Origin of the sequence: Mycobacterium paraseoulense, from assembly GCF_010731655.1 — a bacterium.
GTDB classification, from domain to species: Bacteria; Actinomycetota; Actinomycetes; order Mycobacteriales; family Mycobacteriaceae; genus Mycobacterium; species Mycobacterium paraseoulense.
Genome location: NZ_AP022619.1, coordinates 746,780 through 975,495, shown reverse-complemented (window position 1 = coordinate 975,495; position 228,716 = coordinate 746,780). Strand labels below are relative to the sequence as shown.

The 228,716-nt window shown below is 68.1% G+C and carries 217 protein-coding genes, 2 pseudogenes and 3 riboswitches (2 of these 222 running past the window's edge); of the genes and pseudogenes, 103 read left to right on the top strand and 116 right to left on the bottom strand.

Annotation, left to right across the window (positions count from 1 at the left end; all coding sequences use genetic code 11):
• The 3 genes in view from G6N51_RS04215 to G6N51_RS04205 are tightly spaced (at most 29 nt apart) and all read right to left on the bottom strand, a layout consistent with a single transcriptional unit that may run on beyond the window.
• Window positions 1–180, bottom strand: partial view of an alpha/beta fold hydrolase gene (locus tag G6N51_RS04215; RefSeq protein WP_083170578.1) — the start only. The gene continues 876 nt to the left of window position 1, outside the view; 180 of the gene's 1,056 nt are visible here — the first part of the coding sequence; it begins with the start codon at window positions 178–180; the stop codon falls past the left edge of the window.
• A 13-nt stretch (window positions 181–193) separates the two neighbouring features.
• Window positions 194–2,731, bottom strand: coding sequence for an FAD-binding oxidoreductase (locus tag G6N51_RS04210; RefSeq protein ID WP_083170575.1), 2,538 nt, complete (start codon window positions 2,729–2,731; stop codon window positions 194–196).
• 29 nt (window positions 2,732–2,760) lie between these two features.
• Window positions 2,761–3,870 carry an LLM class flavin-dependent oxidoreductase gene (locus G6N51_RS04205; RefSeq protein ID WP_083170571.1) on the bottom strand — a complete coding sequence of 370 codons (1,110 nt, stop codon included), beginning with the start codon at window positions 3,868–3,870 and terminating at the stop codon, window positions 2,761–2,763.
• Between the two features lie 308 nt (window positions 3,871–4,178).
• On the opposite strand from G6N51_RS04205, the gene G6N51_RS04200 reads away from it, so the two are divergent.
• The 5 genes and pseudogenes from G6N51_RS04200 (at window position 4,179) to G6N51_RS29025 (ending at window position 10,586) form a co-directional block, all read left to right on the top strand.
• Window positions 4,179–5,075 carry an enoyl-CoA hydratase gene (locus G6N51_RS04200; protein WP_083170569.1) on the top strand — a complete coding sequence of 299 codons (897 nt, stop codon included), beginning with the start codon at window positions 4,179–4,181 and terminating at the stop codon, window positions 5,073–5,075.
• A 19-nt stretch (window positions 5,076–5,094) separates the two neighbouring features.
• Window positions 5,095–6,324, top strand: a complete 1,230-nt coding sequence (locus G6N51_RS04195; RefSeq protein WP_083170566.1) for an acyl-CoA dehydrogenase — start codon at window positions 5,095–5,097, stop codon at window positions 6,322–6,324.
• A 1-nt stretch (window position 6,325) separates the two neighbouring features.
• Window positions 6,326–7,423: an acyl-CoA dehydrogenase family protein gene (locus G6N51_RS04190; RefSeq protein WP_083170564.1), complete on the top strand. Its 1,098-nt coding sequence runs from the start codon at window positions 6,326–6,328 to the stop codon at window positions 7,421–7,423.
• 7 nt (window positions 7,424–7,430) lie between these two features.
• Window positions 7,431–8,948, top strand: a pseudogene (locus G6N51_RS29030) (long-chain-fatty-acid--CoA ligase); the annotation flags it as partial.
• A gap of 12 nt (window positions 8,949–8,960) precedes the next feature.
• Window positions 8,961–10,586 (top strand): AMP-binding protein, encoded by a 1,626-nt coding sequence (locus G6N51_RS29025; protein ID WP_232078521.1) that lies wholly within the window; start codon window positions 8,961–8,963, stop codon window positions 10,584–10,586.
• Between the two features lie 16 nt (window positions 10,587–10,602).
• On the opposite strand, the gene tpx is transcribed toward G6N51_RS29025, so the two are convergent.
• Entirely contained in the window at window positions 10,603–11,100 is a 498-nt protein-coding gene (gene tpx, locus G6N51_RS04180; RefSeq protein WP_083170560.1) for a thiol peroxidase, read from the bottom strand.
• A 111-nt stretch (window positions 11,101–11,211) separates the two neighbouring features.
• On the opposite strand from tpx, the gene G6N51_RS04175 reads away from it, so the two are divergent.
• Entirely contained in the window at window positions 11,212–12,162 is a 951-nt protein-coding gene (locus G6N51_RS04175) for a GlxA family transcriptional regulator (RefSeq protein WP_083170558.1), read from the top strand.
• Window positions 12,163–12,192: 30 nt separating this feature from the next.
• Window positions 12,193–12,936, top strand: coding sequence for a DJ-1/PfpI family protein (locus G6N51_RS04170; RefSeq protein WP_083170556.1), 744 nt, complete (start codon window positions 12,193–12,195; stop codon window positions 12,934–12,936).
• Here G6N51_RS04170 and G6N51_RS04165 read toward each other — a convergent pair.
• Complete coding sequence (locus G6N51_RS04165) at window positions 12,933–13,409, bottom strand: nuclear transport factor 2 family protein (RefSeq protein ID WP_083170554.1); 477 nt, start codon at window positions 13,407–13,409, stop codon at window positions 12,933–12,935. The two genes, G6N51_RS04170 and G6N51_RS04165, sit on opposite strands and share 4 nt — an antisense overlap.
• Before the next feature lie 58 nt (window positions 13,410–13,467).
• On the opposite strand from G6N51_RS04165, the gene G6N51_RS04160 reads away from it, so the two are divergent.
• Window positions 13,468–14,238, top strand: a complete 771-nt coding sequence (locus G6N51_RS04160) for an SDR family oxidoreductase (protein WP_083170552.1) — start codon at window positions 13,468–13,470, stop codon at window positions 14,236–14,238.
• Between the two features lies 1 nt (window position 14,239).
• Here G6N51_RS04160 and G6N51_RS04155 read toward each other — a convergent pair whose 3' ends face one another.
• The 7 genes from G6N51_RS04155 to G6N51_RS04125 form a co-directional block, all read right to left on the bottom strand.
• Window positions 14,240–15,013, bottom strand: a complete 774-nt coding sequence (locus G6N51_RS04155; RefSeq protein ID WP_083170550.1) for a YqjF family protein — start codon at window positions 15,011–15,013, stop codon at window positions 14,240–14,242.
• A gap of 45 nt (window positions 15,014–15,058) precedes the next feature.
• Complete coding sequence (locus tag G6N51_RS04150) at window positions 15,059–15,424, bottom strand: SpoIIAA family protein (RefSeq protein WP_083171008.1); 366 nt, start codon at window positions 15,422–15,424, stop codon at window positions 15,059–15,061.
• A 112-nt stretch (window positions 15,425–15,536) separates the two neighbouring features.
• Entirely contained in the window at window positions 15,537–16,193 is a 657-nt protein-coding gene (locus tag G6N51_RS04145) for a hypothetical protein (protein WP_083170548.1), read from the bottom strand.
• 115 nt (window positions 16,194–16,308) lie between these two features.
• Window positions 16,309–16,980 (bottom strand): GAP family protein, encoded by a 672-nt coding sequence (locus G6N51_RS04140; RefSeq protein WP_083171006.1) that lies wholly within the window; start codon window positions 16,978–16,980, stop codon window positions 16,309–16,311.
• 8 nt (window positions 16,981–16,988) lie between these two features.
• Window positions 16,989–19,316, bottom strand: a complete 2,328-nt coding sequence (locus G6N51_RS04135; protein ID WP_083170546.1) for an arylsulfatase — start codon at window positions 19,314–19,316, stop codon at window positions 16,989–16,991.
• A 92-nt stretch (window positions 19,317–19,408) separates the two neighbouring features.
• The gene (locus G6N51_RS04130; protein WP_083170544.1) at window positions 19,409–20,641 is read right to left on the bottom strand and encodes a serine hydrolase domain-containing protein; all 1,233 of its coding nucleotides are present in this window, start codon (window positions 20,639–20,641) and stop codon (window positions 19,409–19,411) included.
• A 74-nt stretch (window positions 20,642–20,715) separates the two neighbouring features.
• On the bottom strand, window positions 20,716–22,554 hold the full coding sequence (locus tag G6N51_RS04125; RefSeq protein ID WP_083171004.1) for a fatty acyl-AMP ligase: 1,839 nt from the start codon (window positions 22,552–22,554) through the stop codon (window positions 20,716–20,718).
• Between the two features lie 239 nt (window positions 22,555–22,793).
• Between G6N51_RS04125 and G6N51_RS04120 the strand changes: the two genes are divergently transcribed.
• The gene (locus G6N51_RS04120; protein WP_083170542.1) at window positions 22,794–23,261 is read left to right on the top strand and encodes an SRPBCC family protein; all 468 of its coding nucleotides are present in this window, start codon (window positions 22,794–22,796) and stop codon (window positions 23,259–23,261) included.
• Window positions 23,262–23,300: 39 nt separating this feature from the next.
• On the opposite strand, the gene G6N51_RS04115 is transcribed toward G6N51_RS04120, so the two are convergent.
• From G6N51_RS04115 to G6N51_RS04095, 5 genes are all read right to left on the bottom strand, one after another.
• Window positions 23,301–24,488 carry an LLM class flavin-dependent oxidoreductase gene (locus tag G6N51_RS04115; protein ID WP_083170540.1) on the bottom strand — a complete coding sequence of 396 codons (1,188 nt, stop codon included), beginning with the start codon at window positions 24,486–24,488 and terminating at the stop codon, window positions 23,301–23,303.
• Window positions 24,489–24,672: 184 nt separating this feature from the next.
• Complete coding sequence (locus G6N51_RS28860; RefSeq protein ID WP_163750644.1) at window positions 24,673–25,086, bottom strand: hypothetical protein; 414 nt, start codon at window positions 25,084–25,086, stop codon at window positions 24,673–24,675.
• Between the two features lie 148 nt (window positions 25,087–25,234).
• Entirely contained in the window at window positions 25,235–25,435 is a 201-nt protein-coding gene (locus G6N51_RS04105; RefSeq protein ID WP_142275056.1) for a hypothetical protein, read from the bottom strand.
• 401 nt (window positions 25,436–25,836) lie between these two features.
• Window positions 25,837–28,125: an isocitrate lyase ICL2 gene (aceA, locus tag G6N51_RS04100; RefSeq protein WP_083173111.1), complete on the bottom strand. Its 2,289-nt coding sequence runs from the start codon at window positions 28,123–28,125 to the stop codon at window positions 25,837–25,839.
• 348 nt (window positions 28,126–28,473) lie between these two features.
• Window positions 28,474–29,196, bottom strand: coding sequence for an MBL fold metallo-hydrolase (locus G6N51_RS04095; RefSeq protein WP_083173110.1), 723 nt, complete (start codon window positions 29,194–29,196; stop codon window positions 28,474–28,476).
• An 89-nt stretch (window positions 29,197–29,285) separates the two neighbouring features.
• Here G6N51_RS04095 and G6N51_RS04090 point away from each other — a divergent pair, with 89 nt between their 5' ends.
• Genes G6N51_RS04090 through G6N51_RS04070 form a run of 5 tightly spaced genes read left to right on the top strand, consistent with a single transcriptional unit; the run spans window position 29,286 to window position 32,174 of the window.
• Window positions 29,286–29,600 (top strand): ArsR/SmtB family transcription factor, encoded by a 315-nt coding sequence (locus G6N51_RS04090; protein ID WP_174814292.1) that lies wholly within the window; start codon window positions 29,286–29,288, stop codon window positions 29,598–29,600.
• Entirely contained in the window at window positions 29,597–30,007 is a 411-nt protein-coding gene (locus G6N51_RS04085; RefSeq protein WP_083173108.1) for an SRPBCC family protein, read from the top strand. Before G6N51_RS04090 ends, G6N51_RS04085 begins: the two co-directional genes overlap by 4 nt.
• A gap of 21 nt (window positions 30,008–30,028) precedes the next feature.
• Window positions 30,029–31,033, top strand: coding sequence for a synaptic vesicle VAT-1 family membrane protein (locus G6N51_RS04080; protein ID WP_083173107.1), 1,005 nt, complete (start codon window positions 30,029–30,031; stop codon window positions 31,031–31,033).
• A gap of 35 nt (window positions 31,034–31,068) precedes the next feature.
• Window positions 31,069–31,515: an SRPBCC family protein gene (locus G6N51_RS04075; RefSeq protein WP_083173106.1), complete on the top strand. Its 447-nt coding sequence runs from the start codon at window positions 31,069–31,071 to the stop codon at window positions 31,513–31,515.
• 50 nt (window positions 31,516–31,565) lie between these two features.
• Window positions 31,566–32,174: a YbhB/YbcL family Raf kinase inhibitor-like protein gene (locus G6N51_RS04070; RefSeq protein WP_083173105.1), complete on the top strand. Its 609-nt coding sequence runs from the start codon at window positions 31,566–31,568 to the stop codon at window positions 32,172–32,174.
• 8 nt (window positions 32,175–32,182) lie between these two features.
• On the opposite strand, the gene G6N51_RS04065 is transcribed toward G6N51_RS04070, so the two are convergent.
• Entirely contained in the window at window positions 32,183–33,745 is a 1,563-nt protein-coding gene (locus tag G6N51_RS04065) for a phytoene desaturase family protein (RefSeq protein ID WP_083173104.1), read from the bottom strand.
• 107 nt (window positions 33,746–33,852) lie between these two features.
• Here G6N51_RS04065 and G6N51_RS04060 point away from each other — a divergent pair, with 107 nt between their 5' ends.
• On the top strand, window positions 33,853–34,491 hold the full coding sequence (locus G6N51_RS04060; protein WP_083173103.1) for a TetR/AcrR family transcriptional regulator: 639 nt from the start codon (window positions 33,853–33,855) through the stop codon (window positions 34,489–34,491).
• Between the two features lie 71 nt (window positions 34,492–34,562).
• Here G6N51_RS04060 and G6N51_RS04055 read toward each other — a convergent pair whose 3' ends face one another.
• Window positions 34,563–35,444, bottom strand: coding sequence for a LysR family transcriptional regulator (locus G6N51_RS04055; RefSeq protein WP_083173102.1), 882 nt, complete (start codon window positions 35,442–35,444; stop codon window positions 34,563–34,565).
• Window positions 35,445–35,537: 93 nt separating this feature from the next.
• Between G6N51_RS04055 and G6N51_RS04050 the strand changes: the two genes are divergently transcribed.
• Together G6N51_RS04050 and G6N51_RS04045 are read left to right on the top strand one after the other, a co-directional pair.
• Complete coding sequence (locus G6N51_RS04050) at window positions 35,538–35,930, top strand: tautomerase family protein (protein WP_083173101.1); 393 nt, start codon at window positions 35,538–35,540, stop codon at window positions 35,928–35,930.
• Window positions 35,927–36,913, top strand: coding sequence for an NAD(P)H-dependent flavin oxidoreductase (locus G6N51_RS04045; RefSeq protein ID WP_083173100.1), 987 nt, complete (start codon window positions 35,927–35,929; stop codon window positions 36,911–36,913). The genes G6N51_RS04050 and G6N51_RS04045 overlap by 4 nt, the downstream gene beginning before the upstream one ends.
• Here G6N51_RS04045 and G6N51_RS04040 read toward each other — a convergent pair.
• From G6N51_RS04040 to G6N51_RS04030, 3 genes are read right to left on the bottom strand one after another with little or no spacing between them, the layout of a single operon-like run.
• The gene (locus G6N51_RS04040) at window positions 36,899–37,612 is read right to left on the bottom strand and encodes a hypothetical protein (RefSeq protein ID WP_083173099.1); all 714 of its coding nucleotides are present in this window, start codon (window positions 37,610–37,612) and stop codon (window positions 36,899–36,901) included. The genes G6N51_RS04045 and G6N51_RS04040 overlap by 15 nt on opposite strands.
• 15 nt (window positions 37,613–37,627) lie before the next feature.
• Window positions 37,628–39,067 carry a class I adenylate-forming enzyme family protein gene (locus G6N51_RS04035; RefSeq protein ID WP_083173098.1) on the bottom strand — a complete coding sequence of 480 codons (1,440 nt, stop codon included), beginning with the start codon at window positions 39,065–39,067 and terminating at the stop codon, window positions 37,628–37,630.
• Between the two features lie 8 nt (window positions 39,068–39,075).
• The gene (locus tag G6N51_RS04030; protein ID WP_083173097.1) at window positions 39,076–39,774 is read right to left on the bottom strand and encodes a hypothetical protein; all 699 of its coding nucleotides are present in this window, start codon (window positions 39,772–39,774) and stop codon (window positions 39,076–39,078) included.
• A gap of 178 nt (window positions 39,775–39,952) precedes the next feature.
• Between G6N51_RS04030 and G6N51_RS04025 the strand changes: the two genes are divergently transcribed.
• The 6 genes from G6N51_RS04025 to G6N51_RS04000 all read left to right on the top strand — a co-directional run bounded on the left by G6N51_RS04025 (window position 39,953) and on the right by G6N51_RS04000 (window position 44,053).
• Window positions 39,953–40,435, top strand: a complete 483-nt coding sequence (locus tag G6N51_RS04025; protein WP_083173096.1) for a carboxymuconolactone decarboxylase family protein — start codon at window positions 39,953–39,955, stop codon at window positions 40,433–40,435.
• 11 nt (window positions 40,436–40,446) lie between these two features.
• Window positions 40,447–41,076: a nitroreductase family protein gene (locus G6N51_RS04020; protein ID WP_083173095.1), complete on the top strand. Its 630-nt coding sequence runs from the start codon at window positions 40,447–40,449 to the stop codon at window positions 41,074–41,076.
• Complete coding sequence (locus tag G6N51_RS04015) at window positions 41,076–41,570, top strand: SRPBCC family protein (RefSeq protein ID WP_083173094.1); 495 nt, start codon at window positions 41,076–41,078, stop codon at window positions 41,568–41,570. Before G6N51_RS04020 ends, G6N51_RS04015 begins: the two co-directional genes overlap by 1 nt.
• Before the next feature lie 103 nt (window positions 41,571–41,673).
• A complete protein-coding gene (locus G6N51_RS04010) occupies window positions 41,674–42,246 on the top strand; it encodes a hypothetical protein (protein ID WP_180134401.1) in 573 nt (190 codons plus the stop codon).
• 56 nt (window positions 42,247–42,302) lie between these two features.
• Window positions 42,303–43,274, top strand: coding sequence for an FAD-dependent oxidoreductase (locus G6N51_RS04005; RefSeq protein ID WP_083173093.1), 972 nt, complete (start codon window positions 42,303–42,305; stop codon window positions 43,272–43,274).
• On the top strand, window positions 43,271–44,053 hold the full coding sequence (locus G6N51_RS04000; RefSeq protein ID WP_083173092.1) for an enoyl-CoA hydratase/isomerase family protein: 783 nt from the start codon (window positions 43,271–43,273) through the stop codon (window positions 44,051–44,053). Before G6N51_RS04005 ends, G6N51_RS04000 begins: the two co-directional genes overlap by 4 nt.
• On the opposite strand, the gene G6N51_RS03995 is transcribed toward G6N51_RS04000, so the two are convergent.
• From G6N51_RS03995 to G6N51_RS03985, 3 genes are all read right to left on the bottom strand, one after another.
• Window positions 44,050–44,442, bottom strand: coding sequence for a phage holin family protein (locus G6N51_RS03995; protein WP_083173091.1), 393 nt, complete (start codon window positions 44,440–44,442; stop codon window positions 44,050–44,052). The genes G6N51_RS04000 and G6N51_RS03995 overlap by 4 nt on opposite strands.
• A 61-nt stretch (window positions 44,443–44,503) precedes the next feature.
• Window positions 44,504–44,749, bottom strand: coding sequence for a ubiquitin family protein (locus tag G6N51_RS03990; protein ID WP_083173090.1), 246 nt, complete (start codon window positions 44,747–44,749; stop codon window positions 44,504–44,506).
• 128 nt (window positions 44,750–44,877) lie between these two features.
• Entirely contained in the window at window positions 44,878–45,945 is a 1,068-nt protein-coding gene (locus G6N51_RS03985; protein WP_083173089.1) for an amidohydrolase family protein, read from the bottom strand.
• A gap of 257 nt (window positions 45,946–46,202) precedes the next feature.
• Between G6N51_RS03985 and G6N51_RS03980 the strand changes: the two genes are divergently transcribed.
• Window positions 46,203–47,093 (top strand): lipase family protein, encoded by an 891-nt coding sequence (locus G6N51_RS03980; protein WP_232078190.1) that lies wholly within the window; start codon window positions 46,203–46,205, stop codon window positions 47,091–47,093.
• Window positions 47,094–47,170: 77 nt separating this feature from the next.
• Entirely contained in the window at window positions 47,171–48,433 is a 1,263-nt protein-coding gene (locus G6N51_RS03975) for a sialate:H+ symport family MFS transporter (protein WP_163750642.1), read from the top strand.
• 3 nt (window positions 48,434–48,436) lie between these two features.
• On the opposite strand, the gene G6N51_RS03970 is transcribed toward G6N51_RS03975, so the two are convergent.
• Both G6N51_RS03970 and G6N51_RS03965 read right to left on the bottom strand, forming a co-directional pair.
• Window positions 48,437–49,705: a competence/damage-inducible protein A gene (locus G6N51_RS03970; protein WP_456299254.1), complete on the bottom strand. Its 1,269-nt coding sequence runs from the start codon at window positions 49,703–49,705 to the stop codon at window positions 48,437–48,439.
• 73 nt (window positions 49,706–49,778) lie between these two features.
• Entirely contained in the window at window positions 49,779–50,084 is a 306-nt protein-coding gene (locus G6N51_RS03965; RefSeq protein WP_083173086.1) for an MTH1187 family thiamine-binding protein, read from the bottom strand.
• 51 nt (window positions 50,085–50,135) lie between these two features.
• Between G6N51_RS03965 and dtd the strand changes: the two genes are divergently transcribed.
• Both dtd and G6N51_RS03955 read left to right on the top strand, forming a co-directional pair.
• Window positions 50,136–50,567, top strand: coding sequence for a D-aminoacyl-tRNA deacylase (dtd, locus tag G6N51_RS03960; protein WP_083173085.1), 432 nt, complete (start codon window positions 50,136–50,138; stop codon window positions 50,565–50,567).
• A 66-nt stretch (window positions 50,568–50,633) separates the two neighbouring features.
• A complete protein-coding gene (locus G6N51_RS03955; RefSeq protein ID WP_083173084.1) occupies window positions 50,634–51,545 on the top strand; it encodes a class I SAM-dependent methyltransferase in 912 nt (303 codons plus the stop codon).
• A gap of 38 nt (window positions 51,546–51,583) precedes the next feature.
• On the opposite strand, the gene G6N51_RS03950 is transcribed toward G6N51_RS03955, so the two are convergent.
• Window positions 51,584–52,609 (bottom strand): alcohol dehydrogenase catalytic domain-containing protein, encoded by a 1,026-nt coding sequence (locus tag G6N51_RS03950; protein WP_083173083.1) that lies wholly within the window; start codon window positions 52,607–52,609, stop codon window positions 51,584–51,586.
• Window positions 52,610–52,619: 10 nt separating this feature from the next.
• Complete coding sequence (locus G6N51_RS03945) at window positions 52,620–54,551, bottom strand: flavin-containing monooxygenase (RefSeq protein WP_083173082.1); 1,932 nt, start codon at window positions 54,549–54,551, stop codon at window positions 52,620–52,622.
• A 291-nt stretch (window positions 54,552–54,842) separates the two neighbouring features.
• Between G6N51_RS03945 and G6N51_RS03940 the strand changes: the two genes are divergently transcribed.
• The 5 genes from G6N51_RS03940 to G6N51_RS03920 all read left to right on the top strand — a co-directional run bounded on the left by G6N51_RS03940 (window position 54,843) and on the right by G6N51_RS03920 (window position 60,308).
• Entirely contained in the window at window positions 54,843–56,363 is a 1,521-nt protein-coding gene (locus tag G6N51_RS03940; protein WP_083173081.1) for a PucR family transcriptional regulator, read from the top strand.
• A 120-nt stretch (window positions 56,364–56,483) separates the two neighbouring features.
• A complete protein-coding gene (locus G6N51_RS03935) occupies window positions 56,484–57,134 on the top strand; it encodes an Rv1733c family protein (protein WP_142275055.1) in 651 nt (216 codons plus the stop codon).
• A gap of 428 nt (window positions 57,135–57,562) precedes the next feature.
• Complete coding sequence (locus G6N51_RS03930) at window positions 57,563–58,123, top strand: GreA/GreB family elongation factor (RefSeq protein WP_408632571.1); 561 nt, start codon at window positions 57,563–57,565, stop codon at window positions 58,121–58,123.
• Between the two features lie 475 nt (window positions 58,124–58,598).
• Entirely contained in the window at window positions 58,599–59,063 is a 465-nt protein-coding gene (locus G6N51_RS03925) for a hypothetical protein (RefSeq protein WP_083173118.1), read from the top strand.
• Window positions 59,064–59,177: 114 nt separating this feature from the next.
• A complete protein-coding gene (locus G6N51_RS03920) occupies window positions 59,178–60,308 on the top strand; it encodes a nitronate monooxygenase (RefSeq protein WP_067276101.1) in 1,131 nt (376 codons plus the stop codon).
• 6 nt (window positions 60,309–60,314) lie between these two features.
• Here the strand turns inward: G6N51_RS03920 and G6N51_RS03915 are convergent, their stop codons facing one another.
• Genes G6N51_RS03915 through G6N51_RS03905 form a run of 3 tightly spaced genes read right to left on the bottom strand, consistent with a single transcriptional unit; the run spans window position 60,315 to window position 61,299 of the window.
• Complete coding sequence (locus G6N51_RS03915; RefSeq protein WP_083173080.1) at window positions 60,315–60,542, bottom strand: Rv1893 family protein; 228 nt, start codon at window positions 60,540–60,542, stop codon at window positions 60,315–60,317.
• Between the two features lie 56 nt (window positions 60,543–60,598).
• Entirely contained in the window at window positions 60,599–60,889 is a 291-nt protein-coding gene (locus tag G6N51_RS03910; protein WP_083173079.1) for a hypothetical protein, read from the bottom strand.
• An 11-nt stretch (window positions 60,890–60,900) separates the two neighbouring features.
• Window positions 60,901–61,299 (bottom strand): hypothetical protein, encoded by a 399-nt coding sequence (locus G6N51_RS03905; protein WP_083173078.1) that lies wholly within the window; start codon window positions 61,297–61,299, stop codon window positions 60,901–60,903.
• 211 nt (window positions 61,300–61,510) lie between these two features.
• On the opposite strand from G6N51_RS03905, the gene G6N51_RS03900 reads away from it, so the two are divergent.
• The 3 genes from G6N51_RS03900 to G6N51_RS03890 are packed head-to-tail and all read left to right on the top strand — an operon-like array spanning window position 61,511 to window position 64,382.
• Window positions 61,511–62,782: a cytochrome P450 gene (locus G6N51_RS03900; protein WP_083173077.1), complete on the top strand. Its 1,272-nt coding sequence runs from the start codon at window positions 61,511–61,513 to the stop codon at window positions 62,780–62,782.
• 24 nt (window positions 62,783–62,806) lie between these two features.
• Window positions 62,807–63,820: an alcohol dehydrogenase catalytic domain-containing protein gene (locus G6N51_RS03895; protein WP_083173076.1), complete on the top strand. Its 1,014-nt coding sequence runs from the start codon at window positions 62,807–62,809 to the stop codon at window positions 63,818–63,820.
• A gap of 13 nt (window positions 63,821–63,833) precedes the next feature.
• Window positions 63,834–64,382: a YceI family protein gene (locus tag G6N51_RS03890; RefSeq protein WP_083173075.1), complete on the top strand. Its 549-nt coding sequence runs from the start codon at window positions 63,834–63,836 to the stop codon at window positions 64,380–64,382.
• A 21-nt stretch (window positions 64,383–64,403) separates the two neighbouring features.
• On the opposite strand, the gene G6N51_RS03885 is transcribed toward G6N51_RS03890, so the two are convergent.
• Window positions 64,404–65,513, bottom strand: a complete 1,110-nt coding sequence (locus G6N51_RS03885) for a DUF7159 family protein (protein ID WP_083173117.1) — start codon at window positions 65,511–65,513, stop codon at window positions 64,404–64,406.
• 613 nt (window positions 65,514–66,126) lie between these two features.
• Here G6N51_RS03885 and ag85B point away from each other — a divergent pair.
• Window positions 66,127–67,119, top strand: a complete 993-nt coding sequence (gene ag85B / locus G6N51_RS03880) for a diacylglycerol acyltransferase/mycolyltransferase Ag85B (protein ID WP_083173074.1) — start codon at window positions 66,127–66,129, stop codon at window positions 67,117–67,119.
• Window positions 67,120–67,204: 85 nt separating this feature from the next.
• Here ag85B and G6N51_RS03875 read toward each other — a convergent pair whose 3' ends face one another.
• Window positions 67,205–67,822, bottom strand: a complete 618-nt coding sequence (locus tag G6N51_RS03875) for a hypothetical protein (RefSeq protein ID WP_174814291.1) — start codon at window positions 67,820–67,822, stop codon at window positions 67,205–67,207.
• 47 nt (window positions 67,823–67,869) lie between these two features.
• On the opposite strand from G6N51_RS03875, the gene G6N51_RS03870 reads away from it, so the two are divergent.
• The 13 genes and pseudogenes from G6N51_RS03870 to G6N51_RS03810 all read left to right on the top strand — a co-directional run bounded on the left by G6N51_RS03870 (window position 67,870) and on the right by G6N51_RS03810 (window position 77,724).
• Window positions 67,870–68,448 (top strand): chorismate mutase, encoded by a 579-nt coding sequence (locus tag G6N51_RS03870; RefSeq protein ID WP_142275053.1) that lies wholly within the window; start codon window positions 67,870–67,872, stop codon window positions 68,446–68,448.
• Between the two features lie 132 nt (window positions 68,449–68,580).
• Window positions 68,581–68,991 carry a resuscitation-promoting factor RpfC gene (gene rpfC / locus G6N51_RS03865; RefSeq protein WP_232078186.1) on the top strand — a complete coding sequence of 137 codons (411 nt, stop codon included), beginning with the start codon at window positions 68,581–68,583 and terminating at the stop codon, window positions 68,989–68,991.
• A 38-nt stretch (window positions 68,992–69,029) separates the two neighbouring features.
• Window positions 69,030–69,503, top strand: a complete 474-nt coding sequence (locus tag G6N51_RS03860; RefSeq protein WP_174814363.1) for an SRPBCC family protein — start codon at window positions 69,030–69,032, stop codon at window positions 69,501–69,503.
• Between the two features lie 6 nt (window positions 69,504–69,509).
• Window positions 69,510–70,334: an SDR family oxidoreductase gene (locus G6N51_RS03855; RefSeq protein ID WP_083173070.1), complete on the top strand. Its 825-nt coding sequence runs from the start codon at window positions 69,510–69,512 to the stop codon at window positions 70,332–70,334.
• A 12-nt stretch (window positions 70,335–70,346) separates the two neighbouring features.
• A complete protein-coding gene (locus G6N51_RS03850; RefSeq protein ID WP_083173069.1) occupies window positions 70,347–70,766 on the top strand; it encodes a lipoprotein LpqH in 420 nt (139 codons plus the stop codon).
• A 53-nt stretch (window positions 70,767–70,819) separates the two neighbouring features.
• Entirely contained in the window at window positions 70,820–72,151 is a 1,332-nt protein-coding gene (locus tag G6N51_RS03845; RefSeq protein WP_083173115.1) for a cytochrome P450, read from the top strand.
• Window positions 72,152–72,562: 411 nt separating this feature from the next.
• The gene (locus tag G6N51_RS03840; protein ID WP_083173068.1) at window positions 72,563–73,006 is read left to right on the top strand and encodes a nuclear transport factor 2 family protein; all 444 of its coding nucleotides are present in this window, start codon (window positions 72,563–72,565) and stop codon (window positions 73,004–73,006) included.
• Window positions 73,007–73,077: 71 nt separating this feature from the next.
• A pseudogene (locus G6N51_RS29020) lies at window positions 73,078–73,228 on the top strand (FHA domain-containing protein); the annotation flags it as partial.
• A gap of 255 nt (window positions 73,229–73,483) precedes the next feature.
• Window positions 73,484–73,675, top strand: a complete 192-nt coding sequence (locus G6N51_RS03830; protein WP_083173067.1) for a hypothetical protein — start codon at window positions 73,484–73,486, stop codon at window positions 73,673–73,675.
• A 33-nt stretch (window positions 73,676–73,708) separates the two neighbouring features.
• Window positions 73,709–74,698, top strand: a complete 990-nt coding sequence (locus tag G6N51_RS03825) for a DMT family transporter (RefSeq protein ID WP_083173066.1) — start codon at window positions 73,709–73,711, stop codon at window positions 74,696–74,698.
• Window positions 74,699–75,343: 645 nt separating this feature from the next.
• Entirely contained in the window at window positions 75,344–76,810 is a 1,467-nt protein-coding gene (locus tag G6N51_RS03820; RefSeq protein ID WP_083173065.1) for a putative alpha/beta hydrolase, read from the top strand.
• 41 nt (window positions 76,811–76,851) lie between these two features.
• A complete protein-coding gene (locus tag G6N51_RS03815; RefSeq protein WP_232078184.1) occupies window positions 76,852–77,361 on the top strand; it encodes a hypothetical protein in 510 nt (169 codons plus the stop codon).
• Window positions 77,362–77,427: 66 nt separating this feature from the next.
• The gene (locus G6N51_RS03810) at window positions 77,428–77,724 is read left to right on the top strand and encodes a hypothetical protein (RefSeq protein ID WP_083173063.1); all 297 of its coding nucleotides are present in this window, start codon (window positions 77,428–77,430) and stop codon (window positions 77,722–77,724) included.
• Window positions 77,725–78,022: 298 nt separating this feature from the next.
• Here G6N51_RS03810 and G6N51_RS03805 read toward each other — a convergent pair whose 3' ends face one another.
• From G6N51_RS03805 to bfr, 9 genes are all read right to left on the bottom strand, one after another.
• Window positions 78,023–78,457 carry an SRPBCC family protein gene (locus G6N51_RS03805; RefSeq protein WP_083173062.1) on the bottom strand — a complete coding sequence of 145 codons (435 nt, stop codon included), beginning with the start codon at window positions 78,455–78,457 and terminating at the stop codon, window positions 78,023–78,025.
• The gene (locus G6N51_RS03800) at window positions 78,457–79,290 is read right to left on the bottom strand and encodes a lysophospholipid acyltransferase family protein (protein WP_083173061.1); all 834 of its coding nucleotides are present in this window, start codon (window positions 79,288–79,290) and stop codon (window positions 78,457–78,459) included. The genes G6N51_RS03805 and G6N51_RS03800 overlap by 1 nt, the downstream gene beginning before the upstream one ends.
• A 31-nt stretch (window positions 79,291–79,321) precedes the next feature.
• Entirely contained in the window at window positions 79,322–80,425 is a 1,104-nt protein-coding gene (locus G6N51_RS03795) for an amidohydrolase family protein (RefSeq protein WP_083173060.1), read from the bottom strand.
• Window positions 80,426–80,436: 11 nt separating this feature from the next.
• A complete protein-coding gene (locus tag G6N51_RS03790) occupies window positions 80,437–81,789 on the bottom strand; it encodes a type I glutamate--ammonia ligase (RefSeq protein WP_083173059.1) in 1,353 nt (450 codons plus the stop codon).
• 41 nt (window positions 81,790–81,830) lie between these two features.
• Window positions 81,831–82,721 carry a TIGR03854 family LLM class F420-dependent oxidoreductase gene (locus G6N51_RS03785; protein WP_083173058.1) on the bottom strand — a complete coding sequence of 297 codons (891 nt, stop codon included), beginning with the start codon at window positions 82,719–82,721 and terminating at the stop codon, window positions 81,831–81,833.
• A gap of 61 nt (window positions 82,722–82,782) precedes the next feature.
• Window positions 82,783–83,277, bottom strand: a complete 495-nt coding sequence (locus tag G6N51_RS03780; RefSeq protein ID WP_083173057.1) for a carboxymuconolactone decarboxylase family protein — start codon at window positions 83,275–83,277, stop codon at window positions 82,783–82,785.
• A 29-nt stretch (window positions 83,278–83,306) separates the two neighbouring features.
• The gene (locus G6N51_RS03775) at window positions 83,307–85,373 is read right to left on the bottom strand and encodes an MDR family MFS transporter (RefSeq protein ID WP_083173056.1); all 2,067 of its coding nucleotides are present in this window, start codon (window positions 85,371–85,373) and stop codon (window positions 83,307–83,309) included.
• Between the two features lie 102 nt (window positions 85,374–85,475).
• Window positions 85,476–87,008, bottom strand: a complete 1,533-nt coding sequence (locus tag G6N51_RS03770; protein WP_083173055.1) for an adenylate/guanylate cyclase domain-containing protein — start codon at window positions 87,006–87,008, stop codon at window positions 85,476–85,478.
• 114 nt (window positions 87,009–87,122) lie between these two features.
• Window positions 87,123–87,602, bottom strand: a complete 480-nt coding sequence (bfr, locus tag G6N51_RS03765) for a bacterioferritin (RefSeq protein WP_055405255.1) — start codon at window positions 87,600–87,602, stop codon at window positions 87,123–87,125.
• A 356-nt stretch (window positions 87,603–87,958) separates the two neighbouring features.
• On the opposite strand from bfr, the gene G6N51_RS03760 reads away from it, so the two are divergent.
• Window positions 87,959–88,144 (top strand): (2Fe-2S)-binding protein, encoded by a 186-nt coding sequence (locus tag G6N51_RS03760; protein ID WP_083173054.1) that lies wholly within the window; start codon window positions 87,959–87,961, stop codon window positions 88,142–88,144.
• A 12-nt stretch (window positions 88,145–88,156) separates the two neighbouring features.
• Here G6N51_RS03760 and G6N51_RS03755 read toward each other — a convergent pair whose 3' ends face one another.
• The 4 genes from G6N51_RS03755 to G6N51_RS03740 are packed head-to-tail and all read right to left on the bottom strand — an operon-like array spanning window position 88,157 to window position 91,041.
• A complete protein-coding gene (locus G6N51_RS03755; RefSeq protein WP_083173053.1) occupies window positions 88,157–88,909 on the bottom strand; it encodes an enoyl-CoA hydratase/isomerase family protein in 753 nt (250 codons plus the stop codon).
• 18 nt (window positions 88,910–88,927) lie between these two features.
• Entirely contained in the window at window positions 88,928–89,371 is a 444-nt protein-coding gene (locus G6N51_RS03750) for a TIGR03618 family F420-dependent PPOX class oxidoreductase (RefSeq protein ID WP_083173052.1), read from the bottom strand.
• Window positions 89,368–90,078: an EthD domain-containing protein gene (locus G6N51_RS03745; protein WP_083173051.1), complete on the bottom strand. Its 711-nt coding sequence runs from the start codon at window positions 90,076–90,078 to the stop codon at window positions 89,368–89,370. Before G6N51_RS03745 ends, G6N51_RS03750 begins: the two co-directional genes overlap by 4 nt.
• Before the next feature lie 27 nt (window positions 90,079–90,105).
• Window positions 90,106–91,041, bottom strand: a complete 936-nt coding sequence (locus G6N51_RS03740) for a hydrogen peroxide-inducible genes activator (RefSeq protein ID WP_083173050.1) — start codon at window positions 91,039–91,041, stop codon at window positions 90,106–90,108.
• 102 nt (window positions 91,042–91,143) lie between these two features.
• On the opposite strand from G6N51_RS03740, the gene G6N51_RS03735 reads away from it, so the two are divergent.
• The 3 genes from G6N51_RS03735 to G6N51_RS03725 are packed head-to-tail and all read left to right on the top strand — an operon-like array spanning window position 91,144 to window position 93,616.
• Window positions 91,144–91,731, top strand: coding sequence for a peroxiredoxin (locus G6N51_RS03735; RefSeq protein WP_083173049.1), 588 nt, complete (start codon window positions 91,144–91,146; stop codon window positions 91,729–91,731).
• 36 nt (window positions 91,732–91,767) lie between these two features.
• On the top strand, window positions 91,768–92,304 hold the full coding sequence (locus G6N51_RS03730; protein WP_083173048.1) for an alkyl hydroperoxide reductase: 537 nt from the start codon (window positions 91,768–91,770) through the stop codon (window positions 92,302–92,304).
• A gap of 4 nt (window positions 92,305–92,308) precedes the next feature.
• Window positions 92,309–93,616 (top strand): alpha-amylase family protein, encoded by a 1,308-nt coding sequence (locus tag G6N51_RS03725; protein WP_163750639.1) that lies wholly within the window; start codon window positions 92,309–92,311, stop codon window positions 93,614–93,616.
• Here the strand turns inward: G6N51_RS03725 and G6N51_RS03720 are convergent.
• Window positions 93,602–94,039 (bottom strand): DUF1810 domain-containing protein, encoded by a 438-nt coding sequence (locus G6N51_RS03720; protein ID WP_083173047.1) that lies wholly within the window; start codon window positions 94,037–94,039, stop codon window positions 93,602–93,604. The genes G6N51_RS03725 and G6N51_RS03720 overlap by 15 nt on opposite strands.
• Before the next feature lie 18 nt (window positions 94,040–94,057).
• Between G6N51_RS03720 and G6N51_RS03715 the strand changes: the two genes are divergently transcribed.
• Window positions 94,058–95,302 carry an alpha-hydroxy acid oxidase gene (locus tag G6N51_RS03715; protein ID WP_083173114.1) on the top strand — a complete coding sequence of 415 codons (1,245 nt, stop codon included), beginning with the start codon at window positions 94,058–94,060 and terminating at the stop codon, window positions 95,300–95,302.
• A 5-nt stretch (window positions 95,303–95,307) separates the two neighbouring features.
• Here the strand turns inward: G6N51_RS03715 and G6N51_RS03710 are convergent, their stop codons facing one another.
• Window positions 95,308–96,438 (bottom strand): phytanoyl-CoA dioxygenase family protein, encoded by a 1,131-nt coding sequence (locus G6N51_RS03710; protein ID WP_142275052.1) that lies wholly within the window; start codon window positions 96,436–96,438, stop codon window positions 95,308–95,310.
• A gap of 120 nt (window positions 96,439–96,558) precedes the next feature.
• Here G6N51_RS03710 and lon point away from each other — a divergent pair, with 120 nt between their 5' ends.
• The 6 genes from lon to G6N51_RS03680 all read left to right on the top strand — a co-directional run bounded on the left by lon (window position 96,559) and on the right by G6N51_RS03680 (window position 101,798).
• A complete protein-coding gene (gene lon / locus G6N51_RS03705) occupies window positions 96,559–98,880 on the top strand; it encodes an endopeptidase La (protein WP_083173045.1) in 2,322 nt (773 codons plus the stop codon).
• A gap of 211 nt (window positions 98,881–99,091) precedes the next feature.
• Window positions 99,092–99,577 (top strand): hypothetical protein, encoded by a 486-nt coding sequence (locus G6N51_RS28855; protein WP_174814290.1) that lies wholly within the window; start codon window positions 99,092–99,094, stop codon window positions 99,575–99,577.
• A gap of 90 nt (window positions 99,578–99,667) precedes the next feature.
• The gene (locus G6N51_RS03695; protein ID WP_142275058.1) at window positions 99,668–100,057 is read left to right on the top strand and encodes a nitroreductase family deazaflavin-dependent oxidoreductase; all 390 of its coding nucleotides are present in this window, start codon (window positions 99,668–99,670) and stop codon (window positions 100,055–100,057) included.
• A gap of 10 nt (window positions 100,058–100,067) precedes the next feature.
• Window positions 100,068–100,400, top strand: coding sequence for a TfoX/Sxy family protein (locus tag G6N51_RS03690; protein ID WP_083173043.1), 333 nt, complete (start codon window positions 100,068–100,070; stop codon window positions 100,398–100,400).
• Between the two features lie 40 nt (window positions 100,401–100,440).
• A complete protein-coding gene (locus G6N51_RS03685; protein ID WP_083173042.1) occupies window positions 100,441–101,076 on the top strand; it encodes an endonuclease in 636 nt (211 codons plus the stop codon).
• Window positions 101,073–101,798 (top strand): DUF72 domain-containing protein, encoded by a 726-nt coding sequence (locus tag G6N51_RS03680; protein WP_083173041.1) that lies wholly within the window; start codon window positions 101,073–101,075, stop codon window positions 101,796–101,798. Before G6N51_RS03685 ends, G6N51_RS03680 begins: the two co-directional genes overlap by 4 nt.
• On the opposite strand, the gene G6N51_RS03675 is transcribed toward G6N51_RS03680, so the two are convergent.
• The 3 genes from G6N51_RS03675 to G6N51_RS03665 form a co-directional block, all read right to left on the bottom strand.
• The gene (locus G6N51_RS03675; RefSeq protein WP_083173040.1) at window positions 101,795–103,894 is read right to left on the bottom strand and encodes an NAD-dependent epimerase/dehydratase family protein; all 2,100 of its coding nucleotides are present in this window, start codon (window positions 103,892–103,894) and stop codon (window positions 101,795–101,797) included. The genes G6N51_RS03680 and G6N51_RS03675 overlap by 4 nt on opposite strands.
• Before the next feature lie 110 nt (window positions 103,895–104,004).
• On the bottom strand, window positions 104,005–105,489 hold the full coding sequence (locus G6N51_RS03670; protein ID WP_083173039.1) for an acetyl-CoA acetyltransferase: 1,485 nt from the start codon (window positions 105,487–105,489) through the stop codon (window positions 104,005–104,007).
• 165 nt (window positions 105,490–105,654) lie between these two features.
• On the bottom strand, window positions 105,655–108,048 hold the full coding sequence (locus G6N51_RS03665) for a CoA transferase (RefSeq protein WP_276055856.1): 2,394 nt from the start codon (window positions 108,046–108,048) through the stop codon (window positions 105,655–105,657).
• Between the two features lie 168 nt (window positions 108,049–108,216).
• Here G6N51_RS03665 and G6N51_RS03660 point away from each other — a divergent pair, with 168 nt between their 5' ends.
• The 3 genes from G6N51_RS03660 (at window position 108,217) to G6N51_RS03650 (ending at window position 111,423) form a co-directional block, all read left to right on the top strand.
• A complete protein-coding gene (locus G6N51_RS03660; RefSeq protein WP_083173037.1) occupies window positions 108,217–109,128 on the top strand; it encodes an undecaprenyl-diphosphate phosphatase in 912 nt (303 codons plus the stop codon).
• Window positions 109,129–109,314: 186 nt separating this feature from the next.
• The gene (locus G6N51_RS03655; RefSeq protein ID WP_232078181.1) at window positions 109,315–110,910 is read left to right on the top strand and encodes an alkaline phosphatase family protein; all 1,596 of its coding nucleotides are present in this window, start codon (window positions 109,315–109,317) and stop codon (window positions 110,908–110,910) included.
• Between the two features lie 15 nt (window positions 110,911–110,925).
• A complete protein-coding gene (locus G6N51_RS03650; protein WP_083173035.1) occupies window positions 110,926–111,423 on the top strand; it encodes a DUF427 domain-containing protein in 498 nt (165 codons plus the stop codon).
• A gap of 14 nt (window positions 111,424–111,437) precedes the next feature.
• Here the strand turns inward: G6N51_RS03650 and G6N51_RS03645 are convergent, their stop codons facing one another.
• On the bottom strand, window positions 111,438–111,947 hold the full coding sequence (locus G6N51_RS03645; protein WP_083173034.1) for a GNAT family N-acetyltransferase: 510 nt from the start codon (window positions 111,945–111,947) through the stop codon (window positions 111,438–111,440).
• Window positions 111,948–112,037: 90 nt separating this feature from the next.
• Here G6N51_RS03645 and G6N51_RS03640 point away from each other — a divergent pair, with 90 nt between their 5' ends.
• The 3 genes from G6N51_RS03640 (at window position 112,038) to G6N51_RS03630 (ending at window position 116,207) form a co-directional block, all read left to right on the top strand.
• A complete protein-coding gene (locus G6N51_RS03640; RefSeq protein ID WP_083173033.1) occupies window positions 112,038–112,886 on the top strand; it encodes an SDR family oxidoreductase in 849 nt (282 codons plus the stop codon).
• 46 nt (window positions 112,887–112,932) lie between these two features.
• The gene (locus tag G6N51_RS03635) at window positions 112,933–115,305 is read left to right on the top strand and encodes a phosphoketolase family protein (RefSeq protein ID WP_083173032.1); all 2,373 of its coding nucleotides are present in this window, start codon (window positions 112,933–112,935) and stop codon (window positions 115,303–115,305) included.
• Between the two features lie 140 nt (window positions 115,306–115,445).
• Window positions 115,446–116,207, top strand: coding sequence for a CPBP family intramembrane glutamic endopeptidase (locus tag G6N51_RS03630; RefSeq protein ID WP_083173031.1), 762 nt, complete (start codon window positions 115,446–115,448; stop codon window positions 116,205–116,207).
• 6 nt (window positions 116,208–116,213) lie between these two features.
• On the opposite strand, the gene G6N51_RS03625 is transcribed toward G6N51_RS03630, so the two are convergent.
• The 6 genes from G6N51_RS03625 to modA form a co-directional block, all read right to left on the bottom strand.
• Window positions 116,214–117,242 (bottom strand): zinc-binding alcohol dehydrogenase family protein, encoded by a 1,029-nt coding sequence (locus G6N51_RS03625; protein ID WP_083173030.1) that lies wholly within the window; start codon window positions 117,240–117,242, stop codon window positions 116,214–116,216.
• A gap of 46 nt (window positions 117,243–117,288) precedes the next feature.
• A complete protein-coding gene (locus tag G6N51_RS03620) occupies window positions 117,289–117,588 on the bottom strand; it encodes a GlsB/YeaQ/YmgE family stress response membrane protein (RefSeq protein ID WP_083173113.1) in 300 nt (99 codons plus the stop codon).
• Window positions 117,589–117,718: 130 nt separating this feature from the next.
• Window positions 117,719–118,723: an alanine and proline-rich secreted protein Apa gene (locus G6N51_RS03615; protein WP_163750637.1), complete on the bottom strand. Its 1,005-nt coding sequence runs from the start codon at window positions 118,721–118,723 to the stop codon at window positions 117,719–117,721.
• A gap of 120 nt (window positions 118,724–118,843) precedes the next feature.
• The gene (locus G6N51_RS03610; RefSeq protein WP_083176564.1) at window positions 118,844–119,947 is read right to left on the bottom strand and encodes a sulfate/molybdate ABC transporter ATP-binding protein; all 1,104 of its coding nucleotides are present in this window, start codon (window positions 119,945–119,947) and stop codon (window positions 118,844–118,846) included.
• Entirely contained in the window at window positions 119,944–120,750 is an 807-nt protein-coding gene (locus G6N51_RS03605; protein WP_142275281.1) for an ABC transporter permease, read from the bottom strand. The genes G6N51_RS03610 and G6N51_RS03605 overlap by 4 nt, the downstream gene beginning before the upstream one ends.
• Before the next feature lie 3 nt (window positions 120,751–120,753).
• A complete protein-coding gene (gene modA / locus G6N51_RS03600) occupies window positions 120,754–121,527 on the bottom strand; it encodes a molybdate ABC transporter substrate-binding protein (RefSeq protein ID WP_083176560.1) in 774 nt (257 codons plus the stop codon).
• A 256-nt stretch (window positions 121,528–121,783) separates the two neighbouring features.
• On the opposite strand from modA, the gene G6N51_RS03595 reads away from it, so the two are divergent.
• The 4 genes from G6N51_RS03595 to G6N51_RS03580 all read left to right on the top strand — a co-directional run bounded on the left by G6N51_RS03595 (window position 121,784) and on the right by G6N51_RS03580 (window position 125,513).
• A complete protein-coding gene (locus G6N51_RS03595) occupies window positions 121,784–122,461 on the top strand; it encodes an SDR family oxidoreductase (protein WP_083176568.1) in 678 nt (225 codons plus the stop codon).
• 59 nt (window positions 122,462–122,520) lie between these two features.
• Window positions 122,521–123,438, top strand: a complete 918-nt coding sequence (locus G6N51_RS03590; RefSeq protein WP_083176558.1) for an LLM class F420-dependent oxidoreductase — start codon at window positions 122,521–122,523, stop codon at window positions 123,436–123,438.
• 105 nt (window positions 123,439–123,543) lie between these two features.
• Window positions 123,544–123,924 carry a DUF4189 domain-containing protein gene (locus G6N51_RS03585; RefSeq protein ID WP_083176556.1) on the top strand — a complete coding sequence of 127 codons (381 nt, stop codon included), beginning with the start codon at window positions 123,544–123,546 and terminating at the stop codon, window positions 123,922–123,924.
• Between the two features lie 200 nt (window positions 123,925–124,124).
• The gene (locus tag G6N51_RS03580) at window positions 124,125–125,513 is read left to right on the top strand and encodes an NAD(P)/FAD-dependent oxidoreductase (RefSeq protein ID WP_083176554.1); all 1,389 of its coding nucleotides are present in this window, start codon (window positions 124,125–124,127) and stop codon (window positions 125,511–125,513) included.
• Here the strand turns inward: G6N51_RS03580 and G6N51_RS03575 are convergent.
• Both G6N51_RS03575 and ureG read right to left on the bottom strand, forming a co-directional pair.
• On the bottom strand, window positions 125,510–126,157 hold the full coding sequence (locus tag G6N51_RS03575; protein ID WP_083176552.1) for an urease accessory protein UreD: 648 nt from the start codon (window positions 126,155–126,157) through the stop codon (window positions 125,510–125,512). The genes G6N51_RS03580 and G6N51_RS03575 overlap by 4 nt on opposite strands.
• Window positions 126,157–126,834 (bottom strand): urease accessory protein UreG, encoded by a 678-nt coding sequence (gene ureG, locus G6N51_RS03570; RefSeq protein WP_083176550.1) that lies wholly within the window; start codon window positions 126,832–126,834, stop codon window positions 126,157–126,159. The genes G6N51_RS03575 and ureG overlap by 1 nt, the downstream gene beginning before the upstream one ends.
• Window positions 126,835–127,023: 189 nt before the next feature.
• Window positions 127,024–127,086, top strand: a riboswitch (guanidine-III (ykkC-III) riboswitch).
• A gap of 114 nt (window positions 127,087–127,200) precedes the next feature.
• Here ureG and G6N51_RS03565 point away from each other — a divergent pair.
• The 4 genes from G6N51_RS03565 to G6N51_RS03550 all read left to right on the top strand — a co-directional run bounded on the left by G6N51_RS03565 (window position 127,201) and on the right by G6N51_RS03550 (window position 133,432).
• A complete protein-coding gene (locus tag G6N51_RS03565) occupies window positions 127,201–128,364 on the top strand; it encodes an agmatinase family protein (RefSeq protein ID WP_174814289.1) in 1,164 nt (387 codons plus the stop codon).
• A 645-nt stretch (window positions 128,365–129,009) separates the two neighbouring features.
• Window positions 129,010–130,395, top strand: coding sequence for a PPE family protein (locus G6N51_RS03560; protein ID WP_163750635.1), 1,386 nt, complete (start codon window positions 129,010–129,012; stop codon window positions 130,393–130,395).
• A 2-nt stretch (window positions 130,396–130,397) separates the two neighbouring features.
• Window positions 130,398–131,777 carry a PPE family protein gene (locus tag G6N51_RS29385; protein ID WP_438502047.1) on the top strand — a complete coding sequence of 460 codons (1,380 nt, stop codon included), beginning with the start codon at window positions 130,398–130,400 and terminating at the stop codon, window positions 131,775–131,777.
• A 50-nt stretch (window positions 131,778–131,827) separates the two neighbouring features.
• Entirely contained in the window at window positions 131,828–133,432 is a 1,605-nt protein-coding gene (locus G6N51_RS03550) for an APC family permease (protein WP_142275175.1), read from the top strand.
• 16 nt (window positions 133,433–133,448) lie between these two features.
• On the opposite strand, the gene G6N51_RS03545 is transcribed toward G6N51_RS03550, so the two are convergent.
• The 5 genes from G6N51_RS03545 to G6N51_RS03525 form a co-directional block, all read right to left on the bottom strand.
• Entirely contained in the window at window positions 133,449–134,084 is a 636-nt protein-coding gene (locus G6N51_RS03545) for an urease accessory protein UreF (protein ID WP_083174396.1), read from the bottom strand.
• Window positions 134,085–134,090: 6 nt separating this feature from the next.
• Complete coding sequence (locus G6N51_RS03540; RefSeq protein ID WP_083174393.1) at window positions 134,091–135,824, bottom strand: urease subunit alpha; 1,734 nt, start codon at window positions 135,822–135,824, stop codon at window positions 134,091–134,093.
• The gene (locus tag G6N51_RS03535; protein ID WP_083174390.1) at window positions 135,824–136,135 is read right to left on the bottom strand and encodes an urease subunit beta; all 312 of its coding nucleotides are present in this window, start codon (window positions 136,133–136,135) and stop codon (window positions 135,824–135,826) included. Before G6N51_RS03535 ends, G6N51_RS03540 begins: the two co-directional genes overlap by 1 nt.
• The gene (locus G6N51_RS03530) at window positions 136,132–136,434 is read right to left on the bottom strand and encodes an urease subunit gamma (RefSeq protein WP_083174387.1); all 303 of its coding nucleotides are present in this window, start codon (window positions 136,432–136,434) and stop codon (window positions 136,132–136,134) included. Before G6N51_RS03530 ends, G6N51_RS03535 begins: the two co-directional genes overlap by 4 nt.
• A gap of 64 nt (window positions 136,435–136,498) precedes the next feature.
• The gene (locus G6N51_RS03525) at window positions 136,499–136,912 is read right to left on the bottom strand and encodes a PaaI family thioesterase (RefSeq protein ID WP_083174384.1); all 414 of its coding nucleotides are present in this window, start codon (window positions 136,910–136,912) and stop codon (window positions 136,499–136,501) included.
• Between the two features lie 314 nt (window positions 136,913–137,226).
• Here G6N51_RS03525 and G6N51_RS03520 point away from each other — a divergent pair, with 314 nt between their 5' ends.
• From G6N51_RS03520 to G6N51_RS03505, 4 genes are all read left to right on the top strand, one after another.
• Window positions 137,227–137,646 (top strand): BlaI/MecI/CopY family transcriptional regulator, encoded by a 420-nt coding sequence (locus G6N51_RS03520; RefSeq protein ID WP_083174382.1) that lies wholly within the window; start codon window positions 137,227–137,229, stop codon window positions 137,644–137,646.
• Between the two features lie 14 nt (window positions 137,647–137,660).
• Window positions 137,661–138,611 (top strand): M56 family metallopeptidase, encoded by a 951-nt coding sequence (locus tag G6N51_RS03515; RefSeq protein WP_083174379.1) that lies wholly within the window; start codon window positions 137,661–137,663, stop codon window positions 138,609–138,611.
• A 100-nt stretch (window positions 138,612–138,711) separates the two neighbouring features.
• Window positions 138,712–140,181, top strand: a complete 1,470-nt coding sequence (gndA, locus tag G6N51_RS03510) for an NADP-dependent phosphogluconate dehydrogenase (RefSeq protein WP_083174376.1) — start codon at window positions 138,712–138,714, stop codon at window positions 140,179–140,181.
• 39 nt (window positions 140,182–140,220) lie between these two features.
• A complete protein-coding gene (locus G6N51_RS03505; RefSeq protein ID WP_083174373.1) occupies window positions 140,221–141,657 on the top strand; it encodes a GuaB1 family IMP dehydrogenase-related protein in 1,437 nt (478 codons plus the stop codon).
• A gap of 8 nt (window positions 141,658–141,665) precedes the next feature.
• Here G6N51_RS03505 and G6N51_RS03500 read toward each other — a convergent pair whose 3' ends face one another.
• Window positions 141,666–142,292: a GNAT family N-acetyltransferase gene (locus tag G6N51_RS03500; RefSeq protein WP_083174370.1), complete on the bottom strand. Its 627-nt coding sequence runs from the start codon at window positions 142,290–142,292 to the stop codon at window positions 141,666–141,668.
• A gap of 298 nt (window positions 142,293–142,590) precedes the next feature.
• Here G6N51_RS03500 and G6N51_RS03495 point away from each other — a divergent pair, with 298 nt between their 5' ends.
• From G6N51_RS03495 to G6N51_RS03470, 6 genes are all read left to right on the top strand, one after another.
• Complete coding sequence (locus G6N51_RS03495; RefSeq protein ID WP_083174367.1) at window positions 142,591–143,961, top strand: hemolysin family protein; 1,371 nt, start codon at window positions 142,591–142,593, stop codon at window positions 143,959–143,961.
• Complete coding sequence (locus tag G6N51_RS03490; protein ID WP_083174364.1) at window positions 143,958–144,998, top strand: hemolysin family protein; 1,041 nt, start codon at window positions 143,958–143,960, stop codon at window positions 144,996–144,998. Before G6N51_RS03495 ends, G6N51_RS03490 begins: the two co-directional genes overlap by 4 nt.
• 279 nt (window positions 144,999–145,277) lie before the next feature.
• Window positions 145,278–147,482: a malate synthase G gene (locus tag G6N51_RS03485; RefSeq protein WP_083174362.1), complete on the top strand. Its 2,205-nt coding sequence runs from the start codon at window positions 145,278–145,280 to the stop codon at window positions 147,480–147,482.
• A gap of 108 nt (window positions 147,483–147,590) precedes the next feature.
• Window positions 147,591–149,630, top strand: a complete 2,040-nt coding sequence (locus G6N51_RS03480) for a substrate-binding domain-containing protein (protein ID WP_083174359.1) — start codon at window positions 147,591–147,593, stop codon at window positions 149,628–149,630.
• 235 nt (window positions 149,631–149,865) lie between these two features.
• Complete coding sequence (kasB, locus tag G6N51_RS03475; protein ID WP_083174356.1) at window positions 149,866–151,119, top strand: 3-oxoacyl-ACP synthase KasB; 1,254 nt, start codon at window positions 149,866–149,868, stop codon at window positions 151,117–151,119.
• A gap of 66 nt (window positions 151,120–151,185) precedes the next feature.
• Window positions 151,186–152,046: a haloalkane dehalogenase gene (locus G6N51_RS03470; RefSeq protein WP_083174353.1), complete on the top strand. Its 861-nt coding sequence runs from the start codon at window positions 151,186–151,188 to the stop codon at window positions 152,044–152,046.
• Window positions 152,047–152,070: 24 nt separating this feature from the next.
• Here G6N51_RS03470 and gcvP read toward each other — a convergent pair whose 3' ends face one another.
• The 12 genes from gcvP to G6N51_RS03410 all read right to left on the bottom strand — a co-directional run bounded on the left by gcvP (window position 152,071) and on the right by G6N51_RS03410 (window position 165,585).
• Complete coding sequence (gcvP, locus tag G6N51_RS03465) at window positions 152,071–154,905, bottom strand: aminomethyl-transferring glycine dehydrogenase (RefSeq protein ID WP_163750633.1); 2,835 nt, start codon at window positions 154,903–154,905, stop codon at window positions 152,071–152,073.
• Between the two features lie 44 nt (window positions 154,906–154,949).
• Window positions 154,950–155,075: riboswitch (glycine riboswitch) on the bottom strand.
• Between the two features lie 2 nt (window positions 155,076–155,077).
• A riboswitch (glycine riboswitch) is annotated at window positions 155,078–155,175 on the bottom strand.
• Between the two features lie 41 nt (window positions 155,176–155,216).
• Window positions 155,217–155,822 (bottom strand): MerR family transcriptional regulator, encoded by a 606-nt coding sequence (locus G6N51_RS03460; protein WP_083174348.1) that lies wholly within the window; start codon window positions 155,820–155,822, stop codon window positions 155,217–155,219.
• Window positions 155,823–156,127: 305 nt separating this feature from the next.
• A complete protein-coding gene (locus G6N51_RS03455; protein ID WP_083174345.1) occupies window positions 156,128–156,622 on the bottom strand; it encodes a bifunctional nuclease family protein in 495 nt (164 codons plus the stop codon).
• Window positions 156,623–156,727: 105 nt separating this feature from the next.
• Window positions 156,728–157,483, bottom strand: coding sequence for a transcriptional regulator FtsR (gene ftsR, locus G6N51_RS03450; RefSeq protein WP_083174343.1), 756 nt, complete (start codon window positions 157,481–157,483; stop codon window positions 156,728–156,730).
• Window positions 157,483–157,944 (bottom strand): glycogen accumulation regulator GarA, encoded by a 462-nt coding sequence (gene garA, locus G6N51_RS03445; protein ID WP_276042445.1) that lies wholly within the window; start codon window positions 157,942–157,944, stop codon window positions 157,483–157,485. The genes ftsR and garA overlap by 1 nt, the downstream gene beginning before the upstream one ends.
• 262 nt (window positions 157,945–158,206) lie before the next feature.
• The gene (gcvH, locus tag G6N51_RS03440; protein ID WP_083174340.1) at window positions 158,207–158,605 is read right to left on the bottom strand and encodes a glycine cleavage system protein GcvH; all 399 of its coding nucleotides are present in this window, start codon (window positions 158,603–158,605) and stop codon (window positions 158,207–158,209) included.
• A 28-nt stretch (window positions 158,606–158,633) separates the two neighbouring features.
• Window positions 158,634–159,473, bottom strand: coding sequence for a DUF881 domain-containing protein (locus tag G6N51_RS03435; protein WP_083174337.1), 840 nt, complete (start codon window positions 159,471–159,473; stop codon window positions 158,634–158,636).
• Window positions 159,474–159,539: 66 nt separating this feature from the next.
• Window positions 159,540–159,872: a small basic family protein gene (locus tag G6N51_RS03430; protein WP_007170008.1), complete on the bottom strand. Its 333-nt coding sequence runs from the start codon at window positions 159,870–159,872 to the stop codon at window positions 159,540–159,542.
• 58 nt (window positions 159,873–159,930) lie between these two features.
• Window positions 159,931–160,857, bottom strand: coding sequence for a DUF881 domain-containing protein (locus G6N51_RS03425; RefSeq protein ID WP_083174334.1), 927 nt, complete (start codon window positions 160,855–160,857; stop codon window positions 159,931–159,933).
• A complete protein-coding gene (locus tag G6N51_RS03420; protein WP_083174331.1) occupies window positions 160,850–161,479 on the bottom strand; it encodes a CDP-alcohol phosphatidyltransferase family protein in 630 nt (209 codons plus the stop codon). Before G6N51_RS03420 ends, G6N51_RS03425 begins: the two co-directional genes overlap by 8 nt.
• A gap of 74 nt (window positions 161,480–161,553) precedes the next feature.
• Window positions 161,554–163,878, bottom strand: coding sequence for an accessory Sec system translocase SecA2 (gene secA2, locus G6N51_RS03415; RefSeq protein WP_083174328.1), 2,325 nt, complete (start codon window positions 163,876–163,878; stop codon window positions 161,554–161,556).
• A 63-nt stretch (window positions 163,879–163,941) separates the two neighbouring features.
• Entirely contained in the window at window positions 163,942–165,585 is a 1,644-nt protein-coding gene (locus G6N51_RS03410; protein ID WP_083174325.1) for an acetolactate synthase, read from the bottom strand.
• A 93-nt stretch (window positions 165,586–165,678) separates the two neighbouring features.
• Between G6N51_RS03410 and G6N51_RS03405 the strand changes: the two genes are divergently transcribed.
• Window positions 165,679–167,604 carry an ABC transporter ATP-binding protein/permease gene (locus G6N51_RS03405; protein WP_083174322.1) on the top strand — a complete coding sequence of 642 codons (1,926 nt, stop codon included), beginning with the start codon at window positions 165,679–165,681 and terminating at the stop codon, window positions 167,602–167,604.
• A 43-nt stretch (window positions 167,605–167,647) separates the two neighbouring features.
• Here the strand turns inward: G6N51_RS03405 and G6N51_RS03400 are convergent, their stop codons facing one another.
• The 4 genes from G6N51_RS03400 to G6N51_RS03385 form a co-directional block, all read right to left on the bottom strand.
• Window positions 167,648–169,111 carry an FAD-binding protein gene (locus tag G6N51_RS03400; RefSeq protein WP_083174402.1) on the bottom strand — a complete coding sequence of 488 codons (1,464 nt, stop codon included), beginning with the start codon at window positions 169,109–169,111 and terminating at the stop codon, window positions 167,648–167,650.
• Complete coding sequence (locus G6N51_RS03395) at window positions 169,108–169,245, bottom strand: hypothetical protein (protein ID WP_158086255.1); 138 nt, start codon at window positions 169,243–169,245, stop codon at window positions 169,108–169,110. Before G6N51_RS03395 ends, G6N51_RS03400 begins: the two co-directional genes overlap by 4 nt.
• On the bottom strand, window positions 169,242–169,742 hold the full coding sequence (locus tag G6N51_RS03390) for a VOC family protein (protein ID WP_083174320.1): 501 nt from the start codon (window positions 169,740–169,742) through the stop codon (window positions 169,242–169,244). The genes G6N51_RS03395 and G6N51_RS03390 overlap by 4 nt, the downstream gene beginning before the upstream one ends.
• Before the next feature lie 121 nt (window positions 169,743–169,863).
• Window positions 169,864–170,547: a TetR/AcrR family transcriptional regulator gene (locus tag G6N51_RS03385; protein WP_083174317.1), complete on the bottom strand. Its 684-nt coding sequence runs from the start codon at window positions 170,545–170,547 to the stop codon at window positions 169,864–169,866.
• 112 nt (window positions 170,548–170,659) lie between these two features.
• Here G6N51_RS03385 and G6N51_RS03380 point away from each other — a divergent pair, with 112 nt between their 5' ends.
• Window positions 170,660–171,115 (top strand): nitroreductase/quinone reductase family protein, encoded by a 456-nt coding sequence (locus G6N51_RS03380; RefSeq protein ID WP_083174314.1) that lies wholly within the window; start codon window positions 170,660–170,662, stop codon window positions 171,113–171,115.
• 5 nt (window positions 171,116–171,120) lie between these two features.
• On the opposite strand, the gene G6N51_RS03375 is transcribed toward G6N51_RS03380, so the two are convergent.
• The 21 genes from G6N51_RS03375 to G6N51_RS03275 all read right to left on the bottom strand — a co-directional run bounded on the left by G6N51_RS03375 (window position 171,121) and on the right by G6N51_RS03275 (window position 194,449).
• A complete protein-coding gene (locus G6N51_RS03375) occupies window positions 171,121–171,804 on the bottom strand; it encodes an Rv1815 family serine proteinase (RefSeq protein ID WP_083174311.1) in 684 nt (227 codons plus the stop codon).
• A gap of 94 nt (window positions 171,805–171,898) precedes the next feature.
• Window positions 171,899–172,831 (bottom strand): sterol desaturase family protein, encoded by a 933-nt coding sequence (locus tag G6N51_RS03370; RefSeq protein WP_083174309.1) that lies wholly within the window; start codon window positions 172,829–172,831, stop codon window positions 171,899–171,901.
• 48 nt (window positions 172,832–172,879) lie between these two features.
• Window positions 172,880–173,596, bottom strand: a complete 717-nt coding sequence (locus tag G6N51_RS03365) for an MgtC/SapB family protein (protein WP_083174307.1) — start codon at window positions 173,594–173,596, stop codon at window positions 172,880–172,882.
• Window positions 173,597–173,741: 145 nt separating this feature from the next.
• On the bottom strand, window positions 173,742–174,062 hold the full coding sequence (locus G6N51_RS03360; protein WP_083174304.1) for a DUF732 domain-containing protein: 321 nt from the start codon (window positions 174,060–174,062) through the stop codon (window positions 173,742–173,744).
• 100 nt (window positions 174,063–174,162) lie between these two features.
• Window positions 174,163–174,486, bottom strand: a complete 324-nt coding sequence (locus G6N51_RS03355) for a DUF732 domain-containing protein (protein WP_083174301.1) — start codon at window positions 174,484–174,486, stop codon at window positions 174,163–174,165.
• Window positions 174,487–174,577: 91 nt separating this feature from the next.
• Window positions 174,578–175,987 (bottom strand): PPE family protein, encoded by a 1,410-nt coding sequence (locus tag G6N51_RS03350; protein WP_083174298.1) that lies wholly within the window; start codon window positions 175,985–175,987, stop codon window positions 174,578–174,580.
• Between the two features lie 65 nt (window positions 175,988–176,052).
• Window positions 176,053–177,321, bottom strand: a complete 1,269-nt coding sequence (locus G6N51_RS03345; RefSeq protein ID WP_083174295.1) for a PPE family protein — start codon at window positions 177,319–177,321, stop codon at window positions 176,053–176,055.
• A gap of 982 nt (window positions 177,322–178,303) precedes the next feature.
• A complete protein-coding gene (gene eccA, locus G6N51_RS03340) occupies window positions 178,304–180,136 on the bottom strand; it encodes a type VII secretion AAA-ATPase EccA (RefSeq protein WP_083174292.1) in 1,833 nt (610 codons plus the stop codon).
• Window positions 180,133–181,329: a type VII secretion protein EccE gene (gene eccE, locus G6N51_RS03335; protein WP_083174289.1), complete on the bottom strand. Its 1,197-nt coding sequence runs from the start codon at window positions 181,327–181,329 to the stop codon at window positions 180,133–180,135. The genes eccA and eccE overlap by 4 nt, the downstream gene beginning before the upstream one ends.
• Before the next feature lie 19 nt (window positions 181,330–181,348).
• A complete protein-coding gene (locus tag G6N51_RS03330; RefSeq protein WP_163750631.1) occupies window positions 181,349–183,193 on the bottom strand; it encodes a type VII secretion-associated serine protease mycosin in 1,845 nt (614 codons plus the stop codon).
• Window positions 183,171–184,682 (bottom strand): type VII secretion integral membrane protein EccD, encoded by a 1,512-nt coding sequence (gene eccD / locus G6N51_RS03325; protein ID WP_083176784.1) that lies wholly within the window; start codon window positions 184,680–184,682, stop codon window positions 183,171–183,173. Before eccD ends, G6N51_RS03330 begins: the two co-directional genes overlap by 23 nt.
• Window positions 184,683–184,946: 264 nt before the next feature.
• On the bottom strand, window positions 184,947–185,849 hold the full coding sequence (locus G6N51_RS03320) for an ESX secretion-associated protein EspG (RefSeq protein WP_083176786.1): 903 nt from the start codon (window positions 185,847–185,849) through the stop codon (window positions 184,947–184,949).
• Between the two features lie 87 nt (window positions 185,850–185,936).
• Window positions 185,937–186,221: a WXG100 family type VII secretion target gene (locus G6N51_RS03315; RefSeq protein ID WP_046182844.1), complete on the bottom strand. Its 285-nt coding sequence runs from the start codon at window positions 186,219–186,221 to the stop codon at window positions 185,937–185,939.
• A 50-nt stretch (window positions 186,222–186,271) separates the two neighbouring features.
• Window positions 186,272–186,568, bottom strand: a complete 297-nt coding sequence (locus G6N51_RS03310; RefSeq protein ID WP_007771418.1) for a WXG100 family type VII secretion target — start codon at window positions 186,566–186,568, stop codon at window positions 186,272–186,274.
• Window positions 186,569–186,859: 291 nt separating this feature from the next.
• The gene (locus G6N51_RS03305) at window positions 186,860–187,159 is read right to left on the bottom strand and encodes a PE family protein (RefSeq protein WP_007172607.1); all 300 of its coding nucleotides are present in this window, start codon (window positions 187,157–187,159) and stop codon (window positions 186,860–186,862) included.
• A gap of 422 nt (window positions 187,160–187,581) precedes the next feature.
• On the bottom strand, window positions 187,582–188,799 hold the full coding sequence (locus G6N51_RS03300) for a PPE family protein (protein ID WP_269475037.1): 1,218 nt from the start codon (window positions 188,797–188,799) through the stop codon (window positions 187,582–187,584).
• Between the two features lie 345 nt (window positions 188,800–189,144).
• Window positions 189,145–190,389 (bottom strand): PPE family protein, encoded by a 1,245-nt coding sequence (locus tag G6N51_RS03295; RefSeq protein WP_163750629.1) that lies wholly within the window; start codon window positions 190,387–190,389, stop codon window positions 189,145–189,147.
• Between the two features lie 459 nt (window positions 190,390–190,848).
• Entirely contained in the window at window positions 190,849–192,069 is a 1,221-nt protein-coding gene (locus tag G6N51_RS03290) for a PPE family protein (protein ID WP_083176797.1), read from the bottom strand.
• Window positions 192,070–192,077: 8 nt separating this feature from the next.
• On the bottom strand, window positions 192,078–192,377 hold the full coding sequence (locus G6N51_RS03285) for a PE family protein (RefSeq protein ID WP_007169981.1): 300 nt from the start codon (window positions 192,375–192,377) through the stop codon (window positions 192,078–192,080).
• Window positions 192,378–192,544: 167 nt separating this feature from the next.
• Window positions 192,545–193,789 (bottom strand): PPE family protein, encoded by a 1,245-nt coding sequence (locus tag G6N51_RS03280; RefSeq protein ID WP_083171418.1) that lies wholly within the window; start codon window positions 193,787–193,789, stop codon window positions 192,545–192,547.
• Between the two features lie 465 nt (window positions 193,790–194,254).
• Window positions 194,255–194,449 (bottom strand): ferredoxin, encoded by a 195-nt coding sequence (locus G6N51_RS03275; protein ID WP_083171419.1) that lies wholly within the window; start codon window positions 194,447–194,449, stop codon window positions 194,255–194,257.
• A 193-nt stretch (window positions 194,450–194,642) separates the two neighbouring features.
• Between G6N51_RS03275 and G6N51_RS03270 the strand changes: the two genes are divergently transcribed.
• Window positions 194,643–195,815, top strand: coding sequence for a cytochrome P450 (locus tag G6N51_RS03270; RefSeq protein WP_083171420.1), 1,173 nt, complete (start codon window positions 194,643–194,645; stop codon window positions 195,813–195,815).
• Window positions 195,816–195,850: 35 nt separating this feature from the next.
• Here G6N51_RS03270 and eccCa read toward each other — a convergent pair whose 3' ends face one another.
• Both eccCa and eccB read right to left on the bottom strand, forming a co-directional pair.
• Window positions 195,851–200,014, bottom strand: a complete 4,164-nt coding sequence (eccCa, locus tag G6N51_RS03265) for a type VII secretion protein EccCa (protein WP_083171421.1) — start codon at window positions 200,012–200,014, stop codon at window positions 195,851–195,853.
• On the bottom strand, window positions 200,011–201,528 hold the full coding sequence (gene eccB, locus G6N51_RS03260) for a type VII secretion protein EccB (RefSeq protein ID WP_083171422.1): 1,518 nt from the start codon (window positions 201,526–201,528) through the stop codon (window positions 200,011–200,013). The genes eccCa and eccB overlap by 4 nt, the downstream gene beginning before the upstream one ends.
• 430 nt (window positions 201,529–201,958) lie before the next feature.
• Here eccB and malQ point away from each other — a divergent pair, with 430 nt between their 5' ends.
• The 5 genes from malQ to G6N51_RS03235 all read left to right on the top strand — a co-directional run bounded on the left by malQ (window position 201,959) and on the right by G6N51_RS03235 (window position 207,916).
• Entirely contained in the window at window positions 201,959–204,121 is a 2,163-nt protein-coding gene (malQ, locus tag G6N51_RS03255) for a 4-alpha-glucanotransferase (RefSeq protein ID WP_083171423.1), read from the top strand.
• Between the two features lie 4 nt (window positions 204,122–204,125).
• Window positions 204,126–205,007: an LLM class F420-dependent oxidoreductase gene (locus tag G6N51_RS03250; RefSeq protein WP_083171424.1), complete on the top strand. Its 882-nt coding sequence runs from the start codon at window positions 204,126–204,128 to the stop codon at window positions 205,005–205,007.
• Between the two features lie 5 nt (window positions 205,008–205,012).
• Window positions 205,013–205,465, top strand: coding sequence for a nuclear transport factor 2 family protein (locus G6N51_RS03245; protein WP_083171538.1), 453 nt, complete (start codon window positions 205,013–205,015; stop codon window positions 205,463–205,465).
• Between the two features lie 338 nt (window positions 205,466–205,803).
• A complete protein-coding gene (locus G6N51_RS03240; protein ID WP_083171539.1) occupies window positions 205,804–207,546 on the top strand; it encodes a molybdopterin-dependent oxidoreductase in 1,743 nt (580 codons plus the stop codon).
• Window positions 207,547–207,643: 97 nt separating this feature from the next.
• Entirely contained in the window at window positions 207,644–207,916 is a 273-nt protein-coding gene (locus tag G6N51_RS03235) for a hypothetical protein (protein WP_083171425.1), read from the top strand.
• A 4-nt stretch (window positions 207,917–207,920) separates the two neighbouring features.
• Here the strand turns inward: G6N51_RS03235 and G6N51_RS03230 are convergent, their stop codons facing one another.
• Both G6N51_RS03230 and G6N51_RS03225 read right to left on the bottom strand, forming a co-directional pair.
• Complete coding sequence (locus G6N51_RS03230) at window positions 207,921–208,349, bottom strand: type II toxin-antitoxin system Rv0910 family toxin (protein WP_083171426.1); 429 nt, start codon at window positions 208,347–208,349, stop codon at window positions 207,921–207,923.
• Between the two features lie 111 nt (window positions 208,350–208,460).
• A complete protein-coding gene (locus G6N51_RS03225) occupies window positions 208,461–209,018 on the bottom strand; it encodes a hypothetical protein (RefSeq protein WP_083171427.1) in 558 nt (185 codons plus the stop codon).
• Between the two features lie 194 nt (window positions 209,019–209,212).
• Here G6N51_RS03225 and G6N51_RS03220 point away from each other — a divergent pair, with 194 nt between their 5' ends.
• On the top strand, window positions 209,213–210,982 hold the full coding sequence (locus G6N51_RS03220; protein ID WP_083171540.1) for a DUF4407 domain-containing protein: 1,770 nt from the start codon (window positions 209,213–209,215) through the stop codon (window positions 210,980–210,982).
• Between the two features lie 21 nt (window positions 210,983–211,003).
• Here G6N51_RS03220 and G6N51_RS03215 read toward each other — a convergent pair whose 3' ends face one another.
• Together G6N51_RS03215 and G6N51_RS03210 are read right to left on the bottom strand one after the other, a co-directional pair.
• Window positions 211,004–211,813 carry a DAPG hydrolase family protein gene (locus G6N51_RS03215; RefSeq protein WP_083171428.1) on the bottom strand — a complete coding sequence of 270 codons (810 nt, stop codon included), beginning with the start codon at window positions 211,811–211,813 and terminating at the stop codon, window positions 211,004–211,006.
• Window positions 211,813–213,153 (bottom strand): FAD-binding oxidoreductase, encoded by a 1,341-nt coding sequence (locus G6N51_RS03210; RefSeq protein WP_083171429.1) that lies wholly within the window; start codon window positions 213,151–213,153, stop codon window positions 211,813–211,815. The genes G6N51_RS03215 and G6N51_RS03210 overlap by 1 nt, the downstream gene beginning before the upstream one ends.
• Window positions 213,154–213,218: 65 nt before the next feature.
• Here G6N51_RS03210 and G6N51_RS03205 point away from each other — a divergent pair, with 65 nt between their 5' ends.
• Window positions 213,219–213,965: an IclR family transcriptional regulator gene (locus G6N51_RS03205; RefSeq protein ID WP_083171430.1), complete on the top strand. Its 747-nt coding sequence runs from the start codon at window positions 213,219–213,221 to the stop codon at window positions 213,963–213,965.
• A 100-nt stretch (window positions 213,966–214,065) separates the two neighbouring features.
• On the opposite strand, the gene G6N51_RS03200 is transcribed toward G6N51_RS03205, so the two are convergent.
• The 3 genes from G6N51_RS03200 to G6N51_RS03190 form a co-directional block, all read right to left on the bottom strand.
• On the bottom strand, window positions 214,066–214,353 hold the full coding sequence (locus G6N51_RS03200; protein ID WP_007169962.1) for an ANTAR domain-containing protein: 288 nt from the start codon (window positions 214,351–214,353) through the stop codon (window positions 214,066–214,068).
• 244 nt (window positions 214,354–214,597) lie between these two features.
• Entirely contained in the window at window positions 214,598–215,962 is a 1,365-nt protein-coding gene (locus tag G6N51_RS03195; protein WP_174814288.1) for a wax ester/triacylglycerol synthase domain-containing protein, read from the bottom strand.
• A gap of 116 nt (window positions 215,963–216,078) precedes the next feature.
• A complete protein-coding gene (locus G6N51_RS03190) occupies window positions 216,079–217,311 on the bottom strand; it encodes a CaiB/BaiF CoA transferase family protein (protein ID WP_083171541.1) in 1,233 nt (410 codons plus the stop codon).
• Between the two features lie 222 nt (window positions 217,312–217,533).
• On the opposite strand from G6N51_RS03190, the gene G6N51_RS03185 reads away from it, so the two are divergent.
• The 8 genes from G6N51_RS03185 to G6N51_RS03150 are packed head-to-tail and all read left to right on the top strand — an operon-like array spanning window position 217,534 to window position 226,153.
• Entirely contained in the window at window positions 217,534–218,397 is an 864-nt protein-coding gene (locus G6N51_RS03185; RefSeq protein WP_083171432.1) for a mycofactocin-coupled SDR family oxidoreductase, read from the top strand.
• Window positions 218,398–218,401: 4 nt separating this feature from the next.
• Window positions 218,402–219,382, top strand: a complete 981-nt coding sequence (locus G6N51_RS03180) for a thiamine pyrophosphate-dependent dehydrogenase E1 component subunit alpha (protein ID WP_083171542.1) — start codon at window positions 218,402–218,404, stop codon at window positions 219,380–219,382.
• Between the two features lie 2 nt (window positions 219,383–219,384).
• Window positions 219,385–220,395, top strand: a complete 1,011-nt coding sequence (locus G6N51_RS03175; protein WP_083171543.1) for an alpha-ketoacid dehydrogenase subunit beta — start codon at window positions 219,385–219,387, stop codon at window positions 220,393–220,395.
• Window positions 220,388–220,624, top strand: coding sequence for a lipoyl domain-containing protein (locus G6N51_RS03170; RefSeq protein ID WP_065444652.1), 237 nt, complete (start codon window positions 220,388–220,390; stop codon window positions 220,622–220,624). The genes G6N51_RS03175 and G6N51_RS03170 overlap by 8 nt, the downstream gene beginning before the upstream one ends.
• A 15-nt stretch (window positions 220,625–220,639) precedes the next feature.
• Window positions 220,640–221,512 (top strand): enoyl-CoA hydratase-related protein, encoded by an 873-nt coding sequence (locus G6N51_RS03165; protein ID WP_083171433.1) that lies wholly within the window; start codon window positions 220,640–220,642, stop codon window positions 221,510–221,512.
• Window positions 221,513–221,520: 8 nt separating this feature from the next.
• Window positions 221,521–223,053 (top strand): acyl-CoA synthetase, encoded by a 1,533-nt coding sequence (locus G6N51_RS03160; protein WP_083171434.1) that lies wholly within the window; start codon window positions 221,521–221,523, stop codon window positions 223,051–223,053.
• 20 nt (window positions 223,054–223,073) lie between these two features.
• A complete protein-coding gene (locus G6N51_RS03155) occupies window positions 223,074–224,459 on the top strand; it encodes an aromatic ring-hydroxylating oxygenase subunit alpha (protein WP_083171435.1) in 1,386 nt (461 codons plus the stop codon).
• The gene (locus tag G6N51_RS03150; protein ID WP_083171436.1) at window positions 224,456–226,153 is read left to right on the top strand and encodes an FAD-binding protein; all 1,698 of its coding nucleotides are present in this window, start codon (window positions 224,456–224,458) and stop codon (window positions 226,151–226,153) included. Before G6N51_RS03155 ends, G6N51_RS03150 begins: the two co-directional genes overlap by 4 nt.
• Here G6N51_RS03150 and G6N51_RS03145 read toward each other — a convergent pair.
• Both G6N51_RS03145 and G6N51_RS03140 read right to left on the bottom strand, forming a co-directional pair.
• Window positions 226,150–226,995 carry an enoyl-CoA hydratase/isomerase family protein gene (locus G6N51_RS03145; protein ID WP_083171437.1) on the bottom strand — a complete coding sequence of 282 codons (846 nt, stop codon included), beginning with the start codon at window positions 226,993–226,995 and terminating at the stop codon, window positions 226,150–226,152. The genes G6N51_RS03150 and G6N51_RS03145 overlap by 4 nt on opposite strands.
• A gap of 90 nt (window positions 226,996–227,085) precedes the next feature.
• Complete coding sequence (locus tag G6N51_RS03140; protein WP_083171438.1) at window positions 227,086–227,646, bottom strand: class I SAM-dependent methyltransferase; 561 nt, start codon at window positions 227,644–227,646, stop codon at window positions 227,086–227,088.
• 64 nt (window positions 227,647–227,710) lie between these two features.
• Here G6N51_RS03140 and G6N51_RS03135 point away from each other — a divergent pair, with 64 nt between their 5' ends.
• Window positions 227,711–228,274 (top strand): TetR/AcrR family transcriptional regulator, encoded by a 564-nt coding sequence (locus G6N51_RS03135; protein WP_174814287.1) that lies wholly within the window; start codon window positions 227,711–227,713, stop codon window positions 228,272–228,274.
• Window positions 228,275–228,307: 33 nt separating this feature from the next.
• On the opposite strand, the gene G6N51_RS03130 is transcribed toward G6N51_RS03135, so the two are convergent.
• A protein-coding gene (locus G6N51_RS03130; RefSeq protein WP_083171544.1) for an N-acyl-D-amino-acid deacylase family protein crosses the window boundary here: on the bottom strand, window positions 228,308–228,716 show its 3' portion. 1,379 nt of this gene lie beyond the right edge of the window; the window shows 409 of its 1,788 coding nt (coding positions 1,380–1,788); its start codon lies off the right edge, out of view — the gene reads right to left on this strand; it ends in the stop codon at window positions 228,308–228,310.

Below are 228,716 nucleotides of genomic sequence, written 5' to 3'. Positions count from 1 at the left end.
GCCGCGCTGGTCTATGGCCACCACGCGGTAGCCGGCGGCGGCCAGCGCGGGAATTTGGTGACGCCACGAGTACCAGGACTCCGGAAACCCGTGGATCAACACCACCAACGGTCCCTCGCCATCCTCGACGGCGTGGATCCGAGTGCCCCGGCAGTTCAGCATCCGATGAGTCTGTGGCATCTCAACCGCTCTCCTAGAGGATATGGGTTCCCGCCAAACCGACCGGAATCTTTTCGGTTTGGACAAGATGGTCGGCAGAGGGTACTTCGCGATTCTCGTAGTTGCGGGCGATGAGCGTCTTGCGCCCAGATACCCTGGTGCGCGCCCACTTGCCGATCACCCGTCCGGCAACCTTCGGCCTCATCAGCGCCGACGGCGGCTTGACCAGGTGGACGACCGCCAGAAACTCGCGGTAGGTGTCCAGGTCGTCGTGGACCAACTCGATGACGCGGTCCATGTACCAGGTCAGGGCGCGGAAATAGAACGGGCGCTTGGAATCCACGTCCTTGATCCAGTCGAAGCGCAAGTTTTGCTCACGGATCACGAACCAGGCCGTATCGGCCAGGCGGCTGATCTTGCGGTAGTAGCGGCGCGGTAGATCGCGATGTCCGGGACCGTACTTCGCCAGCATGAGGCCCAATTCGCGAACTTCCTTGAGGGCCAAACTCATCCCCAGTCCGGACACAGGATCGGCGCTGGTATACGCGTCGCCGACGGCCAGCAGTGCGCGTGGGAGGTTGCGCTTCTTCTCGTAGCGCAGCCGAAGCATGTTGGGATAACGGAAGTTGTAGATCGGTGACGCCGGCTCCAGCCCGTCGATGTTCTCCCCGACCACGGATGAGGGCATGAGATCGGCGAATTCGCGGAACTCGCGCGCGGTACGCGGTGGCGAGTAGCAGTTGTAGGCGACCAGGGAGGTGGACAGGATGGTGCGCGAGTTATCGGTGTAGTACTGCGCGGCGTAGGTGTCCTCGTACGGCCGGTAGGCGTAGCAGATCACCATCACCTTGTCCTTCCACTGCCGTTCGGGCGGGACGCGGTGCTGCATGGTGGAGTAAAAGCAGTTGATGATGTCCTGTTCGACCTCGGGTGCTCCGATTCCGATGCGTTCCAGGAACTCCGGTACACGGGTGTTCTTTCCCGAGGCGTCGACAACGAATTCGGCGGGTACGGCCTCCAATTGACCGTCACGGTCTACGGCGACGCCCACAACGGTGTTGGTGTCGCGGTCATAGACGAGGTCGGCCACCTCGGACTCGTAGCGGTAGCTGATGCGCGGTTCGTCGTCCAGCCGTCGTCGCACGCACCACTCGAGCAGCGGCCTTCCGGCGCAGACGATTTGAATGTCACTGGTACCGGGCTTCTTCCAGGTGCCGCCTAGGCGGATGCGGTACTGGGCGGCCATGTCGACCTTGAACGCCCCCTCGCGCACCATGTCGTCTACGATGCCGGGGAAGATGCGCTCCAGCTCGATCTGTCCCGCGGTAAGCAGATGATGCAGATGCCAGCCCTGCGCCGCGCCCGGTCTGCCCTCGCGGCGAGAATGGGGGCTGTCCTTCTCCAGCACGATCACCCGCTCAAAGGACTCGCTGCATACCTTGGCCGCGGCGATTCCGGCGATACTGCCGCCGATGACCACGGCCGTACCGCGGCCGCTGCGGCGCACGCCGGCCAGATCCAGGTCCGCGTACTCCACTCGCGGCGGCGTACGGCGACGCACCGTACCGCTTGGCACGAACTTCTCGTAGTACAGGCCGATACGATGAATGCCGTTGCGGGCCAGCCAGTTGCGGGTGGCTTCCACCATCGCGGCCGGACCGCACAGATAGACGTCGGCGTCGCCGGCGCCGAGCATGTCTTCGTTCAGCAGATCTGTGACAAGTCCGACCGGCCCGTCCCAGTTCGCGTCCGGACGCGAGACGATCAGGTGTACCCGCAGGTTCGGGACTCGCCGTGCCAGCGCCCTGAGTTCGTCCAGCTTGCACAGATCATCGACGGCGGTCACCCCGTACAGCAGCTGGACCGGCTGTGCGACATCGGCTTCCAGGCTCTCGGCCATCGCCAAGATCGCCGACAGACCGGTGCCGCCGGCCACCAGGACCACCGGTCGCACAACCGGGCGCAGGTAGAAGCCGCCCTTGCTGCACCGCAACGCAATGCGGTCACCGGGCTTTGCGAGATCGCGCAGATAGTCCGACATCACGCCGCGGGGCAGCAACCTGATGATGAACTCCAGTTCGTCCCGGCCGTCGGCGGGATGCGCGTAGGAGTAGTTGCGCCAGGCGTCGGTACCGGGCACCTGCAACTGCGCGAACTGTCCGGCCTGGTAGACGACGGGGTCGGACATGGCCGAAACATCCACTCGCAGAATCGCGGTGGTCGACGACACCCGATCCACCGCGGTCACCACTCCGTGCCCGGTGACCAGCCGCGCCGCATTGTCGTCGGCGGGGTATTGAAGCTCGATGAGGCAATCCGATTTCGCGAACGTCTGGCACGTCAGGATCTTTCGCGCGTCGCGCTCGACCTCGGACAGACCCTCGGTGCGCCCCATCTCGTACTCTCCGGACGCGCAGGTGGCGACACAGGTGCCGCAGATGCCGCTTTGGCATTCGCTGACGATGGCGACGCCGTGTTCCTCGGCGGCCTCCAGGATCGACTGGTCTGGCTGCACCGGCATCGTCTTAGACGTTCCGTCCGAATACCGGACCGCTACCTGACGAGCCTCCATGGGGTGCCCCTTCGATCGGTTGCCGACGGCTAGACGGTCGCGATTGCCGGTTTCTTCGCGAGGCGCGCGTTGAGCCTGGGCATGACCTCCTCTGCGAGCAGCCGCATGGACTCCTTCCACGGGCCGGGATTGTCGCTGTAGTCGAACCCGAGGATCAGCAGATGCCCGAATCCGCCGACCTGGTCATAGGTCGCCTCCAGCTTGTCGACCACCGTCTCGACGGAGCCGACCACGAACGTTTTCTCGGCGAGGTATTCCGGTGTCACGTCTGCGTCGGGCACCGCGGGGCTGTGTTTGTAGAACTTGGTCATGCCGAACATGCGGAAGGTCGGCAGGACGTACTCGCGCATGTTGCGTCCGATGATGCCGTCGACCGCGTACCGGAATGCCTTCTCGTCAGTTTCGGCGACGACGACCTCACGCACCAGTCGCCAGTCGCGGCGATCCGGCGTGCGCCCGCTGCGCGCGGCGCCTTCCAGCACCGCGTCCCAGTGCGTCGCCACGTACTCGGTGTTGAGGTCCAGGCTCATGGGCAGGTAGCCGCGCTCGCCGGCGAGCTTGAGTGTCTCCGATCCGGCGGAAAACCCCGTGACGCCGATGGGCGGGTGGGGCTTCTGGAAAGGCTTGATGTGGCGTTTCATCAAACCCTCGAACATCGGTGCAATGCCGTTGGCGTTCCAGTACTTTCCCCGATGTTCCCAGGGGCCGTCTTCGGTCCAGACACGCAGCATGATCTCGAGGGCTTCGCGCGTCATCTCGCGGTGCTCGCCGTTTTGTCCGTCGACATCGAACAGCGCCCAGTCGCCCGGGATACCACTGGCACCGACGCCCAGCATGTAGCGGCCCTGGGCCAGGTGGTCGAAGTAGGCCACTCGGTGGGCGAGTTCCACCGGGTGGTGGTACGGCAGCAGATGCGCTCCGGGAGCCAGCTTGATCGACTTCGTGCGCAGCAGCGCCTGCGCCAACAGCAGATCGGGCGCACAGATCGGCTCCCATGGCACGGTGAAGTGCTCCCCGACCCAGGCCTCCACGTAGCCCAGCTGGTCGGCAAGCTCGATGATCTCGAGGTCCCACTGCGTCGCGTCGTAGAGGTTTCGCTCGGGCGGATGCGCCGGCATGAGAAAAATCCCGATCTCCATCTTCAACCTTCCTCAGTAGTGACCGAACCCAGCCCGAGACGGCACTCGGCGATCTCTTGATTGCAACCTACAACACAGTACTAGCAAGATACATCATTGCGCGCAAGACGCATTTGTCATGGGAATTTACGTTTCACATAGTTTCCAGTCTGCGTATCGCTAATGGACATTTTGTTCTAGGACGCGTAGCCTCACCGACGTCAGCCCGGCCACGCGCAGTTGGGGCGGCGACGACAGGCCGAACCGCGCGAGGACACTGCCGTCGACATGTCCGCGCGGCCCCGTCCACTCCTCGAAAGGAGCATTCCGTGCAGGATTTCGACTACATCCAATACGAGGTCGTCGACCAAGGCCGGATCGCCGTCATCACGCTCGACCGCCCGAAACAACGGAATGCGCAGAACCGCGGGATGCTTGTTGAGCTGGGCTCCGCTTTCGCGCTCGCCGAAGTAGACGATGCGGTCCGCGTGGTGATCCTGCGGGGGGCGGGGCCGTCGTTCTCCGCGGGGCACGACCTCGGCTCGACCGACGACGTCCGCGAGCGCTCACCGGGCCCGGACCAGCACCCCACATATCGGTGCAACGGCGGAACGCGCGGCGGGGTGGAGTCACGGCATCGGCAGGAGTGGCACTACTTCTTCGAGAACACCAAACGGTGGCGCAATCTCCGGAAGATCACCATTGCCGAGGTCCACGGCACGGTGTTGTCGGCCGGCCTGATGCTGGCTTGGTGTTGCGATCTCATCGTTGCGGCCGAGGACACCGTTTTCGCCGATGTCGTCGGGACGCGGCTCGGGATGTGCGGGGTGGAGTACTTCGGTCATCCATGGGAGTTCGGTCCGCGTAAGGCAAAGGAGCTCTTGCTCACCGGCGACTCGCTTGACGCCCACAACGCGCACGCCATCGGGATGGTGAGCAAGGTCTTCCCTAACGACGAGTTATCAGATTGCACAATCGATTTCGCCCGCCGTATCGCCAAGTTGCCGACGGTCACGGCGCTGTTCATCAAGGAGTCGGTGAACCAGTCCGTCGACGCTATGGGCTTGTCCGCGGCGCTCGATGCCTGCTTTTCCATCCACCAGCTCAATCACGCGCATTGGGCGGAGGTGACCGGAGGAAAGCTGTCCTACGGCACGGTCGACAACGGTCTGGAGGACTGGCGCCTGGCCCCCGAGATCCTGCCCGCGGCCAAGCAGCGCCCCTGAACTCCGGAGGGAAATCACCGTGGATGTCGTCTACCCGCCGGAAGCGGAGGCGTTCCGCGAGCAGATCCGCGCGTTTCTCGCCGAGTACCTCCCGCCCGATTGGTCCGGCGGTGGGGCGTTGCCGCCCGACGAGCGACGGGCCAGCGCGCACCGGTGGCGCCAGGCCCTTGCCGAGCGCGGCCTGGTAGCGGTGTCCTGGCCGAAAGAGTACGGCGGCGCCGGTCTCTCCGCGATCGAGCAGGTGGTGCTTGACGAGGAGGTTGCCCGTGCGGGCGCGCCGGAGGGGTTGGAGAACGACCTGCTGGGCATCCAGCTGCTGGGCAACACGCTGATCGCGCTGGGCTCCGAGGAGCAGAAGAAATATTTCCTGCCCCGCATTCTGTCCGGTGAGGATCGCTGGTGCCAGGGTTTCTCCGAGCCCGAGGCGGGCTCGGACCTGGCATCCGTTCGGACCAAAGCGGTGCTCGATGGCGACCAGTGGGTGCTCAACGGACAGAAAATCTGGACGTCGGCGGGGGCATGCGCGAACTGGATCTTCGTGTTGGCGCGCACCGACCCGGATGGGCTCAAGCACGCGAGCCTGTCGGTGCTGCTGGTGCCGATGGACCAGCCGGGCTTGGTGGTGCGGCCTATCGTCAACGCGGCCGGGCACGCCTCGTTCAGCGAGGTGTTCCTGACCGATGCCCGCACGCCGGCCGCCAATGTGGTCGGTCGGGTCGGTGATGGATGGGTGGTGGCGATGACACTGCTCGGATTCGAGCGCGCCTCACAGGTCACGACGGCCGCGATCAACTTCGGGCGAGAGCTCGACAGGCTGTGCGAGCTCGCCCGCGAGCGCGGATTGCAGCGCGACCCCCGCATCCGCGATGCGTTGGCGTGGTGTTATTCGCGCGTCCAGATCATGCGTTACCAGGGCTACCGCGGCCTGACCTTGTTGGTCAACGGGCAGCGGCCCGGCGCCGATGCCGCGATCAGCAAGGTCGTCTGGAGTGAGTACTTCCAGCGATACACCGAGCTCGCCGCCGAGATCCTCGGGCTCGAAGTGCTGAGCCCGGAGGGCCCAGGCAACGGTGAAGCGCTGATCGTCCCGGAACCGGGCACGCCTAACTCGGCCGCGTGCTGGACCGACGAGCTGCTCTATGCGCGTGCCGCGACTATTTACGCGGGCAGCTCGCAGATCCAGCGCAATGTGATCGGCGAGCAATTGCTCGGGCTCCCCAAGGAGCCGCGACCCCAGGCGGTGGGCTGAGATGGATTTCCGATACAGCATCGAACAAGACGCCTTTCGCGCATCGCTGCGCGGTTTCCTGCACGACCAGGCGCCGCCCGGTCGGGTACGTGAGGTGGCCGCCGCCGACGGCCACGACCGCCGGCTGTGGCAACGGCTGTGCGGCGAACTCGAGCTCCCCGCGCTACACGCCCCGCCGGAGTACGGTGGGGCGGGCGCCACGCTCGTCGAAACCGCCATTGCATTCGGTGAGCTCGGCCGGGCGCTCACCCCGGTTCCCTTCGCGGCGACCATGTTTGCGATCGATGCGATCCTGCGCATGGGCGACGAAGAGCAGCGCAAGGGCCTGCTCACCGGCCTGCTCTCGGGTGAACGGATCGGAGCGTTTGCGGCCGCCGGCCCTCACGATGCGGACCCGGCTACGACACCGGTCCGGGCCGACCGGCGTGGCGGCCGTGTCGTCCTCACCGGGGAGTGCACCCCCGTGTTGCACGGACACGTCGCTGACTTGTTCGTGATCCCTGCGGTGGCCGACGGCACCGTCGTCTGCCACGTTGTGGCGGCCGACGCCCCCGGCGTGACGGTTGTCCGGCTGCCTTCGTTCGACATCACCCGTCCCGTCGCCAAGGTGCGGCTGTCTCAAGCCCCGGCAGAGCCGTTGACCGCAGGTTCGCCCGACGAGGTCGAGCGGCTACTCGATGTGGCCCGGTTGCTGCTCGCGGCCGAGATGCTCGGCGGTGCCGAGGCCTGCCTTGCGCTGGCAGTCGAATATGCAAGGACCCGACGGCAATTCGATCGACCGATCGGTTCGTTCCAGGCGGTCAAGCACGCCTGCGCCGAGATGATGATCGAGATCGACGCGACGCTCGCAGCCGTGATGTTCGCCGCGATGAGCGCCGCTAACGGGGATGACCTGCGCATCACCGCGCCTTTGGTGAAGGCGCAGGCGGCGGACACGTTCGTGCTGTGCGCCGGCTCCGCTATCCAGGTCCACGGCGGTATCGCCTTCACGTGGGAACACGACTTGCATTTGTATTTCCGCCGGGCCAAGACCACCGAGGCGCTGTTCGGTAGCAGCGCCCAAAACCGGGCACTGCTTGCCGACCGCGCAGGCCTGTAGGTCAGCGATGGGCACTTCGCCCGGTACGGGTATCACGCTCAGCGACGTTCTGGCTCGGCACGCCCGGGTGCGGCCCGGCAACGTCGCGTTCGTCGATCCGTATCGGCGGTGCACTTTCGCGGAGTTGGACGATCGGGTGACGCGGCTGGCGAACGCGTTGTCCGCGAGGGGAATTGGCATGGGCGATCGGGTCGCCGTGGTCGGACTGAACAGCCTTGACCTCGTTGAGGTCTGGTTCGCCGCGCTGCGTCTGGGTGCAATCGCGGTGCCCGTCAATTTCCGGCTGGTCTCGGACGAGATTGCGTATGTGCTGGCAGATAGTGGTTCGAGCGTCGTGGTCGCGGATCTGGCGTGTGCGCCCGCTGTGGTGCAGGCGCGCACGAAGGCGCCATCGGTGCAAGCGGTCCTCACGATCGGCGGCGACTTGGATGGAATCCGGACCGCCGCTGCCGGTCGCGCGGTCGACGTCACCGTCGCGGACGAGGCGCCCGCGTTCATCATGTACACGTCCGGGACCACGGGCTTCCCGAAGGGCGCGGTGATCACGCACCGCAATCTGTACCTGCACGCACTCAGCGTGATCGCCACACTCGGTCATCGACATGACGACGACTGCTGGTTGGCGCTCGCGCCGCTATTCCACGTCGCGGGCGTCTCCGGGATGCTACCGACATTCCTCGTCGGAGGGAGGGTCGTCATTCCCCCATCGGGCGGCTTCGATCCGGCGGCCACGTTGGCCACGATCACCGAGCAGCACGTCACATCCTGCTGGATGACACCCGCGCAATGGCAACTGGTCTGCGCCATGCCAGACCTGCGCTCGTGGGATCTCAGCGGACTGCGCCGCGTCTGGTGGGGCGCGGCGCCGGCATCGACGGCGTTGCTGCGCAACATGATCGACACCTTCCCAATGGCCGAGATCATCGCCGCGTTCGGGCAGACCGAGTGCAGCCCTATCACCTGCATGCTTCGCGGTGAAGACGCCATCCGCAAGATCGGTTCGGTAGGCACCCCGATGCTCAACGTCGACGTCCGCATCGTTGATGACGAGATGAACGACGTCCCCCAGGGCGAGATCGGCGAGATCGTGTATCTCGGGCCGCTGATCATGAAGGAATACTGGGACAAGCCCGCGGAGACCGCAGAGGCCTTTCGGGGCGGCTGGTTTCACTCCGGTGATCTCGTCAGGCAGGACGGTGACGGCTACATTTATGTCGTCGACCGGAAGAAGGACATGATCATCTCGGGTGGAGAGAACATCTACAGCGCCGAACTGGAGAACGTTCTGGCCGCCCACCCCAAAGTCGCCGAGGTTGCGATTGTCGGAGTGCCCCACCCGAAGTGGGGCGAGACTCCGATGGCGGTGATCGTGCCGCGCGATCCGAATGATCCGCCGACCGACGCCGAGGTCGAGACGCACTGCCGTGCGCATCTGGCGCACTACAAACGTCCTGATCGTGTCGTGATCGTTGATGTGTTGCCGCGCAATGCCAATGGCAAGGTGCTCAAAACCATTCTGCGTCAACGGTACAGCGGGGTGGATTCCTATGATGCGGGCCCCGTCGATACTCCCCTGCTGGACGAGACAATCGGGGTGAACTTCGAGCGCACCGCGCTGGCGTACCCCGACGTGGAGGCGCTCGTCGACGTGGCCGGCGCCCGGCGCTGGACATACGCCGACCTGAACGCCGAAATCGACTGTCTGGCACGCGCCTTAATTGCCAGTGACATCCAGCGCGGTGATCGGGTCGGTATCTGGTCACCCAACTGCCCGGAATGGACGATCCTTCAGTACGCGACGGCAAAGATCGGCGCGATCCTCGTCGCCATCAATCCCGCTTACCGCACCCACGAAATGTCCTACGTGCTGCGGCATTCAGGCACCCGCCTGCTGGTATCGGCGACGGCGTTCAAGACCTCGGACTATCGAAGCATGGTCGACCAGGTACGGTCCGAGGTTCCCGAGCTGGCCCGTCAACTGAACGAGGTCGTGTTCCTGGGGACCGGCGATTGGGATGCCCTAAGGCAGCGTGCCGAGACGGTGTCCGAAGAACAATTGCGGGACCGGATGAGCGCGCTAGGCCCCGGTGACCCGATCAACATCCAATACACTTCGGGCACAACGGGTACGCCGAAGGCCGCCACCCTGTCGCACCGAAATATCCTCAACAACGGCTTCTTCGTCACCGAGCTAATCCGGCTAGCTCCCCGGGACCGGCTGTGCATCCCGGTGCCTTTCTACCATTGCTTCGGCATGGTGATGGGCAACCTAGGTTGCACTTCCCACGGCGCGACAATGGTGATTCCGGCACCGGGTTTCGATCCCGCCACCACTTTGCAGGCAATCGAGACGGAGCGGTGCACGGCTCTCTACGGTGTGCCGACGATGTTCATCAGCATCTTGGGCCACCCCGACCTCGCCAACCGCGATGTGTCGTCGCTGCGGACCGGAATCATGGCAGGCGCGTCGTGTCCGGTAGAGGTCATGAAGCGCTGCGTCGACGAGCTGAACATGTCCGAGGTGGCGATCGCCTACGGCATGACCGAGACCGCCCCGGTGTCCTGTCAGACGTTGATTGACGACGACCTGCACCGCAGAACCGCCACGGTGGGCCGGGCGCATCCACACGTCGAGGTCAAGGTCGTCGACCCCGACACCGGCGAGATCGTCAAACGGGGTCAGCCCGGTGAGCTCTGCACCCGCGGCTATTCGGTGATGCTGGGCTATTGGCGCGATGAGAACAAGACGCGCGAGGTCATCGACGACGACGGCTGGATGCACACCGGCGACCTGGCGGTCTTGCAAGACGACGGGTATTGCGTGATCGTCGGGCGGCTCAAGGACGTCGTCATCCGGGGCGGCGAAAACCTGTACCCGCGCGAGGTCGAGGACTTCCTGCACACCCATCCCGACATCGACGACGTGCAGGTGGTCGGCGTTCCCGACGACACGTACGGCGAGGAACTGTGCGCCTGGATCAAGATGCGACCGGACCGCCGGCCGCTGGACGCTGACGCGCTGCGCGCCTTCTGCTCCGGAAAGCTCGCGCACTACAAAATTCCGCGCTACGTGCGCGTCGTCGACGAGTTCCCGATGACCGCCACGGGAAAGGTCCGCAAGGTGGATATGCGGGCCGAGACGATACGGCTACTCGGGCTCTGAAACGGGCCGCGAAAAGCTAGGCGCCCGCCGCGGCCAGCGCCGCGTCGTAATTGGGCTCCTGGGCGATCTCGGGGACCAATTCCGTGTAGGCGACCTTGCCGTCGGCGCCGACCACCACGATGGCCCGGGCCAGCAGACCCGCCATCGGTCCGTCGTCGATGGTGACGCCGTAGTCCTCGCCGAAGCTGCTGCGGAACGCCGACGCCGTCGTGACGTTGTCGATGCCCTCGGCGCCGCAGAACCGGGCGAACGCGAACGGCAGATCTTTCGACACGCAGACGACCCTGGCGCCGCTGGCGGCGGCGCGCTCGTTGAAGGTCCGGACGCTGGTCGCGCACACCGGCGTGTCCACGGACGGGAAGATGTTGAGCACCACGGCCTTACCGCCGAGCTGGCCGCTACTGACCTCCCCCAGGTCGCCGCCCGTGAGGCTGAAGGCCGGCGCCGGAGATCCGACGGCAGGCAGCTCGCCGACGGTGTTGATCGGGTTTCCACGCAACGTTATCTGTGCCATGCGGGACAGTCTGCCAAGCCCGCCACGGCCGCGATGGGCCAGGTCCCATGTCCTAATTGGTGGGTTGCCCGGCGTAGACGACATGGGCGGGTGTGCCGAACACTGAGATCCATGCCTCGCAGAGTGGTCATCGTCGGCTATCCCGGCGTGCAGGCGCTCGACGTGGTCGGGCCGCACGACGTCTTCACCGGTGCGGCGCTGCTCACCGAGGGCGGGTACGACGTCGTCCTGGCATCCGTCGACGGGCAGGCCGTCCCCACCCTGACCGGGCTCGCCTTCGTCGCCGCACCGCTGCCGGACCCGGACAGCCCCATCGACACGGTGGTGCTGCCCGGTGGCGGAGGTGTCGATGCGGCGCGGTCGGATGCCGCGCTGATCGGCTGGATCAAGGACGTGGCCCGCACCGCCCGCCGCGTGGTCACCGTCTGCACGGGCGCCTTCCTGGCTGCCGAGGCGGGGCTGCTGGACGGGCAGCGGGTGACCACGCACTGGGCCTTCGCCGGGCGGTTAGCCCGGGAGTTCCCGGCGATCGACGTCGATGCGGATCCGATTTTCATCCGCAGCTCGGACAGCGTATGGACGGCGGCGGGTGTCACCGCGGGGATCGATCTGGCGCTCTCACTGGTGGAGGACGACCACGGCACCGAGTTGGCGCAAACCGTCGCCCGCTGGCTGGTGCTGTACCTGCGCCGCCCGGGTGGGCAGACGCAGTTCGCGGCTCCGGTGTGGATGCCGCGCGCCAAACGAAATTCGATCCGCACGGTGCAGGAGGCAATCGAGGCGGATCCGGGCGGTGAGCACCGCATCGACGAGCTGGCCCGCCGGGCGGCGATGAGCCCGCGTCACTTCACCCGCGTGTTCACCGCCGAGGTCGGCGAGGCGCCCGGCCAATACGTCGAGCGGATCCGCACGGAGGCCGCGCGCCGGCAGCTCGAGGAGACCGACGACACCGTCGTCGCGATCGCCACCCGGTGCGGCTTCGGCACCGCAGAAACCATGCGGCGCAACTTCCTTCGCCGCGTCGGCATCCCGCCCGACCAATACCGCAAGGCGTTTGCCTGAAAAGACGCCTGAAATCGAGAGGACGACATCATGACCCAAATCGCGATCGTGACCTATCCGGGCTTCACCGCGCTGGACATGATCGGGCCGTACGAGGTGCTGCGCAACCTTCCCGACGCCGAGGTGCGGTTCGTCTGGCACCAGCCGGGGCCGATCACCGCCGACTCGGGCGTGCTGGTCATCGGGGCCACCCACTCGCTGGCCGAAACGCCCTCACCCGACGTGGTTCTGGTGCCGGGTGGCCCGTCGACCCCGGTGCACGCCCGCGACGAGGCGCTGCTGGACTGGCTGCGCCAAGCCCATCGGAGCGCCCGATGGACGACGTCGGTGTGCTCCGGGTCGGTGATACTGGCGGCCGCGGGCCTGCTCGCGGGCCGGCGCGCAACGTCGCACTGGCTGACCGTTCCGGCGCTGAAGGCGTTCGGCGCCATCCCCGTGGGCGACGAGCGGATCGTGCGGGACGGCAACGTCGTCACCTGTGCCGGGGTGTCGGCCGGTCTCGATTTGGCCCTGTGGCTGGCCGGCGAGATCGGCGGCGAAGGCCGCGCCAAGGCGATCCAGCTGGCCATCGAATACGACCCCCAGCCGCCCTTCGACTCCGGCCATCTCTGCAAGGCGTCGGCGACCACGAAGGCGGCCGCGACCGCGCTGCTGTCCAGGGACAGTGCGAAGCCCGCCAACATGAAGGCCGCCGCCATCCTGGCGTGGGAGCAGGCGTTGGCCGCCGTGCGCTCGCGCCGGCGGGGGCGACAGCCGGACCTGTCGTCCGCCTAGGCGCCCGGCTGCAGGATCTCCTCGGACGCGAGCTGGCCGCCGGCCTGCAGCCAGGCGGTCACCACGCCGGGAGCATCGCGGTTGGGGTTGTAGATGTCCTCCTCGCTGGAGAACAACCCGTTGCCGGCATAGACCAGGCGGGTCCAGTTCGGAAACCAGAACGGTTCGCCCTCGGGGTCGGTCGGGTGGTCGAGCAGATTCTTGATCATCACGACGACGGCGTCGTTGTCTTCGTCGTAGGCGGTCCAGTCGGACGGAAATCGCATGTGCGGGAACGGCGCCATGACGGCGACGATCCAGTCGCGTACGGCCTCGCGGCCGTGAAACACCCCGTAGTGGTGCTCGGTGTAGACGACGTCCTCGGTGAAGAGGTCGGCGAACGGCCGCCAGTCGCCGGAGGCGCTGCACCCCTCGACGACCCGCGTGTAGTTCTGGACGGCCTGCTCGATTTCTGCCCTGGTGAATTTGCCCATGGCGGACACACTAGAACGTGTTTCGGTTGTCGGTCGCTCGGATGGATGGGGATATCGCATGAACGTGTTGGACTTGTTCGATCTGCGCGGCAAGCGGGCGCTGATAACGGGGGCATCCAGCGGCATCGGCAAGAAGGTGGCGCAGGCGTATCGGCAAGCCGGGGCCGACGTGGCCATCGCGGCGCGGCGTCCCGAGAGTTTGGAACAGGTGGCCCGGGAGATCGCGCCGGACGGCGAGGGCAGGGTCGTGACCATCCGCTGTGACGTCACCCAGCCCGATCAGGTGGCCGAGATGCTCCAGCGGGTGACCGCCGAGCTGGGCGGGGTCGACATCGCGGTCTGCAACGCCGGCATCATCACCGTGAACGGGATGCTGGACATGTCGCCAGAAGAGTTCGGGCGCATCCAAAGTACCAATGTCACAGGCGTTTTCCTCACCGCGCAAGCGGCCGCCAGGGCGATGGTCCGGCAGGGTCAGGGCGGCGCCATCATCACCACCGCCTCGATGTCGGGCCACATCATCAACGTCCCGCAGACGGTGGGTCACTACTGCACGTCCAAAGCGGCGGTGATCCACCTGACCAAGGCCATGGCCGTCGAGTTGGCGCCGCACAACATTCGGGTCAACAGCGTCAGCCCGGGTTACATCCTCACCGAACTCGTCGAGCCGTTGACCGAATACCACCGCCTGTGGGAGCCGAAGATTCCGCTTGGGCGGATCGGCCGCCCCGAGGAGCTCACCGGCCTGTATCTCTACCTGGCCAGCGCGGCGTCCAGTTACATGACCGGTTCCGACATCGTCATCGACGGCGGGTATACCTGCCCGTAGCTCAGGTGACCCGGACGGGTCGGCCGAAACGGGTTCGGACTCCGGCGGAGAAGAGCGCACGCAACCGCTCGCCCGCGGGGCGCACCGCGGCGGCCGCTACCAGCTCGTCGTCCAGCTCGACGATGTCGGCCGCGTGCAACGGCCAGGTCTCGTGCTCGTTCGGTATCCACCAGGTCCGGCCGGCCTTGCGGGTGTGCGCGCCCCACCGGGCTGTGAGCCAGACTTCCAGCGGGGTGGGCTCCACCGGCGCGCCGACGGCGACCTCGACCCGGCTGCGCAACCCATGGCGGGGCCACCGGCGCACGCTGTCATAGGTGACGCGGTCGCCGAGCCGGTGCGTGCGCATCCTCGCCCAGGTGTAGGGGACGCCGAGCCCGGCCCGCACGACCGGCACGACGGCCAGCCGCGCTGTTTCCAGCGACCGGAACAGCACGCCGTGCCGGCCGGAGCCGTCGACGCTATACAGCCGGACGTTGGTTTCCGGGAAGCTGCCGAAGTACGGGAGCCGAAGTGACGTCCCGACTTTGGTGCTGGCCATGACGAACGGGACCAGTCCGACGTAGGTCATCCCGTCGGCGAAGACGTCGGGACGGCTGCCGGGCGGGTACATCCCTTCGACGGTGTGGGGCAACACCGGCCAATGGATGAAGGTCAGATCGCGCCAGCGCTGATCGAAGGTGACGGGGCCGCGAAGCGGCGGCGGCGTGACCGGGTAACCCGCGAGGCCCTCGCCGTCGCCGGGTTCGGCGGCCGGCGGGCCGGGGGACGCGGTCATCGGACCATCGTGGCACGCGGACCGGCCGCTGGGCTCAACGCACTGTCAACCGCTGATGATCCACTCTCGCGCCTTCTCGATCTCGCCGGCCGGGAAATGCTCGATCGTGGCTGACACGAAATGCGACGTCAGGTGTTCGGCGACGTCCCCGAGGAGAGAGTCGGTGACGACGGCGATCTTCTTGACGCGCTTCTGATGGTCGCGAACAAAGCGGAAATGGGTGACCATGGCCCCGAAACTGTCCCATCCCGGGAAGGACGAGACATTGAGAATAAGGCCGGCGAGCTCCCCCTTGGCCTCGATCTCGGGGTCAACGGCCTTGGCGAGTTCTTCAAAGTCGTGTTTGTCGAGCGCGGATTTTGGCCGCACCTCCAGGATGGAGTTTTCGCCGTCCAAGTCGTATTCAATCATGTTGTGCTCCAAGCGGATCGCTGCGTTGAGCCGAAGTGGCGATGACTCCATCCTGCCGGCCGCCGGGCCTTGCGCGTAAGGGGCCAAAGTCACCGACCGGACGCACAGTGTCCTATTTCTCCAGCTCGCCGGAGATCCCGCGCTCGATGCTGGCTTGGGTGGTGACCGGCAACACGAGGAGGCCGTCGAGTTCCTGACGCGCCAACTCGTGGGCGCGCCGGCGTTCCTGAGGTGTTGCGGCGGCGTCCGACGCGACCCTTAGCAGGTTCTGGGCGCGCGCGATTCGCTGTTGGTCCGCCCGGGAGAAGTCGCTGCGTCGTCTGCGCATCGCTTCCATCTCGGCGGCGTTGAAGGCGGTCACGTAATCCTCGACGGCGCCCCGGTATTGCGCCGCCGCTTCCCGGTCGTCGAGAAGGTCTTCGGCTTTGACGGGGCGCAGGAAGTCGGCCCGGAGCTTGGCTTTGTGGAAGGCGACCGTGAGTGGATCGCGCATGTCGGTCATGAGGGGGAAGTCGAGCAGCCTGGCGACGTCCAGTTCGTACTCGAGCCATCGCGCGTCGGTGCGGCCGTGCTCCTCGAGGACGCGGCGCAGCGACCGCCACTGGGCGACGTGATTGTTGCCGGCCTCCGGTGTTTCGGTCCGTTCGGCATCCGGCGGAGGCTGGGGCCGTCGACGGTTGGCGCCGAACGCGCGCACCGCGGCGACCGTCGCACCCGCCAGAGGCAGGATCACGATCAAGAGTTCCGCCAACCGGATGAGCAAACCCACACGGCCAGGATGCCACCGCCGAAGGCCGACATGCCGCCGAGCGTGGGGCCTATGCACGAATTCAGGACGGTTTCGGCACGCAGGGCCGCACTCGCGCCGCGGCGGCTCGGTGACGCTATAGAACCCCGAGGCCGCGCAGGGCTTTTAGCCCGAACCAGATCCCGAAAACCACTCCCACGACGATCACGATGGGCCGGTCGTGGTCCTGTAGCCAGCGCAAGACCCGATCCAGCAGTTCGCGTGACCGCCGCGGAAAAAATGCCGCCGCACCGACGATGAGCAGATTCACGCCTGCCGCGAGCGCGACGAAGAGAACGTACGAACCGATATTGGCGGGCCGGCTCAGGTTCGCGTCGCCGATCACGCTGATCGCCGCCAGCGTGAAGACCCAGGCTTTCACCGACACGGTGATGACGCCGGCGCCGATGAGGAAGGCCTTGGGAGGCGTGGCCGACGTCAGCACGGTCATCCACTTGGGCGGTGGGGCGTTGGGGTCGTCGTCGCTGAACACCTCCCGCGCCGCGGTCACCAGGAACAGCACGGCCACTACCAACAGCACGGTGGACACGACCCAGTGGTGTGGGTGATTCGCGTCGGCTTCGCGCTTTCCCCAATGCAGAATCGTGCCGAAGATGAGCCCTTGCAGCAGGCGCGTGCTGACGTGCCCTGCGACCCAGGCGCCGGCCGCGCGCACGCGCGCCGGGGTGCCCAACAACATGATCGTGATGACGATCTCGATCGGTTCGAGTGCGCAGCCAAGGATCAACGGGACCAGGCTGCCCCACATGGCGAGCACTATTGCGCTCCCAGCGCCGCGCGCAGCTCCGCGTCGGCGATCGCCGCGGCCAGATCGGCGGGCTGCGGGCGCACGGTGGCATCGATCCGGTCGATCCGGCCCGTGAACCGGAAGTCGTGCCCGTACGGGGCAACCGGGGAGCCGGTATCGGTGCCGACATCCAAGGTTTCGCCGCTCATCGAGAACCGGAACGGCACCGTCCGCTCGACGCGGCCGCGGGCTACCTCGGCGTCGTCGACGTGCAGCGACACCCACGCGCCCCTGCCCAGTCCCCCACCGTCGTAATCGAACGAAAGCCCCAGCGCCACAGTGCCTTCCGGTAGCGGCTCGGTGGCCGCAACGGTGGTGCGCTCATGCCCGAGATAGTTGTAGACAAACCGCGGAATGCCGCCGCGCAGGTACAAACTCCACCCGGCCATCGCGCCGCCGATGCTGATGACCACCCCCTGCGCGCCGCCCGCCGGGATGGTCACCTGTGCCCGCAGCTCGAAGGAAGTGCTGGTGAAGCCCAATGTCACCGGTTCGGGGATGCGCACATGCCCGGCAAAGTAAGTAACCGAGGTGCGCTCGGCCAGCAGGCTTGGGCGGTTGGCGGGCAGCGCGCGGGCCAGCGTCGCGTCGCTGAGCGGATACACATTGTATTTGCGCGCCTCGCCGTCGAACACGGCCTGCAGTTCGGCGAGCTTGTCGGGGCGCTGGGCGGCGAGGTCGACTCCCTGGCTGAAGTCATCCGCCAGGTGATAGAGCTCCCAGCGTTCGGTGTCACCGAACGCGGTGGTGCGCTGGGCGCGGACCCATGGCAGCCGGCCGTGAAAGCATGAGGCGATCCAACCGTCGTGATAGACAGCGCGATTGCCGAATATCTCGAAATACTGTGTGGTTCGCCGGCTGGGCGCCTCGGCGTCGTCGAACGAGTACCGCATGCTGACACCCTCGATCGGCTTCTGTTCGACGCCGTTGACACGCGCGGGCATCTCGATGCCGGCGGCTTCGAGGATGGTGGGGACGATGTCGATGACGTGGTGGAACTGGCTGCGCCGCTCCCCCGCCGCGGTGATCCCCTGTGGCCATGAGATCGCCAGTCCGTTACGGGTTCCCCCGAAATGCGATGCCACCTGTTTCATCCATTGGAACGGCGCGTCGAGCGCCCACGCCCAGCCGACGTTGTAGTGGTTCTCGCATCGTGGCGTGCCGAAGTCGGCCACGTGAGTCAGCAGCCATTCGGGATCTTCGGGCAGCCCATTCTGGAACGCGGGCGAGCTCCAGGCGCCGTGTACCGTTCCTTCCCCCGACGCGCCGTTGTCGCCGCACAGGTAGACGAATAGCGTCTTCTCCCAATGCCCCAACTCGTCGATGGCGTCGATGACCCGCCCGATCTGGGCGTCAGTGTGGGCCAGGAAGCCCGCGTACACCTCCATCAGCCGGCTCGCCACGGGCTTGTAGCGGTCGTCGTAGTCCGCCCACGCGGGTATCTGCTCGGGCCGCGGCGTCAGGCGGGCCCCGGAAGGAATGATGCCCATGTCGAGCTGGCGGGTATATATGCGTTCCCGCAACGCATCCCAACCGTCGTCAAACCGGCCGGCGAATCGGTCCGACCATTCCGGCCACACGTGGTGGGGACTATGGGTCGCGCCGGGCGCGAAGTAGAGAAAGAACGGCTTGTCCGGCGCCGACGTCTTCTGCAGCCGGATCCAGTCGATCGCCCTGTCGGCGAGGTCCTCCGTCAGGTGGTAGTCGTCGCGGCCGAGGTACGGCTCAATGGGTGTGGTCTGGTCGTAGAGTGCGGGTTCGTACTGGGAGGTGTCGCCGCCCAAAAAGCCGTAGAAGCGTTCGAAGCCGAGTCCGGTCGGCCAGCGGTCGAACGGGCCGGCCGGTCCGATCTCCCACGTGGGCGTGAAGTGCGCCTTGCCGAACAGTGCCGTGCTGTAGCCGTTCATGCGTAGCACCTCGGCAACCGTCGCGGTGCTCTGCGGTATGACGCTGTCGTAACCCGGGAAACCGTAGGCGATCTCACAGATGGTGCCCATGTGCGCGCTGTGGTGGTTGCGTCCGGTCAGCAGGGCGGCGCGCGTCGGGGAGCACAGTGCGGTCGTGTGGAACTGGTTGTAAAGCAACCCGGCACCCGCGACACGGTCCAGCGCCGGTGTCGGGACCGGGCCGCCGAACGTTGATGCGGCGCCGAATCCGACATCGTCGAGCAGAACCACGACCACGTTGGGGGCGTCGGCCGGCGGGTAGACGATCGAGGGTCTAACGGGGGTGGAATCGGCCGCCGAGGGGTTGATGACCCCGTCGAACCGTTCGCCCTTGGGGGGCTGGTTGACCATCGCGCCTCCTGGTGCTGGTGCAGCGGATTTCTCGGCCGTCCCCCACGCAACTCGGCGCATTCACCGTAATAGGCGGCGATTGGCCGCCGGCGTCAGGTCTGGGAACGCACCCCGAGCACATCGCGAAACAACGCCTGCCGCAGGGCTAGTTCGCGCGGGTCGCTCCACAGGTGAAAACCCAGCCGGTTCATGACGTAGCCGAAGCCGACGCCGGTGTCCGGGTCCGCGCAGCCGAACGAGCCGCCGAAGCCGGGAGTTCCGAAGGCCCGGCCCGAGGAGCCGAATGCGAAGTGCGGCACGGGTTTACAGAAGCCGAGGGAATACGCCACGTCGACGTTCATGACCTTGTCGCGAATGCCCCGGCTCGGGGAGACCGGCACCGCCGCCAGCGCCTCAAGGGTGTCGCCGCCGAACCCGAGCTCGGCTCCGCCGGTGGCCGCGCTGCCGTACATCCGCGCGACCGCCCGGGCGGTGCCGATGCCGTTGGCCGACGGGATCTCGGCCATCCGTACCTCGTCGCGGTTGTAGTCGCCGTTGAACGCGTTGACGCCGCGCGGGACCCCGATGGTGCGCGCCGTCAGGCCGACCGGGTTGAGCGATGCACCGACGAACCCGGGCGGCATCACGTTGAGATGCAGGAGTGTTTCCGCGCGCACCCAGTTGTGGACGTGTGCGACCCGCTCGCGGTTGACCGAATCCGGCAGGCCGATGTGCAGGTCCAGACCCAGCGGCCCGGCGATCTCGTCGGCCATGAAGCGGCCCAGCGTGCGGCCGGCCGGGTCGGTCCGGCGGATCAGCTCGGATTCGTACCAGCCGAGCGTGATCGCGTGGTAGCCGTGCCGGGTGCCGGGCCGCCACGCCGGCGCCTGGGCCGCCAGGATCGGCGAGAGCCTGGCGGGGTCGGCGACGTCGGCCAGCGTCGGCTTGGGTTTGAGCGCGCACAGCCCGGCCTGATGGCCGAGGAGTTGGCGGACCGTCACATCGCCCTTGCCGGCTTGCGCGAATTCCGGCCAGTAATCGGCCACCCTGGCGTCATAGGAGACCAGCCCGCGGGACACCGCCGCGGCCACCACCAGGGCGGCGACCCCCTTGGTGGTGGAGAACATGTTGACCATCGTGTCGTGGCGCCAGGGGTCTTTCGCCAGCCCGTTGCGGTAGCCGCCCCACAGGTCGACGACCTTGACGCCATCGCGGTAGACGGCCACGGCGGCGCCGACTTCCGCTCCGTCGCGGAAGCTGGCGCGGAAGGCGTCGGCGACTTTTCCGTATCCGGTGTCGACATCGCCGTGGATCTGATCCGCCGGCACCGCGATCTTGAGAACCATGTTCGCCTCCGAACGGAGACTAAGTCAGCCGCGCCGCGGGGAAGGCGTTTTCGGGTGCTCCCGCGCCAGCGAGGTCAGTGGCTGCCCAGAGTGTCACCCAGGTACTGGGCACGGCACGCCCGGCGCGCCAACTTGCCGCTGGTGGTGCGCGGAATGCCGCCGGCGGGCAGGAACCGCACGTCGGTGACCGGCACACCGTGGCGGCGCAAGACCGCCGCCCGGATGGCCTCGATGGCCGGCTGCGGGTCGGCGCGGCTGGTACCCGTCGCGCGCTCGGCGATGACCACCAGTCGCTGGTCGGTCCGCCCGGCCGGCACGGCGAAAGCGGTCACATACCCGCGCCGGACGATCGGGGACGCTTCGGCGACGGTCGCCTCGATGTCCTGGGGGTAGTGGTTGCGACCGTCGACCGTGACCATGTCGGCGATCCGGCCCGTGACATACAGCTCGCCGTCGAGATGGGTGCCCAGGTCGCCGGTGCGCAGCCACGGGAGTTCGACGGCGGAGCCCTCGGCGTGGCTGCCCTCGGCGAGCCGCGACTGCAGCCTGGCGCCGAACGCCCGGCGGGTGTCCTCGGGCAGCCCCCAGTAGCCGCGGCCGACGTTGTTGCCCTGCACCCAGATCTCGCCGACGTGACCGTCGGGCAGTTCGGTCCGGGTGTCCGGGTCGACGACGACGGCCCATTCGCTGCGGCCCACCTGACCGCAGGAGACCTGAGCCACGGCTTCCGGGGCGTCCGCGGCGACCCGCACGGCGCGACCGGCGCCCAGCTCCTCACGGTCGAAATAGGCGGGGGTGGCCTGTGCGGCGGGGGCGATGGTCGCGATGAACAGGGTGGCCTCCGCGATGCCGTACGACGGCTTGAACGCGGTCGGCGGTAAGCCGTACGGGGCGAAGGCCTTGTTGAAGGCGTTGATCGCCTCGATGCTGACCGGTTCCGATCCGATGATCAGCACCACGTCGCTCAGGTCGACGTCGTCGTCCGGTGCGGGCAGGCCGCGCTGGGCGGCCCATTCGTAGGCGAAGTTTGGTGCGGCGGTGATGGCGCGGCCCGCCTGGGCCGACAAGGCTTTGATCCAGCGCTGCGGCCGGCGGACGAACGCGGCCGGCGACATCAGCGTGGAGTGACCCCCGTACACCGCCGGGAAGCCGATCATCGACAGCCCCATGTCGTGGTACAGCGGCAACCAGCTCACACCGTGCGCGTTGCGGTCCAGCAGGTCGATCGAAAGGATCATCTGGACGAGGTTGGTGCCCACCGCTCGGTGCGTGATCTCGACGCCGACCGGGGGCCGGGTCGAGCCCGAGGTGTACTGCAGGTGGGAGATGTCGTCGTGGCGCAGCTCGGTGGGAGCGAATGAATCGCGCGCCGAGTCGGGGATCTCGTCGATGACGATGACCCTCGGCCGATGCCGGTGCGGGAGGGTGCTCAGAAAACCCTCGACCGCGCCGCTTGCCGGCGTGGTAGTCAATACGGCCGTGGGCTGTGAATCGCGCAGGGCCGTATCGAGACGCTCCGCGTGTCCGGGCAACTCGGGCGCGAATAGCGGCACGGCGATGGTTCCGGCCTTGATCGCCGCGTAGAAACCCATGACATAGTCCAGGCTCTGAGGGGCCAGCACCGCGACCCGCTCGCCACGGCCGGCCGCCTCTTGGACTCGCGCGCCGATGGCTTCCAGCCGGACACCGAACTGGTTCCAGGTGACCTCTTCGACGAGCCCGTCAGCCGAGCGGTTGTAGTCCAGGAAGCGGTAGGCCACGGCGTCACCGACGTTCGCGATGTTGCGGTCGACCAGGGAGATCAGCGTGACGTCCGGCGGCACCATGATGTTGCCCTCGGCATCCAGGCAGTCCTCGATCTCGAGCAAGCCGCCCGGGACACCTTTGGCGTGCGGACGCGAACCGGATTCCATGGACCCACTGTAGGCACGGCGCTGCGGAAACCCCCGTACCGCGAGGGTGATGATCGGCACCGCGCGCGTGAAGGACGTTCAATGGGAACCGAATTCGGGAAGGTCTCGGCGTTCGCGCATCTTCGTCACGGTGCCCGCGGTGCGGCCGGCAAAACCCCGCCGGGGGGGCGCGCGGCGTGAGCGGTAGCCTACCCGCGAGCGGCCTCCAGGGCCGTCGATGATTTCACGGGGAGTTGGTCATGGCAGGCAAGACGTTTTCCTTCGAGATCAACCGCACCAGCACCGCGCCTGCCGCGACGCTGTTCCGGCTGGTGACCGACGGCGCGAACTGGTCGAAGTGGGCCAAACCCATCGTTTTTCACTCGAGCTGGGCACGGCAGGGCGATCCCGCCCCCGGTGGGATCGGAGCCGTCCGCAAGGTGGGGATGTGGCCCGTGCTGGTACAGGAGGAGACCGTCGAGTACGAGCAGGACCGCCGGCACGCCTACAAGCTGGTTGGGCCGCCGACCCCGGCCAAGGATTACTCGGGTGAGGTGGTCTTCACGCCCAACCCGGCGGGCGGAACCGACATCCGTTGGAGCGGATCGTTCACCGAGGGCGTGCGCGGAACGGGACCGGTGATGCGCGCGGCCATGGGCGGGGCGGTCCGGTTCTTTGCCGGCCGGCTGGTGAAAGCGGCCGAGCGCGAATCGAACGCCCAGCGCTAGCTGCTTCCAGCGCAACCGGCCGCCACGCCCTCGGGCAGGCTACGGGTTGTCGGCCTGCTGCTCGTCGAGCTGAGCGACCTCGTCCTGATACTTCTTCGTCATGTGCGCCACGGCGTCCAGCTGGGATTGCGCGAGGCTCTCCCTTGCCTGCCCGGCCCGCGCGGCGGCATCCAGCGTCGGCTGCGCCTGACCCTGGAAATGCGGCATCACTTCGGCGGCAAACAATTCGGCGGACCGTCTGGTGGCGGCCGGGTTGGCCCACTCGTGGCCCATCTGCAGCATGCAGCCGAACCCGCCGGATTGATCCCACAGCCGCTGCACCTGTTCCCGCGCCCGCTCGGGCGTGCCGATCACGCCCGCCCCGTTGTCGTTGATGACGTCGATCATCTCGTCGAGCTGCTCGCCCGGCATCGTCATCTGCGGGAAGGCGGCCACTTTCTGGAAATAGCGGAACCATGGCTCGATGCCGAACTTGACCTCCTCTCGGGCCTGCTTTTCGGTTTCGGCGAGGTGGAACAGGCCGACCAGGCTCCAATTCTTGCGGTCGACCTGCGTGCCGAAGGCCGCCGCGCGCTCCTCGACGATGCCCCAGTGATAGGAGAGCGCATTGAAACCCTCGACGGTCAACGTCGCCCCGATCGACAGCAGGCCGATGCCATGCCTGCCCGCCAGCCGCGCACCAGTCGGCGATGCGACCGCGGCGACCGATAGGGGGATCCCGCCGTCGGAGTACGGGGCAAGCTGCAGCTTGGCGTCGAACAACTGATGCGTGGCCGTCTTGGCGCTCACCGTCTCCCCCGCCAGCAGCCGGACGACGATATCCAGATTGGTTTCGAGCAGCTCACGAGTGTCCGTCGGGGTGAGTCCGATCATGGAAGAGTCGCTGGGCAGCGAACCCGGTCCCACACCGCCGATGATGCGGCCATGCGTGAGGTGATCGAGCAGCATCAAGCGATCGGCGACCCAGAGCGGGTTGTGATACGAGAGCGAAATGACCCCGGTGCCAAAGCGAATCCGCTTGGCCCGTTCGGCCGCGGCGGCGATGAAGATCTCGGGCGAGCTGATGATCTCGCTGCCGGCGGAGTGGTGTTCGCCCAACCACACTTCGTCGAAGCCGAGCGTGTCGAGGTGCTCGATGAATTGGAGATCGCGCTGCAGCGCGAGCGTCGGGTTCGTGCCCGCCCGGTGGAACGGGGCGATGAAGTATCCAAATCTGAGCTTCGCCATCGAAGTCCCCTTGCATTCGAGTTGGGCAGAACCATAACTCGAATGCGGTGTTCGGCCTAGGCCGTCACGTCAGAACGCTCGGTGAGTGTGGCGTTTTCAGCCGGCGGGGCCGGGTGATCCCGGCCCCGCCGACTAGGGGAGCAAGTCTTTTCGCGCGTGCGTTACGGCGCTGAGCGCGCGGATGTCAGTAGCCGCCGCAGACGTTGCCGACGCAACCGCCGCCGCCACCCGGGCCGCCCCCGCCACCGCCGACGCCGGGGATGCTGCCGCCACCGCCGCCGGGCCCGCCACCGCCGCCGGGCCCGCCACCGCCGGTCGGGCCGCCGGGGACACCGCCGCCACCGCCGCCCGGTCCGCCACCGCCGGTCGGGCCGCCGGGGACACCGCCGCCACCACCGCCCGGTCCGCCACCACCGGTCGGGCCGCCGGGGACACCGCCGCCGCCACCGGGTGTCGATGGCGCGACGCTCGACGACGGCGTCGTCGTCGGCGTGGTGGTGCTGCTCGGCCCCTTGTTGCCGCCGCCACACCCGACCGCCAGCACGAGCATGGCCGCGCCGCCGAAGAGCGCGACCGAGGTCCTTGCCGCAGATCTCATCGCCAGTCCCCAATCCCCACGTGCACCGCGTGGTCCACTTCTCCTTACCCCGGCAGGCGTCGTGGCAAACGAGTTTCGGTGCGGGACTGCTGCCCTGGAAGACGCCGATGGCCCATCACCGGGATGGGCCATCGGAATATCGGCGGAGCTAGCAGTCGAGACCCGACACGCAGCCCACCAGTGTGGCCGCATGGGTGGTTGAGGGGGTCGCGACCGTCGCGGCGGGGCTGGATGACGAGTGCGTCGCGGTCGCCGCCGGGGTGGCACCGCTGCTACCGAATCCGAGCGCCAAGGCCACCGCGGAGATCCCGCCGACCACTGCCACCGCTGTCTTCATCTGCGCCCTCATCGGTCGCTCCCTTCTGTCACCGCGCGTCAGGGGGTGGCGCGCATCCATGACCGATTCTACACCTGTGCAACTGTTGCAACCGACACATTTTGTGGGCGCGGTCGATGCCGCGCCCGCGCCTGCGGCATCGACCGCAATCCGGGTTGTTCAGGTGCTGATGCGAGCAGAAACGCGAGGGCGTCAAACGCGTTGGGGACCGATGGCCCATCTCGGGCTAATGGGCCATCGGTGAGCCAAATCGTATCCGCTGACAATTGTTGTCATGCGGGAACTTACGAACCGGGCGATAAGAAATTTTCTTATTCGTAAATTGGACAGCTCGTGCGGCCCGGAAGCCGGCCGGACCGGATGCCGTTGCCGTCCAACGGCTTCGCCCGACTCAACGAGCGGCCGGAGTGCAGCTAATCCTCCTTGGTGATCAACTTCCGCAGCGCCACGCGGTCGGGCTTCAACAGCTCCTCGATGCGCGGGCGGTTCACCTCCGCGACGATGATCTCGCCGACCTCCTGGTTGACCTCGCTGAAGATGCCGTGGGACTTCATCTTTGAGGTCTGGTACAGGTTGTCCTCGGTCGGCGTCACGTAGTAGACAGCGTCCGCCTTGAAGCGGTGGACGAGCCACAAGTGGATCAGCGTCATCAGCCGCTTCTGCCGCAGCTTCTCGGCGAAGGTGTTCTGGTCACGCACCGTGAGGATGCTGCGCCCGTGGCGGTCCTTGATGGGATCGAACACGACGTTGGCCAGCTGCTCGTCTCCGTTGCCGTAGATGCCCAAGACGAGCACGTCCGAACCGGCGCGCCGCGGCCGCAGCTGAACCCGCAGCTTCTCGCCGAGCTCGTAATGCTCGCTCCACAGCGTCAGCCATTCCTCCAGCAGCTTCTTGGGCACCTCGGTCTGCACCAGATGCTGATGCTGGGTCGACCCCTTGCCCATCGCTTTGGTGGTCGCCGTGCGCCCGGAGGACGCCTGCAGCGCCGCGTCGCTGCGGGGTCCGCCGACCAGCGTCTGCGGGGTGCGGTACGGCGACTCGACCAAGCGCATCTTGCGCTGCAGGCGAGCCAGCGCCAGCATGCCGTCCTGCCTGAGCGAGGTGGCGAATTCCTCGGCCGCCACGCCGTCGATCTGGTGGCCGCCGTAGGTGATGAAGTTGAAGACGAAGCCCATCTTCCCGAGTTCCTCGGGGAAGCGCTTCATCTCGTCGTCGGTCATGCCGGTGGTGTCCCAGTTGAACGATGGCGAAAGGTTGTAGGCCAGCATCTGGTCGGGGAATTTGGCGTGGATCGCCTCGGCGAACTGCCGGGCGTCGGCCAGGTCGGCGGTCTTGGTCTCCATCCAGAGGATGTCGGCGAACGGAGCCGCCGCCAGCGACTTGGCGATCGCGTAAGGAATTCCGCCGCGAATCTGGTAGTAACCCTCCGGCGTTTTCGCCAGCTCGCAGTCCCACGGCGGGTCGGCGCCCAGCTCCTTCGCCTTTTCCCGCGCGGCGTAGAGCGACGCGGACTCGGAGAACCTGCGCCACTGTTCGGGGCTCATGTCGACGGGCTCGTCCTCGCTTTCGCCGAACGCGAGCACCTCCGCGACGGCCTCGCCGTAGGTCATCAGCCCGGCGTCGTCTTCCCAGGCCGCCACGAACCGCGACTCGACCTGGTCGAAGAGGTCGTCGATCGAGTCGTGCCCGTCCTCCCGCCGCGCGTTCACCGCGTCGGAGATCAAGCCCTGGATGCCCTGTCGCTCAAGCCAGGCGGTGGCGGCGGCGTACTCGGAATCGGCCAGCGCATAGAGCAGGTGGCCGTTGAGCTCCTTGACGCCCAGCTCGTAGAAGCGCCGGACCATCGCCAGGAAACAGGACTTGTAGGAAGGGATATTGAGGTTGGTGGCGCCGAGCAGGAAGGGCTGGTCGCGCTCGTCGGCGCGGCTGTCGATCAGGTTGGCGGCCTCGGCGTCGGTGCGGGCGACGATGATGCCCGGCACGCGCATGACGTCCAGCTGGAAGCGGGCGGCGTTGAGCCGCTTGATCTGTTCGTCGGAGGGCACGAGCACCTTGCCGCCCTGGTGGCCACACTTCTTGGTGCCCGGGCGCTGATCCTCGATGTGATAGCCGGCCACGCCGACCTCGACGAAGCGCCGGATCAGGTTGCGCACGTGCGGATCACCGCCGTGGCCGGTGTCCGCGTCGGCGATGATGAACGGGCGGTAGTCGTAGGCGGGTGTGCCGGCTCGTTGCGCCTCGCTCATGTTCAGCCGTTGGTACTGCTGGTTGCGGTCGGCGGTCAGCAGGGCGCGGACGAGTACCGCGGCGTCGTCGGGCACCTGGCTCAGGGGGTAGCTCGCGAGGTCGGGGCCGGGGTCTTCGGTGGTGGAGCCCTTGGCCGAGGTTGCCCAGCCGCCGAGGTAGATGCCCTCGATGCCCATCCGCTTCATGGCGACGGCTTGGCCCGGCGAGTAGGGCCCGAAGGTGGTGATGCTCTTCTTGGCGGCGAACAGTTCGCGCAGCCGGTCATAGAAGGCCGCCGCCGCGTTGCGTGCCACCGGGTAGTCGGTGGGGATGGTGCCGCGTTGCTCCACTACCTGGCGCGCGGTGTAGAGGCGGGTGATGCCGGCGAAGCGCGGGCCGTCCATGTAGCGCTGCGTGGCAGCCAGCTCGTCTTCAAACGAAGTCCGGACCTCGATGTCCGAGTCAATGATGGCCATGGCCTTACGCTCCCTGTTCGGCACGATTCCCTTGGACGTGAGTCTATCCCCGGGGATGACCGTTCAATCAGGGGTCAAAAGACCCATGCCAAAACTATTGCCTCATGCCCTACTCCGGCGCGTTCGCGCCGTTGGGGCCGATGGGCACACAAGACCATCGGTATCGACCGCGCGGCCATCGCCGGGTCTTCACGCCGCCGGTCAGTGGATCGGGTAAGGCCTTCGTGGCGTTGACGATTGCGCCACCGGTGCACGCGAAAGCCGTCGGCCGACCGATATCCCCGCGCGAGCTGTGGTCAGTGTCACCGACTTGGACGCCCTCACTGCGGCCTGCACCGGTCCGCGCGTTCAGCCCGGGTCGACACCCGCGCGTCGGGCCAACCAATCCCGCTGGCGGCGGACGAATCCTGCGTCGACCACTTTCCCGTGGCCCGGCACGTAGATGGCATCGGGGCCGCCGACCGCGAGTATCCGATCGAGGGTCGACGGCCAGGCCGCCACATCGGAATCGGCATCGATATAGGGGTCGGCGGACTCCTCGACGAGATCACCGGTGAAAAGGACAACCGGGTCGCCTTCGCCGTCGACGCCAGGCGCAATGACGACCAGGTCTGCGGTCGTGTGTCCCCGACCCAGGTGGGCGATGGTCACGCACCGGTCGCCGAGGTCGATAACCGCGTCGTAGACACCGCGGTGTGGTGGCTTCAATGCCGCGATCGCGCGGTCGACTTCGGCGGCGTCCGCGCCGTAACTCACGGCATGCGAACGAAGGTCATCGACGCCGGACGACAAGTACTCGACAACGTCGGGCGCACAAAAAATTTCAGCTCCGCCGAACGCCGACGAGCCCAGGACGTGGTCGAAGTGCTTGTGCGTCAACACCACATGAGTGACCGGTCCTTCCGCGATCTGGCGGACGTCGGCGTCGATCGCATCGGCTTCGACCAGCGTGGTGCCGGTGTCGACGAGCAGCGCCCCGGTTCGGCCCCGCACCAGCCCGATGGTGACGTCGCAGAACGCCAGCCGGCAGCGGTGCACGCTGGGCGTCAGCCGCTCCCAGGCGAAGTGCATAACCGGAAGATAGCGGTCACCGGGGCGCGTCGTGAGCACTCGTCGGAAATCGTTGACATGTCGGAAATCCCCGACATATATTGCGGGGTGTGGCGAGCACCGACCGCGTCTTTCTCGCGCTGGCCAACCCGGTGCGGCGGGAACTGCTGGAGATCCTGTCCCGCCAGCCACTGTCGGCGGGGAAACTCTGCGAGCGGTTTGACCTCAGCCGCCCCGCGGTCGCCGAGCACCTCAAGGTGCTGCGCGACGCCGGGCTGGTGGCCGACGAGCCGCGGGGCCGCCATCGCATCTACCACCTGACCGCAGAACCGCTGGCGCAGCTCGGTGACTGGCTGCATCCGTTCGAGAAGTTCTGGCGGGCGCGACTGGCCAAACTCGCCGAGACGGCAGAGGAGTTGGAATGACGAAGACATCGATGCCCGCGACGATCCGGGTCGATCAGTTCGTGGCGGCCCCGCCGGCGAAGGTGTGGCGATTGTTGACCGAGCCCGCCCTGATGCGGCTGTGGTGGGCCGAGGGCGAAGTGGCGGCGGTGGTCGGACATCAGTTCACCCTCGACATGCCGGGCTACGGCAAGCAGCCATGTGAGGTGCTCGAGGTCGAGCCCCCGCACCGCTTCGTGTATACCTTCACCCCCGCCTGGACGCTCACCTGGCGCCTTGAACCAGAGGGCGACGGTACCCGGGTGTTCCTGGAGCACAGCGGATTTGACCTCGACGACAAGAGGATGGCCGAGGCCTTCCGCCGGATGGGGGCCGGCTGGTCCGGCGTCGTCCTCCCCCGCCTGGTCGACGCCGTCGACCAGGCCTGAGCGAGCGGGAGGATTTCACCCATGCGCGCAGTCGTCATCACCAAGCGCGGCGGTCCGTCGGTGCTGCGGGTTCAGCAGCGGCCCGATCCTCCGCCGCCGGGCCCCGGGCAGTTGCGGGTTGCGGTGCGCGCGGCGGGCGTGAACTTCGCCGATCACCTCGCCCGCGTCGGCATGTACCCCGATGCGCCGAAACTCCCCGCGATCGTGGGCTACGAAGTAGCGGGGACGGTCGAGGCCGTTGGCGCCGGTGTCGATCCCGGCCGCGTCGGCGACCGGGTGCTGGCGGGCACCCGGTTCGGCGGCTACGCCGAGATCGTCAACGTGGCCGCCGGCGACTCCGTTCCGCTGCCGGCCGGGATGAGCTTCGAACAGGGCGCCGCCGTTCCTGTCAACTACGCGACCGCGTGGGCCGCGCTGCACGGTTACGGTTCGCTGCGCCCCGGCGAACGGGTGCTGGTGCACGCCGCGGCCGGCGGGGTCGGCATCGCGGCCATTCAGTTCGCCAAGGCCGCCGGGGCGCAGGTGCACGGCACCGCGTCGCCCGCCAAGCATCGGAAGCTGGCCGAACTGGGGGTGGACCGAACGATCGATTACCGCCGCGACGGCTGGTGGGAGGGCCTGGAACCATACGACCTGGTGCTCGACGCGCTGGGCGGCACGTCGTTACGGCGGTCCTACGCGCTGCTGCGGCCTGGCGGAAGGCTTGTGGGATACGGGGTTTCGAACCTGCAGCACGGGGAGAAGCGCTCGCTGCGGGCCGCGGCTCCGCACGCGCTGGCGATGCTGCGCGGGTTCAACCTGATCGACCAATTGTCGGAGTCCAAGGCCGTGATCGGCCTCAACATGCTGCGGCTGTGGGACGACCGCGGCACTCTCGAGCCGTGGATCACCCCGCTGGCCAAGGCACTCGACGACGGGACGATCGCTCCCGTCGTCCACGCGGTGGTGCCATTCGACGAAGCGCCCGAGGCCCACCGGATCCTGGCGGCCCGCGAGAACGTCGGCAAGGTGGTTCTGGTGCCGTGAGTTTTTAGCGGCGCCGCAGTGGTTATCTATCCCCCATGGCTGTCACCGAATCCCGCGAGGTCGTCATCGAAGCGACACCGGATGAGATCCTGGATGTGCTGTTCGACATCGAGTCGCTGCCGGAGTGGTCCTCGGTCCATCAAAAGGTGGAGGTCCTCGAGCGGGACGATCAGGGCCACCCCACCCGGTCGAAGCAAGTGGTCAAACTCGTCGGGGTCAGCGACGAGCAGGAGCTGGCATACACGGTCCACGACGACGGCGTGAGCTGGACCCTGGTGAAGGCCAAACAGCAACGCGCGCAGGATGGCCGTTACACGCTGACGCCCGACGGCGACTCCACCAAGGTGAGCTTCGATCTCACCGTTGACCTGTTGATGCCGGTGCCCGGGTTCTTGGTCAAGCGCGGGTCCAAGAGCCTCATGGACACCGCCACCAAGGGCCTGCGGAAACGGGTACTGGAGTTGAAGAAGCGCGGCTCGTAGCGGCAAACCGGGTCTTACCGGACAGCCGCCGCGCGGTCCACACTGTCCCTATGGAATCGACAAGCGCGCGCAGCCGTCAACGGATCGCATCGGTCATCGGCGGGCTGGCGATGGTCGGGGCCGTGGCCGGTTGCGGTGGGCACGGCGACACCCGCATGACGGCGCCGTCGACGCCGAAGGTGACCACACTCGGGCGGACCGTCGCGGCCGCACCCGCCGGCGCGCCGTTGACCATCGGCAGCCCGGCGTTCGCCGACGGCGCGCCGATCCCCGTGCGGTACACCTGCAAGGGGGCCAACATAGCGCCGCCACTGGCGTGGTCGGCGCCGCTGGGCGCGGCGCTCGTGGTCGACGACCCCGACGCCGTCAACGGGCTCTACGTGCACTGGGTCGTGACCGGAATCGCGCCGGGTCCCGGCAGCACCACCGACGGTCAGACGCCGGCCGGGGCGACCACGCTGCCCAACACCGCCGGACAGCCCGCATACCAAGGCCCCTGCCCGCCGGCGGGAACCGGCACGCATCATTACCGGTTCACCCTGTACCAGCTCCCCAACGACTACGGGCTGCCCGCCGGCCTCGCCGGCGTCCAGGCGGCGACAACGATCGCCGCCGCAGCGACCGCGCAGGCCCGGCTCACCGGTACCTTCGGCGGCTGACCGCGCTGTCAGGCCATATCGTCGAGGGCCTGATAGCCGGCGTTGTAGCCGGGCGTGAACGTGATACCCGGGCCGCCGTGGCATCCCGCGCCGCCGAGGTAGAGGCCGTCGATGGGAATCGGGAAGTCGAGGAATCCCTTGGGCCCGGGCCTGTTGGGTCCCATCAGGTCCGGGTGCAGCAGGCCGTGACAGAAGTCGCCGGCGGGCGCCCCGAACATCGTGTTCATGTGGTAGGGCGCGAAAGTGATGTGGCGGATCACGATGTCCTCGAAGTTGGGGGCCAACCGGGTGATCTTCTCGATAACGCGTTGTGCCATTTCGGTTTTGAGTCGTCCGTGGTCGTGCCGGTCGACTTCGACGGGGAAGGCGTACGCGTACGCGCTGGCGGCGTGCTTACCGGGCGGCGCCATGCTCGGATCGTGCACGGACGGGATCTGCATTCCCATCGACGGGTTGTCCGGCACGATGCCCCGCCGGCAATTCTCCCAGTGCAGCTGTTGTTCCTCCGGGGCGCCGAAAATTCCGACCGACTGCTGCATGCCCTCTTCGTTCAAGAACTCATACGGCGCGGCGAATTCGGGCAGGCCGTCAAGGGCGAAGTGGATCTGTACGAAGCTGGCCCGGTGGTCGCGGCCGGAAAGCCGCGAAAGCAGCTCGGCCGGAACGTGTTCCGGTGCGATGAGGTCGGTGACCGTGACGTCCGGCGCGAGGTTGGACACCACGATCGGCGCGGTGATCGTCGACCCGTCGCGTAGCCGCACCCCGGTCACCGCGCCGTGATCCACGAGAATCTGGTCCACCTTGGCCCGGAAGCGGATCTCGCCGCCGTGGGCGACGAAGAGCTCACGCAGGTGTTCGGTGAGCGCGCCGATGCCGCCCTTGAGTTTGGTCATCATGGCCGTGCTGTCGTCGGGCACGGCCAGGGCGAACGCCAGGCACGTGGCGCTGCCCGGCGTGTAGGGGCCGCGGTAGGTCGAGTTGATCGCGAGAAACGCGAGCATCCCCCGCATGACCGCGTGCTTGTCCTTGTCGGGCAGGTAGCGGTCGATGACGTCCATCGCCGACCCGAACAGCATTTCGTGGATGGCGCGGCGCTCGGCGTCGTTGGCCGCGCAGGCATACATCTCGTCGAGCGTCTTGGGCGGTGTGCGGACATCGAAGCGGCCCAGGGCCTTTGCCGGCCCCTGGCTCCACCCGATCAGTTCGGCCATGCCAGTGACGGCTTCGATGCCGTGCTTGTCGCCCAGGTGCGTCATCAGCTGCATCGGGTCGCGGTAGAAGACCATCGGCTCCTCGCCGTGGTCGCCGATGTTGGTGGACATCACCTCCGGCTCCACCGTGGGCAGCGTGTCCAGCCCGAGGTCCTTGGTGATCCGGCTCGCCGTCGGGAACTGGACGGAACCGGCGATCTCGTACCGGAAGCCGTCGATCAATTCGACGGTCGCCGCCATGCCCCCCGCATAGGTGTTGGCTTCCAGGCACAGCGTGCGCAGGCCGCCGCGCTGCAGCACCGCGGCCGCGGTCAAGCCGTTGTGGCCCGCTCCCACGACGATCGCGTCATAGTCCGACATGGCTTCCTCCCTGGGGTCGGCGCGTGACAAGAATATGTCAGTACTGACATAATTGGAAGATGTCAGTTCTGACTAATTCCCCCGGGGTGGGATACCATCCCCGTGGGATGAGCGCGCCGACGAACCGCCATGAGCTACGCCGACGATCGACGCACGAGGCGCTGCGCGAAGCGGCATTGAAAAGCTTTGCGCGCAAGGGATTCACCAATGTCACGGTGACCGAGCTGGCCCGTGCGGCCGGCGTCACCGAACGGACCTTCTTCCGCCACTTCCCCACCAAGGAGGCGGTGCTCTTCCGGGACTACGAGACGCAGCTGGATTGGCTGGCCGAGGCGCTGGCCGCCCGCCCCGCCGCCGAGCCGATCTTCGAAGCGGTGCTCGCGAGCGTCGCGGCCTTCCCACACGACCTCGAAGTCGTCCGCCAGGCGGCGACGGCCCGCGCCGAGCTGATCAGCGCGGAGCGCATCGCCGGTCACCTGCGGGTCGTGCAAGCGTCCTTCGCGCACGTGCTGACCGACTTCGTCCGGGACCGCAACCCGGGCGTGCCGAACATCGATCTGCTCGCCGAGGTCACCGGTTCAGCCCTGGCCGCCGCCCTGGTTGTGACGGTGGAGAATTGGGGCCGCAACGGCTGCGCCGGCGATCTCGGTGAACTGGTGGCGTCCAGCCTGGCGCTGCTGCGCTCGGGCTTCGATTTCCCGCCACCGCCTTCCGCTCCCCCTTCGTCGGCCTCCCCTTCGCGCTGAGTGTGCGCCCGGGGCGGCGACACGCCGCGGAGCCCCGCCGTGGCCGCACACGCAAAGCCATGAGCGCACACTCACACGGTTTCGGCGGACGCCTGCACGCTTTCGAGGGCCGCCTCGACGAAGCGGCGCAGCACCGCGTTGCGGGCGCGGGGCAGAAACGCCAGCGAGACCGGGCTCCGCGGGGCCCCGCGCAGAGCGACGAACCGGACACCCGGGTGGATGTTGCGCCGGACCGCGACGTCGGGGATCACACCGATGCCCCGATCCGCCGCCACGGATTCCAGCCACTCATCGAAATTAGCAGTCTCCACAATGGTTTTCGGCCCCTCGCCCGCCGGCCACGACCACGGCCCGGTGGTCCCGCTGGCGGTGTTGACGACCAACGGCCAGCGCGGCACCTCGGCCCAGGCCAACTCGGACCTGGTGGCCAGCGGCGAGTGGACCGAACACACGGCCACCCGGGTCTCGTCGAACAGGTGCACCACCCGCACGGCGGTTGACGTCACCCGCCCACGCACGACGGCGACGTCGACCCTGCCCTGCTGCACAGCGCTCAACGCGTCGTCGGTGCGCACCAGCTTGACCGTCGTGCCGGTGGCCCGCTCGAAACGGGCGACGGTGTCCTGTGCCCACGGATCGGGAAGCAACCAGCTGAACCCGAGGCCGATGCTCGCCTGCCGGCGTACGGCGCCGAACGCGCGCTCCAGCTCCGCGAGGACCCGCTCGACGTGATCCAGGAACGTCCGCCCGGCCCGGGTCGTCCCGACGTGGCGCGACGTGCGATCCACGAGCGTCACGCCGAGCGCGTCCTCCAGCTGGCGGATGGTGCGGCTCAGCGCCGGTTGGGTGATGCGCAGTTCGGCGGCGGCCTGAGTGAACGACTTCAGCCGTGCGACCGCCTCGAACGCGCGCAGGTGGCGCAACTCGACCCTGCCACTACGCAACGCGTCCATGCCTGAGAAGCATAGATCGATGACAGCGGGCATTTCACACCCGGTCTCGACGTGCTTAGCGTCGTAGCCAGGACATAGATCAGAGGAGTCAAAATGCCGCTGCTGTACATCGACCTCATCGAGGGCCGCACGCCGTCGGAGGTCAGCGCGTTGCTCGACGCGGTTCACGCGTCCGTCGTCGAAGCGTTCGGCGTGCCCCCGCGTGACCGCTATCAGGTGGTGCGGACCCATCCCGTCCACGAGATCGTCGCTTTGGACACCGGCCTCGGCATCACCCGCTCGTCTCACCAGGTGATCGTGCACGTGGTGAGCCGGCGGCGCGCGCGGGCGATGAAGGAGAAGCTCTACGAACTGCTGGCCGGCAACCTCGCCGGGCGGTGCGGGCTCGACCCGGCCGACCTGATCGTCTCGGTTACCGAAAACGGTGACGAGGACTGGTCTTTCGGCCACGGGCGGGCACAGTTTCTCACCGGGGAGCTGCAATGAGCCTCGACACCCGGATCGCCAGATTCTTCGGCATCGAGCACCCCGTCGTGCTCGCCCCGATGGCGGGGATCTCGGGCGGCCGGCTGGCGGCGGCGGTGACGTCGGCCGGTGGCCTGGGGCTGATCGGCGGCGGATACGGAGACGCCGAATGGCTGCGGCGCGAATTCGGCCGGGCCGACGGCCTGACGGTGGGATGCGGCTTCATCACCTGGAGCCTCGCCCGCCAACCCGCGCTGCTCGACGAGGCCCTGGAGCGACAGCCGGCCGCGATCATGTTGTCGTTCGGTGAACTGCAGCCGTTCGCCGACCGCATTCACGCCGCCGGCGTGCCGCTCATCGCGCAGGCGCAAACGCTGGACCACGCGCGCCGGGCGCTGGACGCCGGCGCGGACGTCGTGGTGGCGCAGGGCGGCGAGGCGGGTGGGCACGGCATGACCGCCCGGTCCACCTTCACGCTGGTGCCCGACGTCGTCGACCTCGCCGCCGAACGGTCGCCGGGCACGCTGGTGCTGGCCGCCGGCGGGGTCACCGACGGCCGCGGACTCGCCGCCGCGCTGGCGCTCGGCGCCGACGGCGCCCTCGTGGGCACCAGGTTCTGGGCGTCCCCCGAGGCGTTGGTGTCGCCGCGGGCACACGAGCGGGCGCTACCGGCCAGCGGCGACGACACCCTTCGCACGCGGGCCTATGACCTTGTGCGGCGGCTGGATTGGCCCGCCGGCTACGACGCGCGGGCGTTGGGCAACACGTTCCTGGACACCTGGCACGGCAACCAGGACCGGCTAGCGGCGTCGCTGCCCGACGTCGTCGCCGAGTATGAAAAGGCGGTCGCCGCCGAGGATTTCGAAACGGCCGCCATCCTCGTCGGCGAGGGTGTGGGCCTCGTCCGCCAGGTCCGGCCCGCGGCCGACATCGTGACCGACATGGTCGAGCAGGCCGGCCGGATCCTGAGCGGGGCCACGGGGCCGAGCTCAGTACAGCGGTGACCAATCCGACGTCCGCAGCAGGCGGCTCTGCCACTGGTCGCGGTACCGCAGGGCGGCGAACATGTAGCTGCCCGGCGCCCGGTGCTCCGGGGGGATCTCCTTGGTCAGCAGGTGGACCAGGGCCGCGTAGTTGTTGGAGTCGTCAATCTTCTGCCACAACATGGCCTCTCGTCGCCGGTGGCTCCCATGCGCCACCTGGAAACACGCCTGGATGTCGAGGATGCGCATCCTGGCCGGCGCCCGCGACAGCGGGCGGTAGTAGATCTCGTCCCACGAGCGGATGTAGTCGTCGAGCGGCGCGGACGGCCAGCCGGTGTCCTCCATGAACATCGTCAGCGGGTGCGTCTGCCCCGTGGTCGGCACGCTGGCCAGGTCGACGGTCTGCAGCGGTGACCAGGTCACCGGCAGCAAGAGCTTGCCCGTCACTTCGTGGCGCAGGGTGTCCAATTCACGCATCCACGACCGCAGGTCGCCACTTTGTGCTCGGCGCGCGAGCCGTTCCCACGCCGCGCCGTCGGCCACGCCGGTGATGGTGACCACGTTGTAGGACAGCCCGGACCCATGGGCATGGTTCGTGTACCAGAGCAGCCGCGCGTCCTCGCCGGCGGCGAGCATGGGCATCCAGCCCTCGCGGTATGCGGCCTCGAATTCGTCCTGACGTGCGCCGACCACTTTGTGGGTCTCGTGCAGAAACAGCATCGGAACTCCTTGCCGTCAGGACTCTTTGGCGATCAGCGCCGCGAGCTGGCCGCGGTTGACTTTGCCGGTCGAGCTGTACGGGATGGTGTCGACGAGTATCAGCCGCTCGGGCAGTTTGAAGTAGGCGATCAGTCCGCGACAGTGCGATCGCAGCTGGTCGAGAGTCACCGGGGCGCAAGCCACCACCGCAGCCCCGACCCGCTGGCCGAGCTCATCGTCGGCGATTCCGGCCACCGCGACGTCACGCACCGCCGGGTGGGAACGAAGCGCTTCCTCCACTTCGATCGGCCCGAACTTCTCTCCCCCACGGTTGATGGTGTCGCTGAGCCGCCCGCTCGGGAAGAGGTACCCGTCGGAGTCCTGGCGGGCGAGGTCACCGGTGCGCAGCCACCCCGCGGTGACGTTCTGGGCGCTGTTCACCCACAACTCGCCGACCCTTCCCGGCTCGACATCCTCGCCCGTCGCGGGGTCCACCACGCGCACGTCGACGCCCGGCAGCGGTCGGCCGACGGATCCCGCGCGGGCGGGATCGCGGTGATCGGCGGGCATCAGCGTCGTGTAGGCGCCGAGGGTCTCGGTCTGGCCGAACACGTTGGCGAAAGCCACATGTGGGAGAGCGGCCATGGCTCTGCGCACCAAACTGACCGGCGCGGCGGCGGCCCCGTACGCGATGGCCACCAACGACGACAAGTCGGCGTCGCCGAAGTCGGGATGGTCGAGGATGCGCTGCAGCATCGTCGGAACCAGAAACGTCGTGGTCACCCGATTCTCGGACACCAGGCGTAGCCACTCGCCGGCGTCAAACCGCCGCTGTAGCACCGAGGTGTTGCCCGAGTACAAACCGCCGAGCGTGCCGAGTGCGCCTCCCACGTGAAAGAAGGGGACGCACATCATCCCCACCGAGGGTTTGGCGTCGGCCCGGAATGGTGCCGCCATCCCCTTGATCCGCCGTGACAGCTGCCGGCCGGTGATGCCGACGGCCTTCGGGAGTCCCGTTGTCCCGCTGGTGAACAGGACCAGGGCATCGTGGTCGGCGTCGTCGGCGGCCGGCGCCGCCGAACCGAGGCCCTCCAGCAGGTCCTCGCCCGTCACGACCATCGGCGCGCCGGCCTCGCGGAGCCGGTCGGCGGATGGCTCCCCCGCGACGGCCACGTCGGCACAGCCGGCGTTCGTCAAGAGTCCGTGAAGCTCGGACGGGGTCAGCGCGGGATTCATCAAGGCGGCCGCGGCGCCGATGCGAGCCGCTCCCAGCACGGCCGCGACCGACAGCACGCTTGCCCCGTCGACGACCGCAACGCGTTGGCCGGCCACCACGCCACGGCCGGCCAGGCCCGCGGCGCACCGGCGCACGGTGTCCGCCAGCTCCCCGTAAGCGATCGGGCACCCGTCGACGATGAGCGCGACGCGAGCGGGATCGTCGGCCGCGGCGGCTTCGAGGATGGTTCCGATGTTCATGGGCCGGCTCAGTGCAGGGGTGACCACGCGGAGGTGCGCAGCAGCCGACTGGTCCACTGGTCGCGCAGCTCGAGGGCGTCGTGCATCCAGGTGCCCGGCGCGCGAAATTCACGGGGAATCCTGGTCCGCAGCAGTGTGAGCAGTTGCTCGGGCTGCTGAATGCGCTGCATCAGGATGACCTCGCGGTGCAGGTGGCTGCCCAGGGCGGGCTGAAACGCCGCCTGAATCAACAGCATTGACGACGGCCGCGCGAGGCTTTGGGCGTACACGTCGCCGCTGCGAGCGATGTATTCCTCGAACTTGTCTGGATAGGGCCACATGGTGTCTTCCATGTAGAGACTGAGTTCGTGCTCCCGCCCGTCGACCGGCACCTCCCCCAACGGGATCTCTTGCAGCGGCGACCACGGCAGCGGCGCGAGCAACTTGGCCTCGACGTCGTAGCGCAAATCGTCCAGCTCGCGCGCCCACGGCTGCAGATCACCCCGTTGCACCCGCAGCGCGAGTCGCTCCCACGCCGCTCCGTCGCGGACGGCGGTGACGGTCACGACGGTGTAAGACGGGCCGCTGCCTTGGGCGTGGTCGGCGTACCAGAGCAGCCGGGCATCATCGCCGGCGGCGAGCGTGGGCATCCAACCCTGCCGAAACGCGGCCTCGAAGTCGTCCTCACGGCGCCCGCGCACTTTGTGCACCTCGTGCATGAACAGCATGCCGAGACCTCCCACCGAGTGCGCTCGGCCCTGAGCGCCCTCGTCCAACGGACGCTAACCCCGACCGGCTGCGGTGTCCATCGGCGGTTCACCGTCCGGGCGGACGTGACCGCCCTGGACAGCCGCGGTCCGAACTGGTTTGCTCGACTCAGTAACTACCTCACCGCAGGAGTCGCCGATGGCCCGTCTCAACGTGCCGGACGGGCCGGGCGGCGAAGCCGCCATGATCTGGACGCTGCGGCCGCAACTCGGCGACATGGTCGAGCGGATGATTCGCGGCGCATACCAGCAGAGCGTTCTGCCTGCCGACGAGCGCGAGCTGGCCAGGATGCGCATCGCCCAGATCAACGACTGCGCCGCCTGCGCGGGCTTTCGCGCGCAGTCAGTGCTGAACGCCGGCGTCGCGCCGGAGCTCTACGACAACGTCGCGGCGTACGCCAGCTACCCCGGCTACACGCCCCGCCAGCGGCTCGCCATCGAATACGCCGAGCGGTTCGCCACCGACCATGCGTCGTTGGACGACACCTTCTTCGGGCGGCTGCGGGAGTCGTTCTCCGACCCCGAGATCCTCGATCTCACCCTCTGCGTCGCGGTGTTCCTGGGCCTGGGGCGCTCGTTGACCGTGCTGGGCGTCGATCAGTCGTGCGCGATCGATCTCTAGTAAGGAACCGAATGGACCTGGCGACCGTCGACGAACTGTTGACGACGACGCGGTCGGTGCGCAAGCGCCTCGACCTGGACCGGCCGGTCGGTCGCGACGTGATCCTCGAGTGCATCCGGCTCGCGATGCAGGCGCCCACCGCGAGCAACGCGCAGGACTGGCGCTGGCTGGTGATCACCGATGCCGACAAGCGCGCCGCGATCGGCGAGATCTATCGCAGCATCGGTGCCGAATACCTCGCGCACGCGGCCAAGGAGGCGTCCGATCCGCAGACCCAACGCGTGTACGCCGGCGCGCTGGCCCTGACCCACACCCTGGCCAGGGTTCCCGTACACGTGATCCCCTGCCTGGCGAACCGCATCGACAACTCCACGCTGCTGACCGCCGCGTCGGCCTGGGCGTCGATCATCCCGGCCGGCTGGAGCTTCCTGCTCGCCCTGCGGTCGCGCGGCTTGGGGTCGGTGTGGACGACGATGCATCTGGCCAAGGAAAAAGAGGTGGCCGAGTTGCTCGGCATTCCGGACACCGTCACGCAGGCCGCGTTGTTCCCGGTGGCCTACACGATCGGCACCGACTTCCGGCCGGCCGCGCGGCCGCCCGCCGAAACCGTGACGTTCTGGGACAGCTGGGGAGACGGCTGATGCAGTCCTACACCGTGCGATTTCACGTCGAGGCGCCGCCGGCGAAGGTGTGGCGGGTGCTGCACCCGCCCGCGCCGCCCGACGCGCCGCGGCCGCGCGTCCTCACATGGCCCTCCGGCAGCATGGAGATCCTCAACGAGGGCAACGAGGCAGGTGAGGGTCTGGTCCGCACCTGCGTCTACCCGGTCCCCAAGTACCTGCTGTCGGGTGGCAGGGCGCGCTCGTGGGAGACCGTCACCGAGGCGGAAACCAACAAGCTGTCGCGCTACGTGGCCGTCGGCGCGCCGCTGTGGTCACGGGCCGAGGGCTATCACCGACTCGAGGAGCAGCCGGACGGGACCACCGTGTTGACCTTCCACGAGACCTACCACGCCTACAACCCGGTGCTGCGGTTCTTTCTCGAACGCCCCGTGCACGCGAGGATTTCTCGCGACAACCTCGAAACGTACGAGCACGCGCTCGGATATGCCGGCCGCGTGCGGCGCCTGACCTAGGGTCCGCCAGGGCCGACGACCAGGGGTTACGTGTCCGCAGTGGGCAACCGCGGTACGCCGCATCATGTGATTTAAGGCGCTCACCCCGGTACGCTGGCGTGCTATGGGGTTCGAGGGTGGTGTTCCTACCGCAGCACGGTTGGCCGTCGCGGGACTGATGATCGCGGGCTGGACCGCGTCGGCGGGATTCGCTTGGGCCGACCCGGACCAGACACCGGCGCCGTCACCGGCGCCGGCAGCGTCGCAGGGTCCCCCGCCGGGCCCGCCACCGTCGTCCGCCTCGCCGTCGGCGTCTCCGGGGGCGTCCCCCGCCGCCTCGCCGGCACCCGCACCGAAGACGAGCATCGACAAGGACGGCATCTACAACGTCGGCACCGACATCGTCCCCGGGATCTACAGCTCGGGCGGACCCGCCGACAACGGCACGTGCTACTGGAAGCGGACGGGCAATCCCGACGGCAACATCATCGACAACAACATGAGCAAGAAGCCGCAGGTGGTGCAGATCGACCCGAGCGACAAGGCGTTCAAGACGTCGGGCTGCCAGCCCTGGCAACTGACCCCCGACGCCGCGCTGCCGCCGACCGCGCCGCCCGCCAGTGTGCAGGGCACGCTCGGCCTCCTCAACGGCCTGCTCGGCGGCGGGCAGCAGCCGCCGCCTCCTCCGCACAACTGACGAGGCGCTGACGCGAGCCGGCCGCAACCCCCGGCCACTTTCGCTACGGTGGCGCCGTGGCCAGTGCGCAACAGATCGTCGTCGTCGGTGCCGGAGTCAGCGGACTGACGTCGGCGGTGTGCCTGGCCGAGGCCGGCTGGGCGGTGCGGGTCTGGACCGCCGCCCCGCCGCAGCGCACGACGTCGAAGGTGGCGGGCGCGGTATGGCTGCCGCCGCGGCCCGCCGAACGCGCCAGCGACACACTGGGCTGGACCGAACACTCCCTGCGCGTCTTCCGCGAACTCGCCGCCGATCCCGGCTCGGGCGTTCAGCTGGCGCCCGCGCTGGCCGCCGGCGAACTCACGGCGGCCGAGGCGATGTCATCGGCCGCCGCGCTGATCCCCGACCTGCGGCCGGCCGACCCGACCGACCTCCCGGACGGCTTCGGTAACGGGTTTCGCGCCACGCTGCCGATGATCGACATGCCGCACTATCTCGACTACCTGACCCGGCGGCTGGCCGCGGCCGGCTGTGAAATCGAGGAGCATCCGGTGCGGTCACTGGCCGAGGCCGCCGACGCCGCGCCGATCGTGGTCAACTGCACCGGCCTCGCCGCGGGACACCTGACCGGCGACGACACGCTGCGTCCCCTGTTCGGTCAGCACGTCGTGCTCACCAATCCCGGTCTGCGGCAACTGTTTCTGGAGATCAACGGCGGCCCGGAATGGACCTGCTACTTCCCCCATCCGCGGCGGGTCGTGTGCGGCGGGATCAGCATCCCCGACCGCTGGGACACCACCGCGGACCCCGACGTGACCGACCGAATCCTGCACCGGTGCCGCCGAATCGAGCCGCGGCTCGCCGAAGCCGAGGTGATAGAGACCATCACCGGGCTGCGTCCCGACCGCCCCTCGGTGCGGGTGGCGGCCGAACGATTGGGGCCGGCCCTGTGCATCCACAACTACGGCCACGGCGGCAACGGCGTGACGTTGTCGTGGGGTTGCGCCCGCGACGTGGTCCGCCTCGCCGGTCAGCCGGAGGCGCGATGAGCATCGACTACGCGCTCGACGCCCACATCGTCACCATCACCATCAACCGTCCCGAAACCCGCAACTCGCTCGACATGCAACACTTCCGCGACCTGGCCCACGCCTGGGCGTCGTTCCGCGACGACCCGGGCGCCCGGGTCGCCGTGGTCACCGGTGTGGGGCAAGACTTTTGCACCGGCGCCGACCTCAAGAAGTTCATCCCCGAGCTCACCGGCGACCTGCCGCAACCGGAAGGCTGGAACAAGGACGACGCCATCCACGCAGTCCTGCACCGCTTCCCCGTGTACAAGCCGATCATCGCCGCGGTCAACGGCACCTGCGTCGCGGGCGGATTCGAGATGCTGAGTTCCACCGACATTCGGCTCGCCGTGCCGGCCGCGCGATTCGCGGTGATGGAGCCCAAGCGCGGCCTATTCGCCGGCGGCGGGAGCACCGTGCGGCTGCCGCGTCAAATGCCCTACCCGCTGGCGATGGAGTTGCTGTTGACCGCCGACATGGTGGACGCGCAGCGGGCGCTGGCGATGGGCCTGATCAATCGCGTCGTCGCGCCCGAGCGGCTGATGGACACCGCCTACGACTACGCCGCGCGCATCGCGGCGAACGCACCGCTCGCGGTGTTCGCGACGAAGCAGTCCGCCGTCGAGGGTCTGGCGCTTGACCTCGAGTCGGCGTACGACAACGAAACCCGGCACAGCGACCGCATTTTCGAGACCGAGGACGCGAAGGAGGGGCCGCGCGCCTTCGCCGAGAAGCGACCGCCGCGCTGGCGGGGGCGCTAGCGGCGGCTGACGTCGCGAATGATCAGCGACAGCAGCCAGCTCACGACCGACAGCACGACCGCGGCCCAGATCGCCGTCCACCAGAAATGATCGATCTGCAAACCCCAGTGCGTGGTGTGCTCGGTGATCCACGCGGTGATCCACAACATCAGCGCGTTGACGACGACGTGGAACAGGCCGAGGGTCAGGATGTACAGCGGGATCGACAAGAGCTGGACGACCGGCTTGATGAAAGCGTTGACCAGACCGAAGATGACGGCGACGACGAAGATGATGCCGACCCGCTGAAGCCTCGTGTCACCGCCGACGAACGTGATCCCGTGGACGAACTTCGTGACCAGCCACAGCGCGAAACCGGTCAGTGCGGCGCGAAGCAGAAAAGGGCCCATGGTCCAAGATCCTGCCACCGGGCGCCCGCCAAGGGCAGCCCATTCGCGTTGATGATTGTCGCTAAGCGTCGCCGCGCTGGCCTTGTGCTGCCAGGTACTTCACCATCTGGCACAGGTTGACAACAGCCGCGCTCAACTTCTGGATGGTGGCGTCTCGATCCGCTACACACGCCTGCCAATCGGGAAACTCCTGCGGCGGTTTCTGGTTGTCCGCGTTGACGTGGATTTTCTGCTCGATTTGGTCGCACAGGTCCGCAAGGGTCAACTGTCCCGGCGCGCTGATATCGGAGAACCATTTATCAGTCATGTCAGATCGTCGCCTCCCAAAAAGCCCTGGTGTCACGAGGCTATCGGGTCGTCCCCAGGGAGGATCGTCGGGGCGGAAGTTTGTGCGGTGAAAAGGGCCGAGTTGCCCAGTCGGTGAGCCGCGCGGGCCTAATTCAAGTTGTAGAAGCGCTGCGCGTTCAGCCCGCCGATCTTTTCGCGGGCCTCTTCGCTGATATCCGCGCGGGTCCGCAGGTGCTTGGTGCTTTCCGGCCATTCGCCGTCCCAGTGCGGGTAGTCGCTGGCGAACATGATGAAGTCGGCGCCGAGCACGTCGATCACGCCCGGCAGGATCGGTTCCTCCGGCTCACACGTCACCCAGATGTTGCCCGCGGCCAGGTACTCGTGCGGGTCGCGGCGCCAGCCGCGTTCGACCCAATCGCCCCGCTTTTCGTAGTGCTCGTGCAGGCGATCCATGAAGAACGGGACCCAGCCTGCGCCCGCCTCGAGGAAGGCGACCCGCAATCGCGAGTGGCGCTCGAAGACCCCGCCGGACACCAGCGCCGTCATGGCCGTCATCTGGTCGAACGGGAAACTGATGCAGTGCACCTGAATGTAATTGGTGAAGCGGTCCACCCCGATCTTCGGCAGGTGTATGCCGGGGGCGCCGTGAATGCCCAGCGGCATCTCCAGCTCTACCGCGGCGGCGTAGAAGGGGTCGAGGTCCGGGTGGTCGAGGTTGCGGGTCTTGAGCGCCGGCGGCACCAGGGTGGCCACCAGCCCAAGGTCTTTCGCTTCCGTCATAACGTCGATCGCCGCCTGCCCGTGCTCGATCGGGGTTACCGCGACGCCGCGTAGCCGGCCCCCCGACGGGGCGCAGTAGTCCGCGATCCACTGGTTGTAGAGCCGGGCGAACCCGGCGGCGAACCCGGGGTCTTCGAGGCTGGGCGTGCACAGGCCGAGGCTCGGGTACAACACCATCGTGTCGATGTGGTCGCGGTCGGCATCGCCCAGCACACCGTCGGTCGATCGGCAGTTGATGTCCGGGGCGGTGCTGATGCCGTGCTCGGGCGGACAACCGGCACCGGGCCCCTGATCCTCCGGGTAATTGCGGCCCTCGAACGTCAACCGCATCCGCCCGTCGGCGCTGGGCTTGACGTGCTGCGGCCAGCGCTTGATCGCTTCGATTGCCAGCGACGGGTTCTCGGCGACGTGTCCGTCGGCGTCGATGATGCGCATGTATTCGGAACTTACTCTCGCGGACCGCATGGTGAAACGGCTCGCGCGGTCGCGTCGGCGCGCAGACGAATGCGATCGGCGTCGACCCCATTCAACGCAATTGCTGGACCGGGCGCCGGCGCGAGAGGGTGATGAGTGTTCTGCTTTCGGCCCGCCCAGCCGCGTGTCGATTTCGAACCGGTGACAGAAGAACAACGGTTCAAGACAACGGCGATTTGTCCCGTACCCTTTTCATGGCAAACCTAGAAAGGAAATCGATGAGCGATTCTCTTTCGAGGACAATGGCGCGGCGCGACTTCCTGGCAAAAACGGCTTTACTGAGTGGCTCCGCAATTATCGCGCCATGGATCTCTCCGGTGAACGCGAACGCTGCTCCCATTGGCCCGGCCGCTCTGTCTTCGACGGGTTTCGATCCGGCTTTCGCTCTCAATGTGGCCATTCCCTTGGCTTTCTCCGCGTACAGCGCGATGTCCGGCGGCGCGTTGAACCTTCCGCCGGGATACCAAGCGACGGCACTGATCCAGGGTGACCGTGCTCTCGCGGCCGCATTGGCTGCGCAACACCCCGTGGCAGCAAAAATGGTGTTGCGAAACAACATCTTCGGCCTGATTGGCAATAACCTCTCCACCGGTACCGCATTCGTGGCCTTTCGTGGCACGACCGACCTCGACGACGTGCTCACGGACTTGGACATCATTCCCACGCCCTACGGATTCGTTCCCAAATTCGGCCGCGTGCAGAGTGGCTTTCACGCCGTCTACCGCATGGTGCGCGCCAGCATCGTGGCCAACCTGGGCGCAGCATGCGCGGGATGCACGGACCTCCTGATCATCGGGCACAGCCTGGGCGGGGCGCTTTCCGTTGTCTCCGCGCCCGACATCTTCGCCAACATCCCGCCGAATCTCGCGCCCCGCCTCATCACCTTTGCCGGGCCGAAATCCGGATTCACCGATTTCGTCAACCCATTCAACGAGACCATCACCTCCTGCTACCGAGTGGTGAACTATTCCGATCTCATTCCGCTGCTACCGCCGTGCCCCTACGAGCACGTCGGCGCCGCGATCTACATCAACAGCGGCGGTCTCGGCGCACTATGGCGCCACAGCCTTTACGCCTATCGCCAAGGGCTGCAAAGGTTGGTGGGATGAGCGCCGGGTGACCCCGCCGTCATGGCGCGCGGGGCGAAAGGCTCGCCATCGCATGCTCGGTATTGCACGATGCTGACGTGACCACACAACGGTTGACCGCCGACCAGCGGAACTCATTCGTCGCGGCGTTGTTGGGCTGGACGATGGACGCCTTCGACTACTTCATCGTCGTGCTCGTCTACGCCGACATCGCAAAGACCTTCCACCACAGCAAAGCCGAGGTCGCGTTCGTCACCACGGCCACTCTGGTCATGCGCCCCGTCGGCGCGCTGCTGTTCGGGCTGTGGGCCGACCGCGTCGGTCGCCGGCTGCCGCTGATGGTGGACGTGATGTTCTACTCGGTGGTGGGCTTCCTGTGCGCGTTCGCGCCGAACTTCACCGTGCTGGTGATCCTGCGGCTGCTGTACGGGATCGGCATGGGCGGCGAGTGGGGCCTGGGCGCCGCGCTCGCCATGGAGAAGGTTCCCGTCGAGCGCCGTGGCTTCTTCTCCGGGTTGCTGCAGGAGGGCTACGCATTCGGCTACCTGCTGGCCAGCGTCGCCTCCCTGGTGGTGATGAACTGGCTCGGGCTGTCGTGGCGGTGGCTCTTCGCCCTGAGCATCGTTCCCGCGCTGGTCAGCCTGATCATCCGCTACCGGGTGGAGGAATCCGAGGTGTGGGAGGCCGCCCAGGATCAGATGAAGCTGACCAGCACCAGGATCCGCGACGTGCTGCGCGACGGGGCGATCATCCGCCGGTTCTTCTACCTGGTGCTGCTGATGACGGCCTTCAACTGGATGAGCCACGGCACCCAGGACGTCTACCCGACCTTCCTGACGTCGACCGCCAACCACGGCGCCGCCCTGTCCAGCGCGACGGTCAAGTGGATCGTCATCGTCTACAACCTCGGCGCGATCATCGGTGGACTGGTCTTCGGCACCTTGTCGCAGCGGTTCAGCCGCCGCTACACCATCATCTTCTGCGCGCTGCTGGGGCTGCCGATCGTTCCGCTGTTCGCCTACTCACGCACGGCGGCGATGCTGTGTCTCGGTTCGTTCCTGATGCAGTTGTGCGTGCAGGGCGCGTGGGGCGTGATTCCCGCCCACCTGACCGAGATGTCACCCGACGCCATCCGCGGCCTCTACCCCGGCGTCACCTACCAGCTGGGAAACCTGCTGGCCGCGTTCAACCTGCCCATCCAGGAACGCCTGGCGGAGTCGCACGGCTATCCCTTTGCGCTCGCCGCGACGATCGTGCCGGTGCTGATCGCGGTCGTCTTCCTGACCTTTATCGGCAAGGATGCCACGGGAGTTCGATTCGGCACCGCCGAAACCGCTTTCCTACCAACAGAAGTGACGTGACCGCTAGTCGGCGGTGCTCAGCAGGCGCCGCAGCAGGTGCATCGCCACCGTTGTCGAGCGCTCCCGGATGTCGGAGCGGTTGCCGGGCAGGCGCAACGTGCGGGTGTCCTTCCGGCCGTCCCCGAGCGCAACCGTGAAACACACGGTGCCAACCGGCTTTTCGGGAGTGCCTCCGCCCGGGCCGGCGATGCCGGTGATCGCGACGGCGGTGTCGGCGTCGAACCGGCGCAGCGCGCCGGCCGCCATCGCCTCGGCCACCGGCTCGGACACCGCACCGTGCGACTCGATCAGCGCCGGGTCCACGCCCAGCAGCTCGGCTTTCGCGTCGTTCGAATAGGCCACCACTGCGCCGGCCACGTAATCCGACGATCCCGGCCGGTCGGTCAGCCGAGCAGCCAGCAGCCCCGCCGTGCAGGATTCGGCCGTCGCGATCCGGCGACCGTCCAGCGCCCGGGCCACCAGGTCGTCCACCGTCGAACCGTCTTCGGAGAAGAGCTGCTGAGCGTGCCGGTCGCGCACCAGCTGCATCAGCTTCCCGTAGCTGGCCGCGGCGTCCGGCTCGTAGCGCGTGACCATCTCGACTTCGCCCCGCCGCAGACACGTGGTGATTTCGAGCGACTCGAAACCGGGCACCGATGCCTCGGCGTCGCGCAGCGTCTCTGCCAGACCCGACTCGGGCAGCCCGAACATGCGCACGGTGTCCTGCCGATAGAGCGTCCGGCCGGCGATCGCCTGCTGGGCCGCCGGTGTCTCGATGGCCCGGCTCCACATCGGCTGCAGCTCCCGCGGTGGGCCCGGGAGGACGATGACCGTCGGCGTGCCCGGGACGACGACGCCGGGCGCGGTGCCGACGGGGTCGAGCACCTGCGCTCCGGCGGGAATCATCGCTTGCTTGCGGTTGGCGGCGCGCACCGCTTCGAAGTCGACGCCCTCGAAGCGGGCCATGAGCTTCTTGAGGATGTTCGCGATCTTGTTCTCGGTGTCGTCGTCCAGCACCAATTCACGGCCGCAGAACCGGGCCACCACCTCCACGGTCATGTCGTCGGCGGTGGGCCCCAGCCCGCCGCTGGTGACGATGAGGTCCATGCCCTGCTGCGCCATGAAGCGCAGCTGCGCCTCGATGTCGGCCGGGCGGTCGCCGCAGATGGTGGTGTGGGCCAACTCGACGCCCAGCTCCAAAAGGCGGTCGGCGATCCACGGACCGTTGGCGTCTTGGACGCGCCCGGTGAGAACTTCGGTCCCGGTGACGACGATGCCTGCGCGTGCGCTCACCGCCATGAGCCTACTGGCACGGCCGGAAGGCGGAGCCGAGCCAGGGCATCGCGGTGCGGGACGCCGTTGCGGGCTAGCCGTCCTCGAGGTAGCGCTCGACGGAGGCGATCTTCTGCGTCATCGCGTCGCTGACTCCGGACCGCCAGTCTGCCTTGATCACCGTGCTGACCCGGGGCGCGCGAGCGGCCACCGCCTCGACCGCGCGCTGCACGACCGTCATCACTTCTTCCCAGGTCTGCCCCTCGATCACGGTGAACATCGAGTCCGTCTTGTTGGGCAGGCCGGAATCGCGAACCACCCGGACCGCTTCGGCGACAATCTCGCCGACGCCCTCGCCCACACCCATGGGCGTGACGGAGAACGCGACGAGCACAGACACTCAACGAGCCTACCCAACCCGTCCGGGGGCGGCCTGGCAGCATCAGGGGCCATGCGGGTCTTGGTACAACGGGTCGCGTCGGCGACGGTGTCGGTCGCCGGCGAAGTCGTGGGCGCCATCCGGCCGGACGGTCAAGGCTTGCTGGCCTTCGTCGGCGTCACCCACACCGACGACTCCGACAAGGCGCGGCGGCTGGCTGAAAAGCTGTGGTATCTGCGCATTCTCGCGGACGAGAGGTCCGCCGCCGACGTCAACGCGCCGATCCTGGTGGTCAGTCAGTTCACCCTGTACGCCGACACCGCCAAGGGCCGGCGACCGTCGTGGAACGCCGCCGCTCCGGGCGCGATCGCCGAACCGCTGGTCGCGGTGTTCGCCGATGCGCTGCGGCGGCTGGGCGCCGACGTCCAGACCGGGATGTTCGGCGCGAACATGCGGGTCGAATTGGTCAACGACGGCCCGGTCACGGTGTTGCTGGAGCTCTGACATCGCGACTGCGGGTACGTTGGACACGTCGAATTTTTCGGCCGCTTTGTGACGGGAGGGGCGACCATGAGCACGACGCCCGAATTCGGCTCGCTGCGTTCCGACGATGACAACTGGGACATCATCAGCAGCGTCGGTTACACCGCCCTGCTGGTTGCCGGATGGCGTGCGCTGCATGCCATGAGCCCGCAACCGCTGGTCCGGGACGAGTACGCGAGAGTCTTCATCGAGGCGTCGCGGGATCCGTATCTGGCGGGGGTGCTGGCCAACCCGGGGACCTCCGAGGACGAGACGGCCTTCCCCCGCCTCTACGGCGTGCAAACCCGATTCTTCGACGACTTCTTCGTCGCCGCCGGCGCCGCGGGCATCCGACAGGCGGTGATCGTCGCCGCCGGCCTGGACTCCCGCGCATATCGACTCGAATGGGTGCAGGGCACAAAGGTTTTCGAGATCGACCTGCCAAAGGTGCTGGAATTCAAGGCACACGTGCTCGCCCGGCACGGCGCCAAACCCAAGGCGCCCAGGGTCGAGGTCGCGGCCGACCTGCGCGCCGACTGGTCGAGGGCGCTGGAGGCCGCCGGCTTCGACGTGGAACGGCCGAGCGCCTGGTCGGTGGAGGGAGTGCTGCCCTACCTGACCGACGAGGCCCAGAACACGCTCTTCACCCGGATCAGCGGGCTCAGTGCGCCCGGCAGCCGAATTGCCATCGGCGCACTGGGGTCTCGCCTGGACCACGACCAGCTTATGGCCTTGGAGGCGGCGCATCCCGGCGTCAACGTGTCCGGTGACGTCGATTTCTCCGCCCTGACCTACGAGCCCCAGACCGACCCGGCGGAACGGCTCGCCGCGCATGGATGGGCGGTGGACCCCGTGCGCAACACGCTCGACTTGCAGACCGGTTACGGGATGACCCCGCCCGACGTCGACGTCAAGATCGACAGTTTTATGCGGTCCCAATACATCACGGCGACGCGGTGAGGGGTGGTCCGCATGGCGCGGGTCACCACTGGCACTGGCTAGGGCGTCAGCAGGATTTTGACGTCGTCGCCCGATCGCGACGCCGCGGTCGCGTAGCCCTTGGACGCCTCCGCCAGCGGCAGCGTCGTGGTGAAGATGCCGTCGACGTCGAGGCGCCCGGACTGCAGCAGCGGGATCAACTCCGGCCAGGTGCGCTGCACCGGCGCCGTCGTCATCCGAAGAGTGATGCTGCGGATCAGGCAGCCCAGGGCGTTGAGCGGGAACGGATTCATGTCGTGCACGCCGACCACCGAGACGGTGCCGCCGGGCCGTACCGCGTTGAGCGCGTCGGTCAACGACGCGTCCGTGGCGACGGCATCGATCACCGCGTCCGCGCCGCGGCCACCGGTGGCCGCGAGGATGGTCTCGAGCGCGGGCGCCTTGACGGGCGTCGCTCCCCACCGGGCGGCGCGGTCCAGCCGGCCCTGGACCCGATCGACGGCGAAAACCGTTGCGGCCCCTTGAAACAGTGCACTGCGCAGCGAACACAGGCCGACAGCGCCCAAGCCGATGACCGCCACGGTGCCGCCGTAGGGAATGTCGGCGCGTTGCGCCGCCGCCCAGCCGGTGGCGAGATTGTCGGTGAGCAACAGTGCTTGTTCGGTGCTGATACCTTCCGGCATCTTGAGCAGCTGGAAGTCGGCCGCCGGCACGGCCAGCAGGTCGGCCTGGGCGCCGCCGAGCACACCCCCGCCGAAGATCTGAAAGCCGTTGTGGCACATGACCGGATCGCGGGTGGCGCACCCGGCGCAGGCGCCGCACCCGGTCACCGACGAGACCATGACGGGGTCGCCCACCCGGACCGTGCGCACGTCGTGGCCGACTTCCACGACGGTGCCGATCGCTTCGTGGCCCAGCGCTATCGGGTCCGGCATCGGGAAATCCGCCTCGTAGAAGTGCAAATCCGAACCGCAGATGCCGGCGGCGGTGACCTCGACGATCGCCCCGTCGGGGCCGGGCAGGATGGGATCGGGCCGGGTGTCGACCCGGATGCTGTGTGGCCCGTCGGCGACTACCGTACGCATGGTGGCGCGCTCACTTCCTTCGCCGTACGACGAATTGTGACCAGTCGGGTTCGCGCACCGCGGCCCAGTACTCGTTGAGGCGCCAAGGACTGACGGTGTGGATCTCCCCGTCGGCGTTCTTGAAGTAGGAGTGTTTGACCGCGGGGTGCGCCCACACCATCTTCTTGATCTGGGTCTGGGTGCGCTCATGCCAATCGGTGGCGGCCTCGGGCTTGGGTTCCAGCGAGTGCACGTCCGTGTCGGCCAGCCGCGCCAGGCACTGGTCGATGTAGCGCATCTGCAGTTCGGACTGAAAGATCAGGCTGCCCCCGTGCGCCAGGTGGGTCCCGGGCCCGTAGATGATGAAAAAGTTGGGGAACTTCGGCACGGTGATGCCGAGGTAGGCGTACGGCCGGCTCCCCCACAACTGGTGCAGGTCGACCCCGTCGCGGCCGGTGATCTCCAGCGGCCGCAGCACGTCGGTGTGCCGGAAACCGGTGGCGTACACGATGATGTCGACCTCGTGCGTCACACCGTCTTCCGTGACGATGCCACGGGGCGTGATGCGCCGGATCGGTGTGCGCACCAGTTCCACGTTGTCTCGTTGCAGCGTTTGCAGCCAGCTGCCGTTGTCCTGCAGGGTCCGTTTGCCGCAGGCCGGATAGTCGGGCATCACCTTGCTCAGCAGCTCGTCCCCTTCACCGACCTGACTGGTGATCCACTGGGAGAACATCATCTGGGCGGCCGCGTTGATGTCGCTCACGGCATGGTCCTGGTCGGCATAGTCCGGATCGCCCTCCGCGGCGTCCAGGCCCTTGTCGGAGCCGGGCCAGAGCACGAGGAAGCGGTACCACCGTCCGTAGTACGGCAGGTGGCGCATCGCCCAGCGCATGCCTTCGCCGACCTCGTCGTGATACATCGGGTTGGGGAACATCCACTGCGCGGTTCGCTGAAACACCGTGAGGTGCTCGACTTTCGGGGCGATCGCGGGGGCGATCTGGAAACCGCTGGCGCCGGCGCCGACCAGCGCGACGCGCTTGCCGCCCACATCGACGGAGTGATCCCATGCGGCGGAATGGAACGAAGGGCCCGCGAACGTCTCGGCCCCGTCGAGGTCGGGAATGTTGGGCCGGTTCAACTGACCGACCGCGGTGATCAGCGCGCGGGCGCGTACCGTGCGCGTCCGGCCGCCGGCGCCGCGCAGCCGGATTCTCCAGGTCGCGTCGTCGTCGACCCACTCGGCGGCCAGCACTTCCGTGTTCCACTGCACGTGCCCGGCCAGGTCGTGCTTATCCATGACCTTGGTGAAATAGTCCTGGAGCTCGTGTTGCTCCGCGAAGAAGTGTGTCCAGTCGTTGTTGGGTTCGAAGCTGTAGCAGTAGAAGTGGTTGGCCACGTCGACGCGGGCGCCGGGATAGCTGTTCTCCCACCAGGTTCCACCCGGCCCGGGGTTCTTCTCCACGATGGTGAAGGGAATGTTGGCCTGCTTGAGCCGGATTCCGGCCAGGATGCCCGATTCGCCACAGCCGACGACGAGAACCGGGACGTCGGCGGCGCTTTCGGGCGGCAGGGCCGGCGGGCGGCGCGGATCGACGGCGTCGAGGTCCATCTCTTCCAGGACCAGGGGCAGGTAGTCGTCGGTCACGTGCTCGCAGGCCGCCCAGTCCATCATCTCCCGGATAAGGTCGAGGCTGAGTGGCCGCGGCTCGGGGCAACCGCGGTCGCGGTAGTCGGTGATCACCGGCAAGGCCGCCGCCCTGGCGCGCGCCTTGTCCTCCTCGGACATGAACCCCTGGATCTCGTTGAGGAAGACTCCCATCTGCTTGAAGTCGCGGATGAAGCGCGGGTCGCCGGTGATGTGCACGAGCGAGAGCAGCAGCGTCGGAATGCTGACATCGGCCAGGGCGGCCTCGATCTCCGCCGTCGACGTGGTGAAGGGAACGCCGGCATAGGCGCTGCGCATCGAGCCGATCCTCTCGGTGAACGGGGCCGCAATTACGCTACCAGCGGTGTCGTAATTGGCAGCACTACGCTACCCGCTGGCGAGGGAGCGGATCAATAGCCCGATCGCTACGGCGCGTCAGCGTCCTCGTCCCTGCGTCTTGCGCACTCGCCGCCTATGTGGTTCTTGCCGTTAATCCATAATGCGGCTCGCCACCAATCAGGTGAGAGCCGTCGCCGGTGATGTCTCGTGTCCAGAGTTCCGTAACGGCCACCGAAATGTCGCTACGGTCGACGGTATGGGGAGCGGCTTGTGATCACGTTGGACCGCTTAGTGAATGTGTTGGGCGATTACGGAGTCCGCCTTAAATGGTCATCTGTGCCGCGGTCGACGGAATTGCGCAGCGTCGTCATCCACGAGTCCGTCGGTAGCCGCGCCGTCGTCGGCGATGTCTTGTTGGCCATCGGTGCCGACACGGTGACCCAAGCTGTGCATTGGGCAACCTCGGCTCGGGCCACCGTGGTGCTACTGCGCGGCGACGGCCAAGAGATGACCTTCGCCGGTGCGTCCGACCTCGCGATCATGGTTGTCGACGAGGAGATGGCCTGGAGCGAGGTGGCGGCGGTCGTCTATGGGCTGGTGCTAGAGGGCCGTGAGACAGAGTCCGGTCGTGGTCCCACCGATTTGTTCGCGCTGGCGGACAGTTTGGCCGACGCCATCGGCGGTGCACTGGTCATCCACGATCGGCTGTTGCGGGTGCTGGCGTATTCGCGGCAACAGCAGGACGCGGACTCTGCGCGGGTCGCGACAATCCTGGAACGACAGGCACCGGAACAGCTGCGCGCATTATTCGAGGCCCGCGGGGTCTTCGCGCACCTGGCGGTCTCCGACGATCCACTGTTTGTCGCCGAGGACACCGAGCAGGGGATGACCGGCCGGATGGTGGTGGCGGTGCGCTCGGGACGAGAACTCCTCGGGTCGGTGTGGGTCGCGTGCTCGGCGCCGCTGGACGGGGTCGCGCTCACCGCCTTGGCCGACGGCGCGCACACGGTGGCCTTGCATCTGCTGCGGTCACGAGCCAGCGCGGACCTGGAGCGCCAGGTCGAGTCCGAACTGGTGATCCGGTTGTTGGAGGGCTCCGCTGACGCCGCCACGCTGGCCAGCAGGCTGGGCCTGCCGCACAGTCAGTTGCGGGTGATCGCACTCCAGGCGTTCACCAGCGCCGAACGCGATGCCCCTCTTCTGTTGGCGTTCGAGCGCGCCACCACCGGGTTCGGTTGGTCACGTCCAGGCCGCAGCGCCTTGGCAGGCAACACCGTCTACACCGTGCTTCCCGGCGACCAGGTAATGACGGCCCGACGCTGGATCACCGGCTTGCGGGCAGCCCTACCCGAGCGGGTAACCGTGTTGGCCGGCATCAGCGGGGTAGCCGAGGTGGCGGACCTCGCAGCCGCCCGCCACGAGGCCGACGAGTGCCTCGCGCTGCACGAGGCGACGTCGCGGGCCACGCCTCCTGCTTACGACGAGTCATGGGATGAAATCCTGCTGCAGCGGCTGCGCATCGGGTCGCGGTCAGGCCGGTCCCCCGACCGTGGACCGGTGGCCGAGCTGCGTCGCCACGACCGCGCCAACGAGACCGACTACGTGGCGACACTGCGGGGCTGGCTGGAGGCCCAGGGCGACCCGGTCGAGGCCGGTCGGCGTTTGGGAGTACACGAAAACACGGTGCGATACCGGCTACGCAAGATGGCCGAAATCACCGAGCTGCCGTTGGACGACGCCCGAAAGCGGCTGGCCATGATGATCGACCTCGCGGTCGCGGACAACGATTAACCGTCGACGCTATCGAAATGCAACAAAAGGCCGCGACGCCATTGTTGAGTTTCCGCAAAGCCTGCCGGGCCCACCCACGCCACGATGAAGCCATAGCGACCCGCCGACAGGAATCAACCAATGACTATCCCGCATCCCAATTGTGGCCGGCCGACGAGCCATCGGTCGGACGAAGATACGGCGCTGGACACCTTTACCGTGCGCTTGCCGCGGTGGCGATTTGCGCAACTATTTGGCTTCAACCCACTGGTACGCATCAGAGATCGAGTCGAGGCGCTCGTTGTGGTGCTGGCCGTGGTCATCTCGGTCGTCGCCGTGCCGATCGCCGCCGCCGTGGGCACCGTGGTCTACGACTCCCGCAGCCGCCAATACGCCGAGCGGGCCCAGATCAGCCGCGTGGTCACTGGGACAGTCACCAGCCTCAAGGTCGCCTACCACGAATCGCTAGGACCGACTATTACCGTACTTGCCCGATGGGTTGATGGCGGGACCGAACACACCGGCGCAGTGTCGGCGCCTCGGGGAGTCAACATCGGTGATTCGATTGACATCTGGGTGGGTGAAGACGGTTCGCATGTCGGCCCACCCCCCGCCACCGCCGGCGACGAGGCAGTGGCGGCCGCATTATTGACCTGGTTCAGCGTGGCCATCGCGGCAGGCGTGCTGGTCGCCGGTACCCGGGCGGCCTTTAACCGGGCCCGCCACGCGCAATGGCAAAAAAGCTTCGACAATCTGGTCGTTGACGGCGACGGGCGCACCAACCAGCGCTAAACCCACTACCCGTTTCGTCGCCGCGACTTCCCCGCCGCGGCGTCCGGGGCGAGCCCGAGATTCGCAGTATCGGCTTCCAGGCCACGATCACGACATCCGCGTTGTCGGATGGCGACAATCGACCACCGCGGTGTTGTCCGGTTCTGGCAAACACTGCAGCTTCCATTCACGCCACCATGGGAATTGACGACCAAAGTTCACGCCGAACAGGCAACCCGAAGCCCCTGCGCGAGTTCGACCCGCTGCACCGAAAACGGACGCTGACACCTCGCGATAGCCGCGGGTTCAAACGCGCCGGAATTTGCCCACCACGGGCCCTGCGAGTCGTCAGTGGCGGCTGCCCGCATTGGGCCCGCCCCTGACGACACTCCTCGACAAGAGAAAGGACACCACTCAAAATGAAAATGACTAGTACCGAACGCATCTGGATGACGCGACGGGACTACGCGCGACTGCACAATGAGCTCGCCGCGCTGCGCTCGCGGCGCAGTATCGAAGTTCCCGACGACTTCATGGATTATGACGCGAATCTCGTCGCGGGCTACCCGGCGCGACGAGCACGCATATGCGAGATTCAGGATCTGCTGACCAACGCAGTCGTCGGTGAGGACGCCGTCGGCGCCCGCATCGCCGAACCGGGCATGGTTCTTACCATCCGCTACGACGCCTCCGGCGAGACGGAAACCTTCCTGCTCGGCCGGCGTTTCGGCGAGGGCGCCGACGTCACGGTCTACTCGACGCTGTCGCCGCTGGGCCACGCGATCGCTGGCGCACGTCCTGGCGAGCAGCGCATCTACCCGCTCCCCGACGAGAGGGGACGGCTGGTGACGCTGCTAGAGGCCGTGCCCTACGAGATGTACGTGGCGAAAAACCCCGGCCACTGGCCGCCACCGCGACGCAACGGTGACCCTCGGGCACCAGGGGCCACCACAACGACGGACAAGCAGCCGGAACGAAGTAGGCGTCAACGACATCGCGTCGCGGCGTAGATCGGGTGGCGACATCAGCGACCAGGCGTCATTTATGATGTGCCACAACCATATACGCCGCATATTGGCATTCACCAGCCGTTCAATCTTATATGGCTGACGGCCCCGCCGAGGCAGTGGTGATCGCATGATGTTCGAACTAATCGACCCGGTGGCGATGGTGTTTCTTCTGATGGCGGTGATCGGCCTCATGATGGCCGTTGCGTACGGGCGAATGTAGTCGCCGACGAAATCGATGGTGCCCAATGTCCCCCACAGCTGGGCTGCTGGTGCACGCGCGGCGGTCGCACCGGGTACGCCTGCAGTCGGGGCTGCCGTCTACGACGGGGCGGCACCACGAAACGTGTCGTGGCGCGTGAACGTGGCGGTGCGCATCGAGAACGAGGCCAAGCTGATTCCACTTCGACACGGTCCTGAGAAACAATGGATTCACGTCGAGGGAGTGCTCCCAGTGAGCCGGAGATGGAGGAGCGTCATGGCCTCGTTGCTCACGGCCTGCGCCGGGTTCCTGCTCGCCGTCTTGTGGATGGATCTGATATTCGACGTGCAGGTTCTCCGGTTTCGTTCTGCGCCGGCCGATCTGCCCGAGCCCGTGCTCGCATCCGTCGCGGCTTACTACCACCGCGCCACCACCACGTCCCGCCCGATGAACCGGCTCATCGCCCTCGTCATGGTGATCCTGTTGGCAGCGTTGACCTTCCAGTCCGCCCGCGGCCTGGAACCGTGGTGGCTGCTGGTGCTCTCGGCCGTCCTCGCGGGGATTCCGATCATGCTGGCCTTGACGCAAACGGTTCCCGACGCGGTGCGACTCGGGCGCCGGGTGGACGATGCGCCCGAGCAGGCGCGGCTGGCCAGGTCGGTCTGCCGGGATCATCTCGTGTGCGCCGGCTGCATGTTCGCGTTCGTGGTGCTGTGGGTTGCCCACAGCGCGGCAGTCTGAGCAGCCAGCGACGGGTCGTAGTGACGAAACGCAGGTCAGGACCCGCTGGCCACGTCAATGGGGTCCGTACTAAACTAGAACACGTTTCAATTCGGCCGGGTCCCAGGAGTAGGCATGCACACCGCCATCTGCGATGAGCTAGGTATCGAGTTTCCGATCTTCGCGTTCACCCACTGTCGTGATGTCGTGGTCGCGGTCAGCAAGGCCGGGGGGTTCGGCGTGCTCGGCGCGGTCGGCTTCACCCCGGAGCAGCTCGAGATCGAGCTCAACTGGATCGACGAGAACATCGGCGACCACCCGTACGGGGTCGACATCGTCATTCCCAACAAGTACGAGGGGATGGACTCGCACCTGTCCGCCGAAGAGCTGGCCGAAACGCTGCGCAAGATGGTGCCCCAAGAGCACCTGGACTTCGGCAAGAAGATCCTCGCCGACCACGGCGTGCCGATCGAGGACAGCGACGGCGACAGCCTGCAGCTCCTCGGTTGGACCGAGGCGACCGCCACGCCTCAGGTCGAGGTGGCGCTCAAGCATCCCAAAGTGAAGATGATCGCCAACGCGCTCGGCACCCCGCCGGCGGACATGATCAAGCACATCCACGACGCCGGACTCAAGGTGGCCGCGCTGTGCGGCTCGCCGTCGCAGGCACGCAAGCACGCCGACGCCGGCGTCGACATCATCATCGCCCAGGGCGGCGAGGCGGGCGGGCACTGCGGCGAGGTGGGCTCCATCGTGTTGTGGCCGCAGGTGGTCAAGGAGGTCGCCCCGGTGCCGGTGTTGGCGGCCGGCGGTATCGGCAGCGGTCAGCAGATCGCGGCGGCACTGGCGCTGGGTGCCCAAGGGGCGTGGACGGGCTCGCAGTGGCTGATGGTCGAGGAATCCTCGAACACCCCGGTTCAGCAGCAGGCGTACGTGAAGGCGGGCAGCCGCGACACCGTGCGCAGCCGGTCGTTCACCGGCAAGCCGGCCCGCATGTTGCGTAACGACTGGACCGAAGCGTGGGAGCAGCCGGACAACCCGAAGCCGCTCGGCATGCCGCTGCAGTACATGGTGTCCGGCATGGCGGTGCGGGCAACGAACCGGTACCCGAACGAGAGCGTGGACGTCGCGTTCAACCCGGTCGGTCAGGTCGTCGGCCAGTTCACCAAGGTGGAGAAGACGGCGACGGTCATCGAGCGCTGGGTGCAGGAATACCTGGAGGCGACCAACAGGCTCGACGAGCTCAACGAGGCCGCCTCCGTCTGAGGGCCGCTAGATTTCGTCGTCGTCGACCTCGTCGCGGCCGGTGAGCATCTCTTTGGTGCGGTCCACCGCGTACGTGCCGATGTCGATCGAGTTCTGAACGATGCCGCTGGCGCCGCCGGCGATGTCGCCACGGATGATGTCGCTGGCGTGTTCCACGATGTCGGAAGCCTTTTCGACCGCGTTGGTCGCGATATCCCTGGCCGCGTCGACCGCATCCTTCGGGGTGAAGCCCATCTCGATCTCCTCTAGTCGCAGGACGGTTGCTATGACTCTAGCCCGGCCGGGCTGCGCTAGTAGTTCACCAAGGTGCGCCAATAGGATTCGGGGACCTCGGCGCCGGACCGCAAGATTCGGGCCAGCCCGACGGCCATCGCGATGCCCAGCAGGCCGAGCCACAGCCCGGCCACCCCGATGATCCCCCACAGCACCGCGGTGATGCTGGGCCACGGCGACAGCACGGCGAGAACCGGCGCGAAGAAGAAGCCCGTCCCGATGTACCACGCCGAGCCGGCACGATCGGACGCGAGGACGAACCGCAGCCAGCGCGGGACCGGGGTCTCACCCGGCCGGCTGTCCTCCATGGCTCAGCCGGTCATCCGGCCGGCGGGAAGAACCCCGCCCCGGTGAACCATCCCTCTTGCCAACCCCGCTCCCCTAGGCACAGCATGGGCAGCCCGCGATCGGACTGCGCCGCCGCCTGCGGCCCGGGGCACTTCGCCCCCGCCTGCTGCACGCCGTACAGCGGGTACGAGATGACCCAGTACCCGGTGGTGGCCGCAGGGAACTGGTTGGGCGGCGGGAAGTGGCACGCCTCGGCCTGGCCGCTGGGGCCTCGACCGAAGATGAAGCGCTCGTAGTTGTCGCACGGCGCGCCCAGCGACGCCTGATAATTCATGCCCGGCACGTCGCCGTCGTACCCCGCGGCCGCGCACGGCGCCATGCCAATCGCGATGCCCGCTACAGAAGCGGCGCTGAGCAGTTCCCGAATCATGTTCCACCCCGCCTGTCGTCGCCGGTGACCTGCACCAAAGCATATCCATCGGGGTGCCCGCCACAAGACCGTATCGGCCGGCCGGGCGCGGAACGCTGAACACGTTCCAATTCGGCCCCGGCGATCTTGCCTCAATGCTTCCCAACCGTGGTGCGGCAATGGTTTATTTGCACAAAGACGACTAGACCACTTCGTCATCGAGGAGCGGGCCATGCCAACCGTCGAGCCAACCGCCAAGCCGGTCCCCAACCTTCCGCCCGGATTCGACTTCACCGACCCGGACGTCCACGCCGAGCGGCTGCCGGTTGAAGAGCTGGCCGAGCTGCGCCGAACCGCGCCGATCTGGTGGAACGAGCAGCCGATGGGGGCGGGCGGATTCGACGACGGCGGCTTCTGGGTGGTGTCCAAGCACAAGGACGTCAAAGAGGTTTCGCTGCGCAGCGACGTGTTCTCCAGCCTGCAGAAGACCGCGCTGCCACGCTACAAGGACGGCACGGTCGGCGAGCAGGTCGAACGCGGCAAGTTCGTCCTGCTCAATATGGATGCACCCCAACACACCCGGCTGCGCAAGATCATCTCGCGCGCCTTCACCCCCCGAGCCATCGAGCGCCTGCGCGGCGACCTCGCCGAGCGCGCCCGGCGCATCGTGGAGGAAGCGGCCGCCGAGGGGCGCGGTGACTTCGTCGAGCAGGTGTCGTGCGAGCTGCCGTTGCAGGCCATCGCCGGGTTGATGGGCGTGCCCCAGGAAGACCGCAAGAAGCTTTTCCACTGGTCCAACGAAATGGTCGGTGACCAGGACCCCGAGTTCGCCAGCAACGACGCCATGACCGCGTCCGTCGAACTCATCATGTACGGCATGCAGATGGCCGCCGAGCGGGCCAAGAATCCGGGCGATGACCTGGTCACCAAGCTGGTCCAGGCCGACATCGACGGCCACAAGCTGTCCGACGACGAGTTCGGTTTCTTCGTGATCCTGCTCGCGGTGGCCGGCAACGAGACCACCCGCAACTCCATCACCCAGGGCATGATGGCCTTCACCGATTTCCCCGATCAGTGGGAGCTGTTCAAGCGGGAGCGTCCCGCCAGCGCGGCCGACGAGATCGTCCGGTGGGCCACCCCGGTGACGTCCTTCCAGCGCACCGCGCTTCAGGACTACGAACTGTCGGGCGTGCAGATCAAGAAGGGGCAGCGGGTGGTCATGGTCTACCGCTCCGCCAATTTCGACGAGGACGTGTTCGACGACCCGTTCACCTTCAACATCCTGCGCGACCCCAACCCGCACGTGGGATTCGGTGGCACCGGTGCGCACTACTGCATCGGGGCGAACCTGGCGCGGATGACCATCGACCTGATGTTCAACGCGATCGCCGACGGCATCCCCAACCTGGAGTCGATCGGAAAGCCGGAGCGGCTCCGGTCGGGCTGGCTCAATGGGATCAAGCACTGGCAGGTCGACTACCACACCGCCGGCGCGGCGAAATGACCTGTGGCGCACTAGGCTAAGCCAATGCCGACACATCAAGCCGTCCGGATCCAGTCCGTGGGCGGCCCACTCGAGCTCGCCGATGTCGAAACAGCGCCGCCCGGTCGTGACGAGGTGCGGATAGCGGTCACCGCGTGTGGGATATGCGGCACCGACCGTGCCTTCGTGAACGGCGGCTTTCCGAACATGTCGTGGCCGTTGACCCCGGGGCACGAAATCGCCGGGAGGATTGCCGAACTCGGCGACGGCGTCGAAGGGTTCGCGGTCGGCGACCGGGTGGCGGTGGGCTGGTTCGGCGGCTGCTGTTATCACTGCGATCCGTGCCGCAAGGGGATTTTCATCCACTGCGCGAACGGTAAGGTGCCGAGCTGGCACTACCCCGGCGGGTACGCGGAGTCGGTGACGGTACCGGTCAGCTCGCTGGCACGCATTCCGTCGGAGCTCTCCGATGTCGAGGCCGCGCCGATGGGCTGCGCGGGCGTCACGACCTACAACGCGCTGCGCCACACCAAGGCGTTGCCCGGTGATCGGGTGGCGATCCTCGGCGTCGGCGGGCTCGGCCACCTTGGCCTGCAGTTCGCCCGCGCGATGGGATTCGAGACGATCGCGATCGCGCGCGGCACCGGCAAGGCCGAGGACGCAAGGAAATTGGGCGCCCACCACTACATCGACTCCACCAGGCGTGACGTGTCCGAGGCGCTGCAGGCGCTGGGCGGGGCGACCGTCGTCCTGGGCACCGCGGGCAACTCGCAGGCCATGGCCGACACGGTCGGCGGTCTGGCGCCTCAGGGCGAACTGGTGACCATCGGCGTGACCCCCGATCCGCTGCCGATCAGCCCGGTCCAATTGATCACCCCGGGGCTCAGTGTGATCGGTCATCCCTCCGGCACGGCGAAAGACGTTGAAGACACCATGCATTTCGCGGTCCTGTCCGGTGTCCGGGCCTGGGTCGAGGAGTTGCCGCTCGCGCAGGCCGTCGAGGGCTACGCGGCGTTGGAAGAGGGCCGCGCGCACTACCGCACGGTGTTGACGATGTGATGGCATTCCGTCCGTGAGCGAGCTATGGACCCTCACCCCATCCGACGGTGAGTTGTCGATCCGCACCGGCGTCACCGGCAGGGCAGCGCGGATGGGCCATCGGCTCACCATCGCGATGACGCGCTGGGAGGTCACGGTGGCTTGGGCGGGCGCCGAACCGCTCAGCGCGGAGTTGGCCGTCGAGGTCGGCTCTCTCGAGGTGGTGCGCGGCGAGGGTGGGGTCAAGGGCCTGTCCGGCCCGGAAAAGGCCGTGGTGAAATCGAACGCGTTGAAGTCGTTGGACGCTGGCAGGTTTCCCGAGATCCGTTATGCCGCAGAGACCATCGAGAAGGCCGCCGACGGGTACCGTCTGACCGGCAAGCTGCACATCCGCGGCAAGTCCCGAACGCACGTCGTCGATGTGCGCACCGAAGATCTTGGTGACGCGTGGCGGATGACGGTCGAATCCACGGTTCGGCAAACGGATTACGGTGTCAAGCCGTACTCACTGCTGATGGGTTCGCTCCAGGTCGCCGACGACGTTTCGGTGTCCTTCATCGCGACTCATGCGAAAGACGCCTGAGCCGCCGGCCCGGCGCGGGTGTCAGGGCTGCGGCTGGGCGGGCGGCTGCGGCGCCGAATCACCCGTCGGGTCGCCGGCGTCGGCCGGTATGTGCTGGAGCACTCGGGTCAGGTAGGAGTGCTGGCCGTTGGGGTCCGGCTGCTGCACGTCCGGCGCGGCGGATTCCGTGATCGGTTCGCTGACAGGAGCTTTCGGCTGCGGTGTCAGCGGCGCGACGACCGGGGGCGGCGGCGCTACAGCCTCAGCGATCTGTGTTGGCGGCGTATGCACCGCGTGCCGCGGGGCGGCGTTGCTGGCCGGAGCCAGCTGAAAGCCCACCGCGAGCGATATCGACGAGACGAAGGTGAGCACCCCGGCGGCCAGGGTGGTCACGGCCCCGGTGTACGGCATCTTGCGCGGTGCCGTGGGCGTGGTGACCGGTACCCCGGGGTGCACGACCAGTTGGTCGTCGGTGAACTCGGTGCTCCGGGCCGCAGCGAGCGCCGCGCCCCGCGCGATGGTCACCTGCGCCATCGATTGCACGAAAACCGGTACGGGCAGCGTATTTTCGAGGTGCCAGGAGAAACCGTCGATGTCGCTGTGCGCGCCCACGACCACAACGCCGCCCGGCTGCCATCCGTTGCGGTCGAACATGCCGGTCAGCCAACGAGTCAGCCCGTCGAAGCCGCCGCGTACCCGCTTGGTGGCCGTTTGCGTTTCGCCGCCGTGGGTGTCGACCATGACGACGGCCGTCGAGTCGTGTTCGAGGATGCAGACCGCGGTCTGCTCGTAGCCGATGACCGGTGCGATGGCCTGGGCCAACGTCTCGACGGCTTCGAGTTGCCGGACGGGCACGATGTTGTCGAAGCCCGCGTCGGTCAGCACTTCGAGCAGCAGGGCGGCCTGCGCGGATGCCTCGTCGCTCCAGGTGACCCCGATGATCCGCAGCCGATGGTCGCTCGCGGCCGCCTGCGCTTCCACCCGCGCGATCTCGTCCGCCACTTGCTCCGCGGTACCGGCGGCGCGCGCACCGCGGCCGGCGTCCAGCGCCAGCTCCCGATGATCCAGGATGGTGCCGTCCGCGCCGTGCCCCTCAGCGAGCACCCACCCAATAGCGGTCGGCGTCACTGACAGCCCAAGTACCGTGTCCAAACTCATGCCCCAATCGGCCCCGGACCTCCGACACCCTCAGACGCACCCACGCGCACCAGAAAACCCTGGTGAGGTGGTTCGTGAGAGCCGGAACGGACCGAGATAACGTGGTCTCCATCGGCTTGCTTCGTGAGAGCCTACGCGGTCGACACAAGTCCGGCCGCGCCGGTTCACCATCACCGGTCGATTGGCCCGACGACAACAAGCGCATGACGTCGACCGGGCGCGCAGCTGAGGGAACTAGCCGTCGACGTTGGAAACGTCGCCTTCTTCGCGCGGCGATAAACGCCGCGGGGAAACCGAATCGGCGTTTTCGGCGGCACTTCGACGTCGCGGAGCGGCCCGCCGCCCCGGCCGGGCCGAAAATGGGCGCTTTGTCCATTCCGGCGCACCCGGCGCCCGACCCCGCTGCCAGGCGTTTCTGGCCATCCGGTGGTGACGGCGGGCCGCCGGGGAACCGCGATGAACGTCGTCGCGCTGTTATCCCGGGCGCGAAATTGCTGCCGGAAAAGCGATACCAAACTGAGATGTCCCCGCGTCCAGATCGACATTCGGCCTATTCGCACGGTAAATTCCTGCCTGAGACGACGATCACATCCGACAAGGGGCAGGTATGACAGATCTGAGCGAGATGGTCCGGGCCTGGGGGCGCCGGCTTTTAGTCGGTGCGGCAGCGGCTGTCACCCTGCCGGGCCTGATCGGTCTTGCCGGCGGCGCGCCGACCGCGGGAGCGTTCTCGCGCCCGGGCCTGCCCGTCGAATATCTGCAGGTGCCGTCGGCGGGGATGGGGCGCAACATCAAGGTCCAATTCCAGAGCGGCGGCAACGGCTCCCCCGCGGTGTACCTCCTGGACGGCTTGCGCGCCCAGGACGACTACAACGGCTGGGACATCAACACCCCCGCCTTCGAGTGGTACTACCAGTCGGGCCTGTCGATCGTCATGCCCGTCGGTGGCCAGTCCAGCTTCTACAGCGACTGGTACAGCCCGGCGTGCGGCAAGGCCGGCTGCTCGACCTACAAATGGGAGACCTTCCTGACCAGTGAGCTCCCGCAGTACCTGGCCTCCAACAAGAGCGTCAAGTCCACGGGCAGCGCCGCGGTCGGCATCTCGATGGCCGGATCGTCGGCGCTGATCCTGGCCGCCTACCACCCGAACCAGTTCATCTACGCGGGTTCGCTGTCGGCCCTGATGGACCCCTCGCAGGGCATGGGACCCTCCCTGATCGGCCTCGCGATGGGTGACGCCGGCGGCTACAAGGCGAGCGACATGTGGGGCCCCTCGAGCGACCCCGCGTGGCAGCGCAACGACCCCTCACTGCAGATCCCCAAGCTGGTAGGCAACAACACCCGGCTCTGGATCTACTGCGGTAACGGCACACCGTCGGAGCTGGGCGGGGCCAACATGCCCGCCGAGTTCCTGGAGAACTTCGTACGCAGCAGCAACCTGAAGTTCCAGGACGCCTACAACGCTGCCGGCGGCCACAACGCGGTGTTCAACTTCAACGCCAACGGCACCCACAGCTGGGAGTACTGGGGAGCGCAGCTCAACGCCATGAAGCCGGACCTGCAGGGCACCCTGGGTGCCACCCCCGGCGGCGGCGGATAGCCTCACCTGCCCCGAGGTCGCTACTGCGCCCGACGACGACGCCGTCGGGCGCAGTAGCACGTCATGGCCCTTTGTACCCAGCCGTTCAACTCGCCCTGGGGAACTGGTCGGTGACATCGGTCCACGTCGCCGCGTCCCGGCGATGGTCGTTCATGTTCCGGCACTCACCGTAGACGCGTAGGACGCCCAGCCGGGGTTCGTCGTCGTGGCGGTAAACGATCACGGTGACGGCATCCTTGGTGAGCGTCTTGGCGAACGCGTGGTTGTTGGGCGGCAGGCCCTCGGTCCAGCCGTGCTCGGCCAGCGTCGCCGCGATGCGGGTGAAGTACGTGTCGGCGGGTGCCCCCGCCGGCAGCGAGAAGGTCAGGTATATCGAGCCTTGATACGGCGGGTCGTCGCGGTCTTTGCAGGACATCAGCGAGTACCCGGCCGACGAAGTCTGCAGGCCCGTCGTGCTCACTACGCTCTGGGCCGACTGGACGGCCTGAGCCCGCGACTGCTCGTCGTTCACCGGGCTGGCGGGATGCTCGAGCGCGTCGCCGGGCGTCGAATGGAGGCGATCGATGAGCAGGAACGCCGCGCCCAGCAGCAAGGGGATCGCCAGCGCAAGGGCCATCAGCGCGCGAATTCGCTTCGAGCGCAACGACTTCCCGCGCTTCCCGCCGACCCGGCGCGGGCCGCGGCTGCCCGTTGACGACGACATCAGCAATTCAGGCTAACTCCCCCCGTGGCTGCCGCAGAATCATGGTCATGGCCAACCGCCGCACCACGCTCGTCGCCCGCTGCTGCGGCGGCGTGGTCGTCGGGCTGGCGATTCTGGCGGCACCGCCGGCGAGAGCGGACGGGACGAGCTCACTGACCAAGTTGGTCGACGCCGCCGCGCAGCGCCTACAGATCGCCGAGCCGGTGGCGGCCTTCAAGTGGACCACCCACGGGGTCGTCGAAGACCAGGGCCGCGTCCAGCAAGAACTCGCGAAAATGGCCGCCCAGGCCTCGGCCCAGCACATCGACCCCGATTACGTGACCTCGGTCTTCGGCGACCAGATCAGCGCGACCGAAGGCATCGAATACAGCCGGTTCGCACAATGGAAGCTCGATCCGGGATCGGCCCCGACCGAGTCGGCCGACCTGTCGGCGTCGCGGTCAGCGATCGACGACCTCAATCAAGTGATGCTGTCCCAGGTGGTGGCCCACTGGGACCTGCTGCATTCGCCGGCGTGCGCCGCGCAGCTCGACGTCGCCAGGCGCGACGTGGTCCGCGGGCGCGGCCTCGACGGCCTCTATCAACGGGCGCTGGCGTTAGCAACGCGGTCATATTGCCAGCAATAATTTAGTTTTTCCTCATCGGTTTCTAACACTTTCTTTTGGCTCCGCGAAAAGGCCGTTTTCGCAGATAGACGGCATATCTCGCGGCATTTTCGAATAGGTAACGCTTTGGCCACAGCGGCCGAAATCCATGACATGAAAATTCTCTGCAAGCCTCTCGTCAAGTCCCTGGCGGTCGGCGGGTTCGTTGCAGCGTCGATAGCTTCGTCCACCGGTGTGGCCACCTCGGCCCCCACGCCCAACTGGGACGCGATCGCCCAGTGCGAGTCCGGTGGCAACTGGCACGCCAACACCGGAAACGGTGAATACGGTGGGCTCCAATTCAAGCCTGGCACCTGGGAACGGTACGGCGGTGTCGGCAACCCCGCAGCTGCGTCCCGGGAGCAGCAAATCGCCGTCGCCAACCGGGTTTTCGCCGACCAAGGGGTCGAGGCGTGGCCGAAGTGCGGCACCGCCTCGGGCCTGCCGATCGGGTGGTACTCCCACCCCGCGCAGGGCATCAAGGAGATCATCAACGGGCTGATCCAGGCGGCGACCCCACACTGACGATCAACCCCCCTCGCGCGCTATGACCGAACCGGAAGCTGTGTTTGGATCAGGCCATGGAAGGTTCGGCCACCGTTCACATGGCGGCGTCTGCGGACAAGATCTGGGATCTGATCGCACACGTCGGCAACATCGGGCGGTTCTCCCCCGAGGTGTTTGAGGCCGAATGGCTGGGCGACGCGAGCGGCCCGGTCCTTGGCGCCAGATTCCGCGGTCATGTGCGGCGTAACGAGATCGGGCCGGTGTATTGGACGACGTGCGAGGTCACCGCGTGTGAACCGGGCCGCGAATTCGGCTTTGCGGTGCTGCTCGGCGACCGGGCGGTCAACAACTGGCACTACCGATTGGCGCCCAGCGGTGGCGGCACGGACGTGACCGAGTCTTTCCGGCTCAACCCCGCGCCGTGGATCGGCCTCTACTGGCTGTTCGGTGGTTTTCTGCGCAAGCGGCGCAACGTCCGCGACATGACCAAAACCCTGAACCGCATCAAAGATGTGGTCGAGGCGGACTGACGCGTCGTGAAATCGGTCTTCATCACGGGCGCGGGCAGCGGCATGGGCCGGGAGGGCGCAAAGCTGTTCCACGCCAAGGGCTGGCGGGTCGGCGCCGTGGACCGCAACGCCGAGGGCCTGACCACCCTGCAACAAGAACTGGGTGGCGAGCGGCTGTGGACCCGCCAGGTCGACGTGACGGACAGGGCGGCGCTGGAGGGCGCCCTGGCCGACTTCTGCGCCGACGACCGCGGCCTCGACATGATGTGGAACAACGCCGGCATCGGTGAATCCGGGTGGTTCGAGGACGTGCCATACGAGGCCGCCATGCGCGTCGTCGACATCAATTACAAGGCGGTGCTCACCGGCGCCTACGCATCGTTGCCGTACCTGAAGAAGGCGCCCGGCAGCCTGATGTTCTCGACGTCGTCCTCGTCGGCGACGTACGGCATGCCGCGCCTGGCCGTGTATTCGTCGACCAAGCACGCGGTCAAGGGCCTGACCGAGGCGCTGAGCGTGGAGTGGCAGCGACACGGGGTGCGGGTCGCGGACGTGCTGCCCGGCCTGATCGACACGGCAATCCTGACCACGACGACCAACCACTCCGACGGCGGCACGCCCATGACGGCGGCGGAACTGCGCGCCGCCGCGCCCAAGAAGGGCATGCTGCGGTTGATGCCGGCCAGCAGTGTGGCGGAAACGGCATGGCAGGCTTACCACAACCCGAAGCGGTTGCATTGGTACGTGCCCCGGGGCATCCGGTTGATCGACTTGTTCAAGGGGCTGAGTCCGGAATTCGTGCGACGCAGCATCGTCAAGTCGCTGCCCGCGCTGATGCCGAAGCGGCAGTAAGGAGGTCGGCTGGTGCAAAATCGCTTGCTCACAGTCGTTTTGGTCCTGGCGGCGGTGGTCAGCGTCGCCGGTTGCGGCGGTGCGCAGACGGTACCCCGAAAAGCGGCCCGCCTGACCATCGACGGCGCCACCCACACCGCACGCCCTCCGGCGTGCAGCCAGACCCAGCAGTACCGCACCATCGACATCAAGGACCGTGACGGCGGCGTCGAGGCGGTCGTTCTGACCAGTGGTTACCGGGTGATGCCCCAGTGGGTGAAGATCCGCAACGTCGACGGGTTCACCGGCAGCTTCTGGGAAGGCGGCGTGGGCGACGCGCACGCCGACGTCACCAACGACGCGTACACGATCACCGGCAGCGCTTACGGCATCAACAGCAGCAACCCCAACAAAACCGTGACGACAGAATTCAAGATCATCGCGGAGTGCTGACCCGGCCGGGGGTTCGGGCCTAGGCTCGGGGGCATCGATCGATGGAGGGGCCGGTGAAGGAACGATTGCACTGGTTGGCGATGCACGGGTTCATCCGGGGCGTCGCGACGCTCGGGGTCCGGCGGGGTGACTTGCACGCCAGGCTGATCGCCGACCCCGGGGTGGCCGAAAACCCGGCGCCCTTCTACGACGAACTTCGGGCCGCGGGGCCGTTGGTCAAGGGCCGCGTCAGTTACCTCACCGCCGACCATGCGCTCGCCCACGAGTTGCTGCGCTCCGACGACTTCCGCGTGCTGGTGTTCGGCGCGAACCTGCCGCGGCCGTTGCGCTGGCTGGAGCGCCGCACCCGCGACGACCTGCTGCACCCGCTCCGCGCGCCGTCGCTGCTCGCCGTCGAGCCGCCAGACCACACGCGCTACCGCAAGACGGTCTCGGCGGTCTTCACCCCCCGGGCGGTCGCCGCGTTGCGGGATCGGGTCGAGCAGACCGCGGCCGAACTGTTGGATTCGCTGGCCGCCGAGTCGGGCGGCTCCCAGGTCGTCGACATCGTCGGCCGGTATTGTTCGCAGCTTCCGGTCGCCATCATCAGCGACATCCTCGGCGTCCCCGAGCGGGAACGGCCGCGCGTCCTGGAATTCGGTGAACTCGCCGCACCGAGCCTGGATATCGGGCTGACGTGGCAGCAGTACCGCCGCGTGCAGCGCGGACTCGCCGGCTTCAGCTCCTGGCTCGCCGGGCACCTGAGCCAGTTACGGCGCGCACCGACCGACAACTTGATGAGCCAGCTGATCCAGATAGCCGAAAGCGGCTCGGCAGAAACCTATTTGGACGCCAGCGAGCTCCAAGCGATCGCCGGGCTGGTCTTGGCGGCCGGCTTCGAGACCACGGTCAACCTGCTGGGCAACGGGATTCGCATGCTGCTGGATACTCCCGATCACCTCGACACATTGCGCCGACGGCCCGACCTGTGGCCCAACGCCGTCGAGGAGATACTGCGGCTGGAGTCGCCGGTGCAGCTGACCGCCCGGATGGCGCGGGGCGAGGTCGAGCTGGCCGGCGAGCGGCTGGACCGGGGCGACTTGGTGCTCGTCTACCTGGCCGCCGCCAACCGCGACCCCTCCGTCTTCGACGAACCGCACCGCTTCGACATCGAAAGAGCCAACGCGGGAAGACATCTTGCGTTCTCCGGAGGCCGGCACTTCTGTCTGGGCGCGGCGCTGGCGCGCGCCGAGGGCGAAGTCGGACTGCGGACCTTCTTCGAACGTTTTCCCGAGGTGCGCGCGGCGGGCGCCGGCAGCAGGCGCGACACGCGCGTGCTGCGGGGCTGGTCGTCGCTGCCGGTGGCACTGGGGCCGGCGCGGTCGATGGCCCGCGTGACCGGCTAGGGCTGCACTGCGCCGTACCGCCACCGCGCCACCGGAAAGCAAACAGCGCCAGAATGATCGCCGTCGGCACGGCGCCCGCGGCGAAGACCGCCAACTGCCAGGCCCGCCCGAGAGCTTTAGCGGCGAGGCCTTCGCCGCGGATCACCTCGTCGCCGGCCGCCGTCCCGGCGACGCAACCGCGGTTCTTCGCCCACAAATCGTCATGCACCAGCCGGTGGCCGTGGCCGCCCACCCGTTCGCGACACTCGTGGCCGGCGTCCCCGAATCCGTAAGATCCCGGCGGGCGTTGCGCCGACGGCCAAGGCGATCAGGGTCGTTGTCCGTCGGCTCACGGATTTCATCCCCTACCGTCTCGGCGGTGTTGACACCCGTCCGGTTACCGAGTTTATTTGCGCTATGACAGACGTTTCTATGATCTCGGTCGAGGATGTCGTCCTCGGTTTGTGGCAGGCACTCTCCCGGCGGGACTGGGACGCGGTCAAGACCTTCCTGTCCGATGACTGCCTCTACGTCGACATGCCGGTTCCGGCCTTGTCGGCGCGCGGACCGGAAGACATCGTCAAGCGGCTCAAGATGGGCCTCGAGCCGCTGGCGGGCTACGAAAACCACGACGGTGTGCTGGTGTCCAACGGTTCCGACGTCATGTACGAGCATTCCGAGACGTGGACGTTCACGTCGGGCGAGCAGGGTGTGCTGAGATTCGTCACGGTCCACGAGGTCGCGGACGGCAAGATCACCGTCTGGAAAGACTATTGGGACATGAACAGCCTGGTGGCCTTCGCTCCCCCGAACCACTTCGAGAACCTGGCGAGCGCGGACACTAGCTGGGTGTTTGACGCCACAGGGATGGTCTGACGCCCTTCTGCAAGCCCTGCGCTTCGCACCAAGAGTTGTCGGTATCGACCGGCTGGGCCGCAATGCAGCCGGCCGCCATCGAACAACGTCTTCAAAATCTGTACGACAAGTTTCGCTATCCCTGCCGACGGTAATCGCCGGGTCCGTCTGGCCAACGAGGCCCTCCGACGCGGGGCGGTCACGCTCGCGATGCTGCGCGACGACGGTACTCGAGACGGGTAACCGCGGCGCCACAGCAGAGATTTCGGGTGCGGTCGTCTGACAACTTCAGGGCGGGCGCCTCAACCGACGCTGGTCGCACTCGATCACGCCATTGCTTGCTGAATGGATAGGAAACCCTATCTCTAGAGGCAGCCCAATCTGGCTTCCCGGCCATTCCGGAAGCAGTGCCTCGTCCATGACCATTTCCTTATGAATTCGTCGTGAACTAGGCCACGACAATGCACATGACCGAAGGAAGCCAACGAGGTGAATGCCATGACCGCCAGTAACATCCGCCCGTCGACAGCCGTCGACCAGCAGAACCCTCTCCGGTCGGCGCTCTCCACGGGCTTCCGGGTCGCCTTCATCGTGACCGTGACCCTGGGCACCTTGGCGGGGACCGGGCTGGTCCTGTGGCTGTTGAAAGCGCTCGCGACGAGCAGGTACGGCGTCTACTTCGGGGTCTAGCCCGAAGTGATCTCGGCATCTTGAGGAGGTCCCGTGTTGAAGTCGGATATCGCGGTTGTGCTCGCCCTGTGCGCCGCGCTGGCATCCGCGATCGGCGCGGTGAGCCGTCAACAGTCCGCGCATGAGGTCACCGACGGACCAGTCGGCCACTGGGAGTTGTTCCGCATGTCGTTGCGCGACTCCCGGTGGTGGCTCGGCGGCGGGGGAGCCGTTGCCAACTACAGCCTGCAAGCCGCCGCGCTGGAGCTCGGGTCGGTGATGTTGGTGACGGCGCTGCAGGTGACGGCGCTGCTCTTCGCCCTGCCGGTCAATGCGCGGCTGACCCATCAGCGGGTGACCCGCTGGCAGTGGATGTGGGCGACGGTGCTCGCCGTCGCTTTGGCGATGGTCGTCACGGTTGGCGACCCGAAGGCCGGGCAGTCGCAGGGGTCGCTGACAACCTGGACTGTGGTGGCCCTGGTGTTGGGTCCGCTACTGGTGTGCTGTGTCCTGGGTGCGCGCATTTGGCCCGGTCCGCGGGCGGCTGTACTGCTGGCGGTGGTGGCCGGTTCGTCGCTGGCCCTGTTCGCGGTGCTAACCAAAGCTGTCGTCGCGGCGGCCGGACATGGTTTCGGGGCGCTGCTGTGCGCGCCAGAGTTCTATGTCTGGATACTGGCGGCGTTGGCGGGGATGATCTTTCAGCAGTCATCGTTTCGCGCGGGTGCGCTGACCGCCTCAATGCCGTCGGTGACCGTGGCCAAACCAGCGGTGGCATCGGTTCTGGGCATCGTGGTGCTCGGCGAGACCCTCAACGCCGATGGCGTGGGCATGATCGTCCTGGCGTCGGCCGTGATCGTGGTGATCGTCGCGATAGTGGCTCTAGCCCGCGGCGAGGCCCATACGGCGGCGCTCAGTAGCGAGCAAAACGCGGAGACCTCTGATCAGGCTACGGGGCCCGAGACGCTAACCCGGCCGCGCGTAACGTTCGGTCCGCGGCGCCATCGACACCTGTTCTTGGCGAGCGCAGCTGCTCGTGCCGCATGAGCGCTTCTACGCGCTGACGGTTCGGGAACCAGTTGCTGCCCGATCACATTGGGCGACAACTAGGTTGAGCCGATCACCGAGCGGACTAAACTGCTGCTATTTGGCCATAAATCTAGCTCCCGGCGCGTAAGGCAGATCGCCGCCCGTGCCGATTCGACTTCCATGATTCTCGGGGAGTTCGTTGCGTCCTACCGGGAACTCCTCCACTACCCGCCACTTGGCGATGTCCGTCTTGGTGCCAACACCGCGCCGCGGCCCGAGGTCTCACGAGGTGTGCCCGGACTGCTTCTTGGTCCACAACGGCGAGTGCCCATGATGCAATCGTGGTCATCGACGCGCCCGCGCAGTTGCTGACAGTCGGTAGGCGTCGGGGCCTATGAAGCAAAGAGTTCCGCAGCGATCTCTAGAAGCCGAGAACGAAAGTCTCGAGACGCTGGCGCCCAGGACGTTTGATTACTGCGGCTGGCGACTCTTGCGCGGCAGGCGGCTCGTCAGCTCTCTGACCGCCTACCAAGTACCGCGCCGATCGACCAGCTCCTCGGCGAGCGCAACGGGACGCTTTGGAAAGAAGCGCCATCAGCGCCTCCTCGCGGGAGTACGGTCGATGGCTAGTCGGGCGAACACGAAGCATTCTGGGGCGGTTCGATGCAGCTTGTCTGGCTCAGCGTCGCCGATCTGATCGGCCAGGCTGGCGGTGATCCCTGGGAAATCAACCGAAGCCTGCAGGCCGGGAGCCCTTTTCAAATTTCCCAATTGGCGGAAGCCTTCCATGCCGCCGGCCGATGCTCCGCTGAAGCCGAGCACGCATTCGAGCAAGCCCGTAATCGCTTCGACGCGGCCTGGAATCACCAGGATGGTGATCATCCAATCAACGGCTCGGCCGAAGTGCAGCGCCTCACCAAATCCCTTGGCATTCAGACCGAACAGCTTCCGAAGATCGGCTGGGACCTAGAAAACATCGCCGGCATGCTGGCCGCGGCGCAAAAGGAAGGCGCCGGAGAGATCGCCACACTAGAACGGCAATTGCAGCTGCTCGACAAACTCATCGGCGCGGCTAAGAAGGACTTACAGCAGTCCTTGGACCCGAAGAGCCGGGTCCAGTTGGAGTCATTAATCAACGACGCGAAAGCCGACGCCGCCGACGACACCCGCGATGCTCTTAACCAGATGAAATCGATTCGCGACGTCTACACCAGATCGCTGCGTCAAGCCCAAGCTAACGGAAACCTCACTCCCCAGGATGCTCAAGCGGTCAGCGAGTTCAAGCCTGCTGGTTTCGGGGACGGACAGGGGCCTGCCCCCGATCCTCGGATCACTGGTCCCGCCGGCCCACCCCGACATGAGCAGAACACCTATGACCTACAGGACCAGTTCCAAGATGGCCAAGGCCCCACCTTCGGGGGTGATCCGCGAGACGGCTTTCCACGCAGTCCGGCTTCGGAACTCGCCCAAGGACCCCCGGGCACGCGGCCACTTCCCACCGGAACAGCGCTTGGACCTGACGGCCACCGGTACGCGTTCTTCAGCCACCCGGACGGGAGTGTCCAAGATGGGGTCAACGAGTACGCAACGAATGGATCGGTGTGGGATTACACCGACCCTGCACACCCCGTCAAAGTCGGTGACCTGCCCGGGATTTACCAAGCGAGCGGTGTTTACGATCCCGCCACCAAACAGATGGTCATCATCGGCAACACCAGCAACCGAGTAGGTGATACCAACCGGGGTTTATGGGTGTCGGGACCCATCGATCCGTCGAAACCGAATAGCTGGGTCAATTCGTTGCAGCGCGTCGGCAATGTCAGCCTGCCCGGTGACCGCGAGAGCCAAGTAGTTGCCCTTCAGGGCGGCGGCTTCATGCTTGTCGGCGCAACCAACGGCGGACCCGTGCAGGCCATAACCGCCGCAACCCCACAAGGACTGATGGGCGCCACGCCCCAAACGCTGATCGGCCCCGACAAGCTTCCGACCGTCTACGGCCCCACCGTGACCGGCACATCCCTCAACCCGGCGACTGGGCTGGAGACTGTTCAGCTGAGAGTCAGCACATGGCCGCCAGGGCCGATCTACGATCCCAACACGTGGACGACCAGCTTCGGCGTCCAACACTAGGAAGGCGACACGGGGTGCTAGGCAAGGTAGCCATAGCGGTGATGACGGGGGTCGTTGCGGTTCTGGGGCTGGGTTGTTCGCGCTCCACACCCGGCGTCGCTACGGCCACGCCTCCACAGTTTCCCGACCTGAACTCGTTTCAACCCGTCGATCCCGGCCCCTATACCTCCGCCGCCCGCGCTGGTGGCGCCACCTACTTCGCCACCCCTGACGGGCTGCAGTGCATCTTGCCTAATCCGGCCAAGCCGGCTGATCACGTCAGCGCAAGCTGTAATGGACCGCTACCTGGCTTGCCTGAGAACGCTCCAGTGGGCAGCGATGGCTGTTCGGTGATTGGATCACCAACATCGCTTCCGACGGACCTCGGCCCCTACACATTTCAGAAGGGCACAGGATGTCCAATCATCACCTCGCCGCTGCTCAAAGTCGGTCAAAAACTCACCAAAGCAGACATCACCTGCGTGGTGGGCGTCGGCCGTCTTACGGCTTGCATCGACCCAATCCTGAACCGAGGTTTTGTGCTCCAACCCTCAGGGTCGTGGACCTTCTAAGTACTCATAGCTGTCACATAACAGTCGGGGCTGGTTAGAGACGATTCGGATAGTAGGATTTCCACCATGGGCGGCAGTCGCGGATTGACTCTGGCAGCGGTTATTGGTGCCGTCGCCTTCGTATTCGCGCCTGCTGCTTGGGCCGATCCCAGCTCGCCGTCTTATGGACAAGGCAAGCAGGCCATTGAGGAGCAGGTCCAGCAGTACCACGTGCAATTGAACCCCAGCACCGACTTAGGCCAGTACTGCCAAAGAGTGATGATGAGCGATCTGAAGAGCGGGAAGATAGGCCGAGTCGACTCCCCGCCGGACTTCATCGCCGGTTGCCAGGACGAGGGTCGCACGCTCATCGCGTCGCCATGAAGCAGAGTCGCATTTGTTGCAGCAGCGCGTGCGCATCACCGGTAGTTGACGAGTTTTCGCTACACACCAGGAGCACGTCGAGTTGACCGTGCCGGCGCGATGATCGTTGCCGCCGGGCGGGTGGTCATCCTCGGCAACACGGCGAACGGACAGCGCGCGTTGTGGCAATCGGCACCTGTGGGCCAAAACTCCGCTTGGGACGCATGCCTTGACACCCAGCGGCCAGCACGGATTCGTGCTCAAGCCGTCGGGCAGCGCCGGATTCTGAGCCCGGCGCCGAGCGACTCCCGCTGCCCGGTTACGACTCGGCGAGTTTCTTGAGCCGCTTCAACGTATCGGCGAGCGTGCGGCCCACCTGGCGCACGGCGATCCGGTCGGCGATATAGCCGAGCAGCCCGCCCGGCGCCTGGTACGACAGGCGAAACGTCACCTTCGTCCGGCCGTCGCGGGCATCGCGTAGGCGTATCCGCCCGCGCAGCGTGATGCCGGTCAGTCCCACGAAGGCCAGGTCGCGGTCGTCGTCGAACTCGACCACCTCGATCAGCCCGCCGACCGGGACGGAGCCGATCTTCCAATGCACGGTGTAGCGGGCGCCGACACCGGACGGCTTGTCGTTCGACGACTCCCACCGCTCCAGATTGGTCATGAACGACGGGTAGCAGTCGGGGTCGCTGACGATCTTCCACACCGCGGAGCGGGGAGCGTTGATGACGCAACGGCGTTGGACGCGCATCAGCCGATCACCGGGAATCGCCGTTCGGCGGCCAGCCGATCGACCCCGCCCTGCAGGCTGGCCATCACCTTGTCGTGCACCGCCTGGTCGTCACCGTCGACCTCGATCGGGTCCTGGACCTCGATCACGATCTTGGTCGGCAGCGGAATGTGGCCCGCCAGGTCGCTGATGTTGAGCCCCCAGGGCAGCGCCAGCGATATCGGGACGCTTTTCAGCCGCAGCAACCGGTCGGCCATCAGCAACTTGGCCAGCCACTGCCCGCGGTTGAGGAACAACGCGCTTTCCTGGCCCCCGACGCTGGCGACGGGGACGATCGGCACCCCCGCCTCCCGGGCCAGCTTGACGTAGCCCATGCGCCCCCCGAAATCGACCTTGTGGCGTTCCCACGAGGGCCGGAACACCTCGTAGTCGCCGCCGGGGTAGACGAGCAGCGCGGCGCCGGAATCCAATGCGAGGCGGGCATTCTCGGGGTTGGCCGCGACCGTGCCGAATTTGCGCAGCCAGCCCAGCGGCGGTGCGGACACGACGAGGTTATGGGCCAATTGGTAGAAGGGCCGTTCGACGCCGAAATAGGAGCAGAAGGCCAGCGTGAACACGAAGGTGTCGGGCGGCACGTTGCCGCCGCTGTGGTTGCCGACGAGCAACACCGGCCCCTCGGCCGGAATGCGATGCATGCCCCGCACGTCCGCCCGGAAGTAGAACGACGCCAGCAGCCACGTTCCGGGGAGCTGGTCGCGGATGTAGTCCGGGTCCCGCTGGTCGAGGTCGGCCTTGGGCACCCACGACACGACTTTGTCGCGGGCCCAATCCAAGACACCCCTCGCGGTCGGCATAACCGCCCGTATACCCCGCCGTCGCCAGGGGTCAAACGCCGTAGAGCCCGGCGGCGTTGTCGTGCGCGATCAGGTCAACCACCCGGATCGCGTCACGCTCGCTCCAGTCGTCATCGGCAACGAAATCACCCAAAACGCGATGAATTGCCTTGCGCCACAATGCCGCACCGAGGAAATGGAGTTCGGCGGGGCCGAACCCGTCCGACGAATAGAGGATCTTGCCGAAGGGCGCCAGCTCCAGCAGCCGGGCGACGAATGCCGGTGCCCGCGCTCCGAGCTGGTTCACGCTCAACCCGCCGTCGACATAGACGTTGTTGAAGGCCTGCGCCAGATAGCCCGCCTCGCGCTCGTAGGGGTAGCAGTGCAACAACACGATCGGGGTGTCCCCCGACCGCCGCAAGAAGTCGAGCAACAGCAGCGGGTTGGTCTTGTGGAGGTCGCAGTCACGGTCGCCGAGTCCCACGTGGAACTGCAGCGGCTTGCCGAGCCGCAGCGCGCGATGCAACCCGAAACGCAGCAGCACCCGGTCCCGTAACCGGATACCGCCGTCGTCGCGCCACCGGCCGGCGGCCTCGGCGACCTGCCCGGCCGACGGTTCGCTCAGGTCCCCCTCAAACCCGCCCCGGTAGGCCAGGATCGACTTGGTGCCGACCGCGCTCGCCGCGCGCCGCTGAAGGATGTCGTCGAACGCCGCCGCGTAGTCGCCCGGCGTGCGCGCGGCCTGCTCGGCCACCTCCTCTAAGCGAACGACCTCGTGCGCGCGGCCGCCGGACAGTTCGGCCATGCGGGCCAGGCTCGCGGTGTCGGCGGCTATCCCGGTATCCACCAGCCAATCGCTCACTCCCGCCGCCGGCAGGAATGTGCGGGCCAGTTCCGTCTCGCTGAGCCGGCTGCGGTGCTCCCAATAGGATTGCGGATCAACGTGTTTGGGCAGGCCCAAGACGGGCCCGCAGTGGGCGCGCACCGCGAAGCCGAGTTGCGAGTCGAAACCCGAGCCCACGATGGGTTCGGTGTTCGCCTCGTTGAGCGCGTTCTCGAACCGCCGCAGATCCCCCGCCGCCGACCAGCAACCGTGGACGTGTTGATCGATCAGCGTCACTTCGCCGATGTGCTGGGCCAGCGCGTCGGACGTCATCGCGGGACCCGTCACAGGCTCCAGGCCATGCGAAACTTGTCCGCAAGTTGCTCGGTGTCGAGGCCGCCGTAGCGTTCGTGTTCGAGACGGCGGACCGCAACCACCATGTCGACCGCGGCGTCGCCCAGAATGCCCCGCAGCAACTCCGAACGGTCCAGTGCGGCAATCACTTCGGCCTGCCCCCGATGCAGGCCGACGACGCCGTCGCGCACCCGGTCGGAATCGGACAGCGCCGTCGGGTCGATCGTGATCTCCGGTGGCAGCGCGGCCCGGCGTTTGATTCCATCCACCGCAAGCCCCAGGATCGCCGCCGACGCCAGGTAGGGGTTTGCGGAGGGGTCGACGATCTTCACCTCGACGTTTCCCCCCCGGGGGTTGGCCGGACCACCCGCGATGAATCGCACCGCCGCCTCGCGGTTCTCGGTCCCCCAGCACGCATACGCGCCGGCCCAATTGCCGGGCTGCATCCGTAAGCCGGACACGATCGAGCCGCACAGGACGCCCTGCGCCTCCGGCAGTCCGGCAACCACCCCCGCCACCGCGCTCTCCCCCGCCGCCGTCATGCCCCGGGCGCACGGGCCGTCGGAGAACAGGGGGCCCTCCGGCATGGTCAGCGAAAAATGTTGATGCGCACCGGATCCGACGCCACCGGCAAACGGTGCGGGTGACAGGCTGATGCGAACCCCATGGCGGCGGGCCACTCGCCCGACGATGAGCCGCACCAGCACCAGTTGGTCGGCGGCGGCGACCGGGGATTGTGGCGCCAGGGAGAGTTCGAACTGGTTCGGACCGTACTCGGGATGAAACTGCTCGATCGCGATTCCCGCCGCGGCCATCGACCGGACGACGTCCCGGACGAACGCTTCGTGCTCCAGGACGCCGGCGAGGCCGTACTGCGCCCACAACGTCGACGGGAGGCGGTCACCGTCGGGAGCGACGAGGAGAAATTCGACCTCGTGCCCGATCATCGCCTCGATCCCGGCTTCGCTGAGCGCGGCCTCGATCCGGCTCAGCGCGCCGCGGGCGCAGGCGGGGACGGGTGCACCGTCCTGGGAGAAAAACGCGGCGGGCGCCCACGCGAGCCCGTCGCCGACGATGCGCAGGGCCGAAAGGTCGATGCGGACGCGTTGGTCGCCGATCACGCCGACCTCGCCGGTGAAGGCGATACCGGTCTGGTCGATCGCGAAGGCGTGCCACGAGGGGCTGGCGCCGAGGCCGGGGTCGGCGAACGTGTTCGTCCGCCGGATCGGAACCGTCTTGGCCAGGGTGAGCCCGGCGGGGTTGACGACCGTGCCGATCACGGTGTCGACGCCCTCGGCCTCCAGGTGGGCGATCGCCGCGGCGGCAAGCGGTGTGCCGGTCATGGCAGCCATTGTGCAGGCTCGAGGCGGTTCCGCCGGCGAATTCAGTTCTGGCGGCCGAGCAGCTCGGTGACGAACCGATCGAGGAAACCGTCCAACGGCGCGCCGCCCGCCGGCCGAATGACGAATTTCGTCAGTCCCGCGTCGATGTAGGCGTCCAGTTGTCGGTGCAGCTGATCCCAGTCGGCGGCGATCAGCTCGGCGGGGTCGACGTCGGGCCGCCGGCTCCGGACCGCCGCGGCCAGGCCCGTGGGTAGCTCGCCGCCGGCGCCGTCCACCACGGCCAATGAGATCCCGAAGTGATCGGGATCGATGTGCCGGCCCGCTTGCGCCGCGGCCTGTTCGATCGCCTCCCGGCCCGCCCGCGCCTCCGCCGGGGTCAAGAAACTGCCCAACCAGCCGTCGGCCAGCGCGCCGATGCGCCGGAACGCCGCCGGCGCCGAGCCGCCCAACCAGATGTCCAGCGGCGGGTTCGGCCGCGGCATGACCGCGGCGCCACTGACGGTGAAATACCTGCCGCTGTAGTCGGCCGCATCCTCGACCAGCGCCGAGCGCAGCACCCGCAGCGACTCCTCGAACACCGCGGCCCGCTCTCCGTCGGGGACCACGAACACCTCACGTTCGGCCGGGATCGCCGACCGTAGGCCGAAGACGGGAAGGACCCGCTTGGGCGCCAGGGCCGCCAGGGAGGCCAATTGCTTGGCGACCAATACCGGGTGCCGCCCCGGAAGCACCGCCACCGAGGTGCCGACCTTCAACCGGGTCGTCCTGGCGAGCGCGTAGGCCATCCCCACCACCGGATCGACCGCCGGGGTGTATACCAGCTCGGAGAACCAGAGCGAGTCGACCCCGCTGGTCTCCAGGTGATCTACGATGGGGCCCAACTGATCTGGAGCGGTGTCCGCACCCAGGCCGACGCCGAAACGAATCTTCACCCACCGAGCAACACCGCGGTGCCGCGGTTTGTGCCCACGAATGCCCGCGGCGTGGGGTCGGCTATGCGCGGCTGGGGATGGTCAGCTTGCAGGCTTGGCCGATGTCGAGGGTCCGCAACACGCGGCCCATGCCGACCCACAGCGCGCACGACAGGGCCAAGTCGGCCAGCAACTCGTCGGAGAAGTGTTCGGAGCAACGGCTCCAGAAATCCTCGTCGTCGCGCAGCGCGGTGTGGTCGGTGGCGAATCGGTCCGCGAACTCGGCCGCCAGCCGCTCCTGCTCGCTGTAGCCGGGCCAGGTGCGCCACTCCCGGGCGTGGTCGTAGAGCTCTTCGTCGACACCGGCGGAGGGCCCGTCCTCGTCACGGGTGTTGACGCAGACGACGCATTCGTTGCGGTGGGCGATCACGGCGCGGGCCAGTTCGCGGGTGCGCAGCGGCAACCGGTTCTTGGTGTAGACCGCGTTGCTGAAGCCGCCGAGTGCGCCGCCGATGTCCGGAGACTTCGCGAACCAGCCGGCCAGGTCGTCGTCAGCAAATGTTCCGATTCGGCTCATGGCGTGATGGTACGCCCGGAGCGCCCGTTTCAGGGTGTGGGCACCGGGATCTTCGTGGTGGGACGGTCGTCGTTCCAGTCCCGTTGCGCCAGAACGCGACCCGCGACCCGATTCAGCGCCGCTTCGACCACGCGACGATCCGGCCGTCCGTCGAATCCCGGTGACCGGGCGAGCTTGTCGACCAGCCAGCCCACCAGCAGCGAGTGCACGTAGTCCACCTGCTGGGCCCCCGCGGGTGTCAGCCACAACTGGTTGCCGTCGCCCCGGGCGTATCCGGTCGCGATCAGGCGCGAGAAGGTGGGCTCCAAGACCTCGAACGGTATCCGTAGGTAGTCGGCGATGTCGGTGAGCCGGGCCGTGCCGTACATCTGTCCGTAGCGGTTGATGCGCAGGACGCCCCACAAGCCGGCCACGTCGAGTCGGCAGTCGGGCCGCATGGCGATGCTGCGCAATCGCATGCCGGGCACGCCGCGCAGCATGCGTTCGACCGCGCCCTCCAGCATCTGATCCGGGGTCTCGGTGTTCGGCATGCCGAACGCGTCGCCGAGATCGATTGTGCTGTCGTGCAGTTCCCGCAGGGGGACCTCCCGCAGGAACAACGCCAGCACGAACCCCACCAGCGCGACCGGAACCGCCCATCCGAACACGTGGGTGAGCGACTCGGAGTAGGCGGCGACGATCGGAGCGGCCGCCTCGCGGGGCAATCGGTGCAACGCCTCGGGCGACGCAGCGGCCGCGGCCGGCGCGCGGCTGGCCACCAGCGCCGGGCCGATCCGGCTGTGCAGGAAGTTCGTGAACAGTGAACCGAAGATGGCTGCGCCGAACGAGCTGCCGATCGTGCGGAAGAAGGTGACGCCGGAGGTCGCTACGCCGAGGTCGTCGAAGCCCACGGTGTTCTGCACGATCAGGACGAGCGTCTGCATGCACATCCCGATCCCGGCGCCCAGGATGACAAGGAAGAGCGATTGAACCAATACCGATGTCGACGGGTCCATCCGCGACATCAGAAAGAACGCCACGGCCATGACGGCGGTACCGGCGACGGGAAAGACCTTGTATCTGCCCGTGCGGCCGACGATGACGCCACTGCCCATCGAGGTGGTCAGCATCCCGAGCACCATCGGCAACGTGCGCAGGCCCGACGTGGTGGCCGAGACACCGTCGACGAACTGCATGTACGTCGGCAGGAAGGTCAGGGCGCCCAGCATCGCGAAACCGACCACGAAGGACAGGACGCAGCACACGGTGAACACCGGATTGCCGAACAGCCGGGTCGGCAGGATCGGCGCGGCGGCGCGGCTTTCCACCCAGGCGAAGAGGCACAACGCGATCACCGAGCCGGCGAACAGGCCGATGATCACCGGCGATCCCCACGGGTAGGTGGTGCCGCCCCAGCTGGTGGCCAGGGTCAGCCCGGTGGCGCCCAGGCCGACCAACAGGATGCCGGTGTAGTCGATGACCGGTTTGGTGCGGTCGGAGAGCGCCGGGATGGCGGCGGCCGCCACGAAGAAGACCACAACGGAGATCGGCACGTTGATCCAGAACGCCCAGCGCCAGGTGAAGTGGTCGGTGAAGTAGCCGCCGAGCAAGGGACCGATCACCGTGGTGACGCCGAATACCGCGCCCATCGCGCCCTGGTAGCGGCCGCGGTCCCGCAGCGGGATCACCTCGCCGATCAGCGCCATGGCGGTGACCATGAGCCCGCCGCCGCCGATGCCCTGCAGCGCTCGTGACGCGACCAGCATGCCCATCGAGCTCGAGAGCCCACACAGCACCGATCCGGCGACGAAGAATACGACGGCTGCCTGGAACACCCGTTTGCGACCGAACAGGTCACCGAACTTGCCGACGAGGGCGGTGATGATGGTCGAGGCGAGCAAGTAGCTGGTGACCACCCACGATTGATGGCCTGCGCCACCAAGATTGGCGACAATGGTGGGCAACGCGGTCGCCACGATCGTCTGGTCCAGGGCGGCCATCAGCATGCCGAGCAGGATCGCCACGAAGATGAAATTGCGTCGCTGCGGGTCGCCCAGCGCGCCGCTGGGCGCGGCGTCCGTCGATGAACTGCCTCGAATTGCTGCCGGGCTCGTCATGCCTGCCTTCCGTCGGCGACCGTTGCCCAGGGATGCCCACGGTTGACCAACGGCAATCTAACCGCGGCAGCGAAGTGGTCCGCGGAGCTTGATCCGCCTCCCCTAACCAGCGGAATCAACCCGCGCGCCGGCCTCTTGCTCGAGGCCGAAGACCTGCACCGGGGCTGACTTACCTTTCAGGGCGTGCGATCCCCGATCGATTAGTGCGGATGGTCGAGAACCCATGGCGTTGACGGACTGCCGGGTGAGAAGGATCGCATCGCCCGTGGTCTTGGTGAGCTGCTCGACGCGGGCAGCGACGTTGACGGTGTCACCGATCAGGGTGAACTCGAGCTTGCCTCCGCCGCCGATGGTGCCGGCGATCACCGCGCCGGTGTTGATGCCGATGCCGATCCGAAGTGTGCCGCCGAATCGCTCGGCGACACGACGCTGAATCAGCACCGCGGCGCCCACCGCGGCGTCGGCATGATTCGCAAGGTCGTTCGGCGCGCCGAACACCGCCAGTGCGCCGTCGCCGAGGAACTTGTTGACGTGCCCACCGGCGGCGACAACCGCAGGCACCACGATCTCGAACAGGGCATTGAGGCGGGCCACCGTGTCTTCGGCGGTATTCGCCTCGGCGAACGGCGTGAAGTCGCGGATGTCGACGAACATCACCGTCACCTGGCGCCGTTCTCCCGTGAACACATCGTCACCCTGCTCCAGCAGGCGCGCCGCCAGGGCTGGATCGACATAAGTGCCGAAGGCCGCGTGAAGTCGTTGCCGCTCGGCCAATCCCGCTTGCATGCGGTTGAAGGACGCCGCCAGTGCGCCGAGATCGTCGTCTTGAACCACCGGGAGGCGTTGGCTGTAGTTGCCGGCCGCAACACGTTCGGTTCCTGCAGCAAGGTCGCGAAGGGGTTGCAGGGACGGGGCGAACGAGGCGCCGACGGTGATCGGCACCGCGAAGATGAGCACCAAGCCACAACCGATGACGACGAGGAGGACGGGGGCTTCCCGGACCCGATCGATCGCGACTGCGAACAGCGCGCCGACAATGGCGAAAACGAACGCGGTCCCGAGTACGGTCACGTTCGACCACGCGGCGAAAGTCGGGCGAGAGCGGGGCATGGCGTCACCCATTCCGGTGTCACCGGCGAGAGCAACCCTGGCGGGCCGCAGGGCCCCTTCGGGGTAGCTGTGCACGGCGATCAGCACCACCGAAATTCCTGTGGCGGCGCCGAGTATCGCGAACTGGACTAATCGTGACCCGGTCGCCCCGGCGATGGCACCCACGATGAGGAACAACGCGGCGATGAAGACGGCGTTGGTCGCCACCCCCCGAGGCCCGGCCGTCCGGCTCCAGGCGTACGTGGCGTCCAGTGCCCTCGCCCGATCGACCTGGCGCCCGGCCGCCCACCGCTCAACAAGACGGCTTCCGCCCAGTCCGGGGAGATTGGTGACGTACACCATCACCAGCACGGTGCCAACGGTCACCGCGGCCGCCTCGACGTAGTGATCGGACCTCTCGAACGCGACGATCAGCAACGAGAAAGCGAGGTAGACCGACAGCAACTCGGAGACGCTGACCGCATAGATCGCCCACGAATATCGCGTCCCGAACCGATTCCATGCCCACTGCCAGATGCGATCCATGCCGGGAGACTAATCGGCCGGCTACCCTGCCATCCGAGTTTGAACGTGGCCGCTTCGAGAGGTGGACCCGCCCGAGACTGCAGCCAGTGCGATGTGGCCGGGCCTGACCGAGGCTTAGCTCGGCGGCCTCGAGACGCACTGCGCCGAGTAGAGCTCCACGCCGAGCTTGTCCATCAGCTCGAGCTGCGTCTCGAGGTAGTCGATGTGCTTTTCCTCGTCTGCCACGATCTCTTCCAGCAGATTGGCGCTGGTGGTGTCCTGCTTCTCGCGGCACATGATGATGCCGGGCTTGAGCCGGTCCATCACCTCGTATTCGATGGCCAGGTCCGCCTCGAACTGCTCGCGCAGCGTCTGGCCGATGCGCAGCGAAAAGAGGCGCTGGTAGTTGGGCAACCCGTCGAGCAGCAGAATGCGGTCGGTGATCGCCTCGGCGTGCCGCATCTCATCGAAGGACTCGGCCCGGGTGTGCTCGGCGAGCTCGGTGAATCCCCAGTTGTCCTGCATCTTGGAATGCAGGAAATATTGGTTGATCGCGGTGAGCTCGCCGGTCAACTGCTCGTTGAGCAAGCGCAAGACATCGGGATCCCCTTGCATGATCACTCCCCTACGTGACGTGTAAACGGTGGTCGTTCTCGGCCGCGGGCGGGGTGCGCGGGGCTGCGCGCACCTTGTCGGGCCGTAGTCGCACTTTGCCATGCCGAGGTGCAATCTTCCAGCAAGGTATGGCTGTGCTCAGTGGGTGTCCTGCGCGGCTCCAGTGACCGACGTTGCTGGCCACTAAGGTTAGACTGCGCTAACGAACTTAGGTTAGACTCAACTAATACTGGGTCTCAGTTCGGCGCTTTTTCTGGCGACTCCGGTGACACGGGGTCCGAGAGGGAGGACGAAGTGCGCTCGCTTGGCCACGCCGTCGACGATGGGAATGCCGCCCGCATGCAGGGGATGCGCTGATGTACGTGTGCCTGTGTGTCGGCGTGACCAATCACACGGTGTCCGAGGTGGTCGCGCGCGGCGCCTCCACCTCCAAAGAGGTTGCGGCCGCCTGTGGGGCCGGCGGCGACTGCGGGCGGTGCAAGAGGACGCTGCGGGCGATCATCGCCGCGTCGGCCAACCTGGAAACCGCGCGATCGCTCTGAAGCGCCACCCGCTCAGCGGGACTTGTTGAATTCCGCCAGGGCCGCGGCGTTGGCCTGCGCCCCCATCAGTTCGGCGAAGTGGGCGTTTTCCCGCGCGGTCGCCGCCCTGATCTCGGGGCGAACCGGTTCCATCATCGTGTGCTTGACCGCCATCAGGCTCGAAATGGGTCGACTGGCAAGGACTTCCGCGTGACGACGGGCTTCGGGCAACAGGTCCTCGGGGTCGCAGACTCGCCAGACCAGGCCCATCCGCAACGCCTCGTGGGCGTCGACCCACTCCGAGGACATCAACAGCCAGGCGGCGTTCTGCCGGCCCACCAGCTGGGGCAGCAAGTATGAGGAAGCCGCCTCCGGCGCCACGCCCAGGCTGGTGAAGGGGCACTTCAGGCGGGCGGTCGACGACATGAACGCCAGATCCGCATAGCCCAGGATCGTCGCGCCGATGCCGACTCCGACGCCGTTGACCGCGCAGATCAGCGGCTTGGGGAAGGCGCTGAGGGCATCGATCAGTCCGGTGAACCCGTGCTTGCCGGGGGTGAAACCCGGATCGGTGATGCGCGCGTGCATCTCGGCGAGGTCGGTGCCGGCGCTGAAGCCGCGGCCCGCGCCGGTGAGGAGCACCACGGCGACCTCGGGATCCTCGGCGGCGGCGTGCAGCGCTTCCGCGGTGGCGTCGTACAGGGCCTCGTTGAATGCGTTGAGCGCCTCGGGCCGGTTCAGCGTGAGGGTGCGCACCCGCTTCTCGTCATCGATCTGCAGCGTCACGGCTGCAGCCTAACGAGGTCAGCCGTTGCTGTAGACGCGGGTCGGCGCGATCAGCACGACGGCCCGCCGCTCCCGCGCCATGACGCGGTCGTAGGTGTCCCAGTCGTCGTGGGTGCCGCCCGCGGCGGTGAAAACCTCGCGGAGCAACAGCCGCAGCTGGTCGTCCGTGGTGAGCCAGGGCGGGGCGTCGTCCGGGCCGGCCAGCTCCGCCCGGCCCTCGACGGTCGCCCACTGCCATCCGGCGCGGAAGGTGACCGCCAGCTGCGGCCGCTCCCGGAGGTTGGCCAACTTCACCTTGCCGTAGGTGGTGAAGCCCAGGACGTCCTGGCCGGTTTCCGGATGCGCCAGCAGGCCGACGTTGACCAGCGAGGCCTGCACCGTGGTGTCGGCACGAACGGTGGACACCACCGCCAGCCCATTTTCCGCGGCGGCCAGCGCCACGGCGTCGCGCAGAGTTGTCATGTGAGTTCCTCGATGAACGGTGTCCTGAAGACGTAGCGGCTGGTGGGGACGGTGTCGATGTTCTCGTTGGCGCCGAACGCCGTGGTGCTGGCGACCATTCGGCCCAAGCGGTCCTGCAGGTCGTCGTCGTCGGCGGCCCCGAAGAACGCCTGGAGATCGGTGATCGCCTCCGCGGGGAACAACTCTTCGACGATGCCCGCGATTCCCGGAGCGTCAGGCGTGAGGGTCCGCACCACCCAGTTCTGGGTGTAGCCGAAGGTCGACTGCGTCTCGATGGCCACCGAGGTGTGGTCGCGCTGCCACCGGGTCAGCCAGCTGCCCTCGTCCAGGCCCGCGGGTCGGCGCAGCAGCGCAATGTTGGCCAGACCCGTTGTGCGAGTGCCCGATTCGGTCGCCGGCGCCTTCAGCGGAACCGATTCGGTCACCAGGTAGGCGGCGAGGTGTTCGCATTCGGCCTCGAGCAGGGCCAGCGCGGCCGTCATCTGCTCGCCGTAGCACTGTTGGGTCCACATGCTCACCACCGCGGCGACCGGCGGGTCCAGCGTCGTCAGCGTCATCAGCGAATGGCGCACCGCGTCGTCGCGAACGTTGACCGACAAACCCGGCAGGCCCAGCTCCAGCAGCGAGTTGGCGACGGGGCCGCGCTGGCGGGCGCACCACCGGTCGTCCGAATCGGAACGCATGAGCACGGCGATGACCTTTTCCATAGGCAGAACCTACCGTCGGCGCCCGTGCTATTTGACCAGCCGCACCTCGTGCCGGCCGCTGATCAAGGTGCCGATGGTCTTCGCCAGCCGGCGGTAGGACTCGTCACGGCCACTGGACGACCGGTACACCAGGCCGATGCGCCGTCCGGGGCGGGGCGCGGCGAACTGCGCCAGGCCGAGGCGGCTTCGCGTCGCCTCCACCGGCACGGCGCTCTGCGGGATCAGCGTGACCCCCAACCCGCCGGTCACGCATTGCACCGCGGTGGCCAGCGACGCCGCCCGCGTGTTGGCCAGCTCCGCGCGCACGCCCGCCTTGTGGCACACCTCCAGCGCCTGATCGCGCAGGCAGTGCCCCTCGTCCAAGAGCAGTAGCGGCAGGTCGGCCAGCGCCGTCGCCGGAACCCGGCGCTTGCCCGACAGCGGATGTCCGGGCGGTAGCGCGAGGACGAAATCCTCGTCGTAGATGGGGATCGCGGTGACCCCGCTCGCGTCGGCGGGCAACGCGATCAGCGCGGCATCCAGCGCCCCCTCGCGCAACACCGTCATCAGCCGCTCGGTCTGGTCTTCGGTCACCCGCAACGCCACTCCGGGGAATTGCTCGGCGAGGCCGGCCAGCACGGTCGGCAGGACGTAGGGCGCCACCGTCGGAATCAGCCCCAAGCGCATCCCGGCGCGCAGGGGATCCGATGATCCCGCGGCGGCGGCGGTGAACCCATCCATCGCCTCGATGACGGCCAGGGCGCGCGGCAGCAGCTCCGCGCCCGCCGGCGTCAAGAAGACACGCCGCGTCGAGCGCTCGACGAGCTGGGTGCCGAGTCCCGCCTCCAGCGCCGCGAGCGCCTGCGACAGCGTGGACTGGCTGACACCGAGAGTGGTTGCGGCGGAGCTGAACTGACGCTTTTCGGCGATGGCGGCGAACGCGCGCAGGCCGGCGATCGTGGGCTGATAGATCCTATCGGGCATACCTATAAGTGTAGTGGGAAATATCACCTTTACTTCAGGCCGGTTAACCGGGCACGATGGGCGAGGAAGGCTAATCTTGAGTAAATCCAATAAAGGAGCGACATGCCTCTGCTGACCATCGGCGACCAGTTCCCCGCCTACGAGCTCACCGCGCTGATCGCGGGCGACCTGTCCAAGGTCGACGCCCAGCAGCCCGAAGACTACTTCACCACCGTCACCAGCGAGGACCACGCCGACAAGTGGCGCGTTGTGTTCTTCTGGCCCAAGGACTTCACGTTCGTGTGCCCGACCGAGATCGCCGCGTTCGGCAAGCTCAACGACGAATTCGCCGACCGCGACGCGCAGGTGCTGGGCGTCTCGATCGACAGCGAATTCGTGCACTTCAACTGGCGCGCCCAGCACGAGGACCTGAAGAAGCTGCCGTTCCCCATGCTCTCGGACATCAAGCGCGAGCTGAGCCTGGCCACCGGCGTGCTCAACGCCGACGGCGTCGCCGACCGGGCGACCTTCCTGGTGGACCCCAACAACGAGATCCAATTCGTTTCGGTTACCGCGGGATCCGTGGGACGCAACGTGGAGGAAGTGCTGCGGGTCCTGGACGCGCTGCAGTCCGACGAGTTGTGCGCCTGCAACTGGCGCAAGGGCGACCCGACGCTCAACGCGACCGAGCTGCTCAAGGCCTCGGCTTAGTCGGCCCGATCCCATAGGGTCTGATCAGGAGGCGAGATGAGCGTAGAGAATCTCAAGGAGGCGCTACCCGAGTACGCCAAGGACCTCAAGCTGAACCTGGGCTCGATCACGCGCACGACCGAGCTCAACGAGGAACAGCTGTGGGGCACCCTGCTGGCCTGCGCCGCGGCGACGCGAAACACCCAGGTAATCAGCGAGATCGGCGCCGAGGCGGCCGACGTCCTGTCCGCCGAGGCATACAACGCGGCGCTGGGGGCCGCATCGATCATGGGCATGAACAACGTGTTCTACCGTGGCCGGGGCTTCCTCGACGGCAAGTACGACGACCTGCGCGCGGGATTGCGGATGAACATCATCGCCAACCCCGGGGTGGCGAAGGCCAACTTCGAGCTGTGGTGCTTCGCGGTGTCGTCGATCAACGGATGCCCGGATTGCGTGGCCTCCCATGAGCACACGCTGCGCGAGGCCGGTGCCACCCGGGAGAGCATCCAGGAGGCGCTGAAGGCCGCGGCGATCATTTCCGGCGTGGCGCAAGCCCTCGTCGCCTCCCAAGCGCTGACCACCGTCGGCTGACGCAGTGACGGCACCGGCCTGGGTCGAACACGCGATCTGGTGGCAGGTCTATCCGCTTGGGTTCGTCGGCGCCTTTCCCGTGTCGGAGCCGCCGCAGCCGGACGAACACCGGCTGCGGCGGCTCGTCGACTGGTTCGATCACGCCATCGCACTGGGCGCGTCGGGCGTCGCGCTGGGACCGATCTTCGCCTCGCGCACACACGGTTACGACACCACCGACCACTACCGCATCGATCCGCGGCTCGGTGACGACGCCGATTTCGACCACCTCGTGGCCGAGGCCCGTCGCCGTGGTCTGCGCATCCTGCTCGACGGCGTGTTCAACCACGTCGGCGTGGATTTCGGCCGCTATCAGCAAGCCCCGAGCAATGAGGCGGCCGCGCGCTGGTTTCGCGGACGCCCCGGGCGCTTCCACACCTTCGAGGGCCACTCGGAGCTGATCACGCTCAACCACGACAATCCCGAAGTGACCGACTACGTCGTGGACGTGATGGCGCACTGGCTGCAACGCGGCGCCGACGGTTGGCGTCTCGATGCGGCATACTCTGTGCCAGAACACTTTTGGGCGTCCGCGCTGCCGCGGGTGCGGGAACGGTTCCCGGACGCCTGGTTCGTCGGCGAGCTCATCCACGGTGACTACGCCGCGGTGGTGCGAGCCGCCACCTTCGACTCGGCCACCCAATACGAGCTGTGGAAGGCGATCTGGAGCAGCCTCAACGACGGCAACTTCTTCGAACTGGACTGGGCGCTGCAGCGGCATGGCGAGTTCGTCGCCGCCTTCGCCCCGCTCACCTTCGTCGGCAACCACGACGTCACCCGCATCGCCAGCCGCCTCGAGCGCGCGGAGCACGTGGCGCACGCGCTGGTGATCCTGCTGACCGTCGGCGGCGTGCCCAGCGTGTACGCGGGCGACGAGCTGGGACTGCGCGGCGTCAAAGAGGAACGCTACGGCGGCGACGACGCGGTGCGACCGGAGTTCAGTGCTCCCCCAATGGAATTGGATGCCTTCGGCGCCCAGATGTGGGCGTTGCACCAGTACCTGATTGGGCTGCGTCGCCGTCACCCGTGGCTGCACAGGGCGACGACCAGCGCGCTGCGGTTGGAGAACCGGCACTACGTGTACGAGACCCGCAGCGGCGACGACGCGCTGCTGGTCGCGCTGAACATCGGCGACGAGCCGCTGCGCCTGGCGCTGCCGGAGCTGGGTACGGCCCACCGCAAGGTCATCGGCGGTTCGGCGGCCCCGCCGCAAGAAGTGGTGGACACGCTGGTCGTGGAACCGCACGGCTGGCGGATTTTAGGCCCGTCCTAGGCGCTCCAGCGTGAGCTGATCCTGCCGGCCGTCGTAGTACTTGTCGAGCAGCGCAACGAAGTCCTCGTTGTCGTCGGTCGCGTGAGCGAACAGCGTCATCGACGAGCGCAGCTTGAGGTCGTCGGGCGAGCCGAAGATGTCGCGGACGGACCGGCCCTGCACCTCGTTGACCAGCCGGGTGCACTCGCGCAGCCGCGGTCCCAGCACGTCATGGCGCAGATAGCCCTTGGCTTCCCCGAGCGAGGAGATGCCATACCGATCGGCGGTCGGACTGCTACCCAGGCCGCGCAATTGCGGGAACACGAACCACATCCAGTGACCGCGTTTTCGGCCGTCGCGCAACTCCGCGACGACGTGCGGGTAGACCGCAGCCTGGGCCTTGGTGAAGCGATTCAGATCGTAGGGGTCGCTCGCCGATTCCATGTGACTACGGTGGCACAGGTGGGAGTCCAACGGCGAGTGCCCAAGGTGCGCGACCTCGCGCCGCTGATCCAATTCAAGCGGCCGCAGTTCGACGCGACCAGGCGCCGCCTCGACGCCGCGTACACCATCGAAGATCTGCGTCGCATCGCCAAACGGCGCACCCCCAAGGCGGCATTCGACTACACCGACGGCGCCGCCGAGGACGAGCTTTCCCTCCGGCGGGCCCGACAGGCCTTCCGCGACATCGAGTTTCACCCGACGATCCTGCGTGACGTCACCAACGTCACCGCCGGCTGGAACGTCCTTGGCCAACCGGTCGTCCTGCCGTTCGGCATCGCGCCCACCGGCTTCACCCGGCTGATGCATACCGAGGGCGAGATCGCCGGCGCGGCGGCCGCGGCCAAGGCCGGCATTCCGTTCTCGCTGTCCACTCTCGGCACCTGCGCCATCGAGGACCTGGTGGCCGCCGTTCCCCAGGGCAGGAAGTGGTTTCAGCTGTACATGTGGCGCGACCGCGAACGCTCGATGGCGTTGGTGCGGCGCGCGGCCGAGGCCGGTTTCGACACCCTGCTGGCCACCGTCGACGTCCCGGTCTCCGGCGCCCGACTGCGCGACAACCGCAACGGGATGACGATCCCGCCGACGCTGACGCTGCGCACCGTGCTCGATGCGGTGCCGCATCCGAAGTGGTGGTTCGACCTGCTGACCACCGAACCGCTGGCGTTCGCGTCGCTGGACCGGTGGCCTGGCACCGTCGCCGAGTACCTGAGCACCATGTTCGACCCGAGCCTCACCTTCGACGACCTGGAGTGGATCAAGGCGCAGTGGCCGGGCAAGTTGGTCGTCAAGGGCATCCAGACGCTCGATGACGCCCGCGCCGTCGTCGACCGCGGTGTCGACGGCATCGTGCTGTCGAATCACGGTGGGCGCCAACTGGATCGGGCCCCGGTGCCGTTCCACCTGCTGCCCTCGGTCGCGCGTGAGTTCGGCAAGGACACCGAGATCCTGCTGGACACCGGCATCATGTCGGGTGCGGACATCGTGGCGGCGGTCGCGCTGGGCGCGCGGTGCACGCTCGTCGGGCGGGCCTACCTGTACGGGTTGATGGCCGGCGGCGAAGCCGGGGTCACCCGCGCCATCGACATCCTGGCCGAAGGGGTGATCCGCACCATGCGACTGCTGGGTGTCACCTGCCTCGAGGAGCTCTCACCGAAGCATGTGACGCAGCTGCGGCGGCTGGGGCCTGTCGAACCGCCCGCGTGACGGCGCTACCGCAGGCGTGCGACCCGTTCGGTGCGGTTGCGTACCAGGTCGTTGAAGGCCTCGCCGGGCCCGATGTGCTCGAAGAGTTGCGGCGGATAGTGCGTGACGTACATCGTGCGGCGGCCGCCGGCGCCGGTCGGCCGGGGTGAGGCGTGCATCAGGTCCTGGATGTGGACGGTCACGTCGCCGGGGGCGGTGTCGATGCTCACCACCGGTACCTGTTGGAGCCGTTGTTCCCACCGGTAATGGATGGCCTGACCGTGGCTGCCCGGTACCACCTGAAGGTTGCCGGTGCCGGCGTCCGAGCCGGTCAGTTGAATGCCGATGCTGACCGCGGGGCACATGAGAGCGTGTCCGCCCATGCCGCAGTCCTGATGCCATGGGATGTTCGCCAGCCCGCTGGTGTTCCCGGGCACTTTGAGCAACACCGCGCTGCCTTCCATCCGGTCGGGCGCGGTGCGCAGCGCGGGATCGATAAGGGTGCCCAGCCGGCGCACCCTGGGATCGTTTTCCAGCGCGGCGAGGGCGGGCGAGCGCAGCGTTGCGTAGACCAATCGGCACAGCACGCTCGCGCCGTCCTCGGCGGTGGCCCACCACGAACGGTCGTCCCCGGGTCGGGCCTGGGCCGCGAGGCGGTCGACCTCGCGGTTGGCGGCCCGCATCTCGTCGGCGTCGAAGACCCCCTTGACGTGCAGGTAACCCATGGTCCGTAACTGAGCGGCCAACTCGGCGTCGTCGGCGTCGAGCGTGAACGTGGCGAGCGGGTCGCGCCCGCCCAAGTCGGCCCGAGCCGGGTCGTACGGCGGGACGCCGGCGTGCAGGTACCGCAGGACCGGGTCCCAGTCGGCCAGCTGGTCGAAGCCGCCCCGCTCGAAGGACAACTCGTCGCTGAGCAGGAGGTTGATGACCGTGCGGATCTGGCCGACCATGTCGTCCCACGCCCGCCGGGAAAGGCGCACGACGGCGTCTCCGCTCCGCTGCCCCTCGCCGACGCGGATCGTCGAACCCTCGACGGCATAAGTGACGGCGTCGTCGTCGACGAGGAAGGTGATTGCGCCGGTGGAGGCGAGGTCTCCGGCCGCGGATTCGAGGACATCCGGGTCAAGGGCGGTCGGGGCGGGGTGCGTCAGCGGCACGGGCCGATTATCCAAGACGGCCAGTGTGATCGCCAGCACTCAGCCGCAGCGGAGGCTTACAGGGGAACAAACCGGGGCCGGGCTGGGTTGAGCGCATCAGACTCAGATTTTGGAGGATTGATGGCTGAAGCCAAGTCAATGCCGGTGCTGTTCGTCACCGACACCATCGTGTTGCCCGGCATGGTCGTCCCGGTCGCGCTCGACGAGGCCGCGCGGGCGGCGATCGACGCCGCCCAGGCAAGTGAATCCGGGCAGCTGCTCATCGCGCCCCGGCTAGACGACCGTTACCCGTCGCACGGGGTGATCGCGAAGATATTGCAGGTCGGACGCATCGCCGGCGGCGGCACCGCGGCCGTCGTACGCGGTGAGCGCAGAGCCCAGATCGGGACGGGGGCGTCCGGGCCCGGCGCGGCGCTGTGGGTCGAGGTGACCGAGGTGCCCGAGGCCCCGACGACGGACGAAATCAAGGCGCTGACGTCGGAGTACAAGAAGCTGCTGCTGGCCATGCTGCAGCGCCGCGAGGCCTGGGAGATCGTCGACTACGTCAACCGGCTGACCGACCCGTCGGCGCTGGCGGACACCTCCGGTTACGCGTCCTACCTGTCCAGCGAGCAGAAGCGGCAACTGGTCGAGACGGTCGACGTCGCCGAGCGGCTGCGGTTGCTGATCGACTGGACCAGCTCGCATCTGGCCGAGGTCGAGGTCAACGACAAGATCGCCGAGGACGTGCGCGAGGGCATGGAGAAGACGCAGAAGGAGTTCCTGCTGCGCCAGCAGCTGGCCGCGATCCGCAAGGAACTGGGCGAGGGTGAGCCCGACGGATCCGACGACTACCGGGCCCGCGTCGAGGCTGCCGATCTGCCCGAGAAGGTGCGGGAGGCCGCATTGCGCGAGGTGGGCAAGCTGGAACGGTCCAGCGACCAAAGCCCGGAGAGCGGCTGGATCCGCACCTGGCTGGACACCGTCCTCGACCTGCCCTGGAACGTCCGGACCGAGGACTCGACCGACCTGAAGGCCGCGCGCGGCGTCTTGGACGCCGACCACCACGGGCTGGACGACGTCAAGGACCGGATTGTCGAATACCTGGCCGTGCGTGCCCGCCGCGCCCAGCGCGGATTGCAGGTCGTCGGCGGCCGCGGCTCCGGCGCGGTGATGGTGCTGGCCGGTCCCCCCGGCGTCGGCAAGACGTCGCTGGGTGAGAGCGTCGCCCGGGCCCTGGGCCGCAAGTTCGTCCGCGTCGCCCTGGGCGGTGTGCGCGACGAGGCCGAGATCCGTGGGCACCGGCGCACCTATGTGGGGGCGTTGCCGGGCCGCATCGTGCGTGCCATCGGCGAGGCGGGTTCGATGAATCCCGTTGTCCTGCTGGATGAAATCGACAAGGTCGGTTCCGACTACCGGGGTGACCCGTCGGCCGCCTTGCTGGAGGTCCTGGACCCGGCGCAGAACCACACGTTCCGCGACCACTACCTGGATCTCGACCTCGACCTGTCCGACGTCGTGTTCCTGGCCACCGCCAACGTCGTCGAGAACATCCCGTCGGCCCTGCTGGACCGCATGGAACTGGTGCAGATCGACGGCTACACCGAGGACGACAAGGTCGCCATCGCGCGGGACTACCTGCTGCCCCGGCAGCGGGAACGCGCGGCGCTGACCGAGGACGAGGTCACGCTGACGGATGCCGCGCTGCGCAAGATCGCCGCCGACTACACGCGGGAACCCGGGGTGCGACAGTTCGAACGGCTGCTGGCCAAGGCGCTGCGCAAGGTGACCACCAAGCTGGCGGAAACTCCCGAGCCGATCACCGTCGACGAGCCGGATCTGGTTGACTACCTTGGCCGCCCGCGCTTTACGCCGGAATCGGCCGAGCGCACGGCGGTGCCCGGGGTGGCCACCGGCCTGGCCGTCACCGGCCTGGGCGGCGACGTGCTGTACATCGAAGCCGGGGCCACCGACGGTGAGCCGGGATTGCAGCTGACCGGACAGTTGGGTGACGTGATGAAGGAGTCGGCGCAGATCGCGCTGTCCTACGTGCGCTCACACGCCGGCCTATTGGGCGTCGACCCCAAGGCCCTGGACCGGCGCATCCACGTGCACGTGCCCGCCGGCGCCGTGCCCAAGGACGGCCCGTCGGCCGGTGTCACCATGGTGACCGCCCTGGTGTCGATGGCGACCGGGCGCCAGGTCCGCTCGGACGTCGGCATGACCGGCGAGGTCACGCTGAACGGGCGGGTGCTGCCGATCGGCGGCGTGAAGCAGAAGCTGCTCGCGGCGCAACGGGCCGGCCTGTCAACGGTTTTCATCCCGGCACGCAACGAACCCGACCTGGACGACGTTCCCGCCGAGGTGCTCGACGCGCTGGACGTGCGGCCGATGACCGACGTGGCCGACATCGTCGCCCAAGCGCTGGAACCACGGGCCGACACCGTGACCGTCGCCGCATAAACGTGAATTGGGCCGGGACGCGAGCGAAACGGCTTGCGTCCCGGACCTGGACCGACGCCGGCAAACGGGCCGAAAAGGTTTTCCCCGTCCATCCGCCGGGTAACTGGGTGGTTGGAGGTTCGACTGCCCGTGAGGGCGATGGGGTGAGCGAATCACCAAGTCAATGGTTCAGCTGCGTAGGCAGCCAAACTGCTCGACAAGGGGATTCATCATGAAGTTGAACACAATCGCAGCCGGCGCGGTCATGGCCGGCACCATCACGTCCGCGGCGTTCGGAATTGGCGCCGGTTTGGCACAGGCCGAGCCCGGTGGCCACGGCCCCGGTCCCAACGTGCCGGGTCCGAACGTGCCGGGCGTCCCGGACCGCGACGGGCCGGGTCAGGCTCCGTACGTGCCGGGGCAGCCGATCTGTAACGGTGGCCCGGGTGCCAACTGCAACGGGCCGGGCAGCCCGCTTCCTCCTGGACAGGACCGGTTCCCGCCGCCGGGGCACTATGACGACCCGGGCCGCTACGGGCTCCCGACCACGTGGGTTCCACCGGTGGGCGACCCCGACGGCACCCGGCTTCCGCTGGTCTTCAACCCGCAGTACAACGCCTGGGGCGTCAACACCTCGACTGGCTTCCAGGTGTACACGCCCGCAGGCGGGGCCTCAGGCTCAGGCCAGGTCCGCGGCGGCATCAACCCCGGGACCTAGAGCCGGTACCTAAAAGCCGGAATGTGGCAGCCGCCCCCGAAAGGGGGCGGCTGTTCCCGTCGCACGGTGACAGCGGCGGCGGGCTCGGCGTTGAATAGCCACATGACTCTCAAACGCCAAGTGGTCCACCGCGTGCAACGGCTGCTCGTCAACCCAGTGGGCCGGCAGATGCCGGGGATCATCCTGGAAACCACCGGCCGCAAGAGCGGCAAGCCGCGGCGGACCGCCGTGGGCGGGCGCGTGGTCGACAACCAGTTCTGGATGGTCTCCGAACACGGCGAGCACTCCGATTACGTCCACAACATCAAGGCGAACCCCGCGGTTCGGGTCCGCATCGGCGGACGCTGGCGCAACGGCACCGCCCACCTGCTGCCCGACGACGACCCGCTGCAGCGGCTCGGCGACCTCCCGCGGCTCAACAGCGCGGTGGTGCGCCTGATGGGCAGCGACCTGCTGACCATCCGGGTGGATCTGGACTGACGCCGCGCGCATGGCCTACGACGAGGAGCTGGCCAACGAAATCCGCGAGCTCGTCGCCTGCGAGGGCGGCATCGAAGAGAAACGCATGTTCGGCGGGCTCGCCTTTCTGGTCAACGGCAACATGTCGGTGGCGGTCAGCGGCCAGGGCGGTCTACTGGTCCGCGTGCCGGCCGACGAGCTCGACAATGTGCTCCGGCGCGCCCACGTCAGCCCCATGGTGATGGGGGGCCGCGACGTCCGCGGCTGGGTGCGGGTGGACGTCGCCGGCGTACGGACCAGGCGCCAGCTCCGGTTTTGGGTGACGCGCGGAGTGGGATACGCGCGCAGCCTGCCGGCCAAGTGACCGCGGTTTGCTGAAACTTGGCGCGGGTAGGTGATCAGGTATGTCCGAAGGCACGCGATCGGTGCGAGGGCTGCTTGACGCTGCCGGAACCACCTATGCCGCCGAGGCGCGAATCAAGCTCAGCGACAAGCCGATGCCGCTGTTTCAGCTCCTGGTTCTCTGCATGCTGGCCAGCAAGCCGATCGATGCCGCGATCGCCACGAGCGCCGCGCGCGAACTGTTCAAGGCCGGCCTGCGCACGCCCAGCGCCGTGCTGGCCGCGCAGCGGCAGACCATGATCGACGCCTTCGGCCGCGCGCACTACGTGCGCTACGACGAAAGCTCGGCGACCCGACTGGCCGACATGGCCGAACGCGTGCGCGACGAATATTCCGGCGATCTGCGCAGACTGGCCGAACGCAGTCGGCACGACGTCGCCGCGGCGAAGCGTTTGCTCAAGGAATTCAAGGGAATCGGAGACACCGGCGCCGACATCTACTTGCGCGAGGTGCAGGACGTGTGGACCTGGGTGCGGCCGTATTTCGACGACCGCGCCACCGCCGCGGCCAGGCGACTGGACCTGCCCACGCAGCCGGACAAACTGGGAGCCCTTGCGCCGCAGGGCAATGCGCGGCTGGCCGCCGCGCTCGTCAGGCTATCGCTGGACGACGACGTGCTCCGGCAGGTGAGCGGTTGACCGTACGGATCGGCACCTCCGGGTGGTCCTACAACCATTGGGCGGACGTGCTGTACCCGCCGGGCCTGCCGGCCGCGCGCCGGCTGGCCCGCTATGTCGAGGTGTTCGACACCGTGGAGTTGAACGCGAGTTTCTACCGCTGGCCGAAGGATTCGACCTTCGCCGGATGGCGCGACCGGCTGCCGGACGGCTTCAGGATGTCGGTCAAGGCGCATCGAGGGCTGACCCACTACCGGCGCCTGGCGTCGTCCGGGCCGTGGATCGAGCGCTTCGAACGCTGCTGGGAGCTACTGGGCGATCGCCGCGGGGTGCTGCTGGTGCAACTGCATCCCGAGCAGCAGCGCGACGACGCGCGCCTGGACGCCTTCCTGGGCGGCATGCCGGAGCCGATCCGGGTGGCCGTCGAGCTGCGCCATCCGTCCTGGAACGACGCCGCCGTCTACGACCTGCTGAAGCGCCACCGGGCCGCCTACGTGGTGATGAGCGGCGCCGGGCTGGCGTGCGTCCCGACGGCCACCACCGATCTGGTGTACGTCCGCATGCACGGGCCGGATCAGGACGCCATCTATGCCGGCAGCTACACGAGCGACCAGCTGCGGGAGTGGGCCGACCGGATCGCCGCGTGGCGGGACGATGGCAAGGACGTGTGGATGTATTTCAACAACGACCTGGGCGGGCACGCGGTGCGCAACGCGCTGTATCTGCGCGAACTCCTGGGTTAGTCGACGGGGGCCCACGTCCCGTCGATGACGTCGGGTGGGCGCTGCACCTGCAACCGTTCCCGTTCGGCGCGGCGGCGTTTGATCCGCAGCCGGGCGTCGCCCGGCATGGTGACCAGCTCGTCGCACGTCAGGTAGTAGACGTCCTCGGCGACGTCGATCAGGTCCGCCGCGACTCGACGGGATCCCAGTTCCCGCAGCGTCATCCGCAGTTGATGGGTGAACCGCAGGGTCGTGTCGTGGGCGAGCTCGCGGGAGTCGCGGGCGTTGGTGGCCAGCCGCTGGGCCAGGGTCGACGACGGCGGTTCCGTCGATCCCGCGGCCTCGACGGCGGCATCGCCGGCCGCCCTGAGCAGCATCGCCGGATCGTCGGCGTACGTCGGGCTGGCCAGCTCGGCCTCGCCCGGCCCGCGATGTCCGACATGGGCCACGGCGGCGTCCACGGCGGCGGCGGTGGTGGGCGACAACGCGCGGATGCTGGCGAGATTGCCTTCCCGGGCCAGCTCACACAACGGCGGGTCGGCCCGCAACACCGCCGCCAGCTGAGCGGTCTGGGTCGCGACGCGGGTGCTGTCCATGATCATGTCCACCCCGGGCACGCTGCGCGCCGCCCTGCTGCGCTCGAGGGCCGCCGCGGTGACGCCGGTGTCGAGCAGCCACAACGCGGTGAGGATCCAGCCTTGGTGAATGCGGTCCCGCAACAAGGGAATCCGGACTTCGAGGCCGGCGTCGGGCAGCGTCGCCAGCCGCGCGGCGTCGAGGAGTTCCGCTTCGGCGGCCGCGCCGTATGCCCGCGTGTCGGCCTTGAGGTGGCGCAGCAGGGCCAGCGATCGTCCCGCGACGACGGCTTTGGCGATGGAACCGAGGGCTCCGCCCGCCAGCGCGGGCTCGCCTAACGGGAGCAGGTCGCCCACCTGCGGCCGGCCGGCCACGGCGTTGCGTGCGACGGCGTCCCGATCCCAGCCGGGCAGTTGGGCCGCCGCGACCATGTTGACCGACACCCCGACGTAGGGCCGGTGACCGAACACGGCGATGGCCCTGCTCCCCCACTCCTGGCCCACCACCCCGCCGAGCGCCAACACTTGACCGAGCACCCGGTTCGCCGTCCGCAACCCGCTCAGCTGGACATCGAGCGTGATCGGGGTGAGCGGCCCGGGCAGCGCTTCGGCGAGGGTGCCCGCACTGAAGACCGGGAAGCGGGGGTCGATCCGGTCGTCGAATTCACCCTCGACGCCCTCGGGCGCCGCGCTGTGCTCCTCGCCGGTAGGGCGGGGGCGGGGGGCGACCTCGACCGGGAGCGCCAGTCGGGGTCCGTGGCGGATGGCGCCCGCGGCGCCAATCCGGCGGCCGACGAGGCCGCGGGCGGTGTCGGCCACCGCTTCCAGCGCCTGCCAGCCGAACTCGAACGCCCAATCCTCCTGTACCGCAGCAACATCCATCTCCGGAGTGAGCTGGGCCCAGCTGCGCACCCGATTCAGCCGCGATCGCGGGTCGGCGGATCGCAGCATCCGCCATGCCGTGACCACGTTGACGGTGTCCGGAGAGGCGAGGTCCACCACGCCGGTGCGGTCGGAGTTCAACGACGACACCAGGAAGCGCACCAGATCGTCGACGTGCAGCACCCGCATCGGCGCCGCAGAGACCCGGGTACGCAGCAGCGTGGCCACGGTACGGCACACCGTCCAGTCGAGCTGGCGGCCGACCGGCGGGGCGCTGCGGACGACCAGGCTGGGCCCCCAACTCGTGGACACCAGTTCCTCGGCCGGCCGGTACAGCTCCGGTCGCCCCGCGGCCTGGGACACGAACAACAGCCGGGCGCCGGCGCGCGCCGCCACATCGGTCACATGCGCGAGGCCGTCGATGTCGGTGCTGCCGGGCGCGGTGGTGTCGACGGGGGCCAGGTGGATCACCGCGTCGGCTTCGTCGGCGAGCTCCTGCAGGACGGGGCTGCGCAGCGGCGCGCAAACAAGCTCGACGTTGCGGTTCAGGCAGGAGTGCGATCGCTCAGCAATCCCGATCACCGTGTGACCGGCAGCAAGCGACTGCCGTGCAACCAGCCGCCCGAGTGCGCCGGTGGCGTCGGTAACCAGGATCTGCACCTGGGCTCACCTCCCCCGACCTCAAACTCAACAATAGGCAAGACGGGACGACCTACGCGACCGTTACGGGGTTAACAACGCCGTGAGCCGGCCGGGTCGTCCCGGTCGGTTTACTGCAGCCCGGCGGAGCCGTCGGCGGAAACGGCCACCTTCGCGCCGCCGATGTCCTCGCGCACCGTCGCCTGCGCCTCGGTGCTGTCGGTGATCTGCGCGAGCGCGCGGGAACCGTCGGGCGTGCGTACGGCCACAAAGGCCTTCTCCGGCCGGCCCTCGCGGTCGAACGGCGTCGTCCACGCCTCGACCGTCCCGACACCCTCCCACTGCACCAGGCCGTCCCGGGTGGGCTCCCGGTCGACGGCCGGTTGCACGTCCTCCCAGCAAAACCGGCCCGGCGGCTCGGCGCTGTAGACGCCGAAGCTGTGCTTGGTCAGGTAGCCGCCGTTGGCGGTGATCAGCCCGCGCCGCCCGGGATTGGCCGCCAGCAACTGCGCCATGGTGGCAATCGAGTGCATCACATAGTTGCTCCAGGGGCCACCCGCGAACGTCAGCCCCCCGGTGACGGTGAGCGGGCGGGCCGGATCGTCGACCGGCAGGCCCAGTTCGGCCGCCGCCACCTGAACGGCGGAGGGAAAACAGGAATACAGGTCGACGTGGTCGACCTCGTCGATGCCCACCCCCGCCAGCTCGAGCGCGCGGCCGCCGGCGATCCGGATGGCCGGAGAGCGGTGCAGCTCGTCGCGTTCGGCGATGGCCGAGGTGTCATGCGCATCGGTCCCCGCGTGCGGGTAGATCCAGCGGTCGGCGGGGACCCGCAGGCGCCTCGCCTGCTCCACCGACGTCAAGACGAGCGCGGCACCCTGGTCGACCATGTTGTTGGAGTTCATCAGCTTGGTGTAGGGCCAGCTGATCATGCGGTTCTGCGGCCCCGGCTCGCAGATCTCCTCGGCGGTCACCGGTTTGCGGATCCATGCGTGCGGGTTGCCGACCGCGACGGCGTTGAAGCGGGCCCACAGTTCGCCGATGCGCCTGCGGTGGTGCTCGACTGACTCGCCGTTCGCTATCCGCAGCGCCTGCTCGAAGAGCGGGTAGACGTAGGCGGGCCGGTCCAGCCGGATCCTGATCTCCGCCTCGCCGGCCATCGGGACGTCGACGCCGCTGACCTGTGCCATCGGGACCGAGTCGTCCTGAACGGTCCACTCGAGCTTTGCACCCCTGGCCCGCAGGCCCCGGCGGGTGCGCCACGTCTCGGCCCCGGCCAGCAGCACCACCCCGGCGCTGCCCCGCTGGATGTCCAGGCACGCCTGGTTGACCAGCGACTGCGGCACGTTGCCGCCGACGGGACTGTACAACGTGGTGAAGTCGCCGGCACCGAGCCGCTGGCCGAGCAGCAGCCCGGGATCCCGGTAGTGCGCGGACAGGATGTTGACGACGCGAATGGAATCCACGGCCTCGATGACCCGGGCGTCGGCGGCCTGCCGGGCCGCGGCCACCATCAGGTCTACCGGTTCGACGGACCGCTTTTCCGGGTCGATCTCGTCGCGGTGGTTGACCTGGCCGTAGCCGATCAGCACGGGTGTCCTGGGGTCCACGGTCATACGACGAACGTAGCGTGGCGACGATGCGGGCCGTGTGCGGACCGCGGAGGAGCCGCGCCGTCGGATCCAGCGTGGCGACGATGCGGGCCGTGTGCGGCCCGCGGAGGAGCCGCGCCGTCGAACGTAGCGTGGCGACGATGCGGGCCGTGTGCGGACCGCGGAGAGTCAGGGCGGCCCGAACAGCACGCCCTCGGCGACGAGCCGGTCGATGTCCCGGGGGCTCATGGCGAGCAGCCTCCGGCAGATGTCGACGGTGTCCTGGCCCGGCAACGGCGCCGGCCGCTGCGGGGCCCGTGGGATGTGCTGGAAGGGGGCCGGGCCCGTTTCCGCCGGCAGCGGGCGTTCGACGAGTGGATGCAGCATCTCGGAATACACTTTTCGCTCGACCAGCTGAGGGTCCTCCAAAATGTCCGGCGGTCGGTTCATCGGTCCGGCTGAGACTCCGGAGGACTGCAGCAGCTGCGCGGCCCGCGGCGGGGTGCGCGTTCGCGTCCAGGCCGACACCGATTCCACCAACTCTCGCCGGTTGGCCAGCCGCGCCTCGCCGGTGGCGAACCGCGGGTCGTCGGCCCATTCGGGATGATGGAAAACATCTGCCGCGCAACGCCATTCCTCGTCGGAACCGATCGAGATGACGCACCATTCGTCGTCGCCCGCGCACGGGTAGACGGCGTGCAGGCTGGTGTCTTCGGAGATTCTGGGTACGCCCGCGGCGAGCGCGGCCTGGGTGATGTACAACGTGTCGAGTTGGTTGATCACGGCCTCGGCCTGGGAGATGTGCACGTGCGACCCGCCGCCCGTCCGGTGGCGGTGGATCAGCGCGGCCAGCGCCGCGATGGCGGTGATCCGTCCGACCACGTGGTCGGGGAAGATGGTGGTCGCGTCGTAAAAGGCGTGGCGCGCAGCGCCATCCCGGTCCTGCGGCTCGTCGGCCGTCCACAGCCGGGTGACGCCCGTGGCGGCGCGGACCAGCGGCCCGTATCCCATGCGCGTGCTCCATGGCCCTTGGTCGCCGTAGGCGCTGCTTTCGGCGAGGACGATCCGCGGGTTGACGGCACGCAGTTCGTGGTAGGAAAAGCCAAGCGCGGTGAGCGTTCCCGGCTTGAAGTTGGCAAAGACGGCGTCGGCCTCCGCGACCAGCCGGGTGAAGATCTCCTTGCCCGTGGCGCTGCGCAGGTCCAGGCCCATCGCCAGGTGGTTGCGGTGTGTCCAGGCGAACGACTCGCTCATCGCATCGCCGACGCGGGCCTGCCGCAGCCCGTCGGGGTAGTCGGCGCTCTCGATCTTGATGACCTCGGCGCCCAGGTCGCCGAACAGCCGGCTCAGCTCGCCGCCCGCGACGATGATGCCCAGATCCAGGACGCGAAGGCCCGCAAAGGGATACTCGCCGACACGGCCGGAGGGTGAGGACACCACGGCCGGGTTTCCGCGCCAGCCCGGTCCGTCCTGTCCCGCGGCGGGGGCCGGGGTGCGGAAGCCCGCGTGCCGTCCGTCGACGACGAAATATCCGGTCGGAATGCTCACCCGACCGCCTGGGACGAGCTCCGCGTCGGTGATCGCGCCCACCGCCCGGAAATGTTCGGCGTCCATCGCCCACGACGGCGTCAGGACCGCGGCGATCGGCACGCCGTGGGCCTGCCCCGCGGCCACCAGCTCCTTCATGGTCTGTCCGGCGAACAGTGCCTGCACCAACTCGCTGATCTGCGGCCACGCGGCGAAGCGCGCGCCGATCACGTCGTATTTCGGATCTTGGAAATCGTCCGGCTCGCCCAGCCAGCGCCGCAGGCCACGCCACTGGCGCGGCGCCATCACGCAAAGCCGGACGTAACCGTCTTTGCACGCATAGATCGGGTAGGCGTCCTGGTTTTTCGGGCGCCCGCGCCACTGCCCGGTGCGGCGGATCCCGGCGGCGACCTGTCCGTGCGCCCCGAACGCCGGGTCGAGCGACATGACCACCGCGTCGAATCGCGAGAAATCGATGAACTCACCTGTGCCGCAACGCAATCGATTGTAGTAGGCGACGAGGGCCGCCCAAGCGGCCTGGACGGCGGCGGTGGCCGACGCGATGCCGTCCGGCGGCAATACGGGGGTGCCGGTGGCGGGGCCGGATCGCGACAGCGAGCCGCACATCGCGTACAACACCGGATCGGTGGCCCGCCACAACGACCGTGGGCCCGTCGCGCCGAAGTCGGTGATCGACAGCACCACCAGATGGGGGTGCTGGGCCGCCAGCTCCTCGACCGACGTCCCGAACGTGGGAGCCTCCCCGTAGAAACCGTCGTCGACGACGATGTCGGCCTGCGCGGCGAGGTCGAGGAAGACTTCGCAGTCGTCCTCGTCGAACGGGTCCAGCACCACGCTGCGCTTGTTGGCGTTGTGCACGGCAAACGGGATGCTCGCCCCGGCCAGCGTCGGCGGAGCATCGCGCGCGGGGCTTCCGCTCGGGGGTTCGACCTTGAGCACGTCGGCGCCCAGGTCGGCGAACAGGCGCGTCACCGCGTCGCCGTTGCCGCTCGACAAGTCGAGGACGCGCACGGCGTCGAGCAACCCGTCGGACATCAGCACACCGTACCCGCAGGTGCCGGGCCCGGACGGGCCGACTATTGTGCCACCCGCCAAAAAGCCAACTGGGCAAGCTGATTGGGTGGGTGCACGCGCCGTCGACTATCGTCACAGGCCGATCGGCGCGGCCGTATCCGCCAAAACGATCCGACGGAGGCACCCCAGATGAGCGCGCACTTGACCTATATCGAGGCCGTGGTGGTCGGCGCGTTTCAGGGCGTGACCGAGCTGTTCCCGGTGTCGAGTCTGGGGCACGCGGTGTTGGTGCCCGCGGTGGTCGGGGGTCGGTGGGCCCAAGACCTGAGCGTCTCCGCCCCCGAATCGCCCTACCTTGCGTTCATCGTCGGCCTGCACGTGGCCACCGCGGCCGCGTTGCTGGTCTTCTTTTGGCGGGATTGGCTGCGCATCGTTGCCGGATTCGTGTCGTCGCTGCGATATCGCCGGATCCAGACGCCCGACGAGCGGCTCGCCTGGTTGATCGTGGGGGCCACCATCCCGGTCGGGCTGGCCGGACTGGCCCTGGAACGGACTTTTCGCACCACGCTCGGCAAGCCCGTTCCGGCGGCGATCTTCCTGCTGCTCAACGGTATCGCCCTTTACGCGGGAGAAGTGCTGCGCCGGCGCGTCGCACCCGACCACGACCAGCCGGCCGGCGACACAGCCGCGCACACCGGCGAGGCCGTCGACAATCGCCTGGCCCAACTCCCCCTGCGCCGCGGCGTCCTGATCGGCGCCGCGCAGATCCTGGCCCTGCTGCCCGGAATCAGCCGCTCGGGCATCACCATGGTGGCCGGCCTGTGGCGCGGCTTGTCGCACGAGGACGCCGCCCGGTTCTCCTTCCTGTTGGCCACGCCCATCATCCTGGCCGCCGGCGTGTACAAGATTCCCGAACTGTTCGGCCCGAGCGCCACCGGAATCCACGGCCAGGTGCTGGCCGGCAGCGTCGCGTCGTTCGTCTGCGCCTACCTCGCCGTGCGGTTTCTGACGCGGTACTTCCAGACCCGCACGCTCACCCCGTTCGCCATCTATTGCGCGGTGGCCGGCGGCGCCAGCCTGGTCTGGCTCGCGGTCAGCTGACGGGGCGATCGCGTACAGGATTTCTCCTGACATCGCTTCACCGACTCGGTCACCAAATGGCAACCGCTGGGTATCGATTCGCGCAACGGCATATGTGCTGGGCGTGGCGTAGCTCACCATCGACGGAGCAATGCGCGGCGTCTCGACCACAGAGGTGATGCCTGAATGTTCTGTCGCCTTTGTCGAGTGGCCGGCGCCACCGTCGGGGCTGCCATGCTGGTGCTGTCGACGTTCGCCGCGCCCAGGGCCGCCGCTGCCGCCACGATGAGCCCCAACCTGTTGGTCAACCCGGGTGCCGAGGTGGGCGACCCGTCGTTGTCGGGCTACAGCGGCGTTACGATCCCGGGCTGGACCGTGACCGGCACGCCGACGGTGATCAAATACAACACGCTGGTACGGCTGCCGTCGCCGCTCGGGTCGCCGGGCCCGACCATGCCGAAGTTCCTGGCGTTCCCCTCCGCCCAGCACGGCCCGCCCGACGGCGGCGCGCAGTACTTCGGTGGCGGCAATGTGGCGACGTCCACCATCACCCAGGTCGTCGACCTCAACGGCGCGGCGGGGGCCATCGACGGCGGCGCCGTACCCTACACGCTGAGTGGCTGGCTGGGCGGCAACAGGCTGGAACTGTCCGAGGCGTCGGCCACCGTGGAGTTCCTGGCCGCCAGCCAATTGCCCTTGGGCACAGGTGTAATCGGGCCGGTCTCCATACTCCAGCGCGGGTTTCAGACCGAGCTGTTCCCACGCGAGACCACGGGGACGATCCCGGCGGGCACCCGCAGCGCACGCGTCACCGTCACCTTCAAAGACACCCACTGGGCGGGCGGCGCGTACAACCACTCGTACGCCGACAACCTGTCTTTCACCATCGGCGCCCCCCTGCCCGCCCCGGGGCCGCCCACGCCGCCCAACTCGACCGTCGGGCCCCTCGACCACGTGTTCCTGGTCTACATGGAGAACCACGGTGTGAAAGACGTCGTGGGCAGCCCTAACGCGCCGTACATCAACAGCCTCATCAGCTCGTACGGCTACGGGTCCAACTACTTCGCGCTGACGCACCCAAGCCTGCCGAATTACTACCCCATCCTCGGGGGATCCGATTTCGGCGCCAACTACAACTGCGAAATGAACTGCTTCGATGCGCCGAACCTGGCCGACTCCGTCGAGGCGGCGGGCAAGACGTGGGCCAGCTACGAGCAGTCCATGCCTACCCCGTGCGCGACCGCGTCCAGCGGCCCCTACACCCCGGGGGAACTACCGTTTCTCGCCTTCCACGACATCGTCTCCAATGCCGCGCGCTGCCAGGCGCACGTCCTGCCCCTGACGCGGATGGCCACCGATCTCGCCTCGACCTCCACCACCCCGAACTTCGTGTGGTTCGCCGCGGACGAGAACAACAACATGGAAGGCCCGATCAACCTGCGCTTCGTCGGCAGTGAGCTCACGTCTCATCAGTACAACATCAAGGCCGGTGACCGGTTTCTGCAGCAGGTGTTGCCCACGATCGTGAATTCGCCCGCGTTCCAGACGCAGCGCAGCGCCATCTTCATCACCTGGGACGAGGACTTCAACAACCTGTCACTGACGATCGGCAACGAGGGCAACCACATCCCCATGATCGTCATCCCGTCGCCGAATTCCGGTATGCGCCAAGGACATCTGGTGGCCGCCGCTCACAATAACCACTACAGCCTGCTGCGCACCATCGAGGATTCGCTGCAGCTTCCCCGGCTCACCAACAACGACAAGTACGCTCAGCCGATGAACGAATATTGGACGCCTTAGCTTGAGGCGGCCCGCATGAGCCGATCCGGGCCGGGAGGCGCCGGTCCCCAGGTGGAGTCGGTGTGGGATTACCCGCGCCCACCCCGTGTCGAGCCGTTCACCGGTGCGATCACGGTCGAGTTGGGTGGTGCAATGATCGCGCGCACCCCTCGCGCCTGGCGGGTGCTCGAGACCAGTCATCCGCCGACCTATTACCTCCCACGCGAGGCTTTTGCCGACCGGGCCCTGCGCGAGGCGTCCGGAAGCTCCTGGTGCGAATGGAAAGGCCGGGCAACGTATTACGACCTGATCGGCGGCGGCGTCGTTGCCCCGAAATCCGCCTGGAGCTATCTGGACCCAACGCCCGGATTCGAATCGATCGCCGGGGCGGTCGCGGTCATGGCCGGCGACGTCGACCGCTGCACGGTCAACGGAGAGGTCGTCGTGCCCCAGCCCGGCGGCTTCTACGGTGGCTGGATCACCAGCTGGGTGACCGGCCCGTTCAAAGGCGGTCCCGGTTCGGCGGGTTGGTGATTGTGCCGGCGGCGCTACAGCGGCTGTAGCCGATAACGCACCAGACGCAGCGTGTCGTTGCCGTAAACCTCTGTGCGGCAACCCCCGTCGGCCCACCAGCCGTCGCGCTCGTAGAAGCGCCGGGCGCGGGTGTTCGCGTCCAGCACCCACAGCACCGCGCCCGTCACACCGACCAGTCGCAGCCGCTCACGCGCGGTCGACATGAGCAGTCGCCCGACGCCCGTCGACACATACGCCGGGTCGACGTACAGCGCCATCAGCTCACCGAAATTCGGCAAGTCGCGCTCGCGAGACAGACCCGTGGTGGCGAAGCCACGGATCGCGGACCCGTCGACCGCGACCAGGGTGGCCGGCATCCGCAACCCCACGCGGCCGAAGGTGTATCGGGCGGCCAGCACCTGCGGGGTGAGGCTGTCCAGGTACTCCCGGGCGATGAGCCCCCGATAGGCGACCCGCCAAGACCGCGCGTGCAGGCGGGCCACCTCGTGGGCATCCGCCGGGACCGCCGCCCGCACCTCGGTCATCGTCGCAGTATGTATGTGCTGGGCCGGGCGGGTCGTTGCGCGGCGTAGATTGCCTAGTTGACACCCGTCAAGAATCCGGAGGGTACGGAAATGGCAGACGCGGCATCGATTGGCCTGAAGGTCGGTGGCAAGGTCATCGTGATCACCGGCGGCGCCCGCGGCATCGGGCTGGCCACCGCCACCGCGCTACACAAGCTCGGCGCCAAAGTGGCGATCGGCGACGTCGACGAAGTGCGGGTGAAGGAATCCGGCGCCGCGCTCGGCCTGGACGTCTACGGCAAGCTCGACGTCACCGACCCGCATTCGTTCTCGGACTTCCTGGACGAGGTCGAGCGCCAGCTCGGCCCGGTCGACGTGCTGGTCAACAACGCCGGCATCATGCCGCTCGGCCGGATCGTCGACGAGCCGGACACCGTGACCCGGCGCGTCCTCGACATCAACGTCTACGGCGTGATCCTGGGCAGCAAGCTGGCGGCCCAGCGGATGGTCCCCCGCGGATCCGGCCATGTCATCAACGTCGCCTCGCTGGCCGGGGAGACGTATATCGCCGGCGCTGCCACCTACTGCGCCAGCAAGCACGCGGTGATCGGGTTCACCGATGCCGCCCGGATCGAGCACCGCCGCGCGGGCGTGAAGTTCTCGGTCGTCATGCCCACGTTCGTGAACACCGAATTGATCGCCGGGACGGCTGGGGCCAAGGGCATCAAAAACGCCGAGCCGGCCGACATCGCCGAGGCGATCGTCAAACTGGTCGCGCATCCCCGGCCGCGAGTCCGGGTCACCAAGACCGCCGGCGCGATCATCGCGTCGCAGAAGTTCATGCCGCGGGCGCTGTCTGAGGGGCTGAACCGCGTGCTCGGCGGCGAGCACGTCTTCACCGACCACGTCGATACCGAGAAGCGCAGGGCCTACGAGGCGCGGGCCCGCGGCGAAGAGTGAGCGCCGCGTCGGGCGCCGTTCACCGCAGGCGCGGACAATCGGCGGGGTGAGCCTAGAAACCCAGACGAACGCTCCCCTGACCGATAACGACCTCGACCTGATCAACGCGTACTGGCGCGCCGCCAATTACGTGTCGGTCGGACAGATCTACCTGCTGGACAACCCCCTGCTGACCGAACCGCTGTCCCCCGAGCACGTCAAACCGCGGCTGCTGGGGCATTGGGGCACCACCCCGGCGCTGAACCTGATCTACGCGCACTTGAATCGGGTCATCCGCGCCCGCGACGCCAGCGTCATCTACGTCACCGGGCCCGGCCACGGCGGCCCGGCGCTGGTCGCCAACGCCTATCTCGAGGGCACCTACAGCGAGGTGTACACCGGCATCGAGGAAGACCGCGAGGGGCTGCGAAAGTTGTTCCGCCAGTTCTCTTTTCCCGGCGGCATCCCCAGCCATGTCGCGGCCCAGACGCCCGGCTCCATCCACGAGGGCGGTGAACTGGGCTACGCGCTGGTGCACGCCTACGGCGCGGCCTTCGACAACCCGGACCTGGTGGTGGCCTGTGTGATCGGCGACGGCGAGGCCGAGACCGGGCCGCTGGCCGCCAGCTGGCACTCCAACAAGTTCCTCAACCCCGTCACCGACGGCGCGGTGCTGCCCATCCTGCAGCTCAACGGCTACAAGATCGCCAACCCCACGGTGCTGGCGCGCATCCCCCACCCAGAGCTCGAGGCGTTGCTGCGCGGCTACGGCTACCGGCCCATCACGGTCGCCGGTGACGACCCCGCCGACGTGCACCAGCAGCTGGCCGCCGCGTTCGACGATGCCTTCGACGACATCGCGGCCATCCAGGACGCCGCGCGCAGCGGCAACCAGACGCGGCGGCCCGTCTGGCCGATGATCGTGCTGCGCACCCCCAAGGGCTGGACCGGCCCAAAGGTGGTGGACGGCAAGAAGGTCGAGGGCACCTGGCGGGCGCATCAGGTTCCGCTGGCCGAGACGCACGACAATCCCCAGCACCGGGCGCAGCTCGAGGAGTGGTTGCGCAGCTACCGGCCCGAGGAACTGTTCGACGGCGACGGCAGGCTCCGCGCGGAGCTGCGGGCGCTGGCCCCCGGCGGTGATCGCCGGATGAGCGCCAACCCGCACGCCAACGGTGGCCTGCTGCTGCACGACCTCGACCTGCCCGATTTCCGTGACTACGCCGTGCCGGTGGAGCGGCCGGCCGCCGAGACGCACGAGGCGACCCGGGTGCTGGGCACCTTTCTGCGCGACGTGATCGCCCGCAACTCCGACCGGTTCCGGCTGATGGGCCCCGACGAGACCGCCTCCAACCGGCTGGACGCCGTGTACGGGTCGACGGCCAAGGTCTGGCTCTCCGATATCGGGCCAGACGACGAGAACCTGGCCCCGGACGGCCGGGTGATGGAGGTGCTCTCCGAGCACCTGTGCCAGGGCTGGCTGGAGGGCTACCTGCTGACCGGGCGCCACGGCCTGTTCAACTGCTACGAGGCGTTCGTCCACATCGTCGACTCGATGCTCAACCAGCATGCCAAGTGGCTGGCCACCAGCCGGGAACTGCCGTGGCGGCGGCCGATCGCGTCGCTGAACTACCTGCTCTCCTCGCATGTGTGGCGCCAGGATCACAACGGCGCGTCGCACCAGGACCCCGGCTTCATCGACCTGGTGGCCAACAAGAGGGCCGAGCTGACCCGGGTGTACCTGCCGCCGGACGGCAACACGCTGCTGTCGGTCGCCGACCACTGCCTGCGCAGCCGCAATTACGTCAACGTCATCGTCGCGGGCAAGCAGCCGGCGCTGGCCTACCTGGACATGGACCAGGCGATCGCGCACTGCGCGCGCGGGGTGGGCATCTGGCCGTGGGCGAGCACCGCGACCGCCGAGCCCGACGTGGTGCTGACCTGCGCGGGCGACGTCCCGACGCTGGAAATCCTGGCCGCCGCCGACATCCTGCGCCGCGAATTGCCCGAGCTGGCGGTCCGGGTGGTCAACGTCGTCGACCTGATGCGGCTGCAGCCGGAATCCGAGCACCCGCACGGCCTGCCCGACCGGGAGTTCGACGCGCTGTTCACCCGCGACAAACCGGTCGTCTTCGCCTACCACGGCTACCCCTGGCTGATCCACCGGCTCACCTACCGCCGCACCAACCACCCGCACATCCACGTGCGCGGGTTCAAGGAGCGCGGCACCACGACGACCCCGTTCGACATGGTGATGCTGAACGACCTCGACAGGTTCCACCTGGTCATGGACGTCATCGACCGCGTCGACGGGCTGGCCAGCCGGGCCGCCGAGCTGCGCCAGCGCATGGTCGACGCGCGGCTCGCCGCGCGCGCCTACACGCGCGAGCATGGTGAGGACGACCCGCAGATCGCCGGCTGGACGTGGCGGGTGGACTGAGCAGGAGGCCCGTTTAGCTCGGGAGTCGCGCTGATGTGGACGCCGAGATTGCCGTGACGGCTGGGCTTCGGGCCCAAACACGACCGCGGCGGCAATCTCGGCGAATCGTCGGGGGCCGGGCGCGCCGGTAGACTGGCCCGATGCTTGACGCCACCGGGACAGCCGACACCCATCCGGTGCTCTCGCAGCTCTGGGCGCTGCACAGGTTCCGGATTCATCTCGACATCGCCGTCGTCGTGGTCGTGCTGGTGCTCACCAACCTGGTCGCGCACTTCACCACGCCGTGGGCGGGCATCGCCGTCGTTCCCGCCGCCGCGATCGGCCTGGTGTTCCTGATGCGCGCCAACGGCCTGGACTGGGCCGACCTGGGCCTGGGGCGTGCACACTGGAAGTCGGGACTGGGCTACGCGCTGGCCGCGGTCGTCGTCGTCGCTTCGGTGATCGCCGTCGGTGTGCTGCTCCCCATGACGCGGCCGATGTTCCTGAACCACCGCTACGCCACCGTTTCCGGCGCGCTGATCGCCTCGATGGTCATCATCCCGCTGCAAACCGTGATCCCGGAGGAGCTGGCCTTCCGTGGAGTCCTGCACGGCGCGTTGCATCGGGCCTGGGGATTCCGCGGGGTCGCCCTGGCGGGGTCACTGCTGTTCGGCCTGTGGCATGTCGCGACGTCGCTCGGGCTCACCAGCAGCAACGTCGGCTTCACCCGACTGTTCGGCGGCGGCATCGTCGGGATGCTGGCCGGCGTGACCGGAGCCGTGCTGGCCACCGGGGCGGCCGGCTTCGTCTTCAGCTGGCTGCGCCGCCGCAGCGGCAGCCTGATCGCACCGATCGCGCTGCACTGGTCGCTGAACGGGCTCGGGGCACTGGCGGCCGCGCTGGTCTGGCACCTGACGGCCTGACGGCCGTCACACCAACAGCACGGCCGCACCGGCGATGCGGCCCGCACTCAGGTCGCTGAGCGCGCGATCCGCCTGGCCCAGTGGGTATTCCGGCGTGGTCACCTCGATGCGGTGCTCGCCCACGAAGTCGAGGAAAGCCCGCGCGTCCGCGCGGGTGTTGGACGTGACCGAGCGGACCTGGCGTTCCTCGAACAGGTGACGCTGGTAGTTCAGGGGCGGGATGTCGGAGAGGTGAATGCCGGCGATCGCCAAGGTGCCGCCGCGGTCCAGCGCCTCCAGCGCGGGCAGCACCAGGTCGCCGACCGGCGCGAACAGGATCGCCGCATCCAGGGGGACCGGTGGCGGGTCGGCCGCGCCCTGCGCCGACGCCGCGCCGAGCTGCATCGCCAGTTCGCGCGCCTCGGCGCCGCGGGTCATCACATGCACCTCGGCGCCCTGCGCCAGCGCGACCTGCGCGGTGATGTGGGCGCTTCCGCCGAAGCCGTAGAGCCCGAGCCGTCCGCCCGGCGGCAGATCCGCGCGTAGCAGCGAGCGGTATCCGATGATGCCGGCGCACAACAACGGCGCCAACTCGGCGTCGCTGTAACCGGTCGGCAGCGAATGCGCGAAAGCGGCGGGGACCGTGGCGAACTCGGCATAGCCGCCGTCGGCGTCCCAGCCGGTATAGCGGGACTGCGGGCAGAGGTTCTCGTCGCCCCGGCGGCAGTACTTGCACACCCCGCACGTGTGGCGCAGCCAGGCGATGCCCACCCGGTCCCCGACCCGGAAGTCGTTGCCGGCCTCGGGGCCGACCTCGACGACCTCGCCCACCACCTCGTGGCCGGGCGTGACATGGTCGCGGTGCACGGGAAGGTCGCCCTCGGTGACGTGGAGGTCGGTGCGGCACACCCCACAGGCGCGCACGGCGACCAGCAACTCCGACGGCCCCGGGCGCGGCACGTCGGCGGTGACCTGCTCGAGCGGGTCGGTGTCCATCGGTCCGGGGCGACGCACCCGCCACGCGCGCATGGTCGTGGTGGTCAGCGGTGGAACCATCCGTCCATCATGCCGCCAACCACCACGGCCGCAACGTGCTAGCTCACTAGGTCCGTCGCACCATGCCGACGATCCAGAGCAGGATCACCGACCCGAGCAGCGCCGTGAGGAAGGTGAAGATCAGGCCACCACCGGCGGTGTTGACGAAGAAGCTCAGGATGAAGCCGCCGATCAGTGCACCGATGATGCCGATCACGATGTCCATCAGGATGCCGGCGCCGCTGCCCCGGATGATCTTGCTGGCGAGCGCCCCCGCCAGGCCACCGATGATGATGTATCCAATGAGGCCGACGCTCGTGAACGTTGTTGAGCGGGCCAGATATTCGGTAGCTGCCATGACGTCCATGCGGATCTCCTTATCGCTGGCAAAGCCCAGCATGTTGCTGGGCCGTCACTTCGGTATACCCGCTTCGCGTAACGAAAAAGGATCCGATTTGGAGACGGTTGGCCGCCTATCCTGACGCGCTGATAGCGCGTCAGGCCGATTGCGTCCGCTGCGGTGACGGCACGGGGGTGGGGCTGACCTCTCCCGCAGGCGCCGGAGCCGGGGCTCCCGGCGCGGGAGCGGGGGCCGGCGCTCCCGGAGCCGGTTGGGCGTCGGGGGGCGCCGGCGCTGGAGCGGGGGCCGGCGCGGCCGGGGCCGTCCAGGGCTGGATCGACTCGGCCAGCGCCTTGGCCGCGCCCTTGTCGACCGGGTCGTTGGCCGTGCCGAGCCAGACCACGAACCAGCGTTGCGGCGGCCCGCCGTTGGACGTGCTCGCCGCGGGCGCCCCGACCACGCCCGTCCAGATCTGGCCGTTGGGCTTGGACGCGTCGCTGAACTTGACCTCGTAGTACGAGGCGCTGCCCGTGATGCCATTGGCCCCGGTGAGCGGGGTCGATTCCTGGTTGATCCGCGTGCCGGGATACGGCAGGAAGAACTCACCCATGTCGGAACCCAGCCGCACGGCGGCCTTGGCGTTGTTGGCTTCGGCGCTGGCGTAGAGCTTCTGGTCCAGCCGGCCCATCACGATGCGGGTGTCGTTGGCGACGGGCGGCGGCTGGTCGGGCAGCGGCGGCTGCCCGGTCGTCTTGCTCAGCAGGGCCGAACCGTAGTCGAGGTGCGAGGCGTCCGACTCCACCCAGCCGGGGGGCAGGACGTAACTGAAGCCGCCCACGGCGTTGCCGACCCGTCCGGCGTTCGGGTCGACGGGGGGCGGCGGTGGCGGTGCGTTCGGGTCGACGGGCGGCGGCGGTGGGGCGTTGGGATCGGTCGCCGCCGGCGGCGCGCCAGGCGGCGGAGCGGTTGCCGGGGCGGCGGGGCCGGCCGCCGGGGGCGGGGCCGCCGTAGTGGTCGGCGGGACCGGGGTCGGAACCTCGGGGTCGGCGTGCGAGGTCGCGGGCAATGCAATCGTGACGGCGCTGGCACTGGTCACCGTGGCTATCGCCAGCGTCGCCCACAGGCCTTTGCGACGCGTCGAGTTGGGTTCCACCTGCTCCATGGCGACGAACCTACCGTGTTACGGCTGTGACGCAAGGAGCCTTGCGGACAATTGCCACGTCGTTTTGCCGATGTTGCCGATCCGCAGCCCGGCGCCCGGCCGGGCAGGTGATTGGGCCTCTCAGTGCGCCGCCGGATACAACGCCACCTCGTGAGCCTTCACGGAGAACCACACCCGCTCGCCGGGCGCCAAGCGCAACTCCGACGCGGCGTCGACGGTGATCTCTGCGGCCAGACCGGGGGCGCCGTCGGGTTGTTGCTCGCCCCGCACCAGCACCGCCGACCCGCGAATGTCCAGCTCCGCCACCGTCACCTCGACGGTGTTGCGCGGGCTGCCGTGCGGTTGCTCCCGGTATACCGCCACCGCCGTGGGCGGAAAGACGGCGATCGCGTTCTGCCCCGCCGCCAGCTCCTCGCCTCCCTCCGGCACGATGGCGTGCCAGCGGGCCCCGGAGCGCGCGTGCAGGGAGGCGTCGCGGGCGACGGTCCCGTTGACCAGGTTGATGCCGGCGATGCGCGCGCCGAAGTGACTGCGCGGCGCCGTGAGCACGTCGGAGACCGGGCCGGTCTCGGCGATCTTCCCGGCCTCCAGCACCAGCACCCGGTCGGCCAGCGCGAACACGTCGAGCAGGTCGTGCGTGATCAGGACGATCGCGCACCCGGTGCGGCCGACCACGCCGCGCAACACCGCGCGGATCCCGGCGGCCGCGGCGACGTCGAGACCCGTCAGCGGCTCGTCGAGCAGCAACACCTCGGGCTCGGCGGCCAGCGCCCGGGCGATCGCCACCCGCTGGGCTTGACCGCCGGAGAGCTGGCGCGCCTTGCGGTCGGCGAGCCGCTCGGCGTCGACCTCGCGCAGCCAGCGCAACGCCGTCGCCGTCTCCGCGGCCCGGGTCGGCCGCAGCCATCCGCGTCGGCTGCGCGGCCCGAAGGCCACGTTGGCGGCGACGCTCATGTGCGGGAACAACAGCGGGTCCTGCAACAGCAGGCCGACCCGGCGGTCATGGGTCGCCACGTTCACCCCGGTCGCGGTGTCGGTGAGCACCCGATTCCCCACCCGCACGACCCCGCGATCCGGGCGGATCAGCCCGGCGATGACATGCAGCGCGGTCGACTTGCCCGCGCCGTTGGGCCCGAGGATCGCCAACACTTCGCCCGCCGAGACCGAGAACTCCACGTCGAGGCGCCGGTCGGTTACGACGGCGCGCAGCTGCAATTCGCTCATGGCCCCGGCCGCCCCGCGTCGATCCCGGCCAGCCGGCGGGCGCCCAGGACCAACACCACCAGCGCCGCCGCCGCCACCAACAGGATTGACAGCGCCACCGCCGCGTCGGCGTTGTCCACCCGCTGCAGGTAGATCTCCAGCGGCAACGTGCGGGTGACCCCTTGCCGGGACCCGGCGAAGGTGAGCGTCGCACCGAATTCCCCCAGCGCGCGGGCGAACGCCAGCACCGTCCCCGACATCACGCCGGGCAGCAGCAGCGGCAGGGTGACCCGCCACCAGACCGTGCTCGGCCGCGCCCCCAGGGTGGCCGCCACGATCTCGAAGTCGGCGCCGGCGGTGCGCGCGGCACCCTCCAGGGAAATCACCAGGAACGGCAGCGACACAAAGGCCTGCGCCAATACCACGGCCGTGGTGCTGAACGCGATGCTGATGCCGGCGGCCTCGAGGTACCGGCCGAGCAACCCGAGCCGGCCGAACGCGTAGAGCAGCGCGATCCCACCCACCACCGGCGGCAGCACCAACGGCAGCAGGATCAGCGGCCGCAGCAGCCGCACCACACGCGCGGTGCTGCGGGCCAGCACCAGCGCCATCGGCACGCCCAGCAACACGCAGAGCACGGTGCTGGCCGCGGCGGTCTTGAGGCTGAGCAGCAGCGCCGTCCGCGACGACGAGCTGGTGATCAGCGACCAGAAATTCGGCCAGTCGAGCTTGACCGCGATGGCCAGCAACGGCAGCACCACGAACACGGTCCCCGCGGCGGCGGGGACGTACACCCACCGCGGCAGATCCGTAGGCCGGTGCACGATTCAGGGTTTGGCGAAGCCCGACCGGGCCAGGATGTTCTGACCGGTGTCACCGGTCACCATGGCCACGAACCGTTGCGCCAGGGTCGGTTGGGGCGCGTTCTTGAGCACCGCGATCGGGTAGACGTTCACCGCTCCGGCGGCCTCCGGGAAGCTCACGGTCGTCACCTTGTCGCCCGCGCTGCGCGCGTCCGTCACATACACCACCCCGGCATCGGCCTGCCCGCTGGTGACCTTGTTGAGGACGTCCGTGACGCTCGGCTCCTCGCTCACCGGGTTGAGGCGAACCCCGGTGCTGTCCTCGACGTGCCGGGTCGCCGCTCCGCACGGCACCGGCCGCTGGCAGATCACCACCCCCAGCCCGGGCCGGGCGAGGTCGCCGAAGGAGCCGAGGCTTTTCGGGTTTCCCGGCGCGGTGACGATCACCAGCGTGTTGGACGCGAAGTTCGTCGGGTCGCCGGACACCAGGCCGCCCTTGGCGACCGTGACCATCTGCGCGGTGTCCGCCGACGCGAAGACGTCGGCCGTCGCGCCCTGCGTCAACTGGGTGGCCAGTTCCGAGGAACCCGCGAAGTCGAATTCGACGTTGCTGCCAGCGTTTTGGGCCTTGAACTGTGCGCCGATCTGACTGAATGCGGATTTCAGCGAGGCCGCGGCGAACACCACGAGCCGCCCCGGGCCGGCGGCACCCGGGGAAGACGGGTTCGAACCGCACCCGGCCAGGCCCGCCGCCAGCGTCACCGCAACCACGCCGGCCAGGATCCCGATCTGCCGCATGCATGCACCCTAGACCGCCGACGATACGGCCCGCTTGCGGGCTGAATCGTCGCAAAAAAGTGACGGACAAAATAGTTATCCAAATGATCCGCGCGTCACGCCGTCAAGAATTTCGCCGACTAGCTACTGTCCAGTAACATCAAGGAAAACTGATGCCATAACGCGCTGAGCTCCCAGGCAGGTCCCCCTCAGCGGTCCGGTGGGTGGCCCCACGGAACTGCCCGGGTCTGGGTTCAACGTCGAAGACGAGGAGGTCATGGCAGTGGAGGTGTTGGTCACCGGCGGAGACACCGAACTGGGGCGCACAGTGGCCGAAGGCTTCCGCGATGACGGTCACAAGGTGACCCTCGTGGGTGCGCGGCGCAGCGACCTGGAAATCGTCGCCAAGGAGCTGGACGTGGACGCCATCGTGTGCGACACCACCGACGCGGCGAGCCTGACCGAGGCCCGTGGCTTGTTCCCCCACCATCTGGACACCATCGTCAACGTGCCGGCGCCCACCCGCGAAGCCGGCGACCCACGCACCTACTCCATCGCCGACACCGCCGACGCGTGGCGGAATGCGTTGGACGCCACGGTGCTGTCGGCGGTGCTGACGGTGCAGACCGTGGGTGATCACCTGCGTTCGGGCGGCTCCATCATCAGCGTGGTGCCCGAGAACCCGCCGGCCGGAAGCGTCGGCGCCGCGATCAAGGCGACGCTGTCGAATTGGGTCGCCGGACAGGCCGGCGTCTTCGGCACCCGCGGCATCACGGTCAACGCCGTGGCCAGCGGGCGCAGCGCCCAGCCCGGGTACGACGGCCTCTCCCGCACGCCCCCGTCGGTCGACGGCGAGGTCGCGCGTCTGGCGCTGTTCCTGACCACCCCGGCGGCCCGCCACATCACCGGCCAGACGCTGCACGTCAGCCACGGCGCGCTCGCGCAATTCGGCTGAGGGCGTAATTCGGCGCCCAGCCGTGCCGCCTCGCGCGGAGCCGCACTACGGTAGGTCGCGTGGCTATCCGACTCGGACTGCAGATTCCCAACTTCTCCTACGGCACCGGGGTGGCGGAGCTCTTCCCCACCGTTCTGGCCCAGGCCCGCGAGGCCGAGTCAGCCGGTTTCGACTCGGTCTTCGTGATGGACCATTTCTACCAACTGCCCATGCTGGGCGATCCGGACCAGCCGATGCTGGAGGCCTATACCGCCCTGGGCGCGCTGGCCACCGCCACCGAACGAGTTCAGTTGGGCACCTTGGTAACCGGCAACACCTACCGCAACCCCTCGTTGCTGGCGAAGATCATCACCACCCTCGACGTGGTGAGCCAGGGCCGCGCGATCCTGGGCATCGGTGCCGGGTGGTTCGAACTCGAGCACGACCAGCTGGGTTTCGAATTCGGCACCTTCACCGACAGGTTCAACCGGCTCGAGGAGGCGCTGCAGATCATCCTGCCGATGATCGCGGGCGAGCGGCCGACCTTCTCGGGCAAGTGGTACCGGGTCCGCGAGGCGATGGCGAATCCCCGCTTCCGCGACCACATTCCGCTGATGATCGGCGGCAGCGGCGAGAAGAAGACGATCCCGCTCGCCGCGCGCCACTTCGATCACCTCAACGTGATCGCCGGATTCGACGAGCTGCCAGGCAAATTGGAGGTTGTGCGGCGGCGCTGCGAGGACGTCGGCCGCGATCCGGCGACGCTGGAGACCAGCACGTTGACCACCGTGCTGATCGACGAGAACGCGAAACCCGATCAGATCCCGGCCGAAATGACGCAGCGCATGGTGGTCGGCAGCCCCGACTCGGTCGCCGACCAGATCAAGACCAAAGTGGTGGACGCCGGAATCGACGGCGTGATCATCAACCTGCCCTTCTACACCCCCGGCGTGATCAGCGCCGTCGGCGACGCGCTGCGCCCGGTCGTCGGCCTGTAGCCGCCCCCCGCGGGGTCGCGGATTGGCCCCGGCGCGGTAATACTTCTGTGTAGCAGCGTTTACCCGCGCCACACCGGCGCAGCGCAGAAGAAGACCGGGGAGGACATGAAGAGACGAGTCCTGGCGGCGATCGCCGCGGGTGTGGCATTCGCCGCCCCCCCGATCGCGCACGCCGACAACAACTGGATCGCCATGGCAATCTCGGACTCCACCGGCCGCATCAACATCGCCGATGGAGCGGCCAGCCAGGGCGCGGCCGAGAAGGCGGTGATGGAGACGTGCCGCAAGAGCATCAGCGACTGCCGGTTGCTGGCCAGCGGGCAGGGCGGGTGCGTGGCGCTCGTGTTGAACGCGGCCAAGTCCCGATACTTCGGCGGCTGGGGTCCGACCCGCGAAGAAGCCGAAGCCCAGGCGCTCGAGCGTGCCCCCGGCGGAACGATCCAGGCGGGCCACGACCACTGCGCGGGCGAGGGTTCCAGCCAGTGACAACGGCGGCGCGCCGGGCCGGCTGAACCCCTGATAGTTACGCCACACCGCCCGATGCCCACCAGGCATTACGGCGCCGCACACCGTTAGTGTTGCAAACAACACATACTTATCAATTAGGTTTCCGGGTACCCGCCTGACTAGCGTTGTGGCTAACTGCAGTCGCGTGTCCAAAAGCCCCCGTCAGGAGCAGCGGAAACATGAGCCCCCCACCGGAAACCACAGCTGGAACCGAACGTCGCCACCAGGTCGTCATCATCGGTTCGGGGTTCGGTGGACTCAACGCGGCAAAGAAACTCAAGCACGCCGACGTCGACATCAAACTGATCGCCCGCACCACCCACCACCTGTTCCAGCCGTTGCTGTACCAGGTGGCCACGGGCATCGTGTCCGAGGGCGACATCGCCCCGCCCACCCGCGTCATCCTGCGCAGGCAGCACAACGTGCAGGTGCTGCTCGGTGACGTCACGCACGTCGATCTGGCCAGGAAGCTCGTCGTGTCCGATTTGCTCGGCCACACGTACGAAACCCCTTACGACAGCCTGATTATCGCCGCGGGCGCGGGGCAGTCCTACTTCGGCAACGACCACTTCGCCGAGTTCGCGCCCGGCATGAAATCGATCGACGACGCACTCGAGGTGCGCGGGCGGATCCTGAGTGCCTTCGAACAAGCCGAACGATCACGCGATCCGGAACGGCGGGCCAAGCTGCTCACGTTCACCGTTATCGGTGCCGGCCCGACCGGCGTCGAAATGGCCGGGCAGATCGCCGAATTGGCGGCCCACACGCTGAAGGGCTCGTTCCGTGGCATCGACTCCACCAAGGCGCGGGTGATCCTGCTCGACGCCGCGCCCGCCGTGCTGCCGCCCTTCGGCGACAAGCTGGGTATGCGGGCGCGGGCCCGGCTGGAGAAGATGGGCGTGGAGATCCAGCTGGGGGCGATGGTCACCGACGTCGACCGCAACGGCATCACGGTCAAGGACTCCGACGGCACCATCCGGCGCATCGAGTCCGCCTGCAAGGTATGGTCCGCGGGCGTGCAGGCCAGTGGGCTGGGCCGGGACCTGGCCGAGCAGTCCTCGGTGGAACTCGACCGGGCCGGGCGGGTCAAGGTGCTGCCGGATCTGTCGGTCCCGGGGCACCCGAACGTGTTCGTGGTCGGCGACATGGCGGCCGTGGAAGGCGTTCCGGGCGTCGCGCAGGGCGCGATCCAGGGCGCCAAGTACGTCGCCAACACGATCAGAGCCGAACTCGGCGGCGCCGATCCGGCGGAACGCGAGCCGTTCCAGTACTTCGACAAGGGGTCCATGGCCACGGTTTCGCGGTTCTCCGCGGTCGCCAAGGTCGGCCCGCTGGAGTTCAGCGGCTTCATCGCCTGGCTGATGTGGTTGGTGTTGCACCTGGTCTACCTCGTCGGGTTCAAGACCAAGGTCAGCACGCTGCTGTCGTGGACGGTCACCTTCCTGAGCACGCGGCGCGGCCAGCTGACCATCACCGAGCAGCAGGCGTTCGCCCGCACCCGCCTCGAACAACTGGCGGTGCTCGCCGCGGAGACCAAACGCCCCGCGGCCGCCAAGCGCGCCAGCTAGCCGCCCAGCCGGTCGGCCTGCCACGTACTCAGCAGGCCACCGCCGGCCAACGACAGCACGGTCGAACCGGCGTCGATCGGGGTGTCTACAAAAGCCGTCTCGGGGTAGCGCAATTCGTGGATCGACGCACGAGGCGCCGCGATGACATCGTCGCCCGGCGATCCGGCTCCCAGCTCCACGCGGTGGCGCAACAGCGGGCGGCCATCGCAGTCGGCATGCAGGGATCCCGACCAAAACCCTTGGCGCTCTTCGTATCTGCCGACCTGCACCCGCTCCCGAAAGCGCACCTGGGCGCCGTCGCGCAAGCAGAAGGCCGCGCTGGACACGTGCCGGGCGCCGGCGGCGACCACCGTTGGCTCCAGGTCGATGTCAAGGCTTCCGGTCACCGTCACATCCCAATGGGCATGCGAGGTGGGAATCTTCGCCCCGGGCAGCGCCACGGTGGCGGCGGCGCTGCGTAGTTTGAGCCGGGCACCGCGTTCGACGATGACGCGAAAGTCGATGCTGTCGCCGCCCAATGGCGTGGCGGCCGCCGACACCAGGTGGACGGTTTCGGGCGCAGTGCAGCGTGCGGCCACGGCGCCGCCGCACTCGATCCGCGGCAGCCGGTTCGGATACGCGACCACCAGGATCCGCGATCGCATCACACGGTGGCCGCCTCGCGCAATTGCGTGCGGACCCACGCCAGCACCTGCGAGGCGGCCGGGTCGTCGGCGAGGGACTGCAGCACGGTCGGCCGGCCGCCGCGCACCGCGTTGGCGTCGCCGGCCATCACCTGCAGGTCGGCGCCGACGAGCGGCGCCAGGTCGGTCTTGTTGACTACCAACAGGTCCGAGTAGGTGACGCCGGGGCCGCCCTTGCGCGGCACTTTGTCGCCGCCGGCGACGTCGACGACGAAGATCTGCACGTCCACCAAACCCGACGAGAAGGTGGCCGTCAGGTTGTCGCCGCCGGATTCGACGAGGATGAGGTCCAAGTGCTCGTGCGCGGCGACCAGGTCGTCGATCGCGTCGAGGTTGGCGGTGATGTCGTCGCGGATCGCGGTGTGCGGACATCCACCGGTCTGCACGGCCGCGATCCGGTCGTCCGGCAACACCGCGTGCCTGCGCAGGAAGTCGGCGTCCTCGGTGGTGTAGATGTCGTTGGTCAGCACCGCCAGCGACAGCTCGTCGCGCAGCTGCCGGCACAGCGCGGCCACCAGCGCGGTCTTGCCGGACCCGACCGGGCCGCCGACGCCGATACGCAGCGGCTCCCCCGGCCGCCTCACCCGCCGCGGCCGATCGACCTGTGGATGCGGGTGGCTGTGTGAATGTGTTGGCATCTTGTGTCTTTCGGCAGATTGATGGAAGCGATTCGCGCGCGGGCGTGTTGGTAGGCAGCGTATCGACCACATGATGGCCAAGTCGTACAGGTGGTCCTGCGACCGACCCGGTCGTTGCCAGGAAAGTCACAGCTGTCTTCTGGCTACGTCAAAGTTGCGGAGGGTGGTCGACCGGGTAGCTTTTATGGCGGCGCGCCGAAACGGCCGCCCGGACGAGTTCGCCGTACCCGGAGAGCGACAAGACGGTGACCGCGGGATGCCTGGCGTGCCGGTCAACCGAAAACGGTCTGCGAACTTCTTCTCCGTTTAGTTTCGGTCCTCTGGGCATCCTCCGCCGTGAGTTGAAACGCGACGAGAGGATTTCCATTGTTCAACCCGTTTGCCGGCCAGGCCGACATCCCCAACCGTGAGGGTGCGTGGGCGCAGCAGGCCGAAGCCGAGCTGTCCACGCGGCGTCACCGCGAAGAGATCGACCGCTGCATCAGCCATGGGCTGGAAGCGGCCCCCACCATCAACGACCGCACCCTGTCGACCTTCGCGCGCGGCGAACTTCCCCATTTCGCCGGGGAACGCGGGACGTTCCTCAAGGCCCCGTTTCTCGAGGATGTGAACGACGTCGCCGACGCCGAGGTGGCCGTCTTCGGGGCGCCGCTGGACGCCGGGACGACCTACCGTCCGGGCACCCGGTTCGGGCCGATGGGGATCCGCCGGTCCACCAACCTGTTCGGCACGTATTGCTACGAGCTGGGCGTCGACCTGCGGGAACAGCTCAACATCGTCGACATCGGTGACGTGGTCACGATCCCGGCCAACATCGAGAAGTCGTTCGACCAGATCAGCCAGGCCATGGCGCACGTCGTCTCCAGGGGCGTCTTTCCCGTCGTCCTCGGCGGTGACCACTCGATCGGCTTCCCGACGGTGCGAGGCCTGGCCCCCTACCTGGACGGCAACGTCGGGATCATCCATTTCGACCGCCATGTCGACACCCAGGAGACGGATCTCGACGAGCGGATGCACACCACCCCCTGGTTCCACGCCACCAACATCAAGAACGCCCCGGCCACCAACCTGGTGCAGATCGGGATCGGCGGGTGGCAGGCGCCGCGCGCCGGTGTCCAGGTGGGTCGGCAGCGCGGCAGCACCGTCATCACCGTCGGTGACGTCGAACGCGTCGGGATCGAGAAGGTCGCCGAAATCGCACTCGAAACGGCATGGAAGGACGCCAAGGCGGTGTATCTGTCGTTCGACATCGACGTCATCGACGCCGGGTTCGTACCCGGCACCGGCTGGCCCGAGCCCGGTGGTCTGCTGCCGCGCGAGGCGCTCAACCTGATCCGGATGATCTCCGAACCGGGACTGAACGGTATCGAGGTGGTGGAGTGCTCGCCGCCCTACGACTGGGCGGAGCAGACCGCGCTGATGAGCAGCCGGGTCATTCTGGACAGCCTGGCCGTCATGGTGCGGGCGGGCAAGCTCGGCAAGAAGCCCGCCGCGCTCAAGCGGCACGCGTGGGGGCCCTTCGCCGACTGAACGTCGGGCTTGGCCTGCCGCCTACGGCGCGAGCACCGAGCCGAGTGAAAGATTGACGAGTGAATAGCTCGTTAATCATATAGCAAATAATGCTGCCCGCCAGCGGGCGGGCTGGAGGCTGCGCCGGGTGACCCCGGGTCGCGTTGCGCCCGACCGGGCACGGCGGGACGGCCGGGCCACTGGCGCGGCGCGGGCTCTTTCCGGCAGTGGGGGCGCCCGCGCTGCGCCTCGATCCAGAGTGGCTGCTGAGAAGGCACTCTCGTATCAATGGCCGAGCGCGCGTACCGGTATCCGGGCCGGCGGACTTCCCGCCTAGCTGGGTGACACAACCCGGTCCGGGGCGCGGTAAAGGTGCCCGCAATCGAGCGTGGCGCCGGGCACTCCATCCGCTCATCGCCATTTCCAGCAAATTCTCAGGAGTTAACCATGGTTGTTCCAGTTACAACCATGAAGATTACCTATCGTGCGGCAACGAGACGGCGGTCCGTCGCTCTGCGCCGCGGCATGGCGATGCGGGCGTCTGGGCGCTGCATCGCTGGTGCGCGAGTCCATCGCGCACGGAACCGGGGCACCAAGCCGCCGCCCGACTTCGGGCTTGGGCTGGGCGATTTGGCGCCTGACCGGCTTGCTACGGGGGTTTTTGTAGTGGATTTTGGGGCGTTACCGCCCGAGGTCAACTCAGGGCGGATGTATGCGGGCGCGGGGGTAGGGCCCCTGGTGTCGGCTGCGGCGGCCTGGGACGCGCTGGCTGCGGAGCTGAGCTCGGCCGCGGCGTCGTACCGGGCGATCGTGTCCGAGCTGACGGGTGGGCCCTGGGTGGGCCCGTCGTCAAGCGTCATGGCCGCCGCGGCGGCGCCCTACGTGTCGTGGATGAATACCACCGCGGCTCAGGCGCAGCAGACCGCCGCGCAGCTGGGCTCGGCGGTGGCGGCTTACGAGGCGGCGTACGCGGCCACCGTGCCGCCGCCGGAGATCGAGGTGAACCGGGCGTTGTTGGCCGCACTGGTCGCGACCAACCTGCTCGGGCAGAACACGCCGGCGATCGCGGCCACCGAGGCGCAGTACTCCGAGATGTGGGCCCAGGACGCCGCCGCGATGTACGGCTACGCCGGCGCCTCGGCGGCGGCCACCAGGCTGACACCCTTCGCCGCACCGCCGCAGACCACCAACCAGTCCGGCACGACGATGCAAGCCGCCGCGGTCAACCAGGCGGCGCAATCGGCGGCCGGGCCCAGCACCCAGTCGGCGCTCAACACCGTGCCCAACATGCTGCAGAACATCTCGGCGGGCTCGATCGTCAGCCCGTCGAACCTGGATCCGCACCTGGGCAGCCTGTTCAGCCCCAGTAGCGGCCCGACCGGCCTCAACGAGTTCACCCAGAACATCGGGAACTGGGCGCTGGTCGTCAGTGGACCGCTGTTCACGGCGTCGGGCATCACGCCCCTCCTGGGCGGCCTGTATGGGCTCGCATTGCCCACTTCGGCGGCCGCGGCCGGCGACGTATCCCCGTTGGACGGCGGCCTGGGCACCCTGGTGAATTCGCCGGCGTCGGGAAGCCTCGGCAACGCGGGGGTTTCGGCGAGCCTGGGCGAATCGGCTGCCGTCGGCAAGTTGTCGGTGCCGCAAACCTGGGCGGAGTCCCCGGCCATTCGCCTCGCGGGCAGCGCGTCGCCGTTGACGACGGCGGGCCTGGGCGGCGTGCCGCACGCCGAGACGGCCGCGCCCGGCGGATTCTTCGGTGGCATCCCCCCGGTGGGCAGCCTGGTCAACGCGCCCAGGGGCGAGCAGACCCGGGCCCGCCCCGGCGCCGGCCAGAAAGTCGTCCCGACCGGCCCCGGCGAGTCGGGCGCGGACGTGCGGACCCCCGTCGCACCGGTACCGCCCCAACAGGCTCAGCGGCCTCGCAAGCACGTCGCCAGCGCGCTGAGCGAACGCGAACGCGAAGAACTCGAGAAGCTGCGCAAAGAGATCGCCGAAGTGGCGACGGAACGTGACGCGGCGGCCCGCCTCATCAAGGAGGCGATGCTGTGACCCTGGATTTTGCGGCGTTGCCGCCGGAGATCAATTCTTCCCGGATGTATGCGGGCGCGGGGTCGGCGCCATTGGTCACGGCCGCGGCGGCCTGGGAAAAATTGGCGTCCGAGTTGTCGGCGGCCGCCGCCTCGTATCGCGCTGTGGTGGCACAGCTCAGCGGTGGGCCGTGGGTGGGCCCGTCGTCAAGCGTCATGGCCGCCGCGGCGGCGCCCTATGTGTCGTGGATGAATACCACCGCGGCTCAGGCGCAGCAGACCGCCGCGCAGCTGGGCTCGGCGGTGGCGGCTTACGAGGCGGCGTACGCGGCCACCGTGCCGCCGCCGGAGATCGAGGTGAACCGGGCGTTGTTGGCCGCACTGGTCGCGACCAACCTGCTCGGGCAGAACACGCCGGCGATCGCGGCCACCGAGGCGCAGTACTCCGAGATGTGGGCCCAGGACGCCGCCGCGATGTACGGCTACGCCGGCGCCTCGGCGGCGGCCACCAGGCTGACGCCCTTCGCCGCACCGCCGCAGACCACCAACCAGTCCGGGACGACCAACCAAGACTCCGCCGTCGTGAAGGCCATGGCGACCGGCGGCTCGAACACCACGTCGACGCTGTCCAATATCCCGAACCTGCTCCAGAATTCGTCGACGGGCGCCACCGGGTCGTCGGCCTCGTCCGCCGGATCGGGTTCGCTGGTGGATCTTTTCAACAACTTCAGCGAAAACACGATCGGCTACCAGATCCTCTCCGAGGGTCTGAACTTCGACGCCTCCGGTGCCTTGTTGACCCTCGCCCCGCCGGTGGCCGCGGCCTGGAATCCGTTGGTCAATTCGCTTTCGGCACCGGCGAGTGCGGCCTCCCAGGTATCCGGTGGCGCGGGATCCGGCTCCGCCCTGGTGAATGCGTCCGGTTCCGGGGCGGGCGCCTCGCCGGGGGTGTCAGCGGGCCTGGGCGAGGCGGCGTCGGTCGGCAAGTTGTCGGTCCCGTCATCGTGGGGCACGTCGCCGGCGATCCGCCTGGCCGCCACCGCCCTGCCGAGCCCGGGGCTCGACGGTCTGCCGCATGCCGGCGCCGTCGCGCCGGGCTTCTACGGCGGCATGCCCCCGATGGGGCCGGTGGCCAGCGTCGTCAACGCGCCGCGCGGCGAGCAGGGGCGTCTGCGCGCGGGCGCGCGCCACAAGGTGATTCCCGCGCTGGGCGGCGAGACCGGGATGCAAGACGATCCCGCGGGCCGCTGGGTCGCAGCGAATGCCGCCGCAGAGGACGGCGGCGGCTCCAGCGAACGCGAAGAGCTCATCGCGCTGCGTAAGGCGATGGCCGACGTCACCCGACAGCGAGATGTCCTCAAGCGCACGGCCGCGACCTTGATCAAGGAGGCGACGCAGAAGTAGCGAGCCGACAGGCACCCCTCTTTTCTCGACGACGATTGGAATCAGTGCAGATGTTCTTCACAAAGCCGGCCAAACGGTCCCCGGTGGGCTGGGAAGGCGATTTGGCCGTCGACCCGAAACCGATTGCGGCGCAGCGCGAAAAGCGAGCCGCCAGTTCGGTGTCGGACCCCGCCGATGTGACGGCACAGATCACGCCGGACGACGAGGACCTGGCCCAGCTGAAGGCCCTGGGCTTCCAGTCCGACTTCAAACGCGACATGAGCCCGTGGGCGAACTTCTCGCTGGGGTTCACCTACCTCTCACCGGTGGTCGGCATCTACACGGTGTTCGCGTTCGCGCTGTCCACCGCAGGCCCGCCGATGATCTGGAGCCTGCTGGTCGCGGGCGCCGGCCAGATGCTGGTCGCGCTGGTCTTCAGCGAGGTGGTGGCGCAGTTCCCGGTCGCCGGGGGTGTCTATCCCTGGGCGCGCCGGCTGTGGGGGCGCAAATGGGCATGGATGACCGGGTGGGTATACATGTTCACGCTGCTGGCACTTCTCGCGGACGCCGCCTACGGCGCGGGCCCCTATGTCGCAGACGTGTTCGGCTTCAAGCCTTCTCCGCATGCCACGGTGCTGTGCGCGCTCGTCATGCTGGCCCTGGCCACCGCCATCAATCTCACCGGCACCAAGATCCTCGGCTATTTCGCCATCTTCGGTTTCAGCGCCGAACTGATCGGCGCCATCGTGGTCGGCGTCTGGCTGCTGTTGACCCAGCGCCATCACAACCTCGGCGTGCTGTTCCATACCTTCGGCGCGCAGGGGCACCACAGTTACATGTACGCCTTCCTGGCCGCCAGCCTGATCGCGCTGTACCAGTTCTTCGGTTTCGAGGCCTGCGGCGACGTCGCCGAGGAGGTCCGCAATCCCGGCGTGCAGATCCCAAAGGCCATGCGTCGCACCATCTACGTCGGCGGTTCGGCGGCCACCTTCGTCTGCCTGAGCCTCATCCTCTCGGTCACCGACTTCGGCGCGGTGATCAGCGGCAAGGACCGCGATCCCATCGACACGATCCTGAAGACGGCGTTCGGGGGCGTCGGCGCCAAGATCGTCCTGTGCATCGTGTTGATCTCGTTCGTGTCGTGCGCGTTGAGCCTGCAGGCGGCCGCCAGCCGGCTCATCTACTCCTATGGCCGCGACGACATGATCGTCGGCTCGAAGCTGTTGGCGCGCTTCGACCAGAAGCGACACGTGCCGCCCTACTCTCTGCTGATCGCGGTCATCATCCCGGCCGTGTTGATCGTGGGGTCGCTGATCTCCAGCGACGCGCTCACCAAGCTGGTCAGCTTCGGTTCGGTCGGTGTCTACATCGCTTTCCAGATGGTGGTGCTGGCGGCGCTGCGCGCACGGATCAAGGGTTGGGTGCCCACCGGGAAGTACCGCCTGGGCCGGTGGGGGGTGCCCGTCAACATCGGCGCGCTGATCTACGGGGTGGCGGCCATCGTCAACCTCGCCTGGCCGCGGGAGCCCTATCAGCCTTGGTACGACGACTACATCATTCTGCTGATGTCGGTGACCATCATCGCCCTGGGGATTCTCTACCTGGTGTTCACCCGGGCCCACGCCAAGAGCGACGCGCCCCATGCCGACGCCATTCCGGAACCGGCCCGAGGATAGTTGCGGCCCAACGGGTTCAGGACACGAAGAGCGGACGTTCCCGTTCGGCGTGGCGTTGTGCGAGCGTGTCGAGCAACGGATCGGACAAGTCGGCCAGCCCGGTAGCCGCTTCGACGGCGGCACGCTCGCACAGGCCCGCCAGCCGAAACGTGCACGCCGCAACGTCGGCCGGATCCAGAGCCAGCAGCCGCTGGGCGGCCGTCGCCGATCCCGTCATGGTGGTGTAGGTGATCGTCAGGGCGGTCTGCTCGGGGACCAGCCCGCTCACGGCGCCCACCCGCCCCGCCGTGACGGCGAGGTGCGGCTGGAAGCCGAGGTCGTCCCAGGGAGCGTCCGGCCAGACGCGTCGCGCCAGCCGCGCCAGCCCGCGGCCCTGGCTGCGCGACGCCTCCCGGGCGGCCGGGGCCGGCGTGCGGGCATCGGTCTCCCGGTCGGCCGCATCAGGGCTCAGCTCGCCCCGGTGGACCGCCGCGGCGATCGACGCGGTGACCAGCCCTGAGGTGCGAATCCGGCGGCGCAAGAAGGCTTCCAGCGTGTCCAGACCGGTTACCAGGCCGCTGGTGACCGCCTCCTCGACGCCGCCGGAGTGCACGTGGGCGCCGGCCGGCAGTCGGGAATCGGCCAGGGCGAGCAGCGTGGCAAGTGCGGACATGCGTCGTTAGAACAGGAAGTAGCGTTGCGCCATCGGCAATTCGTCCGGCGGGTCCTCCTGCCAGACCTCGCCGTCGATCCGCACGGTGAACGTGTCGGGGTCGACGTCGATGTCGGGCAGCGCGTCATTCAGCGGCAGGTCCGCCTTGCCGAGCCCGGTGGTATTCCCCACGGGGACAAGTCGCCGGCTGACCGCGATCCTGTCGGCCAGGCCGGCCTCGATCGCTTGCGGTGCAACGAAATGCACGGACGTCGCGGCCGCCGGCGCCGGGGCGGCGCCGAACATCGGACGCGGAAGCACCGGCTGGGGCGTCGGGATCGACGCGTTGGCGTCCCCCATCGCCGCCCACGCGAGCATGCCGCCTTTGAGCACCGCGTGCGGGCGGACCCCGAAGAACGCGGGCTCCCACAACACCAGATCCGCGAGCTTGCCCACTTCCACGGAACCGACCTCGTGGTCGAGACCGTGGGCGATCGCCGGACAGATGGTGTATTTCGCGACGTAACGGCGCGCCCTCATGTTGTCGGCGGCCTGTTTGCCCGAGGGGTCGCCGGGCAGCGCACCGCGGCGGCGCTTCATCACATGCGCGGTCTGCCAGGTGCGCAGCACCACCTCGCCGATGCGGCCCATCGCCTGTGAGTCGCTGCCGATCATCGAGATTGCGCCGATGTCGTGGAGCAGGTCTTCGGCCGCCATGGTCGACGGCCGGATCCGGCTCTCGGCGAAGGCCAAGTCCTCGGGCACTTGGGGATTGAGATGATGGCAGACCATCAGCATGTCGAGGTGTTCGTCAAGGGTGTTACGCGTGTGCGGCCGAGTCGGATTGGTGGAACTGGGCAACACATTGGGCTTGCCCGCGACGGTAATGATGTCGGGCGCGTGGCCGCCGCCTGCGCCCTCGGTGTGATAGGTGTGGATCGACCGCCCCGCGATCGCCGCCAGGGTGTCTTCGACGAACCCCATCTCGTTGAGGGTGTCGGTGTGCAGCGCTACCTGGACGCCGGCGGCGTCGGCGACGGTGAGGCAGGCGTCGATGGCCGCCGGCGTGGACCCCCAGTCCTCGTGCAGCTTGAAACCCGAAGCGCCGCCGCGTAGTTGCTCCCACAGTCCCTCGGCGCTGACCGTGTTTCCCTTACCCAGCAGTGCGAAGTTCATCGGCCAGCCGTCGAGCGCCTCGAGCATCCTCGCCAGGTGCCAGGCGCCCGGGGTCACGGTGGTGGCCTTGGTGCCCTCGGCCGGGCCGGTGCCGCCCCCGATGATCGTCGTGATCCCGGCGCCGAGCGCCTCGGCCATGAGCTGCGGGCAGATCAGGTGCACATGGCAGTCGATGGCGCCCGCGGTGACGATCCGACCGTTGCCGGCGATGACCTCGGTGGAAGGCCCGACGACCAGGTCGGGGTGCACCCCCGTCATGGTGTCGGGATTGCCCGCCTTCCCGATCGCCGAGATGCGGCCGTCACGAATCCCGATGTCGGCCTTGATGATTCCCCAATGATCGATGATGACCGCGCCGGTGATCACCGTGTCGGGTGCGCCCTCGGCCCGGGTGGCCCGCCCCTGGCCCATCGATTCGCGCAGCACCTTGCCGCCGCCGAACACCGCCTCGTCGCCGGCCAGCCCCGGTCCACCGCTGCGGTCTTCGGTGATCTCCACCAAAAGGTCGGTGTCCGCCAGCCGGATCCGGTCACCGGCAGTAGGGCCGAAAAGCTGGGCGTAGCGCTCTCGCGACAGGCTAGACATCAGGCGTCGAGCCGTCCGGGCGGGGTCAGGCTCAGGCCGTGTACTTCCCGACGGCCGCGCAACGGGACCAGCCGGACGTGTTGGGCCACACCGGGTTCGAATCGGACGGCGGTCGCCGCCGGAATGTCCAGCCGGTAACCGTGGGCGGCGGCGCGGTCGAACGAGAGCGCCGCGTTGGCCTGGGGAAGGTGGACGTGGCTGCCGACCTGTACCGGACGGTCACCGGTGTTGACGATCTGCATTCCGATCCGCTCCGCGTCCGCGTTGATGTCGATATCGCCGCTGCCGTAGAGGATTTCGCCGGGGATCATGGGATCGGGTGGTGGACGGTGACCAGCTTGGTGCCGTCAGGGAACGTCGCTTCCACCTGCACGTCGGCCAGCATTTCCGGCACCCCCTCCATGACGTCATCGCGGCTGAGCACCCGGCAGCCGCTGGCCATGAGCTCGGCGACGGTGCGGCCGTCGCGCGCTCCTTCGAGAATGTGGTCGGTGATGATGGCAACCGCCTCCGGGTGATTCAGCCGCAGGCCACGGGCGCGGCGGCGGCGTGCCAGTTCTGCGGCGTAGGACAACAGCAATCGCTCTTGTTCGTGCGGCGTGAGGAGCACGCTCTCCGATCCTGCCACGGCGCCCGGTGGCGTCGCCGCCCGGCCACGCTCAACGCCGGTCCGCCTACGCCTCGAGGTTCTGTAGCCGCACCTGCCCGCGGGCGACCACCTTGTCGTCGCCGTCGGTGATGGTGACCAACCACAGCTGTTGGCGCCTGCCGCGATGGATCGGCTCGGCCCTGCCGTACACCATGCCCGAGCCGATGGAACGCAAGAAGTCGGTGTTGTTGTTGACCCCCACCACATTCCCGCCCCCGCGGGTGGCCAGCCAGGTGTAGGCGGCCACGCTGGCCATGCTTTCGATGATCGAGCAATAGACGCCGCCGTGCACGAGGCCCATCGGCTGCAACAGCTTGGGGGTGACCTCGAGCTGCGCGCGGGCGCCGTCGGGGCTCAGTTCGGTGAATCGCAGCCCGATCTCCTGGTCGAAGGGCGCGGTGAAGTCCGTCGGGGCGGGCGTTTCGGGAGGCTGTGGCACGTTCTGTGTCTACACCATCGCTCGGGCGGCGGCCTTTGCGGCGGACGCTCGTCGGCAACGCTGCTCCAGAAACGGCGCTGCTCCAGAAACGGCTGAGCCCCGTGCCGTGGGCACGGGGCTCGCCGATCGAGTAGACCGGGGGTCACTGCAGCCCTCAGGACTCTGCCGCGGTCGTTGTCGCTCGACCCGGTTAGCATAGGCAAGGCTGCCCTAATTTCGCAAGCGTCTTTTCGGTGAAAGGGTAAGCAGCTTCGGTACGACCGTCGGTAGTACGCGGAGTAAGATGGTGTCGACGCTCAGGAGAGAACGCACTTATGGCGAAATTGACCCGGCTGGGGGATCTCGAACGCGCCGTGATGGATCACTTGTGGTCCACGGCGGAACCTCAAACGGTGCGCCAGGTCCACGACGCGCTGTCCGCTCGACGCGACCTTGCCTATACGACGATCATGACCGTCCTGCAACGGCTGGCCAAGAAGAACCTGGTCTCCCAGATCCGCGACGACCGCGCCCACCGATACGCGCCCGTGCACGGCCGCGACGAGTTGGTCGCCGGGCTCATGGTGGACGCGTTGGCCCAGGCGGAGGACTCCGGCGGCAGGCAGGCCGCACTGGTGCACTTCGTGGAGCGGGTGGGCGCGGACGAGGCGGACGCGCTTCGGCGAGCGCTCGCCGAACTGGAAGCCAGTCAACGCAACAACGCGCCATCCACTGGCGCGCCGGTGGAGGACTGAGGGAGACTGGCAGCGTGTCCGCGCTGGCCTTCACCATCCTCGCGGTGCTGCTGGTCGGCCCCGTGCCGGCCTTGTTGGCACATGCGAGCTGGCCGCTGCGCGCGCCCCGCGCCGCGATGGTGTTGTGGCAGGCCGTCGCGTTGGCCGCGGTCCTCTCGGCGTTCAGCGCCGGCATCGCGATCGCCACTCGGCTGCTGATGCCCGGTCCCGACGGCCGGCCCACCGCGACCATCGTCGGCGACGCCGGCCGGCTCGGCTGGCCGCTGTGGACGGCATACATCAGTGTTTTCGCGTTGACGGTGCTGGTCGGTGTCCGATTGATGGTCGCGGTTGTCCGGGTGGCCATCGCGAACCGGCGGCGGCGCGCCCATCACCGCATGGTGGTCGATCTCGTCGGGGTCGGGCACGATGCGGCGCTCTCCCAGCCCTGTGCCCGCACGCGCGACCTGCGCGTACTGGACGTTGCGCAGCCGCTGGCCTACTGCCTGCCCGGGGTGCGCAGCCGGGTGGTGGTCAGCGAGGGCGCGCTGAACACGCTCGACGATGCGGAGGTCTCGGCGATCCTCACCCACGAGCGGGCTCATCTGCGCGCCCGGCACGACCTGGTTCTGGAAGCCTTCACCGCGGTGCACGCCGCATTCCCGCGGCTGGTGCGCAGCGCGAACGCGCTCGGCGCGGTGCAGCTGCTCGTCGAATTGCTCGCCGACGACGCCGCCGTGCGCGCGGCGGGTCGCGCTCCCCTGGCGCGGGCGCTGGTCGCCTGCGCGGCCGGGCGGGCGCCGTCGGGCGCGTTGGCCGCGGGCGGCGCGAGCACGGTGGTCCGCGTGCGCCGGCTCTGCGGGTGTGGCAACAGCTGGGCGTTGTCGGCCGCCGCATACCTCGCCGCGGTCGCCGTGTTCGTGGTGCCGACCGTCGCGTTGGCCGTACCGTGGCTCACCGAGCTGCGCCGGCTGTTCAACCTCTGACCCGGTACGGCCGCCATCACCCCGGGCGGGCACATGTCCGCTGTGCCACAGTGTGACGGAAAGCTTTTCGGCAAAGTTCTCCGACTTGAGAGGCGAAGACATGGGTTCGTCGGATACCGCCCCTGGTTCCAAGACCGCTACCGCGCAGATCGGCGTGACCGGTCTGGCGGTGATGGGGTCGAACATCGCGCGCAATTTCGCCCGGCACGGCTACACCGTGGCGCTGCACAACCGGTCGGTCGCCAAGACCGACGCGCTGCTCAAAGAGCACGGTGACGAGGGCACGTTCGTGCGGTCGGAGACCATCGCGGAATTCCTGGACGCCTTGGAGAAGCCGCGCCGGGTGCTCATCATGGTCAAGGCCGGCGACCCCACCGACGCCGTCATCAACGAGCTCGCCGACGCCATGGAAGAAGGCGACATCATCATCGACGGCGGCAACGCCCTCTACACCGACACGATTCGCCGCGAGAAGGCGATGCGCGAACGGGGCCTGCACTTCGTGGGGGCCGGAATCTCGGGCGGGGAGGAGGGCGCGCTCAACGGCCCGTCGATCATGCCGGGTGGCCCCGCCGAGTCGTACAAGTCGCTGGGCCCGCTGCTCGAGGAGATCTCCGCCCACGTCGACGGCGTCCCGTGCTGCACCCACATCGGCCCCGACGGCGCCGGTCACTTCGTCAAGATGGTGCACAACGGGATCGAGTACTCCGACATGCAGCTCATCGGCGAGGCCTACCAGCTGCTGCGCGACGCCCTCGGCAAGACCGCCGACGAGATCGCCGACGTGTTCGACGAGTGGAACTCCGGCGACCTGGACAGCTTCCTCGTCGAGATCACCGCCCAGGTCCTGCGCCAGCAGGATGCCAAGACGGGCAAGCCGCTCGTCGACGTCATTCTCGACGAGGCCGAGCAGAAGGGCACCGGCCGCTGGACGGTCAAGTCGGCCCTGGACCTCGGCGTTCCGGTCACCGGTATCGCCGAGGCGGTGTTCGCCCGCGCGCTGTCGGGTTCGGTGACCCAGCGCAAGGCCACCACGGGGTTGGCGTCTGGCGAGCTGGGCGCCAAGCCGGCTGACACCAAGCAATTCGTGGAGGACGTGCGGCAAGCCCTGTACGCGTCGAAGATCATCGCCTACGCCCAGGGGTTCAACCAGATTCAGGCCGGCAGCGCCGAATACGACTGGGGCATCACGCCGGGCGACCTGGCCACCATCTGGCGCGGCGGCTGCATCATCCGGGCCAAGTTCCTCAACCGCATCAAGGACGCGTTCGACCAAGACCCCGACCTGCCGACGCTGATCGTCGCGCCCTACTTCCGCACCGCGATCGAGGCCGCGATCGACGGTTGGCGCCGCGTCGTCGTGACCGCCACGCAGCTGGGCATCCCGATCCCGGGCTTCTCCTCCGCGCTGTCCTACTACGACGCCCTGCGCACCGAGCGGCTGCCCGCAGCGCTGACCCAGGGTTTGCGCGATTTCTTCGGCGCGCACACCTACGGCCGCATCGACGACGACCCGGACAAGCGCTTCCACACCTTGTGGAGCGCGGACCGCAGCGAAGTACCCGCCTAGCGGGTACTCCGAAGGACACGAGGGGGCGCAGCGACAGCGATGAGATTTCTCGACGGGCATCGGCCGGGTTACGACCTGACCTACAACGACGTCTTCGTCATGCCGAACCGCTCGGAGGTCGCGTCGCGCTTCGATGTCGACCTGTCCACCCATGACGGGTCGGGTACCACCATCCCCGTGGTGGTCGCCAACATGACCGCGGTGGCCGGGCGGCGGATGGCCGAGACGGTCGCTCGGCGGGGCGGTCTGGTCATCCTGCCGCAGGACATCCCGATCACCGCGGTGCAGCAGACAGTCGAGTTCGTCAAGAGCCGGGATCTGGTTCTCGACACCCCGGTCGTGCTGGCGCCCGACGACTCGGTGTCCGATGCCACCGCGCTGATCCACAAGCGCGCGCACGGGGTCGCCGTCGTCGTCTTCGAGGGCCGCCCGATGGGCTTGGTGAGCGAAGCGAGCTGCCTGGGCGTGGACCGATTCACCCGGGTGCGCGACGTGGCCATCACCGATTTCGTCACCGCCCCGGTCGGCACCGATCCGCGCAAGGTCTTCGACCTGCTCGAGCACGCGCCGATCGGGGTCGCGGTGGTGACGAACGCGGACGGGACGCTGGCGGGCGTGCTGACCCGCACCGGGGCCGTCAGGACGGGCCTCTACACCCCGGCGGTGGACACCGGCGGCCGGCTGCGGGTGGGCGCGGCCGTCGGCATCAACGGCGACGTGGGGGCCAAGGCGCGCTCGCTGGCCGAGGCCGGCGTCGACCTGCTGGTCGTCGACACCGCACACGGGCACCAGGTCAAGACGCTCGACGCGATCCGCACGGTCGCCTCCCTCGACCTCGGGGTGCCGCTGGTGGCGGGCAACGTCGTCTCGGCCGAAGGCACCCGCGACCTGCTCGGCGCGGGGGCGAACATCGTCAAGGTCGGCGTCGGGCCCGGGGCGATGTGCACCACCCGGATGATGACCGCCGTGGGCCGGCCCCAATTCTCGGCCGTGGTCGAATGCGCCTCGGCGGCAAGGCAATTGGGTGGGCACGTGTGGGCCGACGGAGGCGTCCGGCACCCGCGGGACGTGGCGCTGGCGCTGGTCGCCGGGGCGTCCAACGTGATGATCGGGTCGTGGTTCGCCGGGACCTACGAATCGCCCGGGGACCTGATGCGCGACCGCGAAGACCAGCCCTACAAGGAGAGCTACGGCATGGCCTCCAAACGGGCGGTGGTCGCCCGCAGCGCCGCCGACACCGCGTTCGACCGCGCCCGCAAAGCACTGTTCGAGGAAGGTATTTCAACGTCGCGCATGGGGCTGGACCCCGACCGCGGGGGCGTCGAGGATCTGCTCGACCACATCACCTCGGGCGTGCGGAGCACGTGCACGTACGTCGGAGCCGGGAATCTGACGGAGCTGTACGAGCGGGCCGTCGTCGGGGTGCAGTCGGCCGCCGGCTTTGCCGAAGGCCATCCCCTGCCGCTGGGTTGGTGACCGCCGGGTCACGCGTCGGCGGAGGGGCGTCGCAGCGCGTACAGCGACATGCGCCGGTTTGTCGTTTCGTGCTCGCCGAGGAACTCACATCCGGCCTCCTCGCACAGCCGGCGCGCCGCGGCGTTGCGGTGATCGGGATCGAACATGATGCGGCGGCAGCGGGGCTCGGCGGAGAAGACGCTGGCGACGATCCGCGGCAACAGCATCAGGCCCAGTCCCCGGTTCACCAGGGCCGGGTCGGCGATGGCGGCGTGCAGCCCGAGGTCATAGGGCTCGGCGTCGTAGTGCTCTGAAATCAGATCCTTTGCCCCCCAATACAATTCGAGGTACGCAAAATCCCTGCCGCGGATGCTTCCCACCAGCGGAAGCGAGTACGTTCCGTCGAGTTGTGCGCCCAGGTGCCGCTTCCATCGGGGGGTCGGCCAGTCGTATTCCCAGGCCGCCGCCAGGTGCGGAAGGTTCATCCATTCCGACACCATGGCCGCGTCGTCGCGCTCCGCGACGCGCAGCGCGAAGGGCGGATCCAGCGCGGGAAGCGGCGGCCGGCCCATGCGGGCGATCTCGTCGGTGAGGTAGAGGCGCTCGCGGGGCAGGACGTGGGCCGATCGGGTTTCGGGTGGGGCTTCGGACGCCATAGTGCGCAGCGTAGCTGGGTAAGGTTAGGCAACCCATAGTCGGGTCGCCCGGGCGCGGCGGTGCCCACGGCTTCCCGAAAACGGTGGTCGACCGGGGGCGGGGGGCGATCCGGCTACCATAAATCAGCAACGACGGAGGCGACCGCGTCCGCACCGGCTTTTCAGGCAGCGAAGGGATCGACGTGCCGCAGGCACCCATGCAGGTCATGGGCTTTCGGGCGCGGCGGTCGCCGGACGAATCGCCCGATGCGGAGCCTCCCCCGGCCGTTCGGACATGGCCATCCGGCGGTGGTGATCGATGAACGCCACTGTCACCGTGATCAGCGTCGTGGCCATCGCCGTGCTCATCTTCGGCAACGCGGTCTTCGTCGCCGCCGAGTTCTCGCTCACGACGCTGGACCGCAGCGCAGTGGAGGCCAACGCCCGCGGCGGCGGACGTCGCGACCGCGCGATCAGGCGCGCGCACCACAACTTGTCGTTTCAGCTGTCCGGCGCCCAATTGGGCATCTCCGCAACCACACTGGCGGCCGGTTACCTGACCGACCCGATGCTGGCCAACCTGCCACACCCGTGGTTCGACGCGATGGGGATTTCAGACCGGGCCGCCGACGCGATCATGGCGTTCCTGGCGCTGGTCATCGTCACCTCGGTGTCGATGGTGTTCGGCGAGCTGGTTCCGAAATACCTGGCCGTCGCGCGGCCGTTGTCCACCGCACGGGCCGTGGTGGGCGTTCAGCTGCTGTTCTCGCTGCTGTTCACCCCGGCGATCCGGCTCACCAACGGTGCCGCCAACTGGATCGTGCGCCGGCTGGGCATCGAGCCGGCCGAGGAGCTGCGCTCGGCGCGCTCGCCACAGGAACTGATGTCACTGGTGCGTTCCTCGGCGCGCAGCGGCTCCCTGGACGCGGCCACCGCGTCGCTGGTGCGGCGCTCACTGCAATTCGGCGCACTGACCGCCGAGGAACTGATGACGCCCCGGTCCAAGATCGTGGCGCTGCAGACCGACGACACGGTCGCCGACCTGGTGGCCGCGGCCGCCGACTCCGGGTACTCCCGATTTCCGATCGTCGACGGCGACCTCGACGAAACCGTCGGCATCGTGCACGTCAAACAGGTCCTGTCCATCCCGGCGGCCGAGCGGGCGCGCACGCTGCTGACCACGGTGGCGCAACCCGTCCCGGTGGTGCCGTCGACGCTGGACGGCGACGCGGTCATGGCCGAGATCCGCGCCAACAGCCTGCAGACCGCGATGGTCGTCGACGAATACGGCGGCACGGCGGGCATGGTGACCGTCGAGGACCTGATCGAAGAGATCGTCGGCGACGTCCGCGACGAACACGACGACGCCACCCCGGATGTGGTGGCGGCCGGCACCGGCTGGCGGGTCTCCGGCCTGTTGCGCATCGACGAGGTGGCCACCGCCACCGGCTTCCGCGCCCCGGAGGGACCGTACGAGACCATCGGCGGGCTGGCGCTGCGCGAATTCGGCCACATCCCGGTTGCCGGCGAGACGGTGAAGCTGCCGGCCTTGGACGCCGACGGGCTGCTGGACACCTCGCTGCCCTGGCAAGCGACCGTGATCAGGATGGACGGCCGTCGCATCGACCTGCTGGAGTTGACCGAGCTGCACGGTCACGGCGAAGGCCCGGCGGCAGGGGGGCACCGATGAGCGACCCGATGGGCGTGTTGCTGGCGGTCCTGCTGATCGGCGCGAACGCCTTCTTCGTGGGGGCGGAATTCTCGCTGATCTCGGCCCGGCGTGACCGCCTCGAAGCGCTGGCCGAACAGGGCAAGGCCCGCGCGGTCACCGTCATGCGCGCCGGAGAACAGCTGCCGGCCATGCTGGCCGGGGCCCAGCTCGGGGTCACGGCCGCGTCGCTGCTGCTCGGGCGGATCGGCGAGTCGGCGGTCTCCAGCCTGCTGCGCACGGCGCTGGGGCTCACGGGCATTCCGCCGGCGCTGTTGCACACGTTGTCGTTCGCGATCGCGCTGGCGATCGTGGTGACGCTGCACGTGTTGCTCGGCGAGATGGTGCCCAAGAACATCGCGCTGGCCGGTCCGGAGCGCACGGCGATGCTGCTGGTGCCGCCCTACCTGGCCTATGTGCGCGCCGCGCGGCCGTTCATCGTGTTCTACAACAAGTGCGCCAGCGTGGTGGTGCGCGCGCTGGGCGTGGAACCCAAGGGAGAGCTGGAGATCGCCGTCTCCCCCGTCGAGCTGAGCGAGATGATCGCCGAGTCGGTCTCGCAGGGCCTGCTGGACCGCGAGGAACACACCAGGCTGACCCGGGCGCTGCAGATCGGCACCAGGGTGGTCGGCGACGTGGCGGTCCCGCTCGCCGAGGTGCACGCGGTGTCGGTGGCCGCGGCGGGCAGCGGCCCGACCGTCGGGGCCGTCGAGCAAGCCCTGGCCCAGACCGGCTACTCGCGGTTTCCGGTGGCCAACGTCAACGGCGAGTTCATCGGCTACCTGCACATCAAGGACATGCTGACCCTCGGCGACGACCCTGACACGGTGATCGACCTCGCGATGGTGCGCCCCCTTCCGCGGCTGCCCAAGTCGCTGCCCCTGGCCGACGCGTTATCCCGGATGCGCCGCAGCAACAGCCATCTGGCGCTGGTCACCGACGCCGGCGGCGACGTGGTCGCGATGGTGGCGATGGAAGACCTGGTCGAGGACCTCGTCGGCACGATGCGCGACGCGTAGGGCTACTGGTCGCCGGGTCGGTCGGCGGGGAGCCCGTATGATTTCAACGGCTACCAGTCAAGAAAGTGCTGGAGGGCGCAGGATCACCGGCGCGTCGAGGCGTTGCTGGGACTTGATCCCCGGGCTCGCCGCAGCGGCATGGGTTTCAGCTGTCAGCGCGGTCTGACCTGGTGTGGTAAATCGGGCGGATACGCTCGCCGGGCTGCTGCTCGGTACGCTGAAGGCATTGCCGCTCCGAGCCAATGGCGGCTTGAAGAGGCTTCATTATGGAGGAGAAACATGACTGATCGCGTGTCGGCGGGGAACCTGCGCGTCGCCCGAGTGCTCTACGACTTCGTGAACAACGAGGCCCTGCCCGGCACCGACATCGACCCCGACAGCTTCTGGGCCGGGGTCGACAAAGTCGTCACCGACCTCACCCCGAAGAACCGCGACCTGCTGAACCGCCGCGATGAGCTGCAGGCCCAGATCGACAAGTGGCACCGGCAACGCGTGATCGAGCCGTTCGACGTCGACGCGTACCGGCAGTTCATCACCGAAATCGGTTATCTGCTGCCCGAACCCGAGGACTTCACGATCACGACCTCGGGTGTCGACGACGAGATCACCACGACCGCGGGCCCGCAGCTGGTGGTGCCGGTGCTCAACGCCCGGTTCGCGCTGAACGCGGCGAACGCGCGCTGGGGGTCGCTGTACGACGCCCTCTACGGAACCGACGTCATCCCCGAGAGCGACGGCGCCGAAAAGGGCACCAGCTACAACAAGGTTCGCGGCGACAAGGTCATCGCCTACGCGCGCAACTTCCTCGACGAGGCGGTGCCGCTGGAAGCCGGCTCCTGGGCCGACGCGACGGGACTGTCCGTCGAAGGCGGCCGGCTGAAGGTCGCGACCGCCGACGGTTCCGTCGGCCTGGCCAGCCCGGAGAAGTTCGCCGGTTACGCCGGCGAGCTCGGCTCCCCCGACTGGTCGGTGCTCCTGGTCAATCACGGCCTGCACATCGAGATCCTCGTCGACCCCGAGTCGCCCGTCGGCAAGACCGACCGCGCCGGCATCAAGGACGTGGTCCTGGAATCGGCCGTCACCACAATCATGGACTTCGAGGACTCGGTGGCCGCCGTCGACGCCGACGACAAGGTGCTGGGCTACCGCAACTGGCTCGGGCTGAACAAGGGCGACCTGTCCGAAGAGGTCGCCAAGGACGGCAAGACCTTCACCCGGGTGCTGAACCAGGACCGCACCTACACCACGCCCGACGGCGAGGGCCAGCTGACCCTGCCGGGTCGCAGCCTGCTGTTCGTCCGCAACGTCGGGCATCTGATGACCAACGACGCCATAGTCAGGAGCGAAGGCGACGAAGAAATAGAGGTGTTCGAGGGCATCATGGACGCGCTGTTCACCGGCCTGACCGCGATCCACGGGCTCAGGACGGGTGACGTGAACGGTCCGCTGGTCAACAGTCGCACCGGGTCCATCTACATCGTCAAGCCCAAGATGCACGGCCCCGACGAGGTCGCGTTCACCTGCGAGTTGTTCAGCCGCGTCGAGGACGTCCTGGGCCTGCCGCAGGCCACCCTCAAGGTCGGCATCATGGACGAGGAGCGGCGCACCACCGTCAACCTCAAGGCGTGCATCAAGGCCGCGGCCGACCGCGTCGTGTTCATCAACACCGGCTTCCTGGACCGCACCGGCGACGAGATCCACACGTCGATGGAGGCCGGCCCGATGATCCGCAAGGGTGCCATGAAGAACACCACGTGGATCAAGGCCTACGAGGACGCCAACGTCGACATCGGCCTGGCCGCCGGCTTCAAGGGCAAGGCGCAGATCGGCAAGGGCATGTGGGCGATGACCGAGCTGATGGCCGACATGGTCGAGCAGAAGATCGGCCAGCCCAAGGCGGGCGCGACCACCGCGTGGGTGCCCTCGCCGACGGCGGCCACCCTGCACGCGATGCACTACCACTACGTCGACGTCGGCGCCGTGCAGGAGGAGCTGGCGGGCAAGAAGCGCACCAGCATCGAGGAATTGCTGACCATTCCGCTGGCCAAGGAACTGGCCTGGGCTCCCGAGGAGATCCGTGAGGAGGTCGACAACAACTGCCAGTCGATCCTCGGCTACGTGGTGCGCTGGGTCGCCCAGGGCGTCGGCTGCTCGAAGGTGCCCGACATTCACGACGTGGCTCTCATGGAAGACCGTGCCACGCTGCGGATCTCGAGCCAGTTGCTGGCCAACTGGCTGCGCCACGGCGTGATCACCGAGGAGGACGTGCGGGCCAGCCTGGAGCGGATGGCGCCGCTGGTGGACGAGCAGAACGCCAAGGATGCGGCCTACCTGCCGATGTCGCCCGACTTCGACGACAGCCCGGCATTCCTGGCCGCCCAGGACCTGATCCTGACCGGGACGCAGCAGCCCAACGGCTACACCGAGCCGATCCTGCATCGCCGCCGGCGCGAAGCCAAGGCTCGCGCGGCGCAATCACATTGAGTTCGGGCGTTGATCGGGCTCGCCACGCATCGATCCCGCAGGTGACTAAGATCAGCGGCGGGTTGACGACAAGTCGGACGGATCAACGGAAAGGCGACGGGCACCACTATGGGTAGGCACAGTTTGCCCGACCCTGAGGACTCCGCCGACGAGCCCTACCGAAGCGGGGAGACGGACGACCATCACCCGGACTCCGTCGCCGACGACTACCCGGACGAGGGTCACTATCCGCCCGACGAGGACCTCTCGGCCGACGACTACTCCACCGGGGAAGACCTCTACGCCGAGGACGCGTTCGAAGACGGCACCGCCGACGAGTACCCGGACTTCCCGCCGCGGCGGCCGGGGCCGGCGGCGTCGGAGCCGCCGGCCTCCTCGCCGTCGATGTTCAGCCGCGGCCACCGCGGACTCGGCGATTGGCGCGGCGGTCATCGCAGCGAGGGCGGGCGCCGCGGGGTCAGCATCGGCGTGATCGTGGCCCTCGTCGCCGTCATCGTGGTGGTGGGCACCGTGATCCTGTGGAGCTTCTTCGGTGACGCGCTGTCCGACCGCTCGCACAGGGCCGCCGGGCGCTGCGTGGGCGGCAAGGAGACGGTCGCCGTCGTCGCCGACCCGTCGATCGCCGACGCGGTGCGGCAGTTCGCGGAAAGCTACAACTCCTCGGCCGGCCCCGTCGGCGACCACTGCATGGAGGTAAGCGTCAAACCGGCGGGCTCCGACGCCGTCCTGAACGGTTTCATCGGCAAGTGGCCTGCCGAGTTGGGTGGGCAGCCGGCGTTGTGGATCCCGGGCAGCTCGGTCTCGACCGCGCGGCTCGCCGGGGCAACGGCGCAGAAGACGATCACCGACAGCCGCTCGCTGGTGACGTCGCCGGTGGTACTGGCCGTCCGGCCGGAACTCGCGTCAGCCCTCGGCAGCCAGAACTGGGCGGCGCTGCCCGGGCTGCAGACCAACCCCACCGGGCTGGCCGGCCTGAACCTGCCGGCGTGGGGGTCGCTGCGGCTGGCCGTGCCGACGAACGGCAACGGCGACGCGGCGTTCCTGGCCGGGGAAGCGGTAGCGGCGGGCACGGTGCCCCCCGGCGCACCCGCGACACAGGGCACCGGCGCGGTCCGCACGTTGCTGAGCGCCCAACCCAAACTGGCCGACAACTCGCTGACCGAGGCGATGAACGCGCTGCTCAAGCCCGGTGACCCGGCGACCGCGCCGGTGCACGCGGTGATCACCACCGAGCAGCAACTGTTCCAGCGCGGGCAGTCGCTGCCAGACGCCAAGGGCGCGTTGGCTTCCTGGCTACCGCAGGGACCCGTTCCGGTCGCCGACTACCCCACGGTGCTGCTGAGCGGCTCGTGGCTGACCCGGGAGCAGACCTCGGCGGCCAGCGAGTTCGCCCACTTCATGCGCAAGCCCGACCAACTCGCCAAGCTGGCCAAGGCCGGCTTCCGGGTCGACGGCGTCACGCCGCCGAGCAGCCCGGTCACCACGTTCCCAGCGCTGCCGCCGACGTTGTCGGTGGGTGATGACGCGATGCGCGCCACCCTGGCCGAGGCGATGGCGGCTCCGTCGAGCGGGCTGGCGGCGACCATCATGCTCGACCAGTCGATGCCCGGCCAGGAAGGCGGGAAGTCCCGGCTGGCGAACGTGATCGCGGCGCTTGAGGACAAGATCAAGGCGTTGCCGCCCACCGCCGTGGTGGGGTTGTGGACGTTCGACGGTCATGAGGGTCGGTCCGAGGTGCCCGGTGGGCCGCTGGGCGACCCCGTCAACGGCCAGCCGCGTCCGGCGGCGCTGGCGGCCGCGTTGGATAAGCAGTACTCGTCGCCCGGCGGCGCGGTGTCGTTCACCACCCTGCGGATGATCTACCAAGACGTGCAGGCGAATTACCGTGCGGGGCAGACGAATTCGATATTGGTCGTCACGGCGGGCCCGCACACCGACCAAAGCCTGGACGGCCCGGGGTTGCAGGATTTCATCCGCAAGAGCGCCGACCCGGCCAAACCGATCGCGGTGAACGTCATCGACTTCGGCGGCGACCCGGACCGCGCAACGTGGGAAGCCGTCGCCCGGCTCAGCGGCGGTGGCTACCAGAACCTCGCCACGTCGGCGTCCCCCGACCTCGCCGCGGCCATCAATGCCTTTCTGAGCTGACGTCTGACTACGCTCGCGGTAAGGACCGTAAGCGAACTTCGCGCGGGGTCTTCACGGTCGCGACCGCAACTTGGGGCTAGGCTCGATCGAGGTTGATTCCACGGCCCACGCTATGGGGAGCAGTGCGAGGTTCCGGAATTGAGCGCCCTCGTGTCCAACCTGGGGGCGCCTTGACGACGCGCGGGTCCGTGACGAGGGTCCCGGTGGCGCTGCGAAAGGATGATCCACGAACGCAATGACGAATCTGATTACTGGGCAGGCGCTTCCGAACGTCGTCGTCACGGGGATGGCGATGACCACCGCATTGGCCACCGATACGGAGACCACCTGGAAGCTGTTGCTCGACTGCCAAAGCGGAATCCGTGAGCTCGACGACCCGTTCGTGGAGGAGTTCGACCTGCCGGTCCGCATCGGCGGGCACCTGTTGGAGGAATTCGACAGCGAGCTGAATCCGGCCGAGCTGCGCCGGACGGGCTACCTGGCGAGAATGTCCGCCGTCGTCAACCGCCGGGCGTGGGAGAACGCCGGCGCCCCCGAGGTCGACCACAATCGCCTGCTGGTGTCCATCGGCACCGGATTCGGTTCGGGCGAGGAGCTGGTGTTCACCCGCGACACCCTGCGCGCCCGCGGCGTCAGGGCGGTCTCGCCGCTGGCTGTCAGCAAGTACATGCCCGACGCCGCCGCCCAGGCGGTGGGGCTGGAACGGCACGCCAGGGCCGGGGTGATGACACCGGTGTCGGCGTGCGCGTCGGGCTCGGAGGCGATCGCCCGCGCCTGGCAGGCCATCGTTTTCGGGGAGGCCGACGTCGCGATCTGCGGGGGCGTCGAGACCCGGATCGAGGCCGTGCCCATCGCCGCCTTCGCGAACATGCGGATCGTGATGTCGACGAACAACGCGAATCCGGCCGGGGCCTGCCGCCCGTTCGACAAGGACCGCGACGGTTTCGTGTTCGGCGAGGCCGGCGCCCTGATGGTGCTCGAGACCGAGGAACACGCCAAGGCGCGCGGCGCCCGCATCCTGGCCCGGCTGATGGGGGCCGGCGTGACCTCCGACGGCTACCACATGGTGGCGCCGGACCCGAGCGGGAAGCGCGCCGGGCACGCGATGACGCGCGCCATCCAGCTCGCGGGCCTCACACCCGACGACATCGACCACGTCAACGCCCACGCCACCGGAACGCAGATCGGTGACCTGGCCGAGGGCAAGGCCATCAACAACGCGCTGGGCGCCAACAAGCCGGCGGTGTACGCGCCCAAATCCGCGCTCGGGCATTCGGTCGGCGCGGTCGGCGCGGTGGAGTCGATCCTGACCGTGCTGGCGCTGCGCGACCAGGTCGTCCCGCCGACGTTGAACCTGGAGAACCTGGACCCCCAGATCGATTTGGACGTGGTGGCGGGGAAGCCGCGGCCGGGCAACTACCAGTACGCCATCAACAATTCATTCGGGTTCGGCGGCCACAACGTCGCCCTGGCCTTCGGCAGGTACTGAAAACACCACGAGATCGGTGTTGTCACCGTCGGCGCCTAGCATCGTGAGCGCTACCGAAGGAGCGCCATGAGCATCGATTTCACCCCCGACCCCACGCTCTATCCGTTCCAGTCGCGCTGGTTCGACAGCTCGCAGGGACGCATGCACTACATCGACGAGGGTGACGGCCCGCCGCTCCTGCTGTGCCACGGCAACCCGACGTGGAGCTTCCTGTACCGCAACATCGTCATCGCGCTGCGTGACCGGTTCCGCTGCATCGCGCCGGACTATCTGGGGTTCGGGCTTTCCGATCGACCCGCGGGGTTCGGCTATAAGGTCGACGAGCACGCCCGGGTGGTCGGCGAGTTGGTCGACCATCTCGGCCTGGACGACTTCGTGACGATGGGCCAGGACTGGGGCGGCCCCGTCAGCATGGCGGTCGCGGTGGAGCGTGCCGACCGGGTGCGCGGGGTGATCCTCGGCAACACCTGGTTTTGGCCCACCGACGAATTCACGACGAAGATGTTCAGCCGGGTGATGTCCAGTCCGCCGCTGCAATACGCGATCCTGCACCGCAACTTCTTCGTCGAACGCCTCATCCCGGCGGGCACCGAGCATCGACCCAGCGACGCGGTGATGCAGCATTACCGGGCGGTGCAGCCCAGCCCCGAGGCCCGCAGAGGCGTCGCGGAGATGCCCAAGCAGATCCTGGCCGCCGCCCCGCTACTGGCGCGACTCGCCCGGGAAGTGCCGGCCAAGCTGGGTGCCAAACCCGCCCTGTTCGTCTGGGGGATGAAGGACTTCGCGTTCCGCCCCGGCCCCACCCTTCCGCGCATGCGCGCCGCGTTTCCCGACCATGTCCTGGTCGAACTGCCCAAGGCCAAGCACTTCATCCAGGAGGACGCGCCCGATCAAATTGCGGCGGCCATCGTCGAGCGTTTCGGCTGACCCGCCTGCGCGGGCCACGCGGATTCAGGCGAAGGCGTCCACCGGCGGGCACGAGCAGACCAGGTTGCGGTCGCCGTAGGCGCCGTCGATGCGCCGCACGGGCGGCCACACCTTCGGCCGGAAGTCCTTGCCCAGCGGATAGGCGGCCTCTTCGCGCGTGTACGGGTGCTGCCAGTCGGCGACCAGCAGGCACTCGGCGGTGTGCGGCGCTCCCCGCAGCGGATTGTCGTCCACCGTCCACTCCCCCGACCCGACCCGGTCGATCTCACCGCGAATGGCGATCATGGCCTCACAGAAGGCGTCCACCTCGGTCAGGGTCTCGCTCTCGGTGGGCTCCACCATCAACGTGCCGGCCACCGGAAAACTCATCGTGGGAGCGTGAAAACCGTAGTCGGCCAAGCGCTTTGCGACGTCGTCGACCGTCACGCCGGTGGATTTGGTGATCGGCCGCAGATCCAGGATGCATTCGTGGGCGACCATGCCGTTCGCTCCGGTGTAGAGCACCGGGAAGTACTCGTCGAGCCGGCGGGCGATGTAGTTGGCCGACGCGATCGCGGTGAGCGACGCCGCGCGCAGCCCGTCGGCGCCCATCATCCTGATGTAGGCCCAGCTGATCGGCAGGATCGAGGCGGACCCGTAGGGCGCCGACGACACCGGGTGTCCCTGGGGCAACTCGGGGGCGTGCGGGTGTCCCGGCAGGAACGGGGCGAGATGTGCACGCACCGCCACGGGCCCCACTCCCGGTCCCCCGCCGCCGTGCGGGATGCAGAACGTCTTGTGCAGGTTCAGGTGGCTGACGTCGCCGCCGAACTTGCCCGGCCGGGCCAGGCCGACCAGCGCGTTGAGGTTGGCGCCGTCGACGTACACCTGGCCGCCGGCGTCGTGGACGGCCGCGCAGATCTCGGCGATGTCGTGCTCGTAGACGCCGTGGGTGGACGGGTAGGTGATCATCAGCGTCGACAACTGGTCGCCGTGCTGGGCGACCTTGGCGCGCAGGTCATCCAGGTCGACGTCGCCGTTGTCGTGGCAGGCCACCACGACCACCCGCATGCCGGCCAGGGCCGCCGACGCGGCGTTGGTGCCGTGCGCGCTGGACGGGATCAGGCAGATGTTGCGGTGCGGCTCGCCCCGGCTGGCGTGGTAGTCGTGGATGGCCAGCAGGCCCGCGTATTCGCCCTGCGAGCCGGCATTGGGCTGCAGCGAGACGGCGTCGTAGCCGGTGATGTGCACCAGCCAGGTCTCCAGGTCGCTGATGAGCCGGCGCAGGCCCGGGGTGTCCGACGCCGGGGCGAACGGATGCTGGCGGGCGAACTCCGGCCAGGTGATCGGTTCCATCTCGGCGGCCGCGTTGAGTTTCATCGTGCACGAGCCGAGCGGAATCATGCTGCGGTCCAAGGCGATATCTTTGTCCGCCAGGGTGCGCAGGTAGCGCATCATCGCCGTTTCCGTGCGGTACTGCGTGAACGCGGGATGGGTCAGGAACTCCGAGGTGCGGGTCGCGATGTCCCGGACCTCACTGGCGACGGGCTCGGCAGCCGACACGCCGAAGGCCCCCAGGACGGCCGCGACGTGGGCGTCGGTGGTGGCCTCGTCGCAGGCCACCGAGACGTGGTCGGCGTCGACGCGCCACACGTTGACGCCCTGCGCCTTGGCGGCCGCCACCACCTCGTCGGCGCGTCCGGGCACGCGAGCCAGCACGGTGTCGAAGAACTCCTCGTGCACCAGCGCGTCGCCCAGCGCGGCGGCCAGGGTCTCGGCGTGGGCGTGCACGCGGCGGGCGATCCCGGTCAGTCCGTCGGCGCCGTGATAGCTGGCGTACATGGCGGCCATGACCGCCAACAGCACCTGCGCGGTGCAGATGTTGCTGGTCGCCTTGTCCCGGCGGATGTGCTGCTCGCGGGTCTGCAGCGCCAGCCGGTAGGCCGGGGAACCGTCGGCGTCCATCGAGACGCCGACCAGCCGGCCCGGCAGCTGCCGGGCATGATTGGCGTGCACCGAGAGGTATCCGGCGTGCGGGCCGCCGAATCCCATTGGCACACCGAATCGTTGGGTCGTCCCGAACGCGACGTCGGCGCCGATGTCGCCGGGCGGAGTGAGCAGGGTGCACGCCAGCAGGTCGGCGCCGATGGCGACCAGCGCGCCCCGGTCGTGGGCCTGCTTCACCAGGGGCGCCCAGTCGGTGATGCGGCCGCTGGCGCCGGGCAGCTGGGCGAGAACGCCGAAGAATTCGCCGTCGGGAATGCCATCCCGCAGGTCGGCGGTGACGATCTCGATGCCCAGCGGACGCGCCCGCGTGGCCAGCACGGCCGCCGTCTGGGCGAACAGGTCCGCGTCCACGGCGAGCCGGTTCGACGTGCCACGCGTCGCGCGGTGCATCAGCGTCATGGCCTCGGCGGCCGCGGTGCCCTCGTCGAGCATCGATGCATTGGCGACCTCCAGTCCGGTCAGGTCGGCGACCATCGTCTGGAAATTCAGCAGTGCCTCCAGCCGGCCCTGGCTGATCTCGGGCTGGTACGGCGTGTAGGCCGTGTACCAGGCGGGGTTCTCCAGGACGTTGCGCAGCAGCACGGGCGGGGTGAGCGTGTCGTAGTAGCCCTGCCCGATCATCGAGACGGCCACCGTGTCGGCCTCGGCCAGCGCCCGCAACTCGGTCAGCGCCTCCGTTTCGGTGACGGCCGGCGGCAACTCGTCGAGACCCGGTGCCACGCCGCTGCCGGTGAGCTTGTCGAGGATGCCCGCGGGAACGGCCTTGGCGGCGAGTTCGTCCAGCGACTCGACTCCGATGACGGCCAGCATGGCCGCGACGGCCTGGGCGTCCGGTCCGATGTGGCGGGCTGCGAAAGTTGCTTGATCGGGCACTGGCGAACTCCTGGGTGTGGCATCGACAAGGCAGAGGACTACCGCCCTCTCCCTCTGTCTTCACCCGTTCGCCGGGCGCCTGAGAGATTCGGCGCCCGTTGGTGTCTGAGCGCCTTTCCCCATCGGCGGGTGCTGACCCGCGAGGGGTCGGCACCGCTTTCCAGAGGCATCGTTAACCCGCGCGGTCCGGGTGCCTGAGAGGTTAGCGGAGAGGTGTTGCTCCTTCGGCGTCCGTGGCTGGCCGCCACGAAACTCTCCCGCACGAGTGCGATGCGTGACCCAGTTTACCCGGCCGGGCCGCGCCGGTCCGCTCAGCCGATCTTGCGGTCGCGGTGCTTGCGCCGGGAGGCCAGCTCGTCTTCCGGCGCGGCGATCGACTCGCCCCCGTCGGCCCGCTCGCCGGGGAAGTCGGCGATCACGCCGGTCAGCTCCCGCATGGCGCCGGACACCGCGATGCCGAACACGCCCTGCCCGCCCTGCAGCAGGTCGACGACCTCTTCGGCCGACGTGCATTCGTAAACCGTGGTGCCGTCGGAGAACAACGTGATGTTGGCCAGGTCCTGCACGCCGCGCTGGCGCAGGTGGTCGACAGCAACCCTGATGTTGTGCAGCGAGATCCCGGTGTCGAGCAGCCGCTTGACGATCTTGAGCACCAGGATGTCCTTGAACGAGTAGAGCCGCTGGCTGCCCGAGCCCGCCGCGCTGCGGATCGACGGCACCACCAGCGACGTGCGCGCCCAGTAGTCCAGCTGGCGGTAGGTGATACCGGCGATCTGGCACGCGCTGGGGCCGCGGTAGCCGACCAGCTCGTCGGGGACGGAGTCGTCGGGGAACAGCCCGGGCTGCACGGGTGCTTCCGGTGCGGGGGTCGCGTGGTCAGCTAGGTCCAGCTGTTCTTGGCGTGGCTGCTCGCTCACGGTGCTTCCTCTCGCCGATCGCGCTTTCGTTTCCAGCTGCGTCACTGGCTGCGTCGCAGCCACGTTTGCTCGGGCCCGAGTGCTAGAGAGCTTACGCTGTTCGATAGCTACCGCACCCTTAAGTCGTGATCAAAGTATGGCCGCCGCCGGGCCAACTGGGCGCGCTATCCGCCAGGCGTGTCGACATCCCGACGCCAGTTGAGACGGATCCGTGATGTCGACGTCCAGGGTAGTACGCGTACGGGGCGCCCCGCCATGCCCCTCGGACGGCGCGCGACGGGCCGGCAAACGGCCCGCAAAACCGACTAGGTGGCCTTGAAATCGTCGGGAGACACGCTGTCGAGAAATTCCTTGAACTTCTCCACCTCGTCCTCGCGGACGGTGGTGCCCCCCTCTTCGTCGGTCTCGTCGGGGATCAGCAGGCCGGCCTGGGCCAGCACGGCCTCCTCGACGTAGATGGGAACGCCCACCCGCAGCGCTATGGCGACCGAATCCGAGGGTCGCGCCGACACGGTGATGTTGCGGTCGAAGACCAGATCGGCGTAGAAGGTGCCCTCTTGCAGGTCGACGATTCGCACCTCTTTCAGCGAATGGCCAAGCGCGGCAATGACATCTCTGATCAGATCGTGTGTCAGCGGGCGGGGCGGCTCGACCCCTTGCTGCTCGAGCGCGATGGCGGCAGCCTCGGATTGACCGATCCAGATCGGCAGGTATCGGTCGCCGTCGGTCTCGCGCAGTAACAGGACAGGCTGGTTCTGCGGCTGCTCCACGCGAATGCCGACAACACGAACTTCGCCCATTTGTGTCTGCCCTCCGCATATGCTGCCGTGTCGGTTCTTGGCGCAACGACGACGCCGAATTCTCGCTGTGCCGCCGAAAACCAAGCTATCGACGAAGTCTAGTCCTCAGCGATGCAGAACGTCGCGAACGGCGGATTTGATCAACGACGTGTGCAAGGTGATGGCAAGGGCCGCCACCTCGCGGGCCAAGTCGTCGGCGCGATCGCGGGCGCCGGCCTTGTCGGCTTTGACTACCGGCCCGGCGATTTGGGCGATCAGGTCCGATTGCCGGTCGGCCGCCGAGCGGAAAGCGCGCAGATGCCGCGGCTCCACCCCGTAGTCCGACAGCGCCCGCGCGCATTGCAGGATGACGACGGCGTGCTCGTCGAAGAAGCCGCCCGGGCCGGTGGTGATCACCCCCGCCTTCAACAGCGCCGTCAACAGCTCGTCGCCCACCCCGGAGCGCTCCAGCAGGTCTTCGCGACTCAGCCGGATGCTCGACGGGGCCACCGCGGCCGTATCGGATCCGGCGCCGGGGCCCGGTTCGGTCTCCCCGATCCCCGCCACCGACACCAGGCGCGGCGTCGCGTAGGGCGAGCCGAAGGGCGGTAGCTCCCCGTCGGGTTGGGCGTCCAACTGTGCCCGGATGACCTTGAGCGGCAGGTAATGCTCGCGCTGCGCGGTCAGGATGAAACGCAACCGGGCGCAGTCGTATGCGGTGAATCTCCGATAGCCGGACGCGGCGCGCTGTGGCGTGACCAGTCCCTCGGCCTCCAAGAAGCGAATCTTGGAGATCGTGACATCGGGAAAGTCCGGCCGCAACATTTCCAGGACCGTCCCGATCGACATCCCGGCCAGTGCCGGGCTATCGGGTGCGCTCACTAGCCTCCGGATCCTCCATCCTCACCCTGCTTGGGCCCGGTCAAAAACACCAAGCGGAACTTGCCGATCTGCACCTCGTCGCCGTTGGCGAGCACCGCCGAGTCGACGGGCTCCCGGTTGACGTAGGTCCCGTTAAGGCTACCGACATCGACCACGCTGAATTCGTTGTTTTCCAACCTGAATTCGGCGTGGCGGCGGCTGACGGTGACGTCGTCGAGGAAGATGTCGCTGTCGGGATGCCGGCCGGCCGACGTGATGGGCTGGTCGAGCAAGAAGCGCGACCCGGCGTTCGGCCCCCGCTTGACGACCAACAGCGCCGAGCCCGCCGGGAGGCCTTCCACCCCGGATACCGCACTCTCGGTGCCCGCCTGCGCGGGGGCGTCGAGTTCATTGAGGAAGTCGGCACGGAAGACCGAGGTCGTCTCCACCGTGACTTCGTCAGAGGTCTGGTCGTTGTCCATATCCGTCACGCGCTGCTCCTCACTGGCCGCTGTGGCGTTGTCTGACCGGGCCGCTCGGCCGGCTGCTCGCTGGGTTTCTCCGCCCGGTACTGCCGATTACCGAAACCGGTGCCTTCAAGTGTCGATGTGTCGACGGTACCGCGCATAGGTCTGCGATGTGCCCCCCACCCGACGATCGGAAGACCGAGTGCCCGCCTTCCCCCCGCCGGCCTGCCGCGTCGCTCGCGTCGCCGCGCGGGGCTGGCAGGCAGATTAGCAATCGTCATTCGGTCAGTGTTCCGCGGTAGGCCTCGGCGTCGAGCAACGACGAAATGGCGGACTCCAATGCGGCGACGTCCGACACCTGGACGTCCAGCAACCACCCGGCCCCGTACGGGTCGGAGTTGACCAGCTGCGGGCTGCCGTCCAGGTCGGCGTTGACCGCGGACACCGTGCCCGACACCGGGGCGTACAGGTCCGAGACCGATTTCGTCGACTCGACCTCTCCGAACGATTCACCCGCGGTCAGTTCGGTGCCCACCTCGGGCAGCTGGACAAAGACGACATCACCCAATGCCGACTGGGCGAAGTCGGTGATCCCGACCCGCGCAGTGTCCTCACCGCTTCGGCGAACCCACTCGTGTTCGGCGGTGTAGTGCAGGTCGGGTGGGATGTCGCTCACGAGTAGTCCTGTTCTGTTGGGTAATTGCTCACTTGACGGGCTGAGCGTATTGGTGCGGTTTTGGTTGTCGCAAGGTGGTCACGTCGACCCGGTCGTCCTGCCGGACGGACATCCTTGCCCCGACCCGCTTGATGCTGTCCTCCGCGCCGCCCGGAATGTTCATCGCCGCGGCCAGGGTGGGTGGATCGCCTATCGCCAGAATGGAATACGGGGGCGACAGCGTCTTGGCGTCGATGGTCAGCGAGCCGGGCATGCCCACCACCCAGGTGTCCACGCCGACCCGCACCGACTGGTGCGCATCGTTGATCTCGATCGCCTCGGCGCCGGCGGCCCGCAGTTCGTTGACCACGTCGAGCATGACCTCCGGTGCGACCCCGGGCCCCGGGTCGTCGATCGTGACGGTGACGCCCGGCCCGGTGGCCCCCACCGCGCCGGCCAAGATGGACAGCGCCGCCAGCCGGGCCTGAGCGGCCGCGATGGCGGCCTGGTCGTTGTTGCCGGACGCCTGCAGCGAATTCAGCGTGTTCTGCAATTCGTTCACTTCGGCGTTGAGGGTGGCCTCCCGCTGCCGCAACGAATCCAGCAGCACCAACAAGTCCGCGGGGCGCGCGGTTTCCAGCGAGTCGCCCGATTCGTTCTGGCGGACCTGCGTGACGATGGCGATGCCCAGCAGCAGACACAGCAGGGCCGCCAACGTCCCGAACGCCATCCGGGACCGGCCGCCACGGACCAGCCCGGAAAGTCCCGTGCGGCGCACCGGCCCGATCTCCGGGCGGGGGCTGTTCGTCGGCAGCTCGTGCCGGCCGCGCTGGGCGCGGCTTGCTGCTTCCCGGCCTTCGGCGGCGCCGTCCGGCGGGTCCTGGCTCATGCTGGCCCCATCGGTATCACAGCGCCGCTCCTCCTCATCACTGGCTCTGCATCGTCGCAGGCGCGGTCATGCCCCGAACAACCGGCGCCGCAGTGCGGCGGCGTTTCCGAAGATGCGGATGCCCAACACCACGATGATCGCCGTGGACAACTGCGTGCCCACCCCCAATTGGTCGCCCACATAGACGATCAGGGCGGCCACGAACACGTTGAACACGAACGAGATCACGAAGACTTTGGGGTCGAAGATCCGCTCCAGATACGCGCGCAAGCCGCCGAACACCGCGTCGAGCGCCGCGACGACCGCGATGGGCAGGTACGGCTGAACGACCTCGGGCACCGCGGGGTGGAAAACCAGGCCGAGCACGATGCCGATCGCCAGCGCGGCGATGCCGATCATGCTCGATTCCCCATCCGAGACTCGCACGCGGGGCGCCGTCTGCCGAGGAGGACTTTTCTCACTGTGGCCCAATCTGTTTGGCGAACTTGATATCCCTGATCGATCCGGCGGGGAGCGTCAGCCCGTCGGCGGCGTCCACGGTGACGACGACACCGTAGGAGGCCTCGAGCAGCTTGAGTCGCTGTCGGCCCGAGCTCTGGTCGAAGGCGTCCCGCATCGCCCGTGGCGGTCCCACCGCAAGGATCGTGTACGGGCTGCTGGTCGGATTGTTGTCGACCAGGATCGCCCCGCCGGCCTGCCGGATGGTCGCGTCGGGCCCGATGCGGACGCCGCCGACCGAAATCGCCTCGGCGCCGCTCGCCCACAACGAGTTGACGACGAGCTGCAGGTCCCGGTCGAGGATGATCTGCCTGCTGCCGCTGACTCGTTGCTTGGACACGTCGGAAAGGTTCGGGCTGGCCCCCGGATCCGTCACGGTCACCTTCAGGCCCGGGCCGATCACCGCCGTGCTGGCCGCCGCCAGGCCGAGGGCGTCGAGGCGCGCCAACAGCCGCTGCCCTTCGGCGTCGTCGGCCAGCGCCCGGCGCTGCACGTCGTCGACTCGCGCGGACAGCGCGTTGCGCCGCTGGGCGAGAGTGGTCGCGGTCTTCTCCGCCGAGCGCACGTTGCCCAGCAGAAGCTGCTGCGCGGAGCGCACGCCGGGAGCCACCGAGCGTGCCTGGGCGACCGCGGCGGCGAAGACCGTGGCGATCAGCAGCGCCGCCAACGCCTGCCACAGCCAGCCGGCGGCGCGTCGGCGCGCGCCGCCATCCGGGGTGGCGTCGGCGCGTTTGGCGGCCGCCGCGGCATACCCGGGGTCCAGGTGTTCGGACAGCAGCGCGCGCAACAGGGAGGGCACCGGGATCAGCTTCGGTCGCGAGGCCACATGGGCGCTGCGGCCGGCGTTCGGGTCGTAGCCGCCGAGCAGGCGGTCCCCGTCAGCCACGCTCGACCGCCTTCGGTGTCGGGGGCCGGCGCGCACCGTGGTCGAGCCGGGGCATCCGGCGCACCACCAACGTCAACTGCACCACGTACAGGGCGAACGACCACAGGTAGGCGTACATGCCCCAGATCAGGAACGCCCAGCCGCACGCCCCGACGACCCGGCTCCACAGGGCGTCCCACGTCCCCAGCAGCACCAGCGGAAAGCCGGACATCAACGCGAACGTGGCGGCCTTCCCGATGTAGGTCACCGGCAGCGCGGACAGCCCCCGGCTCCACAGCAGCGGCAGGGTCGCGGCCAGCACGCCGTCGCGGGCCAGCAGGACGGCGACGAACCACCACGGCACGATCCCGCTCATCGCCATCACGACCGGAACGCAGACCATGTAGAGGCGGTCGACCGCCGGGTCGAGCAGCACACCCAGCCGCGAGGACTGGTTGAGCAGCCGGGCGATCTTGCCGTCGGCCCAGTCGGACGCGCCGCTGAACATCAAGATCCCGACCGCCCAACCGTTGGCGTGCGCGCCCAGCAGGGCGTAGGTGAACACTGCGATCAGCACCAAGCGGAGGGCGCTCAGCGCGTTGGGCACCGTCAGCACCCGGTTGGGCGGAAGCGCCGGCTCCATAAGCCGTGACCTTAGCCCGACGACGATGCGGCCCGCAGCGCGGACCGCGGCGCAGTCGGGCAATCGCCGGCGATCTAGCGGAAGACCCCGGGCAGGCTCAGCGTGGAAAGCGTGTCGTCCGACAGCGGGTTGTCGTTGACCATGTAGGTCCACGTCGACGTCGGCCGGGCCAGCTTGGACAGATCCAGGCCCTGTTCCTCTTCCAGGACGTTGGCGGTCTCGAACGTCTGCTGCGCAGCCTCGATCGCGTCCGCGGCCAGCGACGCGAACGCGTCGACCGCCAGCCGGTGGAATTCGTCCAGCGGGTTCTGCCGGCCCAGCGCACGCAGGTGGATGCTTTCCCGGATGTCGGCCAGGTAAGCCAGATGATCGGCCCAGCCGCGGTCGAGGTGATACAGCATGATCTGCCGGCAGATGGTCTCCAGGCGATCCTCGGAGATGTCTTTGGACAGCTCCTTGTACCGCTTGGGCGCCAGTTCGGCGAGCTCCTCGCGCGCGGTTGCGGTGCGCAGCAACGTGTTTCGACGATCGACGATGATGGCGCGCTGCTGGGCGATCAACTGGTTGTAGCGCCAGGTGTTGGCGTGCACGTCGAGCATCCGGCCCTCGGCGACGCGCTGGGCGTGGTCGAGCAGCCCGGCCGCCTTGGGGCTGACGATCCGGCCGTCCTCGTCGGTTTCCATGGGCAGCTTGTTGTCGTCGAGGTTGGCCGCCACCACGTCGTCTTCCCAACTCGAGAAGAACACCGACGAGCCGGGGTCGCCCTGGCGTCCGGCGCGCCCGCGCAGCTGGTTGTCCAGCCGCTCGGTGTGATGCCGTCCGGTGCCGACCACGTGCAGCCCGCCGAGTTCGGCGACCCGATCGTGGTCGGCCTCGTCGGAGCCGCCGAGCCGGATGTCGGTGCCGCGCCCCGCCATCTGGGTCGACACGGTGACGACGCCGTATTTGCCGGCCTCGGCGATGACCTCCGCCTCCTCGGCGTCGTTCTTGGCGTTGAGCACCACGGCGGGCACACCGCGGCGCAGCAGCCGTTCGTGCAGTTCCTCCGATTCGGCCACGTCGCGGGTGCCGACCAGTACCGGCTGCCCGGTCTCGTGCACCTCGGCGATGTGGGCGACGATCGCGTCGTTCTTGGCGGCCGCGGTGATGTAGACGCGGTCGGACTCGTCCTCGCGAATGTTGGGCTTGTTCGGTGGAATTGGGGAAACCCCGAGCTTGTAGAACTGGCGCAGCTGTTCACCGGCGGCCAGCGCGGTGCCGGTCATCCCGCACACCGTTTCGTAGCGGTTGATCAGCGCCTGCACCGTGATGGTGTCGAGCACCTCGCCGGTTTCGGTGGTCTCGATCCCCTCCTTGGCCTCGACGGCGGCCTGCAGGCCGTCCGGCCAGCGCTGCAGCTGCGCGATGCGCCCGCGGGAGGAGTTGATCAGATGCACCGCGTCGTCCCGCACGATGTAGTGCACGTCGCGATGCAACAGCACGTGCGCATGCAGCGCCACGTTGACCTCGGTCAGGGTGGTGCCGACGTGCTCCTCGGAGTACAGATCGATGCCGCCGAGCGCCTTCTCCACCTTTCGCGCGCCGACGTCGGTCAGGTGGACGTTGCGGCTGTCGGAGTCCGTGTCGTAGTCCGTGCCGGCCTCCAGTTCACCGACCAGCTTGATGATCTCCAGCCGCGGTGTCTCGCGGTGCGTGGTGCCGGCCAGGACGAGCGGCACCAGCGCCTCGTCGACCAGCACCGAGTCGGCCTCGTCGATCAGGGCCACGTCGGGGTTGGGCGAGACCAGGTCGTCGACGTCGGTCACCAGCTGATCGCGCAGCACGTCGAAGCCGATCTCGTTGACCGAGGCGTAGGTGACGTCGCAGCCGTAGGCGGCCCGGCGCTCCTCGCTCGTGGACTCGGCCGTGATCCAGCCGACGGTCAGCCCCATCGCCTCGATGAGCGGGCCCATCCATTCCGCGTCGCGGCGGGCCAGGTAATCGTTGATGGTCACCACATGGACGTGCCGACCCGCCAGGGCGTATCCGGCCGCCGCGATCGCCCCGGAGAGCGTCTTGCCCTCACCGGTGGCCATTTCGATCACGTCGCCGGCGAGCATGCGCAGCGCCCCGAGCAGCTGCACGTCGAACGGGCGGAGCGTGGTCGCGCGTTCGGCCGCCTCCCTCGCGATGGCGAGGAACTGCGGAATGTCATCGGACTCGGCGAGGTCGTCGAGATTGAGCAGCCCGGCGGCCTTGCGCAACTGCTCGTCGTTGAGGCCGGCGGCTTCCTCGTCGTATTCGGACGACTCGGTGACCTGGACGAGGGACCGGCTGCGGTTCTTTTCGGTGCTGGCGCCGAGCAGCCGCCAAAATCGGCTGCTCAGGCGGCCGGGTTGCGCGCGGGTGGTCTTTGGCACAGGTCAACGGTACGCGAACCGTGGGACGACGCCGCGGGGCGCGACACGCCGCCCGCGGGGCCCTCAGGCCAAGTTGGAGCGGCGCGGGTAGGCGACGCTGGGGTCGGTCAGGACATTGACGACGGAGGGCAGGCCGCTGGTGAAGGCGCGTTCCAGCGCGGGGCGCAGCTCGGCCGGGGCGGAGACCAGCTCTCCGTGGCCGCCGAGGGCGCGCACCACCTCGTCGTAGCGCGTTCCCGGGCGCAGCTCGGCGGCCACCGAGTAGCCGTACAGCGCCTCCATGGGGTGCTTTTCCAGCCCCCAGATGCCGTTGTTGCCGATCACCGAGACGACGGGCACGTTGTGCCGGACCAGGGTGTCCCACTCCATGCCGCTGAAGCCGAACGCGCCGTCGCCCTGCAACAGCACGACCTGACGGTCCGGACGGGCCAGCTTGGCGGCCAGGGCGTAGCCGGGGCCCGAGCCCAGGCAGCCGAAGGGGCCGCTGTCCAGCCAGCAGCCCGGCAGGTAGCTGTCGATCACCCGTCCGGCGTAGGAGCCGAAGTCACCGGCGTCGATGACGACGATGGCGTCGCGGTCCAGCATCGGCGCGAGCTCCGCGTACACCCGCATGGGGTGCAGCGGGACACGGTCGTCGGCCAGCTCGGCCTTTTCCTTGCCGCGCGCCGCCGTTTCGGCCGTGCGCAGTTCGTCGATCCAGTCCTGGTGATCGGCCGCGCCGCCGGCGGCCAGCGCCGCCAGTACCGACAACAGGTCGCCGTAGAGCTCCGCCTCGACGGGGCGCGGATGTTTGCGCTCGGGTTGGACCCGGTCCGCCACGATGAGCCGGGTTTGCGGCCCGAACACCGCGCCGAAGCCGAGCCGGAAGTCCATGGGCACGCCTACGATGAGCGCAACATCGGCCTCCCCCAACGCTTTTCCCCGCACCCGGGAGAACGCCAACGGGTGATCGGCGGGCACCGCGCCGCGGGCCATCCCGTTCATCAGCACCGGGATCCGCAGTTCCTCGGCGAGGCGCAGCAGGGCCGCCTCCCCGTGTCCCCACCAGACGTTGGTGCCCGCCATGATCACCGGCCGCTTCGCCGCGGACAGCAGGGCCGCGGCCCTGCCGAGCGCGGCGCCGTCGGGCGCGGGTCCCGGCGGCAGGTCGGCGAGCGCCCCGGGGCGGGCGTCATCCTCGGACGTCGAAAACACGTGATCCATGGGGAAGTCGACGAACCCGACGCCGGAGGGGGGACCGACCGCCGCCCGCAGCGCCTCGTCGACGAGCCGGCCGGAATCCTCGGCCGACTGTGCCGTGGCGGCGAAGCGGGCCAGCGGCGCCACGAACGGCACGTGGTCGATCTCCTGCAGCGAGCCCATGCCCCACCGCCCCGCCGGCGCGCGGCCGCCGAGCACGACCAGGGGCGACTGGTTCTGCTGTGCGGCCGCCATCGCGCTCATCCCGTTGGTGACGCCCGGCCCCGCGGTGAGCGCGGCGACGCCGGGCACCCGCGTCACTTTCGACCACCCTTCGGCGGCGAAGGTCGCGGTCTGCTCGTGGCGGGTGTCGATCAGCCGGACGCCCTCCTCGCGGCAGCCGTCGTAAACGGAGAACAGGTGGCCGCCGGACAACGTGAAGATGGTGTCGACACCGCTGGCGCGCAGGCGCCGCGCGATGAGCCGGCCGGCGTGCAATGTTTGGGTGGGGATGGCGTCGGTGCTCATAACCGCAGCCTATCCAGATCCGTCCGGTACCTTCGCCGGAGGATTTGCAGTTCCAGCCGAGTCCACCAGCTCGACCGTGAGGAGACAGCGACCATGGGTCCAAAGCCGTTCAAGCCCTCGATCAACTGGTCGACGGCGGCCGTGGATTCCTTGCGATGGGTCGCCATCGCGTGGCTGATCAGCGCCGTGGTGCTCTTCATCGTGCTGGTCGCCTTCAGGTATCTCACGCCGTGGGGCCGGCAGTTCTGGCGGATCACCCGCGGATACTTCGTCGGTGCGCGCAGCGTCGGTGTGTGGCTGATGCTGGGCGTCCTGTTGTTCTCGGTACTCCTGTCGGTGCGACTGATGGTGTTGCTCAGCTACCAGGGCAACGACCTGTACACGGCGGTGCAGAAGGCGGTGCAGGGTCTTGCGGCCGACGACGACGCGGTCAAACAATCCGGCATTCACGGCTTCTGGATGTCGATCGCGATCTTCAGCGTGCTGGCGGTCTTGTACGTCATCCGGTTCATGATCGACATCTACCTGACGCAGCGGTTCATCATCGCCTGGCGCATGTGGCTGACGGCCAATCTCACCGACGACTGGCTCGCCGGCCGGGCCTATTACCGGGACCTGTTCATCGACAACACCATCGACAACCCCGACCAGCGCATCCAGCAGGACATCGACATCTTCACCGCGAATGCGGGTGGCACCCCGAACATCCCGTCGAACGGGACCGGCAGCACCTTGCTGTTCGGGGCCGTCAACGCGGTGGCGTCCGTGATCTCGTTCGCCGCAATCCTGTGGAACCTGTCCGGAAGCCTCACCGTGCTGGGGGTCGAGTTCCCGCGCGCGATGTTCTGGACCGTCCTGGTCTACGTGCTCGTCGCCACGCTGGTGGCGATCTGGCTCGGCCATCCGCTGATCTGGCTCAGCTTCAACAACGAGAAGCTCAACGCCGCGTTCCGCTATGCCCTGGTGCGCTTGCGGGATGCCGCTGAGGCCGTGGGCTTCTACCGCGGCGAGCGAGTCGAGCGGGCCCAACTGTGGCGGCGCTTCACCCCGATCATCGACAACTATCGCAAGTTCGTGCGCCGGACCATCATCTTCAACGGCTGGAACTGGTCGGTGTCGCAGGCGATCGTCCCACTGCCGTGGGTGATCCAGGCGCCGCGCCTGTTCGCCGGCCGGATCGACTTCGGCGACGTCGGCCAGAGCGCGACGGCCTTTGGCAACATTCAGGATTCGCTGTCGTTCTTCCGCAATAACTACGACGCGTTCGCAGCCTTCCGGGCGTCGATCATCCGTTTGCACGGGCTGGTCGACGCCAACGACAAGGGTCGCGCGCTGCCGACCATTTTGGTCAAGCCGAGTGAAGAGGCAGCCGTCGAGCTTCGTGACATCGAGGTGCGCACGCCGGTCGGCGACCGGCTCATCGACCCGCTCGATATTCAACTCGCCGAGGGTGATTCGCTGGTGATCACCGGGCGCTCCGGTGCAGGCAAGACCACGCTGCTGCGCAGCCTGGCGGAGTTGTGGCCGTACGCTTCCGGAACCCTGTGCCGTCCGGACGGCGACAACGCGACGATGTTCCTGTCCCAGTTGCCATACGTGCCACTGGGCAGTCTGCGCACCGTCGTGTGCTATCCGAACTCGCCGGACGGGGTCTCCGACGCCGAGCTGCGGGAGGTCCTCACCAAGGTCGCCCTGGCGCCCCTGATCGACCGCCTCGACGAAGAGCGGGACTGGGCGAAGGTGCTGTCCCCGGGCGAACAGCAGCGTGCTGCCTTCGCGCGCATCCTGCTCACCAAACCCAAGGCGGTGTTCCTCGACGAGGCCACCTCGGCGCTGGACGAGGGGCTGGAATACGCGCTCTACCAACTGGTGCGCACCGAACTGCCGGACTGCGTGGTCGTCAGCGTCAGTCACCGGCCCACCGTCGAGCAGCACCACGAACAAGAGCTGCAATTGCTCGGCGGCGGCCCCTGGCGGCTGGGCCCGGTGCAGGAGGAGAAGGAACCCGCGCGGGTCTAGCGCCTTCGGGCCGCGCTCGCACCGGCGCAGGGTTTGAGCGCGCCTACCCTCGCCCGGCCCTTCGGGCCGCGCTCGCACCGGCGCGGCGCCCGAAGAACGAGCCTTCCCCCAACTGTGTGCCGCTGGCGTAACCCTTGCCATCCTGGGCGATGTTGGACGCGCAGGCCCCGGCGGCGTACAAGCCGGGCACGACGGTCCCGTCCTGACGCAGCACCTCGCCGTCCACGGACGTGGCGAGCCCGCCGATGGTGAAACCGGCGTACATCGCCTTACCCAGCGACATGTCGAACGCGCCCCACGGCCCCTGGTCTTGTGCCGCAAGGAATTCGGGCTGCTTGTGAAAGTCGGGATCCTCGCCGCGGGCGGCGTTGGCGTTGTACCGGTCCAGCGTCGCCACCAGGTTGCCCTCCGGAATGCCAAGCGCTGCTTCCATTTCCGGGACGGTCTCCCATCCGTCGATCAGGGGGACGAGCGGCATCTTGGGGTGTTCCAGGTGCGCCTCGTCGACGATGAGGAACGCCGCGCTGTCCGGCTGGTCCATGATGAACCCGGAAGTCCGCGAATGATACGAATCCTCGGCAACGAAGCGCTGTCCGAGCTTGTTCACGATGATCCCCGTCAACAGGATCGATGGCGGGTACGGCGGGGCCGTGATGAAAATCTGATCCATGTGCTCGGTGGCGCCGCCCGCCGATACGCCCATCCGGATGCCCAGGCCGTCGTCGTAGGTGTTGCCGAGCACGAACGGTTTCTCGGCCAGCTTCGGGGTGTACTCGGCAACCATCTCCGGGTTCATCACGAATCCCCCCGCAGCGATGATCACCGACTTCGCCTTGACCGCACCGGTTTCGGAGAACCGTTTCCACATGACGCCGGTGACCGCGCCCGACCCGTCCACGATGAGCTCGGAGGCGCCCGTCTCGTACCGAATCTGCACGCCCAGGGTCGCGGCGCGCTTGAGCAGCAGATCGATCACCATGCTGGCGCCGCCGGTATCCCCGGGCACCGGCACCTTGTGGCCACGCGGGGCAGGCACCGCCTGCTCCAGGAAGGGCCACACCTTCTCGTTGCCGGTGAACATCAGGCCCTCGGTGTTGGGCTGGATGACCGCTTTGCCCGGGAAGTAGCTGCGCTCGAATTGGAAACCCAGGTCTTCCAGCCAATCGAAATGCTCGACGCTGCCCTCACAGTAGGCCCGAATCTTGTCGTGGTCGGGCTGCCGGGACACGGCGACCAGGTATTTGTACATCTCTTCGGGCGAATCGGGGTGACCGGTGGCCTGCTGAACCGCCGTTCCCCCACCCAGGTAGAAGTGCCCCCCGGCCAGCGACGTGGTGCCGCCCGCCGCCGCGGCGCGCTCCAGCACCAGCACCCGCGCGCCGGCGGCCGCCGCGCTGACGGCGGCGCAGCCACCCGCGATGCCGAAGCCGATCACCACCACGTCGACGTCATCGGACCACGATGTGACGTCGTCCGCGCTGACCGTTGCAGGTATTTCCGTGCTCATGTGCGCCACTCCTCTCCCCGCGCAAGCGGGTGGTAACCCGACATCACCGCGTCCCCCTGGCCGTCCCCCGCAAGCGGGAGGCGCGCCACCGTCTGCCGGGGTGCTCCCAGTGCGTCGTCGCTGGCGCGGCTCACCGCTGCTCCCTTTTGATGTAGTCGTAGAACGCCCTCATCTCGGGCGCGATGTAGGCGATCTCCACAAACGGCACGGCCGCCTGCGGCGCCGACACATAGGCGAATCGGATCCCTCCGGGCATCACGCCTTGCTGTACCACCGTCGCCCCGGATTCCACGGCCCCCGCCAACGCCGCCTCCAATTGTTCGGGGCTTTCCGTCTCCATGCAGATGTGGTGCAGACCGGGCCCGGATTCACGCAAAAAGTCACTATAGATGTTCTCGCCTCGGACCGGTTGGATCAGTTCCAACTGCATGTCGCCGAGGTAGCTCAGCGAGATGCTGGCGACGAAATCGGCCGGCTTGCCACGGTAGCTGCACGAATCCGGAGCAAAGTGCACGTCGGGTATCCGGACCCATTTCCGCACACCTAACAAGCCGGTGAGAGCGGTTTCGGTGGCATCGAGGTCGGGGGTAACCCACGCGATCTGGGTCGGCGATTCAACGGGAAGGGTCATCGTCTCGCAGGATAGTCCAGTGGCTCGGCCTCCAGAAAGGCCCGGGAAATCTTTGCCATGACGAGCCGCCGCGGTCACGCCACAGCTGGCTGAACATGTTCTAATTTGTGGCCCGCGACGCTCAATGCCGGCCCAGCACGTCCACCAGCAGCCGAAGCTGCGCGTCGAACACCGCCTCCGGGTCGGTGAGAGTGTCGGTGCCGTATTGCCCGAACACCTCGAGACTGATCGCGCCCAGCACGCCGGCCCAGAGCAGGAAGCACTTCGTGACCACCTGGTCATCGCCGGGAAACCCGAACTCCTGGCGAATCCGGTCAAAGTCCGACGACATCGGTTGGGGCGCAACGGCATCCGTCAGCCTGATGTCTCCGGTGGCGATCCCGGACGCCACGGCGTCGAAGAAGGCCGCCACGACCCGGGTCCCAACGCCCACGGTGCGCTCGGGCGGCGCGTGATACCCGGGGACGGGGCTGCCGTAGAGCAGGGCCCACCGGGCCGGGTGAGCGACGGCCCAGCGTCGCGCCGCCCGGGCAATGGCGACGACGTCGTCACTCCACAGCTCCCCGACCGCTTCGCGGGCGCGGTCCACGGCGTCGGCCAGGTCGGAGTAGGCGTCGACCAGCAGCAAGGTCAGCAGCTCGTCCCGGCTGGACACGTACCGGTACACGGCCGACGACACCATGCCGAGATCCCGGGCGATCGCACGCACGGACAACCCGGCCGCCCCGCGATCGACCAGTTGCCGGCGGCCCAGCTCGATGATGCGCGCCTCGATCTGCTCCCGCGTTTCCCGGCGTTTGCCCACCCGGTCAGTCTGACATGACCGAGATCACCGCTCTTGCTTTCTGGCCAGGACTGTGGCAGCGTGCCGATCTAAGAGAGCGGTGCTCTCGGATGCTTGCGAGAGAGGACGGGACATGTCGACGCGATACGACGAGCCGAACCGGGCCGCGCGGGCCGCCAACGCGGTGATTCGCTGGCTGGCCGAGATGGGGGTCAGCATCGCCGGGACGCGCGCGCTGCGGGTCCGCGGGCGCAAGAGCGGAAAACCGCGGGCGGTGGTGATCAACCTGCTCACCGTGGACGGCGTGGACTACCTGGTCTCACCACGCGGCAACACCCAGTGGGCGCGCAACGTCAGGGCCGCGGGCGTCGTCGAGACGGGCCCCCGCTGGCGCAGGCGGCGCGCCCGGGTCAGCGAGGTGGCCGACGCAGCCAAACCGGAGCTGCTGCGGCGCTATCTGGACCGGTGGTACTGGCAGGTCAAGGACTACGTCGCGGGGCTGACCCCGGACAGCTCCGACGAGCAGTTCCGCGCCGCGGCCCCCACGATCCCGGTGTTCGCACTCGCCGAGGCGGACGCGCCCCGCTGACTCACCTAGCGGGCGCCGCCTCGCGCCACCCCGAGGTCCTCCCGGACCTCTTCGGACGTCGCCCGCCACGACACCGCGGCCGGAAAATCCCCCCAGACACTGTTGAAGATCCCGACGAGTAGCCCGGGACCGGCGCTGGACGGCAGGTACACGGGCCCGCCGGAGTCACCGTTGTGGCTCTGCACGCCGTGCGACATGGTGAACCAGCCGTTGTTCACGCTTTCCACCGTCCCGCAGGTCTCGCCGGTGCTCACGCCGAAATGGCAGATCGCCTGGCCCGGGGCGAGTGCCGCCGCCGGATTCGAGATCAGTTGACGGCCGCCAGGCAGGACGTTGTTCGCCATGACGCCGTTGTCCAGCACGATCGCCTCGTAGTCGGTGATCAACTGGTCGGTGGCCACCGTCGTCCCGCTGGGCGTGTTGTCCCGGAAGGCCGCCAGGCGGCCGATGACCGCCCCGCCCCGGTCGGTGACGACCCCCTCACCACCACGGCAGTGCCCCGCGGTGAACGCGATCTTCAGGCCGGGGTCCACGTAGCCCAGCGTGCAGACGCGGTTGCCTTGATGAATCTCCATGCCCGGATAGACCACGACCGGGTCCGCTTCCGCCGGCGCAAGCGGCAGCCACTGCGCTAGCGCGGCGACGGTGACCGACGCGATGAATGCGCGCATTGCCAGGCGACGCACCATGAACTCCGATCCGTCGGGGCCAAATCTCGACCGATTTGAGATTACGGCGTGACTTTCGGTTACGCAGAAGTCTTCGCGGCGCCCGGGGCCGGCGTTACGGCGACGTCGCGAGCTGGACGGCCGACTCGGTGTGGCTCGCGCCGCGCGGCGCCCAGCCCGGCGGGCCGAAGACGTAGCCCAGGCGATCGCGCAGGCTGGTCGCCGAACGCCAGTCGTGCGCGATGGCGACGTACTCGCGCGTCTGTAGCTTCCAGATGTTGAACGTGTCCACCCGCTTGGTCAGGCCGTAATGCGGGCGGAACAGCTCGGCCTGGAAGCTGCCGAAAAGCCGGTCCCAGACGATGAGGATGCCGCCGTAGTTCTTGTCGAGGTAGATCTGGTCCATCCCGTGGTGCACCCGATGGTGCGACGGGGTGTTGAAGACGAATTCGAATGGCCGGGGCAGCTTGCCGATCCGCTCGGTGTGCACCCAGAACTGGTAGATCAGGCTGACGGAGAAACTGAAGAACACCATCCAGGGCGGGATCCCCACCAGCGGCAAGGGAACCCACATCAGGATCTCGCCGCTGTTGTTCCACTTCTGGCGCAGTGCGGTGGCGAAGTTGAAGTATTCGCTGGAGTGATGGGCCTGGTGCGTCGCCCAGATCAACCGGACGCGGTGCGCGATCCGGTGGTACGCGTAATACAGCAGGTCGACACCGAGGAGCGCGATGACCCACGTGTACCAATGGGTCGCCGAGAGGTGCCAGGGCGCCACGTAGGCGTAGATCGCGGCGTAGCCGAACAGGGCCAGCGTCTTCCACGCGGCGGTGGTGCCCACCGAAACCAGTCCCATTGAGATGCTGGCCAGCGAGTCGCGGGTGAGGTACGCGCCCGAGACGGGGCGTTCGCGCTCGACGATGCTTTCCAGCTTGCGGGCCGCGGTCCATTCCAGGGTCAACAGCAACAAGAAGAACGGAACGGCGAGCAGCACCGGGTCCCTCAGCTGCGGGGGCAGCGCCGACACGAAGCCTGAAAGCGTACTCACAGGCATAAGAATACGACGACCAACCGGACGGTTGGGTCGCCTTGGTCCCTAGCGACGCCCGTCCTGCTGAGATTCGTCGCCCGCGTACCACTGCACCGCCCGGACTCCCGGTTGCAGGGACAGCTCCGCCACCAACCGCTCCAGCCGGGCAGGAGCGTCCCCGTCCATGAGCAGGTGCGCGGTCAACATGATCTCGTCGTCGCCGGCCTGCCCGGTATGGATGCCGCGGAGCGTGATGTCGTTGCCGCTCGCGTGCTGGATGATCTGGGCGCGCGCGTACTTCTCGTGTTTCGGCCGCGAGATCACCTGGACCAGGTAGGGCCGCAGACTTTCGTCTTCGTCGCCGGTGTTGTCGCGGTCGATCAACCGGCCCAGCGGGCGCCCGAGCACGTGAATGGCGATGACGGTCCCGGTGCCGATCAGCGCGAAGACCAGATGTCCGGATGCGGCCAGGACACCGATCGCCGCCGAGCACCACAGGGTGGCGGCGGTATTGAGGCCGCGGACGTTCACCCCTTCGCGCAGGATCACGCCACCGCCGAGGAAGCCGATACCGGACACCACGTACGACGCGACCCGCGTGGGGCTGGTGTCCGTGGTGGCGGCGGCGTACAGCACGAACAGCGTCGCGCCGCCGGCGACCAGCGCGTTGGTGCGCAGGCCGGCCCGCCGCGCCCGCCATTGCCGCTCCAGGCCGATGAGGGCCCCACAACCCACCCCGACGGCCAGTCGGAGCGCGAAATCGGCGACACTCAACGTGTCCATCGGCACTCCTTCCCCCGGGCCGGCACAGCAGCCCGGAGCTAACCATGCACAGGTAAACAACGGGTGCACCCCATCGGAACCGGATGCGATGCGGCCACGCGCGCGCAACCTGCGGGCAACCGGAGGATGTGGGGGCGGCGCCCAGCTAGCTCCTGTTGAGTTGCTGGGGACAGTAAAACTTCGCGGCGATCGCCAGAAACGACGCGGCGTGGTCCGTGGTGAGCCCGGGGTTTTGGCCCTTCAAATCGTTGACCATCTGGGGGCCGTACTCGCCATTGCCCATGGCGGTGCACACCGCCTGGGCGAACTGGACCGCCGCCTCCGGCGTCTTGTAGGTGATGCCCGCGCTGCGCAGCGACGCCAGAAAGCTCGCCTCGTCGACGCCCGCGGCATCCGGGTCAGCGCCCGCGGGGGCGGCAAGCGCGAGCACGGCCGAAAAGCCGATCAACGCCGGTAGCAGCCTCATAACCGGTGATTGTCTCATGTTGCGCTGCCGATCGCAGCGCGGGCGTCACTTGACGTAATGCCCTACGGGCCAACGTAATACGAGGATCGTTCCGCCCCGATCACGCTTTGCTGAGTTGGTGCGGGCAATAGTATTTCGCGGAAAGCATCGCGAAGTTGGAGGCCATCTCCATGTCCATTCCCGGGTTGTGTGTCTTCACGTCGTGCACCAGCTCCAGGCCAGATTCGCCGTTGTTCAGGCACGAACACACCGCCCGGCCCGCCCCAACCGCCGCCTCCGGATTGGCGAAGGTGAAGCCGGCCTGGTGCAGGGCGGACAGGAAGGCCCCGTCGTCACCGTCGGGTACGGGCGGAGGACCGGCGTACGCCGGTGCGGCCAGGCCGATGACGGCGGGGACAGCCAATAGCGCTAGCAGCCGTTTCATTTCTACTCACCTTTCTCTTGGCGACGGGAAGATGCCTTACCCACATCTGCCGCCGGGCGTTTTCCTGGTAGACGACGAATCACGTTGGCACTCAACCCAACTGGGCATCGGCAGGCAAGACTTTGGACTTGTCGCCCTTTTTCAGGTGCACAGCGTGGATGCCGGGTTTCTTCGCCAGCTGCTCTAGCAGGGCGTCGAGGCCTTCCTGGTCGACGTTGTGGTGCTGCACCGTTTCCGGTTTCTCCGATATCTGCGCGACCAGACGCTTGAGCTGTTCGGGCGATTGTGGGTCTTTGAGGTCCTTGATCGGTTTCATCCGGTTGCGCACACCGGCGCCGACCACGGTGGGTCCTCCGGCGCCGAGCGCGCTTCCGAGCATCCCCGCCATCCCCATCGAACTGAACAGGCTGCCCTCACCGAGCGCGGCGGCGGGCACCGCCTCGGGCCCGGCGGCCGACAGCGCGGCGGCAACGGTCCTGATGGCCGGGGTGGCCGACGCCCAGCTGGGTGGAACGGTCAACGACCCCACCAGCGTGCCGCGGGCGAAGCCCGCCGTCGGGCTGAGCGCGTCGAAGAGTGTTCCCCGGCTGAAGCCCAACGCCCCGAGCCCGGCCCCAAGCGCGTCCTTCGGCAGCGCGCCGTAGGCGACGGGCGGAGCGAATTTGAGCCACTGCGACACGGGGAAGTTGATGAGCAGGCCGATGTCATTGAACGTCGTCGTGAGGCCGAGGGGCACCTTGACGGCGTTGTACATGGCCGTATAGAAGTTCGCCCCGCCCGGGATCGTGTTCAACAGGTTCGTCCAGAACGTCTGGTAGGCGGTGCCGAGGTCGGCGAGCCAGGCCAGCGGCCCAGTGGCACCGGTGGCGGTGCTCGCCAGGTTGGCCGTTCCCGCGACGCTCTTCGTCACGTTGCCGGCCGCGGTGTTGGCGGTCTGGGTCAGCGCGGCCGCCTGCATCGGCGCCGCCGATTCGTTGGTCGTCTGGGGAGCCGGGCTGAACTGCTGCAAGCTGTTGGACGTGGTCGCCGAGGAGGCGAAGTAGGTGTCCATCGCCGTCGCGTCCTGGGCCCACATATCGCCGTACTCGGCCTCGTTGGCCGCGATCGCCGCGGTGTTCTGCCCGAACAGGTTGGTCGCCACCAGCTGCGCCAGCAGCGCGCGGTTGGCCGCGATCACGGGCGGCGGCACGTGCGCGGCGAAGGCGGTCTCATACGCGGAGGCGGCCTCCGTGGCCAGGGTCGCGGTTTGGGCGGCCTGGGCCGCGGTTTGCTGTAACCAGGCCACATAGGGTGCCGCCGCGGACGCCATGGCGAGCGACGACGGGCCAACCCAGGGCCCAGTGCTCAGGCTTGAGATCACCGACGAATAGGCGGACGCCGTGGACTGCAGGTCGGCGGCCAAGTTCTCCCAAGCCGTAGCCGCGGCGACCAGCGACTCGGCTCCCGGGCCGCTGTACATCCGGCCTGAATTGAACTCCGGCGGAAAGGCTCCGTAAAACATGCTGTCTCCCTACTCGGGCGCGTGGGCGGACGGTGCTGGGTGGCTGAGCGTGGCGGTCATCGGCGTCACTCCTCGATGCACGGGATAACGATGATCGTGGCCGCGGCCGGGTCAGCCTCGGCGACGACACCGCCCAGCGAACCGGCGGCCTTGGCGGCAGTGGCGCCCACCGAGTGGGTTGCGCTGCTGGCGACGGCGCGTCCCAACAAGCTGGACAGTCCCATCTGGCTGAACATCCCCTCCTCGCCGGCCAGCGTGGCGGCGGGCGCGGCGGCGAAGTTGGTGGGTATCACTTGCGCGATCGTCCGCATTGCCGGGGCCGCTTCCGTCCAGCCCTCGGGCACTGACATGCTCCCGACCAGGGCCGCTTTACCCATGGACCCCGATACCTGGCCGCCGACCGCGGAGCTGAGCATGGGCTTCACCGCACTGGGACCGCTGGTCAGCGGGGCGAGCGCGCCGCTGATCGCCTTCGGGCCGGACAAATAGGCCGCGGCGCTCTGTCCGTTCTGGCCCCACGCGTACGCCTGCCCGAACGACAGGAACGGACCGCCGGGAATGGTGCTCCACGACTGCGGCGAGTACACGCCGGTGACGGCCGACCAGAAGGTGTTCCAGTTGGTTATTGCAGGTGGCACCGTGAGCGACGGGCTGGACGCCGCGGTCGTCGTTGTGCCGGCGCTGTTCACGGTTTGCAGTGCCGGTTGCAACGTGGTGCTCAGCTGCGACAGCTGCGCGGCGGTGTTCGAGCTGGACTGCGCACTGGACTGGGTGACCGCGGCCGCCTGCATCGGTGCGGCCGACTGGTTGGTGGTCTGCGGCGGCTCGGCGAATGGGGCGAGCTGCGACGCGGTCGCCGACGAGGCCGCGTAGCCGTACATCGCGGCGGCGTCCTGCGCCCACATCTCCATGTATTGGGCTTCGGTGGCGGCGATCGCCGGGGTGTTCTGGCCGAGGATGTTCGTGGCGATCAAGGTGGCCAGCAGCGCCCGATTGGCCGCGATCACCGGCGGCGGCACCGTGGCCGCGAACGCCGCCTCATAGGCGCCCGCGGCCAGCTTGGCCTGGGCGCCGGTCGCTTCGGCCTGAGCGCCGGTGGCGTTCATCCACGCCACGTACGGTGCCGCGGCGGCAGCCATCGCTATCGACGACGCTCCCGTCCACGGTCCCGTAGCCAGCGCTTCGACCGCCGAGCTGTACGACGCTCCGGCGGCCTGCAACTCCGCGGCCAACTCGTCCCACGCCGCCGCGGCGGCCAACAGCGGACCCGACCCCGCACCGACGTACATCCGCCCCGAGTTGATCTCCGGCGGAAGCGCCCCGAAATCCAGCATGTACTACCTCCGGTCCCCTAAGTGGCCGCCATGGTAGGTGCGGCTTTGCGGCCCTGGCCGCATCCGCGCCATGGTTCTAATGAAATGCATCAAATCCGCTATTGAAGCCATGAGCTTATTTCACACACGTCAGACAACACGCCATTACCTTCCTCACTGAAAACCCCACACAGATTGGTATTCGGCCCGTTCGTCCGACCGCTTCACGAATATAAGTCAGCGTCACCGCAACGTATTCGTTCGACGTTTCCTGTCGGGTAACGCGGTGTAAAAAACGAATGTCACAGCCTCCCCGCATGGTGTGAGAACTCTGCAATTCTGGCAATGTCGATAGTCGGGTATCGAACCAGCTAACGCGGGTTGCGCGCAGCACTTGGCAACGCTTCAGAACGAAATTCGTAAAGCGTTGAACTTAGAGATCCCAATTAACGGGATCGGCGCTCGTGCCGATTTCCCAGGTTCGATTTCAATGAAGAGGACGACGGGATTACCCGCTCAAAAACCTCCTAATTGGTATATCGCGAAATAGCGAAATGAGCCGATGCCTCACTACAAAACGTGGGCGGCTTAAGTGCGCAATCTCATCGCGGGCCTGTCGGCCGAATTGTTAGTGTCGCCCGGGCCTCAAGCCACATCCAGGCCCTGGGTAACCGACCGCGCTGTCGGTGCACGTTGCGGCCGTCGAGGCCCACCACCCCTAGGTGTCGGACTCCTGGCGCAACGCGGGCGCAACCGGCGGCGGGCGAGTGCCCGTCGCCGAGTTGATGGCCCGTTGCCATGTCGTTTCGCTGCTGTTCACCAACACGAAGGGTAAACGGACTACACGGCCGCGCCGCTGATTAGCTGCTGACAGTTTCCTGGGAGGCCCATTTCCGCTGTTCAGCCCAGCCTTTCGGGAGCCACGGCGACCTCGCGACGCGCGATATGACGTTGCCGAACGTCCGATTTCCCGACGCACTCCCCGGCGCGATCGGGCGCCGGTTTACGTCGTCTTATTCTCGGCGACCGCGGCGCTCAGGCCCTCGGCGAGATCCTCGTGGGTCAGCTCCTTGAACCGCAAGAGCTGGCGTTCGCTGAACTCGGTGACGTCGCTGGCGAGCACCGCATCGAGGTCCTCGTCGTCCAGCCGGAAGCTGCGATGATCGCGGGCCTTCTCCACCACATTGCGCACGAAACCGGCGTTGCCCAGCGTATCGATGCCGCGGATCAGGTCCCCGTCCTCGGAGTAGCTCTCGTCGAGATAAAACCTGGTGTACGAGGGCAAGAGCGAGTGGGCGGCTTCCTCGGTGATGACGTCCTCGTTTTCCTGGCCCATCAACCGGGTCAAGGCGACCAGCTCGTCCGGTGTGTAACTGAAGAACTCGATGACGGTCGAAAAACGCCGCCGCAGACCCTGATTCACGTCGAGCATCTTCTCCATCGCCTTGGCGTACCCCGCGCCGAAGACCACGAGTTCGTCGCGATGGTTCTCCATGTACAACAGCAATGTATTGATGATCGCGTTGCCGTAGGGATCACCTTGCTGGTAACCCTTCTCGTGCAACGTGTGCATCTCGTCGAAGAAGACGGCCCCGCCCAGAGCTTCCTCGAGCATCTCCTCGGTGTTCTTCTCCGCGTCCGCCATGTATCGGCCCAGCAGCTTGGTGCGGCTGGTTTCCACCACCACCGGCTTGCGCAGCACCGTCAAGCCGCACAGCTGCTTGCTGAAGGCCCGCGCCACCGACGTCTTTCCGGTGCCGGGCGGTCCCAAGAGCAGGGTGTGGCGAGACGTCACCGGCACCGGCAGGCCCATCTTGGCGCGCGCCAGGTTCACCTTCGTCGTCGCCTTGATGAGCTTGATTTCCCGCTTGGCCCGCTCCATGCCCAGCATCGCGTTGAGCTCGGCGTCACCCTCGGCGAGGTATCTTGCGGCCTCCTCGGCGTGGCGGGCGGCCTCCGTCTCCGCCCGGGTCGGCGCGCTGTCCGCGTCCCACGGATCCGTGCGCGCCTCGATGGTTTCCGGGTCGGTCAAGACCAGTCGATAGTTCGGGTTGTCCAGCGCCTCACGGGCCGGGCTGAACTTCGGATCGCGCGAATACACCCGGCGCAAAAGTTCGACGGCCTCGTCCTCGCGGCCGAGATGCCGCAAGCACATCCCCTGGGTGTACAGGGCGATGTTGGCCGCGCCCGGGACGCGGTCTCCTTCGATCGCGTCCTGGCCGCGCCGGATCGCCTCCTCGAAGACGCCGAGCGAAGCCAGCGCGGTGGTTGCCATCGCCGCGCCGGCGGCCTTCAGCTCGGGCTGACGCCAGACCTTGCCCTCCGGGAACTGATTGAGCACATCCGGCCACCGGCCGGTGCGGAAATACAGCACACCCCGCACGTAGTCCACCAGCTCCTGCTCGAACGCCTGGCGGGGTTCGATCCCGTCGAGCAGCTCGGAGGCCTCCTCGTAGCGCTTGGCCTCCGCGAGAACGGCCGCGTACGCACACGCGAGTGACTCGACACTGGTGACCGCCAGCTGCAGGAACAAGCCGTCGGAGACCTGGGGACGGAAGTGCACATCGGTGACCCCGAGCCGGCGGGTCTCCCACCCGAACGTCCGGATCGATGCCCAGGCGCCGGCGAGCACCTCGATGCTCCGCTCCCCCGCCAGCAACCGTGCCAGCCAGGCGTCGCACATCCCGGGGTCCAGGTTGCTGGCCGTCGTGAACATCTGCGACGCCACCTGCGGGTTGTGACTCGGTTGCAGCCCGTTGACCGATATCCCGGATGCCAACAGGCCCGCGACCATCGCGTTGCGGGCGCCCTCAGCGGTCGATTGCGGCCGCGTCATTGCGCTACGGGCACGCCGGCCGGGCTCCCTCGCAGCTGATCGACCGACAGCACTAAGTCGTCGTCGTCACGCAGTCCGCGACTCGGCACGACAAGCGGGGCGCGTGGTGCCGGGGCGGGCAGGCTGGCGCGGACCGCGGCCAGCTGGCGCCCGGTGAGGCGGTTGAGGCCGGCCGACACGTCGCGGGGCAGCCGCTTCTCGGTGTGGTAGCGCACCCAGGCCGAAACCTGCGGCCGGCCCGCGCGCGCGGTGAGCCGGATGGTGAGCACGGTGGCGACCGTGTCGGCCTGCCACAGCTCGTCGAGCGTGTCGGTGGTGATGTCGGCGGGCGTCACCCAGAAGCTGGTGGTGAAGCCGTTGAAATGCTTGAGGTGGCGCCAGCCGGGCCGGCTCCAGGTCGGCTCCAGGTCTGCCAGCACCGCGCGGTCGACCTCGGCCAGCTGCTCGGCGGTCAACGGCCTTGCGGCGCAAGTGAGTCCGTCGAGATCCTGGGCAAGCCGCTCGGTGGCCGCCACCAACGTCGAGGCCAGCGAATCACGGACCGCGACCGCGGCGATGTTGCGCTGCGGGTTCATCCGCAACACCAGCCACGTCCGGCGGACGTACGAGGTGGGCTCACCGTTGGCGACCTCCCACTCCTCGGGGCCCCAGTCGTCGAGCTTGGACAACTCGGCGGCGTTGCCGCCACGGCGCACCTTGACCGACACGATGTCGATGTCGTCGAGGTGAATGTCGAACTGCCGCAACCCATCAGCCACCGCCTGCACCAGTAGGGTGGGCGGCGATGTGCGGTGTCGGTGCCGCGAGGCCGGGTCGTCTTCGCCGCCGTTGACGGCGATCACCGACACCAGCTGGCCCTCGTACTCGCGCACGCCGACCTTGTCGCGGCCGAATCGGCGCTGGTAGTCCAGCGCCGGCGTGCAGCCCGCGCCCAGGGCGGTGCCCGGATCGGCGGACCAGTCCCACAGCCAAGTCCCCAAACCGGACGTCACCGTGATGCCGTGGTAGGTGACCAACGACAAGAGCGCGATCAACGCCGCGAGGCCGACACCCACCCAGAACGCGATGCGATAGGTGCCCTGCCACGACTCCGGGCAGTGGCTGGCCACCACCAGGATCGCGATGTCGACCAGGAACACCGCCGTGACCCGTGGCCACGACAACGACAACCCGATTCTGCGCTGAGCTTTCATGACCGTTGCTGCTCCGCCCTCATTGCTGCTTCCGCGATCGCTTCATCAGCATCGCCGTACCAAACACGCCCCCACCGATCAATAGCGCCCCGAGCAAGCCCCCGGCGGCCACCCACACCGGCACCATATCCCGGGGCGGGGCCGGCTTCGGAATGTTGAGTGGCGCCGAAAGCTGCTGTGGCGGCTTCAACGGCCCCTCGGGCACGTCCCACGTCAGCGCCGCCACCGGGTCGACGATGCCGTGGCCGATCTGGTTGTCCACGCCGCGCGCGGGTGCGCGCGCGGTGCGGGTCAACCGGTTGATGACCTGGTATGCCGACAGCTGGGGGAACTTGGCGCGAACGAGCGCGGCGACGCCGGACACGATCGCGGCCGAGAAGCTGGTGCCCGACGGAACCAGCAGCGTGTTGTCCGGCCCGTCGATCGCGTTGATGACGCCGTCGTCCCGCGGCGATAGCCCGACCACGTCGGTGCCCGGTGCGGCGATGCCCACCCATGGACCGGCCACGCTCGTCGAGGCCTGGCCCTGGTTGCCCTGGGTCAACGGCCGGCCGTCTTCGTCGACCGCCCCCACCGTCAGCACGTAGTCGCTGAACCAGGACGGCGTCACGACGGTGGTGACCGAGCTCCAGTTGCGAGGGTCGTTGGGCTGCAACGGATCATGCGGCGGGTTCTGCTTGCAGTCCTTCTTGTTCGTGTCCCCCGCCGCGGCCACGATGACGGCGTTCTTGTCGACGGCCGCGTAGCGCACCGCGGCGCCCAGCGCGCGCTGGTCGATGATGTTGCGTGCGCTCATGCAGGTCACATCCGAGATGTTGATCACCTGCGCGCCCATGTCGGCGGCGTGGACGATCGCCCGCGCCATCGTCTGAACGTCGTCGATCTTCGCCCGGGTCTGCGGGTCCTCGTCGCCGGTGTAGGCGTCCTTGAGGCCGAACGCCTGGCTCGACTGGCGGATCGCGATGATGTCGACGTCCGGCGCGATGCCGCTGAACGCGTCGGGACCGGCCGCAGGAGCCGGCGGCGGAGGGGGCGGGGGCGGCGGTGGGTCGAGTGGGCGCGGGTTGTCAACCCGGACCACGTGGCCGCCGCCGGCATAGCTTGGGATCGTCACCGTGCCGCCCGCGCGGTTGCCCGCCGGAGCCTGCCCGCCGGGCTGCGCCGGTTGAGCCCCGCCCTGCGGTGGTCCCGGCGGCGGACCCGCCGGTTGCGGCGGCGGCGGTGGGGCCGCTGGCGGCAGCCCGAAGGGTCCCGGCGGCGGCTCCTCGGTCGGCGGAACCATCGTCACGGTCTGTGGCAGGGGCGACAGCGTCACCGTCTGGGGTGGCGGCGCTTTCGGTGGCGGTTCGGTGGTGGGAATGGTGACCGGCCGTCGGGGCGCGGCCGGTGGCAGCCCCGCGCCGTTGGCCGGGGCGGCGCCGATCATCGACGCGACGATGGTGCCGTGCGCGTCACAGTCCGACAGCCCGTCACCGCCCATGACATAGTCACCGCCGGGGATCAGGTGGGGAAACCGCGGGTGCGGGCTCACGCCGGTGTCGATGACGGCCACCTTCACGCCGGCACCACGGCCGAACTGCCATGCCTCCTGCAGGTTCAGCATGTCCATGTACTTGGGCTGCAACCGGAAGTCCGTGCCCGGCAGCACCCCGACCTCGGTGCAGTACGAGTTCTGTTTCATCGGCGCCGGCGGCCCGGGCGGACCGTCGGGCGGGACCGCGCCCGGGTCGATCGTCGGCGGCGAAATCGCATAGGCGGGCGGCAAGCCGGCCAATGCTCCTGAGGCGAGCAAGACTGCGGCGAGGGCCGCAGCGGATGCGCGCCCTCGCCACACCTTGCTACTACCGGTAGCGGATAGCTGCATAGACATTCATCAACCACAATGCCAGCGGGAAGATCGGCATCAGGCAGAGGTATTCGATCCATTCCACGAACTTGCGGAACAGCGGGCTGTAGATCGTGTTGGGCACCACGGCCGCGGACGTCAGGCCGGCCGCCGGCAGCAGAACCAGGATCGCCGCGCAGATGGACACCGCCAGGGGCGACTGCAACACGAGTGCGTACCGCGCCACCACCGCACCGACGATGAGCACGGCGGTGACGGCCAGGGTGATCGCCTGCCAGCGGTCGACGTAGGAGCGTCCGCGCAACATCAGGAACCCGGCGCTGAAGCCGGCCAGCAGCAGCGGCAGCCAGCGCTGGCCGGTGTGGGGGTCCGACAACGCCGTCAACGAGACGACCATCAGCACGCCCAGCCCGATCAGCAGGCCCGTCAAGAAGGAGCGGGCGCGCTCGGCCTGCACCAGGACGTCGCGCACGGACGCGGGCCCCTCGAGGACCGGGGGTCCACCGTCGGAGCGAACCACGGTGGTGGGCAGGTCGGGCCGGGCCTCGAACACCCACCGGCTGGTCGCCGAGGGGAACACCGGCAGACGGATGCCGGCCAACCGGCGCGAGAGCGCCGGAGCGGTGTGATAGACGAGCACGCACAGGAGGACGACGCTGGTCAACAGCGTCACGGCGCTGGTCATCGCGACCATGCGCGCCAACGCCGCAAGCGCGGTGACCACGCTGACGGTGATGAGCGCGGTGTAGAGCCCCAACCGGCGGCCGGTGAAACGCACGGCGAGCATCGCGGCGATGGTGAGCACGCCGAAGCCCAACACCGCATGCGGGGAACCGACGCCCCCGGGCGGAGCCGCCGCGGCGGCGACCGTGAGGGGCGCCAGGCCGCTCAGCAGCATGATGTCGGCGATGCGGCGATCCTGGTCGGTGCGCGCCCGCATCAGCAGCATCAGCGCAACGCCCAGCACCACCGCGGCGATCACCGCGGAGTACGCCGTCGGCATCCAGGAGTTGTGGTGCCACCGGTACCAGAGCAGCAAGCCTGAGGCGGCGGTGACGCCCGCGGCCACCATCGACGCGCCGACCTGCACCGCGACGGCGGGGTCGATCGCGGCGAACCGCTTGCTCAGGTCCGCCGCGACGGCGGTGGAGATGTGCTCGATGACCTGTGAGCGATGCTCGGTGTCCTGGATGAACCGGATCCACAGCCGGTCGCCGTCGTAGACCTCCTGGTCGGTCAGGGACTGGGTGGCCCGCAAGGGGCTGCCGTCGACGAGGCAGAGCGCCCACCTGCCGCGGCCCGTGGCCTCCAGCGGGGTCTCGCCGAGTTCCCTGAGGCGGCTGTTCACCACCTTCAGCAGCGGCTCGGTCATCACCGAGACGGGGGCGTTGGCGTCCAGCAGGACGCCGATCTGTACGCCCGCCCCGGCCATGACGCCGACCACGACCGCCCGAGGCTGCGAAATCCCCTCAACGTCAGGCTGTAGCGCTTCAACAACCGCAGTCATCGCCCTGAACCCCTTACCGTCGTGAACGTGTAACCCCGCGCCGCCAGCCGGGCGAGGGTGTGCGCCGGCCCGCCTTCCGAGGGGCTGCGGCCCCCGGGAAAGTGCAGCTCGACTATTCCGAATTCCATCTACCCCGCCTTGCGATTAAACCTGTCGTGACAGTGGTTAGAGATTTGCTGAATCTCTTAGAGAAGTATGCCGTGTTGGCTTCTCAACCGCATGTTGAGTGCAAAGACATTGGTGAACTTTATGTTTCGTCGAATGTCAGACCCTGCTGTGGGTTTTCCACTCGCCGTAGGGAAGCGTGTCCAGCACGGTCTTGACGCCCACCTGCACCAACTGGGGGGTCGCCGGGCAGATGGCCAGCCAGGCCTCGCCCGACCCGGCCGTCCGCGCCTGCTGGTAGAGGGCGATGCGACCACCGGAACCGTCTTTGAGCGACAGCACCGAGGCGCTGGGCCCCTTCGCGTCGTCCCGGTATTGACGCGCGTACACCGCGACCTCGGCAGCCGGATCCGAGAGGGCCTGTCCCAGCGCGGCCACGGTGGCGGCGCTGATGCCCATGCGCCGCAGGTCACCGCCGGAAAACACGTTGAAGCCCGACTCCTGCCACGACTTCGTCGCTTCCAGCATCTCCTCCAGCGGCACGTTCACCGCATTGATCGCCGCGGGTTCGGCGTGGTGTATCGACTCCAGCGCGTCCAAGACCAGGGACGCGATCGATGCGCTGTCGGCGATGGCGACGTCATCGACGGTGATGTCGCTGCCGACCCGCACCGCCGACACCCAGTGCTGACCACGACGCGCGAGCACCACGCGGAACTCGTTGTCGGGTATGTCGCGCGAACCGGGTGGTTGATTTTCGTCGTCGACCACGCCGTAGAGCAGCTTGCCCCGCGACAGCAGGGCGATGACCTCGAGGTCCGGCGCGGCGAGCACCCTCATCCGAGCGGCCACATGTTCATTCACCTGGTCGTTTTCGACGATGCCCTGCTCGCGCATCACCGCCATGCCGGGATGCTCGTTGAGCCAGTCGCTCGAGTCGGTAGAAACAAATGGCCGGCAGCGCAACTCCGGCGCGACGTGCCGGATGTCCAGAAGAGCCTGGAGCATCCAGAAACCGTCGACGTTAACGGTGATGTCGGTGCGGGCGGTCTGTTGGTCCATCACTACCTCAAGGGTTCAAAGTGCACGGTAACCGCAGGACGCGGCAGCACACCGGTGTGTGGTGTGCTGCCGCGCCTGAAGTTGGGGTTAGGCCCAGCTGGACCCAACGGCGCTGTCGGTGCTGGCCATGTTGCTGCCGGCACTTTGCACCTTCTGCCCGTGGGCGTTGGCCTGCTCGTAGATCACCTGGAAGTTGCGACCCAACTGGGTGATGAACTCCTGGCAGGCCACCGAACCGGCGCCGCCCCAGAAGTCACCCGCAGCAAGCACATCGCGAACGATGGCCTGGTGCTCAGCCTCCAAAGACGCGGCCTGGGCGCGGATCAAGGCACCGTGGGCGTCGACATCGCCGAACTGGTAATTGATTGTCATAACGGTGTTCTCCTAATGTCTGGAATGGTACGCAGTCGCGGTTTTTAGCGCTAGCTGCCGAGGATTTGCTGCGAGGCCTGCTCTTGCTGCTCGTAGTTGTTGGCGTCGCGGATCAGCCCGTCGCGCACCCCGTGGAGCATGTTGACGATGTTGCGGAAGGCCTGGTTGACCTGACCCATGGTGTCGTACGAGGTCGCCTGCGCCTGACCGCTCCAGCCCGAGCCGGCGATGTTCATCGACGACGCCCACATCTTGCGGGCCTCGTCCTCAACCGTCTGGGCGTGCACCTCGAAGCGACCCGCCATCGCCCGCATCTCGTGCGGGTCAGTCATAAAACGTGTTGCCATGCTGGCTGTCTCCTTAATACGTGAGTACTCAGATACTTGATGTGGTTACGACGATGGCCGGACCGGTTACGCGCTGGCGAACCGCCGAGCCGAATACAAAAGGATGATCCCCCCTTCCCGTCAGCCGGCGGCCACCGGTCGCTGTAACACGGTGAGACGGACGTCAAACCCGAACCCCGGCGTTTGAGTTGTCCGGCCGTCAGCCCCCGAGATCATCGGTAGCTGGGCGGTCAGGCGGCGGAAGACCACGTCGATGACGTCCGTCCCCAAACCATCCAACCGCCGGTCCGATCAGCCCGCAGCAGCTGCGTTGGCTGCCTCGGTCGCAGCGTAGGAGCCCGAGCTCATCGACAGAGTGTTCACGAACGCCTCGTGAATGGCGGCGGCCTGAGCGCTGACCGCCTGGTACATCTGCGCGTGCGCCGCGAACTGCGCCGCCGTCAGCGCCGACACCTCGTCGGCCGCAGCCGGAACCACCCCGGTCGTGGGGGCGGCGGCAGCCGCGTTCTGAGCGCTCAGCGTTGAGCCAATGGCCTGCAGGTTTCCGGCCGCCGCAGCCAACGCCTCCGGCTGTGTGGTCACGAAAGACATGCCTGATTCCCTCCTAAGTTCAATCCCCGACTCTGCAGAGAGTAGATGACCGCGGCCTGCGAAGCTCTTTCGGAAGCCGCCTGTTTGCAACTGTTCACGTGACGGTACGACGAATTCATTTTTAGTAACGCCACAGTAACAGCGTCCGGCCCGGACCGCCTCCCTTTCAGCTCCGTCACAGCAAACTGTGACGGAGTCGGTGGGTAAAGAACCTGGTCGACGTCGGCCGGGGCGCTGCCGCAGGGCAAGCCCCTTAAAAATCTGTTTGCCATTATGTCCCGACGATCCGCTAGCAACGGGTGGACGGCCCACCCGCGATGGCCCCACGGCTGATCGCGGCGGGCCCGGAACTGCGGAGCGCCGACCCGTGTCCGACCCTCTCTGTTAACCCCTAGGTCATCCTGGCGAGCCGTCGGTCGGGGCTATCCGGCGAAGGGGGGGCGGGCCATGACGGTGGGGCGGAACCCGTATCGGGGTCCGGCACCGGCGTGGGTGCCGCTGCCCACCCCGGCCAGGGGCATGCCGCCGAGCAGGTTGCCCGGTCCCCCGGCCCCCTCGGGTGCGGCGCTGATGGCGCTGACCGGGATGGCCGAGTGGGTCATGGCCGGAAGCCCCGGGGCGCCGGTCCAGGCCACCGGCACCGACAGCTTGCCGCCGATGGAGGCCGCACCGCCGATGGCCGCCGCCGGGTGCACCGCGCCGGCACCACCGCCGAGCAGGCCACCCAGCCCGCCCAGGCCGGGCAGGGCCTTGGCCGCCGCCGGGGCCGCGCCGCCGATCACGCCCAGGGTCTTGGCCATCTGCACACCGAAGTTGCCCATACCGACACTGAAGTACGGCAGACCCTCGGTGCTGTAGAACAAGCTGGCGAACGGGCTGTAGCCGTTGACGGCGGCCCCCAGGCTGGTCGGGAACGCGGTCTGCCCGGTCAGCAGATACCACAGTTCGCTGTACGTTGCCGGGGGCGGCCCCGACGCGGCCGGCGTCGCCGCGGTCTGCAGCGTGTTGGGCGTCGTGGTGACCACCTTGGACAGCGCGGACGCGGTGTTGCTGGCCGTGCTGTTGGTCGTCGCGTTGGTGACGGCCGCGCCCTGGGTGGCCTGAGACGACGGGCTGGCGATCTGGGGTGACGCGCTGAACGGTGTCACCTTGGTCGCCGTCGCCGACTGGCCCGCATAGCTGTACATCGCGCCGGCGTCCTGGGCCCACATCTCGCCGTACTGCGCTTCTAGCTGCGTGATGGCCGGGGTGTTTTGGCCCAGCACGTTGGTCTGGATCAGCTGCATGGTTTGCGCTCGGTTGGCCGCGACCAGCGGCGGCGGCACCGTGGCGGCCAGCGCCGCCTCATAAGCGGCCGCGGCCGCCTGCGCCTGGGTGGCCGCCTGCTCGGCCTGGGCGGCCGTCGTCGTCATCCAGGTCACGTACGGCTGCACCGCGGCGGCCATCGCCGCCGACGCCGGGCCCATCCACTCCTCGCTGCTGAGCGCCGTGATGATCTTGTCGTAGCTCAGCGCCGCCGAGTTCAGCTCCGCCGCCAGCGCATTCCACGCCGACGCCGCGGTCATCAACGACCCCGACCCCGGACCGGCATAAATCCTCGCCGAATTGACCTCCGGCGGAATCGCCCCAAAATCCAACACCGAATACCCCTTAACCCGTTGTGGCCGCTTGGCTTCGAGTAGCCACTGACGGTAGTGCGAATGTGATCGGCCGCCCGCCCGTGAATTCGGTGGTCACGGCTGTGACCGGGCGCGAGCGTCGCTCGGCTGGTTGCCGCGCTCCGGTCGCGGAGAATTGGGCAGATGTTGGGCGACGGGTCGCTTGCGGGCCATGAGCTGGAACAAGACACGCGTGGCGATCTCCCAGCGGCGTCACCGAGCGAAGCGCGAGCCTCGCTGCCGCTGGCTCAGCGCGGCCGGGGCGTAAAGCGCCCGGGAAAAAATCCTGTCGCGGATAAAGCGAACGGCGGGTGGTCATCAGCGCTGCTATCCGGCCGATGGTGGGCGGGTCAGGACGCTGTAGCGGAAGCCGTATTTGTGCGAATAGCCGGCGGCGGCGCCGGCCCGACGGCCCACCGCCCCGGTCGGCATGCCGCGCAGCAGGGCGTTGCCCGGTGGGTTGCTGGCCGACACGGTCTGGATCGGGGCGCCCTCCGCCTCGGCGGCCTCGGCCGGACTCACCGTGGAGGCCAGCGTGGCCCATTGCTGGGGCACCGACAACCCCCCAACCTGAGCGGCCTGTCCGGCACCAGCGGTCACCGCACCGGCGGTGTGGCCCAGGTTGCCAAGGTTGCCCAGGCCCAACTGGGCGAACTGCGGGGTCGGGAACCAGGCACCGCCGGCACCCGCGGTCCCACCACCGGGACCGAAGGTCAACTGCTGGCCTATCGACCAGCCGAAGTTTCCGATCCCCACCCCGAAGTACGCCTGCAGCGTCTGCTTGATGATCGCGGTGTAATCACCGGGACCAAGCTTCCACCACCAGGTATTCGGGGTAGGCAAAATGTCCTGCAGCGAGGTGCCGGTCGTGGTCGGTGCCGTGGCCGCGGTCGTGAGTTGCTGCGTCGTTTGCGACGTGGTGGCCGACAACAGCTGCGGCGTCGCGAGCTGCGACGACGTGTTGGCGGCGGTCTGCGCGGTATTGCCGGCCTGCTGCGTGCTGGCCTGCGAGACGGCGGCGAACTGTTGGGCCTCGCCGTCCGGCGTGGTGGTCTGCGGCGGCGCCGCGAACGGCGCCATCTGCGACGCGGTCATCGACGACGCCGCGTAGGCATACATCGCCCCGGCGTCCTGCGCCCACATCTCCATGTACTGGGCCTCGGTGGCCGCGATGGCCGGCGTGTTCTGCCCGAAGAAGTTGGTCGCGATCAGCGTCGCCAGCAACACCCTGTTGGCCGCGATCACCGGCGGCGGGACCGTCATCGCGAACGCGGCCTCGAAGGCGGCCGCGGCCGCACGCGCTTGACCGGCGGTCTTCTCGGCCTGACCGGCGATCGTCGTCAGCCAGCTCACGTAGGGCGTGACGGCCGCGATCATCGACGTCGAAGCCGGGCCCACCCAGGGCCCGTTGGTCAACTCGTCGATGATCGAGTTGTAACCGCTTGCCGCCGTACCCAATTCGGCCGCAAGCACATCCCAGGCGGCCGCCGCGACCATCATCGGCCCCGAGCCCGGACCCGCATACATCCGACCGGAGTTAATCTCCGGCGGTAACGCCCCGAAGTCAAACACCTACGAAACGCCCGGTTCGAACGGCATCTGTTTTCCCCGCAACTGGTCTTCGTCGAATGACGGTCAAGCGATTGCTTGCATGTTGCGAAGGCTAAGTTGCCGCGATGCCTCGGCGCTGTCCGCTAGCGGACCGCGCGGATGGTTTATGGGCTGCGCGGCCGGCGTCGCGGCGCGGGCACGAATGCACACCGGCGGTCGGTCGCGTCGAGAACCCATGCGACCACCTGCGGAAACCCGGCGCCAGCCGGACCACTCATGCCCGGCGGGCCGCGCATCTACGCGCGGATCATCCCTGCGGACCCGATAAAAATCCGGCCGCAGAAAACCTCACCACGGCAACGGCCCGCTCAGCGGGCGCGCAAGATCCGCGCCGGCGAGTCCCGTCCGGCAGCACACGCCAAAGACGCTTCAGCGCGGCACTTTTCGCGCGCTAAAGCGTCTTTGGCGTGCTGTGGACGGCTATCCGGCGAAGGGGGGGCGGGCCATGACGGTGGGGCGGAACCCGTATCGGGGTCCGGCACCGGCGTGGGTGCCGCTGCCCACCCCGGCCAGGGGCATGCCGCCGAGCAGGTTGCCCGGTCCCCCGGCCCCCTCGGGTGCGGCGCTGATGGCGCTGACCGGGATGGCCGAGTGGGTCATGGCCGGAAGCCCCGGGGCGCCGGTCCAGGCCACCGGCACCGACAGCTTGCCGCCGATGGAGGCCGCACCGCCGATGGCCGCCGCCGGGTGCACCGCGCCGGCACCACCGCCGAGCAGGCCACCCAGCCCGCCCAGGCCGGGCAGGGCCTTGGCCGCCGCCGGGGCCGCGCCGCCGATCACGCCCAGGGTCTTGGCCATCTGCACACCGAAGTTGCCCATACCGACACTGAAGTACGGCAGACCCTCGGTGTTGTAGAACAAGCTGGCGAACGGGCTGTAGCCGTTGACGGCGGCCCCCAGGCTGGTCGGGAACGCGGTCTGCCCGGTCAGCAGATACCACAGTTCGCTGTACGTTGCCGGGGGCGGCCCCGACGCGGCCGGCGTCGCCGCGGTCTGCAGCGTGTTGGGCGTCGTGGTGACCACCTTGGACAGCGCGGACGCGGTGTTGCTGGCCGTGCTGTTGGTCGTCGCGTTGGTGACGGCCGCGCCCTGGGTGGCCTGAGACGACGGGCTGGCGATCTGGGGTGACGCGCTGAACGGTGTCACCTTGGTCGCCGTCGCCGACTGGCCCGCATAGCTGTACATCGCGCCGGCGTCCTGGGCCCACATCTCGCCGTACTGCGCTTCTAGCTGCGTGATGGCCGGGGTGTTTTGGCCCAGCACGTTGGTCTGGATCAGCTGCATGGTTTGCGCTCGGTTGGCCGCGACCAGCGGCGGCGGCACCGTGGCGGCCAGCGCCGCCTCATAAGCGGCCGCGGCCGCCTGCGCCTGGGTGGCCGCCTGCTCGGCCTGGGCGGCCGTCGTCGTCATCCAGGTCACGTACGGCTGCACCGCGGCGGCCATCGCCGCCGACGCCGGGCCCATCCACTCCTCGCTGCTGAGCGCCGTGATGATCTTGTCGTAGCTCAGCGCCGCCGAGTTCAGCTCCGCCGCCAGCGCATTCCACGCCGACGCCGCGGTCATCAACGACCCCGACCCCGGACCGGCATAAATCCTCGCCGAGTTGACCTCCGGCGGTAACGCCCCGAAATCCAACATCATTGACTCCTTTAACCCGTCGCGGCCGCGTTGGCCGCCTCAGTCACGGCATACGACCCCGAGCTCATGCTGAGGGTGTTTACGAACATTTCGTGGATCGCCGCCGCCTGAGCGCTGACGGCTTGGTACATCTGGGCATGCGCGGCGAACTGCGCCGCTGTCAGCGCTGACACTTCGTCGGCCGCGGCCGGGACCACACCCGTGGTGGGGGCCGCAGCGGCTGCGTTCTGAGCGTTGAGCGCCGAGCCGATGCTCTGCAGGCTGCCCGCCGCCGCGGACAGCGCCTCCGGCTGCGTCGTCACAAAAGACATCTGAAGTCCCTCCCTACTTTCCCGGCTCGCCGGCTCTCGATTATCCGTTTGCCTTCGGGCCCACCGGGGGCTTGGCCTACTCGTGAGATTAGATGGGTCACGCGGTGCCTTGCCTCCCTAGTGCCGACTGTTCATTACTGGACAACTTCCGTTCACTTGGACGTTCCCTATCCGGCCGATGGTGGGCGGGTCAGGACGCTGTAGCGGAAGCCGTATTTGTGCGAATAGCCGGCGGCGGCGCCGGCCCGACGGCCCACCGCCCCGGTCGGCATGCCGCGCAGCAGGGCGTTGCCCGGTGGGTTGCTGGCCGACACGGTCTGGATCGGGGCGCCCTCCGCCTCGGCGGCCTCGGCCGGACTCACCGTGGAGGCCAGCGTGGCCCATTGCTGGGGCACCGACAACCCCCCAACCTGAGCGGCCTGTCCGGCACCAGCGGTCACCGCACCGGCGGTGTGGCCCAGGTTGCCAAGGTTGCCCAGGCCCAACTGGGCGAACTGCGGGGTCGGGAACCAGGCACCGCCGGCACCCGCGGTCCCACCACCGGGACCGAAGGTCAACTGCTGGCCTATCGACCAGCCGAAGTTACCGATCCCCACCCCGAAGTACGCCTGCAGCGTCTGCTTGATGATCGCGGTGTAATCACCGGGACCAAGCTTCCACCACCAGGTATTCGGGGTAGGCAAAATGTCCTGCAGCGAGGTACCGGTCGTGGTCGGTGCCGTGGCCGCGGTCGTGAGTTGCTGCGTCGTTTGCGACGTGGTGGCCGACAACAGCTGCGGCGTCGCGAGCTGCGACGACGTGTTGGCGGCGGTCTGCGCGGTATTGCCGGCCTGCTGCGTGCTGGCCTGCGAGACGGCGGCGAACTGTTGGGCCTCGCCGTCCGGCGTGGTGGTCTGCGGCGGCGCCGCGAACGGCGCCATCTGCGACGCGGTCATCGACGACGCCGCGTAGGCATACATCGCCCCGGCGTCCTGCGCCCACATCTCCATGTACTGGGCCTCGGTGGCCGCGATGGCCGGCGTGTTCTGCCCGAAGAAGTTGGTCGCGATCAGCGTCGCCAGCAACACCCTGTTGGCCGCGATCACCGGCGGCGGGACCGTCATCGCGAACGCGGCCTCGAAGGCGGCCGCGGCCGCACGCGCCTGACCGGCGGTCTCCTCGGCCTGACCGGCGATCGTCGTCAGCCAGCTCACGTAGGGCGTGACGGCCGCCACCATCGACGTCGAAGCCGGGCCCACCCAGGGCCCGTTGGTCAACTCGTCGATGATCGAGTTGTAACCGCTTGCCGCCGTACCCAATTCGGCCGCAAGCACATCCCAGGCGGCCGCCGCGACCATCATCGGCCCCGAGCCCGGACCCGCATACATCCGACCGGAGTTAATCTCCGGCGGTAACGCCCCGAAGTCAAACACCTGTTCTCCTCAGTTGGTCGCGATCTCTGCAATCTCGACCGTCGCATCGGAATCAGTGGTGGCCGTAGTCACGGCTTCGTAAGCAAACGCCACCCCCCGGGCCCCTGACCTCGGGAATCATCGACCCAGACCTCGCGGTCCGCCACCCCGGCCGACGGGCTCGCCGGTGCATCCTGCATATCCCGGACGCGGCGCCCAAATGTGGCCTGCAGCCACCCGATTCGGACGTCCGGTCAGGAACAACGTGCACCCTTAAGCCTCGATTGATCCCCGTTGTCAGCAACCGAGCGACAGCTCGCGTATAGCCGAACTGTCGCTCGCCAATGAGATTAGTTTGTTACCGCGGGTGCGCCGATACGCGAAGCCAACTGTTCATTCCAGGCCAGCCAATGTTCACTCCCCGTCGACTGGCGTTCATGTCCGGCAACCGGTTGTTCATCGGTGGTTTGCCTATCGCGCACGCCGTCAGCCCTCTTCGAGCACCAGGGCCATCTCGGGGCAAGAGGCGACGCCGTCGCGCGTCAGCTGCTCGTCTTCGGGCCTCACCTCGTGTTCTTCGAGGGTCGAGTAGCCCGAGTCGTCTATCGGGAACAATTCCGGATCGACGGCATAACACTGCGCGTGGCCGACGCACTTCGACTTGTCGAGACGAACCCTCACCGGCGTCCTCCCTGGACGACTCACTGAACAAATCGAGTCGTAGATTAGTCGGTCGGTGCAGCCCGCGACACGGTGCGGCCCGTCACCGGCCACCGGAAACCGCGCGATCGGCCGGCACTTCGATTCGTGTCCCGTTGCGGCGGATGCGATATTGGTGTGCCACTAGACAGACAGACAGGCGGAGACTGGGCGCATGACCACTCCTGGCGAGGGCCAGTACGGCACGTTCCACCTTCCGCGGCTCGATTACGAGAAGCTGCCCATGGCCGTGGATCGGGGCGTCGGGTGGAAGGCGCTGCGCGACGCGGGGCCGGTGGTGTTCATGAACGGCCACTACTACATCACGCGCCGCGAGGACGTGCTGGCGGCGCTGCGCAACCCCAAGGTCTTCTCGTCGACGATACTTCAGCCTCCCGGCCACCCATTGCCGGTGCTGCCGTTGGCTTTCGATCCCCCACAGCACACGCGCTACCGGAAGATCCTGCAGCCGTTCTTCAGCCCGCACGGACTGAGCGCGTCGCGACCGGTGCTCGAACGGCACGCCGCCGAGATGATCGCCACGCTTGCCGGCCAGGGCAAGTGCGAGGTGATGGCGGATTTCGCGCGCCTGTACCCGTTTCAGGTCTTCATGGACCTCTATGGGCTGCCGCTGGAGGACCGTGACCGCCTGATCGCCTGGAAGGACGCCGTCGTCGCGGACAAGCCCTATCTCACCCCGGCCGATCTCGAGCAGGGCAAGTACCTGCTGGCCTACCTGGTCGACGCGATCCAGCAACGCCGGCACAACCCGGGCTCTGACATGCTGTCGCGGGTCATGGCCAGTGACGGTGACTTCAGCGACCTGGAACTGCTGGGCATGAGCCACCTGCTGATACTGGCGGGTCTGGACACGGTCACGGCGGCGATCGGATTCTGCCTGCTCGAATTGGCCCGGCGCCCACAGCTGCGCGAGTTGCTTCGCGACGATCCGAAGCAGATTCGGGTCTTCATCGAGGAGATCGTACGACTGGAACCGTCGGCGCCGGTGGCGCCCCGGATCACCACCCAATACGTCGAAGTCGGCGGCATGACGTTGCCACCCGGCACGTCGGTGCGGTTGTGCATGGCGGCGGTCAACCGCGACGATAGCGACGCCACATCCGTCAACGAGCTCGTCATGGACGGAAAGGTGCACCGCCACTGGGGTTTCGGTGGTGGGCCGCACCGCTGCCTGGGTTCCCACCTGGGCCGGATCGAGCTGACGGTGATCGTCGGAGAATGGCTGAGACAGATCCCCGACTTCGACGTGCCGGCGGACTACGTTCCGGAAATCAGATTCCCGTCAAAGAGCTTCGCGCTCAAGGAATTACCGCTGCGCTGGGGCTGATCCGGCCAGCCCCGGCGCAGCGGTAACCGGCAAACCTATTTCCGCAATTCGGTCGCCGCGACCTGGACGAACACACCGGTGTCCTCGGCCATCAGCAGCCCTCGGCCGCGGGGCAGCGGGCCACCCTTCATCTTGCCGCGGATGAAGCCCTCGTCCGGGTCGGCGTCCATCACCAGCAGCGGCGCGTTCGCCTGGGCCAGCGCCCGCAGCATCGGGTCGCTGCCCGCGGACGACCAACCACCGAACGTGCGCGTGACGATCACGTGCAACCCGACGTCGGCTGCCCTAGTCACCCATGGCGCGGCCTTGTGCAGCGGCGAATCGAATCCTGCCGGCAGTTGCTGGATGTCGTCGACGATCAGGAAGATCTCCGGGCCGCTCCACCACGACCGCGACAACAACTCTTCGGCGGACAGACCGGGCGGTGGTTCGCGCCCGGCCAGGACCGCCGCGAGCTCGCCCATCATCGCCTGGACGCCGTCGAGGTTGTAGGCGAACTTCTCGACATAGTCCGAACCCAGTGCGGTCAGCAGCTGGCGTCGTGGGTCCACCAGCCACACCTGTGCCGACGGCTGGCCGGCAGGCGGCGGCGGTGCGCTGCTCGCTCCCGGTGCATACAGCCGGCCGATCTCGGACATGATGGTGGCCAGCGTGGTGGTCCGCCCACATTCCCGTCGGCCCGTCACCATCAGGTGCGCGTTCTCGGCGAAATTGAGGTAGACCGGCGACAGGTCCAATTCGGAGATGGCCCAAGCGATTCCGCCCGCGCCGACCCCTTGGCGGGTGTCTTGCGCCGCCAGCTCCCGCAGCTGCGCCACGTCGAACCGGGCGGGCAGGCGCCGCACCGGCGGGGCCTGCCCGGTCGTGAGGCGACTGACCGCGTCGATGACGCTGTCGGACTCGAACACGTAGCCCGGTGTGGTGCCGAGCGCGGGGCGGGCCACCAGCGTGTGCAGACCGGCCTGCGGGTCGGAATCGAGGCGGACGTAGTTGACCGCGACCATGCCGCGGCCCGGCTTGACCGGAACCTCCTTAGCGAACCGGGACCGCACCAGTTTGGCGTCCTCCACGGCGGCCAGCCGCAGCTCGACCCGGGATCCGAACCCGCTGCGCACCGGCGGCCGCAGCTCCGATTCGCGATCGGCCGTGACCACCACGTGGACCCCGAAAGACGGGCCCTGGTTGATGATCAGGTTCACCTGCTCGATCAGCACCTCGTTCTCTTCGGCCAGCGCCCGGTAGTTGTCGACCACCAGGTAGACGTCGCCGAACCCGTCGTTGGGGACGGGGCCCGGCTCGCCGCCGAACTTGCGCCGGCGGAAGACCTCCATCGAGGCGATGCCGTACTCGAGGAACGTGCTCTTGCGCTGACGCACCAGCGCCAGCAGCTCGGCCACCGTCCGGCGCACGCCGTACGGGTCGGTCGGGCCGGCGACCTCACCCACGTGCGGCAACCGGGCGACCGTGGTCAACGCGGTGCTGCTGTAGGCCAGGCAGTAGAACTGGACCTGCTCGGGCGTGTGGGTCAGCGCTGCCGAGCAGATGAGCGTCTGCAGTGCCGTCGTCTTGCCCGAGCCGCCGGCGCCCAGGATCAGGACGTTGGCGCCCGGCCCGGACGTGTCGACGGTCCACGGTGGCTGGTCGTGCTTGAACGGCCGGTCGATGATCCCGATCGGGAACACTAGGTCGCGCGCCGTGCCGTAGTCCTCCTGCCACGGGTGGCCAAGGAATCGTTCGACCAATTCGTCGATGGGAACCGGCTGGTTCAGCGGCGGCTGCCACAACCGGTACGGCTCGAAGTCGATCTTGCGCAGCTGATCGATGATGACCGTGCCGACCTTCGGAACCCTGATGCCCTCGATGTCGTCGTCGCCCGCCTCATCGGCCTCGAGCGCCTCGCCGTTCGTGATGGCCGCCGGGGTGAGCTCCGGTCCGCCCACGCTGACCTCGAGCGGGGTGAACGAGTTGGTGAACAGCTGCGGGCGAACGTAATCGATGCTGTGCACCAACGCCGGGGCGTCTTCGCCGTCATCGGTCAGCCCGCGGGGGAAGTAGTCCCGCCACAGGAATTCCGCCTGGAACCGGACGATGTCCTCCAGGCTGCGGCGGAAGTAGCCCAGACCCGCCTGCGCCGGCAGGTTCACCGCGTTCGGCACACCCGCCGCCTGCGCCGCACCGGCGGTGCGTGCCTTCAGCACCAGCCGGTAACCCATGTTCTCCATGAGCTTTTCGGCGCGGCTCTCGATGGTCTGGGACGCCATCATCAGGTGGATCCAGTAGGCGCGGCCCTGCCGGCCGATCGAGTCGAGCACGTCGACCGCGGTCGGCATGATGCGGAACCATTCGTAGAACTCGTCGATGACCACCACGAGCATCGGCAGCGGCGGCATGTCCTGGCCGCGGGCCTGCATCCTGAGCCGGACCGAGTTGTACTCCTTGGCGTCGTCGACACCGGCGCTGTCGCAGATCGCCTTGCGCCGGGCGATCTCGCCCCACAGGGCGTCCAGGAAGCGCTCCATCAGCGCCTGGTCCTCTTCCAGGTCGGTGATGATCCGCGACACGTGCGGGACCCCGGCGAACGGCTTGACCGCCGATCCACCCTTGAGGTCGGCCAGGACGAATTGCAGCTCCTCGGGCGGGTGGCTGAGCATCAGCGACTCGATCACGGTCCGCACGAGGGTGGATTTACCCGAACCCGTCGTTCCGGACATGACGCCGTGCGGACCGTCACCGCCCTCGTCCAGTGACTTCATGTCCAAGAACAGCAACTCGCCGTTGTCGGAGCGATTCCCGAACGGCGCCCGCAGCCGCGACCGCCCCATCGTGTCGGTGCGGGCGCCCCAGAGCGCCTGGAAGTCGATGCGGCCCGGGTCGTCAATTCCGTAGTAGGTCAAGATGTCTCGGGCGCCGATGTGGGCCACCCGCTGACCGATCTCTTCGTAGGCCTCGGCGAGCCGCCAGTGCGCCAGCGCCTGGGCGAACTCTTCGGCCTCCGCGACGCTGATGTGGTCGGTCAGAGCGAAGAACCACGGCTTCTCGTCGATCACCATCCAGGTGTCGCGGTCTCGGGGCAGCGCCTCGATCACGCCCTTGTCGTCGAATCGCAAGGTGCGCTCGGGGACCGACGTCCACATCGAGGAGCCCGTCAGGTCGAAGAAGGTCACTCCGTCGATGCCTTCGGCGCTGATCACGAATTCCCATTGAGGGTCGACGACGTCGGCGACGATCACCGTGTGCGGCGTCGGGGTCTGCGCCGACGAACTCGCGTGCCGGGGCGTGAAAGATCCACGGCCGGAGAACAATTCGGCCTGCTCGGCGGCGAACTCGCGCACCGAGCTGTAGACCATCCGCGCGTTGCCGGCGGCGTCCTGGCGCCGCGGGTCACCGAAGTGCGGCAGCCACTTCACCCAGTCCCACTCATCGAGGTCCGAGGTGACGACGACCATCTGCACGTGGTCGGGCCCGTGCGAGAACGCCAGCTGGCAGATGATCGCGCGCATCAGGCCCAGGACCTGCTCCCGGTCCCCGTCGAGCGCGTACCACGGTTCGACGAGCAGCGAGATCATCTTGGGCAGGTTGTAGACGACGCTCTGGTAGCGACCGAACTCCTGCAGCGCCTTACCGGTCACCGGCTCGAGCTCGATGTCGGTCGGCATGTTCTGGGGCTCACCCCAGGTCACCTCGGGACGCGTCATGCCGACGCCGACTCGCACCACACCGAAGTTGAGGTCCTTGCCGTCGGGCTTGCGTTCCCACATCCGCGGGGTTCCCACCGCGGCGGCCAGCGTGGTGGGCGCCGGGTGGAACCACCGGTAGTTGGCGTCCATGCTGTCGGCCGACTCGTGGGCGGTCTCGCGCAGCATGTCCAGCATCAGCATGAACTGGGCGCGCATCGAGTCCAGCTTGGGCCGGCTCATCTGCTGCTGCCCGCCGAACCGTCCGCCGAACATCATCATGGCGACGCCGCCGATCATGAAGATCGGGAAGATCGAGCCGGCGCCCCCGAAGACGTGGGAGCCGCTGGCGAACGTCATGGCGACCATGCCGATCAGCAGGCCGACCACCACGACACCGACGACGATCAGCCACCAGGGCTTGCCCTCCGGCGGCGGAATGCTCAGGGGCGTGGGCAGGACGATGTTCTCCGGCTTGATGACCGGAGGCTTCTCCGGCGTCGGCCGGGCAAACCCGCGTTTCACTTTGGTACCGCCAATCCTGCTGGGGACATATCCATCGGTAAGGTGTCGTGCTCCACGAGCGCGTCCGCCCGCGACAAGGTCGGACCTTGCGGGAGCAACCGCAGCGCCACCCATGGCGCCAGGCTCGGTTTCGTCTTCAATCCCAGCGCCTCCCGGACGTCGCGGGTGTCGTCGACCCCGAACCGGGCGCCGGCATCGGTCAGCCACCACAGCGATTCCATCGTCTTGGCGCCGGGATCGTTGCCGGTGACGGCCACGAAGTTGCCGTAGTCGGGCCCGAAGAAGACCTGGTCGGCTTCGCGACCGCTCGTGTCGGCCTTGACCAGCGACACGACCTTGTTCTCGTCCTTGGCCGCGACCGGGATGGTCGCGCCCGACACGACCTGGATACGGGCCCGGTTCTCACCGGCCGTCTTCTGCCACCACCAGCACGTCGCCGGGTTCTCGCGGATGTCCGACACGTTGAGCGGGGCATCCGGGTAAGAGGACAGGTCCAGCTTGTTGACCACCGGCATCTTCGCCAGCGCGGACGGTTCCACCGTGACCGGTTTGGTGTTGCCCGGCCCGGCGTTCTGCAGGATCTGGGCCACCAACGGCGGCAGCGTCTGCACGCCGTCGGCCAGCACCAGCGAATACTGTTGCGGCCCACTGATTTGCGGCGTGACGATCACCGTGCCGATCGGGCCGGGGGCGCCGGGGAACGACGCGGCGGCTCCGGCGTTCTGCACCTGCGGCACGGTCAGTTCCGGGCCAACCGGCAAGGCGTCGAACAGGGCGCGGCTCATCGGCTTCGCCTGGCCGACCTGCTCTGGCGTCAGGCCCAGCGGCAGCAGCACCGATCGGTTCGTCGCGTCGATCCGAGACCGGCGTCCCTCGCGGATCACCCACGCGTCCCCGCCGTAGCTCAGGACCACGGCGTCCGACCCGCTCAGCACGCGGCGGTGGTTGCTCAGGTCGGGATTCCCGTCGATGACGGTCACGGTCACCCCGGACGGCGCGCCGACTCCGGTCGAGGTGGCGACGGTGTCACACACCAGCCACGACGACGTGGACGGACTGGTGGTGTGGAAGTTCGACGGTGCGCCCGGGATGCCCACCATCGGGCCGCGCGGCAGGGTGGCGATCTGGCTGGACCGGACCAGGTGCGGATTGTCCGGCCGGCCGGTGATCAGGCGTGCCGAGGCCAGGTTCAGCGCCGGGTACAACCTGTCGCCGACGCGGACGTACAGCGCGCCGGAGTCCCGGTCGGCGATGATCGGCGACTCGTTGATCTGGCCGGAGGGGCTGATGAACGACCACAGCAAGGCGCCGAGGCAGATCACCATCGCCGCCGACACCGAGGCCACCACGGCCAGCGTCTGCCGCCGGCCCGGCTCGACCTCCATGCGGACGCGCCACCGGGTGAGCGCCATCGCCGTGCGGCGGGCGAGGAACTGGTAACCGGTTACCTGGGTCCGGGTCGACAGCCCGAGGCCATACCCCGACCCGCGTTGCCCGCGACTCTCTTCCGCCACGTTATTTCACCGTCCGGTCTGCTAGAAGGCCTGGATATTGTCTCTTGAATACGTGATCCAGCGCGAATTACATCGACAACCGTAAGGCACCAATAGGGGCCTCGCCACGCGGCGCCGACGGCGTTCGCTGCCACATCCGTTTATCCGCAGGTGTCCGGTCGTCGGCGGCTCGCCGGATCGCGCCGACGTCCGCACCGCGCCAGGCGCCGTTGAACTGGCACTTTCGGATTCCCCCGCCGATCCCCGCCCGGACTCCTGATGTCTCCTCAGGGCATCGTAATGGCGAATGGCCGGCTCGTCCTGTTGAGCGTGCGCCCTCGGCGAACCGAACGGGCGCCACCGGCCAGCAAAACGGGCGGGGCGCCGCGCGCCGAGTCGCCGCCTCTCCCCGATTGGTCGGACGGTGAATTCTGGCAGCAAGATGAGCGGTATGAGTGAGCTCGCGCCGTCGCTGGTCGAACTTGCCGGGCGATACGGCATTGCGACCGAGTACGAGGACTGGACCGGGCGGCGGGTGCAGGTCCCGGCGTCCACCTTGGTGGCGGTGCTGGCCGCCCTCGGCGTGGCGGGCGGCACCGAGCAGGAGCGCAACGTGGCGCTGGTCGCGAAGCTGCGGTCGCACTGGGCGCGCCGGTTGCCCGCGACCATCGTCGGTCGCACCGGTGAGCAGACGCGGTTCTGGGTGCACGTGACCCACGGTGATCCCGCCGAGGTCTGGTTGCAGCTCGAGGACGGCACGCAACGCGGCGGGATCCAGCAGGTCGACAACTTCACGCCGCCGTTCGACTTGGACGGGCGCTGGGTCGGCGAAGCCAGCTTCGTGCTGCCGCCCGACCTGCCGCTGGGGTACCACCGGGTGCATCTGCGTTCGGCCGATGGTGAGACGAGCACCGCGTTGATCGTGACGCCGGATTGGCTCGGACTCCCCGAGCGGCTCGGCGCCCGCCGGGCCTGGGGGCTGGCCGCCCAGTTGTACAGCGTGCGCTCAAGACAGTCGTGGGGGGTCGGCGATCTGACGGACCTGACGGACCTGGCGGTATGGTCGGCGTCGCGGCACGGCGCCGACTACGTGTTGGTCAATCCCCTGCACGCCGCCGCGCCGACGTGCCCGATGGAGCCCTCGCCCTACCTGCCGACCTCGCGGCGCTTCATCAACCCGATCTATCTGCATGTCGAGGCGATTCCCGAGTTCGCCGAGCTGCCCAAGCGCAGCCGGGTGCGGCGCCTGCGTTCCGACGTACAACACAAAGCCGCCCGACTCGACGCGATCGACCGCGACGGCTCGTGGGCGGCGAAGCGGGCCGCGCTCGAGCTACTGCACCGGGTGCCGCGGACGTCGGGTCGCCAGTTGTCCTACGAAGCCTTCCGGGCCCGTGAAGGCGGCGCGCTCGACGACTTCGCCACCTGGTGCGCGCTGGCCGAGAAGTACGGCGACGACTGGCACTCCTGGCCGGAATCGCTACAGCATCCCCACGCCGCCGGGGTGGCCGCCTTCGTCGAGCAGCATTCGGAGGCGGTCGATTTCCATCGCTGGCTGCAATGGCAACTCGACGAGCAGCTCGCCGCGGCGCAGTCGCGGGCGGTCCGGGCCGGAATGGCGCTGGGCGTGATGCACGACCTCGCGGTCGGCGTCCATCCCAACGGCGCCGACGCGTGGGCCCTGCAGGATGTGTTGGCGCTGGGCGTCACCGCCGGCGCGCCGCCCGACGAGTTCAATCAGCTCGGCCAGGACTGGTCGCAGCCGCCGTGGCGGCCGGATCGGCTGGACGCGCAGGAGTATCGCCCCTTTCGCGCGTTGATCCGCGCGGTGCTGCGGCATGCCGGCGGCGTGCGCATCGACCACATCATCGGGCTGTTCCGGCTGTGGTGGATCCCGGACGGAGCGCCGCCCACCCACGGCACCTACGTGCGTTACGACCACGAAGCGATGATCGGCATCGTTGCCCTGGAAGCGCACCGCGCCGGGGCGCTCGTCGTGGGCGAGGACCTCGGCACCGTCGAGCCATGGGTCCGCGACTACCTGCTGTTGCGCGGCCTGCTCGGCACCTCGATCCTGTGGTTCGAGCTGGACCGCGACGGCTCCGGCGGCCCACTGCCGGCCGAGCGCTGGCGCGAGTACTGCCTGTCCTCGGTGACCACCCACGACCTGCCGCCGACAGCCGGCTACCTGGCGGGCGACCACGTGCGGCTGCGCGAATCCCTCGGTTTGCTGACCCGCCCGCCCGAGGACGAGCTCGCCTCGGGCCGGGCCGAACTCGCGGCCTGGATGGCCGAACTCAGGCGGGTGGGTTTGCTAGGCGACGCCGAGGACGACGCGGAAAGCGTCGTGCTCGCCCTGTACAGGTATCTCGGGCGGACGCCGTCGCGGCTGGTGGGTGTGGCCCTGACCGACGCGGTGGGTGACCGGCGGACCCAGAATCAGCCGGGAACCACCGACGAATATCCGAACTGGCGGGTACCGCTGACCGGCCCCGACGGGCGCCCGATGCTGCTCGAGGACGTGTTCACCGATGCTCGGGCGGCCACACTGGCCGAGGCGGTGCGCCGGGCGATCGCGCCCGCGGCCGTCGAAAGCGAGCCTGTTAGCTTCTGAGGCCATGAAGGTCTCAGTGGTGGCCCCGGTCGCCGACGGTGTCACCGCGAATCCAGAATGGATGGCGGCCTTCGCCCGCCACCTGGAACGGTGCGGTTTCGAGTCGATCGTCGTCGTCGAGCACACGGTGCTGGCCACCCGCTACGACAGCGTCTATCCGTATGACAGTTCCGGACGCGTCGGACTGGCGGCCGACTGCCCCATCCCCGACCCGCTCGATCTGCTGGCCTTTCTGGCCGGCCACACCACCACCCTCGGACTGGCCACCGGCGTGTTGGTGCTGCCCAACCACCATCCGGTGGTCCTCGCCAAGCGCGCCGCCACCGTGGACGCGTTGTCGGGTGGACGCCTGCGGCTGTGCGTGGGCGTGGGGTGGCTCAAGGAGGAGCTCGAGGCGTGCGGCGCCGATTTCGAGAACCGCGGCAGGCGCGCCGACGAGCAGTTGGCCGTCCTGCGGGCGCTGTGGGCGGACCAGCCGCAGGGGGCCGGCTACCACGGTGAGTTCTTCAACTTCGACAACGTCATGTGCTACCCCAAACCCGTTGCCGGCGAACGCCTCCCGATTCATATCGGCGGGCACAGCCCAGCGGCGGCGCGCCGGGCGGGACGCCTCGGCGACGGCTTGCAACCGCTCGGCGTGGCGGGGACCCGCCTGGCGTCGCTGGTCGCGCTCATGCGTGACGAGGCGGCGTCGTCGGGTCGCGACCCGGCGAATCTCGAAGTGTCACTGGGCCATGCGGTCGACAAGATCGATGCCGAGCGTGCCGGCGGCCTGATCGAGCAGGGTGCCGACCGGCTTGTGTTGGCCATGCCGGCGACCGCCGACATCGGGCAGGCCCAGGACATGCTGTCGGCGTGTGCGCAACGCTTGTCGCTGATCGCGTGACCCCGATGGCCCCGCCAACCGACCACCGATCCGCCCTGAGCGATTTGGTGCACCGATACGCGGCCTACACCGATGAGCGTCAATTCGATGATGTCGCTGCGCTATTCACCGAAACCGCGGTGCTCGCGGTGCCCGAACCGCCCCAGGTGCTCGAGCCGATCCACGCGCATCACGGCCGAGCGGCCATCGCCGCCGCGGTCGCCACCGTCGCGGCCCTCGCCCGCACCGAGCACGCCATCGTCGGCGAGGTCTACGACCGGGGCGCCCGGCCGGCCGCGGCCCGCGGCCGTATCGCATGCATCGCCCACCACTGGGACCGACGCGGCGACGAACTCGTCGACGTGGTCTGGCACCTGCGCTACGACGACGAGTACGAACTGACCGACCGCTGGCGGATCGGCCGGCGGGCGCTGACCATCAACGCGATTGAGACCCGTGCGGTCCGCCGGGTGCGCTGACAGGGCCCGGCCTAGCCCGCTGGCAGAAGACTTTGCGCAAATTCACAGCGACCGCTCATGAACCGAATCTGCGGCGAGAATGCACGGTTCGTTGAGCAGTTGCGGCTATCACCGCGCCGGCCGGGGCGGAATTCGCCCATCCCGCGCCGAGGGCGGCGCTCGTGGGGTCCGGCGAGGCCGCGGACGGTGCATTTCTTCCTGATCGTGTCCAATTTATACAAGTCGATCCGTGTATTTTCGGCCGCGTGACGAACACCGAACATCGGACCATGAGCGTCAATCCCGCGGAGCCCACGGCCGCACAGGCGAGGCCGAGCGGCAACGTATCGACACTGGCAGTGGGCACGCCGCTGGAGACCCCCCCGGATTACCGCAGCGAGATTCACACCGCCGAAGACGTCATCGACGTCGAGACCTACGGTGGCGGCTTCGATCTCAGCCGGCGGGCCACCGCCCCGAAGCTGCGTATCGGACGTGACCGGTGGTTCAACCTGCTCTGGCTGATCCCCATCGGCTTTGCTCTGCTGATCGTCGGGGTGGCCGTCGGCAAAGGCCTGCACAACATGCCGGCCGTGCAGTCGTTCATCCAGCGCTACCCCGGGACGGACAGCTCCGGTGTCACCCCCGGCCTACCGGCCTGGATCGGTTGGACGCACTTCTTCAACCTGTTCATGATGATGTTCATCATCAGGACGGGGATCCAGATCCTGTGCGACCATCCCCGGCTCTACTTCAGCCGCAACGCCACCCCCGGCAAGGACGAGTGGCTGCGGGTCGGCCCCCCGGTGCCGGACGACGAGCTGTGGACCGCCAACGCCGACACCGTCGCGCTGCCACCACAATTCGGGTTGCCCGGCTTCCGGCACTCCATCGGGTTGGCCCGGTGGTGGCACCTCGGCGTAGATGTCCTCTGGCTGGTGAACGGCGCGGTCTTCTACGTGCTGCTGTTCGCCACGGGACAGTGGCGGCACATCGTGCCGACCAGCTGGGACGTCTTTCCCAACGCGGCGTCGGTGGCGGTTCAGTATCTGTCGCTGGACTGGCCGACCGACAACGGCTGGGTCGCCTACAACGGCCTGCAGTTGTTGTCTTACTTCACCACGGTTTTCATCGCCGCGCCCGCGGCGTTGATCACCGGGCTGGGCATGTCGCCCGCCCTGTCGCAGCGCGTTCACTGGCTCAGCAAGCGGCTGAGCATCCAGCACGCGCGGTCGCTGCACTTCGTGGTGCTGGTCTATTTCCTGTTCTTCATCCTCGTCCACGTCACCATGGTGCTGACGACCAGCGCGCTGCGAAACCTCAACCACATGTTCGCCTCCCGCGACGACAACAGCTGGGTGGGCTTCGGGATCTTCGCCGCGGCCATGGTGCTGACGGCGATCGCGTGGGTCTGGGCCACTCCGTTCACCATTCGCCATCCGCGCGTGATTCAGCGGGTCGGCTACGCGCTGGTCGGCCCGTTCCAGCGGATACTCGAACAGCTCGACCCCAAGCCCGGCGCGTTCACCGAGAAGGACATCTCACCGCACCACTGGCGCAACGGCCGGCTGCCGGAGACCGTGGAGTACAAGGAACTCGAGCAGAACGACTTCCGCGACTGGCGGCTCAAGGTTTACGGTCTCGTCGAACACCCGATGGAGTTCTCACTCGACGACCTGAAGGCGCTGCCCTACCACGAGCAGATCAGCCAGCACTTCTGCATCCAGGCCTGGTCGGGCGTCGCCAAATGGGGTGGCGTGCAGATGAAGACGATCATGGACATCGTCAAGCCGCGGCCCGAGGCCAAGTGGGTGGTGTTCTATTCGATGGGTCTGGGCGCGACGGGCGGCATCTATTACAACGCCCACCACATCGGGCAAATGGACCATCACATGACGATGCTCGCCTACAACATGAACGATCAGCCCCTCCCCTACATGCACGGCAAGCCGCTGCGGCTGCGCAACGAATTGCAGCACGGCTTCAAACTCGTCAAGTGGATCAAGGGGATCGAGTTCGTTGCCGACTACCGCGACATCGGCAGCGGCTACGGCGGTTACAGCGAGGACCACAAGTACTTCGGGCGACACCAGACGCTGTAGTCGAACCGCCGGCCTCGACGCCTCGTCGTTTGTTCCGACGGCATTCCGGGTAGCTCCACCAAGCGGCCCAAAGGAATTGACCGGAGGAGACGCCCCGATGAAGTATAGCCCAGATCATGATCGGACGAATCGCCGTGAATCGGCGCGGGACGTCGGGCGCACGTCCGGGCTGGTCTTCGTCGGGGCTGCCGCCCTGGCGTTCGTGGTATGCGTGGCGACATTCGCGCTCGGAGACGCCGGCGCGGGCGTGGCCGCCGCGATCGTCGCCCTGCTCGGATTCGGGGCCGGCCTGGCCTGGCTTGCCATGGACGGCAGGCGGATTCGCCAGGAGGAACGGGGGTGGCCGATCGGCCACCCGGCGGCGCGGTAGGGGCTTATTGCAGCGCGACGAGGTTGCGCACCGACTTCTCCACATCGGAGCGGAGCACGCGGGCGACCAGCCCCCCGATCGGGCCGCTGAGCAACCCGCCCCTGATGTCCGCGGTGAGATGAAAGTCGGTGCCGGGATCGTTGTCCGTCACCGTCATCGCCACCCCGAGGCGTATCCCGCCGCGGCCGCGGCCTTGCAGCTCAATCGCTTTCGGCTCGTCGTAGCGGGTGACCGTCCAGTGGATGACATTGCGGAACCCCTTGACTTTCACGCACGACGAGACGCAGGTGCCCTCCTCGATCGTCTCCGGGACGGTTCCGCGCCAGCCCGCGAAAATGGTCATCCATTCGTCGAATCGGCTCAGGTCGGACGCCAGCTTCCACGCGGCCTCCGGCGCTACCTGCGACGTCACCGAAACATCTACTCGTGCCAAGTCTTCTCGCTCCTCCCCAGACGATGATCGCGGTCGGCGCCGTTGCGGCCCGCGCACGACAATTCATGGGGTACCCGGGGATGGCCGCAGCTACGCGTCAGCGCCGGGGCGTCAGGGCCACGCCTGCGCCAGCTGGTGCGCCACGTCGATCACCTGGGCGGATTGGGACTGCGGCGCGTCGATCTCCTCGGCGACGTACTGGGCGACGAATCGGCGGATCTCCCCGTCGACGCCGGCCAGAATGCGCAACACCTCGCCGCGGAAGGACTTCGATGACACGTTCACGGTGATGTCGGAGGGCCGTGGTTTCGCGACGTCGACGATCAGCAGCAGCGGCTCGGCGGCTCGCGCCGTGGCCCGCAACGCAATGTCCCCCGAGACGACGAACCGCTGCTTGTCGAGCCGCAGGTCGAGCAGCAGGTCGATCGACAGGGGGATGTGGATGACGAACGTGATGCTGTCACCGATGCGGCGCGTGACTTTCGGTTCGTGGATCTTGACGTTGGCGCTGACCTTGGCGATCCCGCCGGGCCCCTGCGCTATGGGCTCCATGGCGAACTCGTTGCCGGCGATGTCGGCGAATGCGGCGGCGACACGCTCGGGGGTGACAGCGACCTCGAAGAATCGGCGGCCGAACTCTTCGTAGGTGACATAATCGTGAGTCTCCATAGGCTTATACCGTCTCATGACGGCCGCCGGAACCGTCGCTGATCTGCACGCGTCGCCGGAAATCGGGGCCCCAGGCTCGCCCGCAGGTTTGCCGGCGATCCGGTCGCGTTGTGAAGCACGCCACACGCGCGGGGTTTCGATTCGATGCGACGGGGGGTGGCCTGGGAGGCTTGTCGATTTGGGAGGTGTTTTCGATGTGCGCCCAGAAAGTCACCGAGCGGGGCTCGCAGATGTCGCCCGCGAGCCTGCTCAACTGGCTTGGCGGCGGGCAACGGCGAGAGCCGGCTGAGCGCCGCGAACGCTCCGGTCACGCCGTGCAAACCGCGGTCGGCGCGGTGGTGTTGTTCGGGGCGGTGCTGGCCTGGCTCGTCGCGACCCTGGCCGTGAGCGAGTCGACTCGCTGGTCGCTCCTTTCCGTCCTGCCGCTGACCCTGGTGTTCGGCCTGCTGGTCGGCGCGGTCACCCGCGCCACCGCCGCCGGGTTCAACGGGGGCCGGGCCGGGCTCGCAGCGCGTGCGGTGGTCGCCGCGGCGCTCGGCGCCGTGGTGGGCGAACTGGCCGCGATCGTCCTGCTGTCGGGCTCGATCGATCACCGCCTCGACGAACGCGCCCTGCGCAACGCCGGTTCGGCGCCGGCGGTCGCGCAAGCGTCGGCGTCGCTGCAACAGAGCAGGGACGCGCGCACCACGCTCGACAGCGCCGTCGACCGGGCTCACCAGCAGCAGGATCAGGCCCTGGTCGTCGCGCGCTGCGAATACCATCCCAGCCCCGCCTGCCCGCAGACCCGGATCACCGGTGTCCCCGGTGCGGGACCCGAAACACGAACGGCCAACGAGCTTCTGGCGGATGCCCAGCGCGAACTGGACAATGCGCTGGCGGCCCGCGACCGGCGAGCGCCCGAGTTGGACGCCCAGATCTCCCGCGAGCAGCAAGCGCTCGACGAGGCGCGCCACGGCGTGGTCGCCGGCGCCGATCGTGGCCTCGGCGCGCGCTGGGTCGCCCTCAACGACCTCACCTCCGCCGACGTCGGGGCGCTCACGTTGCGGCTCACGACGATCGCGTTCTGCGTGCTGCTCTACCTGCTGCCCTTGATCCTCGGGCGGTGGCGCCCAGAGACCACCCACGATCGCCATGCGGCGGCCCGCGCCCAGCGCGAACGCGCGGAACTCGAGGCCGACACCGCGATCGCGATCAAACGGGCCGAGGTCCGCCGCGAGGCCGAGATCATGTGGGCCGAGCACCAACTCACCCAGGCCCGGATGGCGATCGAGGCCCAGACCGAGATCGACCGCGAGCAGCAACGCCGGCGAATCGAGGAGGCCTTCGAGCCACCGCTCCCCGCGCCACCGCAACGCGCTTTCCAGCCGGCCGCCGAGGACGTCTACCTGCCGATCGCCGCCGAAGCGGAGGCCGCCAGCCGGGCGCTCCTCGGCCTGCCCGGCCCGGCGCAGGCCCCGGTTGCCGAGAACCTGCCCGCGCCCGTCCAACGCGAGGTCGCGCCGCGCGAAGACCGTGGCGCGTCGCTCATTCCCTCGATTCCCGATGCCACCAAGGCCGCGGCGCGGTGGGTTCGCCCGCTGGTGCCGCCGTTCGTGGCGCGGGTGCTCGACACCACGACCGCGCCGCTGCGCACCGCGCGTCACGTCTTCGAAGAGGTCGAGGAGATCACCTTCGCCCTGCGGCGCACGCACAGGATCACCACGGACTCCGAAAGCTCCGACGCCGGCGAGCGGCACACCCATCCCGCCGCCGCGGCCGGTGAATCCCCTTCCCCCGCACCAGGATTCGTCAACTCGTCGCGCGTAGAGCACACCGCCGTGGCCCGGGGGCGCTCGGGCGGCCAAGAGCCACAAGCCCCGTCGCTGGGCGCGTCGCAGCGCCGACACGATCCGGAATTGAGCAGGCGGGACGGACCGGCCCAACTCGATTCGCCCGCGGGCCCGCGGCAGCTGCCGCCCGCTTGACCTCTTGCCGCCCCCGGGTGCCTATTCGTGGCCGAAGGCGTCGTGGAGCGCCGGCAGGAAGGCGGCCAGGTGATTCATCTCCTGGGCACAATGCACCATCAGGTTGCGAGCGCTGGTCTGCGCGTCGCCCAGCACCCGCGTCGCGATCGGGCGCACCGCCCGTGACGCGACGCCGGGAACGTTGCGCACCTCGATGTGCCGACCGCCCATCCAGAACCGCGACCGCATCTCGGCCCCGTTGGCGGTCGACCGGACGTGGTGAACGAACCATCCGACGTCTACCGGGGCCTCGCTGGATCCCAGCCGGGCGCAGATAGCCACCGCGTCGCCGCTGTCGGGTGGGCAGCCCATCCTCGCCGGATCGACGAATTGGATTGCGCCATTGAGCATCGTCGAGCCGATGTACTCGCTGATCAACGAGGAGCGGCCGATGTAGCGTTGGGCGCCGAGGCGGCCGGCGTCGTCGCCGTCCTTCCACGCGGCGCGCAGATGAGCCCGCGGATGCCACAGCTTGTAACGGCGGGTGTCGCAGCCATGCCAGCCGAACCACCAGGACCACATGGCCGGGGTGACCCCCGGCATGTCGGTGCGTACCGACACCTGATAGCCGCCGTCGTCGAGCACGCCGTAGCCGTTCTCGGTCTGCTGGTATCCGTCGTCGGCGACGCGCGCGGCGTCGTCGAACGCCAGCAGCGCCATCGCGCCCTGCGGCCCGTGTTCCAGCGCTTCGACGACGTGGCGTGGCAGCGGCGCCATCTCGGGTGTGAAGAACTTGCCGAACGGCGTGTTCGCGTCGTCATCGCGGTAGCCGAGGTACAGGTCGTTCGCCATCAGAGTCGTCCCGCCCAGGCGTTGAAAAGGCCATCGGGGTCATAGACGGCGCGGGCCTTGTCGAGGCGTTCCATCGCCTCGTCGGTGGCGAACCTCGCCGGACGCTGGCCGAGGTTCTCGTCGGCGAGCTGGATCCCGGTGGCGAGGCTCGACATCGCGGCCATGTTGGAGCCCGACCAGTCGCGGTACTTGGCGTCGTCGGCGGCGTCCTTCCAGGAGCCGTAGAGGGCGAGGTAGATCTCGTCTTCGATGCTGTAGGCCATGTCCTGGCGCGCCGGTGACGGGCCCCAGTTCAGCCACAGGAAGTGGGAGGGCGCGGGCGGCATCGTGTCGAGAATGTTGCGGATGCCCGGCAGCAGTTCCTCCGCCGACGCCGAGGTCCACATGTTGTCCGCCGTGTAGCGGTGGTCGTCCAGGTAGTGGGTCATCACGGCGGTGTACCAGGTTGGCAGATCGCTCGGCATATATGGGACCGCGAGCAACGCCTTGTCCACGACCGGGCAGCTGCCGAATATGGCAAGGGCCTCTTGCGCTTCCGCCTCGGTGTTGGCGAACGCCGGCGACGCGAAAATGATGGCCGGGCCGTCGATACCCATTTCGGGGGCACTGCGGGTCGCGATGGCCTGCATCTCGACGCGGCGGTCCACCTCGGCGCTGATACTTCGGGCCCAGGTGTAAACCTCGTCGGCGACGTCCCACGGGTAGACGTACACGCTCGTGCCGCAGGCGGCGGGGCGCGGGTACAGCTTCAGGTAATACGACGTCACCACACCGAAAAAGCCGGGCCCCGCCCCGCGCGCAGCAAAGTAGAGGTCGGGGTGATTGTCGGCGTCGCAGTGGATCTGCTCACCGTCGGCGGTGATGACGTCGAGCGCGACGACGCTTTCGCACGCCGGGCCATAGATGCGGCTGTTCCAGCCGTAGCCGCCCTGCAGCAGGTAGCCGCCAAGGCAGACGCCCTTGCAGTGGCCACCGGGGAAGAACAAACCCTGCGCCTCGAGGTCGGCCATGAGCAGGCTGCCGCCTTTGCCGGGACCGGCGACGGCCGTCTTGTGCTCGGCGTCGATCGTGGCGTGGTCGAGGCGGCTGACGTCGAGCAGCACCGCGCCGTCGCGGAGATGGTTGGCCGCGAAGCTGTGCCCACCCGAGACGATGCTGACTTTATGCCCGTTGGCCTTGGCATAGCGGATTCCCGCAATGATGTCGTCGGCATCGATGGCTTGAACAATCACCTCGGGGTAGCGCTCGGGGACTCGTTGATGCCACACGGTGTCGCGGCGGGCGGCCTCGTAACCGTCATCGCCGCGGAAAAAGTGCCGCCCGGCCGGTAGCGCGCTCATTTGGACTCCTCTGATCCACATTTCGGTTCTTTGTGATTCGCGATGCGGAACACTATAGTGGACTTGTGCCCAATACGGGGGGAAATTCTTCGCCTGGTCGCGACGAAGGCATCCAGGTGTTACGCCGCGCCGCCGCCGCGTTGGACGAGATCGCCGCCGAACCCGGGCGGTTACGGCTGGTCGACCTCGGGGAGCGGCTCGGCCTGGCCAAGTCGACGGCTCGCCGGCTGCTCGTGGGCCTGGTCGAGGTGGGGCTGGCCAGCGTGGATCCGCAGGGCCGGATTTCCCTGGGTGACCGGTTGCTGGGTTTCGGCAATTCCGACGGCGCGCACGTCTCGGCGATCTTTCGGCCAACCATCGAACGGGTGGCGCGCGCGACCGACGGGGAGACCGTCGACCTCTCGATATTGCGGGGCCAGCGCATGTGGTTCGTCGACCAGATCGAATCATCGCATCGCCTGCGCGCCGTCTCCGCCGTCGGCGTCCGGTTCCCGATCGAGTCGACGGCCAACGGAAAAGCGGCCCTCGCGGCCCTCGGCGATGCCGAGGCCGAGGCGGTGATCTCCCGCGGCGATCCCGATGTCGCCGACCGGCTTCGCGCCGAGGTTGCCGAGATCCGGTGCACCGGAGTGGCTTTCGACCGCGATGAACATACGCCGGGAATTTCGGCGGCCGCGATCGCCCGCCGCGCCGTGGGTGACAACGTGGTTGCGATCTCGGTGCCGGCACCGACGGAGCGCTTCCTGGAGAAGGAACAGCGCATCGTCACCGCGCTGCGCGCCGCGGCCGAATCGCCGGCCTGGGCGCGCTAGCGTCAGCGGACCGAGCGCGCACCCGCATTGGTCAGGGCGAAGTTGGAGACGGCCGGGTTACCCCTCGAAAGCTCGGCCGTCCCAACGTCTTGGGGTCCGCTCAACAGGGCACTGCGGCGGAGGAGAACAGCGGGCCCCATTCGTGCCGGGCCGCGGATTGCGCATCGGTGAAACTCGGTGTCTTCTCGCCGTCGCCGGCCAGGTGTACCAGCGCCCAGGCCATCGCGAACACCGGCACCTTGTGCCGCAGGGCCGCGCTGTGCAATTCGTCCAGCGCGGCTTCGGACGGGCACCGGCGAAGTCCGATGAGAATGCCCCGAGCGGTGTCGAGGATGCGACCGGAATGCGGGCCACACGAAGTCTGGGCGGGGACCCAGTTCGTCGTCATGCTGTGGATACCTCCTGCAGCGCCGTCGTGAATCCGCCAAGGCTCATAGCGGACGAGGAATTCCTGCGCTACGCGTCGTCGCGGCCGCAAACCTCAAAGGCGCCCTGTGTCATGATTTGTCGCTTCACCGCGTTGTGCCAGAGCGCCGCCGTGATTGATACCTCCCCGTGACCGTTTCGGAATCTGCTGCTAACCAAGAACTCCCGTACCATTGCGATCCGCGCCGGAGCCCCACCACTGCGAATTACGTTGCCAAAGCCAGTATTTCGTCGAAGCCAGCGGCGATGGCGTCGTGGAAGACGTCGTAATCGGGGATGGCGGTGGTGTCGATGTTCATGCCGAGCCCGCAGGTGTCCACGTAGGTGAGCAGTGTGACGTTGACGGCCGAACCGATGGTGGGACCGAAAGCGTATTGTGCGCGAACCGCGGCGCCGCCGAGAAAAACGGGCACCGGCACACCGGGCACATCGCTGGCCACGAAATCGACGTGGCGCAGGACGGATCCGATGTACCACCGGGGCGCGAGATTGAGGACGCCGGCGATCAATTGCGTGTAGGGCAGCGATTTTTCGTGGCGCACCGCCGAGGTGCGCTGCCGTATCGCCGCGATTCGCTTTGCCGGGTCGACCTCGCCGACGGGCACGTCGAAGCGCATCAGTGTGATCCGGTTCCCGCCGATGCCGTCCTCCTGGGTGCGCAGGCTGATCGGCATCGTGATGTGCAGGTCACCCACCGCCACGCCGTGCTTTTCGTGGTAAAGGCGCAATCCACCCGCGACGCCGGCGACGAAGGCGTCGTTCAGCGCCCCACCGCAGCGGTGGGCGGCTTCGCGAAGCGGACGCGTCGGCACCTGATGCACCCCGAGACGGCGGATCAGGCCGCGGTCGGTTGCCAGCGGCGAACCGGGCCGGCTTATCGGCCGGACGGTCCGGTAGACCGATGCCGCGGTGGTCGCCGCGGACCGGAGGGTGGCGACGGGACGCCGCACGCCCTCGTACATCAACCGGGGCACCCGGGAGGCCGCGCCCGCCAGGGCGGTGTTGAGCAGGCCGGCGTCGTAGCGCGCGGCATCGCGGTAACCGCCCAGCAGCGCCGGCCCCGCGACCTCCGGCTCCGGCGGCATCGGTTCGATGGGGTAGAGATCTTCGGACAGATCGAACAGGTGCATCGCGATCTGGACCCCGCCGACCCCGTCGGTGAGCGCGTGATGGAACTTGCAGATCAACGCGGCGCCATCGTTTTCCAGGCCGTCGATGAACGTCGCTTCCCACAGGGCGCGGGCCCGATCGAAATCCTGCATCTCGGCCACTCGTGCCATCTCGAGCACGTCGTCGAGGGTCCCGGGACCGGAGATGGATGCTCGCCGCAGGTGGTAGTCCAGGTCGAAATCCCGGTAATGCTCCCACCGCGGCGGGGCCGGTGGCGGTGACTGCACCACGCGCTGCCTGAACATGGGCAGTTTGCGGCTGATCAGGTCGAATCGTTTGCGGACTTCGTCCCAGTCCGGGGATCGGTCCAGCAGGACGACACTGACCACGGTCGATCGCAGCCGTGGGTCGCTTTCCATTGCCCAGGTGAATGCGTCACTGGCGCGCATAAATGCAGTCATGTCTGTGCTCCTCGCACTGAACGTACGACTGCCGGCGCCCCAGGTCATCGGGTTCTCGGCAGTCGATGACTTTGGTCCCCACAGATGACGGCTTTGGTCGACTGCCCCCCGGGCCCCTACAGAATCGCCTTGAGGTCCTTCGCCCTGGCGATGTCGTCCCAGTCGACGTCGAGTTCCAGCAGGATCTCCTCCGTGTGCTGGCCGTGTTCCGGCGCACGCGCGGGCGCCGGCGGAGTCTCGTCGAACTGCACGGGCGCGGCGACGATCCGGTACTTCTCGCCATGGTCGTCGACGTTGGTCACCACGTATCCGTTGGGTTCGACCTGCGGATCGTTGAGGGTCTCCCGCGGCGTCGCCAGAGCACCCCACACGCCGGGTTCGTCTTCGAGTGCCTTCTGCCAGTGGGCGAGGTCGTGCCGGGCGAAAACGTCGGTCAGGATCTCGGTGGCCACCGCGGCGTTGGCGATCAGGTTGCCCGACGGCACGAATCGCTCATCGGTGGCCAGCTCGGCCAGGCCCATGCGTGTGCAGAAACCCGCCCAGAACTTGTCGGGTTGCAGGAAGACCAGCTGGATCCACCGGCCGTCGCGGGTCTGGTACCTGTTGACGAGCGGATTGATGGCCAATCCGGGCGGTGCGCCGGGTATCCCGTCGATGTCGAAGAAGTCGGCCGCCGAGATGGACGGCGCGATCGCCCACATCGCCTGGGCCAGCAGCGAGGAGTCGACGATCGTCGGCTCACCGGTGCGTTCGCGATGAAACAGCGCGGCGCACACTCCCCCGGCGAGCGTCGCCCCGGCTTGCAGGTCGCCGAAGCCCGGACCCTGCACGGCGGGCGTATCGGTGCCGAACGGCGTGAGCGTGTAGGCGACGCCGCCCCGCGCGAGGTACGTCGCCGCGTCGAACCCGCCGCGGTCGCGGTCCGGACCCCGCACTCCCAGCCCGGTGCCGCGCGCGATGATGATTTTCGGGTTGAACGAGCGGATGTCGTCCACCGTCAGCCGGGCCCGTTCGAGCGCGCCCGGCAGCCAATTGGTAAGCAACACATCGGCACTGGCCAACAGGCGGCCGAACAGGTCGCGACCGGTGTCGGATTTGATGTCGATGGCGATGCTGCGCTTACCGCGGTTGCCCAACTCGAGGATGAAGTCGGCGTCCGGGCGGGCCGCCTGCCGGGTGAACCCGCCGACCACCAACGCGCGCCCCGGGTCACCCGAGGCGACCCCTTCCACCTTGATCACGTCGGCGCCCCAGTCCGCCAGCGCCGCACCGGCCGAGGGCACGTAAGTCCACGAGGCCAACTCGACCACCCGCACCCCTGCGAGGACACCACCGCGCACGCCGGACATCGCCACTCCCTCGGTCGCCCCGCCATTCCTTGCTATTTTAGATATTCTAGCTAGTCTAGGGCGTAGTGGTAGCCCAGCTGCAGGTCAGCGCAGTTTTCCTGGAAGAGATGCGATGGAGTGCGACCGTCGGCCCGATTCCGACATCCGTCACCGCGCGCCCTACGCACGACGGCGGCCCGGCCGCTTCATTCCCGAGCTGAATACACGGACGGAGGACGGGCGATGGGCAGGGTAACGGGCAAGGTGGCCGTCATCAGCGGCGCCGCGCGTGGTCAGGGCCGTTCGCACGCGCGACTGCTGGCCGCCGAAGGGGCGGACATCATCGCGGTGGACCTGTGCGCCGACATCGAGACCAACGAGTATCCCCTGGCCCGGCGGGAGGACCTGGACGAGACGGCCCGGCTGGTGGAGAAGGAGGGGCAGCGGGCGTTCACCGCCGTCGCCGACGTCCGCGACCGCGCGGCGCTGTCGGCGGCGATCGACGAGGGCGTCGCCGAGTTGGGGCATCTCGACGTCGTCGTCGCCAACGCCGGCATCTGCCCGCTCACCGCGGGCCTGCCGCCGCAGGCTTTCGCCGACGCCGTGGACGTGGACCTGGTCGGCGTGCTGAACCTGGTGCACGCGAGCCTCAAGCATCTGCACGCCGGCGCGTCGATCATCGTGATCGGCTCCAACGCCGCGTTCATGTCCTCGATGAACACCACGGGCATCGACGGCGGCCCCGGCGGGGCCGGGTATGCCTTCGCGAAACTGGCTGCCGCGCACTACGTCAACGATTTCGCCCTGGCGCTCGCCCGGTTCTCCATCCGGATGAACGCGGTGCACCCCACCAACGTCAACACCGACATGCTGCACAGCCCGCCGATGTATCGGGCCTTTCGCCCGGACCTGAAGGATCCGACCCGCGAGGATGCCGAACCCGTCTTCCCGCTCGTGCAGGCGATGCCGATCCCCTACGTCGAACCCGAGGACATCAGCGAGGCGGTGCTCTTCCTCGCCTCCGACGCGGCGCGCTATATCACCGGGCAACAGCTCCGCGTCGACGGTGGCGGCTTCCTCAAGGTCAAGCCGTGGTCGGGTGCGTGATCGCATGAACGACGGCCCGGACGTCAAGCGCCGCCTGTACGAGCTGATGGTGCTCATGAAGGCGGCCGACGACCGGCTGTCCAAAGGCATTGGCACCGGCGAGTTCATGTGCGTGTACTGGCCCTCGCGCGGCCAGGAGGCCATCGCCGCGGCGATGGGCGTCGCCCTGCGGGCCGACGACCAGTTGGTGACCACCTACCGCGGCCTGCACGACCTCATCGGCAAAGGCGTCCCGCTGGAAGAGATCTACGGCGAGATGATGGGCCGCACCGTGGGCGCGAGTCGCGGCAAGGGCGGCACCATGCACATCGCCAATCCCGATAGGGGCGTGATGCTTTCGACCGGGATCGTCGGGGCCGGTCCGCCGGTGGCGGTGGGACTGGCCATGGCCGCCAAACGCAAGCGCTCCGATCGCGTCACGGTGGTCAGCTTCGGCGACGGCGCCACCAACACCGGGTCCTTCCACGAGGCGGCGAACATGGCCGCGCTGTGGGACCTGCCGGTGGTCTTCGTCTGCCAGAACAACCTGTACGCCGAGATGACGCCGACCGCCGACACGATGAAGCTCGAACACGTCGCCGACCGGGCGGCGGGCTACGGCATGCCGGGAGTGCGCGTCGACGGGAACGACCCGCCGGCGGTCAAGTCGGCGCTCGACGACGCGCTGCGACGGGCCCGTGCCGGCGAGGGCCCCACGTTCATCGAATGCGTGACGTTCCGGTTCCGGGGCCACTACTTCGGCGACCGGATGGCCTACATCCCCAAGGAGCAGCTGGCCGCCGCGATGGACGCCGACCCGGTCCCCCGGTTCCGCAACCACCTCGCCGAATCCGGCATCTGCGCGGGGGACGAACTCGACCGCATCGACGACGAGGCGGTGGCGGCGGTCGAAGCGGCGCTGCGCACCGTGATGGGCGCGGATACCCCGTCGATCGACGAGCTGGACTCCGACGTGTACGCGGCCCCCATCAAGTTCCCGGTGTGAGCATGCAAGAACAAGAGATGACGATGCGCGAGGCGCTCAACCTCGCGCTGGATCAGGCGCTTGCCGCCGATGACAGGGTGTTCCTGCTGGGTGAGGACATCGCCGATCCCGGCGCGTCCGGGCCGACGGCCGGCCTCTCCACGAAGTACGGTCACGACCGCGTCCTGGACACGCCGATCTCGGAGGCGGCGATCGTCGGGGCGGCCATCGGCGCCGCCATCGACGGCCTGCTGCCGGTGGCCGAGATCATGATCATGGATTTCATCGGCATCGCCGCCGACCAGCTGATCAACAACGCGGCCAAGCTGAGGTTCATGACCGCCGGACGCACCACGGCGCCGCTCACCATTCGCACGCAGGTCTACGCCGGGCTGGCCACCGGGGCAACGCATTCCCAGAGCCTGGAGGCGTGGTTCATGCACATCCCGGGCATGAAGGTGATCGTGCCGTCCACACCGCGCGACGGGAAGGGTCTGCTGACGGCGGCGATCTTCGACCCCGATCCCTGCCTGTTCGTCGAAACGATCCGGCTGCAGGGCAGGAAGGGTCCCGTCCCCGTGGATCCCGGGTTCTCGATCCCGTTGGGGCAGGCCGACATCAAGCGGCCCGGCACCGACGTCAGCCTGATCGGCTACGGACGCTGCGTGCACGACGCGCTCACCGCCGCGGCCACGCTGCAGGACCAGGGGGTGAGTGCCGAGGTCGTCGATCTGCGCACCCTGGTGCCACTCGACGTCGAGACCATCATCGGCTCCGCCCGCCGTACCCGCCGGGCGGTCGTCGTTCACGACGCGGTGCAATTCGCCGGGCCCGGAGCCGAGATCGCCGCGATCCTGCACTCGGAGTTGTTCTCCGAGCTGGCCGCTCCCGTCGAGCGGGTGGCCGCCCGGTTCGTCCCCAACCCGGCCGCGGCGGCGCTCGAGGCGCAGGTCTACCCCTCGCCGGCGCGGATCGTCGCGGCCGCGCGGCGGACCCTCGAGGAAACCGGCGCGGGGGCGAGGGTGCATGGCTGACTTCGTCATTCGCATCCCGCGCGTCTCGGTGGCCGTGTCGGAGGCCGAGCTCACCGGCCTGCTCGTCGACGCCGGCCAGCACGTGGAAGCCGGCACGCCGATCTACGTCATCGCCACCGAGAAGGTGGAACAGGAAATCGAAGCCGGAGCGTCGGGCACCGTGCAGTGGACGGGCCAGGTCGGGACCACCTACGACATCGGCGCCGAAATCGGCGTCATCACTTCTTAGGAAAGGTGAGCACTTATGGATCTCAACGAGACTCGCGAGAGAATCATCTACCAGAAAGAGGGGCCCATCGCCCGCATCACGCTGAACTGGCCCGAAAAGGCGAACGCCCAGGACCAGAAGCTGGCCGAAGAGGTGGACGCCGCGCTGCTGGACGCGGACCGCGACTACGACATCAAGGTGCTGGTGCTCAAGGCCAACGGTAAGGGCTTCTGCTCGGGGCACGCGATCGGCAACAACGCCGTCGACTATCCGTCGTTTGTGGAGAACGCCATGGTGACGGGCCACCCGTGGAAGGCGCAGTCGGACCTGTTCGTCAAGCCGACCCTGAACCTGTGGGAGTTCTCGAAACCCACCATCGCGCAGGTGCACGGCTACTGCGTGGGCGGCGGTACGCACATGGGGCTGACCACCGACATCGTCATCGCCTCCGAGGACGCCTATTTCTCGTACCCGCCCCTGCAGGGGTTCGGCATGCCATCCGGTGAATGTTCCATCGAGCCTTGGGTGTTCATGAATTGGCGTCGCGCCGCCTACTACCTGTTCACCGCGGAGGTGATCGACGCCAAGAAGGCGCTGGAGGTCGGCCTCGTCAACGAGGTGGTCAAGCGGGAGGATCTCGACGACCGGGTGGACGCCATCGCCCGCCACATTGCCCAGGCCCCGTTGACGACATTGATGCTCACCAAGGCCAACCTGAAGCGGGCCTGGGAGCTGATGGGCATGCGGGTGCACTGGCAGAGCTCGAACGACCTCGTCGCGCTGGCCTCGATCAGCAAGGATGTCCAGCAGTTGATTCAGACCGTGTTCAAGGACAAGGTGCTGCCGTCCGAGCACGCCCGGCGCCAGGCCGCGGCCGCCGCCCAGACCGACGGCGCCGCAGCCACTTAGGCCTGCTGGTGAACATCGCCGATCACGCGATCGTGGCCGCACAATCGCCGGCACTGCTTGCCGACGGCGGCGTGATTTCCTTCGGCGAACTGTACGAGAGGAGCCAACGGGTCGCCGCCGCGCTGCACGCCGCCGGGCTGCGCCGGGGCGACGGTGTGGCACTGATCTTGCCGAACCGGCCCGAGTTCCTCGAAATCACCTGGGCCTGTCAGCTTTCCGGTCTCTACTACACCGCGGTCAACACCCACTTCACCCCGGACGAGGTCGCCTACGTGATCGACGACTCCGACGCGCGGGCGGTGGTCGTCGACGCCACCATGCCCGAACTTGCCGCCCACGTGCGCGCGGCCAACGCGGCCGTCACCGTCCACCTCGCGGTGGGGGGACCCCTGGCGGGCTGGAGCGCGTACGAGGATGCGGCGGCGACCGCCGGTGGCGCGCCGCCGATGTCGGACGGGTCGGAGATGCTGTACTCGTCGGGCACCACGGGGCGGCCCAAGGCCGTCCGCCGGCCCCTCCCGACCGACGGCAACGGCTCATGGGCTCAAGGGGTCTTGGAGCTCGCGCTGACCCACAAGTACGGGATGGGCCGGGACAGCGTGTACCTCTCCCCCGCGCCGCTCTACCACGCCGCCGGGGTGAACTACACCATGGCGGTCAACCGGGTGGGGGCGGCGGCCATCCTCATGCGCAGGTTCGACGCCGAGACCGTGCTGCGGCTGATCGAGACCCACCGGGTGACGCACGCCCAGTTCGTGCCCACCATGTTCGTGCGGATGCTGAAGCTGCCCAGGGAAGTCCGGAAACGTTACGACGTCTCGAGCCTGCGGTGCGTCATCCACGCGGCCGCACCCTGTCCGGTCGACGTCAAGCACCAGATGATGAAGTGGTTCGGACCCATCATTCACGAATACTACGGTGGCACCGAGGGATTCGCGGGCACCACGATCGGCCCCGACGAATGGCTCGCCCATCCCGGTTCGGTCGGCAAACCCATGTCGCCGGTGCACGTCATCGGGGACGACGGCGTCGAGCTTCCCGCCGGCCACGCAGGCGAGCTCTTCTTCGAGGGCGGACCGGATTTCGAGTACTTCAAGGACCCCGCCAAGACCGCGTCGGTGTCCAACGACCGCGGCTGGCGCACCCTGGGCGACATGGGCTACGTCGACGAGGACGGGTACCTCTACCTCACCGACCGGTCCACGTTCATGATCGTCTCCGGCGGGGTGAACATCTACCCGCAGGAAGTCGAAAATCTCCTCATCATGCATCCCAAACTCGTCGACGCGGCCGTATTCGGCGTCCCCAACCACGAGTTCGGCGAGGAGGTCAAGGCCGTCGTGCAACCGGTCGACGGCGTCACACCCGGCCCCGGCCTCGAGGCCGAGCTCATCGAGTACTGCCGCGCACACGTGGCGGGTTACAAGTGCCCGCGCACCGTCGAATTCGTCCCGGAACTGCCCCGAGACCCGAACGGGAAGCTGTACAAGAGACGCATGCGCGAACGGTACTGGCAGGGCCGGGCATCGCGGATCGTGTGAACCGAACGAGGGATGGCGAGATGGCTGCCAAGACAGATCCAGTGACAGGCGCGGTGAACTGGACACCGCTGCCGGTGCCGTGGGCGGTGCAGACCGCCGATCGCATTCCCAAGCAGCGCTACTACGACGCCGAGTTCTACGCGCTCGAGGCCGAGACCTTCTGGCCGCGCGTCTGGCAGATGGCCTGCCGGCTCGAGGAGATCCCCAAGGCGGGCGACTTCGTCGAGTACGAAATCCTGGATCAGTCGATCATCGTGGTGCGCGTCGACGCCGACACCGTGCGGGCCTACCACAATGCGTGCCGCCATCGCGGGGTGAAGCTGGTGGAGGGCAGCGGATCTCGGCGGACCTTCGTCTGCCCCTTCCACGGCTGGTGCTGGGGCATCGACGGACGCAGCACCTTCGTGTTACGACCCGAGGTGTTCGCCCAGGAGAACCTGGATCCGCCGGATTTGCAGCTGGTTTCGGTCCGGTGTGAGACCTGGGGAGGCTGCGCGTGGATCAACCTCGACGACGGCGCCCCCGCGCTGCGCGACTGCCTGGAGCCCTTCGCGTCGATCTATGACGCGTGGAAGGTGGAATCGCTGCGGGTCGAGTGGTGGCAGTCGTGCCGGTTGCCGGTCAATTGGAAGCTGGCGACGGAGGCGTTCATGGAGGGATACCACGTCCCCCAGACTCATCCGCAGTTGATGCCGTCCGCGCAGAGCGGCGGGGCGGTGAAATCCCCGGTGCATCCGGTCATCGCGAGCAGCCTGTACTTCATGCGCACGCTCGGCACGGGAATGGGCGGCATGACCCACGACAACGACATCCGGATCGCCGAGGGGCTGCAGCACATCGAGCTGCCGGCCGACCCGGCCGGGGCGGCGGGCGCGTGGCGCACCGCGCTCAACGATGCCGTCGTCGCCTGGCATCGGGCGAGGGGCAGCGATATGCCCGACCTCAACGACCTGGTCCGCCGCGGCATCACCGACGCGATCGGGTTCTGCTTTCCGCACTACTTCATCCTGCCCACCTACAGCAGCGCGTCGTCGTACCGGATCCGTCCGCTCGGGCCCGAGGACACGCTGTTCGAGATCTGGTCGCTCACCCGGCTACCCGACGACCTCTCGGCGGGCAGGCCCCAGCCCCCCGAGCCGATGGCGCCCGACGACCCGCGCTGGCCGCCGATCCCCGCCCAAGACTTCTCCAACCTGCCCAGGCAGCAAAAGGGGTTGCACTCCAAGGGGTTTGCCTACATGCGATTGTCCGACCAGATCGAGGGGCTGATCTCCAATTTCGAACGTGTCGTCGACGGATTCCTCGCCGGCCTGCCGTACGACGAGCTGGTGCCCGGGATCCAGAAGACCAACACCACCATCGACGTGCCGGTCGCCGACCTGGGTTTCAGCGCGGGGCCACGATGACCACCCGATGGGACCGCTCGGTCGATCTGCTCATCGCAGGCAGCGGCGGCGGCGGCATGGTCGCGGCCCTGGCGGCGCTCGACTCCGGGATCGACCCCCTGGTGATCGAGAAGCAGCCCCTGGTGGGCGGTTCCACCGGGCTTTCCGGTGGCATGGTGTGGCTGCCGAACAACCCGCTGATGCGCGCCGCCGGCGTGCCGGACTCGCACGAGGACGGTCTGGCATACTTCGACGACGTCGTCGGTGACATCGGCGCGGCGTCGTCGCCGGCGCGGCGCGAGATGTTCCTCTCCGCGGGCTACGAAATGATCACCTTCCTGACCCGCAAGGGTGTCCGGTTTGTGCGGTGCCCCGGCTGGAGCGACTACTACCCGAATCACAAGGGCGGCAACGAGGCCGGCCGCGCGATCGAGTGCGTGCCATACGATGCGGCCGCGCTGGGCAGCTGGCGCGACAAGGTTCAGCCCTCGATGGCCAAGGCCTACGGCGGATTCGTCCTGAAAACCAACGAGCTGCGGTCGGTGCAGTACTTCAACCGGTCACCGCGGGCCTTCGCCGTGGCCGTGCGGGTGTTCGCGCGCACCAGGGCCGCCCGGCTCCGCCGCCGCGAGATCCTCACCAACGGCGCATCACTGATCGGCCAGATGCTCAAGGTGCTCATCGATCTGCGCGGCGAACCACCGATCTGGACCGGCGCCGCAGTCGAAGACCTGATCGTCGAGGACGGCCGTGTCGTCGGCGCGCGGGTGTCGCGTAGCGGCACCGCCCTGAATGTCGAGGCCCGCAAGGGCGTCCTGCTCGCCGCGGGCGGCTTCAGCCGCAACGCGGACATGCGCCGCCGCTACAGCGGCGAGCAGCCCAACGAGGGGCTCTGGTCGATCGCCAACGCCGGCGACACCGGCGAGGTGCTGCAGACCGCGATCCGGCTGGGGGCCAAGACCGACCTGATGGACGAGGCCTGGTGGCTGCCATCGGTTTTCATCGCCGACGGTGGTGACGCGGCGAAGGCGCTGGGCAGCGGCCGGCAGCGGCCCGGGGCCATCTACGTCGACGGAACGGGCCGGCGGTTCTGCAACGAGTCCAACTCGTACGTCGAGGTCGGCAAGGCGATGTATGCGAACAAGGCCGTGCCCTGCTGGATGGTGTTCGACGAGGGCTACATCAGCCGATACGTTTCGGGGGCCAACCCGTTCAAGAGGCGTCGCCTCCCCGAAGAACTCATCACGAAGGGCGCGGTCGTGCGGGGCGAGACCATCGCTGACCTGGCGCGCCAGATGGGCGTTCCGGCCGACGCGCTCGAGCAGACGATCAAGCGGTTCAACGGTTTTGCGGCCAAGGGCCTCGACCCGGACTTCGGGCGCGGGCAGTCGGCGTACAACGACTGCCTCGGGGACCCCGGGTACCGCCCCAACGCCGCGCTCGGTCCGCTCGAGCGGTCGCCGTACTACGCCACCAAAGTCGTTCCGGCCGACGTCGGGACGTGCGGCGGGGTGATCACCAACGAGCACGCGCAGGTCATCGACGAGGACGACTGCGTGATCGACGGACTCTACGCGACGGGGAACATCACGGCGACGGTGATGGGCCGGAATTACCTGGGCGCGGGTGGAAGCATCGCCTACACAATGGTGTTCGGCTACGTCGCCGCCCGCCACGCCGCCGGCCGCAGGGTTGCCGGCGATCCGGGCCGCTAGCCGCCGGCGTCCGTGTCGTCGCGGCCGACGAACTCCCGCGGCTTCATGCCCGATTCCTTCAGCTGGGCGCGGCGCGCCTGGACGTCGGAGGCGGCGCCGACCATGTTGGTCAGGATGTGGCTGACTTGCAGGTGCACCCGCATGCCCATCAGCTCCCACGCGCGCTTCACGTTGTTCTTCACCGCCATCAGCGTGGTCAACGGGATCTGGGCGATTTTGTGGGCCATCTCCTCGACGACGCCTTCGAGGTCTTCGCGCGGCACCACCCTGTTGAGCAGCCCCCAGTCGAGGGCTTGCTGCGCGGACAGGGTGGGGGCCAGCAGCAGCCAGTCCATCGTGCGATGCCAGTTCATCAGCAACCACGGCTCGATCATCGTGTGGCCGCCGGGCTCGCCGAGGCTCTGGGCAAGCGGCATCTGGAAATACGCGTCGTCGGACGCCACACAGAAGTCGGTCAGCAGGCCGAGGTAGATCCCGCCGCCCATGCAGTAGCCGTGGATCGCCGAGATGGTCGGTTTGGGGAATTCCCACAGATACAGCGTCGGCCACAGGAACAGGTCGGCGGTGCCCTTGTACAGGTCCTCGAAGGTCTCGCCGAAGTCCGGATACGGATTTTCGTCGGGACCCCAGCGAGCCACGTGCCCGCCGCAGAACCCTTTTCCGTTGGCCTTGAGGATGACGACCTTGATCTCCTTGTCCCGGTCGGCCTCGTGCAGGCATTCGTCGACTTCGGTGACCAGGACCGCATCCTTGGTGTTGGCCTTGTCGACCCGGTTCAGGATGATCCGCGCGATCGGCGGTTCGCGCTCGTAGATGACCGCTTCGAGGACGCGCCGCTCCATCTGCGTGACATTACCCGGCCGGGAGCCAAAATGGCACCGTCATCGGCGATTCCGCTGCGGTGTGGTCCGCGCGGCGAAAGTGCTTGCCGGTCAGCGGCGTTCGCGTCCGGCGCGCGCCAGCAGCCAGGCCTGCCCCGCACCCTCGCCGGCGGCCAGCAGATCGAGTTCGGCGAACGCCGCGGGTAGCTCACCGGCGGCCGCGCGAAACGGCCCCGGGGCGGCCCCGACTTCGCTCAGCACGGCGATCGCCAGCAGCCCCCCGGGCGCCAGGCGTTCGATGATCGCGCGGTCGAGGCGACGGTCCCGGAATCGATGGCAGAGGATGACGTCGGCGGGCGGCCCGGCCGGCAGCCCGTCATCGAGGTCGACGACCGCGAAGCGGCACCGATCGCTCACCCCCACGCGCTGAGACAGGTCGCGCGCCCGGCCCACCGCCACCGGGGATACGTCGAATCCCTCCACCTGGAGCCCCCGCCCCGCCAGCCAGACCGCCGCGAGTCCGGGCCCGCACGCGAGGTCGAGAGCCCTTCCCGCAGTGGGGAGCACCTCCGCACGGGCCGCCAGGAACTCGGGCGGTCCCACCGCGTCCACCGACGGAGGCGCCATGGTCCGGTACCGCTCGTCCCAGTGCCGCCGGTCCGCCTCGGCCACAGCCGCAACTCTAGAACCCCGAAGGAAGTTGTTGGTGATTTCAGCGCCTTCCTACACTGGGCGGGTGTCTAACGATGCGGTTCGCCGGTCGGATCGCCGGCCGGGTCAGACGATCCGCAAGGTCCTCGATGCCGGCCTCGAGGAGCTACGCGAGTCGTCGTACGCGAATCTGACGATGCGCTCGGTGGCGACCCGCGCCGGAGTGTCACCGGCGAGCGCCTACACCTACTTTCCGTCGAAGAGCGCGCTGGTGGCCGCGGTATACCTGCGGTTCCTCCGCGAACTGCCGTTGCACACCGACGTCAATGACACGACCGAGGCGCGGGTCAGCGCGACGCTGCGCGACATGGCCGTCGTGGTCGCCGACGAGCCGGAGCTGACCGCCGCGTGCGGCGCGGCCCTGATGGCCGACGACCCGGCCGTCGCGCCGATTCGCGAGCAGATCGGCCACGAGGTCGCCACCCGCATCGGCGCCGCCCTGGGCCCCGGTTGGCCCCGCGCCGTGAAATCCACGCTGCAGATGACCTTCTCCGGCGCCCTGATGACCGCCCGGTTCGTCAGCTTCGACGAGATCGAGGGGCAACTCGACGCGGCGGTCAACCTGATTCTCGGCGCCACCGTCGCGTGAACCGCGGCGGCGCAACGCATTAGCCCAACAGTGTTAGCAGGACCCGGCCGCGGGCTGGGCCACCGTCGTCATGCTCCTCGACGGCTGGCCCGCCCGCAGGAACCGCCCGAACTTCTGCCTGCCCAACGTCGGTGCGGCCTGGCCCGCACCGAACGCGAACCGCCCCGCCACGAGCACGGCGGTGACGGTGTCGTCGTTGCGGTTGACCATCCGGGACAACCCACCGTAGGACGCCACCGGATGTTCGGCATAGCGATCCAGCGAGCCGTCGAGCTTGTCCGGATTGATCACGACGACGTCGGCGCGATCCCCTTCGCGCAGGGTGCCCGCCTCGATTCCGTACCACGCCCCGAGCTCGCCGGTGAGCCGGTGGACGGCGCGCTCGACCGACATGAACGGGTCGCCGCGCCTCTGCGCCTCGTGCACGTGGCGCAGCAGACGC

Bases quoted from the DNA above. Each gene is read 5' to 3' on its own strand.
- G6N51_RS04105 (WP_142275056.1), bottom strand. From the start codon at position 25,435: ATGAGGGCGCAGATGAAGACAGCGGTGGCAGTGGTCGGCGGGATCTCC.
- G6N51_RS03285 (WP_007169981.1), bottom strand. From the start codon at position 192,377: ATGTCTTTTGTGACGACGCAGCCGGAGGCGCTGTCCGCGGCGGCGGGC.
- lon (WP_083173045.1), top strand. From the start codon at position 96,559: ATGGCTGAAGCCAAGTCAATGCCGGTGCTGTTCGTCACCGACACCATC.
- G6N51_RS04125 (WP_083171004.1), bottom strand. From the start codon at position 22,554: ATGGAATCCGGTTCGCGTCCGCACGCCAAAGGTGTCCCGGGCGGCTTG.
- gndA (WP_083174376.1), top strand. From the start codon at position 138,712: ATGGGTTCGTCGGATACCGCCCCTGGTTCCAAGACCGCTACCGCGCAG.
- G6N51_RS03545 (WP_083174396.1), bottom strand. From the start codon at position 134,084: ATGTCCGCACTTGCCACGCTGCTCGCCCTGGCCGATTCCCGACTGCCG.
- G6N51_RS03990 (WP_083173090.1), bottom strand. From the start codon at position 44,749: ATGACTGATAAATGGTTCTCCGATATCAGCGCGCCGGGACAGTTGACC.
- G6N51_RS04080 (WP_083173107.1), top strand. From the start codon at position 30,029: ATGCGCGCAGTCGTCATCACCAAGCGCGGCGGTCCGTCGGTGCTGCGG.
- G6N51_RS03550 (WP_142275175.1), top strand. From the start codon at position 131,828: ATGTTCTTCACAAAGCCGGCCAAACGGTCCCCGGTGGGCTGGGAAGGC.
- G6N51_RS03470 (WP_083174353.1), top strand. From the start codon at position 151,186: ATGAGCATCGATTTCACCCCCGACCCCACGCTCTATCCGTTCCAGTCG.
- G6N51_RS03895 (WP_083173076.1), top strand. From the start codon at position 62,807: ATGCCGACACATCAAGCCGTCCGGATCCAGTCCGTGGGCGGCCCACTC.
- G6N51_RS03945 (WP_083173082.1), bottom strand. From the start codon at position 54,551: ATGCGCAGCGCCTATGCCGGCGTTCCCTTCACCACGTCGACGGCGGAG.
- G6N51_RS03900 (WP_083173077.1), top strand. From the start codon at position 61,511: ATGCCAACCGTCGAGCCAACCGCCAAGCCGGTCCCCAACCTTCCGCCC.
- G6N51_RS03985 (WP_083173089.1), bottom strand. From the start codon at position 45,945: ATGCGCATCATCGACGCCGACGGACACGTCGCCGAGAACCCGTCGCTG.
- dtd (WP_083173085.1), top strand. From the start codon at position 50,136: ATGCGGGTCTTGGTACAACGGGTCGCGTCGGCGACGGTGTCGGTCGCC.
- G6N51_RS03360 (WP_083174304.1), bottom strand. From the start codon at position 174,062: ATGAGGCTGCTACCGGCGTTGATCGGCTTTTCGGCCGTGCTCGCGCTT.
- G6N51_RS04165 (WP_083170554.1), bottom strand. From the start codon at position 13,409: ATGGGCAAATTCACCAGGGCAGAAATCGAGCAGGCCGTCCAGAACTAC.
- G6N51_RS03930 (WP_408632571.1), top strand. From the start codon at position 57,563: ATGACGCGACGGGACTACGCGCGACTGCACAATGAGCTCGCCGCGCTG.
- G6N51_RS03505 (WP_083174373.1), top strand. From the start codon at position 140,221: ATGAGATTTCTCGACGGGCATCGGCCGGGTTACGACCTGACCTACAAC.
- G6N51_RS03585 (WP_083176556.1), top strand. From the start codon at position 123,544: ATGAAGAGACGAGTCCTGGCGGCGATCGCCGCGGGTGTGGCATTCGCC.
- G6N51_RS03920 (WP_067276101.1), top strand. From the start codon at position 59,178: ATGCACACCGCCATCTGCGATGAGCTAGGTATCGAGTTTCCGATCTTC.
- G6N51_RS03220 (WP_083171540.1), top strand. From the start codon at position 209,213: ATGTGCGCCCAGAAAGTCACCGAGCGGGGCTCGCAGATGTCGCCCGCG.
- G6N51_RS03580 (WP_083176554.1), top strand. From the start codon at position 124,125: ATGAGCCCCCCACCGGAAACCACAGCTGGAACCGAACGTCGCCACCAG.
- G6N51_RS03235 (WP_083171425.1), top strand. From the start codon at position 207,644: ATGAAGTATAGCCCAGATCATGATCGGACGAATCGCCGTGAATCGGCG.
- G6N51_RS03535 (WP_083174390.1), bottom strand. From the start codon at position 136,135: ATGATCCCCGGCGAAATCCTCTACGGCAGCGGCGATATCGACATCAAC.
- G6N51_RS03250 (WP_083171424.1), top strand. From the start codon at position 204,126: ATGAAGGTCTCAGTGGTGGCCCCGGTCGCCGACGGTGTCACCGCGAAT.
- G6N51_RS03660 (WP_083173037.1), top strand. From the start codon at position 108,217: ATGAGCGCGCACTTGACCTATATCGAGGCCGTGGTGGTCGGCGCGTTT.
- G6N51_RS03995 (WP_083173091.1), bottom strand. From the start codon at position 44,442: ATGGGCCCTTTTCTGCTTCGCGCCGCACTGACCGGTTTCGCGCTGTGG.
- G6N51_RS03345 (WP_083174295.1), bottom strand. From the start codon at position 177,321: ATGCTGGATTTCGGGGCGCTTCCGCCGGAGATCAACTCGGGGCGGATG.
- G6N51_RS03410 (WP_083174325.1), bottom strand. From the start codon at position 165,585: ATGAGCACCGACGCCATCCCCACCCAAACATTGCACGCCGGCCGGCTC.
- G6N51_RS03430 (WP_007170008.1), bottom strand. From the start codon at position 159,872: ATGATCGGCATCGCCGCGCTGGCGATCGGCATCGTGCTCGGCCTGGTT.
- G6N51_RS04170 (WP_083170556.1), top strand. From the start codon at position 12,193: ATGACCCAAATCGCGATCGTGACCTATCCGGGCTTCACCGCGCTGGAC.
- G6N51_RS04190 (WP_083170564.1), top strand. From the start codon at position 6,326: ATGGATTTCCGATACAGCATCGAACAAGACGCCTTTCGCGCATCGCTG.
- G6N51_RS04020 (WP_083173095.1), top strand. From the start codon at position 40,447: ATGGACCTGGCGACCGTCGACGAACTGTTGACGACGACGCGGTCGGTG.
- G6N51_RS03330 (WP_163750631.1), bottom strand. From the start codon at position 183,193: ATGCAGCTATCCGCTACCGGTAGTAGCAAGGTGTGGCGAGGGCGCGCA.
- G6N51_RS03485 (WP_083174362.1), top strand. From the start codon at position 145,278: ATGACTGATCGCGTGTCGGCGGGGAACCTGCGCGTCGCCCGAGTGCTC.
- G6N51_RS03200 (WP_007169962.1), bottom strand. From the start codon at position 214,353: ATGACGACGAACTGGGTCCCCGCCCAGACTTCGTGTGGCCCGCATTCC.
- G6N51_RS04065 (WP_083173104.1), bottom strand. From the start codon at position 33,745: ATGTCGGACTATGACGCGATCGTCGTGGGAGCGGGCCACAACGGCTTG.
- ag85B (WP_083173074.1), top strand. From the start codon at position 66,127: ATGACAGATCTGAGCGAGATGGTCCGGGCCTGGGGGCGCCGGCTTTTA.
- G6N51_RS03760 (WP_083173054.1), top strand. From the start codon at position 87,959: ATGTACGTGTGCCTGTGTGTCGGCGTGACCAATCACACGGTGTCCGAG.
- G6N51_RS04140 (WP_083171006.1), bottom strand. From the start codon at position 16,980: ATGTGGGGCAGCCTGGTCCCGTTGATCCTTGGCTGCGCACTCGAACCG.
- tpx (WP_083170560.1), bottom strand. From the start codon at position 11,100: ATGGCACAGATAACGTTGCGTGGAAACCCGATCAACACCGTCGGCGAG.
- G6N51_RS03810 (WP_083173063.1), top strand. From the start codon at position 77,428: ATGGGCGGCAGTCGCGGATTGACTCTGGCAGCGGTTATTGGTGCCGTC.
- G6N51_RS03210 (WP_083171429.1), bottom strand. From the start codon at position 213,153: ATGAGCGCGCTACCGGCCGGGCGGCACTTTTTCCGCGGCGATGACGGT.
- G6N51_RS03490 (WP_083174364.1), top strand. From the start codon at position 143,958: ATGAGCGACCCGATGGGCGTGTTGCTGGCGGTCCTGCTGATCGGCGCG.
- G6N51_RS04175 (WP_083170558.1), top strand. From the start codon at position 11,212: ATGCCTCGCAGAGTGGTCATCGTCGGCTATCCCGGCGTGCAGGCGCTC.
- eccA (WP_083174292.1), bottom strand. From the start codon at position 180,136: ATGACGCGGCCGCAATCGACCGCTGAGGGCGCCCGCAACGCGATGGTC.
- G6N51_RS03495 (WP_083174367.1), top strand. From the start codon at position 142,591: ATGAACGCCACTGTCACCGTGATCAGCGTCGTGGCCATCGCCGTGCTC.
- G6N51_RS04085 (WP_083173108.1), top strand. From the start codon at position 29,597: ATGACGAAGACATCGATGCCCGCGACGATCCGGGTCGATCAGTTCGTG.
- G6N51_RS03670 (WP_083173039.1), bottom strand. From the start codon at position 105,489: ATGACCGTGGACCCCAGGACACCCGTGCTGATCGGCTACGGCCAGGTC.
- G6N51_RS03355 (WP_083174301.1), bottom strand. From the start codon at position 174,486: ATGAAACGGCTGCTAGCGCTATTGGCTGTCCCCGCCGTCATCGGCCTG.
- G6N51_RS03350 (WP_083174298.1), bottom strand. From the start codon at position 175,987: ATGTTTTACGGAGCCTTTCCGCCGGAGTTCAATTCAGGCCGGATGTAC.
- G6N51_RS04115 (WP_083170540.1), bottom strand. From the start codon at position 24,488: ATGGCGAAGCTCAGATTTGGATACTTCATCGCCCCGTTCCACCGGGCG.
- G6N51_RS03375 (WP_083174311.1), bottom strand. From the start codon at position 171,804: ATGGTGCGTCGCCTGGCAATGCGCGCATTCATCGCGTCGGTCACCGTC.
- G6N51_RS03780 (WP_083173057.1), bottom strand. From the start codon at position 83,277: ATGAGCCGAATCGGAACATTTGCTGACGACGACCTGGCCGGCTGGTTC.
- G6N51_RS03815 (WP_232078184.1), top strand. From the start codon at position 76,852: ATGACGGGGGTCGTTGCGGTTCTGGGGCTGGGTTGTTCGCGCTCCACA.
- G6N51_RS03690 (WP_083173043.1), top strand. From the start codon at position 100,068: ATGGCCTACGACGAGGAGCTGGCCAACGAAATCCGCGAGCTCGTCGCC.
- G6N51_RS03380 (WP_083174314.1), top strand. From the start codon at position 170,660: ATGTCGACGCGATACGACGAGCCGAACCGGGCCGCGCGGGCCGCCAAC.
- rpfC (WP_232078186.1), top strand. From the start codon at position 68,581: ATGAAAATTCTCTGCAAGCCTCTCGTCAAGTCCCTGGCGGTCGGCGGG.
- G6N51_RS03840 (WP_083173068.1), top strand. From the start codon at position 72,563: ATGATCTCGGTCGAGGATGTCGTCCTCGGTTTGTGGCAGGCACTCTCC.
- G6N51_RS04130 (WP_083170544.1), bottom strand. From the start codon at position 20,641: ATGGTTCTCAAGATCGCGGTGCCGGCGGATCAGATCCACGGCGATGTC.
- G6N51_RS03215 (WP_083171428.1), bottom strand. From the start codon at position 211,813: ATGGCGAACGACCTGTACCTCGGCTACCGCGATGACGACGCGAACACG.
- G6N51_RS03630 (WP_083173031.1), top strand. From the start codon at position 115,446: ATGCTTGACGCCACCGGGACAGCCGACACCCATCCGGTGCTCTCGCAG.
- G6N51_RS03795 (WP_083173060.1), bottom strand. From the start codon at position 80,425: ATGACGTCCGACGCGCTGGCCCAGCACATCGGCGAAGTGACGCTGATC.
- G6N51_RS03180 (WP_083171542.1), top strand. From the start codon at position 218,402: ATGAACGACGGCCCGGACGTCAAGCGCCGCCTGTACGAGCTGATGGTG.
- G6N51_RS03720 (WP_083173047.1), bottom strand. From the start codon at position 94,039: ATGGAATCGGCGAGCGACCCCTACGATCTGAATCGCTTCACCAAGGCC.
- G6N51_RS04075 (WP_083173106.1), top strand. From the start codon at position 31,069: ATGGCTGTCACCGAATCCCGCGAGGTCGTCATCGAAGCGACACCGGAT.
- G6N51_RS03790 (WP_083173059.1), bottom strand. From the start codon at position 81,789: ATGACCGGCACACCGCTTGCCGCCGCGGCGATCGCCCACCTGGAGGCC.
- G6N51_RS03420 (WP_083174331.1), bottom strand. From the start codon at position 161,479: ATGGAGCCGGCGCTTCCGCCCAACCGGGTGCTGACGGTGCCCAACGCG.
- G6N51_RS04055 (WP_083173102.1), bottom strand. From the start codon at position 35,444: ATGGACGCGTTGCGTAGTGGCAGGGTCGAGTTGCGCCACCTGCGCGCG.
- kasB (WP_083174356.1), top strand. From the start codon at position 149,866: ATGACGAATCTGATTACTGGGCAGGCGCTTCCGAACGTCGTCGTCACG.
- G6N51_RS03400 (WP_083174402.1), bottom strand. From the start codon at position 169,111: ATGAGCACGGAAATACCTGCAACGGTCAGCGCGGACGACGTCACATCG.
- G6N51_RS03645 (WP_083173034.1), bottom strand. From the start codon at position 111,947: ATGACCGAGGTGCGGGCGGCGGTCCCGGCGGATGCCCACGAGGTGGCC.
- eccD (WP_083176784.1), bottom strand. From the start codon at position 184,682: ATGACTGCGGTTGTTGAAGCGCTACAGCCTGACGTTGAGGGGATTTCG.
- G6N51_RS04160 (WP_083170552.1), top strand. From the start codon at position 13,468: ATGAACGTGTTGGACTTGTTCGATCTGCGCGGCAAGCGGGCGCTGATA.
- G6N51_RS03320 (WP_083176786.1), bottom strand. From the start codon at position 185,849: ATGGACCAACAGACCGCCCGCACCGACATCACCGTTAACGTCGACGGT.
- G6N51_RS03950 (WP_083173083.1), bottom strand. From the start codon at position 52,609: ATGCGTACGGTAGTCGCCGACGGGCCACACAGCATCCGGGTCGACACC.
- G6N51_RS04000 (WP_083173092.1), top strand. From the start codon at position 43,271: ATGAGCATCGACTACGCGCTCGACGCCCACATCGTCACCATCACCATC.
- G6N51_RS03225 (WP_083171427.1), bottom strand. From the start codon at position 209,018: ATGGAGACTCACGATTATGTCACCTACGAAGAGTTCGGCCGCCGATTC.
- G6N51_RS03245 (WP_083171538.1), top strand. From the start codon at position 205,013: ATGGCCCCGCCAACCGACCACCGATCCGCCCTGAGCGATTTGGTGCAC.
- G6N51_RS03870 (WP_142275053.1), top strand. From the start codon at position 67,870: ATGGCCAACCGCCGCACCACGCTCGTCGCCCGCTGCTGCGGCGGCGTG.
- G6N51_RS03195 (WP_174814288.1), bottom strand. From the start codon at position 215,962: ATGACTGCATTTATGCGCGCCAGTGACGCATTCACCTGGGCAATGGAA.
- G6N51_RS03390 (WP_083174320.1), bottom strand. From the start codon at position 169,742: ATGACCCTTCCCGTTGAATCGCCGACCCAGATCGCGTGGGTTACCCCC.
- G6N51_RS04015 (WP_083173094.1), top strand. From the start codon at position 41,076: ATGCAGTCCTACACCGTGCGATTTCACGTCGAGGCGCCGCCGGCGAAG.
- G6N51_RS03170 (WP_065444652.1), top strand. From the start codon at position 220,388: ATGGCTGACTTCGTCATTCGCATCCCGCGCGTCTCGGTGGCCGTGTCG.
- G6N51_RS03905 (WP_083173078.1), bottom strand. From the start codon at position 61,299: ATGATTCGGGAACTGCTCAGCGCCGCTTCTGTAGCGGGCATCGCGATT.
- G6N51_RS03150 (WP_083171436.1), top strand. From the start codon at position 224,456: ATGACCACCCGATGGGACCGCTCGGTCGATCTGCTCATCGCAGGCAGC.
- G6N51_RS03405 (WP_083174322.1), top strand. From the start codon at position 165,679: ATGGGTCCAAAGCCGTTCAAGCCCTCGATCAACTGGTCGACGGCGGCC.
- G6N51_RS03915 (WP_083173080.1), bottom strand. From the start codon at position 60,542: ATGGGCTTCACCCCGAAGGATGCGGTCGACGCGGCCAGGGATATCGCG.
- G6N51_RS03955 (WP_083173084.1), top strand. From the start codon at position 50,634: ATGAGCACGACGCCCGAATTCGGCTCGCTGCGTTCCGACGATGACAAC.
- G6N51_RS03575 (WP_083176552.1), bottom strand. From the start codon at position 126,157: ATGCGATCGCGGATCCTGGTGGTCGCGTATCCGAACCGGCTGCCGCGG.
- G6N51_RS04030 (WP_083173097.1), bottom strand. From the start codon at position 39,774: ATGCTGTTCATGCACGAGGTGCACAAAGTGCGCGGGCGCCGTGAGGAC.
- G6N51_RS04060 (WP_083173103.1), top strand. From the start codon at position 33,853: ATGAGCGCGCCGACGAACCGCCATGAGCTACGCCGACGATCGACGCAC.
- G6N51_RS03805 (WP_083173062.1), bottom strand. From the start codon at position 78,457: ATGCGCGTCCAACGCCGTTGCGTCATCAACGCTCCCCGCTCCGCGGTG.
- garA (WP_276042445.1), bottom strand. From the start codon at position 157,944: ATGGACAACGACCAGACCTCTGACGAAGTCACGGTGGAGACGACCTCG.
- G6N51_RS03610 (WP_083176564.1), bottom strand. From the start codon at position 119,947: ATGAGCGAATTGCAGCTGCGCGCCGTCGTAACCGACCGGCGCCTCGAC.
- G6N51_RS04135 (WP_083170546.1), bottom strand. From the start codon at position 19,316: ATGGTCAACCAGCCCCCCAAGGGCGAACGGTTCGACGGGGTCATCAAC.
- modA (WP_083176560.1), bottom strand. From the start codon at position 121,527: ATGCGGCAGATCGGGATCCTGGCCGGCGTGGTTGCGGTGACGCTGGCG.
- G6N51_RS03800 (WP_083173061.1), bottom strand. From the start codon at position 79,290: ATGCCGACCGCGAGGGGTGTCTTGGATTGGGCCCGCGACAAAGTCGTG.
- G6N51_RS03155 (WP_083171435.1), top strand. From the start codon at position 223,074: ATGGCTGCCAAGACAGATCCAGTGACAGGCGCGGTGAACTGGACACCG.
- G6N51_RS03830 (WP_083173067.1), top strand. From the start codon at position 73,484: ATGACCGCCAGTAACATCCGCCCGTCGACAGCCGTCGACCAGCAGAAC.
- G6N51_RS03435 (WP_083174337.1), bottom strand. From the start codon at position 159,473: ATGAGCCAGGACCCGCCGGACGGCGCCGCCGAAGGCCGGGAAGCAGCA.
- G6N51_RS03620 (WP_083173113.1), bottom strand. From the start codon at position 117,588: ATGGACGTCATGGCAGCTACCGAATATCTGGCCCGCTCAACAACGTTC.
- G6N51_RS03310 (WP_007771418.1), bottom strand. From the start codon at position 186,568: ATGGCAACACGTTTTATGACTGACCCGCACGAGATGCGGGCGATGGCG.
- bfr (WP_055405255.1), bottom strand. From the start codon at position 87,602: ATGCAAGGGGATCCCGATGTCTTGCGCTTGCTCAACGAGCAGTTGACC.
- G6N51_RS04025 (WP_083173096.1), top strand. From the start codon at position 39,953: ATGGCCCGTCTCAACGTGCCGGACGGGCCGGGCGGCGAAGCCGCCATG.
- G6N51_RS03455 (WP_083174345.1), bottom strand. From the start codon at position 156,622: ATGGGCGAAGTTCGTGTTGTCGGCATTCGCGTGGAGCAGCCGCAGAAC.
- G6N51_RS28855 (WP_174814290.1), top strand. From the start codon at position 99,092: ATGAAGTTGAACACAATCGCAGCCGGCGCGGTCATGGCCGGCACCATC.
- G6N51_RS03165 (WP_083171433.1), top strand. From the start codon at position 220,640: ATGGATCTCAACGAGACTCGCGAGAGAATCATCTACCAGAAAGAGGGG.
- G6N51_RS03735 (WP_083173049.1), top strand. From the start codon at position 91,144: ATGCCTCTGCTGACCATCGGCGACCAGTTCCCCGCCTACGAGCTCACC.
- G6N51_RS04010 (WP_180134401.1), top strand. From the start codon at position 41,674: ATGGGGTTCGAGGGTGGTGTTCCTACCGCAGCACGGTTGGCCGTCGCG.
- eccE (WP_083174289.1), bottom strand. From the start codon at position 181,329: ATGAAAGCTCAGCGCAGAATCGGGTTGTCGTTGTCGTGGCCACGGGTC.
- G6N51_RS03935 (WP_142275055.1), top strand. From the start codon at position 56,484: ATGACTATCCCGCATCCCAATTGTGGCCGGCCGACGAGCCATCGGTCG.
- ureG (WP_083176550.1), bottom strand. From the start codon at position 126,834: ATGCCAACACATTCACACAGCCACCCGCATCCACAGGTCGATCGGCCG.
- G6N51_RS03540 (WP_083174393.1), bottom strand. From the start codon at position 135,824: ATGTCTAGCCTGTCGCGAGAGCGCTACGCCCAGCTTTTCGGCCCTACT.
- G6N51_RS03665 (WP_276055856.1), bottom strand. From the start codon at position 108,048: ATGTCCGACGGGTTGCTCGACGCCGTGCGCGTCCTCGACTTGTCGAGC.
- G6N51_RS04155 (WP_083170550.1), bottom strand. From the start codon at position 15,013: ATGACCGCGTCCCCCGGCCCGCCGGCCGCCGAACCCGGCGACGGCGAG.
- G6N51_RS03305 (WP_007172607.1), bottom strand. From the start codon at position 187,159: ATGTCTTTCGTGACCACACAGCCGGAGGCGTTGGCTGCGGCGGCCGGA.
- G6N51_RS03185 (WP_083171432.1), top strand. From the start codon at position 217,534: ATGGGCAGGGTAACGGGCAAGGTGGCCGTCATCAGCGGCGCCGCGCGT.
- G6N51_RS03980 (WP_232078190.1), top strand. From the start codon at position 46,203: ATGAGCGATTCTCTTTCGAGGACAATGGCGCGGCGCGACTTCCTGGCA.
- G6N51_RS03910 (WP_083173079.1), bottom strand. From the start codon at position 60,889: ATGGAGGACAGCCGGCCGGGTGAGACCCCGGTCCCGCGCTGGCTGCGG.
- G6N51_RS04210 (WP_083170575.1), bottom strand. From the start codon at position 2,731: ATGGAGGCTCGTCAGGTAGCGGTCCGGTATTCGGACGGAACGTCTAAG.
- G6N51_RS03875 (WP_174814291.1), bottom strand. From the start codon at position 67,822: ATGTCGTCGTCAACGGGCAGCCGCGGCCCGCGCCGGGTCGGCGGGAAG.
- G6N51_RS04150 (WP_083171008.1), bottom strand. From the start codon at position 15,424: ATGATTGAATACGACTTGGACGGCGAAAACTCCATCCTGGAGGTGCGG.
- G6N51_RS03740 (WP_083173050.1), bottom strand. From the start codon at position 91,041: ATGCCCGATAGGATCTATCAGCCCACGATCGCCGGCCTGCGCGCGTTC.
- G6N51_RS04050 (WP_083173101.1), top strand. From the start codon at position 35,538: ATGCCGCTGCTGTACATCGACCTCATCGAGGGCCGCACGCCGTCGGAG.
- G6N51_RS03480 (WP_083174359.1), top strand. From the start codon at position 147,591: ATGGGTAGGCACAGTTTGCCCGACCCTGAGGACTCCGCCGACGAGCCC.
- G6N51_RS03290 (WP_083176797.1), bottom strand. From the start codon at position 192,069: ATGATGTTGGATTTCGGGGCGTTACCGCCGGAGGTCAACTCGGCGAGG.
- G6N51_RS03745 (WP_083173051.1), bottom strand. From the start codon at position 90,078: ATGGAAAAGGTCATCGCCGTGCTCATGCGTTCCGATTCGGACGACCGG.
- G6N51_RS03820 (WP_083173065.1), top strand. From the start codon at position 75,344: ATGCAGCTTGTCTGGCTCAGCGTCGCCGATCTGATCGGCCAGGCTGGC.
- G6N51_RS03615 (WP_163750637.1), bottom strand. From the start codon at position 118,723: ATGGAGCAGGTGGAACCCAACTCGACGCGTCGCAAAGGCCTGTGGGCG.
- aceA (WP_083173111.1), bottom strand. From the start codon at position 28,125: ATGGCCATCATTGACTCGGACATCGAGGTCCGGACTTCGTTTGAAGAC.
- G6N51_RS03625 (WP_083173030.1), bottom strand. From the start codon at position 117,242: ATGGTTCCACCGCTGACCACCACGACCATGCGCGCGTGGCGGGTGCGT.
- G6N51_RS03520 (WP_083174382.1), top strand. From the start codon at position 137,227: ATGGCGAAATTGACCCGGCTGGGGGATCTCGAACGCGCCGTGATGGAT.
- G6N51_RS03750 (WP_083173052.1), bottom strand. From the start codon at position 89,371: ATGACAACTCTGCGCGACGCCGTGGCGCTGGCCGCCGCGGAAAATGGG.
- G6N51_RS03190 (WP_083171541.1), bottom strand. From the start codon at position 217,311: ATGTCCGGCGTGCGCGGTGGTGTCCTCGCAGGGGTGCGGGTGGTCGAG.
- G6N51_RS03775 (WP_083173056.1), bottom strand. From the start codon at position 85,373: ATGACGAGCCCGGCAGCAATTCGAGGCAGTTCATCGACGGACGCCGCG.
- G6N51_RS03315 (WP_046182844.1), bottom strand. From the start codon at position 186,221: ATGACAATCAATTACCAGTTCGGCGATGTCGACGCCCACGGTGCCTTG.
- G6N51_RS03500 (WP_083174370.1), bottom strand. From the start codon at position 142,292: ATGGCGTCCGAAGCCCCACCCGAAACCCGATCGGCCCACGTCCTGCCC.
- G6N51_RS03175 (WP_083171543.1), top strand. From the start codon at position 219,385: ATGCAAGAACAAGAGATGACGATGCGCGAGGCGCTCAACCTCGCGCTG.
- G6N51_RS03145 (WP_083171437.1), bottom strand. From the start codon at position 226,995: ATGGAGCGGCGCGTCCTCGAAGCGGTCATCTACGAGCGCGAACCGCCG.
- G6N51_RS03640 (WP_083173033.1), top strand. From the start codon at position 112,038: ATGGCAGACGCGGCATCGATTGGCCTGAAGGTCGGTGGCAAGGTCATC.
- G6N51_RS04035 (WP_083173098.1), bottom strand. From the start codon at position 39,067: ATGAACATCGGAACCATCCTCGAAGCCGCCGCGGCCGACGATCCCGCT.
- G6N51_RS28860 (WP_163750644.1), bottom strand. From the start codon at position 25,086: ATGAGATCTGCGGCAAGGACCTCGGTCGCGCTCTTCGGCGGCGCGGCC.
- G6N51_RS04205 (WP_083170571.1), bottom strand. From the start codon at position 3,870: ATGGAGATCGGGATTTTTCTCATGCCGGCGCATCCGCCCGAGCGAAAC.
- G6N51_RS03650 (WP_083173035.1), top strand. From the start codon at position 110,926: ATGAGCCGATCCGGGCCGGGAGGCGCCGGTCCCCAGGTGGAGTCGGTG.
- G6N51_RS03595 (WP_083176568.1), top strand. From the start codon at position 121,784: ATGGCAGTGGAGGTGTTGGTCACCGGCGGAGACACCGAACTGGGGCGC.
- G6N51_RS04040 (WP_083173099.1), bottom strand. From the start codon at position 37,612: ATGCTGTTTCTGCACGAGACCCACAAAGTGGTCGGCGCACGTCAGGAC.
- G6N51_RS03730 (WP_083173048.1), top strand. From the start codon at position 91,768: ATGAGCGTAGAGAATCTCAAGGAGGCGCTACCCGAGTACGCCAAGGAC.
- G6N51_RS03365 (WP_083174307.1), bottom strand. From the start codon at position 173,596: ATGGACACGTTGAGTGTCGCCGATTTCGCGCTCCGACTGGCCGTCGGG.
- malQ (WP_083171423.1), top strand. From the start codon at position 201,959: ATGAGTGAGCTCGCGCCGTCGCTGGTCGAACTTGCCGGGCGATACGGC.
- G6N51_RS04120 (WP_083170542.1), top strand. From the start codon at position 22,794: ATGGCAGGCAAGACGTTTTCCTTCGAGATCAACCGCACCAGCACCGCG.
- G6N51_RS03685 (WP_083173042.1), top strand. From the start codon at position 100,441: ATGTCCGAAGGCACGCGATCGGTGCGAGGGCTGCTTGACGCTGCCGGA.
- G6N51_RS03270 (WP_083171420.1), top strand. From the start codon at position 194,643: ATGACCACTCCTGGCGAGGGCCAGTACGGCACGTTCCACCTTCCGCGG.
- G6N51_RS04095 (WP_083173110.1), bottom strand. From the start codon at position 29,196: ATGCACTTCGCCTGGGAGCGGCTGACGCCCAGCGTGCACCGCTGCCGG.
- G6N51_RS03925 (WP_083173118.1), top strand. From the start codon at position 58,599: ATGGCCTCGTTGCTCACGGCCTGCGCCGGGTTCCTGCTCGCCGTCTTG.
- G6N51_RS04045 (WP_083173100.1), top strand. From the start codon at position 35,927: ATGAGCCTCGACACCCGGATCGCCAGATTCTTCGGCATCGAGCACCCC.
- G6N51_RS04070 (WP_083173105.1), top strand. From the start codon at position 31,566: ATGGAATCGACAAGCGCGCGCAGCCGTCAACGGATCGCATCGGTCATC.
- G6N51_RS03770 (WP_083173055.1), bottom strand. From the start codon at position 87,008: ATGGATCGCATCTGGCAGTGGGCATGGAATCGGTTCGGGACGCGATAT.